Source organism: Photorhabdus khanii NC19 (assembly GCF_000517265.1).
GTDB classification, from domain to species: domain Bacteria; phylum Pseudomonadota; class Gammaproteobacteria; order Enterobacterales; family Enterobacteriaceae; genus Photorhabdus; species Photorhabdus khanii.
In genome coordinates this window covers 480411-711096 of record NZ_AYSJ01000014.1, presented here as the reverse complement: position 1 = coordinate 711096, position 230686 = coordinate 480411, and the positions used below count along the sequence as shown (strand labels likewise).

Below are 230686 nucleotides of genomic sequence, written 5' to 3'. Positions count from 1 at the left end.
GAGGCGGACTAACAGGAGGCTATATTGGAAGTAAAGGTGGAGAATTTTTTAGTGAATTCATTGTTGAACACTTAATAGAAGATTAATATGAATAGAATAATTTATACTATCATGCTTATCCTTTACATTTTATTTCTTACTTCACTTGCTGTATCTGTAATCATTTATAAAATAAACCAGAAAAAGATGGATAAAATTATTGAATCATATATTAACGAAGGACTTTATTTATCAACAAGTGTAAAATTGGGCCGGTTTTTGGGTATCCATGGTCAATTTTATGTCGCAGTGTTTTTTTACCAATTATTAATCGGCAAGAAAATGAGAATAAATGAAAAAGATAGTCAATATATGTATAAAGAGTCTTATGATTTTATTCAGAAATTACCGAAAAACATGACCAATTGGTTGAAAATCTATATCTTAACTATCTCTACCAGCCTGTTATCCTTTGCTATTGGAATGATATTTGTTTTATATTTCAAATACTTCTGAGAGACCACAAGTGAATAATATGAATATTCTAACTAACGCAATTAACTGTATCATGATTTCTTTATTTTCAATCAGCATATTTTTGCTATTATTTTTATTGATTTTTTATGGAATAAATAAGAAGGCTTTCACAGAAATCAGAGAAAAATATACACAGGAGGGCTTTTTTATACCACAAATTATATATGCAACATCTTTTTTTGGTTTTTTTGACAGTTATTATCTATCATGTTTCCTCTACCAGATAATAACTGGAAGAAAAACAATCATGTCTTATGTTTACATAGGTAATTCCATACCGCAAGAAGCATATGAGTTAGCAAAGAATATACCTAAAAAATTCGCTTCAATAATAATTATCTATTATTATTCATTTTCTATTTCTCTATTCTTATTCACATTAAGTAGTATACTTGTCTTGTTATACAAGTGGTTAACGAATACATAAAGCAAACCCTATTAATTTAATGACCGATAGGAAATTAACATGAACAGAATAATTCCTCTCATCATTGTTATCTCTTATATTTTCTTTATTGGATTTTTTATTATATCAGTAGCTATTTACAAGATAAATCAGAAGAAGATAGATAAAATTATTGAATCGTATGAGGATGAGAATAAATGAAAAAGATAGTAAATATATGTATAAGGAGTCCTATGATTTTATTGAAAAATTACCTAAAAATATGACAAATTGGTTGAAAATTTATATTTTAACTATCTCTATCAGCCTGTTATCCTTCGCCTTTGCAATATTATTTGCTTTATGTTTCAAATACACCTGAGAAACTATTAACCAAGAGTATTTTTATTTTAAAATAGAAAATTCACTGAGGATTATCAATGTATAAATCTATCATAATAACAGACACCTATATTACTCCCTCTTTATTATCTTTTTCCACACCAATAACTATGGAGTTATTTATGAAATACGTTTATTTCTAAAGTAAAAACTAAGAAAAATCAAATCTGTTAAATTCTCAATAGGATAATAATATGAATAGAACCACTTTTACCATCTTACTTATTTCTTATATTTCCGCCATTCTTTTTCTCGTTATATCTATAGCCATTTACAAAATAAATCAGAAAAAAATGGATGAAATTATTGAATTATATATAGGAAAAGGGCTTTGCTTGTCGACAGGCGTGAATATTGGCCGATTTCTAGGTGTTTATGGTCAGTTTCAGGTTGCTACATTTTTCTACATGTTATTAACTGGAAAAAGAATGAGAATAAATAAACCTGATAGCAAATACATGTACCAAGAATCTTACGACTTTATTCAAAGTTTACCTTCCCGTTTAACTCATTGGATAAAAATTTATTTCATTACCATTAATATAAGTTTTGTATTCTTCTTTATATCAATAGTCATTGGCTTATTCGAAAAGTATGCTTAACTACTAACTAAAATCTAAACGTATGAATTGTATTTTAGAGTTAGGATTATAATAACCACAATTTCTTTATATTAATATGTTTATTCAAAAAACACGCTTAATTATTAAATAAAAACTAAGCGTATAAATTATAGTTATCAATAAACCATCTCATCCCAGATGCAATATCCTGATGTTCCTGCCATATAATGCCGACAAGTAATATTAACATACTGAACTGAAACAACTTCCTCCGGTTGACCTTTATTATCATTAATAACATGCGGATAATTAACATTTAAACCGCAAATTTTTGCCCCAGTGAGCAAGATGGAATAGAAAAGTTCTTGTGAGCCTATTTGTGAGGTCCGATAAACATCAAATGTCAATTCCAGTTTTTCATGGTTAGCCGCCGCTATCATGAGTAATGGTGAAGATTTATCTAATGGTTTAATGAAGTTTACCGGCTGATAATTTACATTCTGCGCGACAGTCAGGCCATGATTAAATTGCAGTACCATAATTTGATTTTCATGTCCATTCTGATACCGGTTACCAATAGAATCCAGAGTTGAGCATCCTTGAGAAATAAGCCCTTGCGTTTCACCTTTTATCGTTACATAAATCATATTTGCCATACTATTTATCCTATATTTCTGCTTAATCTTTCATTCTGAACTGCTTTCTTTATATTTCAATGATAAAATTGTAAAAAACAGTTAGATATCTTATATAAATGTAAATATAGAATACCTATAGTCAATCAGAAGCCGTGTTCCTCTGCTTCTATAACAGAAAGAACTGTCAATTCATCAGTATTAACGGGTAAAAACGAGCGGAATCTGTCACAAACTCTTTTAAGGTGCCGGGTGATAAAAATGGTATACTCTCCCCCCTAAATTCCATTTAAACATTATTTACAGAGCGTCCGTGGTGGATCAGAAAGCACAATATAACCAGAACAAATTACAGAAACGTTTACGCCGTGATGTCGGTCAGGCCATCGCTGATTTCAATATGATTGAGGAAGGCGACCGTATTATGGTCTGCCTTTCCGGTGGTAAAGACAGCTATACCCTGTTGTCCATCCTGCAAAATCTGCAAAAAAGCGCTCCAATTAATTTCTCACTTGTTGCAGTTAATCTGGATCAGAAGCAACCAGGTTTTCCTGAGCATATTCTTCCCGCTTATCTGGACGAACTGGGTGTCGAATATAAAATTGTCGAAGAAAACACTTACGGCATTGTGAAAGAAAAAATACCCGAAGGTAAAACAACGTGTTCTCTTTGTTCCCGTCTGCGGCGGGGCATTTTATATCGCACAGCGACCGAGTTGGGCGCAACTAAGATTGCATTAGGCCATCACCGCGATGATATTTTGCAAACCCTGTTTCTCAATATGTTTTACGGCGGCAAACTAAAAGGGATGCCACCGAAGTTGATGAGTGATGATGGTAAGCATATTGTGATCCGTCCCCTCGCTTATTGCCGTGAGAAAGATATTGAGCGCTATGCAACCGCCAAAACGTTTCCTATCATTCCTTGTAATCTCTGTGGCTCGCAACCCAATTTGCAGCGCCAAGTTATCAAAGATATGTTACGGGAATGGGATAAACGCTATCCGGGAAGAATTGAAACGATGTTCCGTGCGGTTCAAAATGTCGTTCCATCCCATCTCAGTGATTTTAATCTGTTTGATTTTAAAAATATCACTCATGGAAGTGAAATTATTAATGGTGGTGATCTCGCTTTTGACCGCGAAGAATTACCGGTACAGCCCGCCAGTGATATAGAAGATCAACCCGATTATCAATCAGAACGGCTGGATATTGTCGAAGTAAAATAGTTATTCTTAGTAATACCGCTCCAGATATATTTCAGGGCGGTAATTTCTTTTTATTTTTCACTGCCATTTTTATTTGCTATTTCCCTATTCGGCTTATGACAACAATGAAAAAAAGCCGATATTAAAAAGTAATATCGGCACAAGAATGGGCAATTATTCTATATAAAGACTCATGTGAGAAAAACTACAATTATGGAGAACAACGTTCATCACTTAACGTTGTTTTCACCTGCGGGAGTCATAATGCCTGAATAATGCCAGGTGAGTATTGATATATCTCAAATTTAAGGACCAATTTTAGCAATATTTCCCGGTAGTTGTGTTTTATTTCTCTGAGCAATCGTTTAATTTTCATAACCATTTACTGCGTCTTAACCACCACGCAACAAATATAATCAACCCCAATAACAACAAGCAAAAAACGCTAAAACCCAAATAATATTCATTGCCAGGAATACCACCCAGGTTGACGCCAAATAATCCGGTCAGGAATGTTGTTGGCAAAAAAACCATCGCAAATAATGACATGACATAAGTACGACGATTCATCGCATCCGCCATCATTGATGTAATTTCATCTGAAATAATGGCGGTACGGGCAATGCAACCATCCAAATCATCCAATTCCCTTCCCAGACGCTCGGAAATCTCCTGCATCCGGCGACGATCTTCATCACTCATCCAAGGTAATTTTTCACTGGCAAGACGGGCAAATACATCTCTCTGAGGTGCCATATAACGGCGCAAAACAATCAATTGCTTACGCAGCAAGGCCAATCCACCCCGCCCCGGTATCCGCTGCTCCAGGATCATATTTTCAAGCTCAATAAGATTGTCATGAAGATCTTCAATAAAATTACCGACTTCATCAGTGATTGCATCAACCATGTCGACCAGCCAGTGCCCGGTAGTTTGCGCGCCAATGCCATTTTGCAAATCATTCAAAACCTGTTCAAGGGAATGAACTTTACGATGGCGGCTGGAAATAACCATTTTAGAATTAATATAAATGCGGAACACCACCAGCTGATCGGGGCGTTCACTTTCATTACTATTAATTGTTCGCAGCGTGATCATCGTACCATCGCCGGTACGGATTATTTTCGGCCTCAAGCTTTCCCCAGCCAGCCCCTCTTTAACCGATTCTGGTAATAAATCCGTCTCTATTATCCAGCGATAACTCTTGGGATTACGGTAATCCAGATGTTGCCAGAAAGGTTGAGCTGGTGTGGCTAATGCATTCATCTCTATCAGTGTCATTCCACCTTGACCATCAAACTGACAAGTATAGACTGCATCGGCATCTTTAAATGATGAACCATAAATTGTTTCCACATCCAGCTCCTTACTTTAGTGCTTGATAATGTACATAGTATGGCTATAGGCCACATCTTCAGGATTGGTGATCGGGTATCCTTTTAACCAGGGCTTTATCAACCTGCCGTTCGTATACTGATAAATCGGTGCAATGGGTGCCTGTTCAGCAATCATCTGTTCCGCTTTGTTATAGTCATCGTTTCTCCGGGCATCATCCGTTTGCAAACTGGCAGATTGCAACAACTTGTCATAATCAGCCTGATGGAATTTGGCAATATTGCCACTATGCGTTGAAGTCAACAGGCTCAGAAACGTGGATGGTTCGTTGTAATCCCCCACCCAAGATGCACGAATAACATCAAAATTGCCGGTGTTACGGTTATCAATATACGTTTTCCATTCCTGATTCACCAGATTCACCTGCACACCCAGTTTTTTCTTCCACATAGAGGCGACAGCAATAGCAATTTTCTGATGGTTTTCAGAACTATTATAGAGCAGAGAAAGTTTCAGTGGGTTGTTCAAACCATAACCTGCCGCCTGTAACAACGTCTTAGCCTGTTGATCCAGCTCTGCTTGTGTGTGTTGTTCCATATCACCGGTCACAGGATGGAAGCTGGCGGTCACATCCGGCGTGAAATGCCAGGCAGGTTTCTCTCCTGTCCCCAATACTCTTTCCGCAATAATCTTACGGTCAATCGCCATAGAAAGCGCTTTACGCACTCTGGCATCATTGGTTGGTGCACGTTGGGTGTTAAAAGCATAATAATAGGTGCCCAATTGATCCGGCGTATAAACCTGCCCAGGTAATTCATGGCGCAACTTTTTATACATATTTTTCGGGAAGGATTCGGTAATATCCAGATCACCAGCCAGATAGCGTTTAGTCGCGTGTGATTCCTGATTAATGGGTACGAATGTGACTTTGGTCAGAATGGTTTTTTTATGATCCCAGTAATAAGAATTTGGCGTCAGAACGATTTTCTCATTCACAACCCGATCATGTAATTTAAAAGCACCGTTCCCCACCAAATGACCCACCTTTATCCACTCTTTCCCATATTTTTCTACCGTTTTCTTATTGACCGGATAGAGACTGAAATTCGCGGTCAGATTGGGGAAGTAAGGCACAGGCCGGTTTAGCGTCACCTGTAATATGTGCTTATCAATGGCCTTAACACCCAGTTTTACAGCAGGCAATTTCCCGTCAATAATTTCCTGCGCATTCTCAATACCCGCCAGTGCGGCAAACCAGGCAAAAGGAGAGGTATTAACCGGGGTGACTAATCGCTGCCAACTATACACAAAATCCGTCGCAGTAACCGGTTCCCCATTTGACCAACGGGCATCAGAACGCAAGGTAAAAAGCCAGGTTTTGTTGTCCGCCGTTTTCCACGCTGTCGCGACGCCGGAAATTGCATTGCCATACGCATCCTGATTTACCAGCCCTTCAAACAGATCACGCTGAACCTGAGCTTCAGTCAAGCCCACCGCATTAATCGGGTCTAAGGATGCCGGTTCGTCTTTTAGATGACGCACCAGTTCTTGTTTGTCATTAAGATGAGTACCAGGAGGCACTTCCGCAGCGAAGGCAGAAGCCATGAGAAAGGAGCCACTGATAAGTAGTGCACATGAAGTCAAGCTGAAATAGCGCATTAAGGTAATCTGCTCTGTATGTAAAATAATTATTCCAGAACCGAATTATAAGCCATTGTCAAAGTGACACAATCAGACAATTTTACTTCACAGACGCTATTTTGATGGGCAAGAGCCGACTATTCTTCTACACTGGGAGGCTGTGGTTCATTTATCAGAGGAAGAAAACTATGACACAAACAGTAAAATTTCAAGGCAATGATATTTCCGTAAGCGGCCATTTCCCAAAATCAGGGGAAAAAGCGAAAGATTTTACTCTGACAGCCAAAGATCTCTCCGATGTCTCTCTCAGCCACTATGCCGGAAAACGTAAGGTGCTAAATATTTTCCCAAGCATTGATACCGGTGTTTGCGCAACATCAGTCCGTAAATTTAATCAGGTCGCGAATGACCTGGAAAACACCGTTGTACTGTGCATTTCCGCCGATCTGCCTTTTGCGCAGTCACGTTTCTGCGGCGCAGAAGGGTTATCTAATGTGGTCACTCTTTCTACTCTGCGTGGCGGTACTTTCACTGAAGATTATGGCATTGCTATCAGCAACAGTCCTTTGAGTGGTCTCACTGCCCGGGCAGTCGTTGTGCTTGATGAAAACGATAACGTGATCTACAGCCAATTAGTTGATGAAATCACTAATGAGCCAGATTATGACAGCGCACTGGCGGCACTGAAATAAATCCATTGATTTTATAATGCCCACTTAATGTGGGCATTATTTCACTCATCATTATCCAATTCATGCCCGGTAGAATGCTTCCTGCTACTCAGGCCATATTCTCTCAATTTATTGGCAATCGCAGTATGTGATACCCCAAGGCGTTTAGCCAGTTTACGAGTGCTTGGGTAGTGCCGGTAAAGACGCGTTAACACCGAGCGTTCAAAACGTTTACTGATTTCATCCAGGGAACCATTGAACACATCTTCACTAAAAGAGATCTCTGTTTCAAATTCCGGCAGTTGTATATCCCGCGGAGCCAGCTCCATATTTTCAAGCTGAGTCAATGCCCGATAGATGGCATTTTGTAACTGCCTTACGTTACCGGGCCAACTGTAACTAGCCAAAAAGTGAGAAAGTTCAGGAGACAATTTAGGTTTCGGTACCCCTTGTTCTTCAGCAAAGCGCTCAATAAAGTATTCCACCAGCGGCATAATATCCGCTTTACGATCACGCAGTGGCGGAAGCATAATCGTCAGTACATTAAGGCGATAATAGAGATCTTCGCGGAATTCCCCCCGCTGCACTAATTCAACCAAGTTTTTCTGTGTAGCACAGATGACTCTGACATTCACTTTAACTTCGTTTTCTTCCCCTACTCTGCGGAAAGTCCCATCATTAAGAAAACGCAGCAGCTTAATCTGCATCTGTGGCGACATTTCGCCAATTTCATCCAGCAAAACAGTGCCACCATTGGCCTGCTCGAAGAAACCTTTTTTCCCTTCAATGGCATTAGGATAAGCCCCGGCTGCATAACCAAACAGTTCGCTTTCTACGACATCATCCGGCATAGATGCACAGTTTAAACCCAGAAAGGGTTGTTTCCCGCGCAAACTGTGCAAATGACAAGCTTTCGCCAAAATATCTTTACCGGTTCCGGTTTCACCAATCAGAAGCAGTGGCGCATCCAACATCGCCATTTTGCGGGCCTGCTCAATAACATGAGCCATTTTTGGGCTAACAGAGATAATTTTCCTAAACTCGCCACCCTCATTGACAGTCAGTTTTTTCAGTTGATGACCTATCCGGGCAGCGGATTTGAGCATAATCACCGTGCCGACACACTGTATTTGCTGCTTTTCGTCAGTCAGTTGGATTGGCATAATATCCATCAGGTAGTCCAAACCTTTGAGCGTTATCCTTTCCGCACGATGCTGGCTATTTTTATTTTCAAACCAGCGCGTGAAGTTATAACCGCTAATAAACTGCCCGATAGGTTTTTGATAGATTTCTTCCTCACTAACGCCAAACAGCTTGAACACCGCAGAGTTAGCAAGCTCAATATTTCCTTTTAGATCAACTGAAAAAACAGGCTCAGGCAAAGATTCCAACAGTGCGCACATCGCTTTGTGTTCTCTTTCCGAAGGTAGAAAAGAGACCGTACGAACATCAATAACACCATTAATACGGCGAATTTCTGCCATTAATCTACGGAATATGTTGAAATCAACGGGTGAAAAATTAAGATAAATCCGGCCAGTTTGGGATATTTCCACCCCTTTCAAATCAATATTCTGTAATACCAGTAGATCAAGCAATTCCCGGGTCAACCCGATTCGATCATGGCAAATAACTTCTAAGCGCATCTGTTTTGACCTTATTTACACTAATGCATATAATTTTTCTAAATACTACTCTCTACGATTATTCATATGAAGCATTCTGTCAGTAAAAATTGACAAGAATCCAGTTTTTTAGTGGAGTAAATAACACAGCATTTGAAACTTTCACTAAAATAAACAGATTCTAAGATTAACTATAAAACGGTTTAATAAAATAACGTAAAATGCCGCCGTTATCTGGATATTTTGTGCGTTAGTATAGAATTAAAGTATATATCATTTAATCAACTATGTTCTTAGATTTATTTGGCAGGATATTCTTAAGTTGGGTGATTAACTGACGACGGAAATCTCCTAATTTAGGTTTATCACCTTCTATCCAAGGCAATGGCCTGCATAACTCCATGGCTTTAATGCCAAGCCGGGCTGTCAGTAACCCCACACCGATCCCTTGAGCAGCTCTGGCAGAAAGACGCGCCGCGATATCCTGAGATAGCCAATCCATCCCAACTTCCCGCACCACCTCGGAAACACCCGAAAAAACAATATTAAGCAGAACAAGACGGAAAAGCCGAATACGACTGAAATATCCCAGTTCAATGCCATACAGTGCCGCAATACGGTTAATCAGCCGGATATTGCGCCAGGCAATAAATGCCATATCGACAATTGCCAACGGGCTGACCGCTATCATTAATGCTGATTCCGCCGCATAGCGGCTGATCTCAGCTCTCGCCTGAGAATCCAAAACAGGCTGAACCAATTTACCGTACAACGCCACTACTTCACGATCGTTATGTGCATCATGTAAAGCAGCCTGCCAACGCTGTAACGCCGGATGATGCGGTTCAATACCTGCCTGACTTGCCAGCTTCTCGCAAAATACCCGGCCTTTACCCACACCATGATTTTGCAATAACTCTCTCGCTGTATCACGTTCTTCAGCACGCATTCTTAGCCGGTAAAGACGACGCCATTCACTGACCACAGAACCAATACCGGCAAAGACTATCATTCCCCCCGCCGCTGCCACACCTAACGCGATCCAATCCTGTTGCTGCCATGATCGATAAATCCACTGCACAGACTGAGCAACAACACTCATTCCCAGTAAAATCAGAGCGCCATAGACCATTTTACGCCAATAACTGCGCCTGGGTTTCAATGCCGCATTCACTATTCCTTCTACCTGGCCTTCGCACTCTTCAGCCTCAAGCTCTGGTGAAGCAGGACAGAAATTCGTCGTGTCTTTTCCATCAAAGATCTGAGCAGGTTTTAAAACCGGTTCTTGCGACTCCAATAAGGGGTCTTCAAAGTCAATTCTTGGCTTCAGGGAATCTGTCATTTCACTTTATCTCCCAGTAAAAACTCCAGCACGGTATCCAACCGGATATGCGGCAATGGTGCATCAATATTCACCTGCCGGGGGCTGAATTCTTCGAAACAGAAGCCCTGCTTTTGCCAGAAATCATCCCCCGGTAAACTCCGCGGCACTTCACCGGGGAAAAATGTCAGTAATTGACCATCTGTCAGGCGATGTCCTTTCAGCGCCGGCACGTTTTCGCCATGATGTTCAATCATTCCACTTTCTGTCGCCCGTACCGATGCCAAACCAACACAATCCATGCTGATACCTTCAAAAGCCGCATTTTGTCTGGCCTCCTGCACCAACTGTTGTAGTAAAGCAACCAGATTGGCATGCTGATCTGCGGTGACATGATCAGCCTTACTGGCAGCAAACATTAACTTATCAATGCATGGGGAAAACAGGCGGCGAAAGAGTGTTCGTTTACCATAATGAAAACTCTGCATTAATTGTGTCAGCGCCAGACGCATATCATTAAACACATGTGGCCCGCTGTTTAATGGCTGTAAACAATCTACCAACACAATTTGCCGATCAAAACGCAGAAAATGTTCTTTATAGAACCCTTTCACGACCGACTGACAGTAATATTCAAAACGCTTACGCAGCATACCGATATTAGTGTGTTGATCTGCCTGAGCAAACTGTGACTCAGTGATATGACCGATATCCGGCCACGGAAAAAATTGTAAAGCCGGAGCCCCCATCATTTCACCCGGCAGAACAAATCTCCCCGGCTGAATAAAATGTAATCCTTGTTCTTTGCATTTAATCAGGTATTCCGTATATGCCTGAGCAATAGCAGCCAATAGATTCTCATCCACCGGTGCCAGTGGATCGCACTGTTTACACAGTTCCAGCCAGGGTTTTGCCCATTCGGCTCTCTGTCCCTGCAATAAACCATTCATCTGGCGTGACCATACTAAATAATTTTGTGCCAACATCGGCAAATCCAATAGCCATTCGCCGGGATAATCGACAATTTCCAGATATAACGTGGCAGTCTCTTTAAAATGGCGCAGCAGGGAATCCTGAGAACGATAACGAAGCGCCAAACGGATCTCACTGACACCGCGAGTCGGTGTCGGCCAGGCGGGAGGTGTACCATAAAGCGCAGTCAATCCTTCATCATAAGCAAAACGAGGAACACCCAAATCCCGTTGAGGAACCCGTTTCACCCCCAGCAGGCGACCATCACGCACAGCGGAAAATAGCGGCAACCGGGCACCGCTATGGAGATGAAGTAACTGATTAACCAAAGATGTGATAAACGCTGTTTTACCACTACGGCTTAATCCTGTAACAGCTAACCGTAAATGACGATCCATCCCGCGGTTAACAAGCGCCGTTAATTCATGTTGTAGCCGTTTCATGTCTGTCCTATGGTAGGTCTTACGACAATTTTATTATATCAGCTAAGCAATATGCCATTCTTACTCTCAAAGTTGTCTGAAACGACTGCGAACACTGAATGTTTCTGAGGTGACATAACGTTCCATTTGACGCAGACGAAGCTCACCCGCTTTCAATTGATAATCTGCTTCATTCAGTAATTTCTGTACCGAAAAACTGGCTTCTTCGGTATAACTGGCCGGTGCCGGATCCAAGACGAAAACCAGTACAATATAAGCAATAACGACTAAACCAAACAGGCCAAAGAATAGTGACAATATAGTCATTGCACGAATTAAACCTACGGGTACATCAAAATAGTAAGCCAACCCAGCGCAAACACCTTTAATCTTGCCTTTTTCAGGTATTCGGTACAGTTTCCGGCGGTTATAATTCGACATTATGATTGCCTCCAGTCAGGATGCTCCGCATCCAGAATATCTTCCAACGTTTTGATTCGTGCCTGCATATGCTGTACACGCTCTGCCAGGCGTTGAACTTCATTCTGATCCAACTGACTTTGGCTTGAATTCCGGCTGTTATAATGCAACCACAGCCAGATGGGTAAAACAAAAAGTACAAAGATAATCAGTGGAATGCTAATAAATATAGAGCTCATCACTTTTCCTTAATGGTGAGTTGAGTACACCAGTATTTAATGTTGTTCTTTATTAGCATTTATTTTAGCTTTCATTGCTGCTAACTGCGCACTAATTTCATCGTCTGCTTTTAATTCAGCAAACTGTTGATCCAGGGATTTTTGTTTTCCCATGCCCACAGTTTCCACTTCAGCCTCCATATGATCAATACGGCGTTCAAATTGCTCGAAGCGAGCCATTGCCTCATCAATTTTACCGCTGTCTAACTGGCGACGAACCTGTCGCGAAGAAGCGGCAGCCTGATGACGCAAAGCCAATGCCTGCTGTCTTGCCCGAGTTTCACCGAGTTTGTTTTCAAGCTCAGTGACTTCCCCTTTCATGCGCTCAAGGGTTTCTTCCAGTATGGTTAATTCATGCTTCAATGTATCCACTAAAGCAGCAACTTTCTGTTTTTCAATCAGTGCTGACCGCGCCAAATCTTCTCTGTCTTTATTCAGCGCTAATTCAGCTTTTTCCTGCCAGTCATGTATTTGCTGTTCGCCTGACATAATGCGACGAGATAACTGTTTTTTCTCTGCCAGCGTGCGCGCAGAAGTTGAGCGGATTTCAACCAAAGTATCTTCCATTTCCTGAATCATCAGGCGAATCATTTTGTGCGGATCTTCCGCTTTATCCAGTAATGAAGAGATGTTGGCGTTCACGATATCGGCAAAACGAGAGAAAATACCCATAGTAAATTATCCTCTTTGATTAAGATTTTTAGATTTGTTGTACTGCTAATGACATACTATCAAGAGTCGTGCCAACTTTTTTATTCGTTTTATCCACATGAAATATAAATAAATTTTTTTATTTGATTTTTTATCATAACGAAATAGAGTGGTCATAATAACCAACTGTTAGCGAAAATAGTCATGAATGAAGTTACAGAAAACCTATTAGGTGAAGCAAACAGCTTTATTGAAATTCTGGAGCAGGTATCCGCGCTGGCAAAATTAAATAAACCAGCGCTGGTTATTGGTGAACGCGGAACAGGCAAGGAGCTGATTGCCCGCCGTTTGCATTATTTATCCCCCCGCTGGCAAGGACCATTTATCTCCCTAAACTGCGCTGCTTTGAATGAAAATTTATTGGATTCAGAGTTATTTGGTCATGAGGCTGGCGCATTTACTGGCGCACAAAAAAGACATCAAGGAAGATTTGAGCGTGCTGATGGCGGAACGTTATTTCTTGATGAGCTGGCAACCGCCCCCATGCAGGTTCAGGAAAAGTTGTTGCGCGTCATTGAATATGGGCATCTTGAACGGGTTGGCGGCAGCCAACCATTGCAGGTCGATGTTCGATTGATATGCGCGACCAATGATAATCTGCCCGCCATGGCAGCTAAGGGTAAATTCCGCGCTGATTTACTCGATAGATTAGCGTTTGATGTGGTTCAAATCCCACCATTGCGCCAAAGGCAGCAGGACATTATGTTACTGGCACAACATTTTGCTATTCAGATGTGCCGCGAGTTGGATTTGCCATTATTTCCCGGCTTCACTGAACAGGCAAAACAACGATTACAAAATTACAACTGGCCCGGTAATATCCGGGAGCTGAAAAATGTGGTGGAACGCTCTGTTTATCGTCACGGTGAAAATTTCGATCAACTTGATAATATCATTATTAATCCATTCGTTTCTGCGCCGCATTCTATCGTCAATGTTGATGACAATAACGATTCATCTTTACCGCCTCTGCCTTCCCTGCCGGTTAATCTGAAACAATGGCAACACGACAGCGAACGACAATTAATAGAATTATCATTAAAGGCAAATAGGTTTAATCAGAGAAAAGCGGCAGAAAAGCTAGGACTGACCTATCATCAATTGCGCGGCTTAATAAAGAAACATAATATCAGTACAGACGATAAGTGATCCGAATGACAGATAAAAAAAAGCCAGCACCCGAGCTGGCTAAAAAACACTGGAAGCAATGTGAGCAATGTCGTGCCTTTCCTAGGATAACAAAGACTGTTCCCCGGAAGTGCGATACAAATGATAATGTTTCTCAATACGATTTGTAAAGCACTTTATTGAGAATTTTTCTCATTATCGTCATCGCCCGGTTTTTTTGGGCTCAAGCGCTAATTGAGATACAATGTGTCAATTCTAATTAATAACAGATGCCTTATATGCGTAGTTTGATTTATTGGATCATATTATCCCTCTCAGCTCCGGCTATTGCAGAGACAATGGCTACGCCTGAAAAAAAGCCCCGGGTTCCAGCTGATATCCGGCAGCAAGGATTTGTTTATTGCGTTAGTGGCAACCTGAATACCTTTAACCCGCAACTGACCACCAGCGGTTTAACGGTCGATACTCTGGCAGCGCAACTCTATGAACGTCTATTGGATGTCGACCCTTATACTTACCGTCTGCTGCCTGAATTAGCCTCCCGCTGGGAAACGCTGGATGACGGCGCGACATACCGTTTTTATTTGCGCCATAATGTCTCATTTCAATCAACAGGCTGGTTTACTCCGACCCGTAAAATGAATGCCGATGACGTCATTTTTAGCTTTAAACGTTTGTTTGATAAGCAACACTATTATCATTACGTCAATGGCGGGCATTATCCCTATTTTGACAGTCTCCAACTGGCCGATTCTATTCAAAGTATCCGTAAAATTGATAAATATACGGTGGAATTTCGTCTGAACGAACCCGATGCTTCTTTTCTTTGGCATTTGGCAACCCATTATGCCCCGATACTTTCACAAGAATATGGGCAGCAATTGCATGAAATGAACCGCCACGAGCAAATTGACTGGAAACCTGTCGGCACAGGCCCATTTATGCTGGAAAATCATCGAACCAGGCAATTTATCCGTCTGGTTCGCCATGATAAATACTGGAAAGGCAAGCCGCAGATGCAACAAATCGTTATTGACGTCGGTGCCGGCGGCACCGGGAGAATGTCTAAACTTTTAACTGGCGAATGTGATGTATTAGCTTATCCTGCGGCCAGTCAGCTTAAAGTCCTGCGGGACGATCCCCGCCTGCGCCTCACTTTACGCCCAGGAATGAATATCGCTTATCTGGCTTTCAATACCAGCAAACCACCACTTGATAAATTACAGGTTCGACAAGCCATTGCCTACGCAATTAATAACCAGCGGTTAATGCAATCCATTTATTATGGAACGGCGGAAACCGCCGCATCAATTTTACCGCGGGCATCATGGGCTTATGATAATCAAGCTGAAATTACAGAATATAACCCGGAAAAATCCCGCAAAATGCTCAATGACCTTGGATTGAATGGGATGCAATTGAGCTTATGGGTCCCTTCCACTTCTCAGTCTTATAATCCAAGTCCACTTAAAATGGCAGAATTGATCCAGGCTGATTTAGCGCAGGTAGGTATTACCATGCATATCAAACCTGTTGAAGGCCGCTTTCAGGAAACCAAACTGATGGATAAATCCCATGATATGACGCTATCAGGCTGGTCTACTGACAGTAATGATCCAGACAGTTTTTTCCGACCATTGTTAAGTTGTGCTGCGATCGCTTCACAGACAAATTTCAGCCATTGGTGTCATCCAATATTTGATAAGATTTTGCAACAGGCTTTGATTAACCAACAATTATTATCCCGAATAAAGTATTATCATGCTGCTCAACAAATTCTTGAACAGCAATTACCGGTATTACCATTAGCCTACTCCTTGCGCTTGCAAGCTTACCGTTACGATATTAAAGGGCTGATACTCAGTCCATTTGGGAATACCTCTTTTGCCGGTGTTTACCGGGAAAAAGAGACTCACCCAACAACTCAGAAGGACGACAAATGATTATTTACATTCTCCGTCGTCTGCTATTACTGATTATCACGCTATTTTTCCTGTCGCTGATAAGTTTCAGCCTCAGTTACTTTACCCCCAATGCCCCTCTCGGCGGCGCATCGCTGTTTGACGCTTATACATTCTATTTCCACAGTTTATTGTTATGGGATTTTGGTGTATCCAGTATTAATGGTGAACTCATCAGTGAACAACTAAGGGAAGTGTTTCCTGCCACAATGGAGCTCTGTATTCTGGCTTTCTCTGCCGCCTTACTGGCCGGTATTCCACTGGGTATTATTGCGGGGGTGTGGCGTAACAAAACAGCGGATACTGTTATCACTTCCATCGCCTTAGTTGGGTTTTCTATTCCAATTTTTTGGCTGGCGTTATTACTGACCCTGTTTTTTTCCCTTTATCTTGGCTGGCTACCGGTTTCTGGCCGCTTTGATCTGCTATATCAGATTGAGACTGTGACAGGTTTCTCACTCATTGATGCCTGGTTATCAACATCACCCTATCGCAATGAGATGATTATCAGTACCATGCAACACTTGCTCTTACCCGTGATCACACTCGCGGTGGCACCAACAACCGAAGTTATCCGGCTGATGAGAAACAGCACAGAGGAAGTTTTTGGTGAAAACTACATTAAAGCCGCTTCAACCCGGGGTTTATCAAGGCTGACAATTATCCGTCGTCATGTCCTGCATAATGCGCTGCCTCCTATCATTCCGAAACTGGGATTACAATTTTCCACCATGCTGACACTGGCTATGATGACAGAACTGGTATTTAACTGGCCGGGGCTTGGTCACTGGTTAGTCAGTGCAATCCGCCAGCAAGATTACTCCACCATTTCTGCGGGTGTGATGGTTATTGGCACGCTGGTTATTTTAGTCAATGTTCTGTCTGATATCATTGGCGCGATGACTACCCCTCTGAAGCATAAGGAATGGTATGCCCTTAGATAATTTTTATCGTGAAAAGAAAATGCCGTCACCGATAAAGGTCATCTGGCATTTTTTCTCTTCCGATATACTGGCAATGACGGGATTCTATGGGGTACTTATTCTGGTTGCCCTCAGTCTGTTTGGGGGGTATCTGGCACCCTATCAGCTTGATCAACAATTTCTTGGGCATCAGTTGCTGCCACCTTCGTGGTCACATCACGGTAATATCGCCTTTTTTTTAGGTACCGATGATCTTGGGCGCGACATTCTCAGCCGATTATTGATAGGTACGGCATCCACGTTCGGTTCAGCACTACTGGTCACGTTGGCAGCGGCTTTATGCGGTCTGATCATCGGTTGTCTGGCAGGTATGACACGGGGACTGAAATCCGCCGTACTCAATCATATTCTTGATTCATTACTTTCTATCCCTTCATTATTGCTGGCAATTATTGTCGTCGCCTTTGTCGGCGCCAGTTTGTCCCATGCCATAATCGCTATTTGGCTGGCGCTATTACCACGTATCGTTCGCACAGTTTACAGTGCGGTTCATGATGAACTGGATAAAGAGTATGTCATTGCCGCGCGCTTGGATGGTGCCTCCAATTACCATATTCTATGGTATGCCGTATTACCAAACATTACCGCCGTATTGGTCAGCGAGCTGACCCGCGCCCTTTCGATTGCCATACTTGATATCGTTTCTCTTGGTTTTCTTGATCTTGGTGCCCAACTTCCCTCACCTGAATGGGGAGCTATGTTGGGCGATTCGCTGGAGCTAATCTATGTTGCGCCCTGGACCGTTATGTTGCCCGGCGCGGCGATAATGGTGAGTGTCTTGTTAATCAATTTGCTGGGTAATGGATTACACCGTGCAATTAATTCCGGGGTGGAATAATGCCATTACTTGATATTCGCAATCTCACTATTGAATTTATGACTGCCAAAGGGCCAGTTAAAGCCGTTGATCGCGTCAGTATCTCACTGACAGAAGGTGAAATACGCGGTCTGGTTGGTGAATCAGGCTCTGGCAAGAGCCTGATTGCCAAAGCGATAAGCGGGGTCACTAAAGATAATCTCAAAGTGACCGCTGACCGTTTTCGCTTCGATGATATTGATCTGCTGCGCCTGACTCCCCGACAGCGCCGAAAAGTGATCGGCCACAATATCTCAATGATTTTTCAGGAGCCACAATCTTGTCTTGATCCTTCTGAAAATATTGGTCAGCAACTTATTCAGGCAATTCCCGGCTGGACTTATAAAGGCCGTTGGTGGCAACGCTTCAAATGGCGAAAACGCCGGGTCATCGAGTTACTTCACCGTGTGGGAATTAAAGATCATAAAGATATTATGAGTAGCTTCCCTTACGAATTAACTGAAGGGGAATGCCAGAAAGTGATGATTGCTATCGCATTGGCTAACCAACCACGCTTGCTGATTGCAGATGAACCCACTAATGCGATGGAACCAACCACGCAAGCTCAGATTTTCCGTCTGTTAGCACGATTGAATCAGAACAATAACACCACAATTTTACTGATAAGCCATGACTTGCAAATCATGAGTAAACTGGTGGATCGCATTAATGTTCTGTATTGTGGTCAAACTGTCGAAAGCGCCGCGCCCAATGAATTGCTGGTAACACCACACCATCCCTATACACAAGCGTTAAGCCGTGCGATTCCTGATTTCGGCAGCTCGCTGCCCCATAAAAGCAGATTAAATACATTACCCGGTACCATTCCATCCCTTGAGCACCTGCCCATTGGCTGCCGTTTAGGTCCACGCTGCCCTTACGCACAAAAAACCTGTATTGAAACACCACGGTTGCGGGTAATTAAAAACCATGCTTTTGCCTGCCATTTTCCATTAAATCTGGAGGAGCAGTAATTGGTTAATACTCTGCTGGAAGTCAGGAATTTAGCTAAAACTTTCCGTTATCGTACCGGTTTTTTTCATCGTCAGCATCTTGACGCAGTAAAACCTGTCAGCTTTACCTTAAAGGCAAAACAGACCCTGGCGATTATTGGTGAAAACGGTTCTGGCAAATCAACCCTGGCAAAAATGCTTTCAGGTGTCATGGAACCCACTTCCGGCGAAATCATGATTGAAGGGCATAAACTCACTTATGGTGACTATAGTTATCGCAGTCAACGCATTCGCATGATATTTCAGGATCCAAGCACCTCACTGAATCCTCGCCAGCGGATTGGGCAAATTCTTGACGTTCCTCTTCTGCTCAATACAGAACTCAATACAACCGAGCGGGAAAAACGGATCAATCAAACATTGCGGCAAGTTGGCCTGCTGCCTGACCATGCCAATTATTATCCACATATGTTAGCCTCAGGCCAAAAACAGCGGGTAGCACTGGCGCGGGCATTAATATTACAGCCTCAGATTATTATTGCCGATGAAGCATTAGCATCACTTGATATGTCTATGCGCTCTCAAATAATTAATCTGATGTTGGAATTACAGGAAAAGCAGGGTATTTCTTACCTCTATGTTACCCAGCATCTTGGCATGATGAAACATATCAGCGATCAGGTCCTAGTCATGCATCAAGGCGAAGTTATCGAACGGGGAAATACAGCTGAAGTGTTGGCTTCTCCTCTGCATGATATAACCCGCCGCCTGATCGCCAGCCATTTCGGTGAGCCACTCACCTCTGATGCTTGGCGACAGGATATTCCTTGACGCATACAAAACGATAATCACTGCTCGGAGCAGAACGCAAAATACAGCACATTTCTCTCCAGCGTGATAGAATCACTGGGTTTATTAACAATAAAATGCCATATTGATATTATCTCTGTTAGCAATTCTAATCCATTAATATCATTACTGGCTTTATCACACAAGGATACTGTTATGGGCTTTATGACCGGCAAGCGCATTCTGATCACTGGCGTTGCCAGTAAACTCTCCATTGCTTATGGTGTTGCAAAAGCAATGCATGATCAGGGAGCCGAACTGGCTTTCACTTATCAGAATGACAAGTTGAAACCTCGTGTTGAAGAATTTGCGGCTTCCCTAGGCTCAACTATCGTTCTGCCTTGCGATGTTGCTGAAGATAAAAGTATTGAAACCCTGTTCACTGAATTGGGTAAAATCTGGCCAAAATTTGATGGTTTTGTTCACTCCATTGGTTTTGCACCTGCTGATCAGTTGGATGGTGACTATGTAAATGCCGTTACCCGCGAAGGCTTTAAAATCGCACACGACATCAGCTCTTATAGCTTTGTTGCTATGGCAAAAACTTGCCGTGAAATGCTGAACCCAAATTCTGCTTTACTGACCCTCACCTATTTAGGGGCAGAGCGTGCAATCCCTAACTATAACGTGATGGGCCTGGCAAAAGCATCTCTGGAAGCTAACGTTCGTTATATGGCTAACACCATGGGTGCGGAAGGTATTCGTGTTAACGGTATCTCTGCTGGCCCTATCCGTACTTTGGCCGCTTCCGGCATCAAAGATTTCCGTAAAATGCTGGCTCACTGTGAATCCATTAACCCAATTCGCCGTACGGTAACAACTGAAGATGTCGGTAACGCTGCGGCATTTTTATGCTCGGATCTGTCCGGCGGTATTACCGGTGAAATCCTGCATGTGGATGGCGGTTTTAGCATTGCAGCAATGAATGAGCTGGAATTAAGATAATCTGGTTAATAATCATTGATTATTAACTTAATAAGGCCCGAAAAGTGAATTTTTTGGGCTTTATATTATAGATAAAAACAATAGATTAATTACTTAATTAAATTATCACTAATAGATAAGAATCAGTTTTAAATTAAAATATAAAAAATATTTAAAAAATCGATTAAAGCTTTTGTAATTAAAGAGTTAAATGATATCACCTTATAATTATTTTAATGAAATAAAAAATATCATCTCATTTTCTTGCACTAATCAGTAATCTGTCCTTTAATATAATCAATAAGTTAACTTTTATAAAGTCGATTACCAGTACAATATTTTTTTATTATCATTTTAACCTTTTAGTTCAGATATTATATTTCATACTTTTATAGGGTTTAATAATGTTTATTATTTTAGCAAGGTGCATAAAATGAAAAATGACTTTTTAATTATATCCAATATGTTCAAATCAATTACGAATATAAAACTACCCGAATGTCTTAAAAATTATGACCCATCACAAGAAATTGATTCTTTTTGGCGTGAATTTAGTGGATCATTATATGGCTGGCCATCAGCACTGGAAAATTATGAATATGCATATAATTTCGATGAACAAGATATTGACACAATTATTAAGAATATAAAAAAAGTAACAACTTATTTAGGATCACTTAGCTGTGGATATTTAGGTCATGGCTATATTGCCATAGTCAGTCATGCATTGAAAGAAATTGAATCAGATTTTAGTAAAGTAAATAGTTTTATTTCAAAAATACCACAATCATTTGAAATATCTAAAATTAACTTTGAGCATAAGAAAAATTTCGCCAGAAAAACACATATAAAAATTCATAAATTATTAAAAAACATTCCCAACGGAGAAGATAAAAATCAAATATATAAAATTTCCCTATTGATGGAAGAAATCATTTTAAACATATCAGATGTTTCATTTAGCTTGGAAACTATAAACAATTCAGTTAATAGGCTTAATGGACAAATAAAAGCAATTAACGACATTTACAATGAGTTAATTGAATATTTTAACGAGGAAAATAAAAAAAATATTTTCACAAGAAACTATAGACAATGCATGGTTTACTTTAGTAACTTTACGGATAAATTCAATTTATTTTCTTATGATTATAAGTTATTTAATAAGAATAATGTATTAATTATCTTATAGCCAATATAAGATGAAATTATCAACAATCTCTATTATTTACTTTTTATAATATAATTAGTTGAAAATATGCTATATAACACAAAATACAAGTCAGTTCTGGATAAGTAACTGCATCCAGAACTAACACTAAACTTCTATATTAGCCACCAATCTATTCGGAAATATTATAAAAAAACAGAACACCAATGATATAAACAAAGAGATAAAAAAATCTCATCACAATACAATCACACACCTTATATTTATTTAATTATACCCTATAGATTTCAAGATGCATCGCGACGTCAAGGAAGCGAATCCCCGGGCGCATAGCGAACTATGTGACCGGGATGAGCGAGTGCAGCCAACAAAGAGGCAACTTGAAAGATAACGGGTATATCAATTTGACATAACATATTTCCATATATCGTGATAATATATATCAAGGCTATGACAAAAGCCTTGCTGAGTTCCTTTGTCCCAGAACCTGTAATTTAAATTGTATTTACTACCGGAAACTTTTAAGGAGCGATACATGAAACTTTATTACCAACCTGGAACGTGTTCCCTATCTCCTCACATCATACTCCGTGAAGCAGGGCTTGATTTCAGCGTTATTAAAGTTGATCTAAAAACGAAAAAAACAGAGAACGGCGACGATTTTCTCGCAGTTAACCCAAAAGGCCAGGTACCAACTCTTCTGTTAGATAACAATGAGATCCTTACCGAAGGATCTGTTATTGTTCAATATATTGCAGACCAGAAACCGGAGAAAAAATTAATTGCACCCGCCGGGACGATGGAGCGATATCACCAGCTTGAATGTCTTAGTTATATTTCCAGTGAGATTCATAAAGGGTATTCACCACTATTTTTACCAGGAACACCAGACAATTATCTTCCTGTTGCTATTAATTATCTACTTAAAAAATTCCATTATATAGATGAAGTATTGGCAAACCAGCCCTACATTGCCGGAGATAATTTTACTGTTGCTGACGCCTATTTATTTACGGTCAGCAACTGGGCACCTTTGGTTCAGTTAGATTTATCCGGCCTGATACATCTTAAAGCCTATCAGGAAAAAATTGCAGAACGTCCAAACGTTCGTGATGCATTGAAAGCTGAAGGATTAATTTGATCTACAGATAAACAAACCGTTCCACACAACATCAGTGGAACGGTTAAATACATTATTAATCTAATTACGTATTAATCTAATTGTGTCGCACGAAATTCATGGTCAGGCGTCACCATTCTGTCTTGAGCAGCTACAATCTGTAACTCATATTCATCCATATCTTTGGTTGTTATCATAACTTCATAAACCGCAGCAGCGACATGTTCAAGAGCCGTTTGTAAAGACTCTCCTTTTAATAGATTAACTAATAGCAAACCGCTGGTTAAATCACCAACACCAACCGGCTGACGTTCGCCAAAATCCACTAAAAGCCGACTAACATGCCAACTATGCTCTTGAGTCACTAATAGCATTTCAAAACGATCAGCCCGATAACCAGCACGACTAAGATGTTTAACCAGTACAACATCCGGACCTCTTTCGCACAGAGATCGGGCAGCCGTAACCGCCTGTTCTACATTGGTCACTTTCTGCATACTGAGCGTTTCAAGCTCCAGCAAATTTGGTGCAATGACATCACTCACAGGGAGCGCTTTTTCACACAAAAATTCAGCAACCCCGGGGGCAACAATACAACCTTTTTCTGGATGTCCCATAACAGGATCACAGAAATACCAAGCATCAGGATTCGCCGCCTTTACCCGTTTCACTATATCGATAATATGACTACCCTGCTCTGGTGAACCGATATATCCACTCAAAACTGCACTACAAGATTTGAGCTGTTCAATTTCTTCAATACCCTGAACGATTTCGGTGAGATGGTTAGCCGGCATAACACACCCTTTCCATTGAGCATATTGGGTGTGATTTGAAAACTGGACGGTGTTCAACGGCCAGACATTTACCCCCATCCGACGCATAGGGAATTCCGCAGCGCTGTTACCAGCGTGCCCAAAAACAACATGAGATTGAATCGAAAGGATATTTTTCACAATTGTGGCCTATATTTTTATTCTGGCTTCTGTTTGTAAGATAAAGTTAGGGTAAGAAAAAGGGCAACATTACCGTTGCCCATTTATACCCTTCATTTTTCAAGTTGCTGCTTTGTTGGCTGCTTTCATTTACCCCAGTCACAAAGTTATCTATGCTCCTGGGGATGCGTTCACTTGCCGCCGCGCTGCAACTTGAAATCTATTGGGTATATACGCAATATTGGTTATTTCCAGCAGATCAAGCAATCGTGTTTTTTGCCACGACGCAACAATGTGTAACGATCAAACAGACAATTACTGTTAGTAAACACATATTCAGGTTCAGACTGCTTTTCACCATTAACCGCAACAGCGTTGGAACTAATCATAGTCCGTGCTTGACCACGGGAAGGGACTAACCCGGCATTAACCAAAGCTTGTTGCAAATCTGCGCCTTTTTCCAACTCGATTACAGGCATACCATCCTGTGCCAGTTGAGCAAAATCCTCTTCGGTCAAATCAGCGACTGCACCGGAGAACAAACTTTCTGTAATACGTTTAGCGGCTGCCACCCCTTCTGCACCGTGCACCATGCCGGTGACCTGTTCTGCCAACTCGTACTGAGCACGAGGCGCTTTGCCGCTATTTCTGTCTTCTTCTTCCAAAGCATCAATATCTTCAAGACTCATAAAGGTAAAGAATTTCAGGAAGCGATAGACATCAGCATCCGCAGTGTTAATCCAGAATTGATAGAATTTGTATGGACTGGTTTTCTTCGGATCCAACCAAACAGCCCCACCTTCTGTCTTACCAAATTTAGTGCCATCAGATTTAGTAATCAGAGGAACAGTCATACCAAATACTTGTTTCTGGTTGATACGACGGGTTAAATCAATACCTGAAGTAATATTCCCCCACTGGTCAGAACCACCAATCTGCAACTCAACACCATGCACTTCATTCAGGCGGGCAAAGTCATACGATTGCAGCAAATTATAAGAAAACTCAGTAAAAGAAATACCCACATCATCACGGTTCAAACGCTGTTTAACCGCTTCTTTGTTAATCATCTGATTAACCGAGAAATGTTTGCCGATATCACGCAGGAAAGTCAAAACATCCATGTTGCCAAACCAATCATAATTATTGGCTGTTTTAGCGCTGTTCTCACCACAATCAAAATCCAGGAAAGGTGAAACCTGCCGGCGGATTTTTTCTACCCACTCTTTAACGGTATCTTCGGTATTCAATTTACGTTCAGTGGCTTTGAAGCTTGGATCGCCAATCAAACCCGTAGCCCCACCAACCAACGCCACAGGCTTATGCCCGGCCAGCTGGAATCGTTTTAAACACAGCAAAGGAACCAGATGCCCCAAATGCAAGCTGTCAGCGGTCGGATCGAAACCACAATAGAGGGAAACAGGGCCTTGCGCCAGTCTCTCTACTAACGCATTTTCATCCGTAACCTGGGCAATGAGGCCCCGCTCTTGCAGTTGTTTTATCAGGTTATTGCTAGACATTAATGGCTCCATCAGTTTATTTATTTTGTCTGTTGTATACCCGTTATCTTTCAAGTTGCCTCTTTGTTGGCTGCACTCGCTCACCCCGGTCACATAGTTCGCTATGCGCCCGGGGATTCGCTCCCTTGCCGTCTCGATGCATCTTGAAATCTATAGGGTATATAAATCGCGATTCAAAAAGAGTGCGGCATAGCATAAAGCGCCAATACTATAAGTGCCAGTACTAAAAATAGTAATCCACGATTTATGGTGCAAGCCTGTCAATATGCCAGCTATCGCCTTCCCGTTGATAAATAAACCGGTCATGGAGCCGATTTGCACCACCCTGCCAAAACTCAACAGAATCAAAGGTCACTTTAAATCCCCCCCAAAAGCTGGGTAAAGGAACCTCACCATTTAGGAATTTCTGTTTTAGTTCAAGGAATTTCCCTTCCAAAACACCACGTGTGGAAATACGGGAAGATTGTTGCGACACCCATGCAGCAATCTGGCTATCTTTGGGGCGACTATGGAAATATTTCACCACTTCAACAGGAGAAAGGCGTTCAGCTTTACCCAGAAAAGAAACCTGCCTTTCCAGTGGATGCCAAGGGAAATGAAGGCTGATTTTGTTATTCTGCGCCAAATGTTTTGCTTTTCGGCTGCCTAAATTTGTATAAAAAACCAAACTATTGGTATCAAAATGCTTCAATAGAACAATACGTTGATATGGTTGACCATTCTCATCGACCGTTGCGATACACATTGCCGTTGGATCATACAATTTGGCTTCACATGCCTGCTTTAGCCAACGTTCAAAAAGTTCGATGGGTTCTTTAGTCAAATCTTTACGTCTTAACCCGCCACGGACATATTCGCGGCGTAATTCTGCAACATCAAATTCATTACGTTCTGACATTATGTAGCTCTGCTTATGATTTATCAAATACCAGACAGCTTACCATTGTTATTCATTAGTAACAGGATAAATTGCACCTAAAATAGTTTTACTGCTGGCGCCGGTAACAGAAGGTAAATTCCCTGAAGCTCCTGACATCGTACGGAATGCTAACCAGGCAAATGCCAGTGCTTCCATATCATCACCACTAAGACCATATTTATCTGTCGGACACACTTCTGTCCCCGGCAATAATGCAGAAAGTCGACTCATTATTTGTGGATTACGCGCGCCACCACCACAAACCAGCAGACGTTCGCACCCACCACTCAACATGATTTGCTGTGACACAGATACCGCTGTCAGCTCGGCCAGTGTGGCCTGAACATCAACGGGTAATATATCAGGAAAGTTAACTAATTGTGCTTCCAACCAACTCATATTGAAATACTCCCGGCCGGTGCTTTTAGGGGCGGGCCGCGAAAAATAGTGATCAGAGAGCATTTGTCTGAGTAAGCTGTTATTGACGGCACCCTCTCGTGCCCATTGACCATCTTTATCATAAGGTTTTTTCTGATGGCACCATACCCAGCTATCCATCAGCATATTACCCGGACCGGTGTCATACCCTTTAACTAACGATCCAGGTAACAGCGTCGTTATGTTAGCAATACCACCGATATTGAGAATTATCCTGCGTTCTGTTGGATGACCTAACACAGCGAAATGAAAAGCCGGCACTAATGGCGCGCCCTGCCCACCATATGCCATATCCCGCCGGCGAAAATCACCAACAGTGGTCATCCCGGTTAAAGCCGCGATACGGTTATTATCGCCAAGCTGCATGGTGAAAGGCATGTGACTGTCCGGCTCATGCCAAACGGTCTGCCCATGACACCCCACAGCAATAATCTCATTTGAAGTTAACCCTGTTTTAACCAGTAAACCTTGTACGGCTTCAGCGAATAAAGAACCCAGTTCATAATCTAACCGGCCTATCGCAGATAATGTCGTTTGTTGCCCCTGACAAACTGCGAGAATTTTTTGCTTCAGTTCATATGGAAATGGATGTGAATAACTGGCTTGTTGAGCAACAACTTTATCGCTGATTGCTGCAAGCACCACATCAACCCCATCCAGACTTGTACCCGACATAACACCAATATAACGACCTGACTTCATAACCATTAATTTGCCTTCCTGCTTAGAATCTGTCTTGATAAAATCAGAAACCACGCCAATAACTATAAAGCGCAGTGGTTTTAGCTGTATATGGTTAATAGGAAAACAAAGGAATAAAACCTAAGTTTTGGAAACAACTTCACAAAAATGTGGAATTTTTCATTAATAGCTATTTCTTTTAAAAATCTCTATTGACGTTTAATATATGTTTAGCACTAGATTGCTAATGTACCGACTATTCTATCCGAATAAATTTTTTATTACTTGTTGCCAATGCCGGTTGTAGCTTGGTTGCCCATAAGCTATCAGATTTCCGCAGTCAGGCATTAAAATCAGGAGTTATTATGTTTAAGCATTTTTTAGTTAGCGCGGTTGCAGTCGCATCATTATCAGGCTGTGTCAACACCGATTCCCTTTCTGGTGATACCTATACTGCCGGACAAGCTAAACAAGTCCAGACAGTCTCTTACGGTACGATTGTTTCCGTTCGTCCTGTCAATATTCAAGCAGGCAGCAATGAGAATGTATTAGGTGCTATCGGTGGCGCAGTTCTGGGTGGCCTGGTTGGTAATACTATTGGTGGTGGCAGCGGCAACACATTGGCGACTGCTGCGGGTGCAGTTGCCGGTGGCGTTGCAGGCCAAAACATTCAGGGGGCACTCAACACAACTAAAGGTGTAGAATTGGAAATTCGTCGTGACAGTGGTGAAAGCATCATTGTTGTTCAAAAACAAGGCAAAACAGTCTTCAGTAAAGGCCAACGTGTCAGAATCGCAGGCCAGGGCAATAATCTGACGGTTTCACCTCGACAATAAAATATAGATAAGAAAACCGTGACTTCATCTTTGTAAGTCGCGGTCTTCTTTCATCCGGTTAGCATTTCATGGATATCGTAATTACTATCTACTCTGTAATTGGATAATATTTTGCTCTAGTTTCTGCACTAAAGTGGAAAGAAAAGCAAGTTCCTCGCGTGAAATACCATCCAGAATCTCATTTCTTGTCGATGCAATAACACCATCTAACTCCCTAATAACTGATGCAGAGTCTTCAGTCAGCTTGATTCTTTTTGCACGACGATCATTGGCACAAGTATGCCGAGTGATAAGTCTTTTTTCCTCAAGCTGATCTAATGTTCTGACTAAAGATGGTTGTTCAATACCGATAGCTTTCGCCAACTGTATCTGAGATTGCTCCTGGGGTAGCCGGCTAATATTGTATAGCGTTACCCAATGAGTCTGAGTTAATTCCAACGGCTTTAAACGATAATCAATTAAAGCACGCCAAATACGGACTAACCGTGCCAGATCTGATCCCAATGTAGATTCCAATTGTCCCTCCTTAAATAACTAGCCTACTAAACATAACAGCCAAATTTTTCTAAATCAGGCTAATTAGCCTTAAAAAAGTATATATAACTTCTGTGCAATCACAGTAAACTCTTAGTAACTAACTAATTCAGGTAACTATAACCAAGAACAACTAAACTTAAATTCAATTCAGAACAAAACAATTAACATACAATATTTTTAACACAAAAACTATCAGAACTATGAATACAAACAAATAGAAACCAATAAATATCATTCAATACTTTATTCCAAGTACTATAAGGATAGCTGTCATCTAAATGCTAAGCTATCTATTTTTACATTAATGTTGTTTTTATTTTACATTTGTCACACAATCAAACTAAAAATTCCATTTAAAACATAAAGTTATAAAAACACTCAAAATAAAAACCGTTAGCCTTCACGCTAAGCAATAAATAAAAAAATAACAAACAAAACACCGTAAATTATAGTAGAACATTTATAACTTCGCCAAAAATATAACCCTATATAAGTAAATCATTGAATTGTTAACTCTAATAACCTCAAAATTTTCTAATTAAAATAGTGATGGCTGCTCAGGGAGTTCTTCATCTGTCTGATTTTGTGCTCTCACTGTACGTAAATATCTTTGCCGGCACAATCTCAATACTTCACGCTTTTGCCCGTCTGACATTTTCATCCAATTAAACCTTTCTTCCCGGCTGCGATAACATCCCAAACAAAAACCCCGCTCATTAGCCTGACAGATTCCTCGACAAGGGCTGGGAATAGCAAAGAACTCCAGTTGCTCGACCATCACATCCCCTTTCCTATACAATTCATATACTATATTTAATTATAAACCCAGATGAGAATAAATTATAATTATGGATAAATTGAACTGTAACCGTAAGACACGTTATAGTTAGTGGTTTTTGTACGGCAGACCGCACAAAAATACTGGTAAAACCATTAAATGAGAGGTAATTATGCGCTTACTCCATACCATGATCCGCGTTGGTGATCTGCAACGCTCCATTGATTTTTATACTGAAGTATTCGGAATGCGCCTACTGCGCGTCAGTGAAAATACAGAATATAAGTACTCACTCGCCTTCGTTGGCTACACAGATGAAAGCGAAGGGGCGGTGATCGAGTTAACTTATAACTGGGGAGTTGACCATTATGCAATGGGAGATGCCTTTGGTCATATTGCATTGGGTGTCGATGATGTCGCAGCCACTTGCGAATCTATTCGCAAAGCAGGTGGTAACATTACCCGTGAAGTCGGCCCGGTAAAAGGTGGAACAACCATTATTGCTTTCGTTGAAGATCCGGATGGTTACAAAATTGAACTTATTGAAAACACAAATGCCAGCAACGCCCTGGGTAACTCAATCTGATGTCTGACAAAAAAGAGCTAAACGTCCTTAGTGGGCGTTTTCGAGGTTATTACCCTGTCGTTATTGATGTTGAAACTGGCGGCTTTAGTGCCAAAACAGACGCGTTACTTGAAATTGCCGCTATCACACTGGAGATGGATGATCAAGGTTGGCTGGCGCCCAGCGAATCACTTCATTTCCATATTGAGCCATTTGAGGGAGCAAATCTTGAACCAGCAGCCCTGGAGTTTACCGGCATCGATCCATCAAATCCGCTACGTGGAGCAGTGAGCGAGTATGAAGCTTTGCACGCTATTTTTAAAATGGTTCGTAAAGGAATAAAAAACAATCATTGCAGCCGGGCCATTATCGTTGCGCACAATGCTAACTTTGATCATAGCTTTGTTATGGCTGCCGCAGAACGCGCCAGACTGAAACGGAATCCATTTCATCCATTTGCGACTTTTGATACAGCTGCTTTAGGCGGTCTGGTATTAGGACAAACGATTTTAGCAAAAGCCTGCGCTACAGCCGGGATCCCATTCGACAATAATCAGGCTCACAGCGCCTTATATGATACTGAACGTACCGCTAAATTATTCTGTGAAATGGTTAATCGCTGGAAACAACTTGGTGGCTGGCCCTTAGCGACAACAGAAGAAAAAAAATCGGATAAACTTATAGCTAACTATAAGATTAATACAATCAAATTAAAATTTAAGCAATAACAAAACCCCCATATATCAGCATATGGGGAGATAGCATAATAGCCTGTCGCTAATTTAAAAATTATTCTGTCGCGTTTTCGTCCTGAACACGATATTTATCAGCGGTTTCTTTAATTAATGTTTGTAACTCACCACGCTGATACATCTCAATGATAATATCGCATCCACCGACCAACTCACCCTCGACCCAAAGCTGAGGAAAAGTCGGCCAGTTAGCATATTTTGGCAATTCTGCACGAATATCTGGATTTTGCAAAATATCTACATAAGCAAAACGTTCACCACATGCAGATAAAGCCTGAACAGCCTGTGCAGAAAATCCACAATTTGGTAATTTAGGAGAGCCTTTCATATACAGTAGAATCGGGTTCTCTTTAATTTGGCGCTCAATCTTATCAATAGTCGTCATTTTTATTTCCTTTAAACCAACAGTATGTTGATAACCAACATCGTCACAATATTGGCGGAGAATACCATTTTCTTTCACCAATATGCATCCTGATATTTTCTTATCCTTGAACAGATGGTCTCTTTTTGACTGTTATATTCAAAGGGCAGATAAGCCATTGAAGCTGCCTGCCCTCTTTCCTTTCAATATAAAAACCCAATTTTTACATCACCTAATCAATTCAAAACATCAGGCAAAGATCACGCAAACAGCGGCAAAAATGGCAATCATCACCAACGTGCTCACCGCAGTAAATAAGCCAAGCTTCAAATCGGTATTCATCGATCCCCCTCAGAATAGAAGTCTATAACCACAAATACCATTCAGTTAACATGGTTAATTATCCTTAACATTAAGGAAAAAACATAAAATAGCGATTACCCTGTATTTTATAACATTGATTATTGCTTTCACTTTTGAGCCAGATCAGACAAAATTCAGGATTTATCGCTAACTTATTGCCAGCAGACACCCTAATGTATAAGGATACTGGCAAACGATTAACAAAGTGCTTTAAATTTAGACCAAAAGGTCAGGAGTCTTTCATCTCATGGCAACGATCAAAGATGTGGCTAAACACGCTAGCGTTTCAACCACTACCGTATCCCATGTTATTAATAAAACCCGTTTCGTCGCCGAAGATACTAAGGCTGCCGTTTGGGCTGCTATCAAAGAACTGAATTATTCACCCAGTGCCGTTGCCCGCAGCCTGAAAGTTAACCATACAAAATCGATCGGATTACTGGCAACGTCCAGCGAAGCCCCCTATTTTGCTGAAGTTATTGAATCTGTTGAAAATAGTTGTTATAGCAAAGGCTATACGCTGATTTTGTGTAACTCACACAATAACATTGATAAACAGAAAGCCTATCTGTCCATGCTGGCACAAAAACGGGTGGATGGGTTGCTGGTGATGTGCTCAGAATACCCGGAACAGTTGTTGGGAATGTTAGAAGATTATCGCAATATTCCCATGGTCGTCATGGATTGGGGGCAAGCCAGAAGTGATTTCACTGATACCATTATTGATAACGCATTCCACGGTGGTTATCTGGCTGGTCGTTATCTTATTGAGCGTGGTCATCGTGATATTGGTGCAATCCCTGGTCCCCTGGCACGAAATACCGGTGGTGGCCGTCATCAGGGATTCTTGAAAGCATTAAAAGAAGCCAGCATTCCAATCAAAGAAGAGTGGATTGTTCAGGGGGATTTTGAACCAGAATCGGGCTACAAAGCTATGCATCAAATTCTGAATCAAAAACAGCGCCCGACTGCGGTTTTCTGTGGTGGCGATGTTATGGCAATGGGAGCTATTTGTGCTGCTGATGAATTAGGATTACGCGTCCCACAAGATATTTCTGTGATCGGTTACGATAATATACGCAACGCCCGTTATTTCTCTCCGGCATTGACAACGATTCATCAGCCAAAAGAACGCCTGGGGCAAATGGCATTTTCTATGTTACTGGACAGAATAGTCAGTAAACGTGAAGATGCACAAACTATCGAAGTACATCCACGTTTGGTTGAACGGCGTTCTGTCGCAGATGGCCCATTTATCGACTATCGCCGTTAATTTTCCCTATTCATCCTGAAGCCATTCAGCATTAAGTGTTTCACTATCGCCAAGATAGTCCAGAAGCCAACTTAATGCCGGAGAATGGCTATTTTGCACCCATGTCAAACAGCATGGGCTATCAGGCAAAGGCTGCTCTAATCCCAATGCTTCCAGTTTCTTCTGCCGGATCAGCGGCATTGCCCTGTGCTTAGGCACCATCCCCACACATAAGCCCTTGTTCAGACAAGCCAGACCAGATTCCCAATCAGGAACCACCAACCTGCGCTGATTATCCAGAGTCCAGGTATCACGCTTTGGTAAATTGCGGGATGTATCCTCAAGGCACAAGCTAGGATAAGGTCGCATTTGATCATCAGACAATGGACCGTTCAACTGAGTCAAAGCATGACCGATGCTGACGACACACAACCAGGGCATAAATCCCATATCCCGGAAACTGTACCTTTCCCCTACCGGCGCTACCCGGGTGGCACCAATTGCAACATCAACCCGACCATCCACCAGCGCGTCCCATACACCATTGAATACTTCCTGATGAATAAACAGCTCTATATCAGGAAAATGATGATAAAAATCAAGGATAAGCTGACGACTGCGTTCTGGTTTAACAACCCGGTCAATAGCAATACTGAATTGCCCTCTCCAGCCATTTGCAACCTGCTGGCACTGATGACGAGTGTCAATCATTTTTTTGATAACAGCGCGAGCCTCTTTGATAAAAATAGTGCCTGACTCAGTTAATTCCACATCCCGATGACGACGTTCAAACAACGGGACGGCAAGCCACTCTTCCAATTGTCTTACGGTATAACTGATTGCAGAAGGGACGCGGTGGAGTTCTGATGCAGCGGCACTAAAACTTCCCGTTCTGGCAACAGCATCCACAACTTCAAGTGAATATTCTGACCACATAATTTTACCTTTCAATTTTTTTCATAGCATTATCCAAATATTACCGTTTCACAAGTAAAAATCACGGCATATAGAATATGTATAAATATTCTTATCTACCTACACAGCAAATTATTTCAATCATGACATCCAAAGAGAATAATCAAATGAAAAACTCAAGTCAGTTCATGTTCTACCTTGCAGGCTTGAGTATGCTGGGTTACCTGGCTATTGATATGTATCTACCGGCATTCGGCCCTATGCAACAAGAATTGGGCACATCGGCGGGAGCAATCAGTGCTAGCCTGAGCATCTTTCTTGCAGGCTTTGCCTTTGCTCAGCTTTTATGGGGGCCTCTTTCAGATCGCTTTGGAAGAAAACCGATTATCATCACCGGGTTATTAATGTTTTCTGTTGGCTGTCTGGGTATGCTTTGGATAACAGACACCACGCAACTTTTAGTTTTGCGTTTTATCCAAGCCATAGGTGTTTGTTCAGCCGCTGTTTCATGGCAAGCATTAGTTATTGATCGTTATGACGCTAACCGTACCAAACGCGTTTTTGCCACGATCATGCCACTGGTCGCACTTTCCCCTGCTCTGGCACCTTTGATGGGAGCCTGGCTGTTACAACATGGCAGCTGGCGCATCATTTTCCTGGTATTACTGGCAATTACATTATTACTGCTGTTGCCTACGCTATTTCTGCAAGAAAACCGCAAAAAAAACAGTGAGACTGAAACGCAGAAAAACCATGTATCTTTTTTTACGTTACTAAAATCGCCGGTGTTCAGTGGCAACGTCCTGATATTTGCATCATGTAGCGCTGGTTTTTTCGCTTGGCTAACAGGTTCACCTTTTATTCTTGGCAAGATGGGATATGGCCCAAATGACATCGGCCTAAGTTACGTGCCACAAACATTAGCCTTTATGGCCGGTGGTTATGGATGCCGCAGTATCTTGAGCAAAATAAGAAGTGAAATTGTTTTCCCTTATTTGTTGGTTGGCTATGCTGTCAGCATGATTGTGCTGTATTTAATCGCAAAATTCAGCGAACCAACCATGTTGACGATTCTGATTCCTTTCTGTTTTATGGCCGCTATGAATGGAGCTTCATATCCCATTGCAGTCGCTAATGCTTTATCCGTTTACCCACAAGACAGTGGAAAAGCCGCCGCATTGCAAAACACCCTCCAATTAGGGCTCTGTTTTATTGCCAGCCTGGTTGTTTCAGCATTCGTCAACAATCCACTTATATCGACAACCACTGTCATGGCTTCTACCGTTATTCTGATGGCCCTAGGATATTTTATACAGTGGAAAAAAAAAGCTGATCGCTATATTCAAGCTGTTGAAAAACATTCCTGATATTAATCAAATCGTTACTTCAATAAAGACTGTTAATTATCAATTAATTACAGTCTTTATTTATTAATTGATGAAACAATTTTCCGCTTTTATACTCATACAAGTTCCTTATTCTAAATAACCTGAATTTGAGGTTTTCAGGAGCAATGATGACCCCCATTAAGCTTATGGATTAGTCATTTTTAGGGTTTCTCGCTTTAATTCTTTGCTATTTTTTGCATTTTGCTCCCTCGCATTCTGCTTTGTTAGCTAAAACGAGCCCCTCAATATTCCCCCCCTAACCTTGGAGAGTATATGAGTTCATCGCACATTGAAAACCAAAAAACCGTCACTAATTCCTGGCAGCGAATTGCTAATGAAATGCTACAAGAAGCAGGGATTCAGATTAATGGTCACAATCCCTATGATATCCAGGTAAAAAACTCTGATTTCTATAAAAGAGTTTTACAACAGGGCTCAATGGGATTAGGTGAAAGCTATATGGATGGCTGGTGGGATTGTGAGCGATTAGATATTTTCTTTTATCGCGTTTTACGTGCTGGATTAGAAAATAAAATGCCCAATAATTTCAAAGATACACTGAAAATCGCAGTAACCCGCTTACGTAATTTACAAACACCAAAACGGTCATGGATTGTCGGTCATAAACATTATAATTTAGGCAATGATCTTTTTACCCATATGCTTGACCCTTATATGCAATATTCCTGCGGCTATTGGAAACAAGCAGAAACATTGGAACAAGCTCAACTTGATAAATTGAAGCTCATCTGCGAGAAGTTAGAACTTTCTCCAGGTATGACCTTGCTGGATATTGGGTGTGGTTGGGGAGGGCTATCGCGTTATGCTACGAAAAACTATGGTGTTTCCGTAACCGGAGTAACCGTTTCAGCTGAACAACAGAAATATGCCCAGAAACAATGTGCAGATCTGGACGTAAACATTATTCTGAAAGACTATCGGGATTTACATAAGCAATTTGACAGAATTGTTTCTGTTGGTATGTTTGAACACGTTGGGCCTAAAAATTATTTGACCTACTTCGACGTTGTTCAAAGAAACCTAAAACCTGATGGTTTATTCCTGCTGCACACCATCGGCTCCAACAAAAGCAAAGTCAGCGCTGACCCATGGATCAGCAAATATATTTTTCCCAATGGCTGCGTACCTTCTATTGAGCAAATAGCACACACCAGCAAAAGCCGTTTTATTATGGAAGATTGGCATAATTTTGGTGCAGATTATGATCGCACACTGATGGCCTGGCATGAAAGATTTATTGCCCGTTGGCCGGAAATACAAGATAACTATAGCCCAACATTTAAACGCATGTTTAGCTATTACCTGAATGCCAGTGCAGGTGCATTTCGTGCGCGCGATATTCAATTATGGCAAATCATGTTCAGCCCAAAAGGTATCGAAGGCGGGTTACGAGTAGCCCGGTAATTAACCCAAAGCTACAGTGGGAACCCACTGTGGCTTATAGATGTATTTTTCACTAACGAAAATAACCAACATAGCCATTATCAAAAAAGGTCGTTTGATCAAATGCTATTTTTCCACCAGAAAATATCAAATCTAAATGATGGCTTCCCTTTACACCGCCCCCTAAGCCAAGATGTAAACCAGGATGGCGTTCTTCAAAACCTGCATTTCTGCCGTAAAGCGCTTTCACTCCCGTGTTGGTGCCAATACCAAATTCTTCAACAATACGATTTCCGTGATTATGGTTTAGATATAAATTAAAGTCTCTATTAAATTCTGCATTGTCACAATCAAACCCAATGATTTCACCCTCTTTTATATTGATCGTCATCATATCATTGACAACCCCATATTTTATGGCAAATGGCGCAGTACTCAAAAAGGTGCCACTAAAACTAACACTACCGTTAAGACTCTTTATATGGCTCGCAATTTCCCCAGGAATAACATCAAGATTTCCATTACCATCAATGGACGTCCACTTATGGTCTTTCTCCAAATAACCTATAATTGAGTTTCCTTGATTATCTGTATATTGAATCTTCTGTGATTGACTTGATAGTTCAATCAGCTTTTGGTTCCTTTCTGTTATTGATGTTTGTGGTTCACTGAATGCCTCAATAAAATGAGGACCATAATCTTTAAACAGTACTGATTTCTTCCACGATTCAGTAATAAATTTTCTTATTTTGATTAAATATTCTGGCCCTTGTGGAGATACATTCTTTAATGTTGATGATGCGTAAAGAAAGATAAATAAATCACAATCGGATATTTTTTGTTTTATATTGTCTACTGATGTTTCTTCTAAAGAAGCGAAATCAGATTTTACATTAAAATTCTTTTCATATCCATGCATCTTTTGTGCAATATCGCTATGCTCAGTATCAGATCCAATCAATATTTTTATACATTCACCCTTTTTTACCTTATCCAAAATTGCGGGGTGATATGATACACAGCGATACATATTTTCAAAACTTTTATCCATGAGGGCAATCCTATTTACTTTTAAGTAAGGGGAAGCCCCCTTACTTCAATTATAGAGAACCGCTAAGGGCTTTATTATAGAAATCATTAAGGCCAAAGTGCTGTACCAAAGGGTACAATAGCTTGTGCATTCATCATTTCAACAGCATCATCATGTGTAGGTTCTTCAAGCCATTCATCTAATTCAATCGCGTTTTCCATTAAAGTAGTCTCTAAGAATATAATTGTAAGGTTAACCTGCACTTTACGAAAAAGCGCATTAACACAATAATAACAATAGAAACTATATTAAGTAACATAATACCCAGAATACTGAGATGCAAATCACAAAATAATCACTAATAGGCTCAACGAGCCTTGTTGGAATACAGGCTAATTTTGTTCGGAAGCGACAAGCCAAGCCTTCCTGTCGCTTCTTAATTTATTGATTATTCGCCAATAACAGTGGCTGACTGCTGAGAGATAACGCGTTCCCGTTCTTTCTGAGCAAGAACGCGTTCCACTGTATCGACAAGCGCCTGAGTCTGTGAGTCAATCTCAATATTCACTTTATGGCCAAGACGTTTTTTACCTAATGTTGTACGCTCCAGTGTTTCAGGGATAAGGTGGACACAAAAACGATTATTCACAACATCACCAATCGTCAGGCTAATCCCATCAATGCCGATAAATCCTTTATGCAGGATATATTTCATCAATTGCTTATCGTGGATCCTGAACCATATTTGATGATTATTTTCTGAAGTGAAAATTTTAGCGATCTCAGCAACAGTGATGATATGACCGGACATCAAATGTCCACCAATTTCATCACCAAATTTAGCGGCCCGCTCCAGGTTCACATAATCCCCTACCTGTAAATCGCCAAGATTGGTCAATCGCAGCGTCTCTTTCATTAAATCGAAACTGACCTCATCGCCTTCTATTTTGGTTACCGTCAGACAACAACCGTTATTAGCAACCGATGCGCCTGCTTCAATACCTCGCAATAATTCAGCCGGAAATTTAACGATATGAGTCCGAAAATTATTTTTCTCATCAATAGCAACTAATGGTGCTTTTCCCTGAACGATACCCGTGAACATAGAAGAACCTCTTGATGACCATGTAAAATTATTAGTAAGTTTATATCAAGTTGTCACTGATAAATACCACCTGAGCATTTGAATATAAACTCAGCATTATTGTTGGCTAATATAGTATTAAACAGATACAATACCCCGGTTAGTAAACGGTTGCTTTTTCAAAAATCGTTTCTTATATGCAGGAGTTTTTCTTAATATTCTTTTACTTTTAAAAAAGGTGTAATACGTGCAGAAGTATTTAAAAGAAGCGCGTAGTCTGCTCGCTTTGGGGATCCCCGTCATTATTGCCCAATTCTCACAAACTGCAATGGGGGTTGTGGATACCGTTATGGCGGGTAGCGTTAGTGCAACAGAAATGTCCGCGGTTGCTGTTGGTACCTCTATCTGGCTGCCAGTGATTTTATTCGGTTACGGCTTACTATTAGCTTTGACACCCATTATTGCGCAAATGAACGGTTCTGGTCGCAGAAACCTGATTGCCAATCAAACTCAGCAAGGATTCTGGTTAGCGACTTTCCTCTCAATCATCATTATTGTTATTTTATACAACAGCAAATTTCTTATTGACAGGCAACACAATATAGACCCGCTTTTGGCAGAAAAAGCAGTTGGATTTATCCACGCAATAATGTGGGGTGCACCGGGCTATCTGTTTTATCAGGTACTCCGTAATCAATGTGAAGGTTTATCGAAAACCAAACCAGGAATGATCATTGGTTTTTTAGGGTTACTACTTAACATTCCGATTAACTACGTACTCATTTACGGTAAATTCGGTGCTCCCGCTCTGGGTGGTGTTGGCTGCGGTGTCGCTACTGCCAGTGTTTACTGGGCCATGTTCCTGTCAATGCGCTGGTATGTGAAACATTCATCATCACAAAAGGATATCCGCCCTAAACATCGTTTTGCGGCACCTGAATGGCATACCTTGAAACGCATTTCGGCCCTTGGTTTGCCTATTGCTATGGCCGTGTTTTTTGAAATTACGCTGTTTGCGATAGTGGCATTATTGGTCACCCCTTTAGGCATTACCGCGGTTGCCGGGCACCAGATTGCACTGAATTTCAGTTCATTGATGTTTATGTTCCCAATATCTTTAGCCGCGGCAACCACTATCCGCATTGGCTACAACCTGGGGAAAAAATCTACCGAAAATGCCCGGATATCAGCTTATGCCGGTCTTGCCGTCGGTTTGATGTTTGCCTGCTTAACCGCAGCCTTTACTGTCATTTTGCGAAAGCCAATTGCCTTGATGTATAACGACAACCCTGAAGTTATCATCATGGCGTCCAATCTGATGCTGTTTGCCGCTTTTTACCAACTCTCTGATGCCATACAGGTGGTGGGTTCCGGTGTTTTACGTGGCTATAAAGATACGCGTTCTATCTTCTATATCACTTTCATCGCCTACTGGATTCTGGGGCTGCCAAGTGGTTACATTCTGGGATTAACCGACTATGTTGTACCCGCTATGGGGCCACAAGGATTTTGGATTGGCTTTATTATTGGCCTGACCGCATCAGCAGTGATGATATCCTGCCGTATTTTGTGGGCACAAAAACAATCAGATGAGGTCATTCTGCGACGCTCAAGCCACTGATTTGCTTTCCCTAAAACCGGGGACAAATATTTAACTGGTGGAATAAACGACAAATTCGCTGTAGCAGATGCAAATACGAACAGTTGAACAACAATTTGTATTATTCCCCTTGCCAGAAGGCTCACTCGCCGCTAATATTCGTCCCCGTTGTCACCAATGCAATTTAGATTGCGTCCGTAGCTCAGTTGGTTAGAGCACCACCTTGACATGGTGGGGGTCGGTGGTTCGAGTCCACTCGGACGCACCAGATTGCTTGATTGATAGCGCTCTCTTTTTAGTGCGTCCGTAGCTCAGTTGGTTAGAGCACCACCTTGACATGGTGGGGGTCGGTGGTTCGAGTCCACTCGGACGCACCAAATCTCTAGAATTATTTTCTGTTCTGAAGTAGTCAGTTGACCGTTCACAAGAAAATTACGCAACAAATTACAACACCCTGCCGTTATTTGCGTTATTTCTTCGTCCTAACGTTATAATTAATTCATATAATCATTTTTTGATTCATTTCACAGAAATAAATCTCTATAATACGGCCCAATTTATAGTTGAATGGTTTCAGCAAATTAATTTGCTGAACGCTAAAAAATTACAGACTGATAGTCTGTATAAGCTCACATAATTACATATGACTGATTTCACACAAAAAATCCCCGTCGCTTGCCCTCAATGAAGTTGCGCAACATTCAGCACCCTATGGTATCTGCGCAAACCATAAAGTTAGCGGTTCACTATTTTATCCATTAAAACCTGTAGATAAGTTGCCATGAAAAAAACCAAAATTGTTTGTACTATCGGACCAAAAACAGAATCCGAAGAAAAACTGACCGAGCTGTTGGATGCAGGCATGAATGTTATGCGCCTCAACTTTTCGCACGGAGACTATGAAGAGCACGGCCAGCGTATTCAAAATATCCGTTCAGTTATAACTAAGACAGGTCAACAGGCAGCTATTCTGCTGGATACTAAAGGCCCTGAAATTCGTACCATGAAGCTGGAAAGCGGCAATGATGTCTCCCTGACTGCGGGTCAGACTTTCACTTTTACCACCGACACCACCGTTATCGGTAATAAAGACCGCGTTGCTGTCACTTACAGCGGTTTCCCTGCGGATCTGGCTCCAGGTAACACCGTTCTGGTTGATGATGGCCTGATCGGCATGAAAGTTAAAGAAGTCACTCACTCAGAAGTCATTTGTCAGGTTTTGAACAACGGTGATTTGGGTGAAAATAAAGGTGTTAACCTGCCAGGTATATCTATCAGCTTGCCTGCCTTGGCAGAAAAAGATAAACAAGATTTGGTCTTTGGCTGCCAGCAAGGTGTTGATTTCGTCGCCGCTTCTTTCATCCGTAAACGCTCTGACGTTCTGGAAATCCGCGAACATTTGAAAGCGCACGGTGGTGAAAATATTCAAATCATCTCTAAGATTGAAAATCAGGAAGGTCTGAACAACTTTGATGAGATCCTGGAAGCTTCTGATGGGATCATGGTTGCCCGCGGTGATCTCGGTGTTGAAATCCCGGTAGAAGAAGTTATCTTCGCTCAGAAGATGATGATTCAAAAATGTAACATGGCCCGCAAAGTTGTTATCACTGCAACTCAAATGCTCGATTCCATGATCAAAAACCCACGCCCTACCCGTGCTGAAGCCGGTGACGTAGCTAACGCCATTTTGGATGGTACTGACGCAGTTATGCTTTCCGGTGAAAGTGCAAAAGGCAAATATCCGGTAGAAGCGGTGACTATCATGGCAACGATTTGTAAGCGCACAGATCGTGTCATGCCAAGCCGCATTGAAGCTGTCAATTGCCGTAAATTACGCGTGACCGAAGCAGTATGCCGTGGTGCTGTTGAAACAGCTGAAAAACTGGAAGCCCCTCTGATTGTAGTCGCAACCTATGGCGGTAAGTCTGCCAAATCTATCCGTAAGTACTTCCCTGGTGCACCTATTCTGGCATTAACCACCAACGAAGTAACTGCACGCCAATTACTATTAGTTAAAGGTGTTTCTACTCAAATCGTTAAAGAAATCGCATCTACCGACGATTTCTATCGCATCGGTAAAGAAGCAGCACTGGTTAGTGGGCTGGCGAAGAAAGGCGAAATCGTGGTTATGGTATCTGGTGCTCTGGTGCCAAGTGGTACAACCAATACGTCGTCTGTCCACGTTCTTTGATTTGATATGTAACTTTATTTCTGAAACACCGCAAAAGCGACGGTGTTTCAGGACATTATTTAGGTGTATGACCTTTCGTATAAGACCTCAGTTTTGACCCCAGCTTAAGCTGGGATTTTTGCATTGGTAAATTTTTCTTCTGTCTTTATGTATAACAATGATTCATGAACGTTGTCTGGTTGTTGCCAATATTGAGCGCTATTATTGGGTTAGAGGGTATTTTTGAGAGACTTAATGCTTAAAGTTCAGTGTATGAAAACCGAATAAGAATTCAGGAGTCAGTCAGAATAAATCAGGAAAACAACAAATCAGATCAGGTATTTCCCGACCGGATGTTAACCGGGATATAAATAATTAATCGGGCTATTCCCGTTCCATCAATGAGTCGATTCATTAATAGGATGGACTGTTACTGAATAATCCGATTCTCCTAATAGGTGCATATAAAAATCAACTATTTTTATCAAATAGCACAATATGTTAAATACCAAATAAATATAAAATCTGATACAAAAAGATAAATTACATAATATTTAAATAAAATATAAAAAATGATATTTATTTACATAAAATGAAAAAGCTCGCTTATTCTTATATAATCAGGATAATAAATTCCCAATGAAAACGTTAAGTTTATGTTATTATTAAGTTAGTTGTATTATATTCATCACAGCTAAGGTTATTTTCAAGTTCGCAATCAAATACATAAAACAATAGTAAGAAAGAGTGATTCTCATTCATAATATGCGAATGAGAATATATTCAGTGTTCCTGGGGAATGCCACCGCTACAGAGATCTATGAACGAATAAATCCCGGCTATTTATTCTATGCTTAATAGTCAAGATAGTTCAATCGGTGAAAACTAAATAAGGAAAAACTTTATTAGTTGGTGTGGTTATTTATCTTTTAAAACAAAACTAATATGTGGTCATCAACCTTAGCGTCATTGTCTCCACCATATTTCTATCCATTCAGCCATACTGCCCTATTCATTCGAACCTGTGTAGTCATGACGCCATTTTCTATTTACTGATCAGAAAATGGCTTAACCCTCAACCACGATGATGTTTCCCGGCATTACGTCATTTGCGGAAAGCCCACTTTACATATTATCGGCATCTCTGTCTTAATCATCGCTCATCGAACGCTTTACCTACTTCGTTTAAGTTCTGGAACTCACTTGTTGCTCCAGCTGCTTTTGCTTGAATCGAGCATAAGATATCCTGCTGGCTAAAAATCGAAGCTTGCAACAATGCTGTTTGTTGCAATGATTCGTAAACACCATGATCACGACTGTAAAGCATGGCTCGTTTAATCCCGTTAATAGCAACCGGAGGCCGATCCGCTATACGTCGGGCAATCGCTAAAGCCCCCTCGATCAATGTCTCCGCAGAAGGGAAGAGCTTTACCACAAGTCCTAAATCATGAGCCTGAGCGGCATGTAACGTATCCCCTGTGAGTGCAAGATAGCGAGCCATACCACCAGGGATCAGATGTTGCAGACGCTGAAGGATACCTAAGTCAGCCATCATACCAATATTGGTTTCCTCTATACGAAATTTCGCATTTTCAGAAGCAAAACAAAAATCACATGCAGCAATTAAGTCAAATCCTGCACCGAGACAGGCTCCTTGTACTGCGGCAATGACCGGGAAGCGGGCACGTTCCAATACATTTATCGCCTCCTGCATTTGTAATAAGCTAAACTGCATAGCTTCCCGCTCATTAGGATTAGTCGTATGGGTTTCTTTGCTGGAGGCGAAAATTTGCAAGTCAAGCCCACCACAGAATGCGCTGCCTTGCGCAGAGATAACCATTGCCCGTACCTCTCCTGAGCGACTGAGTTGCTCTATTGCCTCAGGAAATAGTTTCCAGAACGCCAGTGCCAGGCTGTTTGCCTTTTCGGGACGACTGAGTTGTAAATGAGCGACCCCGTTGTCAACGGTGATATTAAAATACTCGTTGGATTGATCAATTAGCATAGAATACTCCTCTTACCAGTTTGAATCTGAGCCTAGAATTCAACCTGAGTATTGTCAAGATGCTTATCTACAATAAGATTCAGTTAACAAATTTGTTTTAAGCGAAACCCTAAATTTATGTATGCGGAATGTCTCCATGTAAGACACGTCCCTATGACTCAATAGACACAAGATGGCTTCGATGTGGTGTTTTTTATTTATAAGAATTTTTAACTAAAATTATTTCGGAGAATATCATCCCCTTATGGAATAGGATTTCTTTGATTAAAATGTTACTCAATCGTTTTGTTTCTTTACATTCAGATGAAAATTGCCCACCTACTAAAGAGAAAATTTGAAATAATTGGTTTTCATGACAAAAATTTATTCTCTTTCTAAAAAACTTTGTGTAATACTTATATGGCTACTTGGAGATTAACTTAAATCTAGAGGGTATTATAATGAATCGTACTAAAATTGTACTGGGTGCAGTAGTTCTGGCTTCTACTCTGTTGGCTGGTTGTTCAAGCACTGCTAAGGTTGACCAACTGTCTTCTGACGTTCAAACTCTGAATGCAAAAGTTGATCAACTGAGCAATGACGTGAATGCAGTGCGTACTGATATTCAAGCCGCTAAAGACGATGCAGCTCGTGCAAATCAGCGTCTGGATAACCAAGTTCGTTCCTACAAAAAATAATTTTTTGTAATAAAGTACAAAAATGGCGCACAGTCTATCTGTGCGCCGTTTTTTTACCATGAAATTCTGTTAAACAAATATTTGCTGACCTCCTTGTCCGCAATAAAATATTAATTTTCCCGATATATTGGCCCAGGCTGATATAATGGTGGTAATTTAAACGATTCAGACACAACCTCATTGACTTCTTGTTCTGCATCTTTAGCATCGTCTTCCATCGGTACTCTATTTTCTTCTGGCAGACCCTGTTGTATTTCAGGCTGTGTATTCTCACTTACCAGCACCGGTATACCAGAGCGGCGTACAATCGCTTGTTCAACAATATTTTTATCTGTCTTGTTATCATCAATGAACTTGTTCAAACCAGCTGATCGGATAATTTGTAATGTTTGTGGATCATCATCCTCTTTTTTAGACAACGGCTGATGGACTTCAATATAACGCTGACCATCTGGCTCAACAGAATACTTAACGGCTTCATTGATAATCTGTACTCTGGTTCCACGGGAAACCGTGTTAAACACAGCTTCAATATCATCAGGACGCAGACGGATACAACCCGAACTCACCCGCATACCGATGCCAAAATCAGCATTAGTACCATGAATCAAGTACTCCCCGCGTCCAGCGGCTAAACGCAAAGCAAATGCTCCCATTGGGTTTTCCGGGCCAGCAGGAACAACCGCAGGTAAGATAATCCCCCGTTCAGCATAATGCTTACGGATATTCTTAGTCGGCGTCCAGGTTGGATCTTTAATCAGCTGGCTTACCGATGTTGTCATCACCGGTGTATTACGACCAAGCTGTCCAATGCCAATGGGATAAACGATGACTTTGTTTTTTCCTTTCGGAAAATAGTAGAGTCTGAGCTCCGCAAGGTTAATCACAATCCCCTGCCTCGGTGTATCAGGCAACAACATTTGGGATGGAATAATCAGTTCAGAACCCGGAGCAGGCAAATAAGGATCGGTACCGGGGTTAGCTTCCAGCATTGCCAGTAATCCAATTTGATATTCGGCGGCAATGGCCTCCAGAGAACGTCCGTCATCTGGCACAACAAATGTCGTATTTTCGCCAATTAAACGACTATTGGCAGGGGGCAAGGTATATTCTGTAGCGCTGACGGTATTAGTCAGCGCACTTAACAACAACATGCCGATAAACGTTAAAACTCGTTTCATGCTTGCTTCCTGGAATGACTTCTGAATGTTATCGGATAAATTAAGCGCGAATGGTTGTAGCCTTATTCACCTGTCGCGGCCGTGTATATTATCAGCCGCGAAAGAAACGCGTAAGACTGCCACTTAAACCATTTTACTTGCCGTATTGCGGATGGCATATATCATCGCATGTAGCCCCTGTGTCCGTGATGGTGTTAAATGTTGCTCCAGAGAAAGTTTTGCAAAATATTCAGCTACATCCAAATCCAGAATCTCCTGAGGCGTCTTATCCTGAAAAAGAATAAAAACCATCGCAACCAGCCCTTTCACAATAGCGGCATCACTGTCTCCAACAAATTCCACTTTGCTTTGGTCATTCTTCCTCAGCAAAATCCACACCTGACTCTGACAACCGGCGATTAAATGCTCAGATTGACGTTGTTCGTCAGTCAATGGGGACAACCTCGCCCCCAGTTCAATCATATAGAGATATTTTTCTTCCCAATTTTGGCAGCGGGAAAAATTACGTAACAATCTATTTTGGTCGGGCAAACTTGCCATGACTTTTTCCTTTATCACCCTTTCGATCTGTAACCGTCTCAACCAAGCAGTTTTTCTATCCGCTGCAATGCAGCAACAAGAGCATCAATCTCTTCTTGCGTAGTATAAATCGCCAGTGACGCCCTGCACATACTGGGAACATGATAATGCTCCATCAGCGGAAGTGCGCAATGATGCCCGGTACGAATCGCGATGCCATATTGATCAAGGAAACTTCCCACATCATAAGCATGATGACGGCCAAGGTTGAACGCAATAACCCCCTGACGTTGCTCAGGACCATATAATTTCAGTGACCTAACCTCTTTCAGCCGAGTCATCGCATAATCCATCAGCGCCTGTTCATGTTGCTGAATTTCATCCAGCCCCAGTGAAGTGACATAATCAACCGCAGCGCCAAGGCCAATAATTCCCGCTATATTCGGCGTCCCCGCTTCAAACCGCCATGGTGATCCCGCATAGGTTATCCCTTTTTGCAGGCTGACGTGTTTGATCATTGCTCCGCCACCTTCCCAAGGTGGCATGGCTTCCAGAAGGGATTTACGCCCATAAAGCACGCCAATTCCTGTTGGTCCGTATAATTTATGGCTGGAAAAAACATAGAAATCGCACCCCAGATCCTGCACATCAACTTTCTTGTGCATAATGGCCTGAGCGCCATCAACCAGAATATGTAACTGACCACCCCACTCTTCAGCCACTCTTCTTGCCTGTTGTATAATTTCACGTACAGGGTTCACGGTGCCAAGCACATTAGACAGGTGAGTAAAAGAAAGTAATTTAGTACGTGAATCAATCAGGGATGTTAAAACCGATTGATCCAGCTCACCGGTTTCATTCAGTGACCATACTCTGATTTCACACCCAATTTGTTCCGCCAGCATATACCACGGAACAATATTGGCGTGATGTTCCATTTCAGTAATCACAATATTATCGCCACTATTGATAAATTTGCGGCCATAACTGTTAGCTACCAGATTAATCCCTTCCGTCGTACCTTTGACGAAAACAATCTCTTCATCACTTTGAGCATGGATGAATTGCGCCATCTGGTGGCGTACATTTTCAACCATACGAGTAGCCGCAGAACTGAGAGTATGAATTCCCCGGTGAACCGCCGCATACTGGTGTAAACAGAATTCACTTTCCCGTTCTATAACCGAAACCGGCTTCTGAGCACTGGCGGCACTATCAAGATAAACCAGTGGATACCCATTGACCTGCTGAGTGAGTACCGGGAAATCCTGTCGCACCCTTTTTACAGAGAAGGTCATTTTTCCACTCCCGCTAAACGCTGTTTAATGTGCTTCATGACAACAGTTTTCAGGGCTTCATCTTCAATAGATTCAGTAAGTTCGGCAGCAAAAGCAAATATAATCATATGTTGCGCATCACACCGGCTGATACCACGTGATTGCAGATAGAACAGTTGTTCTTCATCTATCCGGCCAACAGTCGCACCATGGCTGCATTTCACATCATCAGCGTAAATTTCCAGTTGAGGTTTGGTATCCACTTCTGCCTGTTTACCTAATAACAAGTTGTTATTGGTCATCTGCCCATCGGTTTTCAGTGCATGAGGCGCCACCTTGATCATGCCGTTAAATACCGCTTTACTCTGATCCATCACAATTGTTTTATGCAACTGGCGGCTTTCACAATGGCCTTTATTATGTTCCAGATAAGTACGGGTATCAGCGACCTCTTTTCCTTGCGGCAACAACAAGCTGTTCAACGACAGATTCGCCCCTTCGCCATTAAGTTGAACGCTGGTATTGTGTCGACCAAGCCCGGCACCTAACAGAAAACTGGTGCTCTTCACCCGGGCATCACGACCAACCACAATATCGTTATGTGCAAAGTGGTAGCTCTCACTATTCTCAACGCCCAGTTTTATATGGATTAAGCTGGCGTTATCCCCCACGTCTGCGGTCAATCGGCTTCCTGTCATATGGGGTTGCTGCTCATCAGTACTGACGAAATGTTCAATCACTCTGGCGCCTGCATTCGCTCCCACAGTAATGTGATAGCGGTAATGGCTGGTATTTAATGCTTCATTACAATAACCACTGGTTATATTCAGCAGATAAAGGGGTTTTTCCGCAACTTGCCCGGCTTTTAATGTCATGACCAAAGGCTGTTGAGCAAGGCTTTCTGTCAAATGCAGAAAAATCTCGCTCTGGATCGACGCCGGAAGCCCACTTTTGTTATCCAGTAAACTCAACTGATACGGCCCAAATTCACAGGAACTCAGTAAAGGAGAAAAACAACCATCCACCATAACGATACGCCAGCAATCCATCGGAATCGCCAGTTGTTCGCATTGTGCTACGGTCAATTCCCAGGTTTTGCCACTGTATTGCTGGCTTAACAGTTGTTCCAGCGGAGTATAGCGCCAATCTTCATGTCTGAATTGAGGAAACCGGGTTTTAGTCACTTGCTGCCAATGCAGACTGGCATGAGATGAATCATCACCATGGCGGCAATGATACAAATCAGCGAAACGCGCTAAGGCTTGCTGATTACGCTCTGCAACCTGACGCGTCTTTTCAGCTTTTTCACTGTTGGTCAATAAGCCAGCCATAGCCTTGCTCCTCCAATTTTTTCGCCAGATTGAAATCACCGGATTTAATGATCCGCCCCTGATACAGCACATGGACAAAATCAGGTTTCACGTAATCCAAAATACGTTGGTAGTGAGTCACAATAATGAATGAGCGGTTTGGATCACGCAGGGAATTCACACCATTAGCAACAATTTTCAGTGCATCAATATCCAGACCTGAATCTGTTTCATCTAAAATACAGAGTGTCGGCTCCAGCGCGGCCATTTGCAGAATATCGTTACGTTTTTTCTCACCACCGGAAAAACCGACATTGACTGAACGTGTCAGCAAGTCTTGCGGCATATTCAGCAGTTCTATTTTTTCTTCGATAAAATCGGCAAAATCAAAGCGATCCAGCGGCTCCTGATGACGATATTCACGGACAGCGTTCACTGCCGTTTGCAGGAAGAATTGATTACTGACACCCGGAATTTCCACCGGATATTGAAAAGCCAGGAAAATCCCCTCACCAGCCCGCTCTTCCGGTTCAAATTCCAGTAAATCTTTTCCTTTAAAGATGATTTCACCATCATCAATTTCATACTCTTCACGGCCAGCTAACGTTGCCGATAATGTACTTTTACCGGAGCCATTCGGTCCCATAATGGCATGAACTTCACCCGGTTTAACTTCAAGATTTAATCCTTTCAGGATTTCATTACCTTCCACACTGACTCGTAAATTTTTAACACTTAACATATTACATGCCTTCGAACGGCTTAACGTTCTGTCATAAAAAAGGGAAACAGGGAGAATTCACCCAACACTATGTTCAAGGCTAATTGCCAGTAATTTCTGCGCTTCAACGGCAAATTCAAGGGGAAGTTCAGAGAACACATCCTTACAGAAACCATTAACGATCATTGAAATCGCATCATCCTCACTAATGCCGCGTTGCAGACAATAGAACAATTGATCTTCACCAATGCGGGAAGTTGTCGCCTCATGCTCCAGTTGCGCAGTATTGTTCTGTACTTCTACATAGGGAAATGTATGCGCGCCACATTCAGTACCAATCAGCATGGAGTCACATTGAGTATAATTACGGGCATTTTCCGCTCCCGGCAATATTTTCACCAACCCACGATAACTGTTCTGGCTACGGCCAGCAGAAATACCCTTTGAAATAATGGTCGATTTGGTGTTACGCCCAATATGGATCATCTTGGTGCCGGTATCTGCCTGTTGAGTACCATTAGTAAGGGCGACAGAGAAAAATTCGCCAATCGAGTTATCCCCTTTCAGGATCACACTTGGATATTTCCAGGTAATTGCTGAACCCGTTTCTGATTGCGTCCAGGACATTTTGGCATTTTCACCTTCACACAATGCTCTTTTAGTCACAAAGTTAAGAATTCCCCCCTCACTGTCACCGCCTGAAAACCAGTTCTGTACAGTAGAGTATTTTACTTCGGCATCTTTATGGATAATCACTTCCACAACAGCAGCGTGCAGTTGATAGCTGTCACGTACAGGTGCAGAGCATCCCTCTATATAGCTGACATAACTGCCCTCATCAGCAACCAGAATGGTGCGCTCAAATTGACCGGTTTTCGCCGCGTTGATACGAAAATAGGTGGAGAGTTCCATCGGGCACCGAATCCCTTTTGGCACGTAAACAAAAGTACCATCAGAAGCAACCGCGGCATTCAACGCGGCAAAGAAATTGTCGTGACTTGCAACCACACTGCCGAGATATTGACGGACTAATTCAGGGTATTCCTGTATTGCCTCGCTGAATGAACAAAAAATAATGCCTTCTTTCGCTAATTTATCCCGATAGGTTGTTGAGACAGAAACTGAATCAAAAATAGCATCTACTGCGACAGCTTCACCTTCCCGCACAGGAACGCCCAACTTATCAAATGCCTCTTCAATCTCTACCGTCAAATAATTATTCGTTTGCTCTGCACCCGTTGCCTGCATAGCACCGGATTGCGAACTACAACTATCATCACAGGCACCGCATGAAGGTGCTGAATAATAGCTATAGTCCTGGTAATCGAGATTAGGGTAATTCGCCTTCAACCAGTGCGGCTCTTCCATTCCCAGCCAATGGCGATAAGCCTCCAGCCGAAACGCCAGCATCCATTCAGGCTCATTACGTTTTGCGGAAATTGCCCGCACAACGTCTTCACTCAACCCCTTAGCCAACTCATCAGTCGCGACCTGAGTGAAAAAACCCTCTTTATAACGATGATCGCTGAGCCAGGTCTGCACATCATCGCTGATTTCTACATTGCTCTGAGACATATATTGGTACACTTATATACCAAAGCTTTCACCACACCCACAGGCATGTTGAGCTTTTGGATTATTGAATTTAAATATCTGATTTAAACCTTCACGAACAAAATCAACTTCAGTTCCATCGATAAATGGCATAGCTTTCAGGGGAACATATAGACATGCCCCTTCATTTTCATACAGTAAATCATCAGGCGCAGGATCGTTAACCATCTCAAACACGTAGCCAAAGCCGGCACATCCTGACTGTTTAACCCCCAGATATAACCCTTTACTTTGTGGGTTCTGCTGCATCAATTTTAGGATCTGTGCTGCGGCTCTCTCTGTGATGGTGATTCCTTGCCATGCGGTTTCATTCAGAGAGAAGGTTTCAACACTATTTGTCATCGTTGACCTCATATTTTTCTTTAGCAATTTTTTGCCGCTGTTATCGGAGCATTCTCGTTACCACATAATGGTAATGATAACCCTTATCACTTCAACCATTTGTTTTAAGAGGATATACCTTAAATAGGTTAAATTTCACCCAAACACAACGAATTATGTTCATCGCATATGAAAATATATTTTTAATTCTTTGTTTTATATATATATTATTAGTTTGATTAATTGTGCTGATTTGTACTTTTTGATACAAAATAAAAGCACAAAAGGTTCATCATAAATACTATTTGATGTGAGCTTTCAGATATACCGGAGATGCAGCATAGGTGTTGCCATTATGATTACAATATATACAAATAGAGCTTCGATTTAATCAATGCAATTAATTAAACGCATTCATAAACAATTTTATCTATATATTCCACTCTCAACATTTTTTCTCTTTATTTATTAACAGTTTTATTATCCGATAATTTAATTTGAAGGTGTTACGTGACCGTAATAAATATTTTCGGAATCTTGCATCCCATGGGAATAAACGTATACTACCTCCGATTTTGCTGTTTCATGGTTAGCGTCTCCTTGCCTTTCGGCGTGTAAGAGGCTAATCTTATGTTGTCTAGCATAAGGATAGGCCTCGGGTTGATTGAAAGATCACTCGGGGCTTTCTTCTATCCGCTCCAGCGCGCCAGAGACAGATAGTCTCAAGCACCCGCCCAGAATAAATCCCAGCTGAAATGACGTAATTAAACCGCTGAATTTTAGTATTAATTGATATATACTCGCTTAACTTGAAGATGCAGGATTCAGAATCTGGAAGTTGTCATTAATACGGCGCGACAGCTTCCCGGCAAGTTCCGGTAATATTTCCGTAAAAAAGCGATGTATCGCCTGCCTGAACAAGGCCGCCGAGGCGAAGTAACGATTATTTCTGACTTGTTCATTCATCACTTTCCACAGCCTTTCTATCGGGTTCAGATTCGGGCTGTAGGGGGGTAAGTAATGAAGCTCGATATTCATCACATAAGCCCAGTCTTTCACCAACTCACTCCGGTGATAACCGGCTCCGTCAAGGATAATATGAACCTTCTGACTGACCGGATAGGTTTCACGCAGGGCAATGAAAAATTCTGCGATGTGATAACTGTCGATACGGTCATACTCGCGTACCACCGTTTTACCGATATCGGCCAGATTCAGGGCCCCCATCAGGTTCAGACGGGTACGGCTTCCTGTGGTTTTCACTACGGTTTTCTGGCCTTTACGCATCCCGCCATAAGCCAGTTTCGTCCCCTGCGTGGGATGGACGCCATCAATGAACAGGATGGGCTCATGGTCTCCGGCTTCCTGCTTGAGCTTCCCTTAGGTTTCTATAAAGGGCCGCTGCTGTTCCCCGTTGAACTTGTGTGGCACGCCGGTCGGTTAATGAGATGGTCACCCCCACCCTGTGAGAGGTACGCTAGACGGTATTTATGTGATGAATATCGAGCTTCATTACTTACCCCCCTACAGCCCGAATCTGAACCCGATAGAAAGGCTGTGGAAAGTTTTGTGTGATGGTGTCCCCCACCCTGTGAGAGGTACGCTAGCAGGGTATTTTATTTTAGAGGGAACCATCATGCAAAACATTACGCTTATTGGTATCGATCTCGGTAAACATTCCTTCCATGTCCACTGTCAGGACAGGCAGGGTAACGCCCTGCTGCGTAAGAAGTTTTCCCGCACTCAGCTTATTAATTTTCTCGGTTCCTGCAAGGCTGCAACCGTAGTGATGGAGTCCTGCGGTGGGGCGCACTTTATGGCTCGCCGGATCGCTGATTTAGGCCATGAGGCAAAGCTGATTTCTCCGCAGTTCGTCCGTCCTTTTGTTAAGAGTAACAAGAACGATTTTGTCGATGCTGAAGCTATCTGCGAGGCAGCTTCCCGGCCCTCCATGCGCTTTGTGCCCCCCCGCACAGAAGACCAACAGGCGATGGCCGCCCTCCATCGCGTCAGAGACTCACTGATACGGCAACGCGTTAAAACCACCCATCAGATGCACGCTTTTTTGCTGGAGTTCGGCGTCAGTCTGCCGCGCGGTATTGCCGTGATACGACGTCTGGCCACTGTGCTGGAAGAAAATGACTTTCCGCCTTATCTGGCAAGGGTTCTGAGCAGACTCCACAGTCATTATGTTTACCTCAGCGGAGAAATTGAGGAAGTCGATAAGGAACTGAAAACGCATCTGGCGGAAGATGAAACCGCGCAACGCCTGCTGACCATTCCTGGCGTTGGGCCGGTAACGGCGAGTCTGTTAGCCATGCGGCTGGGGGACGGTAAAAACTATGCCAGCAGCCGTGACTTTGCAGCTTCAACAGGGCTGGTTCCCCGCCAGTACAGCACGGGTGGAAAAACGACACTGATGGGCATCAGCAAGCGGGGTGATAAAAATCTGAGACGGCTGCTGGTGCAGTGTGCCAGGGTCTTTATGCAGCGGCTGGAGCATAATCCAGGGCGTCTGGCAGAGTGGGTGAACAGGCAGCTTGCCCGCCATCACTCGAACGTTGTGGCGTGCGCGCTGGCGAACAAACTGGCACGAATAGCCTGGGCCGTTACGGCACATCAGACGGTGTTCATTAAATAAAAGAGCCAACGAAAAACTGCGTTAGCTCAGTAAGTTAAGCAGTTACCATCTGGTTTTGCGACGACAGATAATTGATGACATGAACGGCATATCGGCCTGCTGATGAACCTGATATAAAAAATGGCTCTCTGAGCGACCGGTTTTTAGGTTCGGCAGGCACGGAACTCATCGTGGCGCGGGCATGACTGCTCACCAGACGCCGAATAGATTTACGCAAGCCCACCATACATCAAAATTTGTGTTGCAAAAACGGGGGTGACCATAGATTTTATAACTGAATCCCTTGTGGTGCAGCCATTTATTCATGCCGGGAACGGTGTAACTGATATCCCACGCTTCTTTAACAAGGCGGATAACCGCCTGTGTGGTGGGCAGAAGATTCGCGGTCAGATAAGCGATAAGTTCCTGCGTCTGTGTTTCGCTGAGGTGGCTCTGAGAGCCGCCATTGTCGGGCTTGAGTTTGCGGTGATTAAGGTAATCGCTGATATGACGATTAACGGTCGTTTCATGCAGGCGCAGGGCTTGAGCGATCATGACAGAACTCCAACCCTCAGAGGCCAGCAGGACCGCTTTGATGCGATCACACTCCCGCTTATCACGGCAGGTGTGATGGAGGTGTTCAAGTTCGGCTTTTTGTTCATCGGTAATGAATATTTTCATAACGGATACCATGAACCTCATTTGGGCGAAAATCAAGCAGTTTCAATGAGCACGGGTATATACCGGCGTTTATAGATTTAAATAAAAGGAAATATTTATCTATTTCGATATTAATCCCTTTAATATAATTCACCATGTCCATTCTATTCGACATTTAAATTCATCAGATATATAAACAGATCACATAAGCAATGATATTATCAAAATATGGATAAAATGACGGGATAGCAATTAATAGTTGGTGATCGGGCGCTTGAGAGCCATATTCAACAACATTAGAGATGGCGGGGATGACTCCCCGCCGTTGCTCTTACTTGGGTTCGTAATCCATGAAAACAGCAACTTCCGTTTGGCCGCTTCGGATGCGAACCTCACAGAGATCCTTCCTCGTGACCAGCACAGCCGCTAAAGCGGCAATACAGATAACGATAATAGCGATAAGTACCGCTTTTTGCTGTTTCATGGTTAGCGTCTCCTTGCCTCAACCGCCATCTATTAATTGCTATCCCGGGATTTTAACCGCCGGGGTGGAGGGCATAGCTTATGTGATCTGTTTATATATCTGATGAATTTAAATGTTTCGCTGAGGTGACATGGTGAATTATATTAAAGGGATTAATATCGAAATAGATAAATATTTCCTTTGATTAAATCTGTTTACGCCGTTTCGTGCTGGCGGGGATTGCTCCCCGCCGTTGCTCTTACTTGGGTTCGTAATCCATGAAAACAGCAACCTCCGTTTGGCCGCTTCGGATGCGAACCTCACAGAGATCCTTCCTCGTGACCAGCACAGCCGCTAAAGCGGCAATACAGATAACGATAATAGCGATAATAGCGATAAGTACCGCTTTTTGCTGTTTCATGGTTAGCGTCTCCTTGCCTTTCGGCGTGTAAGAGGCTAATCTTATGTTGTCTAGCATAAGGATAGGCCTCGGGTTGATTGAAAGATCACTCGGGGCTTTCTTCTATCCGCTCCAGCGCGCCAGAGACAGATAGTCTCAAGCGCCCGCACAGAATATATCAAAGCAGAATACAGATATCTATATATTACATTATGTTTCTGAGTTTATTTACAGTAAGCCATCCCTGACTTGTGATTTACGGCTGATATTCGGTATAAATCCCAGCGAAAATGACACAAATTAAAATCGCTGAAATTTTAGCATTAATTAATACATCCCGGCGTTTATAGATTTAAATAAAAGGAAGTTTTTATCTATTTCGATATTAAGCCCTTCAATATAATTCACTATCTATATTTTACTCGACATTTAAATTAGTTAGATATATAAGCAATGACATTATAAAAATAAATTTTTCACTTAATGAGTAGGTTATTAATCCATAGAAAAATAACCTACTATTATTTTATCCAGGCAACACCGAAGTAGTTAACCGGGAAGTGCAACACAAGTGTTGACGTTCATCAAAAATATCGATTCGCCATACCTGGTGATTTCGGCCAATATGCAGAGGCTTACACACCCCTTTAACTTCGCCACTGCGAACAGATCGGATATGGTTGGCATTGATTTCCAGCCCAACAACTTTTTTCTCACCTTCGGAACAGAGATACCCAGCCAAAGAACCAAGTGATTCTGCCAGTACAACAGATGCCCCGCCATGTAATAAACCAAACGGCTGACGGGTACGATAGTCAACCGGCATTGTACCTTCAATAAAATCATCACCGATATGCGTGATTTTTATGCCCAGATGGCCCATCATACATTGGCTATTTACTTGATTCAGGCTATCCAGTCCAATATCACGTTTCCAAATCATGGGATTATCTCCAATAAAGCTTGCAACGGATGCTTAAGTACTTGCCCTTCTACCCGCTTAACCTGACTGCGGCAGGAATAACCGGAACTCAGGCAACGCTCCAGAGGTAATTTCTGCAAGGCAGGTTGCCAGGATAATTTATAGATACCAATAGAGTGTTTTATGTTTTTGTTTTCATGACCATATGTTCCAGCCATTCCACAGCAGCCTACACTGATATTATCCAGCTTACTACCCAACCGCTGGAAAATTTTTTCCCACTGTTGACTACTGCCTGGTAGCATAGTCACTTCCGTACAATGTCCGAACAGATACCATTTATCACCGAACACGGCCTGATTGTCCTTTTCCTCCGGCAAAGTGTTGATCAGCCATTCGTGAACAAGCTGAACCTCAAACTTGCCGCGCTGCTCACCGAGAATTTCTTTGTATTCATCCCGATAGCACAGTACCAATGCAGGATCGACACCAACCATAGGAATTCCTAGTTCAAATACCCGACTGAGAAAATCTGACGTTTTTTGGGCAGTTTTAGCAAAGCGGGATAAAAATCCTTTGATATGCTGGGCCTTACCGTTAGGGGAAAATGGCAGCAATACCGGTTTATATCCTAATTTTTCCACCAAACAGGCAAAATCAGCCACCACTTTCGCATCGTAATAACTAGTGAACGGATCCTGAACAATCAGCACATGCCCGTTACGATGAGCCTGATCCATTTTTTCAAGCTGTTCCAGTGTGGTCGAAAGCGCGTAATGACCTGCAAGCTGTTGGTGTAGTGTCGGACTGGATAACAAGGGGAGATCCACCATCCCGATTGTCCGACGACTCAATTCCTGCACCCACGGCTGTTTCAGGAAGAAATTAAATGCCCGTGGTGCCTTAGCCATTAACGGCGTACTACTTTCCGCACCTGCCACAATATAATCACGCAAAGGACGAAGATAGCGGCCGTGATATAACTCAAGAAAACGTGCACGGAATGACGGCACATCAATTTTAATTGGGCACTGTGTTGAGCAGGCTTTGCATGCCAGACAACCAGACATCGCCTCTTTTACTTCATGGGAAAAGTCATACTCTCCACGCCATGCTTGCCAACTATTACGCGTTTTTTCAATCAGACCACGCAGGCTTGGCCGTTTTTGTTCCAATCCCTGCTTCAATAGTTGCGGATCCATACCTTGTTCGGTCAAAAGCCGAAGCCATTCACGCACTAATGTTGCCCGCCCTTTCGGTGAATGAATACGCTGCCGACTAATTTTCATTGACGGGCACATCGGGCTTTGCACATCGAAATTAAAACACAGCCCATTACCATTACATTCCATCGCACCACGGAATGTATTTCTTACATTGACTGGAATTGTCCGGTCATAAGTCCCCCGCTTGACAGCATCAACTTTCATCATTGGTGCATCAACACCCATCGGCGGACAAATTTTTCCCGGATTCAAGCGGTTATCCGGATCAAAAGCCGCTTTAATCCAGCGCAATTCCTCATACAAGACGCTACCGAAAAATTCCGGACTATATTCAGCACGAAAACCTTTACCATGTTCTCCCCACAACAAACCGCCATAACGGGCGGTGAGACTGACAATTTCATCAGAAATTTGTTTCATCAGTATCTCTTGCTGCGGATCGCACATATCCAGTGCTGGCCGAACGTGCAACACACCGGCATCTACATGACCAAACATACCATAATTCAACTGATGGCTATCCAGTAGCTGGCGGAATTCCGCAATATAATCAGCAAGATGCTGTGGAGGCACACACGTATCTTCCACAAATGGGATCGGTTTCGCCACACCTTTACTGTTACCGAGTAATCCAACCGATTTCTTGCGCATTGCATAAATACGCTCAATATCAGCCAGCTCCCGGCAAATCTGGTAGCCAATAACGCCCTGACGACCTTCGATTAGTTCATCAAGGCATTGACAAAGCATGTCCACCTGCTGGTCTATCAATTGTTGATCATCACCACTGAATTCAACAATATTCAATCCCTGCATATCCTTGCCGGGAATATCAGTAATCAATTCTTTCACTGAATGCCAGACAATATCCTCTCGCGCTAAATTCAGAACTTTTGAATCCACGGTTTCAACAGATAGAGCCTTTGCATTTACCATAAAAGGCGCATTACGCAGTGCTGAATCAAATGAATCATATTTTACGTTCACCAACCGCCTAACTTTCGGCAACGGTGTAATATCCAGAACCGCTTCGGTAATAAAAGCCAGCGTTCCTTCTGAACCGGTCAATATACGACCCAAGTCAAATTTCTGCATATCGTCACTGAAAACATGACGCAAATCATAACCTGTCAGAAAGCGATTGAGTTTGGGGAATTTTTCAACGATAAGTTCACGTCGCTCACGGCAGCGGTTAAGTACGGTGTTATAGATACGGCCTGTAACAGAATCTTCCTGAGCAATTGATTCCGCCAGTGCGATGTCCATTGAGCGGGTATCAAGTAATTCGCCACCTAATAAAACTGCCCGTAAGCCAAGAACATGATCGGATGTTTTACCATATACCAGTGAACCCTGACCGGAAGCGTCGGTATTGATCATCCCGCCCAATGTTGCACGGTTACTGGTTGAAAGCTCAGGTGAAAAGAAATAACCATATGGACGCAAATATTGGTTCAGTTGATCTTTAATGACGCCCGCTTCAACGCTGACCCATCCCTGCTCCGGGTTAATCTCAAGGATACGATTCATATAGCGGGACATATCCACCACGATACCCTCATTAAGGGCCTGGCCGTTTGTGCCTGTACCGCCTCCGCGCGGGGTGAATGTCAAATTCTGATATTTTTTTTCGCCTGCGACACAGGCCAGTAAAACCACATCTGCGCCGGATCGAGGGAAAACAACAGCCTGTGGTAAGAGTTGATAGATACTGTTATCTGTCGCCATCGTCAGGCGATCTGCATAGCTGCTTGCGGTATCTCCGGTAAATCCTTGTTCCTTGAGTGTATCCAAAAATGCCTGTGCCAACTCACTAACGTGAGGGGCTTGTGATATGCGTGGGATCATTATCTTTTTGACCCTTTTAAAATGAGTGTCCACATTGCTTTATTTATACTATCTTTGAATCAATGCTTTAGTCAGCCGTAACCATTAACCACCGTTAACTGACTTGTCTGAGAAGGCAAGCGGTTACCTTATCATAATATTCACCTATTTTGAGTAACCTGTAGATAACATCCTATTTATTTATTATCTTTAGCGCCACTCAACTCCTTAGAGAAATTAACTTATGGACAAATCTCAACCGTATTATGATCTACCAAAACTATTGTTTACTTTAATTTTTCTTTCACTCTTAATTGTGACCAGTTTCTGGGTGATGAAACCATTTATCCTTGGTTTTGTCTGGGCAGGAATGGTGGTTATCGCTACCTGGCCTTTACTGGAAAAAATACAAAACAGTTTATGGGGTAAACGTTGGATTGCGGTTTCCATCATGACGTTATTATTAATTCTGTTGTTTGTGATCCCCATCGCATTACTGGTCAGTAGCTTATTGGAAAACAGCGGGCCATTAATCGAGTGGGCTAAATCCCCGGCTAATTTTCAAATGCCGGCAATGACCTGGCTGGACAGCATTCCACTGGTTGGCGATAAACTTTACAGCGGCTGGAACTCACTGATTACTGATGGTGGAAATGTGCTGATTGCTAAAGTCCAGCCCTATGTCGGAGAGGCGGCAACCTGGTTCTTTACTCAGGCGGCCAATGCCGGACGCTTCGTTTTCCATCTTGGCTTGATGGTGCTATTCAGCGTGCTCCTATATCTGAAAGGCGAACAGGTGACGATGAGTATTCGCCATTTTGCCGTTCGCCTGGCAGATAAACGCGGAGATGCAGCCATCCTGCTGGCAGCACAATCCATCCGCGCTGTCGCGCTCGGCGTCGTCGTTACTGCGCTGGTTCAAGCCATTATCGGTGGGCTTGGCCTGGCTGTTTCAGGGATCCATTATGCTACGTTGCTGACAGTACTTATGTTTGTCTGTTGCGTTGCCCAGCTTGGTCCATTGTTGATTTTAGTGCCGGCTGTCGCCTGGCTTTACTGGACAGGTGATACAACCTGGGGCACCGTGCTATTGGTCTGGAGCTGCATAGTGACAACAATGGATGGCTTTCTTCGTCCATTTTTAATCCGTTTAGGCGCAGATTTACCGATGGCGCTGATATTAACCGGCGTTATTGGCGGAATACTCTCATTTGGCATGATTGGCTTATTTATCGGGCCGGTTGTATTAGCCGTTGCTTATCGTTTATTAATTGCCTGGATGAACGAAGTCCCAGAACCTGAAAATAATTTAGCAGAAACTGAAAAATATCTGGAAAAAAAATTTTCAGAATAATTTGTATGATCATTAATCCTGCCACACATAGCGAAAGAGGATTAACTCTTTCGCTAAAGCATAGCTTTAAAAACTAATCATTCATCTGAAATACTCATTTACTTTTATTTGCTAGATTTAATTATTGTGAAAATTATGTTAAAAATTAGTTAAATTTGGTTTTTTATAACCATAAATAATTCAGAAATTAGGACAATTCTTAATGAATAAACTATTTAACTAAATTAATATAAGCGGGCTGTAAACGAGACGTTTATTTCTCCTTTTGATAGTTCTATTTATTAGAAGTACGTATATTGCTGTGTGTAGTCCTTGCCTATCACGCCCATGGTAGGCTTTTTTTTTCACTATTTTTAGACTTTTCTATGACGCTGTAATCAGCCGCTTTATTCATTAGAAAAACCCGCCATTTATTCTGACGGGCGTTGAATTTCAATTGCGTATTATTCTCAATTAACTTTCTTTCGCTAATCCTAACCAAGTTTTTACCACGGTATCTGGGTTTAATGACAGACTATCAATTCCCTCCTCCATCAACCAATAAGCAAAATCCTGATGGTCTGAAGGCCCCTGCCCACAAATTCCCACATATTTGTTTTGACGCTTGGCCGCCTGAATAGCTAATGAAAGCATAGCTTTAACCGCATCATTGCGTTCATCAAATAACTCAGACACCACGCCGGAATCCCGGTCCAAACCAAGAGTAAGTTGAGTCATATCATTAGAACCAATAGAGAAGCCATCAAAGTGTTCAAGGAACTGTTCCGCCAGAATTGCGTTGGACGGAATCTCACACATCATAATGACTTTCAATCCGTTCTCACCACGCTTCAACCCTTGCGACGCCAGTTCAGCAATAACCGCTTCAGCCTGAGCGACAGTACGCACAAAGGGGATCATAATTTCGACGTTGGTCAGCCCCATATCATTACGTACACGCTTAACCGCTTCACACTCCAATGCAAAACAACCGCGGAAACTGTCAGAGACATAACGCCCCGCACCACGGAAACCCAACATCGGGTTCTCTTCATCAGGTTCGTAAATGTCACCACCCACCAGATTGGCATATTCGTTGGATTTAAAGTCAGACAGACGAACAATAACCCGCTTTGGCCAGAATGCAGCCGCCAGCGTTGCAATCCCTTCAGTCAAGCGTCCAACATAGAATTCAACCGGATTGTCATAACCCGCCATCAGAGATTTTATCTCTTGCTGCAATTCCGGCGTTTGTTGATCAAATTCCAGTAATGCGCGAGGATGTACACCAATCATTCGGTTAATAATAAATTCTAAACGGGCAAGACCAACACCTTCGTTTGGCAAACAGGCAAAATCAAATGCGCGGTCAGGATTACCCACATTGAGCATAATTTTTACATCAAGCTCGGGTAATTGATCGACCTGAGAACTTTGTACAACGAAATCCAGTTGATTTTGATAAACAAAACCCGTATCGCCTTCCGCACAAGAAACCGTCACTTGTTGATTTTCTTTCAGGCGTTCCGTTGCATCACCACATCCAACAACCGCAGGAATGCCCAATTCACGGGCAATAATCGCTGCATGACAAGTCCGGCCACCACGATTAGTCACGATCGCAGCCGCCTTTTTCATAATCGGCTCCCAATCAGGGTCGGTCATATCAGTGACCAGAACATCACCCGGCTGGATACGATCCATTTCATTTAAGTTATGAATAACTTTTACTGTACCCGCACCAATACGATGACCAATGGCGCGCCCTTCCACCAATACCTGACCTTGTTCATTCAGTTGGTAGCGTTCCATAACCTGTTGGTTTGAGCGGACAGTTTCAGGACGTGCCTGAACAATATATAACTTGCCATTATGACCATCTTTGGCCCACTCAATATCCATCGGCCGGCCATAATGTTTTTCAATCAACAACGCCTGACGAGCTAATGCTTCAACTTCTTCATCAACTAAAGAAAAACGATTGCGTTGTGCTTCCGGCACATCTTCGATACGTACCTGCTTATCATGCTCTTTATTATCAGCGTAGATCATATGCAGTTTTTTAGAACCCAGATTGCGGCGAACAATGGCGGGTTTACCCTTATTCAACGTTGGCTTATGAACATAGAATTCATCCGGGTTCACCGCCCCCTGAACAACCATCTCACCCAAGCCGTAAGCAGAAGTAATAAAGACAACCTGATCAAATCCTGATTCAGTATCAATAGTGAACATCACACCGGAAGAGGCGAGATCAGAACGCACCATACGCTGTACACCCGCTGACAGCGCAACCCCCCGATGGTCATATCCCTGATGGACACGATAAGAAATAGCCCGGTCATTAAACAGTGAAGCAAACACATGTTTAATGGCAATCATCACCGCATCAATGCCTTGTACGTTCAGAAAAGTTTCCTGCTGCCCGGCAAAAGAAGCATCCGGCATATCTTCAGCCGTTGCTGAAGAACGTACAGCAAAAGAGGCTTCCGGCTGCCCTTCAGATAACTGTTGATAAGCATCCTGAATATCTTTTTCCAATTGCGGCGTCAATGGCGTATCAATCACCCATTGACGAATTTGTGCGCCCGCTTTGGCCAGTTGATTCACATCATCAACATCAGTTTCATCCAGCAAACTATAAATCCGCTGATTGACACCACTTTGCTCCAGGAAATCATTAAATGCCTGTGCGGTGGTCGCAAAACCATTCGGGACAGAAACTCCCAATTCTGACAGGTTAGTGATCATTTCTCCCAGGGAGGCGTTTTTACCACCAACCCGGTCAACATCATGCATACCTAATTGGTTATACCAAAGCACATTACACGGGGGGAGGTTATTGTTGGGCATTAAAACAATCCTTTTAACATTCGTGAGGTACAAGTCGGAAAATTGGCACTGCATTTTTAGCAGTCATAAATAGACTAACACAATGTTTTGGCACACATAGAAAGGTGAATCGATCAACCCAACACATTATTTTTTTCTCAGGTATACTTTGCAGAAAATTGATGCCCGGTCGCATTTAACTAAACAACTGGAAAAATAGAAGGCTGCTATAAATATCATGACAAAATCCAAATTAGAAATATCAGCAGGAAGTAATAGTGTTGAGAATAGTGTTGAACGCACCGTTTTCTTTATTTCTGATGGAACAGCAATTACCGCAGAAGTATTAGGACATGCGGTATTATCACAATTTCCCATCAAAGTAACCTCATATACCCTCCCTTTTGTTGCCAATGAAACCCGTGCAAAAGAAATAAAGCAACAAATAAATCAAATATATCAAGATACGAGTATAAGACCTTTAGTTTTCTATTCCATTATCTCTTCTGGAGTGAAAAATATTATCACCAGCAGTGAAGGTTTCTGTCAGGACATTGTCCAAACACTAGTAGCCCCATTACAGAAAGAGACCGGACTGGAACCCAAACCTGAACTTAACCGTACTCACGGTCTGACTGCAAAGAACCTCAGTCAATATGATGCACGTATAGCAGCGATTGATTATGCCCTAGCGCACGATGATGGTATCTCTTTACGCAACCTTGACCAAGCGCAGGTTATTCTACTGGGCGTATCCCGCTGCGGAAAAACGCCTACCAGTCTCTATTTAGCCATGCAGTTTGGTATTCAGGCTGCAAATTATCCTTTCACCGCGGATGATATGGATAATTTACAATTACCTGCGACATTAAAACAATTTCAGCATAAGTTATTCGGTTTAACTATAAGCCCGGAACGGCTGGCCGCTATTAGAGAAGAACGCCGAGAAAATAGCCGTTATGCATCATTGAGGCAATGCAGAATAGAAATTTCCGAAGTTGAAGCTTTATTCCGTAAGAATAAGATTAATTATCTTAATACCACCAATTATTCTGTTGAAGAAATCTCGACCAAAATAATCGATACGATGAAGCTGAACCGCCGTATGTTTTAGAAATATATCAATATGAATAATTGAAAAAAATTTATGATGTAGCTAACTATATTGTTTGTTTAATTTAGTCATTTTCGTTTATTGTAATTTCAATTACCCACAGGTATACCCGCTAGTGCAAAACGAACTTTGAGAAAATATATGTATAAAACAGATGGTTTAAGGACTCACCGCGTCGATAGTTTGGTCACACCTCAGGCTCTTGCAATTCAATATCCTGTGTCTGAAAAAATCGCCAACAGTGTGACAACGTCACGAAAATGTATTGCAGATATTCTATCGGGGAATGACCCACGACTGATGGTTATCGTCGGTCCTTGTTCTATTCATGATATTGATGCTGCTTTAGATTATGCTCAGCGACTGAACACATTACGTGAAAAATACCAGCACAGACTGGAAATTGTTATGCGTACCTACTTTGAAAAACCGCGCACAGTCGTAGGCTGGAAAGGTTTAATTTCAGATCCGGATCTTGACGGCTCTTGCCAAGTTAATCGTGGTATTACTTTGGCGCGTAAATTACTGGTTGATGTCAATGAGCTGGGTTTACCCACAGCTACTGAGTTTCTGGATATGGTGACCGGCCAGTATATTGCTGATCTCATTAGCTGGGGGGCTATCGGAGCCAGAACAACAGAAAGCCAGATTCACCGGGAAATGGCATCAGCCCTCTCCTGCCCAATTGGCTTTAAAAACGGCACTGATGGCAATATCCGTATCGCTATAGACGCTATCCGCGCATCCAGTGTCTGTCACACATATCTATCACCGGATAAGCATGGTCAAATGACCATCTATCAAACCGAAGGCAACCCATACGGCCACATTATTATGCGTGGTGGTAAACAGCCTAATTACAGTGCCGGAGATATTGCCGCAGCTTGTGATCAGCTACGTGAATTTGATTTACCAGAGCACTTAGTTATCGATTTCAGTCACGCTAATTGTCAGAAAATACACAAACGCCAACTGGACATCGCGCAAGAGGTAGGCCAACAGATTAAGGAGGGTTCTGCGGCTATTGTCGGTGTGATGGCTGAAAGTTTTCTACTTGAAGGTGCCCAGACAATTATTCGGGGGCAACCACTGAATTACGGTCAATCTATTACAGATCCTTGTCTGAGCTGGCAAGATACAGAACGACTTCTTGAAATTCTTGCTGAAGCAGTCAATTACCGCTTCTGAACCCTTGTCTGAGTTAGCCTTTTATTCACGGAAGGCTAACTTATCGCAGATTAATAAACCTCGTTAATATGTTGTTCTGAGCATCAAAAATATTGCTTGAAGTCACCTCTCCATATAACGATAATGATTCTCACTATAATAATAGTTAGCATTTGCTAAGTGGATTTATGACTAAAGTATGTCACCAACATTCCTATACTGCACTTAAAGAATGGTGCAACACTCATCCTGCTGAAATCATGCAAATTAGTTACGTTGACAGTAAACAACTGTTAGGTGAGTCAGGAATTACCCGAATTCGCCACCAAGGGGAATTCTACCAATTGCGCCAAACTAAAGCCGGAAAGCTGATACTAACTAAATAAAAAAATAACTCAGCCAGCCACCCAGATCACGTATCGGGGCAGCCAGCTATATCCATAAATCATAAAATATTCTTATGGAGATTCGTCTGATGTCTCAATCTGCAAGATCAACACTCAAGCTATCAGTATTAAGCCTAGCGATTATCAGTAGCTTTTCAACCGCATATGCAGCAACAAAATCGTCCGATTCGGATAATGATAAATCATCCCGTGATGTGGTAACTGTTTATGCAACAGGTAATGCAAGGGATAATTTCGAAGCACCCATGATGGTGACAGTGATAAATAACAAATCACCACAAAGTCAAACAGCAAACAATGCCGGGGATCTCATCAGAAAAATACCCGGTATTAATATAGCTGGTACAAATCGTGCTAATGGGCAAGATATCAGTCTGCGGGGTTATGGGCCAAAAGGTGTTTTGACATTAATTGACGGTATTCGGCAGGGCACCGATACCGGTCATATTAATGGTACATTTCTGGATCCGGCATTAATTAAACAAGTCGAAGTTGTGCGTGGTCCCTCTGCCCTGCTCTACGGCAGTGGTGCTTTAGGTGGTGTTGTTGCTTATCAGACTGTTGATGCCACAGATCTGCTGCAAGCAGGTCAAAATCACGGATTTCGCGTTTTCGCCCGTGGTGCAACCGGTGACCATAGTATGGGGTTTGGTGGTGCAACTTTCGGGAAAACAGATTCTCTGGACGGTTTGTTTGCTTTCAGTACTCGTGATGCAGGTAATATCCGCCATGGTGGTGGTTTGACGGCTGATAATGATGAATTTATCAGTAACCTGATAGCAAAAGGCAGTTGGAAAGTGGATGAGAATCAATCTTTAAGCAGTCAGTTACGTTATTACCGTAATGAAGCTAATCAACCTAAGAATCCACAAACACTCATCGGGAAAAATGAAAAATCTAACTCGTGGACTGATCGGACGACAACTCAGCGTGATGCCCAACTCAGCTACCAGCTAAATCCGACAGAATATGATTGGTTAAATGCCAGGGCTGACCTTTATTATTCGGATGTGACTATCGATGCCCGCACTCAAGAAAAGGGGTTCGAAGGCCGCAAGCAGAAAACCTATGGTGTAAAACTGGAAAACCGCTCCCGCCTGTGGACAGACAGCCCATTGGCACACCAACTTACCTACGGTGGTGAAACCTACCAACAGAAACAAACCCCAGGCGGTAACACTGATAGCTTCCCCGATGCCGATATCCGCTTTTCTTCCGGTTGGGTGCAGGATGAAATAACCCTGCGCGATTTGCCAATATCTATTATCGCCGGTACTCGCTATAACAACTATAAAGGAACAAATTCTAAATATAAGGATGTCAGCGCTGATAAATGGTCTTCCAAAGGGGCTATCAGCATCACACCAACTGACTGGTCAATGCTGTTTACCTCTTATTCTCAGGCTTTCCGTGCACCGACGATGGGTGAAATGTATAACGATTCTATGCACTATCCTGGAAACTTCTGGATTTCTAATCCAAATCTCCGCCCAGAAAGCAACGAAACATGGGAATCTGGTTTTGGATTACGTTTCGATAACCTGCTGGCAGACAATGATGAACTAAAATTCAAAGCCAGCTATTTTGATACCAAAGCCAAAGACTATATTAAGTCAGATGTCATTAACCCTTATCAGAAATATGGTCGTACATTATACAAAAATACAACATCTGTTAATGTACCCAGAGCCAAGATCTGGGGTTGGGATGTTTCTATGAACTATGAATCCAATCTGTTTTCCTGGGAGTTGGCTTATAACCGTACTGAGGGCAAGGACGAAAAGAGCGGTGAATCTCTCAACAACCTCAGCCCAGATACTATCACCAGCACACTGGATATCCCTGTTGCACAAACCGGTTTTTCTGTTGGCTGGATAGGTCAATTTACCAAGCATACTGATTTTAAAGGGCAATATAAGCAACAAGCTGGCTATGGCATTAATGACTTCTACATTAGCTATCAGGGTGAAGGGATGTTAAAAGGTGTGACCACTACCGCAGTTTTGGGCAATGCCTTTGATAAAGAATACTACTCACCACAGGGAACACCGCAGGATGGCCGCAATGCCAAACTATTGGTGAGCTACCAGTGGTAATTAAATATAATGTATTTTCAAGGAGTTAAGTTGTGAATTCATCACTTTATGAACGTTACCTGCAAGCCAAAACTGATAATAAAGCCAAATATGCCCGCGATCTGGCTGCTTATCTGAATGTCAGTGAAGGTGAGTTACTGCACAGCCGCGTTGGGATAGATGCCAAACGCCTTGACATTGACGCACCAACTTTACTGGAAGAACTGGCTGTTGTGGGTGAAACTAAAGCGATTACCCGCAATGATTTTGCAGTCCATGAACAAATTGGCCGGTATGAAAATACACGTTTCAGCAGCCATGCAGGATTGATCCTGAATCCTCGTGAACTCGATTTGCGGATATTCTTTGATCACTGGAGTAGTGTGTTCTATCTGGTCGAGCCAGCCAAAAAGGGTATGCGCCACAGCATTCAATTTTTTGATCGACAGGGTGATGCATTGCATAAAATTTATGCAACAGATAATACCAATATGGTAGCCTGGGAAGCACTGATCGAAAAATATCAGACAGAAGAAAACCCAGCACTGGTTATCACTCCTGTAGAAAAAACCAATCACTCAACCATAACCCATGAACTGAAAGCACAGCTTGATAAAGAATGGCGGGCAATGACTGACGTTCATCAATTCTTTATTATGCTCAAACGTCATAACCTGAGCCGTCAGCAAATTTTCGACGCGGTACCGGATGATCTGGCTTACAGAGTGGAAAATTCTGCCCTGAATGAGCTTATTAATACCGCTTATAGCGATCAGAATGAAATCATGATTTTTGTCAGCAACCATGGTTGCGTACAAATTTTCACCGGCAAGCTGGAACGCCTGATGCCATATCAGGAAGAAAACTCAGATCAGAAATGGATTAATATCTTTAATCGTAATTTCACACTACATTTAATAGAGAGTGCTATCGCTGAAAGCTGGGTAACCCGTAAACCAACGGCTGATGGTTTCGTCACCAGTCTTGAGTTATTTGATGCTAATGGCAATCAGATCGCTCAACTGTTTGGTCAGCGTACAGAAGGCACTCCTGAACAAACTCAGTGGCGTGAGCAAGTAGCAGCGCTGCCAAAACTGCAACCAGCACAGGAAGAGCGTATAGCATGAAAAAATGGCTTCTGACATTCGCCCTTGCGGTATCGTTCAGTGCTTTTTCCACTGAACGGATCGTCACCATTGGTGGCGATGTATCTGAAATTGTTTTTGCACTTGGTGAAGGTAACAAAGTTGTTGCCAGAGACAGCACCAGTCAGAAACCAACAGAATTGCTTGCCTTACCCGACGTCGGTTATATGAGATTGCTCAATCCTGAGGGCATTCTCTCTATGCATCCGACACTGGTTCTGACCAGTGAGCTAGCAAAACCTTCACTGGCACTGAAGCAACTCCAGGATTCTGGTGTAAACGTTATTCAGATAACCGGAAAAGCATCGTTAGAAGCCGTTCCTGAGAAAATCAAGACCGTCGCCAAGGCGGTCAATCAAGCTGAACGCGGTGAACAGCTGATTAAGCAATATCAGAAAAAACTGGCAGGCATTCCAACAACCCCATTACCAACCCGTATTCTGTTTGTGATGAGCCACGGGGGTATCATGCCAATGGCTGCCGGGCAAAAAACCGCAGCCGACAAAATGATTCGTGCTATTGGCGCAACTAATGCAATGCAAGGTTTTAACAATTATCGTCCTCTTTCGCAGGAGGGCGTTATTGCCAGTGCACCAGATTTATTACTGGTGACTGAGGATGGCATTAAATCAATGGGCGGCTTGGATAAAATCTGGCAATTACCGGGCTTGAAACATACCCCGGCAGGTCAGAAACAACAGATTTTAATTGCCGACGATATGGGCCTGCTTGGTTTTGGCCTCGAAACCCCTACAGTGATGAAACAACTACGACAGGCGGCGGAGAAGGCCCAATGAGCCGTATGAAGTCTCCGGGATTGGGTTTAGCATTTCTTTGTCTACTACTGTCTGGGTTGGCTATTGGCTCCGCCAATCTGGGCGCATTAACATTATCTTTTAAGACATTGTGGGAATCTGCGATCAGTGATCCCCAATGGCAAATCTGGCTGAACATCAGATTACCAAGAGTATTATTGGCGATGCTGGTTGGCTGTGCCTTAGCCGCTTCCGGTGCGGTAATGCAAGGACTATTTCGTAACCCACTGGCAGATCCTGGCTTACTGGGTATGAGCAGTGGAGCAGCATTGATGGTTGCAATGGCGATTATTTTGCCCGTTAGCCTGCCACCTGCCATTGCCGTATATGGGCATATTATTGCCGCATTTATTGGCAGCCTGTTAATTTCACTACTGATTTTTTCACTGAATAAATATAGCCAAGGAAATTTGGCTCGTTTATTACTGGCCGGGATCGCCATCAATGCGCTCTGCGCATCTGCTATTGGAGTCCTAAGTTATATCAGTGATGATCAGCAACTACGCCAATTCTCTTTATGGATGATGGGTTCACTCAGCCAAATAGAGTGGCCGACACTGGCAATTGCCGCTTCCTTAATTATTCCGGCTGCCATCCTGACTTTCAGTCAGGCCCGTAAACTGAATCTGTTGCAATTAGGAGATGAAGAAGCCCACTATCTCGGCATTAACGTCCAGCGCACCAAATTCCAGTTATTACTTCTCAGCGCCCTGCTGATTGGTAGCGCCGTTGCATTAAGTGGTGTTATTGGATTTATCGGGTTGGTTATCCCCCATCTGATCAGGATGCAGTTTGGTGGCGATCATAGCTGGCTGCTTCCCGGTGCCGCATTAGGGGGTGCCTCTCTTCTACTTACCGCAGATACACTAGCAAGGACATTGGTTTCCCCGGCAGAAATGCCCGTTGGCTTAATCACGGGTTTAATCGGTGGGCCATACTTTCTATGGCTGATACTCAAACAGCCAGGGAGCCGAATATAATGGAAGCCATAAAAAATAATATTTTTCTGCAAGCTCAAAATCTGAGTTATTCAATTGGCAACCGGAAAATTATTGATAATGTCTCGCTCTCGGTCAATAAAGGTGAAGTTGTCGCCATCATCGGACCAAACGGCGCAGGAAAATCCACATTATTGCGACTGCTGACGGGATATATGAAACCTGAACAGGGGCAATGTTATTTACAGGGAACACCCATTGAGCAATGGCCGGCTCAGCAGTTGGCCCGAACCCGGGCAGTCATGCGTCAATACAGTTCACTCTCCTTCCCTTTCAGTGTGGAAGAGGTCATTGCTATGGGGCGCTCTCCTCATGGTATTCATCATCAACAAGCAGCCATTGATACCGTCATTGAACAAACGGATTGCCAGGAGTTACGCCACCGGGACTACCGGCAATTATCCGGTGGTGAACAACAAAGAGTACAATTAGCCCGTGTCCTTGCCCAGCTCTGGTCTCCAGCACCGACAGAGTGTTGTTTGTTTCTTGATGAACCGACATCAGCCTTAGATCTTTATCACCAACAACATACACTGCGTCTGCTTTACCGGCTGACGCGGGAACAACCGATGGCAATGTGCTGTGTTCTGCATGATCTCAATCTTGCCGCTCTCTACGCAGATAAAATCTTTCTGTTATATAAAGGGAAGCTGGTCGCAGCCGGGACACCAGAAGAGGTATTGAGTGATCAAATTCTAAAAAAATGGTATCAGGCCGATCTTGGTATTACCCGCCATCCTGAGACTCAACAACCTCAAATTTATTTAAGACAATAACAGCAAAAGCTGACAGGCAAATTATTTTCGCCATTTGCCTGTCTTACTTTTTACTTACGAAATTTTATTGCATCAGGCAGATACCAGAAAGCTGCAATCAGACACAAATAATAACCCAGAGCTTCGCATCCCTCTTCAACTACATTTTTTACAGTTCGATCAAAATCTTCCAACATTAAACCTTGCCATAACACGCCCATACCAAACAGACGGGAAAAAACCAACACGCACAAGATACCTGAAACCATCATGCCGTAACTTTGATGGCGGGCAAAATGAGTAAGACCAACCAATGTAACCCGACCTCGGTAAACTGCGTAAAAAATACAAATTAACGCCAACGGAACAGCAATCCACACCCAGGCACCATGAAATATTTGATCAAATATGGAGTCCAACTCTCTTATCAACAAACAAGCAAAAAAACCTGACACCAAAACTAATGCGGGACGTAATTGACTATTCTTCCTTGCTTCCAGAAGAAATACAGCAGAAATAACAAACAGTATACTCTCCTGAGCAATCTCAGTTAATGAGCTCTCCTTCACTGCATTCTGCAAATAGACAACATCGATAAAAAGTAAGCCGATAACTATGGACAAAATCAGAGCATAAAAAACAAAGAATGCCAGTTTTTTAGTTAAAAAAACCACGTCCGATTGCATTACAACCTCCATTAAATTAAATGACGAACGATGATACTGCTTTAAATAAATTGGTGAGGATCATTTGATGCTACTTGTTGTTAAAGCAAAGGAAATTTACATGAATAGTGGTAATTATCAATTGCAAGTAGCACTTTTCGCCTATAGATATCTCCAATTTATCTTAAAATACTAATGATAATAACCATCGTTATTATCATTACAAGAATAGCTAACTAATTCTAATATTTTAGCAACTGGCCCACCATTAGTGGGAGGTGAAAATGTCCGAAACTGTAGTAAACGATATTGTCCGATGGCTTGAAACCCAGCTTCAACGTAACGAAGGTATAAAAATAGATACCATTGCTAATAGGAGCGGTTATTCGAAGTGGCATCTGCAAAGGGTATTTAAAGAGGTGAAAGGTTGTACTCTGGGTGAATATGTTCGCAAACGGCGTTTGCATGAAGCAGCAAAATCTCTGCGGGAAGAAAATCTGCCGATTCTTGACATTGCTCTACAGTATGGTTTCAGTTCTCAAGCAACATTTACCCGGATCTTTAAAAAACACTTTAACACCACACCGGCCAGATTCAGGGAGAACGGTAATCTACCTGAATTAAAGTATTTCTTAAGTTGTGAGTAATAACCAATTTGCTAATTGTCTTATTGGTAGTATCTCCCTCAATGGCCAATAGTTTTATTGGCCATCTCTCTTTTATGCTATTTGAGTTCACTAACGCTGCCAATGGAACAAAAACCAGATAAGAATTTCCCAGATAGCTAACTGATTAATTTAACATTTATTTCCCTTACCTAAATAAGAGTACCTAATATCATTTCACTTTGACTAATCCCAGTTTATTTCTTCGAAATAGAGAACAGATTTCTATAAATCTTCTAGCTTTCCTTAACCGTTACCACATATATCAGCATACGTAATTTCAGATAACCACCTCATGAAATGACAATAAAATCTGCTCTATTTTATTGGTTCACGTTAATAAACAGGTTAATATAATTTTAAAATAAATAGAATAGGTAGATTCACATAATACTTAACAAAAAAACCAATAGAAATTATCCATAGGGATTCCCCCCCTAAAATTTAGTGCATATGTAACTGCGAATAAATATAAACCCTGAAGATTGAACATCAGGGTTTTATTTAAAATTAATTTCAACTTACTGCTTATCCAAACAGTCCTTATTCTTGCAAATAGTTTGAACACTGCCCAGGCTTAAAATGGTAAATAAAATAACCTAATGGGATGTGCTCTTAGTATTTTAATGCAAATAATAACGAATAATATTTTCCATAGGAATTCTCATTATATCATAGTCTTACTTATCATTCTTTTAAGTATTTGATTATGATTTTGGCTTTTCAGTCTTAAGTAATACGCCGTTGATGTATCCATAACCATTGTATACATATCCGGTAGTTCTAATATTAACTTTTTTCGCACCAAGGTGTGCTAAAATCAAAGTTATTAGACTACCATTTCCTTGATAACCACCAGCAGAGTTATCTAGAAGAAAATTTTGTGGAGTACCATCTTTGCCATCTTTGCTTTCAGTAATGACTACATGAACGTTGTTTCTGGCTATATCTGGGGCAATTTCAATGGAAGATACAGTGACATCAGAAATAGATACACCAGAAGAAACTATTTCAGAAACATTATTTTGATCGGTCATAATATATTAACCCTTATAATATTAGATTTAGCATCAAGTTATAAATATAGAAATTCATATTACACCAAAAAACTCAACTAATTTATTGACATCTATATTCAATCATCATAATCCATAAACTTATAAAAACACTTTACAACTTTAAAAATAGTGTAGAACTAATAGTCCGTCAATAAAATACCAAAGAGAATTAAACTAAATAAAAACAAACATTCAACATTAATTGACAATGACAAAACCAAATTACTGTATATTTTCCAATTATAACTTAGTATTAATGTATCTCACATATAATATCACTTATACTAACATTATAGTAAAGAGAAAATCCTGCCAATGATCTTTGATAATTATATAATCTACCGAAAACAAAAAAACAAGATGAGCCAGATATCTCTAATAGAATAATCTGACTCATTATTCACTACTTCATAGTAAATTCAACTGACCATGCGTAAGTCACAAAGTTAGTAAAGGTGATGGTTGCATTGCAAACAGCGCCACCGCTCGGTGTTGCTCCCTTATTCCACTTCGGAATTTTAACGCCATTGACGTATGTATTCACGAAAGTGGTCATAAATTCACAGCTCTTAAACCCTATTTTATATCGTACCATTGCGTAATTTGCATCAGGTGATAGCGGACTTTGAACCTGATAGCTATTGAACCCTCCTTGTCCTACACTTGAATCAGGTTTAGGTGTTGCATTTGCGTATGTTCCGGCTTCATTGTTAGTAATGATGGTATAAACAGCATCAGCGCTACCCGGCGCACCAAGATGCTTAAATGTAACTGTTACGGGCGGACCTGCATGAGCGACGCCTACAGCAGTTAAGGAAGCAGTTGCAAACAGGGCCAACAACGATTTACGTAGTAACATATTAGATATTCCTTATGTTGTTTAGAATGGCTGACTGCATTTTGATACAACTTTTTCTTCTATAAACTTATCTGACGCACGATATATACGCCAAATTCATAAAGCAAATTTCTGCTTTATATATTTATAATATAGACCATTGTCATCAGAATTTATTCAAATAGATAAAAGACTCTTAGTTATAAAATCCAAAAATATTTTAATCTTAGGGGAATAAGAGAATAAATATCGGTACAATTATATAGAAACAGTTTCATGGTAAAATTAAATCGTCCCAATGGAGATTAATATTAATTCGTCACAATACTCCGCAGAAATTTTAAATTCGATATCATCTTAACAAGAATTTAAGCAGTATAAATATATAACAGTAAATGAGTTGCAATAGATGATATTAAGAATGAATCTCAACATACAAATTGCCAATGCAAACAATTGTACCAAAGCCAAGTTATCCAATACACGTGGTCAAATCTCGGTCATTGCTGCCCAGAAATTTCAACATAGCCTGCATCTAACCCGACAACTTCTACCCCTTGAGGAACAGCATACCCTGGTGTTACCGTAATCTGCTGTGCAGGATCACGTAACTCACGTCTATAGGTAACAAAAATCTGCCCGTCAGGCCCCTGGCGTAATGCCCCGGCAGGCACCGCCAATCCATGTTCATTGCGATACGTGACAATAGCCAGTTTAGCACTCATATTCAGACGGATACGCTGCCGCTGCTCGGGTGTAAGAGGATCAATCGCTACCAACACATCATAATTTACACCAGCTCCCTGCGATTCGCTTGAACGACCCTGTACGCCAATCGTCTTAATCTGCCCCTGCAAGGATAACCCCGCAAAACCATCACCCGTGATCTGAACTGGCATTCCTTCATACAATTGGTGAAGATCTGCCTCTTCAATGCGTGCTACCGCCTGGATTTGTTCTAAATTAATTATCCCAAAAAGCGGTGCACCCTGAGTGACTCGTGTCCCTTTTTGAATAGATAACGCTTTGTCTGATCCCTGAACAAGAGGACGAACAACAATTCCGTCAAAAGGAGAAACCAGCTCGCGTTGAGCTTGCTGAACTTGGAGTGCCTGATAACGCGATTGAGCGTTGGCGAGTTCCATATCGGCGATTTGGCGATTCTCGCCTGTGCCTTTATCAAGCGTAGCGTTTAGCTCTTCCTTAGCGGCGGCAAGATCGAGCCGTTGGACTTTGGCCTGCTGCTCCAGTGTGTCAACTTCCATACGCGGAACAATGCCACGTTCGAACAAGGCTCGAGTATCAACCAGCTTACGTTCGGTATCACTCAGGCTTAACTGAGCATTAGTCAAGGTCCTGCGAACCCTGGCGACGTCCTGACTGTTCTCCCATTCCACCAAATCTTGTACGGTTCTCTGGGCTTTCAATAGTTCCGTAAGCGCCTGACGCAACTGGATATCCAATTGCGCAGTATCAAGGCTCAACAGGGGTTGCCCTCGCTTAACGCGCTGGCCTTCAGTCACCACGACGTCAGCGATAACACCCTCGAATGGTGCCGCAATCGTCAAACTGGTGGCAGCCTGAATGCGGCCAACTAACCCAAGACGGTTTTCCAGCAATTGAGGTTCAACACGCACCCACTGTTTCTGTGATGATGTATCAGTTGAAGACGGCAGATAGACATAAGCAATGGCAGCCCCGGCGACTAACGTAATAACAAGCGCTACCAGCCAACGAGTCTTACGCCTGAAATGGGCAAATGCCCTGAGCTTAGTCATTAAGTGCAATATCCCAACTCCCCAGAGTGGTGCCCAATGTTTCATCCAGCTCCGCTTGTGCATTCAGGTAGGCGATTAACGCATTGAGGCGAACATTCTCGGCATTACGCAGATCAGTTTCAAAACTCAATACCTGAAAGTTGCTGGAACGGCCGACTGTCAGTTTTTCACGTTCAATCTCCAGCTTACGTCGGGATAGATCTCTGGCACGTTGTGCGATCTCATATTGACGCCAGCGCGTACCAATATCACGCACCGCATTACCGACATCACGCTCCAGTAACTGTTTTGCCTCAGTAAGACGGATATCCTGATTCTGAACATCAACTCGCGCCCGTACTTCCGCCTGACGTTGACTCAAATCACCAATAGGTATCTCCACCTGAACACCCGCGTAATTTTCCCAACTTCGGGAACTGTTTGGACCTGTTCGATCACGTACCTGGCTGGCCCCACCGACCAAAGAGACATCCCATAAACGGTCATTACGGGCGACTGTCAGGTTAATGCCAGCCTGCTCTGCGGTAATCAATTGGGTGAGATAGGTTGGTTGCTGCTCTTGTGCCAAATGTTGCGCCTGAAGCAGATTAATATCTATGCGTTTGGCATCCAATTTGTCAGTCGCTTTTACCTGAGTTTGCAAGTCTAAGGCGAGCAAACGCAGCAATTCTAAACGACTGGTATCCAGTTGATTAGCGGCTTCCTCATTAGCCAGTTCCTGCATGGCAACATCGGCCTCAGTCTGAACAATCTCGAAAGCGGCCATTCTGCCTGCGGAGATCATGACTTTGTTAACTTCCAGCAGTTGACGTGAACGTTCAAGTGCATCACGCGCGATTTGTAATTGCTCTTGAGCGCGCAGCAATTCACGATAAGCCATAATAATCTGCTTGATAGTCTGGGATACCGTTGCTTTCAGATTCAGGCGATTTATTTGCTCCATCAGTTGAGCAAGGCGTACCGGTGCCGTCGCCACATCTTTGCCGGCACCGCGCAACAGCGGCTGGATCACTGAAAATGAAACGCCATCATTACGGCTACGGCCAGCATTCTCCGCCCATGTCGCCCGGCTCGTCCACGACAAGCTGAACCGGGTACCATATTCCCCAAGCATTGTAGACGTGGGCGTAATCTCGCTCTGACGGTAACGATCATCTTGATTACGGGCAGCAATATAACGGCTATTGAGCAGCAACTTCGGCGTAAAACGATCTTCCGCAACCCGCAAATCGAATTTCTGGGCAATCCGATCCAAATAAGCACTGCGAATCGAGCGATTGTTTCGTAATCCCAAATAGATCGCATCACTGAGTGTCAGATCGATAGTCTGCTGATTAAGAGAAATTGTGTTCGTTGTGAGCATAGTTGCCTGTGACGGCGTCAGCGGCTCCGCTAAAGCTTGTTCGCCAGGCACAGCTATCATCAGCGCAATGATGATGCCAATAACACGCTGAAAAGTTTGGCTAATCATCACGAAGTGCCTCTACAGGTTGTAACCTGGCAGCAGCTAATGCCGGGTTGATGCCGAAAAATAAGCCGATCACTAATGAACTGGCAACCCCCAGCGGCAAAGAGAATGGGGATAATGTGAATACCCAGCCGGAAAATTTTACAAACAGGTACCCAGCGGTCACCCCCAACAACGATCCCGCTACTGCGCCGACAATTGACAGAGTGGCAGCTTCCAGCATAAAAAGTACACCGATATCAATAGGCCTGGCTCCCAGAGCCATACGAACACCAATTTCACGCCTGCGCTCCGAAACATTCATCAGCATGACATTCATGACACCCACACCGCCCACCAGCAATGAAATGCCCCCCAATCCGGCAAGCAAATAGGAGAATGTCTTGGCTTGTCGCGTCAATCCATCAAGTAATTGCTGCGGAATTTGAACTTCGACATTACGACCGTTTGATAATGAGACAAGATAGTCACGCAATGATACCGCATCACTGTTTAACGTTGTTACGTCACGCGCTCTGGCAATGACACTGCCTATCTCTGGAGCAGGCCGCAACCGCCGCATGCCTTCAATGGGCAATATCACGGAACCATCAACAGAAACCGGGAGTAAAGGATTTATTCCCTGAGCAGCGAGAATGCCTATCACTTCAAACATATATCCCTCAATTTGCAGTTGACTACCTACCCGGATAGGTTGGTTTGGTACTTTTGACTGTTTTGCAATATCTGCCCCGATCACGGCATAAGTCGTCTGGCGATCATAGTCCGATAGAAAACGTCCCTGCTCGATCTGTAAATCAAGCACCGCAGCCAGATCAGAGGATGTTCCTGTAATATTCGTATCAATCCCTTGTCCCAGGAAACGTATTCGGGTTGAGTATAACGTGATGGGCGCAGCATGCATGATCGTGGGCAGTATTCGGGTAAGCATCTGCGTATCCAGTGTGGATGGGGCGGGTTTGACATCAGTGCCCGACATAAAATCAAAATGGGCGACCAGCATATTGCTCCCCATACTCTTGAAAGTGCTGATAGCTTCATTGGCAGCATTATAGCCAATGTTCAGAAGTGCAATGACTGAAGCACATCCGACGGCAATACCTAGCAACGCAAACAGGGAACGCCGCCCCAGTAAACGCAGGCTATCCAGCGATTCACGCAGAGCTTGCGAGAAGGAAAATCCGTGGCGACCAGAATTCACGTTAAGCATCGGATATATCCGGCCATAGATCGGTTTCGGAAAGCTGCCCATCATTGACATACAGACAGCGCTGCATATTTCTGGCGATTGCTTCATCGTGTGTCACCATGACGAGTGTCACGCCCTGCTCACGGTTCAGTGACAGAAGAAGCGCCATGATATCGCGTGCTGTAGTACTGTCGAGATTGCCTGTCGGTTCATCAGCCAGAATGAGAGAAGGCTTGCCGACCAAGGCTCTGGCGATGGCAACACGTTGGCGTTGTCCCCCGGAGAGATCTGCCGGACGATGGTGAATACGATCAGCCAGACCAACTAATTCAAGCTGGCATTTCGCCTCCTGCCGGGCCAGAGAACGTGAATATCCACGATATAACAATGGCAACGCCACATTATCCAATGCCTGCATTCTGGGAAGTAAGTTGAAACTCTGAAATACGAAACCCATTTCCTGATTTCTTATTCTCGCCCGCTCATCAGGAGTAACATTTGTTATATTAACGCCACTAAACTGAAAACAGCCAGAAGTCGGTTGATCCAATAAACCAAGAATATTAAGCAGTGTGCTTTTACCCGAACCGGAAGCGCCGACAATAGCACAACTTTGCCCACGCATTATGGTTAGTGATATTTGATCCAGCACTGGATGATACTTTTCCCCCATACGATAGGTTCGACAAATATTTTCCATGTAAATCAAAACTTCTCCACACTGGGAAGTTGTGATTGTCATGTCTGATTTATTCATCGTTTTTGACATCCATTAAATGTGTCACAGGCTCCATTCGATCGTTTATCAGGCTTTATATCATGGGAAGATTCTCTTGTAAAAGGCTGTAACTTAAGTGAGATGCAAAAACATCGATCAGCAAAAATAGATTAGATTTACTTAACATAAATTCAAGTTACCCATTGCATTTTGGGATTAATCCACCCAAATTAATCCTGCCTGCTTTGGCATTCGGATCTCCACCAGCTTCCGGCAGTATTAGCAATGTATCCTGGACTTGGAATGTTGTCGGATGGCCTCAAGGACTGTCGGTTTATCTTTGTCAGGGAGATACCAACCATTGCTTTGATATCTCTCGCACCCGGAGAATGTCGACAGCTGCATTCAATACTAGAAGCCCGGCACAGCAGTTCTTTTATGCTTTGAGAGTTGCAAATGGCGGAACAGTACCTGTGGCAGGACAAATGGGAGAAATTACGGTCACTTGGTAATAATTTCTCGATTATTCTCCAAAGATTGCCGTCAGCACCACAGGCGGCCAGCTGCTTTTTTTCGGTGATTAGCATCGACGATGTTATCCTCCGCTTATTTTACATTTAACTGTCCTGCATGACCATTTAAAAGCACAACAACAGAAATATTAAAGCTTTTATATAAAAGACGGAGGTGGATTCACATAATAAGTGCAACTTTTTAAAAGAACGTTAATTAAGTTTAATCGAAATCCATTAACCATTAACAGAGAGTTAAAAAATCAGCGAGAAAAAGCATATTATCCAAATAGACTGATATTAAAGGTACTTTTCTACCATTATTTTATGAAAAAACCATAAAATAGATGAAATGGTTAATTTGGCAGGGTTTAAGCTCTGAAAAAGGTATTGATTATTAGAAAAATATAAAGTGGCATCTTTATACCATCAAGCTATTTATTGGTTGATTTATGAAGATAAAAGAAATGAGGGTGACTTATAATAACTGTTCAAAATTACCAGTGAAACAGCATTAAAAAAGATAAAAAACGGGTATGATTAATGTTGATTAAATGTAAAACACAATATACCATGATGATTAAATCTAATAGAAATCAGGGGTAGATTCACATAATAAGTGCAACATCGTTAATCTGGAAGTAAACATGTTCGTATTCCCTTAAATAATTCATTCGGTGTTTTCCCACCCCGTGTTTTCCGGGGGCGATTATTTAATCGGTTTACCACAAAATTTATTTCCTGATCAGAGATTTCATTAAAATCGGTTCCCTTTGGAAAGTATTGTCTGATTAACCCATTGATATTCTCATTGATCCCTCTTTCCCAAGGCGAATAAGGGTGAGCAAAGTAAATTTGGGTTTCTAATTTTTCACTGATGATTTCATGATCTGCGAACTCCAGACCGTTATCGAACGTGATGGTCTTAACCTTTTGTTTTAACGGAAATAATACTTTCACTGCCGCTTTCGCGACTTCTGAAGCTCGCTTGCTATCAAGTTTAACGATAATTGTATACAGCGTCTTGCGGTCAACCAATGTTAATAAGACACTTTTTTTTCCTTTCCCTATTATCGTATCTCCTTCCCAGTCGCCAATACGTTCTTTTTTATCAACAATTTCCGGGCGTTCATCAATACTGACCCGATTTTTAATTTTGCCTCTTCTTTCATAGCTACCATAACGTTTACGATAGGGTTTTCGGGCAATTCGCAGATGTTGCCATAAATCACCCCCCTCTATTTTATCTTTATAAATCAGTCTATAAATTGTCTCATGATGCAAAGATATCCCTTTATGTTGCTTTAAATAATCAGCCACCTGTTCAGGACTTAAGTCTTTCCAAATTAACCGTTTTATCCATTTTTTTACTTCCGGCGTTATTTTCACGGCTTTCTTAGCAAAATGACGACGAGCCAATACCTTCAAATGAGCCTGTTCAGGGCAGTATGTCTGGACTTCTTGATTTCTCTTCAATTCTCTGCTGATGGTCGACGGGCTTCGCTTAAGTGACTCAGCAATGAAACGCTGTGAAAAACCCGCTTTTTTTAAACTGGAAATCTGATATCTTTCTGTCTCGGTCAGTTGTGTATAGGCCATAGTGCATTTTCCTGTGGCGGGAAAGGTGCCTACTATAGCAACTGACCGCCTTTCTGAAAAATTGCACTTATTAGTCGAATCGGTATTAAAAATAGTGAAAACAATGGTTAATCCTTTATTATACCGATTAGAACCAGATATTAAAAAATGGCTTTTACTAACCATTTAAAACCTGCCCATCATAAAATTATCAGTGAAAAACGAGAAAAATAATTGGTTTTATTCATGTATATAGCCGTAAAAAATGTTAAATAATCGTTTATAAAAAATCTGAATAACAAAATCCTCAAATAAATCATTTAATCGAATACTAACTGGATTACTTTTAGCATTATTATGTTGCATTTATTATGTAACACCGTGATACATTAAATACGCCCGTTTAAACATGTTTTACACTATCTTATCCCATCCAATAATATTGCTTTTCTACGGTTTGATTTAAGTCATGCCTATTTTTATACCTTTAATATAATTTAACGCTAAAATAAATTCATATCGTTATTTTTCAAGCTATTTTCGCGCTCTGTTAACGCTTAAATGCTCATTTAATCATTATAACCTGTCTGGCAGATTAATTTGCCAGACTTTTCACCATTATTGATGTAATAAGGCGTTATTAAATTAACTGACCAAGTTATTTAAACATGATTTAAATAGATATGGGTCAATGGGATTAAGTGAAAATCTAGAATCATATGACGAGCCTATTTTAATAAATAAATGATTTTATTTTTATTTTCCAAATGAAAGGTTAAAACCACCGTCTTTAGACGGTGACTTTGACTTTAATTTTTTGACATATGCGCGTTTACGAGGTGCGTGGTTCGACGACTTTCAGTCGTCGGCACCGAAGTGCGCTAACCCACCTACTTCAGTAGGTGGTAGTTAAGAATCCCAATCTTTTAAAAATAATTTTGACTAAATGCACATGCCATTTATTACGCTAAAATAACCATTTTAATGAAGACAAAACAAAAACCATTAAACCATTAAACCATTAAACCATTAAACCATTAAACCATTAAACCATTAAACCATTAAAAAAATATCAAATATAAAATAAATCTCTTTTTAAAAAAGTTAAAAACCTTTTTTTTAAAATTGTGCTTTGAAAAATCAAAACACACTTGAAAACTGATGTTGGCGAATCTGCTGGCGTAAATAACGATTAACCCCATTAAATGTTTTAACATAATCTCATATATTAATATAACATCGAATTTTTTACCCGCTTTAAAAAATCCTTAATCACTGTTTTACCTTTGCTGATTAAAGTTTTTACCTGTTTTTACGTTAAATCCTGCGGGCTTGCCAAAAAGCTTTTCTCCAGTAAACATTATTCATAGATGAGCGAATGACACCTTTATGGGTTGATGCATGAATAAATTCATTGTTGGCATCATAAATACCAACATGTAACCCATATTCACCACTGCCTGTTTTGAAAAAAACTAAATCACCCGGCATTAAATCACCTTTATCAATGCGGGTTCCTAACCCTATTTGCCCACGGGTAGTACGAGGTAATTGAATATCAAACCGGTCACTGAAAGTACGGTAAACAAAACCAGAGCAATCGACTCCCCTACGATCCATCCCACCATAATGATAGGGTGTGCCGTACCATTGATTAAGCTGCTCTTTAAGTTGAGCAATCACCATGATGGGATCAGAAAGCGCCGTTTTTAACGCAGGAGCCTGGGTTCTGGGGGTATGACTGGAACAACCAATAAGTAACAAGCTGAGTAGCAACAACAGCTCTTTTATTCTTATCGTCATCAATCTCACCTCACAGAACCCACAAAATACGCTAACTTTATCCAGCCTCCAACCAAAAAACAAGGCTGTCTTTCAAGCAAAAGAGCTAAATATTTATTTGGTTATTCGTTCTGGACGGCTAATCAACCAGACACCAAATAAAATGAAAATGACACCTACTGTTTTCAACAAGGTGACTGTTTCATTAAACCAGGGCAATAAGGCCGCCATTGAATAAACAAAGACATAACTCAGGCTTATTAACGGATAAGCTTTATTTAATGGTAAATATTTCAGTGCAAATAACCAACATAGCATAGATAACAGATACCCAGCCAGACCAGCCATTATCGTCACGAGAGAATTGCGATTATCCCATAGCCACTCAACATCAAACCAATGCAAGCCAAAGTTCAATGCCGGCAAATTTACAACGCCCCATTTCAGCAATAACTGTGCTACTGTCACCAATAATACGCTAGCTAATCCCCAAATATAACCTTTCATTCATTCAGGCTCATCAACAAAATTCCCAACATGATACAAGCAACCCCACTCCAATGCTTCCTGCCTACTTTTTCCTGATAGAGAAATTTCCCCGCTAAAGTAACCATAATAAAATTGATACTCAACATAGGATAAGCTATTCCCAACGGCAATATCTGTAACAAACGCAGCCAAAATAACATCCCAACAGCTAACAGAATCACTGCCCCTACCAACCATTTCAGCGCTAATGCTTTCTTATTCCAACATATCACAGCCTGTTTCTGACATAGCTGACCAGCACATGTCATCATGCTGACCAGCAACAACAAAGCAAAACTTATCATGGGCGTTTCTCATAGACCATAATAACGAAGCGGTAATTACGGCTGACTTGATCTGCTTTTGGTAAATCAGGTAATTCTTCATTTTTATACAAATGAAAGAGTACTGATACCCGGCCTTCTTTACGGGCTTTTTCCAGCCATTGCGGAAAATCTTTATCGCTAATATGTCGGTATCGGCTATCCGGATAATTCAAACCATATTCCAGCTCACCAAAACGCTCAAGCATATAAATATCACTGCGTTTCATCTCCCATGCAACACTGGTCGCAAGGCCAACACTTTCCGATACAATATACCGACTGTCCGCAAGTTCTTGATGATGCAGGTTAATAAAACTCTGAGGCAATTTGGAGTTAATGATATTTTCAGGCAAAGCATTACCAATCGTCAGGCTGACAACAATAGAGCAAAATGCCGCCCACAACCAGTATTTCCCATTCAGCATGAAACACAGATAGCCAATAATTGCCCAGATCCCAAAGGCAACAATAGCTAAAACCCATTTCGGCCATTCTGATGGCTGATATAACGCATGTTTTGTCACTACTTCCATAGCAAACAAAGCCATTACCGCCAGCAACCCAATGAATACGTTAACTATTCCATTGATCTTCAGTAATTTCATCTTGCCATTTTTTACACAATCTACACCAAATTTAGCCATCATCATTGCCAATGGTGCCATACAGGGCAAGATGTAAGTCGGCAATTTTCCTTTTGCAATACTGAAAAATAATAATGGCACCGCAAACCAGCAAAGCAGAAAAAACATTTCAGGATGGGATTTTCTCTCTTTCCAGCCTTTAATCACGGCCCCAGGCAATAATCCAAGCCACGGGATCACACCAAGGATCAGAATCGGTATGTAATACCAGAATGGTGCTATATGTTGAGCATCATCGGCTGAGAAACGCTTAATATGCTCAATCCAGAAGAAATAGTGCCAATAATCAGGCTCACGCAGGGCAACCGCAATAACCCACGGCAAACTGATTGCTATCGCGGAAATAATAGCAAGCGGACCAAAGTAGACTATTTGCCGGACCCGTTTCTGATAAATGACAACCGGCAACATAGCAATCACCGGAACGGCCAGTGCCAGAAACCCTTTCGTCATAAAACCCATACCACAACACAAACCAAGCACCAGATATGCTATAACCCGCTGCCGGGTACAATCCGCTTTTAATGCCCAGAAACTGCACACCATGGCCGCTGTCACCCACAACGAGAACATCGGATCAAGCACGCTATAAGTGCCAATCGCCAAAACCAGAAACGTTGAGATATAAATCAAACTGGCGGCAAAAGCAATATGCCGGTCCTGCCACATCATCATAGCAAGCCGATATAATAAAATTGCACTGATGAAAATACAGAAAACTGATCCAAAACGGACAGCAAAGTTATTCTCACCAAAAATCCATTGGCTGATATTATTAATCCAATAACCGGCTACCGGCTTTTCAAAATAACGAATATCTAGCAAATAAGGAACAATCCAATCTCCTCGTTGCAGCATTTCACGACTAATTTCTGCATAACGGGTTTCATCTGGCTGCCATAACAGACGGCCATTAAGGGGTAATAAATAGGTAAGGGCAAAAAAAAGAGCCATCAGAAAGGCCCCTATTTTACACGCCCGGTTATTTAACATAGATAAGTTAAACCTCTTGTTGGCATCCTAACCACCCTTCTCTGCCGGGAAATTCGGAACGAACGATTCTTCCTACTGGAATTCGCTGTGTATTTTCAGGCAGCAGATGACTCAATGCACAAAATTGTATGTTTTCCCGGTGAACCATTTCCAGCAGGGCTTCAAATTCTGTGGATTTGGACATCCCTTCCACTTCCGTATGGATGGTATACACCGGGACTCCCAGGTTGTTTTTTATTTCATCAAGGATAAACCGATTAAAATCTTCATCTTTAACCTGAATTCCTACCACTTCATCATACGTCGGCAACGTCACCGGAATTTGCACAGTGCCAATAGTACCGTCAGGTAAAATGGGCCTGAATGGATGGGTCCCCCGGCAATCACTGTTGTAATCAAAACTAAATCGCTGCTTTACTGCAAGTACGCGTTCATCCGCCCGCCAGCCAGCAGCAGCAGAACACGTTACCCGTTGGCCGGTTGCCTGTACCAAAGCCTCCACTCCCAGTTTAACCTGCTCGGTTAACTGAGCCTCAGACCAGCGGCCAACTTTCGCCTGCCAGCCCTGATGATCCCAGGCATGTAAGCCAACTTCATGGCCTGCAGCCAGCGTTTGCTTCATCAGATAGCCTAAATCCCTGGCTATCTTCTTACCCGGCCATGCCGTACCCGCCAGTAAGATATCAAGACCATACAAAGATGCCGCATTTGATCTCAACATTTTCCATAAGAATTTCGGCCGTAAAAGACGCCATAAATGGCGTCCCATATTATCCGGCCCGACACTAAAGAAAAAACTGGCTTGAATCTGATGCTTCGCCAAGATTTTAAGCAACTGCGGTACCCCTTCAACGGTTCCCCGATAGGTGTCCACATCAATTCTCAAGCCAACTTGTTTCATGCATTTTTCCCTAATTCTTCCACTTCACCACGCAGGAAGAAATCCAATGTTTCATTTATCGTCTGTTTCATCTCAATGGTTGGTTTCCAACCTAGCAGCCGCTCCGCATTTTTAATGCTGGGCTTACGGTGTTCAACATCCTGATAGCCTTTACCGTAGTAACTTCCACTTTCAATCTTTTTAAATCCAGCAAACGGAGGAAAATGACCTCTCAACTCATGATTCTCAAAGCTATCAAGTAACATTTCTGCTAACTGGCGAATACTGGCTTCGTTAGTTGGATTACCAATATTGACAATTTGACCGTTACACAACCCATCACGGTTTTCAATAATCCGGAATAGCGCTTCAATACCATCATTAATATCAGTAAAACAGCGTTTCTGTTCACCACCATCCACCAGTTTGATCGGTGAGCCTTCAACTAAGTTTAATATCAGTTGTGTGATCGCTCTGGAACTGCCAATACGCGCAGAGTTCAGGTTATCCAAACGTGGCCCCATCCAATTAAATGGACGAAACAGCGTGAATTTAAGCCCTTCTTTCTCACCATATGCCCAGATAACACGATCCAATAATTGTTTGGAGACAGAATAGATCCAGCGCTGTTTATTAATCGGGCCAACAATCAGACGAGAATCATCTTCGTCAAACTCTTTATCATCACACATTCCGTAAACTTCTGATGTGGACGGGAAAATAATCCGTTTATTGTATTTAACACAATAACGAACAATCTTTAGATTCTCTTCGAAATCCAGTTCAAATACGCGCAGTGGGTTACGGGTATATTCAATCGGGGTTGCAATAGCCACCAGCGGCAGAACCACATCACACTTCTTGATGTGATACTCAATCCACTCCGTATGGATGTTGACATCACCTTCAATGAAGTGAAAACGTGGATTACCGATGAAACGTTCAATAGCAGAAGAACCGATATCCATACCGTAGATATCATAGTTGCCATCACGCAACAGGCGTTCTGTCAGATGATTACCGATAAAACCATTCACACCCAGAATTAATACACGTTTACGGTGGCTAATTTGAGAGGTTGACTTTGGGCCGACACGGATATCAGTCACAATGCTCATATCTGCCGCCAAGCGAGTTCCCTGAACATACAGACCGGATTCATTCTGCCCACTCATAATTTCTAGCGCACCTTGACCACAAGCAATGATCAGCGGAGCGACAGACAATATCGTACCTGGCTGTTTATTATGCGCTTTATTCAGCACGGAAGCCCGCCAGATAGTCATCTTGCGCTCACCCAAGAAAGTAAATGCCCCAGGATAAGGTTCCGTCACAGCCCTTATCAAATTGTTGATTTCGGTGGCTGATTTGCCCCAATCAATTTCTCCATCAGCGGCAATACGGCGACCAAAGTAAGTTGCCTGCTTCTCATCCTGCGGTGTGGCAGTGTAAGTTCCTGCTTTGATCTGAGGTAATACTTGATCAAGCAATTTTTCCGCCGCTTCACGAATTTTACCGTGCAAAATCAGCGAAGTATCTGTTTCTGTAATAGTGACTTTATGTTGAGCGACAATATCCCCTGCATCAGGTTTCAATACCATTTTATGCAGGGTAACACCCGTTTCTGTTTCACCATGCAAAATCGCCCAGTTAATGGGGGCACGGCCACGGTATTTTGGCAACAGAGAGCCATGCAGATTAAATGCCCCGGCGCTCGCCAGTGATAAGATATCTTCGCTCAGCATGTCCCGGTAATAAAAAGAGAAAATCACATCAGGTTTCATTTCCCGGATACGCTCAATCCAAAGTGGATGGTTAACGTTCTCTGGTGCAAAAACCGGCAGCGCCAAATCTGCACTCAAACGGGCAACAGAAGAGAAAAAATGGGTTTCAGTAGGATCATCTGTATGGGTAAATACTGCCTGAATATCAAAGCCCGCTTTAGTTAAGGCATTGATCCCGACACAGCCGATATCATGATAGGCAAAGATAATTGCTTTCATTTAGTACTCTTCCTGGTTTTCTGGGTTGTCGTTGGTCTTTTTATTTCCGACCACTTTTTGAATAAAATAACGTGGGCGCGCACGGACATCGTTATAAATACGGCCTATGTATTCACCTAATAAGCCCATTGCAATGAACTGTGCGCCAATAAACATGAAAAGGATGGCAAACAGGGTAAACACCCCTTCCGCTGCCCAAATAGAACCGAAAATCAGACGTAAAGTCACCAGCAGCACCGCCAGTAAAAAACCTGAAACCGCAATGACACTCCCGACTACGCTCAACAGACGCAATGGGGCTGTTGTCAGGCAGGTAAGCAGGTCATACATCAGATTAATCAGCTTCATGAAGTTGTATTTGGAATCACCAAATTCACGCTCTGCATGGGCAACATCAATCTCTATCGTTTTACGGGCGAAGGTGTTTGCCAGAATAGGAATGAAGGTGCTGCGCTCATGGCACTGCAACATGGCTTCAATAATGTGACGGCGATAGGCACGAAGCATACAACCATAATCCCCCATAGAACGGCCTGTTGCCTTAGTAATCATAGCGTTGATGATTTTTGAAGCTGTTTTACGAAACAGGGAATCCTGCCGGTTAGCCCGGCGGGTACCCACAACGTCATAACCCTGTTCAGCCGTTTTAACCAGACGGGGGATCTCTTCTGGCGGATTCTGTAAATCTGCATCAAGCGTAATAACCAGATCGCCATTGACCTGATTAAAACCCGCCATGATTGCTGAATGCTGACCGTAATTACGATTAAGCAGAATTGCAATAATATGATTTTCAGGTTGTTCCGCTGCCTGAATCAGAATTTCCGCAGATTTATCACTACTGCCATCATCAATAAGAATAAGCTCGTATTCCTGAGTCAATTGCTTACAAGCCGCCAAAGTTCTTTCCAGTAAAAGAGGTAAACTTTCTTCTTCGTTATAAACTGGAATAACAACAGAAACTTTCTTAATTTGCTCAAATGACACTTATCTGCGCTCCGAAATAATTTCTTGTAAAGCATCAATGACACAATCCACATCGTTATCACTCATATCAGGGAAAAGTGGCAATGAACAAAGCGTTGCTGAATTCCATTCTGATTCAGGCAGCGACAACTGCGAGTAACGCGCCCGATAATATTTTTGCGTATGTGCAGCCCTGAAATGCAAACCTGTGCCAATATTTTTTTCTTTGAGACGCTCCATTAATGTATCGCGGTCAATACCACAGATATCTTTATTAACCCGCACCATAAACAGATGATGTGCATGTAAATGTTCATAATCGGGTACACTTAGCATCTGCAACGGCAAATTTTTTAATGCCGCTGAATAACGGGCTACAATTTGCCGACGGCGAGCATTCATTGATTCCAATTTGCTTAATTGCACAACTGCAATGGCAGCATGAATATCAGATAAATTATATTTGTAACCCGGTTCTACAACTTCCGCCTGTGGTCTCCTGCCCTGAATTTGACGATCAAAAGCATCAACACCTAATCCATGAAATTTTAGACACCGGATCCGTTCAGCAAGTTCATTATTATCAGTAACAATTAAACCCCCTTCCGCACAGGTGATATTTTTTATGGCATGAAAAGAGAAAATAGCCGTACCATGCTCACCAACCCACTCATTTTTATAACGAGCCCCTATTGCATGAGCCGCGTCTTCAATTAACGGAATACCGGCATCCTGAGCAATGACACGCAGTGCATCCAAATCACAGGGAGCCCCAGCATAATGAACAGGAATAATCGCTTTAGTTCTGGGGGTAATTGCTTTTTTTACGGTTTCTGCTTCGACCATTAAAGTATTACGATCGACATCAATCATGATCGGTTCAGCACCAAGCAGACAGATCATATTTATTGTGGAAACCCAAGTTAGAGATGGAGTAATGACTTCATCACCGGGGCCAATACCCAACGCCATTAATGTCAGATGCATACCTGCCGTTGCAGAAGCCAAGGCAACCGCATGTTTACAACCAAACATACGGCAGAAATCCTGTTCCAATTGATGATTTTGCGGGCCTGTTGTAATCCAGCCCGAACGAAGAACTTTCTCTACTGCCTGAATTTCTTCATCACCTATGGCAGGACGGGAAAATGGCAAAAAACGATCCATAAAACACAGTCCAATTCATTCATAATATGATGACATCTTAGATGACTATATTTTAACGAATCATCAACGCAGGTATGATTTAGCAAATTAAGTGAAAATTACAATAGGTTCACTGTGACTGAACTATGATCAAAGCAAAAAAACTCGCCAATATTTATGCCTTTTCTCTGACACACATTTGATATCAGCCGCAAAAACGCTGGAGAGCGTATTTTCTTTCATTACCTCATCCGGTTTTCCATCCGCAACCAATAGGCCATTGGCAAGCAACCAAATCCGATCAGCTTTATCATAACTGTGATTAAGATCGTGACCACTCATGATGACGGTTCCACCGAGTGCACAGAATTTCTTTACCAACAGATCAAGTGCTGCCACCTGAGTGATATCAAGGTTATTTGCCGGCTCATCCAGGAGTAATAATTTACCTTTTGAATTAATTGATGGCCAAACCTGTAAAAAAACCCCGGTTAACCGCACCCTTTGCCATTCACCACCCGATAAATTTCCTACCGGTGTCTCCAGCAGCATTCCCAACTTAAAATAAGAACAGAGTTCTGACAGCACATCGTCACAATTAACCCGGTGGTGCATCAAGTGCAGTTGCAGATATTGAAAAACCGGCATTATGGGTATAGAAGAAATTTGCTGACTGAGCCATGCTCTGTGCCGTGCTAATTCACCATGACTATATTGACTCAGGCATTTTTGTTGCAAAGCAATTTCACCACTACACGGCAAAATACCTGCCATACAGGCCAATAACGTACTTTTCCCTGAACCATTCGGCCCAATGAGATGAATTTGTTCACCTTGTTGTACCGAGGCGGTCAGCGGCATTAATCGGTTTTGTACTGAGACTTGCCGGAGAGTCATCAACTGGCTGGTGATTTTCGCATCATTCACTTGCTTAACTCCAGTCTCTGACTTTTAATAATAACCAGATGAATACCGGCGCTCCTAATGTTGCAGTCACAACACCAATCGGTACTTCTGCATTCGTCAGGCTAAGGCGAGAAAGTAAATCAGCCAACAATAATCCATAGCCGCCTGCCAGAACACATGCAGGCAGTAAAGTTTTATAATCTGTCAGGCCACATAAACGTAAAATATGCGGAATCACCAGACCAATAAAGCTGATGGTTCCGGCAAGTGCAACACTTAACCCCACCAGCAATCCAATCGCGCATACAAACAGATTACGCCAGCGATAAAGTGAAATACCTAACTGTTGAGACGTTGTTTCTCCCAATGAAAGAAAATTAAGTACTTTTCCTTGACTGCTCAACCAAATAATTAAAGGAAACAAAGCAACAACCAACCATTGCTGTCGCCAGTCTATCCCACTGAAACTGCCCATCATCCAATACATTAGCTGGCGCAAATCCAGACTGGTACTAAAATAAACCATCCATGTCATCAATGCACCGGAGACGACACCGAAAGCGACACCCACCAATAACAAACGGGCATTATTCAGATGACGCTTTCTTGAAAAGGTCAGTAATATCATGGTGACAGTGAGCGCGCCCAACACAGCGCCAATACTCAACAACCAGAATGGCGTAATACCGTGGAACATTAGCACCAAAAACACAACCACCACACTGGCGCCATTACTGATCCCCAATAATCCCGGTTCGGCCAGCGGATTTTCAAACAGTGCCTGCATCACCGCCCCCGCCACAGTCAGGCTTGCGCCTACCGCAACGACAGCCAGAACACGGGGAAAACGTAGTTGCCACACAAACAATTGACCCGTTTCAGAAAACCACTTATCAGGCCATATCCAATTTTCCCCAGCACAAAGTGAGAGAAAAAAAACAAATAGAAATAGGCACGCGAGAATTGCCAGAAAGCGGTAATCACGCCTTTTCTGACGAGTCACTAACTCAGCAATGGAATAGGTGGGTTGCATTGGAAATCAGCTCATGAGAGAGGATCTTTATAAGAAAAAGGCCGCTATTAATGCGGCCTTTTTGATTATTCCTTAGGTGTGGCTTTCTCAACCCTGCTTTTTAACTTCTGACCAGGACGGAATGTCACTACTCGGCGAGCTGTAATCGGAATATCTTCACCCGTCTTAGGATTACGTCCCGGACGTTGGTTTTTATCCCGTAAATCAAAGTTGCCAAATCCAGACAATTTTACCTGCTCACCATTCTCCAAAGAACGACGCACTTCTTCAAAGAACAATTCAACCAGATCTTTAGCATCACGCTTGCTAATTCCCAGTTTCTCAAACAGATTTTCTGACATTTCAGCTTTAGTAAGCGCCATAGGTTCAGTCCCTCAAGGATGCTTGGAATCGCTGTTTCAGTGCTGCAACACATCTATTGACAGTTGCAGCAATCTCTTCTTCTTCCAGTGTACATGCGGTATCCTGCAAGATAAAACTTATAGCAAGGCTCTTATGACCCTCAGCTATACCTTTACCACAATACACGTCAAACAAGTTTATGCCAACTATATGATTTACGCCAACTTTCTTGCATTCTGCCAAAACATCTTCTACAGCAACGTTTTCAGGCACCACAATTGCGATATCACGACGGTTTGACGGAAAGCGTGAAATCTCTTTCGCGTCAGGAACCACGCGGTCTGACAGCTTGTTCCAGAGTATTTCAAATACTACGGTACGACCATTTAAGTCAAGTTTACGCTCTAATTCTGGATGGATAACACCAATGTATCCGATGTATTCATTTTCCAGATAAATCCCGGCACTCTGACCTGGGTGCAACGCCGGATTGACATCTGCTCTAAAAGAAATCTTAGATAATTTTCCAGTTAATTCCAGAATAGCTTCCAAATCGCCTTTCATATCGAAAAAATCGATAGATTGTTTTTCCAGTGACCAATGCTCTTCAAAACGATTGCCGGCAATGACACCACCTAACATCAGCTCCTGGCGAATACCCTGCCCCGCATTTTCATCAGGAACAAAACGCAAGCCGGTTTCAAACAGACGTACACGGTTTTGCTGGCGATTCTGGTTATACACCACAGTTGTCAGCAAACCCGTCAGCAAAGATAAACGCATTGCAGACATGTCCGCTGAAATTGGGTTAGGCAGCATCAATGCTTGTTGCTGTGGATGCAACAATGCCTGAGTTTTGGGATCAACAAAGCTGTAGGTGATCGCTTCCTGATAACCCCTGTCAACCAGCATGGTTTTAACACGTTTCAGGGAAAGATCCGCTTCGCGGTGTTTTTTCATGAGGAGATCTGCGCGCATTGGTACATCTGGAATATTGTTGTAACCGTAAATACGGGCAACTTCTTCCACCAAATCTTCTTCAATCTCCATGTCAAAACGCCAGCTTGGTGCAATCGACTGCCAGCAGTTTTCCTGAACAGTGACTTTACAACCTAAACGGGTCAAGATATCACCAACTTGCTCATCAGGCACACAGTGACCAATCAAACGATCCAATTTTTCACGGCGCAGTGTGATTGTCGCAGGTTTTGGTAATTGAGATTCATCAGTAATATCAATGATCGGGCCTGCTTCACCACCACAAATATCTATCAGCAGTTGGGTCGCTCTCTCCATTGCCTGGTGCTGTAATTGAGGATCAACACCGCGCTCATAGCGATGAGATGCGTCAGTATGTAAACCATAACGACGAGCACGACCAGCAATCGCCAAAGGTGCAAAAAACGCGCATTCAAGTAAAATATTTTGAGTTTCTTCATTCACACCTGAATGTTCACCACCAAAAATACCCGCCATTGCAATGGCTTGTTTTTCATCAGAAATAACCAGAGTATCAGCAGAAAGCTTGGCTTCTGTGCCATCCAACAAAACGAGTTTTTCATCCGGTTTCGCCATACGCACAATGATTGAACCATTTAAGCGTTCTAAATCGAATGCATGCAATGGTTGACCTAATTCAAGCAACACATAGTTAGTCACATCGACAATCGGATCGATAGAGCGGATACCACCACGACGCAGTTTTTCACGCATCCACAATGGCGTTGTCGCTTTCACTTTGATTTTTTCGATTACCCGCCCCAAGTAACGAGGGCAAGCTTCTGTTGCTTCAACATGAATAGGAAAAACAGTATCTGTTGTTGGCTTTACTGCCTCAATTTGCGGTACAGATAATGGCATTTTATTAGCGACTGCCACATCACGTGCAACCCCCATAATACTCAGGCAATCAGCACGGTTAGGTGTAATACTGATCTCGATGACGCTATCATCCAGCTTCAGATATTCACGCAAATCAACACCTAAAGGCGCATCAATGGGTAATTCAATAATACCGTCGTGATCTTCAGAAATACTCAGTTCAGAGAAAGAACACAGCATTCCTTCAGAAGGCTCTCCACGCAGTTTAGCCGCTTTGATTTTGAAATCACCTGGCAGCACAGCACCCACTGTAGCTACTGCAACTTTCAACCCCAAACGGCAGTTCGGTGCGCCACAAACGATATCCAATAGGCGATCACCACCGACATTCACTTTTGTAACCCGTAATTTATCCGCATTTGGATGCTGGTCACATTCAACAACTTCGCCGACAACCACACCATGGAATTGACCAGCAACAGCTTCAGTGCCATCAACTTCCAAACCAACCATGGTGATTTGATCCGATAATTCTTCACTGTCAATGGCTGGGTTTACCCACTCGCGCAACCAGAGTTCACTGAATTTCATGAGATATTCCCGCCTTATTTAAACTGTTTGAGAAAACGCAAATCATTTTCGAAGAACGCACGCAAGTCAGTTACACCGTAACGCAACATTGTCAGGCGCTCCACCCCCATGCCAAAAGCAAAACCAGAATAAATTTCAGGATCAAGGCCAACATTATTCAGCACATTAGGATGAACCATACCGCAGCCCAACACTTCCAGCCATTTGCCGTTTTTACCCATTACGTCAACTTCCGCCGAAGGTTCTGTAAATGGAAAGTAAGAAGGACGGAAACGAACTTGCAAGTCTTCTTCAAAGAAGTTAGTCAGGAAATCGTGCAACGTCCCTTTCAGATTGGTAAAACTGATGTCACGATCAATAATCAAACCTTCCACCTGATGGAACATGGGCGTATGGGTCTGATCGTAGTCATTACGATATACACGGCCAGGTGCAATGACACGAATGGGCGGCTGTTGGTTATGCATAGTCCGGACCTGAACACCAGAAGTCTGAGTACGCAACAGACGTTTGGCATCAAACCAGAAAGTATCATGATCAGCGCGTGCAGGATGGTGGGCAGGAATATTCAATGCATCGAAATTGTGATAATCATCTTCAATTTCAGGGCCTGATTCTACAGAAAAACCTAATTCACCAAAGAAAGTTTCAATACGCTCTATTGTACGGTTAACCGGGTGTAATCCACCATTTTCCATACGGCGACCAGGCAGAGATACATCAATCTTCTCTGCGGCTAAACGGAAGTTCAGGAGGTCAGTCTCCAGTTTTTCTTTACAGGCATTCAAAACTTCCTGGACTTCCTGCTTCGCCTGATTAATAACCGCCCCTGCGGCTGGACGTTCTTCGGCCGGCAGATCACGCAGCGATGACATTTGGAGAGTTAAATGGCCTTTTTTGCCTAAATATTCAACACGCACCAAATCCAACGCAGCAACATCCTGGGCATCTTCTATGGCTGCTTTTGCATTTGCAACCAATTCAGCGAGATGTGGCATCGTTTTCCTCTTCCTTCGGCCTAACGGCCTGCTAATAATGATCGTTAATGACTCTATAAACCTGCTTCTATTTTTATGTGATAAAAACAAAAAAGCCTCCACAACGGAGGCTCAGGCGCTACTTTTCGTTTCTTTTCTTACGCGCAAAGCCCCCTGAATTCAGGCGCTAAAATAAAAAAAGAAGCGAAAAAAAGCTAAAGACATAATATTGGTTCTCTCAGGAAAAATATGTTTTCTGACAACGACGCTTTAGTAAGCCACATTTTCAAACAAGGTAAAAGAGGGAGCATGCTCCCCCTCTCACTACTCTAACTTATGCCAGAGCGCTTTTCGCTTTTTCAACTAAAGCAGCAAACGCCACTTTGTCAAACACAGCGATGTCAGCCAAGATCTTACGGTCGATTTCAACAGAAGCCTTTTTCAGGCCATCAATGAAACGGCTGTAGGACAGACCATTCTGACGTGCAGCAGCGTTGATACGTGCAATCCACAGTTGACGGAACTGACGTTTACGCTGACGACGGTCACGGTAAGCGTACTGCCCTGCTTTGATTACTGCCTGGAAGGCAACACGGTAAACGCGCGAACGGGCACCATAGTAACCTTTCGCTTGCTTTAAAATTTTCTTGTGACGTGCACGGGCGACAACACCACGTTTTACACGAGCCATATACTTCTCCTATCGTCTCTAAATTCTAATCTAAAAATTGCTTATGCGTACGGCAGACAAGCAACAACCAAGCCCAGATCACCTTTGGAGACCATGCCTTTTGGACGTAAATGACGTTTACGTTTGGTTGATTTCTTAGTCAGAATGTGACGAAGGTTAGCGCGTTTACGCTTAAAACCACCACTTGCAGTTTTTTTAAAGCGTTTAGCGGCGCCGCGTACTGTTTTAATCTTTGGCATTTTAATTTCCACTTCGCATTGTTAATTATAACGAATCAGTCAGGCGAATAAGCCCCAACCAGACGAACCGGCTGGAGCTTATTACTTGATTGCCCGACTATTTCTTCTTAGGAGCGAGCACCATTATCATCTGACGGCCTTCAATCTTCGATGGGAAGGATTCGACCACTGCCAGTTCATCCAGATCGGCGCGAATGCGGTTAAGCATTTCGACACCAATCTGTTGGTGCGCCATTTCACGCCCACGGAAACGCAGGGTGATTTTGGCTTTATCGCCATCTTCTAGAAAACGAATCAGGTTGCGTAGTTTGACCTGATAGTCGCCTTCATCAGTACCAGGACGGAATTTAATTTCCTTAACCTGAATAACCTTTTGTTTTTTCTTCTGTTCTTTGATTGACTTACTCTTCTCATAGAGGAACTTGCCGTAATCCATGATACGGCAAACCGGCGGCTCGGCATTCGGGCTGATTTCAACTAAATCAACACCCGCTTCCTCAGCTTTTTCAAGAGCTTCTCTCAGATTGACGATGCCAATCTGTTCGCCATCTAAACCTGTTAAACGAACTTCAGAAGCGCGAATTTCTCCATTAATGCGATTAGGACGCGCCGTTTGAATTCTTTTTCCGCCTTTAATACTTTATTCCTCCAATTGATGAAGATTGCGACTGCGTATTTCTATCAGCAGTTTTTCGATGAACTCGTTAACATCAATGCTACCTAAATCCTTACCGCGGCGGGTTCGAACAGAAATTTTTCCTGATTCGACCTCTTTTTCACCACAAACAAGCATATAAGGAACACGACGCAGAGTGTGTTCACGGATTTTAAAACCAATCTTCTCGTTTCTCAAGTCTGCTTTTGCACGGATGCCTGCATCTTGAAGTTTTTTTGCTAATTCCTGTACATAATCAGCCTGGCTATCTGTGATATTCATCACAACTACCTGCTGCGGAGCAATCCATGTCGGGAAGAAACCCGCATATTCCTCAGTCAGGATGCCGATAAACCGTTCCAGTGAACCCAGAACCGCACGGTGAATCATTACAGGAACCTTACGTTCGTTGTTTTCACCTACGTAGGACGCACTCAAACGGCCCGGTAGTGAAAAGTCAAGCTGCACAGTACCACATTGCCACGCACGATCCAAACAATCATGCAAAGTAAATTCAATTTTTGGTCCGTAAAAAGCGCCTTCACCTGGCTGATACTCAAACTGAACACCGTTTTCTTGCAGCGCTGCCGCCAAAGCTTCCTCGGCCTGGCTCCATTGTTCTTCAGTACCAATGCGTTTTTCCGGACGGGTCGATAGCTTAACAACGATTTTTTCAAAACCAAAAGTGCTGTAAACGTCGTACACCATCTTAATGCAGCTGCTCACTTCCCGATGAATTTGCTCTTCTGTACAGAAGATATGAGCATCATCCTGAGTAAAACCACGAACACGCATCAAACCATGTAATGCACCCGACGGTTCATTACGGTGACAGCTACCGAACTCAGCCATACGTAAAGGCAAGTCACGATAAGATTTTAAACCTTGGTTAAAAATCTGAATGTGCCCTGGACAATTCATGGGTTTAACGCAATATTCACGGTTCTCTGAAGAAGTGGTAAACATATGCTCACCATAGTTTTCCCAGTGACCCGTTTTTTCCCACATCACACGGTCCATCATAAATGGACCTTTAACTTCCTGATATTGATATTCTTTCAGTTTAGTGCGCACGAAAGTTTCAAGTTCACGGAAAATAGTCCAGCCATCATTATGCCAGAATACCATACCCGGCGCTTCTTCCTGCATGTGGTACAAATCTAGCTGTTTACCAATTTTACGATGGTCACGTTTAGCGGCTTCTTCCAAGCGTTGCAGATAAGTGTTGAGCTGTTTCTTATCAGCCCACGCAGTACCGTATATCCGTTGCAACATTTTATTGTTGCTGTCCCCACGCCAGTATGCCCCTGCCACTTTCTGCAATTTAAAATGATGACAAAAACGCATATTTGGCACATGTGGACCACGGCACATGTCAACATATTCTTCATGATTATACAGACCAGGGTGATCATCACGACCAATGTTGTCATCCAAAATCTGTACTTTGTAATCCTCACCACGGGCGACGAACGTATCACGAGCTTCTTGCCAACTCACTTTTTTCTTGATGACGTCATAGTCTTTTTTAGCAAGCTCCAACATGCGTTTTTCAAGCAGCTCAATATCTTCCTGCGTCAGGGCACGGCCAAGATCGACATCATAGTAAAAACCATTATCAATGACAGGTCCGATGGCCATTTTAGTATCTGGCCATAATTGCTTAATCGCATGGCCCAACAGATGTGCGCATGAATGGCGGATAATTTCCAGCCCTTCCTCATCTTTACTGGTAATAATAGCCAGTTTTGCATCAGAATCGATTAATTCACAGGCATCCACCAACTCACCATTTACGCGGCCAGCAATACATGCTTTCGCTAAACCTGGACCAATATCACAGGCAACATCCATTACAGAAACGGCACGATCAAACTGACGTTGGCTACCGTCAGGAAGAGTAATAACAGGCATTTAAAATCCTTATCTACAGTGGTGACCCGCACGAAAGGTCACTTGAAGGAGTTCGATATTCAACTAAAATAACGATTTAAATTATTATCTAGTCAATCCATTAAAGTTTGGTACTAAGATTGGTACACGATGTAAAAAGTGACTGCCTTTGATACCGAAACATCGCGAAAATATACCACCAACAAACATTCAGGTCACGACTATGTTTAATCACAAAATCAAAGGACATACAGCCTCAATAATCCACTGCATCAATAACACGATCATAGCAACAACGAAAAAACACGATTTCTGCTCTTATTACAGAGCGGAATAGATATCGCCAGCTGGATATTGAAATCAATGCAAGTCTTGAAAAAATCTTATAGGAAACATGAGTAAACAGTAATGGCGGTTCCCAGTTCTCACTGAATATAATCATAATCAAATATATATTTCAGAAAAACTCATTCGAAATGGAATAGCCATTATTGTCAGCTCTTTAATCTAATCTGCCATAGTCAATGAACGGTAAGCATTCTTCACTTTCCACAAATAGCGTGGAGCCTGAGGTGCCGGATGATTATCCTTGACATGCTGATAAAACTCATCCGGTGTCATCCGATTTATTTTATTAACGGCTAACTGACGGTCAGCACTAAAAGTGCGCAAGAGCGCACCTGCACCATTGACGTAAGCAACGATAGTGGCATAGTAGAGCGTCTCCGGATTATCAATACCCGCCAAATGCTGCTCTTTTAGAAGACTAATATAAGCAGTACCAAGATCAATATTGGTTTTAGGATCTTTCAACTCGCGGGTTGTCGGCTGACCAGAACGCCCCTTCTGTCGATACACATCCCGTCCTGCTGTTGATGCTTTAATTTGCATAAGGCCAATTGCATTCGATTTACTGACGGCATCGGGGCGGAAACCTGATTCAACTTGAATAATCGCCCTGATAAGCGTTTCATCAATACCGTACCGATTGGATGCCTGTTGAATAAATGTATCAAAAGGTGTCGGCGGGAAAGAAGAAAACCCAGCTACATTAGCAGAGCTACCACTGAGCATACGTTGCTGACCTGACTGTTTTCCGATATTGGTTTGCTGGGCATTCCTTCCAGCACAACCGACTAATAGCACAATCAGTGCCACAAAGCTGAGTCTTAATTTCACCCTTTAATCCTCTGGATCAAATCTACTACAGCGCAGCATATACAATTTCACTCACAACCCAAAAATATTTTACTTAACTTTTAACTCTATTCATGTTCATATCATATGAAGTGACTATTGTAATAATCTCTGTTTCTAAATTTTATAATCTTGACTTTACTTAAATGATATTGATAATCGTTATCATATACATATTTATAACAAGTAAAGGTTTGAATTCATGAAAAAGAAACTCTCTCTGCTTCCTTACCCTATATCAGGAATCGTATTGATTCTCTTATCCATAATCTTATTTAGCCAGCAGGTATCCGCCGCCAAAAAATTCAAAGTCGTCACCACTTTTACTATCATTCAGGATATAGCTCAAAATGTAGCAGGTGATGCTGCAATTGTTGAATCAATTACTAAACCGGGTGCTGAAATCCATGATTATCAGCCTACTCCCAAAGATATTATAAAATCTCAACATGCTGATTTGATCCTTTGGAATGGATTGAATCTGGAACGCTGGTTCGAACGTTTCTTTGAAAACCTCAAAGATGTGCCCGCCGTTGTCATCACTGAAGGCATTACACCATTACCTATTCGTGAAGGGCCTTACAACGGAAACCCTAACCCTCACGCCTGGATGTCACCCACCAATGCTTTGGTTTATATTGAAAATATCCGCAAAGCATTTGTGAAATATGATCCTGAAAATACAGAAAATTATAATAGGAATGCCAAAGCCTATGCTGAAAAAATCGCCCAACTGGATTCTCCACTGAGAGAGCGTCTTGCCCGTATTCCACAGGATCAACGTTGGTTAGTCACCAGTGAAGGGGCTTTTAGCTATCTGGCTAAAGATTATCAATTTAAGGAAGTTTATCTGTGGCCAATCAATGCGGAAGAACAAGGTTCACCACAACAAGTTCGTCATGTGATTGATACAGTAAGAGCAAATAAGATCCCGGTGGTGTTTAGCGAAAGTACCATTTCCGATAAACCAGCCAAACAAGTCAGCAAAGAAACCGATGCCCGTTATGGTGGCGTTCTTTATGTAGATTCACTCTCCGGCAGTGACGGGCCAGTACCCACTTATATTGATTTACTGAACAAAACTGTAGATACAATCGCAAAAGGATTTAATCAATGAATAGCAATATGCTGTTTGAGCGTCCTCATTTAGTGGTTGATGACGCCACTGTGACTTATAACAACGGCCACACTGCTATTTATGACGCCAGTTTTTCTATCACCGGCGGTACTATCTGTGCATTGGTTGGCATTAATGGCAGTGGTAAGTCCACACTGTTTAAGACCATTATGGGGCTGGTAAACCCATCTCAAGGGAAAGTTACCCTAAGCGATATGCCTGTCAAAAGTGCATTAAAGAAAAATATCATCGCGTATGTACCTCAAACAGAAGAAGTTGACTGGAACTTCCCGGTACTGGTTTCTGATGTCGTTATGATGGGCCGCTACGGCAAAATGGGATTTTTGAGAATCCCAGGCAAAAAGGATCACCAAGCTGTTGATGAAGCACTTGAACGTGTTGGCTTAACGGCTCTGCGCAACCGGCAGATTGGAGAGCTTTCAGGAGGGCAAAAAAAACGGGTTTTTCTTGCAAGAGCGCTGGCTCAGGAAGGAAAAGTTCTGTTACTGGATGAACCTTTTACCGGTGTTGATGTAAAAACAGAAAATGCCATCATTGACCTGCTGTGTGATTTACGTGATGAGGGTCATCTGGTTTTAGTCTCAACACACAACCTTGGCAGTGTTCCCGAATTCTGTGACCACGTTATCCTGATCAACCGAACTGTTCTGGCAAGTGGCCCGACAGAAACAACGTTCACCCAGAAGAATTTGGAGATGACTTTTGGTGGAGTACTTCGTCACATTAATCTATCCGGGCCGGAGTTGCATAATGATGATGATCCACGTTCCCTGACGGTTATTACTGATGATGAACGTGCAGCGGTGTTTTACGGTCAAGATCACCATGTTCCACCGAGGCAAACCCAGCAAAAGGAGAAACATAAACCATGATAGAACTTTTGCTGCAACCTTTTCACTATAACTACATGGTGAAAGCTATCTGGGTCAGTTCAATTGTCGGTGCCGTTTGTGCCTTTCTTTCTGCCTATCTGATGCTAAAAGGCTGGTCACTGATGGGAGACGCTCTCTCTCACTCGGTTGTGCCTGGTGTCGCCGGTGCGTACGCACTGGGTCTTCCTTATGCAGGTGGCGCTTTTTTTACCGGCATGCTGGCAGCGCTATCAATGACTCTCGTTCGCCATATCACTCGCTTACGTGAAGATGCGGTGATCGGGTTTATATTTTCTACTTTCTTTGCTGCCGGCTTATTAATCGTTTCTCTCAACCCCACATCCGTTAACGTGCAAACCATTATTCTCGGTAATATCCTCGGTATCGCTGATGAAGATGTTCTCCAGGTTGAAATTATCATTGCAGTTTCATTTATCGTGTTAATGCTTATTTGGAAAGATTTGCTAGTTGTGTTCTTCGACGAAACCCATGCACGTTCTATTGGCTTATCTCCCTTACGGATGAAAATCATTTTTTTTACTTTACTGAGTGCCTGTACCGTTGCTGCCTTACAAACTGTCGGCGCTATTCTGGTCATTGCAATGGTAGTAACTCCAGGAGCAACCGCCTATTTACTAACTGATCGTTTTAAACACTTATTGATAATTGCAGTAGCTATTGGTTCTCTGACCAGTGCGTTTGGTGCTTATTTAAGTTTCTTCCTTAATGGTGCCACCGGCGGTGTTATTGTCACGCTACAAACCGTTATTTTCCTATTGGCGTTCTTCTTTGCACCAAAACACGGATTAGTCGCATCCCGTATACGTGCCAGAAAAGAATCCGTGGCGTTGGCTAAGGAGACACCGCTATGAATCAGTTGATTCAATTGATCACTGAACCGTTTATGTTTCCATTTATGCAACGGGCAATGTTCGCAGCCATTGTGACAGGCGCAGTATGTGCGATGCTCTCTTGTTACCTGGTGCTTAAAGGGTGGTCGTTAATGGGAGATGCTATCTCTCATGCCGTATTACCGGGGATTGTACTGGCTTTCGCTGCCGGGATACCTCTGGCTATTGGCGCGTTTCTTTCTGGTATTTTTTGCGCTTTTGCAACAGGATATCTGAAAGAACACAGCCGGATAAAAGAAGATACTGTGATGGGAATCGTCTTTTCCGGCATGTTTGCTTTTGGTTTGGTTCTTTTTGCCCGAATAGATACCGACCAACATCTCACTCATATTCTGTTTGGTAATATGCTGGGGATCACTAAAGATGAATTGAATCAAACATTATGGATTACCTGTATTACCATGGCTGTGGTACTGCTAAAACGTAAAGATTTCATGCTCTATTGCTTTGATCCGAACCAAGCGCGCGTAGTAGGGTTACCTGTTAAGTTTTTGCATTACGGTTTACTTTGTTTGCTGGCAATGACTATTGTCGCTTCCCTGCAAGCCGTGGGAATGATTCTGGTTATCGCAATGTTAATATCGCCCGGGATTATCGCTTTTATGTTATGCCGTAGTTTTGACCGAATGTTAATTGTCGCTACTGTTGCGTCGGTCAGTTCCTGTGTTCTTGGTACATTGATTAGTTTCCATATTGATGGAGCAACAGGGCCATGCATTGTTCTTGTCCAGGCTATTTTCTTTACACTGGCACTGGGTTACAACCAGATAAAACAGGCAAGAATGAAACTCAAACATAAAACCCATCAAGCTACTCTCCAAGTCTCCGACGAACCTAATTAATAACAAAAAGGGTTATATCTGTTTTAAGATATAACCCCACTAATCATCTTTTTTACCGACTCATATATTTTCTCTGACTATAATTGTTCATTAAAGTGATTGACGATTTAGAGAGGTGAACCATGTGGCAGGCAGTAAATCGTTTACTAAATGAATATTTCGGTGCTGCCGAGATTCACGATAAAACTGCGTTAACTGGAGGCGATATTCATCAAGCCTGGCAAGTCATTCATGGCGAGCGGCAAGTTTTTGTCAAATCAAATCTGAAGGAAATGCTCCCTGTCTTCAAAGCAGAATCTGAACAACTTGAACTACTGGCACGCAGTCAAACTATTCGTGTCCCAGCTGTTTATGGTGTTGGCTGTGATCGAGACTACAGTTTTCTGTTACTTGAATTTCTGCCTTTAAAATCTTTTAACCCACATAATGCTTATTGTTTCGGTCAACAATTGGCAAAACTTCATCAGTGGAGTGAGCAACCCCAATTCGGCTTTGATTTTGACAATATGCTGGCAACAACACCACAACCAAATGGTTGGCAACGACGCTGGCATCAGTTTTATGCAGAGAAACGAATTGGTTGGCAATTACAGATTGCAGCAGAAAAAGGCATGATATTTGGTGATATTGATAATATTGTTCGGGTCATAAGTAACAAACTTCAACATCACCAACCACAGCCCTCTCTCTTACATGGCGATCTCTGGCCTGCTAATTGCGCTTCTCTGGATGATCACGCCGTTGCTTTCGATCCTGCTTGTTATTGGGGAGATCGTGAGTGTGATTTTGCTATGCTGCCGTTATACCCTGATTTACCAATGCAAATTTTTGATGGTTATCAGAGTGTGTGGCCACTGCCTGCCAATTTTATTGATCGACAACCTGTATATCAGCTCTATTATTTGCTTAACCGTTGTAATCTGTTTGGTGGTGATAATTTTATTACGGCTCAAGATATTATTGATGATATTATGCAATGAAGAAGCAACTGGCTGCGGAAACACTTCATTCCGCAGCCATCACAACCAGAAGATTTACCAGCCTAAAATTCCCAGTAGAAAATAAAAAATTGCACCGATAATTACCGGTGAAACATATAAAATATAAATCTGACTAAACAATGTATGGGGCGGAAGTTTGATTCTTGATTCAATCTGTTCTCTTGTCAGGCCACCATTATCTTTGACTTTTTCAATAATCAATTGATCTTCAATATTTTCGCGTACAAATTTCACTTGTCTATACATACGTTGACCTGATGCATTCATAGCAAGACCGACAAAAATAAGAAAATAAATAATCAGAAAACTCATATTTTCTCCAGTGAAACCAGACAAACGAACGGGAATTGGTGAATTTTTCCAAAAGAATTCCAAAAATGGCGTATTAAAGCGCACCATTTCGGCCATCATTTTCAGAAAATCATCTAAAACAGCATTAATGCCATCACCTTTAATACCCTGTAGCCAGGCAAGATTGATCACAGAAACGATGGTCGATAAGAGTGCCGGAATAAAAATCATCCAACCTAAAACTCGCTTAATAATAGCGATGTATCCGGCTTTTTGGTAAGTCATGATACCCCTCATAGCAGTAAATAGATTCTATTTTTGGCTAATCATAGCCCATCAACCATTAAATTTAACTTTATATTTAATTAACTAAGCATTTCTTACCCTGTTCCCCACAAGAAAAAGATTTCATCTGCCGAGATTGCGACAATCAGCTTTCGCTAACTGTCTGACCAGTGGGAGATACTCATGTCTTTTCATTTACCAATAAAAGCGGCCATTTTTGATATGGACGGTTTACTGATTGACTCTGAACCATATTGGATCCAAGGAGAAAAAGAAGTATTCAGTGAATTAGGTCTGGATTTATCTTTGGCAAAGAAACTACCAGACACTCTTGGGTTGCGTATTGACCATGTTGTGGAGCTATGGTACCAAACTTCTCCGTGGCAAGGTGCATCAAAATCAGAAGTGGAACAGCGGATTACAAATTATGTAATCAAACAGGTAAAAGAAAACCATCCCCTGCTCCCAGGTGCTGAATATTCTTTAAACCTTTGCCGTGAACAAGGATTGAAAATCGGTCTGGCCTCAGCTTCTCCACAATATATGCTGGAACAAGTACTTGAGATGTTCAACTTGAGTCATTATTTTAATACTGTCGTTTCTGCTGCCAAATTACCCCACAGTAAACCCCATCCCGAAGTTTATTTGCGCGCTGCTGAACAACTGAGTGTTTCCCCGATAAGTTGTGTGACTCTGGAAGATTCATTTAATGGAATGATAGCGACAAAAGCAGCAAGAATGTGTTCAATCGTTGTGCCAACAGCCCATTATTTCGATGATCTACGTTGGATATTAGCAGATATTAAACTACGCTCACTTGAACAATTAAGTGTAACAGATATCATCTGACCATAACTTTAGCTGCCATTATCTGTTTAAATGGCCGTTTCTAATTGCTCACATAGCCGCCGTAGCGTTTATTCCTTATTCTGTCAAATGAAAATCCAATTAAATATTAACGTTATATATTAATAAATAAGATATTTTTGCTTTTCACCCCCTATCTTACCCGCATAAAACCCACTATACTTCGCCAACTGTATGGATAGACAGTTATCAGTCAGAGGAATTTATGACCGCAGAAGGGCATCTTTTATTTTCAGTTGCCAGTATTATTATGGCGCACAAACTTGAAATAACACCAGAAATAGCCAATGGTGACTGGTTGCATATGCTACCAGGCGTGCTGCTTACTGCATTGTTACCAGATATAGATCACCCAAATTCAACCCTGGGGAGATTATTCAGATTTATCTCAATTCCAATTGCCAAACTATGTGGTCACAGAGGATTCACTCACAGTTTACTTGCTCTTGCATTAGGTATCGCTTTACTTTGGCTCAAAATACCAGAAGAGTGGCCTGTACCAACCGATTTTTTCCATGCCATGATTATTGGTTATCTAAGTCATCTGGTAGCGGATATGCTGACTCCCGCTGGTGTACCGTTATTATGGCCAATAAAGACACGTTTCCGCCTGTCTGTACTTGGCAAACAAGGAAATAAGAAAGCAGAAAGGTTTATTTCTGCCTTGCTGGTTGTCATTGCCGTTTTTCTGCCAGAACATATTGAATACTCTATACTTATTTTTATAGATTACATCAAAAAACTGTATTTTTAATAACCTTTGAAAATATTTTCAATGTTATAATCGCATAAAAATCACTCTTAATTGCCATGATGATTATATCAAATTCGATTTAATTATAAGAGCCGATAACCTTAGCTGGTACCATATTCTCAATTACTTGCTGTAGGGTATAAGTTTATAACTTAACTCGATTAATACAGCTTAACTCCCTCAATAATTAAAATCTGGAGTTTGTGGATGAACTTACCATTAATTCTAAATGTGCTCGTTTTCGCAGCACTGCTTTTGCTATTGTCAAAAGCCAGCTCACACCAATGGAGTCTGTCAAAAAAGGTTCTTTTTGGCCTCGCCATTGGCGTTATTTTTGGTCTGGCGCTACAACTGACTTATGGAGCTGATAATACCATACTGAAAGAATCAATCTCATGGTTCAATATTGTAGGTAACGGCTATGTACAACTTCTGCAAATGGTGATTATGCCGCTGGTATTTGCCTCTATTCTAAGCGCTGTTGCCAGATTGCATAAAGCATCTTCTCTGGGAAAAATCAGTTTTCTAACCATCGGCAGCCTGCTGTTCACTACGATGATCGCAGCGCTGATCGGTATCATTATTACTAACCTATTCGGCCTGACTGCTGAAGGTCTGGTGCAAGGAACTCAAGAAACAGCACGCCTGTCGGCTATCGAAAACAACTACATAGGCAAAATCTCTGATTTGTCTGTGCCGCAGTTAATTTTATCTTTTATTCCTAAAAACCCATTTGCTGATTTAGCCGGCGCCAATCCAACATCTGTTATCAGTGTTGTTATTTTTGCGACCTTCCTGGGGATTGCTGCACTACAAATGCTGAAAGATGACCGCGAACGTGGTGAACGTGTATTAGCCGCTATCGATATTATGCAAGCATGGGCAATGAAACTGGTTCGCCTGGTTATGCGCCTGACGCCATACGGTGTTATGGCTCTGATGACCAAAGTTGTCGCCAACTCTAATATCCACGAAATTGCGAAACTGGGCAGCTTTGTTATCGCATCCTACATTGCACTAGCGCTGGTGTTTGTTGCTCACGGGTTTCTGCTCTCTCTCACCGGTATCAATCCACTTAAATTTTTCAAAAAAATCTGGCCGGTATTGACCTTTGCATTCACTAGCCGTTCAAGTGCAGCCAGTATCCCACTGAATGTTGAAACCCAGACACGCCGTATCGGTGTACCGGAATCTATCGCCAGTTTCTCAGCATCTTTCGGCTCAACAATTGGTCAGAATGGTTGCGCCGGGATTTATCCTGCCATGCTGGCAGTCATGGTTGCGCCGACAGTAGGCATAAACCCATTTGATCCTGTATGGATTGCAACACTGGTTGGTATTGTGACTATCAGCTCCGCAGGCGTTGCTGGTGTGGGTGGCGGTGCTACATTTGCCGCACTGATTGTCTTACCTGCAATGGGATTACCTGTAACGCTAATTGCACTGTTGATTTCTGTTGAGCCTCTTATTGATATGGGCCGTACTGCGCTGAATGTGAGTGGTTCAATGACCGCCGGTACAATTACCAGCCAGTTAATGGGGCAAACTGATAAAACCACCTTCAATCAGGAAGATGAAGTTGAATTAAATCAGCTATGATTTGAATTTCAAAAATCATAAAAAAAGCCGAGGAATACATCATTCTTCGGCTTTTTTATCTTATTCACAATATTATTTATTCAGGTACTGCCCACTACGCAGAGCTTCAATACGTTTGTCTAATGGTGGGTGAGACAGAAACAGCTCACTGAACGTCTTGGATTTACCATTAATACAGAATGCCATCATACTGCCTTCTTCCTGCGGCTCATAACTGGTTTTCAGACGCTGTAAAGCAGCAATCATCTTCTCACGACCTACCAACTTAGCAGAACCTGCATCTGCATGGAATTCGCGGTAACGGGAGAACCACATCGTAATAATACTTGCCAGAATACCGAATACGATTTCCAGCACCATTGAAACAACCATGTAAACGATCGGGTTACCAGAAGAGTTACCCTCTTCTTCACTATTGTTGCCAGACAGAAAACCTGATACAACCTGAGCCAGCAAACGGGAGATAAAGATAACGAAGGTATTGACTATCCCTTGCAGCAAAGTCATCGTCACCATATCACCGTTAGCGATATGGCTAATCTCATGGGCAATAACGGCTTCCGCTTCTGCCCTGCTCATATTATCCAACAGACCAGTACTAACAGCGACCAGAGAAGCATTACGACGAGCTCCGGTAGCAAAGGCATTAATGTCAGGTGCAGCATAAATAGCAACCTGTGGCATCGTAATATTGACCTGCTCCGCCTGACGGCGAACAGTTTCAACTAACCAATGTTCAACTTCATTTGCTGGCTGCTCTATGACCTGACCACCAACAGAACGCAAAGCCATCCATTTGGACATCAGCAGGGAAATAAACGACCCACCGAAACCGAACAGACCAGCCATAATCATTAAACCTTGTACGCTACTTCCCTGAATTCCTGTCAGAGAAAGTATTATCCCGAACACCAACATAACAGCAAGGTTAGTGAGGAGGAACAAAGCAATTCGCATCATAAAAACCGGCTTCCTTTATTAATAATCAATGCACTTTCAGAGTTAATCTATAAATAAGGCTGTTCTTGCTATATTCAAGGCTTTGAACTCTTCAAGCGATAAAATCAACACAACTTTACAAAATTATAAAAAAACCGGTATCAGCCTAACACCAATTGGTTAAGCAAAATACTCTGATACCCGGTAACACAGAGAAAATGTGAAACAGTTCATCCTTCCTGAAAAAGGGAGAACAATTCAAAAAGCGCCGTTTATGCAGAGACTAAAAACCCAATACACCGTTCACTCAAAACATCTCAAGTGAACGGTATTAGACATCGTTAACGAGCTATTTAAAAATGACTCTACTTAGATTTAGCTAACACTTTCTCAGCAGGTTGATGGGATAAATCAAGTGCAATTTTCACTGATTCATCAAGATAAGGATCCGGCCCCTGATAATCTTTAGGTAAATCATCCAGTGAAGTTAACAATTTTTTACCCTCGCGTTTAAAGCGATCATTAATCCGGTTCAGTTTTAAAGCATCATCTTCTTTGTTCTCTTTCTCTCTTTGTGCATAGTTAAGAGAAACAATGTTCTTATGCTCTTTCATTGCCTTATAGTGCGCAATGTCCTCATTGATATATTTGAACTCTGGATCATCCGCGATGCGGGCACTATGAGCCACATTCAACGGCGGAACTAACCCTGCAATAACTTTAGACCCCGTATAACGGGCAGGAGGAACGCTATCCCAAGGCAAAGCATTATCTTCAAAACTTTCTCCTGTTTCCGCCGGATCAATCCCCGTTGGCATCACAATATCAGGTGTAACACCTTTACGCTGGGTACTACCACCATTCACACGATAGAATTTTTGAATCGTATACTGAACAGAACCCAGTGATGGCCAATCAGGACGCATCATTTGATCGTAAATACGACTCAAAGAACGATATTGCTGAACCGTACCTTTACCAAACGTTGGCTCACCAACAATCAGCGCCCGCCCATAATCCTGCATTGCTGCGGCAAAAATCTCAGAAGCAGAAGCACTAAACCGGTCTACCAGAACAACCAAAGGCCCTTTGTAGTACACCATCTCATCAGTATCGGAATCCTGGCGGATTTTCCCGTTATTATCCCTGACTTGCACAACCGGGCCACTTGGGAGAAACAGGCCAGACAAAGAAACCGCTTCTGTCAGCGCACCACCACCATTACTACGCAGGTCAATAACAACAGCACTGACATGCTGTTTAGTCAGTTTTTGCAATTGAGTTTTAACATTATCAGTCAAGCCAACGTAAAAACCTGGGATATCAAGAACGCCCACTTTTTCCTTACCAATTGTCTTGACTGACATCTTCACTGCCCGATCTTCCAGACGGATCTGTTCACGAGTCAAAGTGATAGTACGTGGTTTTGCCCCTTTGGTATCAGAAATAACCTCAAGCCGTACTTTACTGCCTTTAGGGCCTTTAATCAGTGCAACCACATCATCCAGACGCCAGCCAATAATATCCACCATGGATTTCCCTGACTGAGCGACACCGATAATCTTATCACCCACTTTTAACGCTTTGCTTTTGGCGGCAGGTCCACCGGCAACCATAGAATTTATGACGGTATAATCATCATCTATCTGTAAAACAGCACCAATTCCCTCCAGGGAAAGACTCATCTCTGAGTTAAACTGTTCAGTATTGCGTGGTGAAAGATAATTGGTATGAGGATCGATTTCACGGGCAAACGCCGTCATAATCAATTGGAAAACATCTTCACTCTGACTTTGTGTCAGGCGTTTTAACGCAGACTGATAGCGCTTGGTCAGCACTTGTTTAATTTCTTTATCGTCTTTACCGGTGAGTTTGAGATTGAGCCAATCATATTTAATTTTAGCATCCCAAAGTTTATTTAACTCTTCGATATTCTGCGGCCAAGGGGCTTTGGAACGATCAACATCAATTGTGTCATTACCACCAAAATTCATTGGCTGTTCAAGACGAGATAAAGCATACTGATATCGCTCAAAGCGGCGTTTTTGCAGCAAATTAAACAGGTCATACGGGATTTCCAGATTCCCGCTTTCCAATTCCTTGCCTAACAACTTTTTCCTATCAGCATACTGAGCTACATCTGACGCCAGTAATATGTTATGACTGTAGTCCAGTATATTAAGGTAGCGGTCAAATATTTTTGCTGAAAAATCACCATTTAAATCAAATTGACGATAATGAGAGCGAGTGAAGCGGGATGTTACCCGCTCGCTCACTGTTGAGTGCTGAGGCTCTTGCTTCAATACAGGCAGTTGCTCAATACGAACAGGAACAACCACTGGACTGTTTGTATTTGCATAACAAATACCAAAAATTGAAACGCCTAAGACAAAAGCCAGTCTGACGAATGTGTTCATGCCCAGGTTGGCCTCCGTATCAGAACTGTAAGTGTTCTGCGCGTACAATCATCGCTAAACCGGAAGGCAATTGTACCCGTACACCGTCTTTGGCGATTTCAAGCACAGAAGCATCCATCGAGCTTTTACCCACTCTTACTTTAATTTCCTGTCCAATTTTCAGCGATGAAACATCGGCGATCTGAGTCGGTGCAGGTTGAGCAGGTTTATCCGCCGGTTTACGTGCCTGCTGAGGACGATTTTGTTGGCGTGGCTGCCGTTTTTCCCCTTCAGTATTGTTGGCACGACGACGAGGAGCTGGCTTTTTGGCTACAGGCCGTTCATTTTTTTCACCGGCAGCCGCATTTTCAGCTTCACGTTTTTTAGCTCTTTGCTCCGCACGCTGTGCCTGAACCCGTGCTTTGGCTTCAGTCAGTTGCTGGAGAGCGTGTTCAATATGTTCCGCCTCCAGTTCACCGCATGAATTACCATCAAGGTCAACACGCTGCGCGCCCTCTTTAACACCATACAGATAACGCCAACTTGATGTATACAGACGCAAGGCAGAGCGCAATTGTGTTTTACTTAAACACTCTTCGTCCTGGATACGTTCAACGATATCCTGAAAAATACCGATCTTTAAAGGACGAGCTTCACCTTCGGCTACGAAACAGAGCGGGAAACGCTCAGCTAAAAAAACAATAATTTCTTTACTACTATTCAACTTAGGTTGATTTTCCATGAAATTTCCTGATTACAACGGTTTTGCCAACCAGCATAGGCATGAACTGGCGTCATTATAATAGCGTTGCTGATAAATGCCACGTTATCCATATGTTAAGTTACATTCAGTTCAACATATTTCGGCACAACGCACTGTTCTAAATGAGCACAAAGCCCATCAATAAGGGTTTGTAAGCCAAATTCGTCTTTTTCGTCGAATCTATTAAGAATCGTGCTATCAATATCCAATACACCAATGATTCTATCGTTTACGATTAATGGCAACACAATTTCAGCGTTACTGGCAGCATCACAAGCAATATGACCGGGGAATGCATGAACATCATCAACACGCTGAATACGCTTTTCTGATACAGCAGTTCCACATACCCCCTTGCCAACAGGTATTCTCACACAGGCAACTTTTCCCTGAAATGGTCCCAGAACCAACGTATCACCATCAATCAGGTAAAAACCGACCCAGTTAACGTCATGCAAGCGTTCATACAACAATGCGCTGGCATTAGCGAACGTCGCTATTAAGTCAAACTCACCAGACAACAGAGCTTTTAAGTCCGCTGCAAGCTCCCGATAGAACTCATTTTTATTCATATTGACCTATCCGATGAAATTTACAAAATGCATCTCTATTTTTTTGTATCAAAAAAATATCAAATGCCCATAACAATAAGGTTAACAGCCTGTCACACTGACGTAAATTTTTTACTGTCTTTAATAAGATATTCTTTATTATATTTATTGAGCATAGGTAAAGGCTAGTGAGATATCACACCTCTTACCAAAACATTATCAAAAGTGTAGCCAGTATGAATATGATTCACTGTAAGCACCTCAATGCCCTTACGCAATAAAAATCAGACTGAATTATTCCGCAATTATAAAGATCAATTATCTGATAACCGTACCAATCATTAGTTTCTTTCATTTTAGAGTTAACGCTTCATGAAGTAAAAAACAAAACATTCAAACAATTTATCCGTAGAATTATTGCACTACCACTTTATCGTTAACACTTTCAGCTCCTACGACCACACCAAATAAATATTTCCTACTAAATGTGGAAAAGGTCAAAGAATAGCGAAGATGAAAAAAGCAATATGACGAGACTAAGTTTTAGAACAGATAATTATAACAGCAATATCATCTACCGATAATACAGCACGGAAAATATTATTACTGGCAATTTCAGTCATTTGATCTATTCTCAAATGATGGCCTTACTGGTCGTACCTGTTAACTAAAAGCTAAGGAACCATCATGAATCAGACAAAGTTAAGAATTTCCAGCTACGAAATTGATGATGCAATTCTGTCTTCATCTACCGAAGAAGATGACACTACCATTAGCATTCCTTGTAATTCTGACCACGAGCTTTGTATGCAACTGGATGGGTGGGATGAACATACCAGTATTCCCGCCTTACTAGACGATAAGCACATTCTGCTATACAGAAAACATTACGATAGACAAAAACATGCATGGGTTATGAGGGTGGTCTGATGTCCAAAAAACTTTTGACAAAAAAAGGCCGAGTTGACTCCTCTACTCGGCCTAGGGAAAATGGCTCTTAAAGAGCCGTGCGCTAAAAGTGTCATTGAGACGTAAACAACTTACAGTTTAAAGCGTAGCTGACATATGGCATTTTACCAATTTTTTGGATAATAAATAGCCAGACATCATGCTACCGCTTAACTCAATGGCATTATTTTTTATCACACAATGCTAAAGCTGCTTGCTGGAATAGCTCTATACTCATTTTTTGAGTCGGATTTTTGCTATCATTCAATAGAATAATATCCAAAGACTTCGCATTCACCTTCCCTATTCTCATCATCTCTGTGGCTATATCATTCAATGGGTATTGCACTAACGTACTTGGATTAATCACAAACAGAGCCCGATTTGCTCTGCAATCCAACATCACTTCTTCCCGTGTAAATGCCCATTTATCACCAAACTGTAGCTTACTCACCGTTTCAATAGGCGCAGCAACACTTTGAAAAGAGAAAGAAAACAAGGGAAGCAATAAAAATAAACGTTTCATAATAGTTACCAATGTAGATATAAGAACGAAAAAAGCAGATTCATTCTCACGCACTACCTATACACTCCGATTCCTGCACGCAGTCCGTATTCTCGCTATATTCTATTGTCAGAAACAGACTGCACCAATAGCCCCCACCGAAACAGGGGGATGAATTAAGAAAATCAAACCGGCTGGTAAGTAGCAAAAACAGCAACACATAATAAAGCCAGTGCTCCAAGCATAATTTCAACCCAACTATTGATAACTAACAATTGATAGCGGCCGGGTTGCCTCAATTTAGGAACCAAAATATAGCGATTCATTAATGCAAGCACCACCATACCCGCCACCAGCGCTATCTTTAGCCATAGCATTGATTGATATTCACTGCCACTATATTCCGGCCAATCAGGGAGCAAAATCAAGCTACTTATGGTGCCTGTAACAATAATAAGAATTACTGCAATATGACCATATGTGGAAAAACGCATCATAGAAATCATAATCTGTTTATCCAGCCCTACAGCCAATTCATTTTTTATACGCAAAAGTTGCAGGCACAACAAAAACGGCCATAATCCACCAAACCAATATCCAACACTCAATAAGTGAATGACCTGATTAATCTGATGAAAAACACCTGTCATCCCATCATGTATTACTGAATGGCCGATAAGAGCATGACAAGACAGTAAAATGGCAGAGATAATTAACATCGTAACATTTCTGGTTTTTTGGTTATTGATAAACAATAACCCTATAGCAACTATTGAAACCAGTATTTGCCATTGCCAAACTCTGCCAAAAGTTGTTCCCAGTACTGCTAGCCAGATTTCCAGATTATAAGTATCTTGCCAACCATCCCCCATTATCCCCGCTTGCATCGCCAACCAGCCAATTGCCGTTATGAGTGCCCCAATCGTGCTGATAATTACCCCCAAACGGAGACGGGCATCAATCAGAACAGATAAACGATCGGGAACCAGCATGGCAGTAAATATGCTGAGACCAAACATCAACATGACTGCCACGAAATGAGTGAAGCGACAAAGGATATACAGCGCGGCCAGAGACATAATTACTTAACTGTAAAGCTATAAACGCCTTTAGTTTTATGCCCATCAACAGAGACTACTCTCCAGTCAACATCATATTTACCCGCCACTAGCTTATCTTCGACAGGAAGAATAAGTTTTGTATTGGTTGCCGGATCAAGCTTCAGTTTACCCGTTTTTATAAGTTTATTTTCCGGGCCAGTCACTTTTACTTTACTGAAATTCAGCTCAATACCTTCTGAAAAACTCAAAGTAATTACCTGTGGTGTATTTTCTACTGTCGTATCTTCTGCTGGAATTTGTTCTGTTAAATGCGCATGGGCCAAAGCTTGTTGGCAAGACATGCCGACAAAAAGGACAACTAAAGCAGATAACTTTCGGCAAAAAGAGTGAATTTTGCTGATAGCCATAAATGACCTCTTAATTTTCAGATGAATTTCTATAAATTGATATCATCTTATATCAAAAGGATTATTTTATCCGCGATAACTTACAATGAGAATTTCGTCTTGTGAACTATCGCGCAAAAATAAAGGAAAACCGCAGTATTAGCCTTAAATATCTAAAACTATTGTCGACTACTGCGGTTAATTCATCCCATTCAGTCAGACAGGATTTGCAGCAGCCAGAGCTTTCAGATCCTTATCCAGGAAGAAGAGCGCCTTACCATCCTCGCCAACCATATCCAGTTTATCAAGGATAGATTTGAACAATTTCTCTTCTTCGTGCTGTTCTGCTACATACCATTGCAGGAAGTTAAAAGTAGAATAATCCTGCGCCGTTATCGCCAAATGGGCGAGTTTATTAATTTCAGCAGTAATGAATTTCTCATGCTCATAAGTTCTCTTAAGTACATGGGATATGGATTCATAATCAGTCGAAGGCGCATCAATCTGCCCCAAACGTGGCATCGCACCAGTATCACTCAAATAATCAAACAAGCGATGCATATGCTGCATTTCTTCCTGAGAGTGTGATTTAAAAAACGCGGCGGCACCTGCTAACCCTTTATCACTGCACCATGCACTCATTTGCAGATATAAATTCGCAGAATAGAACTCCAGATTCATCTGCTCATTTAATTTATTAACCATTTCTTGATTTAACATAATAGGCACTCCAGTTATTAATTTACCTGTATTATGCCAATTATATTAAAATAATAAAACCCAATAAGCAAAAATAAATTAAATATGCGTATGGCATTGAAATAAAAATATATTTTCAAAAAACACAAACAGAAATGAATCTCATTTAATATATCTAAATGGAAATGAATTTTATTTACAAAATAACATTCACTAAGAAATTTTTATATTTAATGATAATGAATATTATTTATATTTATAAAATAATCAATTCAGCCCTTGCCAGAAAACCGAGTCTGGATTAACTTTATCTTTTTGTGAATTAGAGTTTCAATTCAGCGAGACACTTATGGGACATAATCTGGCCGGGCTTTCTACAGAGAGTATGGATAAAGTAAATGTTGATTTGGCGGCATCGGGGGTGGCTTTTAAAGAGCGTTACAATATGCCAATATTTCCTGACACAGTCGAACAGGAACAACCCACACACCTTAGGGAGTATTTTCAACAACGTTTGGTGCATTATCGCCAGTTATCCAAACAATTTTCCCGTTTACCTTATGAGCCGAAAGGCCGCTGACCATCTATTAAGAATTGACAACCACCGGATAACCGGTGGTTATACCAAATTATTGCTCTGCAAATTTATCCGTTGCACTAATCAGATGATGTAAAATACCCGGCTCATCAAATGAGTGTCCTGCACCTTCAATGATGTGTAACTCTGCTTCCGGCCATGCTTGTGCCAGATCCCAGGCATTCTGCACCCGGCAAGCCATATCATATCGACCATGAATGATGACTGCCGGAATATCCCTTATAACATCAATGTTATTCAACAGTTGCTGATCGTCATTCATAAAACCCTCATTGATAAAATAGTGGTTCTCAATTCGGGCAAACGCCAAGGCAAACTCATCTTCTGCGAAAGATTCTGCGCTATCTGAAGGAAGCAATGTTACCGTCTCTCCTTCCCATAAACTCCAGAGGCGAGCTGCTTCTAATTGAACCTGACGATCATCACTGGTCAGCCGTTTATTATATGCTCCGATAATATCCCTTCGCTCTTCCTCCGACAAAATAGATATCGTGCGTTGCCATTTGTCGGGGAAAAAATTAGAAGCGCCATCCTGATAATACCAGTGCAACTCCTGCGGCCTCAGCAAGAAAATTCCCCGAAGAATTAATTCAGAAACTCGCTGGGGGTGAGTCTGGGCGTAAACTAAAGATAAAGTAGAACCCCAGGAGCCCCCAAATACCAGCCATTTTTCCACCCCCATTAATTGACGCAAGCACTCAATGTCTTCAACTAAATGCCAGGTGGTATTATTTTCCAGACTGGCATGAGGTTTTGAGCGCCCACAGCCACGCTGATCAAATAACATGACATGATATTTCTTAAGGTCAAATAGCCGACGATGATAACAGGCAATACCACCGCCCGGTCCGCCATGAATAAATACCGCAGGCTTACCGTTAGGATTACCACATAATTCCCAATAGATTTGGTGACCATCACCTGTGTCCAAATAACCAGAACGGTAAGCTTCACAGGCCGGATATAATTTTTTCAATTCTGACATAACATTTCCTTTACTGGCTAACACCAAATCTGGTGTCCATCTAATGACGGGTTGGAAATAACTATCAGAAAATGTTATTTCAATTCACTATAGCTAATCGTATTTTGCTGACAATCAACAACAACACGGTAATCTTTGTCACGCTTAGAACCACGAACAGTAAGGGGAATTTTTAATATAGCTTTATCACCAGTGATATTTTCCTCATTTACCCACGCCACAGGTGTAGATGTCCCCAACTGCTTTTTATCTTCTGACCAACGGTTGATACGATTTTGCAGAAAATCACGTTTTACCTGAGCGGCAATTTGCGATTTTGTTAAATTATCGCAAGAGACAAATTTATCAACACGTTTGCTCTCTGACACAGCAGATGCTGCAAATGAGACAGCGAGCAAAAGTGCAGCGCCTGATAGGCCAACGCTATTCATGATATGACATGCTTTCATACTACCTCCTGTTAATATCTCAAAATAAGAGATTAAATATGGAGCTAACCTAACATGCCAGGTGAAATAAATGTGTGATTATTGTTAAATAAATAATTTAATTATGTTCATTTCTCATCATCAAACATCACATTAACCTGCCCTTTTGTGCGATGCTGTTCACGAAGCTCTTGAGCAACCAACCCAATGGCTTCTCCACTGCTCATTCCCTCAGCCATTAATTTCTGAATTTTCTCCACTGCCAATTGCTGTTCCTCATGAGATAAGGTTGGCATACTTGAAAACATGATAATAACCTCTAAATAAACTGATCGACGCCGAAGAGTATAGCGATTTTTATCTCAGGTAAGGAGTGGATTTCTATGTTAATCTCTGGGGATGAAAATCAATGCCAACTCTTGCATTACAACGGTTAAAACCAACACCATAATGAGTACTTCACTGCAAAAACGACAATTACCTTATCAATCAGACGCAGCCATCAACTATTTCGCGCCGATTTCAAACCAGCCTTGGGCAATGCTGCTCCATTCTGGTTCTGCAAACCATCCCCATAACCGGTTTGATATTCTGGTTGCAGAACCATTAATAACCCTGCTCAGTCATGAAAAATCAACCGTAATAAATGAACGTGGTGATACTTATATTACTGAGGAAGATCCCTTCTATCTGCTAAAAAAACAACTGGAAAAGTTAAATATTACAGCAAAGTTTGATCCTGATTTGCCATTTCAGGGTGGTGCACTGGGTCTCTGGGGATATGATCTTGGACGTTGTATCGAAAAATTACCGTCACAAGCCAAAAATGAGTTGTCATTTCCAGATATGGCAATAGGTATTTATGACTGGGCGCTGATTGTTGATCATCATAAAAAAGAGGTGACTCTATTTAGCTACAGTGATGCTGATACACGCCTGAACTGGCTTATATCCCACCAGGCTTCGCCAAAAACGGCTTTTACACTGACCAGCGAATGGCAGTCAAATATGAGTGCAGAGCAATATAATGAAAAGATTAGCTGTATTCATGACTATCTATTAGACGGCGATTGTTATCAAGTCAATCTGGCACAGCGATTTTGCGCTGATTACCGGGGAGATGAATGGCAAGCATTCATCAAACTGAATAAGAGCAATCGCGCACCTTTTTCTGCCTTTATTCGTTTACCAGAAAACAGTGTCATTAGTGTCTCTCCTGAACGCTTCCTACTCCTGGAAAATAAGCAAATTCAGACTCGGCCAATCAAAGGAACATTACCGCGCTTAAACGACACAGAAAAGGATACATTACAAGCTGAAAAACTGGCGGCATCAAAAAAAGACCGGGCCGAAAACCTGATGATTGTCGACTTATTACGTAATGATATTGGCCGGGTAGCCACACCGGGATCAGTTAAAGTTCCTGAATTATTTGTCGTTGAACCATTCCCTGCCGTTCACCATCTGGTCAGCACAATTACCGCAGTACTACCAAATGAACAACATGCCACGGACTTACTGCGCGCCTGTTTTCCAGGCGGTTCTATTACCGGTGCTCCTAAAATCAGAGCAATGGAAATAATAGAAGAGCTTGAGCCTCATCGCCGGCATGGATATTGTGGTTCAATTGGCTATATTAGCTTTTGTGGCACGATGGACAGTAATATTACTATTCGTACCCTCTTGACCGAGAAAGAAAAAATATATTGCTGGGCAGGTGGCGGAATTGTTGCCGACAGTATTGCTGAAAACGAGTATCAGGAAACATTTGATAAGTTGAATCATATTTTACCGCAACTGGGAAAAATAAAATCGATATGATGCCATTATCTGATTTCATTAACAGATTTCAGTTACAGATTCCATCACCCCCTAAACGGCTTGCAAATAACACCCGCCATGCTGCGGTGTTATTACCGATCATCTGCAAGCCGAAACCAACGCTATTACTGACCCAGCGCGCCACCACATTACGATCACACGCCGGTCAAGTAGCCTTTCCCGGTGGGGTTGCAGATCCCGAAGACAAATCAATCATTGCTACAGCACTGCGGGAAGCAGCAGAAGAAGTCAACATCCCCCATCAGAAAGTTAAAGTTTTGGGGCAACTCATGCCCTTAGACAGCATGAGCGGTTATCTGGTGACACCCATTGTTGGGTTATTAGCCCCAGAGTTGTCTTTCCACAGCAACCCGACAGAAGTTTCCAGTATATTCGAAATCCCTTTATCTGAAGCGCTTTCTCTTTCAAGTTATCATTATCTTGATGTTAACCGCCGTGGTCAGCAATATCGCATCTATTTTCACTGGTATCAGGGGCGACTTATCTGGGGCCTGACAGCGGCTATCATTTATCAATTAGCTCAACAGGTTCAGGTTTGATCCAAATCATGAGAAATAATCACCCTGTGTTTTTTTCATCCATTTTTGTCACAGTTGCTATCATAATTCAAAAAAAACTGTAAACTCACTTATCAACACTACTAAATCACAGTAAAGTAGCGTACCCCAATATATATAACTATATCTCTATCTTTTTTAAGGAGTCTGGCGTGATTAGCGTTTTCGACATGTTTAAGGTCGGTATTGGCCCATCTAGTTCTCATACAGTTGGCCCGATGAAAGCCGGCAAACAGTTTGTCGACGATCTGGTAAACCAGGGCTTAATGCCTTCTATCACGCGTGTAGCCGTTGATGTTTACGGCTCACTCTCATTAACCGGCAAAGGTCATCATACGGATATAGCCATTATCATGGGCCTGGCAGGTAATTTGCCAGCGACCGTTGATATTGATTCAATCCCCGGTTTTATTCGTGATGTAGAGCAAACTCAGCGTATTAAGCTGGCCAATGGCTTACATGAAGTCGATTTCCCACGTGACAGCGGCATGGTTTTCCGTAGTGATAACCTATCGTTACATGAAAACGGTATGCAAATTCATGCATTCGCGGGAGACAAAGAAGTTTATAGCAAAACCTACTACTCAATTGGTGGTGGTTTTATTGTTGATGAAGAGCATTTTGGTAAACCCTCTCAGGATATCAAACCTGTTTCATATCCATTCAATTCAGCAAAAGAACTGCTGATGAATTGTAATAAAACCGGGCTATCTATCTCCGGTTTGATGATGAAAAACGAACTGGATCTCCACAGTAAAGAAGAAATTAACGCTTATTTTGCTGATGTCTGGGATACCATGCAGGCTTGTATTGAGCGTGGTCTGAACACAGAAGGCGTTTTGCCTGGCCCATTGCGTGTACCACGCCGTGCAGCGGCATTACATCGTATGCTGACCTCATCAAACAACCTGTCTAATGATCCAATGAATGTCGTGGATCTGGTGAACATGTTCGCCTTGGCAGTCAATGAAGAAAATGCCGCGGGTGGGCGTGTTGTTACCGCACCAACCAATGGCGCTTGTGGCATTGTTCCTGCCGTACTCGCTTATTACAACCATTGCATTGAGCCTGTAACACCAGAGCTGTATATCCGCTATTTCCTGGCATCCGGCGCTATCGGCATTCTGTATAAAATGAACGCCTCTATATCTGGAGCTGAAGTGGGTTGCCAAGGGGAAGTGGGTGTTGCCTGTTCAATGGCAGCAGCTGGCCTTGCTGAACTGCTTGGTGGTAGTGCTGAACAGGTCTGTATTGCCGCTGAAATCGGCATGGAACATAATCTCGGCCTTACCTGTGACCCGGTTGCAGGCCAGGTACAGGTGCCTTGTATTGAACGAAATGCCATTGCTTCAGTAAAAGCAATCAACTCTTCCCGCATGGCTTTGCGTCGTACCAGTGAACCACGTGTTTCTCTCGATAAAGTCATTGAAACTATGTACGAAACAGGCAAAGACATGAACGCTAAATATCGTGAAACATCCCGTGGTGGTCTGGCGATTAAAGTTCAGTGTGATTAATCAAATAAATAACCTGTTTTTTGATCAGTAAATCCTTCTGCCATCAAAATATCCCTACCTTAGGGTAGGGATGATAGGCGGTATCCCAGGAATCGGCCTGATTGCGATATGAGGAGAAAGCATCGCAACAGGTACTAACCTGTCGGAACAATACTCAACGGCATTAATTTCCTCTTGGAGTGATGCAGCCGCAATTACGCGAACAATGTGACCACCCTGAAGCAGTTGGTGCCCAGCAGCTAGAAGTGGGCCGAGGACCCCCACGACACTAGCAGATAACTATAAGCCATAAAAAGTCCCTTATGTCCAAGAACCAAAAGTCAATTATCCGCCTGTTTAACCAATATGTTGTGGGGCGTCGCCAGGTATACACGCAGGTATGACTGCTGACGGACATACAGATGATGGCGTAGTCCAGTCGCCGATCTGTACTGCCGCTTTACTCTCGCTTACCGGCAACTTGATACTTTTAGTTGCCACGGCCGTATTACCATATTCGTCTTTAGAAATAACAACCACGAACAGTGCTTTTGCAGCTAATGCTTTGATGTTGTAGTATTTTTTGGTGTCAACTTTCGCCTGCCAGTTAACCAAATCGCCATCAAATGGTATCTTTATCCCATTAACATAAACACGCGTTGTCGCAATTTTACTTATGTCCTTCGCCGTACCAGAAATTGTAAGCGTAGTACCAGCAAGAGATGCATTCAATACTAACGCCGGGGGCAGCTTATCTGTACGTTGCACCGGTGGTACTGTTTTTCCGTCTGAGTAGTCCAGTATTTCGTCGGCCAATGGGGGAACCCGGGTTGCTATGGTTCTGTTATTGGTGGCGAATTCATAAGCGTATGCGTACCGAAGAAGATCGTTGTCGCTGTAAGCTGGTCCAATGAATGTTAAGTTAACAGGAATACCCGTGTCCTTCATGGTCCCCATGCTCACTGAAACACTTGGGATGCCCAAGTGACGGAGAACATAGTTGGTGTTCGAGTAAAAGTTACCATTCTGCAATGCTTCGTCGTACGAGACATCATTGACATCTGCGTTAGCTTTACCGATGTTGCCGTTTGCGGGAAAAACAATGAGATCAAGCTTCTCCGCCTTCATCCAGTTCTCAAGGTCTATCTTTCGCGTTTCTTCGAGGCCGCGGATCATAGTCGTAAAACCCGGTAGTTTCTCTATGGGCTGGACCCCAGCTTTGATTGTATCGATGAGCAATTTATAATCTGAATTTTGATTAAATCCGCGACACGCATCGACGGATCCTGGCGGGCTCGGAAATACTGTCGCCGGGTCGATATTAGTCCAAGAAGGGAAATTCGGGTCTCCTACACTCTTAAGGAACTCTTCCGCCACATAGGAATTTATGTAGTTAAACTCCAATTCCATCCAGTCGAGCGGAATAAGTCCGCGCTCTTCCATCGTTCTAGTACCTACACGGTCCCCCTCATAATTATTCTGGAGTGGGAAATCGATTTCAATCACGTCAGCACCAAGCGCACGAAGGTCTACAGCAGCCTTATCCCAAAGTTCAATGATAGACGGCCTGACGCGAACGGGATCACTTCCACCAAAATCTTTGCCAATGTACATCTTTGGAACGCCAACTCTTCGTCCCTTCAGCGAATTTGTGTCCCTGAGTTCAAGATAGGTTTTAGGGCGTGCTGAAGTCACAGCAGGTAGTTTGACAACCTTCTGATGACGCCAGAGGTCTCCCTCTGTGATCGGATCATCAACCACTACCACATCCAGGACTTGAAGCATATCCTCAACAGTACGTGTATGCGGGACAACCACATCACGTATAGGGTACAGAGGCCAATTGCCTCGGATTGAGATCAATCCACGTGAAGGAGTATAGGCCACCAGAGCATTATTAGACGCAGGTGAACGACCAGACGACACAGTTTCCTCCCCCATACCGAAGGCCGCAAAATTTGCAGCCGTTGCAGTCGCCGAACCGTTCGATGAACCGGAAGACCATGCGGCCGTAAGATAGTCGGCGTTGTAGGGACTTTCCGCACGACCATAAACACCTCGCTGCATGCCACCGGCTGCCATCGGAGGCATGTTTGTCTTTCCGATGAGTACTCCACCAGACTCCCGAATCTTTTTAACCATGAAAGCATCATCTTTTGCCATCAGCTTTTTGAAGGCGGGCGATCCCGCAGCTACGGTGAGACCAGCAACCATATAGCTATCCTTAACAGTGTAAGGGATCCCATGAAGAGGTCCGAGTATAATGCCCTCAGACCGCAGACGGTCTGCCTCCGCAGCCTCCTCAAGCACGCTTGGATTTAAGACAGGAATGGAGTTCAGTTTTATACCATTGAGATCATAGGCATATACTCGGTTCAGGTACATTGTCGTCAATTCGACACTTGACAACGCACCAGCCTCCATCGCTTGCTGCATCTGTTTGATGGTTGCTTCTTGCAACGAAAAAACCCGCGTGTTGGATGCATCAGCAGTTGGCATGAATACCACGCTCATGAATAATGAGCCCATCACTACTAGTACGCTGTTGGATATGCTCCCGGTGAACTTCCTTAACCAGAACAACCATGCATGACATGTAATAGGTCGACCTGATTGAACGGCAGTTATACTTTCTAACTCCATAATTAGCCTCCAATAATGGGTGAACGTAAGGATCCGTTAATTTTTTAATAGACAAATAAGTTATTTTTATTTTAATTTATATAACCATTAGTTAGCTTCTTTTGCTAAGGACACATACCTGAGAAAGCTCGGCTGGCACAATGTGCTGTATTTGCGTGCCAGATCCCAGTGTGAAAGGTAAAGCTTGTGATGTAACTGCATTTGAAATAACACATCACAGGCATTTTTAACCTGCGGTTACCCAGTCGGACCCCATTTACTGATGCCCATTTTTTCCATTTAGCCACGGTCTTGGGATTAATATGTTTAATGAAAGCAAAGTGCCGGGTAAAAAACCAGCACTTTGTCAATAATCTGATATCCCTACCTTGGGGTAGGGATATTTTTTAGCCAAAACCCACAATGATCACTTTTCGATCGAAAAAGATGAATATATTTTTAAATTTTAATTAATAAGATGTCACCGGAAACAGAATAAATAACCACAAATATGAGTATTTAAGATAATTATAAATTAATTTCACAATATTTAGCTTATTAAATTGTTTTGTGGTTAACATTTTCATCTATTTCATTTTTTCTGACTGACAGCAATTTTCCTCAGGTATTTCTGATGGTAATCTAGCAGCCTATTTTTTCAGTCAATAAGAGATAAAGTCTAAATCAAGTCAAATATTCAGGTATCACATTGATAAAAGGTTATTATTCGTACAAACATGCTTTTTATTGGAGGAATGATTCATCAAAATTATTGGAATAACTTTGTAATAATCCTACGTTTATATTGTTAACAGAGGGGAAAACAGGTGAGTATAGCCATTATGATTGGCACACATGGCGCTGCGGCAGAACAACTGCTTCGTACCGCAGAGATGTTAATTGGGGAACAGGAAAATGTTTCTTATATTGACTTCGTTCCTGGTGAAAATGCCGACACTTTATTTGAAAAATACAACAGTAAACTTGCAGCACTTAACACAGAACAAGGTGTGCTGTTCCTTGTTGATACATGGGGAGGAAGTCCATTCAATGCAGCTAACCGTATCGCTGTAGATAAAGAAAATTATGAGATCATCACCGGGGTTAACGTTCCGATGTTGGTTGAAACCTTTATGTGCCGGGATGACGGCCCATCTCTGACAGAACTGGTTTCTGTTGCTCTGGAAACAGGAAAAGAAGGTATTCGGGCCCTGAAAACGGAAGAGCCCCAAAAAGCCGAACCGGCTAAACCGGTAGCGCCTACTATACCTTCATCTACCCCCTCAGCGGGTGGTCATATGAAAATAGCCCTGGCCCGGATTGATGACCGTCTTATTCATGGTCAGGTTGCGACTCGTTGGACAAAAGAAACCAATGTCAAACGGATCATTGTCGTCAGTGATGAAGTTGCTGCCGATACTGTCCGCGCCACCCTGCTAAAACAGGTTGCTCCACCGGGACTCAGTGCTCACGTTGTTGACGTTGCCAAATGTGTTCGCGTTTATAACAACCCCAAATACGCTAACGAGCGTGTTATGTTGCTATTTACAAATCCAACAGATGTTTTACGTCTGGTCGAGGATGGTGTTGACATCACATCTATAAACATCGGTGGCATGGCATTCCGTCAGGGAAAAACTCAGATTAACAACGCGATATCCGTTGATGAAACCGATATTGCGGCCTTCAAAAAATTGGATGAACGTGGCATTGAGCTCGAAGCCCGTAAAGTTGCCAGTGACAGCCGTCTGCAAATGATGGATCTGCTCCAGAAGGTTAAAAACGAAAAACAAACCAGAGCAATTTAACTATTACTCAATGACAAAAATTTCTTACCAAATTTAATTTGGTTATAGGAGACAAACAATGGAAATTACCGTTGTTCAAATTGCATTGATATTCATCGTAGCTTGTATAGTCGGAATGGATTCCATTCTTGATGAATTTCAATTCCATCGCCCACTCGTGGCCTGTACCTTAGTTGGGATCATTCTTGGTGATATGACAACCGGTATCATTATCGGCGGCACACTAGAAATGATTGCGCTTGGCTGGATGAATATCGGTGCTGCAATTGCCCCGGATGCTGCCTTAGCATCAATCATCTCAACTATTCTGGTCATTGCTGGTGGCCGTGATATCGGTGAAGGTATCGCCCTGGCTATTCCTCTGGCAGCCGCAGGACAAGTGCTGACCATCATTGTACGTACTATCACTGTTGCCTTCCAACATGCCGCTGACAAAGCAGCAGAACGTGGTAACCTTCGTGCAATCAGCTTTATCCATTTATCCGCATTACTGCTCCAGGCTATGCGTATCGCCATCCCGGCCCTGATTGTCGCATTATCTGTTGGCACCAATGAAGTCCAGCAATTACTCGCATCTATCCCTAAAGTAGTCACAGATGGCCTGAACATCGCGGGGGGAATGATCGTGGTTGTTGGTTACGCAATGGTCATCAATATGATGCGTGCCGGCTACCTGATGCCATTCTTCTACCTGGGCTTCGTCACAGCGGCATTCACTAACTTCAACCTGGTTGCATTAGGTATTATTGGTATTGTTATGGCCGTACTGTACATCCAGTTAAGCCCCAAATATAACAAACCTCAGGTGGTAGCTGCCCCTGGACAAGCCAATAATCACCTTGATAACGAATTAGATTAAGAGGATGAGCAAACATGTTAGATACAACAAAAACGACGGCTCAGACAGCAGACCAGAAGAAACTGACACCAAGTGACATCCGCGGTGTATTTCTCCGTTCTAATGTATTTCAGGGTTCATGGAACTTTGAACGTATGCAGGCTCTGGGTTTCTGTTTCTCTATGGTTCCGGCTCTTCGTCGCCTGTATCCGGAAAATACCGATGAGCGTAAACAAGCAATTAAACGCCACCTGGAATTCTTTAACACTCACCCTTACGTCGTCGCGCCTGTACTGGGTGTCACGATGGCAATGGAGGAACAGCGCGCTAACGGTGCTCCGATTGATGATGGTGCCATCAACGGTATCAAAGTTGGTTTAATGGGGCCACTGGCTGGTGTGGGTGACCCGATTTTCTGGGGCACAGTCCGGCCGGTGTTTGCTGCTCTGGGTGCAGGTCTCGCCATGAGTGGCAGCTGGCTTGGGCCTGTGCTGTTCTTCTTCTTATTTAACCTGGTACGCCTGTTGGTTCTTTATTCAGGTATCTCTTATGGCTATAAGAAAGGGATTGATATCGTTCAGGATATGGGTGGTGGTTTCCTGCAAAAAATGACGGAAGGGGCGTCAATTCTTGGCCTGTTTGTCATGGGGGCATTAGTTAATAAATGGACAAAAGTCAATATCCCGCTGGTTGTATCAGAAATTCCTAACCAGCAAACAGGTGAAAATACAATAACCACAGTTCAGAATATCCTCGATCAGTTGATGCCGGGCCTGGTCCCACTTTTACTGACATTTGCCTGTATGTGGCTATTACGGAATAAAGTCAATGCCCTGTGGATTATTATTGGCTTCTTTATTCTGGGGATTATTGGTGCCAGATTTGGTTTCCTCGGTCTATAATTAATCATTCGGGGAGGGAGGAATTCCTCCCCGCATTTTCTTTTTTACAGCAATACAGGGATTAAAGAATGAGCCTTAATGATATGGTATTAGTTGGTTTAATCGTATTCATGCTGGCTTTCGCTGTCTATGATGAATTTGTGGTTAATCTGCTAAAAGGGAAAACTTACTTACAAATAAAGCTAAAAAGAAAGCACAAAATTGATGCTCTCATCTTTATTATCCTGATACTTATTGTTGTTTATAATAACATCACGGCTTATGGCAGCCGTTTAACCACATATTTATTGTTATTTACTATCCTGGTGACTATTTATATTGCCTATATACGCTCACCTAAATTGTTATTTAAAAATAACGGTTTCTTCTATGCAAACACATTTATTTCCTATGATCGGATAAAAACCATAAATTTATCTGAAGATGGCATCTTAGTTATTGGCTTAGAAAATAAGAAGTTATATCTCTCAGTAAGCCAACTTGATGATTTGGAAAAGATTTATAAATTTCTCATCGAAAACAGATAGATAAACATTAATAATATATAAAAAAATAATAAACAGTCAGCCTGATGCTGACTTTTATTTTTACCCTATCTTTACCACATCAATAGATAATGATAACTATTATCGACATCACACCTCAATCCTAAAAATAATATTATTTTCCCTTTTTGAGTTATTATGCTATCTTTTAAAGAGTCATGGGGAGTAGCCTGTTTCAGAGAATTAGCTTAGTCAATTTTTCTGAAAAGCTCGTATCAACACGCTCGTTTAAAAGTAAAACGTGGTGCGGGCAGCCTTATTTCGGTTGGCAAGACCATAGCATATAACACCATCATTGGTTGGGGGTGGATTATATGTATATGGAAACACCCAACCGAGGTTATTTTAATGAATATGTACGCAACCCTTATCTTAGCTTTAGCACTCTCAATGGATGCCTTTGCTGTTGCAGTTTGTAAAGGGGCCGCACTACATAAACCACATTTTCGTGAAGCAATCCGTACTGGTTTGATATTTGGCCTGGTAGAAGCCTGTACCCCACTGATTGGCTGGTATATCGGGCTTTATGCCAGCCAATATATTATGGCGTGGGATCACTGGGTTGCTTTCACTCTGTTATTTATTCTGGGCTGTAGAATGATTACAATGAGTTTTAAAGCGAATCAAGAACAAGAGTGCGAATCACCCTGTCGCCACAACTCAATCGTGCTGATAACAACAGCCATTGCTACCAGCCTGGATGCAATGGCAATCGGTATCGGGCTCGCTTTTCTCCAGGTCAATATTGTGCATACTGCTATGGCTATCGGTATGATGACAATGATTATGGCAACATTGGGGATGTTAATCGGTCGCTATATTGGCCCGCTGTTGGGCAAACGCGCTGAATTTATCGGTGGGTTTACTCTGATTGCGATTGGTTTCAATATCTTATTTGAGCATCTCGAATTGTTTATGTACGCGAAATAACATCTTCAGCCCAAAATATTAATCTCTCAAGAACTGTATTTTGGGCTGAAATTCTAATTACCTCAGGCGTTGATAAACCCGCAATATAAAATCAGTTTCGCATTCAAACAGCGCCTTATTTGCTAGTTCTTTTTTCATCGTTTCAGTTGCCCGCCAGGCAAATGGCGTCATCTGTAATAAATGACACGCTTGTATTCCATCTAATTTCATTGAATAAGATAATGACTCATCTATTATCAATTCAAATCCTGCCAATTGTTCTGTCTTCAATGGATGAAGATGAATATTTTGATAAATCAACTCCTTGAGCTGATAAAGATGTCGAGGACCAGGAGTCACTGTCAGAACAATTCCTTGTAACTTAATCACCCTTACCAACTCTTCTACTTTGCAAGGTGCATAAATTCGCAACACCCCAGCAAGAGACTTATCGGCAAATGGTAAACGATGACTTGACGCGACACAGAAACTGACTGAAGGATAGCGTTTAGCGCCATAACGCACAGCGATCTTAGCGACATCTAACCCATAGATGTTAAGATTACGCCCCTTACTTAACCGTTCTTCAACCGCGGCAGTGTAGTAACCTTCACCGCATCCTATATCCAGCAAACTATCTGCATTTTCTGGCAGATACTTTTCCAGCAGTTCTGAAACCCGTTGTTGTAATGGCTGATAATATCCTGAATCCAAAAATGCCCTTCTTGATTGCATCATCTCCGGGCTGTCTCCTGGCTCTTTGGATCTTTTATACTGAACGGGCATCAGATTGACATACCCTTCTTTAGCACAATCAAACTGATGATTATTTTCACAGTGCCATTGCTGCCGGGTTAGCAATAAAGGTTGATGACATAAGGGGCATTGATAAGACATATGATTCCCAAAAAATAAGTAAAAATCAGCGGATACTATAGCATATTCTGATACTTTTCATCGTAAATCATACTACTTAATAGTTCTATATAAGCGATTAATCATTATTTTAAATGAAATTACATTCCACTATTTTCAGCATTATCTTTGAGCCAGCTCGCAATATTTTTGTGGAATAAATATATTTATCAGGTATTATTTCCCAATCAAAAATCAAGAAAACACCCGTTATTAATAAGTGATTCAACTAACATAAACAGCTAATAATACAGGTAATAGAATGAACATTTTTATACAATATTTTAATAAATTAAGATCTATTTCACCAAGATTCGATATTATGCCGAATAAAAATTATTTTGATCTTATTCCATCAAAAAGTGATGTTGATACTTTATCTGATGATCTGGATAAAGTCCGCGCGGATTTTGCTGTTGTACTGAGGCAATTCAATGATGAAGTTATATTATCTACAGGGAAAGAGACGATATATGACCAAAAGAATAAACAAAAAACACCCGAAAATAGATAAACAAATCTATCCAAGTGATATCAACCCATTATATTACCAGCTTCCTGATTCGGAAATATTAACTATTTATGAACGATATACAAAGGGAGCCACTGATAGATTCTTAATCTTGATCGAGCAACAACAGAAGCATAGGCATGAAATGGAAAAAATTGCCTTAGAACAAACAATAAAACAAGGTATAAGAGGGCAAAATTGTGGACTGTTACTGACTTTCACCTCTCTATTTATTGCTTTAGTATTAGGATTAAATGGACATAATTGGTTAGCAAGCATTATCGGAAGCGGTACTGTAACAACGATTTTAATTATTTATGTTTTGAACAGAAATCCACAATCGTATAAATAAGATTTCAAAATGGTGCTACATCCTATGTCATTTATAATTCTATGTATAACAATGAGTTGAAGATGGTTATGTGTAGCAGAATTATGAAACGTTATTTATAAGATAAATCAATATAGGCCAGAGTAAAAAATAAATACTGCGGCACAATTTTCAGGGAAAAACATTAATCAGTGGATTAATGGAAATATAGGTCTGGATAATGTGGATGTTAGTATCTAGAAAGTACATTCGCATCTGATTGTTCAGCAGAAAAACTACAGCAGACAAAGGTAGTATCAGTCTTTGGAGTTTTCTTCGGAGGATATGAAAAAAATAAAGAAATTATTAGTTAATTATCTGAATCTGTAACTTTATATACGACGTTAACTTCAACACCCGTAAAAGAGTGAACCTTCTCTGTAGTCGGTATTAGTTCACTCTTTTCAATTTTATCCTCTCTCCACAACTAACTAACAGCTCAGCAAATAACACGTTATTTATCACTTTTCTGTGTCAATATTATGCCGCTGCCACATGGAGTTTCAAACCTAATGCTTTAACGACTTTCAGAATAGTACCAAACTCAGGGTTGCCATCATCAGATAACGCCCGGTATAAACTCTCACGAGACAGACCGGCATCTTTTGCCACCTGAGTCATACCACCACGCGCACGCGCAATAAAAGCAGGATCATCACCAGCTTCTGTGGGAGAGTAATAAAGTTTCATACTACTTCTACCTTTTTGATAGCTGATGATTCCGTTATTAATTACGATGACAAAATTTAACCGCCTATAATCTACCCAGCTAAGAGTCAAAGTATCTATTTAAGTCTGACTCAACAACTTTGATTATATCTAACTTGCTGATTTCACTCTTGTCTATATTTATCAACACGTCACAGATCACTGCGAAAAATCCACAGGCATCAGCACAAGTTTCTATTTTAGGCTTTGATAAAAACCTAGTTGATTGATGGGCTCCAACATGTGAGTTTTTTATAGCAACTTTGAAATCATTAATGCTCAATGAATTAGTGAATGTAGAAAAATTAATATCTAAAGCTTCTGATATTTTCGTTCTTAGCTCCGGGTTTTCCTTAACCAAAGCAAGCACGTGTACCACATCTCTCAACAGGCTATCTTTCACCTCTCTCTTAGTTGTCGCACTATATAGTTTTGTATTGAACTTCGTAAATAATTGATTATGAGTCCTCAATACTTTATCCGTAGAGATTTCAAAAATAGCTCTAATTGAGCACGCTATTAGTGATAGATACTCTTCTTTAGATCTTGTTGAATACACTTTATCTATAGCGTAAATAAGATCTGACACAGTTTCAATTCTAACTTTATAACCAGATCCAGACTGTATTGTAAATAAAGATTTATTCCGTACATCTCCTGAAATGTTGGAAATTTGTTTCTCAAAAGAAAGTGTAATCTCCGTAGAAACAAGGCCTGTAATTTCATCTCTATATCTATAACTAACCTTTATTTCACGCGGATGTTCAATCGATATCAACACTCTGTTAGTAAGAAGTTCCCCATCAACCTTGATCTCAACATCACTTTTATCTACCTCTTCACCCTTGCTATTTCTTACTTGAAAAATATATTCATCTAGATCAATTTGTTCCGAGGGAATATAAAAGTTGGCTGGTTTCTTTCTATCTATAAGTATCAACGCTGTCTTATTTTTGGGTTCTATAGTTGCCTTATCCGGGATAGCTTTTCCCGTTAATACTAATTTTTTGGTATTTTTTAGTCCTTTCTTTAACTCAGCACCGTTTGTTTGGATAGACTCATTCAGGCGTCTAAGATTCTTAACCAAACTTCTGGTTAAATTGTTATCAACAAAGTTAGTTCTATCTGAGTTAAACTCAATGTCTTCACTTTGACTTCGAATACATACTCTACCAATCATTTGAGCGAGCGTATCACCCGAACTTTTCTTCCTTAATACATCAGGATCAAATATGATTATATTATTGAAAAGGTTTCTGTTAATATATATAAGGGGGTGAAGAGCATTATCATGAACCCTTTTATAGAGTTCCGATACTACTTTTGAAGTTTTTCCTTTTTGAAAATGAAAAATAACCAACTCTAAACTAATTGAGTAATCAGCTCGTTCTATAGAAAAAGGCAAAGTTCTTAAAAGTTGTCCCTTATGGAAAAACTCCACTTTTTCCTTAAAAGAGTCATATTTCACATAGAATAGTTGACTGTCTTCACTTTCCAACGTAAACGACTTTAGCTTATTTGTAGAAACTATCTTTTGCTTGTTTTCTATTTCTATATTTATATTAAATGATTCATCTATTACTGATGCAGCTAGCTTTTCAGTCACTTTTTCATCAGACAAATCCAATAGCAGTTTATTTATTTCTTCTTTACTTGCATAAACTGTAATTTCAGTACCATTTCCTGTTCCGATATCTGTGACTATTGGTATTTCAACGCCAGAGACATCCTCCTTAGAGACAAGGTCTGATTTTCTTACAGAGAATATGCTACGCACCCCATTTTTACATGTATTCCACTCGACCTTATCTCCAAACTTAAATGCTGAAAGAAAGCCTAGTCCTTTGGAACCTTGAATAATTCTTGTTATACCATCTTGTTGTACCTCATGCCCGTAGCTTTTTGTACTTTTTGATATGTGAAATAGTGACTTAATTTCACTTTCCCCCATACCATTTCCTCTGTCAGAAATAATGATCGTCTGCTGTGATAGAGAAACTTTAATTGTGACATCAGGAGAAAATGCATCATATGCGTTTTTTATTAACTCATTTAAAGCAAATAACGACGAAGGAATTTTTTGAGAAAGTTCCTCAATTAACTTTCCACCAAACTTAAGTGATGCAAACGACATATAATAAACTTTCCTTTTTCAAAAACAATCGTTATAAATAAAATCAAGAAAGATCACATAGAAAATAATCCGAAAAGTCAAGCGCTACTTCCTCATCATAAGGATTAATTCTTTATCCATTGTACTTGCAATGTTATTTTTTATTGCCATTCTTTTAGATGGAATCTCTCTTTCTATCTGATGTATAAAACTACAACCTTTGTACTCCAAAAGCTCCTTCATGATACTATCTAATGGTATTTCTATATTAGATATTCTCCTGTTACCTAAGGTCCATATCATATATGCATTATCCCGGAGATTTAATAATGAGTTATCCAAAGCAAGATCTAAATCAAAAATAAAAGTAATTAATTTTTTAATATTATCAGGATTAACTTCTTGAATTTCATTTACAGCCCTAATTAATGATGGAGACTTACACCTTAGAGACTCTAGTTTTTCAGAAGCTTGCCTTAGAGAACCACCAAGACTGCTTGAATCAATTTTATTTTGGTTTTCCAACAAGCCTTTAATCTCTAAGTTATCTATATCCCTCTCATCAATCCACTTTAAGGATAAATATGAGAACTGCCCATACGTAACTGTAGTGTTGTTATCTCCGTAGGGAGGAGAGCTTACGAGCAAATCACACTGGAAGTTTTTCTTCATTGTTTTTGATGTATCCGCATGCATGATACTCACTTTACTCTTAGAAATTGCTCTCCTTAGATTTCCCATTTCTTCAAGTACTGCTTTTTGCTGTTTTAAAGCAACTATGCTTTTCTCAATGTTCTTTGCAAATACCTCTAGTGTATTTGGTGTACTCCCAATCTGCTCACTTGACTTAATATGTAGTTTAAAAGTTGATCCTCTTGAGTTACAAACCGTCCGAACAGTGTTACTCATACACAACCAAAAAATTTTCCTCGCCCATTTCGATTTTTCAGCTTGTATGGCTCTATATAACTTACTTAAGTCCTGTTGAACCTCTTTAGTAAACCACTTATCAATATTTTTTATCTGAACAGCTACATCTATGCTTTTATCATTCTGTACTTTTTTTGTTAGGACACTGTATTTTAAGTTAAATGCATCAATATATAATGGCCCGCTCTTAACTTCACAAGCCAAAATTGAAAGAGGATTAATATCTATTCCAACAAAGTCAAGACCTCTACACATAGCTTCGCCAAGTGTAGTTCCTGAACCCACAAACGGGTCGATTATGCTTTTTACATTTAAATCTGTTTCTAATACGGCGTCAATGAGCTCCCCCTGCATTGCTGGAACCATCATTGCTGGATACTGAATCAGAGCATGACAGTATTGCCTTTTTGCCCTACCTTTAAACGACCAATAAGCTTCATTACCCCTTGAATAAGAAGTAACTTTATTCAACAATGCACTATCTCTTTCTGTTAAGTTCATATGTTCATTTCTCGGTCTTCCATATATAAACTTTATCAAATAATAGAGCATCATACCAGGTCTTTTAGTAGCTAATGCTTACATCTATCATGCCTCCCTTTCAGCAACATTCTCGGCACTCAACCTTTCTTTTTGATGCGATACGCCATCATAGACTTCTTTGTCCAAGATAGCTGGTTGTTTAATAGCCTCCTTTCTATTTTGAGTATAAAGTTTATCAAGTGATCTTTTTGCGATATGACCTAGGGGCTGCTTATATACAGGATCTTAAGAATTAAGTCTTTCAAAACACGCATCCAATGTTTTGTTTTTACATGATTTTCCTTGTGGTGTTTTGAAAACATTCTGGCATAAATACGCTCGGGCCTTTTCCAGCCAAAAACAGGTTTCCGACCATACCTTTTGGAGACAGTTTTCGATTATCGGCCATAGACAGATCTCGGTATTTTGAGCGGCTTATAGGTTTTGTCCCTAGGTTTCAGAAGCTTGAGCTTAGTTTCCGTCAACATAGCATTTCCCTATAATTTTTTCTCATAACCAGTCACGGTAGAAATAGCTGTATGCAAGTGATTTTCGTTGGATTCTTTCAGACAGAGGAATGTGATCAATTTATTGTTTCAATTAAATTAAAAGGACGTCCTGAGACGTCCTTGGATGCTGTAGTACTATTCCCACTCAATCGTCGCAGGCGGTTTACCGCTGACATCATATACAACTCTTGAAATTCCATTGACTTCATTGATGATCCGGTTAGAAACCCGGCCAAGGAAATCATAAGGTAAATGCGCCCAATGTGCAGTCATGAAATCGACTGTTTCTACTGCACGTAAAGAGACAACCCAGTCATATTTACGGCCATCCCCCATAACACCCACAGAACGAACCGGCAGGAATACAGTAAATGCCTGGCTTACCTTATTGTATAAATCAGCTTTGTGCAGTTCTTCAATAAAGATAGCATCCGCACGACGCAGCAGATCACAGTACTCTTTCTTCACTTCACCCAAGACACGAACCCCCAGACCAGGACCTGGGAATGGATGGCGGTTCAGCATGTCATAAGGCAATCCCAGCTCCAGGCCAATCTTGCGAACTTCATCTTTGAACAACTCTTTCAGAGGTTCCACCAGACCCAGTTTCATCTCTTCCGGCAAACCACCTACGTTATGGTGAGATTTGATGACGTGTGCTTTACCTGTCGCAGAGGCCGCTGATTCAATCACATCCGGGTAAATAGTGCCCTGTGCCAACCATTTAACCTGAGTCTGTTTACTTGCCTCTTGATCAAACACTTCAATAAACACACGGCCAATGGTTTTGCGTTTTTCTTCCGGATCATTGATGCCAGCCAATGCAGTAAGGAAGCGATCTTCTGCAGGAACATGGACGATATTCAGCCCAAATTTACCGGCAAACATTTCCATCACTTGATCGGCTTCATTCAAACGCAGTAAACCGTTATCGACAAATACACAAGTCAAGCGTTTACCAATTGCACGATGCAGTAATAACGCGGTAACAGAGGAATCAACACCACCGGACAACCCCAAAATAACGTGATCATCACCAATCTGTTCACGCAGACGTATAACCGCATCTTCAATAATAGAAGCCGGAGTCCACAGAGCTTCACATTGGCAAATATCCAATACAAAACGTTCCAGTATGCGTTGCCCTTGATGGGTATGGGTGACTTCCGGATGGAACTGTACACCATAAAAACGTTTTTCTTCATTCGCGATAATGGCAAACGGGCAGGTATCAGTGCTGGCAATAGTGATAAAATCCGCCGGGATTGCAGTGACTTTATCACCATGACTCATCCATACATCCAGTAACGGTTTACCCTGCTCATTCAACGAATCCTGGATACCACGAAGCAATGCACTTTCCGCTTTAATTTCAACCTGAGCATAACCAAATTCACGTTCAGTAGAACTTTCTACCTGACCACCGCATTGCATCGACATAGTTTGCATGCCATAGCAGACACCCAGTACAGGAATATTGGCATCAAAAACATATTCAGGTGCACGCGGACTTCCCTGCTCTGTAGTACTTTCCGGGCCACCAGAAAGAATAATACCGCTTGGATTGAATTCGCGGATTTGTTCTTCCGTTACATCCCATGCCCAAAGTTCACAGTAAACTCCGATTTCACGGATCCGGCGAGCAATCAACTGAGTATATTGCGAACCAAAATCAAGGATAAGAATACGGTGCTGATGGATATTTGTTGTCATGTGCGGCGAATTCCAAAAAACAAGTGAATAAGAACAAAGAAGATAGGTGGCTCCTACAGGAGCCACAATAAATATGAATTACAGGCCTAACCGGTAGTTTGGCGACTCTTTGGTGATGGTTACATCGTGAACGTGGCTTTCCTGAATACCCGCACCACTAATGCGAACAAATTCGGCTTTGGTTCTCAATTCATCAATAGTTGCACAGCCAGTCAGCCCCATACAGGAACGCAGGCCTCCCATTTGCTGATGGATAATGTTTTTCAGCAACCCCTTATAGGCAACACGCCCTTCAATGCCTTCCGGTACCAGTTTGTCTGCGGCATTATCAGTTTGGAAATAGCGATCGGAAGAACCTTTAGACATCGCGCCCAGAGAACCCATTCCACGATAAGATTTAAATGAACGCCCCTGGAACAACTCGATTTCTCCTGGGGATTCTTCCGTTCCTGCCAACATGGAACCGACCATGACACAGGAGGCCCCTGCGGCAATCGCTTTTGCAATATCACCGGAGAAACGAATACCACCATCAGCAATAACCGGAATACCTGTGCCTTCCAGCGCTTCAACTGCATCAGAAATAGCGGTAATTTGCGGCACACCGACACCCGTCACAATACGGGTAGTACATATAGAACCAGGGCCAATTCCGACTTTAACCGCATTGACTCCAGCCGCTACCAACGCTTTTGCACCTTCTCCCGTCGCCACGTTACCGCCAATAATCTGTAGATTTGGGTATTTAGCGCGGGTTTCACGAATACGCAGCAATACACCTTCAGAATGACCGTGTGATGAATCAATCAGCAGAACATCAATACCCGCGGCAACCAACGCATCAACGCGCTCTTCATTACCGGCACCCGCACCAACTGCGGCCCCAACGCGTAAACGTCCATGCTTATCCTTACAGGCATTAGGTTTACGTTCCGCTTTCTGGAAATCCTTAACCGTGATCATGCCAAGCAGGTGAAAGTCTTCATCAACCACCAGCGCTTTCTCAACTCGTTTTTCGTGCATTTTCTGCAACACAACATCACGGGCTTCACCTTCTTTTACCGTTACCAGACGCTCTTTGGGTGTCATTACCGCAGTAACCGGCTGATCCAGATCGGTAACGAAACGTACGTCACGACCCGTAATAATACCAACCAACTCATTTCCTTCCGTTACAACAGGATAGCCAGCAAAACCATTACGCTCTGTCAGTGCCTGAACTTCACGCAGCGTTGTCTTAGGAGCCACCGTGACGGGATTTGTCACAACACCACTCTCATGTTTTTTCACCCGGCTAACTTCTTCTGCCTGGCGCTCAATAGACATATTTTTATGAATAAAACCAATTCCGCCTTCCTGAGCCAGCGCAATAGCCAAGCCGGATTCAGTCACGGTATCCATAGCCGCAGACAGCATAGGAACATTCAGACGAATAGTGGAAGTCAGTCGAGTAGATAGATCAGCAGTGTTAGGCAGAACAGAAGAGTGGGCAGGAATTAACAAAACATCGTCAAAGGTTAAAGCTTCTTTTTTAATTCGTAACATAAGCAATATCTCACCAGGCTGCGGACAATTTAAGGAATAAAATATTGCCGCGGCATTATACAGAACGTAATCGGTTGCCTCCAGCATTTTATTAAAAAATTTCTTGCTTACTTCATAACGAACGTTAGTATCGGTGAATTAAACCCTTGTTTTGGAATTTGATCTGGCTCACATGTCACTACCTTCTAACACTGGAATTTTTTCTGTCAGTCGCCTCAATCAGACTGTCCGTCAACTGCTCGAAATGGAAATGGGCAGAATTTGGTTGAGTGCTGAAATATCGAATTTTTCTCAACCCTCCTCCGGCCACTGGTATTTCACCCTGAAAGATGAACGTGCTCAGGTGCGGGCCGCCATGTTTCGCAGTAGTAATCAACGGGTGACATTCAAGCCACAAAATGGTCAGCAGGTTTTAGTTCGCGCGGCAATTACGCTTTATGAACCCAGGGGGGACTATCAGCTTATTGTTGAAAGTATGCAACCCGCCGGTGATGGCCTGTTACAGCAACAGTTTGAATTATTGAAACAGAAACTCAGTGACGAAGGATTATTTGCTCAGAGTCATAAGAAACCCCTTCCCTCTCCGGCTCAACAGCTTGGGGTGATTACATCCGCCAGTGGTGCCGCCCTGCATGATATTCTAAATATTTTGCAACGCCGTGATCCCTCATTGCCAATCGTCATTTATCCAACAGCCGTTCAAGGAACCGAAGCACCACTACAGATTATTCGGGCGATCGAATTAGCTAATGAAAGGCAGGAATGTGATGTATTGATCGTCGGGCGCGGTGGTGGTTCGTTGGAAGATTTATGGAGTTTCAATGATGAACGTGTCGCCAGAGCAATTTTTCACAGTGATATTCCGATAGTCAGTGCAGTAGGCCATGAAACGGATGTTACCATTGCTGATTTCGTGGCAGATTTGCGGGCCTCGACACCATCAGCAGCCGCTGAATTGGTCAGCCGTAATCAGCTCGAATTGTTACGTCAAATCCAGTCACAACAACAGCGATTGGAAATGGTAATGGATTACTTCTTTGCACAGAAACAGCAGGTTTTCAGCCTGTTATCTCACCGTTTACAGCAGCAGCACCCTCATTTACGGTTGGCGCGTCAGCAAAACTTACTGGTCAGTTTACGCCAACGGCTCACTGACAGCTTGCAACGACATTTGCGACAAAGCGATCTGGCTTATGAGAAATTGCAACAACGGCTCTGGTATTCAGAACCCAGTCAGCAGATCCGTCAGTATAGCCAACAGGTTCAGCAACAATATTTTCGGCTAAGACAAACAATCGAACGACAAATCAGCCGTTCCAGAGAAAAATTTGCTGTCTCCTGTTCACGAATGGAAGCCGTCAGCCCACTGGCAACACTGGCCCGTGGTTACAGCATCAGCGAAGCCCCTGATGGAAAATTACTGAAACAAACCAAACAAGTCCATGTTGGTGATACTTTGAGAACCCGGTTACAAGATGGATGGATTGAGAGTGAAGTGATTAAAATTAAGAAAGAACGTAAAAAACGATCAGCAAGTCAGAAATAGTGGCATTCCTTGCCACTTATTTTATATCAGAAACGGATTTCTGCTCCTGCAATATAAGTCCGGCCTCGGGCGGTTTGATCAACTAAAGTTAGCTCATCGATAACTGGAGCAGAACTTAAGCGATTAAGTGCTTCAGAATAGTTTCTGTTTGTCAAGTTTTGTACTGAGAATTTCAGCAACACATTTTTATTTATCCGATAATCACTATAAAGATCGAACACAGTTGGGATTTTTTGCTCTTTTTGCATCAATGTTCGCCCATCAGCATCCTGATTATATGGGTCTCTATCCATCTTATAGGAATCCCCCGTATATTTAACTATTGCCCCGATACTAAGTTTTTCGTCCAATAAGCGGATCCCTGTATCCAAGGTCATAAAATTTTTAGGTAATTCCGAAACAGGATCTGCACCAAAAATCGCGGTAGAAATAGACGTTGGTTGGTGTGTTTTTTGCTGGCTATAAGACAGCTTACTGTAAAATATACCGGCATCATAATCAGCAGAAACTTCATAGCCACGCATTATTACCGGGGTTATGCTATTGCTATAGATATACATATTAAAGTTAACATCAACATATTTCCAATCTTCTTTTGTCAATGTTGAATATTTGCATTTCCTACCGTTTTTGCACAAAGTATATGATTCATTATTGATGTAATTTTTAATTTTAGTGTGATACCAAACAGCTTTCAGACGGAAAATATCTCCTTTCACCAACAGATCAGGACGGAAACTGTTAAAACCGATTTGATAAGTGTCCGATTTTTCCCCTTTCAGGAATGGGTTAATGGATGCACCGCCTTCATTTCCATAGAAAACTTCTTGCACATTTGGCGCTCTCATTGAACGGGTATAACTGACAAAAGGCTCGAATTCAGGAATGATCTCCGCTGACAGCAAAATACCCGGATTAAACCCATTCTCTTTCAAATTCAATTCGGTTTCGCCTTGAGGAAAACAGTTAACTCGTAACTCACAAGCCGGTTTATGGCCTTTTACATTATAATCCATATAGTTAAGATTAATATTAGCTTGGTAAATACCCCGACTAATCTTCAACCCACTATAAATACTGGCAATATCCTGTTTACCTTTTGGTGCGAAAACATTATTCTCTTTTGCATCGTGATCTATTTTTTCATTTGCTTTAGCTTCTTCCTCATTATTACCTTTATTACCTGTGTATTTAGTATCAGTTGTCTTACTATATTCAGTTTTCATCAGTTTGCTACCGAATATCAATTCAAAATCTATATCTCCATAATTGAAACGACTGGTATTACTGATATTAACGGCATTTGATTTGTTTTTAGTTTTACTATTTGACAAGATAAGAAGTGCGTTACTTTCATAGTTCTGATTGCTTTCACTGGAACTAACCAATAATTTCATATCAACCCATTCACTGAATGGTTTATAATTATACTTAAAATAAATATCCTCATTATCAATATGGCGACGGGTAAATTTATTGTGATAAAAACGACTACTCAGTTCCATATCATGAAAATCATTTGGCTTAATATTTAACTTCATTAATTGCGAATTGGGTTTCTGTTTAAAAGATTCATCCGTAGCAAATTCATCACTTAATATTCCATCACCGTTTTTATAATTAGCATCAATAGAATGCCCACTGGCGGCCAACATAGCACCGATTGACCCTTCAGAACTAAAAGCCTGGGTTTTACCAGCAATGGCTATCATTCCGCTACGACCAATGCCATTATCTCCATAGGTCATTTTTGTACGAGTTCCCAGTGTATTGCCACTGAATATCACATCATCAATACCAATTGTACGGAAATTAGCACTGCCCGCTAATGCGTTGACACTATCAGAGCCATCAGATTGGCCTCGGCTAATATCCATCCCCACAATAAAGTTAGGATCAATTAATGTACCGAACTGGTTATTATTACTATTACCATGTATTACGCTGGTAGGCGCTGAACCATAAAAACTTTGGCTAACACCATCAACCATCATATTCACTCGCCCAAAGCCACTTAGTCCGCGAATATTCACACTCACCGTTCCCTGCCCCGGATCTATTTGAGTATAGGTTCCTGGCATACTGCGTAATAGACTATCTATTGACTGAAGTTTAGTATCTTCACCTTTAGAACTGTAAGAACCGGGTTTTTCCATTGCCCGCACTTCAGCATTATCCTGTGAACCTGAAACCTTAAGGCTACTGAATTTCAGCACCTTATCTGATTTCCCCTCTTGCTTTTCCTCACCATACGCAAGTCCTTGAAGCCCAATAAAAACAACGCTGGCCCCTGCTATTTTTGTCATTATTTTCATTTCAATCATCCCAATTGCATACAAATAAATATTTGCTTACATCCCGTTTTCAAAAAAACAATAGAAATATTTAGCACTGATAAATAATTATCAGTGCTTTTAATAGAAACTTATATTTATAATTTCTTTCAGTTATCTTTTAATTGTGGAAAATATTTCTTAGCATCATCCAGCATCAAAATAAAACTGTAATCCAGTGCGGTGTCTTTCAGTCGGTTAAAGCGGCCTGATTTACCGCCATGCCCGGCACTCATATTGGTTTCCAATAATAAAATAGAGTCACCTTTTTTCATATCCCGTAATTTTGCTACCCATTTAGTCGGTTCCCAATATTGAACCTGTGAATCATGAAATCCACTTGTGACTAATAAGTTTGGATAGCGCTGATGCTTTATATTGTCATACGGGCTATATGATTTAATCCGAAGATAATCTTCTTTATTTTCCGGGTTACCCCACTCTTCATATTCTCCTACTGTCAATGGAATAGAAGGATCAAGCATGGTGGTAACCGCATCAACAAATGGCACCTGAGCAACCACACCACGATATAATTCCGGAGCCTGATTAATCACCGTCCCCATCAGCAAACCACCGGCACTGCCTCCCATCGCATAAACCCGTTTGCTGTCACCATATTTCTGAGCAATCAGTGCTTTGGTCACATCAATAAAGTCAGTAAAACTATTCATTTTATTTTCGACTTTACCTTGCAAATACCATTTTTTACCCAATTCACCGCCACCACGCACATGTACCAGCGCGTAAACAAAACCCCGATCTAATAAACTCAATCGTGGTGAACTGAATGAAGGGTCCATACTGATACCATAAGCCCCATAACCATATATCAGGATCGGGTTCTGGCCTTTTTTGAACAGTGACTTACGATAAACTAAAGAAACAGGAACTTCCACGCCATCACGGGCTTTCACCCAAATACGCTGACTCTCATAATGATGTTTATCGAAGCCTTTAACTTCCTGCTGTTTAAGTAATTCCCGCTCACCGGTTTTCATATTCCACTGGAATGTTGAGCTTGGTGTTGTCATGGATGAATAACCATAACGCACAACATCGGTATCAGGTTCAGGGTTGTAATCAATCCATGCCATATAACTTGGATCATCAAACTTAATCTGTTTTTCCTGATCGGTTTCCCAATTAATCTGACGAATTGTCGGCAATCCTTTCGTTCGCTCCTGAACGACCAACCCGTTATTAAACAGTGCAAAATCTTCAAGATCCGTCTCCTGTTGCGGAGCAATCACTGTTTTCCACGGCGTATTTATGGCATCAGTTTGATAAAGCCCATAAGTTGCGCTTTCATGATTTGAGCGAATGTAAAAATGGCCACGGAAATGGTCAATATAATATTCCCGGCCTTCTTGACGGGGAGAAAACACCTGGAGTTCAGCTTGTGGTTTATTCGCGTCAATCAGCAAATATTCAGAAGTCGAATTACTGATTACCGACAACATAATATAATCACGGGAGGAGCTTTTCTCTATATCTAAATAAAAACGCTCATCTTCTTCCTGATATATTTTCTGGTCTTCGGTGGTATCTGTACCATATTGGTGACGAAATACCTGATATGGTAATAAAGTCTGTAAATGCCTGCGCACATAAAACAGTGTATTGCTGTCATTTGCCCAAACAATGTTGCCGGAAGTATTTTCTATTACACCATTATTCCACTGGTTATCAGCGATATTTTTAAAAGAGATCTGATAATTACGACGCCCTTGGGTATCCTCAGCAATTGCAATACGTTTATTATCCAGAGAGATAGCAAAATGACCCAGTTGATAATATTCGTGACCTTTAGCTCTTTCATTACCATCAACCAGAACCTGCCAGTCTGATAAGCCATCAACAGGTTTACGCTGATAAATCGGGAAATCTTTTCCCGCTTCATAGACGGTACGATAAATATACCCATTATAAGTATAAGGTACAGACTGATCATCCTGTTTCATCCTGCCGACCATTTCTTCATATAATGTATCCCGCAATGGCTCTCCGGGTTTCAGCATCTGTTCGGTGTATTTATTTTCGGCTGTCAGATAATCAATGATTTTTTGATCCTGACGATTATCATCCCGCATCCAGTAATAGTCATCTGTACGGGTATCACCGTGAATCGTCATCTGATGTGGTTGTTTCATGGCCTTTGGTGGCATAATTTCTCCTTCTGCGGCGGCAGAATTCAACCAGCCGCTCAATAAAAACGTTAATAACAGCCCTTTAGTTTTCAGGGCAAACCGCGCTTGCTGCCTTAACATACTGCTGTCCTTAAATCGCTAAAAGATTCGATTAGTTAAATTAAAATCAATCGGCAGTTCTATCGTAATTTCACTGCCTTTTAAAACGCTATCAGGAGGAATCGGTAATGGCTGCGCTCTCGCCAGAACTTGCTTCGCTTCCCTGTCCAGAGAATGGGTACCTGAACGACGGACTAAATCGCTGTTAGTGACATAACCTTGCTTATTAATGGTAAATCTGACGGTAGGCCGGCCAGTGCGGTTTCTTCTCTGTGCATCCTCAGGATAACGTTTATAACGGTTCAAATGCCCGATAACCTCAGCCCGCCATAAAGCATCCGCATCAACGACAACATTTGAATCACTGTCATAAGAGGCGGCAACCCGCGAAGTCAAATTAGCCGACGTGGCAGTACTGCTTACCCTGGCTGCACTACTCTGAGACTTTTCACTCTCTTCCTCTGCCTGCTGCCGCTTCACTGGCGGTGTTTTCTTAAACTCTTCCGGGTTCTTTTTCTGTTTTTTAGGCTTATGCACCAGTATTTGAGCCTGCTCATTTTTAATCAGCTCAGGTGTTTTCATCTCATTAACCGCACTTTCCTGTTGCCGGCTGGCAACAGAAATCTGCTGTTCAATACCAATAGGTTGTTTCTGTACTTGATGTGTCGCTTCTGTCAGTAATGAAAATTCCATCATCACGGCTGGAGGTGGCATCAGTTCATCAGGGATTTCTTCTGGCTGATAGATAACCCACACAATCCAAATGAGGTGAGCAGCAATAGCAAAAACAAGCCCTTTTTTGAAATGACTTGTTTGAAAGATGGGGTTTGTCAGCGTCAACATGGATTACAGCGCATAATTTTAATTATCATTTAGTAATGATAATTAATTTCATATGCTAATGAAAATTATTTTTATATATATCGTTAACTTGCGCACATCCATGTGCCAAGGCCCTTTAACTACCGGAAAGAAACCATCATTTACTTAAAATATCTATGGTTTTTTTGCTGGTGTATACCAGATATAGTCTGCATGTTGACTGTCCAATACATTGCCTTTTTCAGCCATAATCAGCACCACCAGATCCTCTTGTGGTGACAGATCCTTAACATGTAAAGGAACACCCATTATTTTCGTTGCATGGTATGCCCCCGCAATCAATGTGGCAGGCGTCGGGGCTTTAAGTAGCTGCTCTGCCATTCGGCGATCCCGCATTTGCTGAATAGTTGTCATAACAGATAATTGGCGTGCTGTTATTTCACCACCATGAGCCTCTTTAATCGTCGCTTCAATCCGCGATTTTACATTTTTGGCGACGGAAATTTCTCCCTGGAGAACCGGTGGGTTGCAGCAAGCAGCTTTAACTTCACTGCGATTCAAGTTTGCAAACAGTAACGGATAAGGCTGCTGCATAAGCTCCATGACCAACCCGCCATACAACTGCCACGGCCAGCCATCGTGCCATGCCAGCAACTCTTTTATGCGGCTTTCACGCACACTAGGTTTAGTTTGCAACCAACTTTTAACTTTATTCACTTTTTCCTGCTGATCAGGGTTAATCATTTCTAGCAAAACCGCACCATGTTCTCTTTTAAGACGAAGTTGCTGAACCAGCCAAAGCTCAATCTGATGATGGTGTAGGTTATCGTGTTTTTCACCCACAATGATCCGCTGATGTGATGCCAATTGGTTGATTAATTCATCAGGAGTAAGAGCGTTGCCTGTTTTAAGATCGACAACCATCCCTTGCTGAGTCAGTTCGGGTGAAAGCACTTGGGGAGTGGGCTTTTGTTGTACAGATGCACACCCGGATAAGATAAGTAAGCCACAGATAATCAGAAAAGATTTTACAAAGGTGAGAAATGTCATAATGTCCGTTATCCATATAATATTTTTCCGCATCATATAGATAATAAGAATTATTTACAATAACCGGGCCCGGCTCCTTCCAGAGAGCCGGGCCCGGTTTAACCCATTGGTATTACAACGGATGAGTCTGCGCTTCAACGGCGGCCAAAGCGACCATATTGACGATACGGCGTACAGAAGCAATTGGCGTCAGAATATGTACCGGTTTTGCAACGCCCATCAGTACCGGGCCAACGGTAACCCCTTCAGAACTGGTGACACGTAGCAGGTTATAACTGATCCGGGCGGATTCCATATTTGGCATAATCAACAGATTTGCCGCCCCCTTAAGTGGGCTATCCGGCATGATGTCACGGCGAATACTTTCAACCAACGCTGCATCACCATGCATTTCACCATCAATTTCAAGTGAAGGTGACATTTTGTTGACCAATTCCAGCGTCCGGCGCATTTTCTGGGCTGAGAGACAATCCGCAGAACCAAAACTTGAATGAGAAAGCAACGCAACTTTTGGTTCAATACCAAAACGGCGAACACTTTCTGCGGCCATGAGCGTAATCTCAGCCAATTGTTCAGGTGTTGGATCATTATTGACATAGGTATCAGCGATAAAAGTATTACCACTTGGCAAGAGTAATGCGTTCATTGCACCCGCAGTATGAACCCCATCACGGAAACCAAAGACATTTTTCACCACATCATAATGTTCACTGTAACTGCCCACAGTGCCACAAATCAGGCCATCAGCCTCCCCACGCAGCACCATAATTGCCCCAATCAAGGTTGGATTACCAATGACTGCACGGCGCGCCTGTTCCGTGGAAACGCCACGACGTTTCATAATCTGGTGATATTCTTGCCAGTATTTTTTGAAGCGTGGATCGTTCTCATTATTGACGACCTCAAAATCTTTACCTGCTTCAATATGCAGCCCCAGTTTCTGGATACGCTTTTCGATAACACTGGGGCGGCCAATCAGGATCGGATAAGCCAATCCAAGAGAGATCAGCTCTTGAGTCGCATGCAATACACGCACTTCTTCCCCTTCAGCCAAAACAATCCGTTTTTCCGCTTTTTTGGCCTGAGAAAAAATAGGTTTCATAAACAAGTTTGTTTTATAGACAAACTCATTCAGTTTCTCTATATACGCACTAAAGTCTTCAATCGGGCGGGTTGCCACGCCGGAATCCATTGCGGCTTTAGCCACTGCCGGGGCAATTTTAACAATCAGACGTGGATCAAATGGCTTGGGAATAATATATTCCGGGCCAAAAAACAGATCCTGATCATTATAAGCAGAAGCCACTTCTTCACTCTGTTCTGCCATCGCCAAATCAGCAATAGCGTGAACACAAGCCAGTTTCATCTCTTCATTGATGGTTGTCGCACCCACATCCAGTGCACCACGGAAAATAAATGGGAAACAGAGAACATTATTAACCTGATTCGGATAATCAGAGCGACCGGTACAAATGATCGCATCAGGGCGAACCTGTTTAGCCAATGGCGGCAGAATTTCTGGCTCAGGGTTTGCCAGCGCCATGATGAGGGGATCTTTCGCCATGGTTTTCACCATGTCCTGAGTCAATACGCCCGGCCCGGAACATCCGAGGAAAACATCCGCACCAGGGATAGCATCACCTAATGTACGGCAGCCATTGTCTTCAATCGCATAGGCTGCTTTAGTTTCTTCCATATTTTCATCGCGGCCACGATAAATAACCCCTTTAGAGTCACATACCACGATATTTTCACGTTTCAATCCAAGCGCAACCAACAAGTTCATACAGGCAATTGATGCAGCACCTGCACCAGAAACCACCAGACGAACGTCTGAAATCTCTTTTTTCATAATTCGCAAGCCATTCAGAACAGCCGCGGTACAAATAATCGCGGTGCCATGCTGGTCATCATGGAATACCGGAATATTCATTTTTTCCCGGAGTTTTTTTTCAATATAAAAACATTCCGGTGCTTTGATATCTTCGAGGTTAATTCCCCCAAAAGTCGGCTCCAGTGCCGCAATAATATCAATTAATTTATCAGGATCAGACTCATCAACTTCGATATCAAATACATCAATACCTGAGAATTTTTTAAACAGTACGCCTTTTCCTTCCATCACTGGCTTACCTGCCAGTGCACCAATATTCCCCAACCCTAAAACCGCAGTACCATTAGAAATCACAGCGACAAGATTGCCACGCGCAGTATATTTGTAAGCCGCTAATGGATCTTCTGCAATTTCCAGACAAGGCGCGGCAACACCTGGTGAATAAGCTAAGGCCAAATCCCGCTGAGTTGTCAGAGGCTTAGTTGGAGTAATCGTGATTTTCCCTGGTTGTGGAAACTGGTGAAAATCCAATGCACTCTGTTTTAATTTTTCATCCATCGTCGGATCCTTTATATACATTATCTGGAGTAAGAGCGGGACCAGTATAATGGGTACTGTGTGCTAAATCATAACATTGACAGCATTTTACCCATAAATTAGCACTTTTTTGCTCACAAAAAACACGACCAAATTTACCTATCAATACCACCGACTGAGTATGGGAACATCAATAAATAAACATTATAATTTATATAATATTATTTGAGTTATAATAACCATGATAATTATAACTAATAAAAACTCTCAATATAAATTCAATTAAAATAAATTTTATAAAAGAAAACAAATCTAATAATTATATTTATAACAAATTGATTTACAATATTATTTTTCACATCAATGTTATATGTTTTTGGTGAAAATTACTCATCTTCTTTTTTTACTTATCAAACTAATTTGCGCTATTTATATTTTTATATCAGGATGTGCTTTCTGGACTTACAGAGCTATCAATTCTGTAAATCAATCGGTTTTGAGTAAATTTTTTCATAGTAATTTAATTTAGGGCAGACCCATTCATTACTGCCTTTTAATCGTGCATTTCGTGGCTTTAATCTTTTAGGGAGAAGGAAAATGTATAACCATTCAGTGATGATAGTTGATGACCACCCTCTCATTCGCCATGGCTTGAAACAGATTGTAGAGCTCGATCGAGCGCTTACCGTAACAGCAGAGGCTGACAATGGTGAAGAAGCAATAAACATTGCATGCAAACTGAAACCTGATGTCATTATGATAGATCTCAATATGAATGGTCTTTCTGGCGTGGATACGATTAAATCTATTCGTAGAAAAGGGATCAACTCTTATGTCCTGGTATTATCTGTTTCAGATGACCGGAATGATGTTTACGCAGCCATTGACGCAGGAGCCAATGGCTATTTACTGAAAGACAGTGACTTAGATTCGCTATTAAGCAGTATTCGTCACGCAGCCCGAGGGCAAACTGTCTTTAGTGAAAAAATATATCAACATCTGGCTAACCGCCATAAACATGTTGATCCTTTATCTGAATTGACCAAGCGTGAATTAGATGTCTTAAAAGAAGTTTCCAGTGGCATGACCAATAAGGAAGTTGCTGATGTCCTCTTTATTTCCGAAGAAACGGTGAAAGTACACATCAGAAACTTGTTAAAAAAACTAAACGTACGTTCCCGCCTGGCTGCAACAATTATGTATCTGCAACACAGGAAAAATGGCGTAGCTTAATGTTTTTCCTGAGCCGCCCTCTTGGGTTTATTGCCGGAGGTCGGCTCTTATCGCTATGATGACAGGCCGATAAGAATTACGTTCCCCCCTTTTGATATCCCAGATAATAAAAATCAGGACATCATCTAGAAAAAACAGGTATTTTCCAGCATTATGTTAAGGTATTTAAATTCTTTTTTAAGGATCTCTTAGTTATGTCGGATAAATCTTCTCAGCCTGTTTTTACTCTCTATGGGATCAAGAATTGTGACACCATGAAGAAAGCCCGTCGTTGGCTGGAAGAGCAGGAAATCGCTTACCTGTTTCATGATTATCGTGTTGATGGATTAGATGCCGTGCTTTTGCAGTCATTTATTGACAAACTTGGCTGGGAACCATTAATTAACACCCGTGGTACAACCTGGCGTAAATTGAGTGATCAACAACGCGCGACAATCAATAATGCTGAAACAGCAAAAGCGTTGATGCTGGAACAACCGGCAATTATCAAACGTCCACTGTTAATTTCTGCAAAAGGTGACTGCCTGCTGGGTTATAAGGCAGATGAATATCAGCAATTTTTTGCTGAGGCACTCTGAAATGACTTGTCCTGTAATTGAACTTGCACAACAACTGATAAAACGCCCCTCTGTCAGCCCGGATGATAAAGGTTGCCAGGATATTATGATCGCCCGTCTGCAAGCCATTGGCTTCACCATTGAACGGATGCCTTTCGGCGACACAAACAATTTCTGGGCCTATCGCGGCACAGGCCCAACGTTAGCTTTTGCCGGACATACTGATGTTGTCCCTGCGGGCGACGAATCTCAATGGGAACAACCCCCTTTTGAGCCGACTATTCGTAATGGCATGTTATATGGCCGGGGCGCGGCAGATATGAAAGGCTCGCTGGCTGCCATGATTGTCGCGGCTGAACGATTTGTTGCCAATTACCCCAACCACAGTGGTCGCCTGGCCTTTCTTATTACCTCAGATGAGGAAGCAAAAGCCACCCATGGCACAGTTAAAGTGGTTGAAGCCTTGATATCCCGTCATGAACGGCTGGATTATTGTCTGATTGGTGAACCGTCCAGTCAGCATCACCTTGGCGATATGGTGAAAAATGGCCGGCGCGGTTCCCTGACGGCTAATCTGACTGTACAGGGTATTCAAGGCCACGTTGCCTATCCGCATTTGGCTGATAACCCAATCCACCGGGCCCTGCCGGCCTTACAAGAGCTGGTCAACACCCAGTGGGATAAAGGAAATGAATTTTTCCCGGCAACCAGTATGCAAATTGCCAATATTCATGCGGGAACCGGCAGTCATAACGTGATCCCAGGGAATTTGCAGGTTCAATTTAATTTCCGTTTCAGTACGGAACTGACCGATAACCAAATCCGTGAACAGGTTGAGACAATCCTGAAAAATCACGATCTGAATTTTACGATTGAGTGGATATTGTCAGGCCAGCCTTTTCTGACTGCCAAAGGCGAGTTAGTTAATGCCGTCGTACAGGCAATAGACCATTATTGCGGCTATAAGCCTGAATTATCTACCAGTGGTGGCACATCAGATGGGCGGTTTATTGCTCAGATGGGCGCTCAGATTATCGAGCTGGGGCCACTCAACGCAACAATTCATAAAGTTAATGAATCCGTCAGTGCCGCAGATCTGCAACAACTCAGCCGGATTTATCAGCGCGTTATGGAGCAACTTATCTAGTGATAACCGCAAATATGTTAACTGGCCTGGCTACCGGGCACTTGATTTCTCTCTCTGGCAATCACCGATTACAACCAGAAGCAGTAAAATCTTTTCTTTCCATGCAGCAAGCAGCAGCAAATGCGGGAATTAATCTGCAACCTGCCAGCACATTCCGTGATTTCCAGCGTCAACAGACTATTTGGAATGGCAAATTCCGTGGCGAACACCCGGTATTGGATGAAAACAGCCAACCAATGGATATCACCCAATTAACAGAAGGAGAACTTTGTCAGGCTATTCTCCGCTGGTCGGCCCTGCCCGGTGCCAGCCGCCATCATTGGGGAACTGACCTGGATATTTATGATCCAACGATGCTGCCGGAAAACCAGAAATTACAGCTGGAACCCTGGGAATATGAAAATGGTGGTTACTTTGAACCGCTAACACATTGGTTGACAGAGAATATGGCCCATTTCGGTTTTTATCGCCCTTTTGTCGGTAAGCGTGATGGTGTCGCTTATGAGCCGTGGCATATCAGTTACCGGCCACTATCCGGGCAATTAGAAAAATTGCTGACTAAACAGATATTACTGGATGCATGGCAACAGCATGATATCGCAGGTATTGACTGGTTATCGGCTAACTTGCCTTATCTATTTGAGAACTACCTCGGTACTGCGCAGGAGATAACCCAATGCAATGGTTAGCTGATTATTGGTGGATTATTTTAGTTTTATTAGTTGGCGTTCTTCTCAATGCCATTAAAGAATTACGCCGCCTGGACGTCAAAAAATTTCTGGATAATAAACCAGAGCTTCCTCCTCACCGGGATTTTAATGACAAGTGGGATGATAAGGACGACTGGCCGCAGAAAAAGCCGTAGTCCATTCTTGCCAATGCCTAGCCAGTTTCTTGTCGAGACTTGCCAACGCCTGTGCGGTTTCTTGCCGCCAGAATAATGTTAATGCCTTATATCCGCTTAACTTCAACGCGGTGACACACTGCTCAATACTCATCTCCTGCTGGAGATGATTTCTCAGTGCGGGCAACGGCGAATCACTGTTCAGTAACAATCGTTGCAAAGCCGGTAATGAAGCAGAAAATGGCCGGTGAGCAAATGCAAAACCGGCAAGCTCCTGCCAATCACTCTGATTCAGATGGAGGTCAATTTGGTCATCAACAGGCAAGCTGAACCCAATCTGTGACTCCAGCCAATATGCATCACGGGCAAATTGTTGTTGTGCCTGAATACAAAGTGCCATCCCCGGTTGACTCAGTGGAAAAATCGCCATTGCGGTATAACAACCGCTACTGGCTTCCAAATGGGTTCCCATACGTACCAGTTGGAAACCACATTTTTGCCATAATGCCCACAGTTCAGCGGTATAACCAAAGCTGACAGAAATAAAATCTATTCCCTGTCCTTCTGCCCTTGCCCGCTGAAACGCGATCATTCCCTGAGCAATACCCTGTCTGCGGTTGTTAGCCTGTACGGCAACCCGGCTAATCCGTTGAGATTTCAGGACTGCCGCCTGAGGTAAACCACTATGGGCCGCTAACGATTGAGCGACCAGATTTCCTCTGGGGCGACGCCTGCCTGCCCAGACTTCATGGGCCAGCTCAGGCGACAATCCACCTTCGTCAACCATCCACAAAGCCCCTGTCAAAGTCTTATCCCCAAGCGCTGCGATAAACTGCATTCCTTTGGCATCAAGTAAACGCCGTAAATCCAAAGGTGAAGTTTTATAATGAGCGCTGGTTAATATGCCATAAAACTGTTTCAGCAATTCAGGCTGTTTAATCCATTGCTGCTGATGATATATATGATAACGGATCGCCTTATCAGAATTGTTTGCCGGGATAGCATCCTCAAACAATAACGCGTTTTCCAGCCAGTTCTCCAGAGGATCATTCTCAGCCCAACGTACAGGTGCTGTCAGATTCAAAATATGACAATCAGGAATTTCAGCACAAAATTTAAGTAGAAATCCCCGCCCTGTACCTTCATATCCCTGCACAGTTGTCGTTAATAATACCCGGGGAAAATAGCTGATCAGCTCAAATAACTGAGGCGTTGGAATAGCTGCGGCTTCGTCGATAAGCAACCAATCAATATCCGACACACGGTTTTGTCTGCAATATTTCAGCAAATTATCTACTGCCCAGAATTGCCCTTTTTCACCCGCATAGCCTCTGATAATTTCAGTGGTTGCTTTTGCCGGTGCCGTCAGCCAGCAATTATTCCCTTGCCATTGTTGCATTAACATGCCTGCAAGCGTCGACTTACCGCGCCCCCTTGGTGCCGTAATGACCCATACCCCCTGATTTGCCCGCAAAAGTTGCGCTAAAATGGCATGCTGGCTAACGGTCGGATTGCCATCAGGCAGTTGCCACTCACTGTATTGCGGAAATTCAGGCAGGTGAAGAAAAGTATTTTGCCGCCATAGCAAAATTTGAGGATCGTTAATAAGTTGCCGCTGAATATGCTGAATAAAGTGCGGAGTTAGGATAGCGCCTGATTGTTCATTCCAACGCATGCTATCCTTATCTGGTTGATAACGCCATTGATCCCACGATGGAACCATCATTACCAACCAACTGCCGGCCTTCAATGTCCCCGCTAATATTGCCAGTGCTTCCGCATTAAAACCTTCGGTAGCATCAAATATTCCGTGCAGATATTCCTGACCTAATAAGCTGACCGCTTTTGCTGGTGGTACCGCTTTCTCTTTACGATAAGAAATCCATAACCAATCACCGGCAAATCTCTGCTGTAATTCATTAGCCTGTTGATAACACCAATCATGATTGCCACTCAACACCAATAAGCGACGCAATCCTTGCCGCTGCATTTCCGCCTGTATCGCACTCAGTTCCGGCAACATAGCGACTACGATTTACCAATCAGTAATGACAAAATCCCGGCAGCAATCAGCGGCCCCACCGGAACCCCTTTAAACAAGGCAACACCCAGTACGGTTCCCACCAGTAAACCCGCAACAGTGGACGGCTGGTTAGACATTAACGAAACTCCGCGGCTGCCCAGCCAAGAGACTAATACACCTATTACTATTGCCAGTAACGATTTCCAATTCAAAAATGAATGAAGAACCGCTTGTACCGTAATTTTCCCGCTGGCGATGGGAGCCATTACGCCCACGGTCAAAATAAGTATACCGATAGTCAACCCATATTTTTCCACCCAGGGGAAGAATTGATTTAGCGGTGTTATACGGATAACCAGCAAGAGCAACATTGCAAGAGTGACGGTCATGTTGTGGCTGATGATACCCAATGCCGCCAACACCAGCAGCACAAGTAAAGTCGGATCAAGATGGCTCATAGACTTCAATACCCTATAGCAGCCTATATCCCATCAGGCCAGGGCAATTTTTCCTTATATCACAGAAATAACCGATATTTTCCTACTAATTCAGACAATTAACAAGTTTATAATGGGAATATTTTTTCTTTATAAAATAAACACTCTCAATAAATGGATATTTTTAATTAATTTAGTGATTAAAGGACTATTATTGCCAAAAAATTGTAGAAATAGTCTTGCATGCCATCAATAAAATCACCTTGTGAGACTAAAATAACCAAAATGATTTTCTATAAGAAATTTCTCAGCTTAAATAGCATATAATACTTCAACGATAGTCACTCATTTTTACTTTACCTCCGTTAGAAACACCCCCCTATTTTGTGAGCAAGCTCTAAATAAATGTTTTTTAACAACTCATACTTAGTCCAAACACTCAAAAATACAAATTCAATTAACCAATTCATTGCAAAATAAATTAATACTGATAATAGTAAATATCATCTGACCTTTAATCCAACAGGGTGTAAATTATGTCATGCTTTCCTACCGGATATTGGGAACAATATCCGAATACTGCCACCGTGATCACAACATATACTTGCAATGCTGCCTGCAAAGAATGTTGTTTTGAATGTAATCCCTCGGTGAAAGCGCGTCTGAGCCTGGATGAAATTAAGCAATTTATTACACACTCAAAGGCCAATTTCCCGGGGCTAAAGTTAGTCGTCTTCAGTGGTGGAGAGTGTTTCCTGTTAGGTAAAGATCTGATTGAAGCCATTCGTTTCGCTTCAGATCACGGCTTATTCACTCGCTGTGTGACTAACGGCTACTGGGGAAAAAACAGAGAAAAGGCACAAAAAATCGCACAAGATTTAACCGATGCCGGTATCACTGAAATAAATATCAGCACAGGGAAAGATCACAGTGAATGGATACCTATCGACAGCGTAGTTGCAGCGGCAGAAGCATTAGCCAGGCAAAATATTACGACACTGATTACCGTGGAACAAGATACCGCTGATTCTGCCATTGCGACACAAATCACACAGAATCCGATCATCAAGCGCCTCAAAGAACAAAACAAAGTTAACTTACAACGCAACACATGGATGCCGTTCTATGACACCAGTGAAGAACGAAAAGACGTTCCAAACCGGGATGAGCAGCTGACAAAAGGGTGCGATCAGGTCTTTGAAAATATCGTACTGACACCACACGGTGAAATCTCCGCCTGCTGTGGGCTGACATTAGAGCATATCCCTGAGATGAAACTGGGCCGGTTGCAGGGAGGCGATTTATCCCAGCTTTTCAAAGGACAAGAAGAAGACTTTATGAAAGTATGGTTGCGAACAGAAGGGCCGTACAAAATTCTAAAAAAATATCGCCCACATGATAGCAACATTAATCTGGAAAAAATCGTTCATCCCTGCCAAGCCTGTGCCCATCTGCATAAAGACGAAGGAATACGCCAGAATTTGTTAGATAACTATCATAGGGAAATTATTCCGGTGATGAAGAAATTTAATGCCAAAGAAAGGCTGGATTTGATCTGCTATTCAGCAGAAAAAAACGCCATTAACTTAACTGAGGAGTAATAATGCAGCGACATACATTTATTAGCATAACGGTGGGAGCAGCCGTTAGCCGTATAATACGACAGAATTGAATCCAGGCCTGAACGTCATACTCATCAATATCACCATGATCAGTATTTACCGGCTATCAAATTTTTATTGAATAAGGTGGTAATCAAGGAAAAGAAATACTTTATTCTCCTTTAGGAATATTTTCACCTGCTGTTTTGTGAGCAGACTCTAAATAAGCAGATTTTGTAATAAGATATATTTAGTCTAAACACTCAAAATACAAATTTAATCAACTAACATATTGCAAAATTGAACCATCCAGCTAATAGTTAGTATCGTCCACCCTTTAATAGCGCCGAGGACAATTATTCTATGCTTCACCACTGAACATTACACTGAGCATTAGGAATAATATCAAAATATTGTTACAGCAATCACAATATACACTTACGATAAATATCGTTGGTAAGAAATATTAGTCAAATAATTATTATATGAAATTATTTCAGCAGAGAATAAATTTAATAAGAAAAGGTTAGACCTCATCTTATATAGCACCCAGTAGAAAAAGAATTCCGTCAACTTAGAAAGGAACGAATCATGAAAAGACGTACATTTATTGGCGTAGCAGCCGGAGCAGCTATTGGCAGTGTCATCCCAACCGTTAATGCCAGTGCTGATAGCAATCGCCTCTTTGGCGTACCTCGTTCATTGCTCTCTCCAGGAGAGGTTGAAGAAAATAAGTTAAGGCTGTCAATGTCAAACGCGAAACTCCCGGTTGAAGTTTGGGAAGAGATCATCACCTATAACCGATTTTGGGAAACCATAAAACAACAGCCCAACTTAGCATTAGAATACAGGGAATCACCGGAGAAAGTCCTGGCTGAATTTGGCATAGACAAAAATATCGTTAGCCCCGGTTCAGCAGAGGAATTACTGTTATTCATCACTTATGATAAGGATTTGATGAATGCAGTAAAAACCAATGACTATGAAGAATTATTTTCCCGACTAAAGGCCTATGGTTTAAACGAAAGAAGTTCAAGCCTGAGGAGCCGGATCAACCATCATCTCAATCAAGACGCCAGCCTTGTTGCACATTTTAAAGAACACATCGAATCCTACCAACTTCAAGATACAAACAGCCCTCCCCTTATCAGGTTGAAGGAAATTCTGGAACCTTTGAACAGTGAAGACGATACCAGTATCGAAATTGCCCGTCTTGTCGTAGGGGCAAACGTAGTTGCTGCGGTTAATGTGGCTGTCGGCACCAGAGTCGTCGCGGCAGTGAATGCAGCGGCAGCAGTAAATGTAGCAGCCTATTTGAGCCTGGCAGTGCAAGTCGCCGTCACTGTATGTATGGCAAATTATTTACCCAAAATCGATCACAGTGACCTTTCAACTGGCACGGCTTCGCTTCATCTTGCCAGGCTCTATAACAACCAAAAGATGGTGGACACCCTGGTCACAGAAGCTATCCGCAGGGAAATCACCGCTTGCCTGTTTGCCGCGCAAAAATGTGGTTATATCAATCTGCCGGCAACACGCGAAGAGCGTAAAGAAGTGATTCATCTTTTTACCGAATTATCTTTAGGAATGGCAGCCGCATGAGCAATATCGTGGGATTGAATCCAGACTTCAAAGTCATATTAATGAACGTCGCCATGTTCGTCCTAATCGCCCTGGTTTTTCTGCCTGTACCATACTGGCTTAATAGCAGTAACCCAAATAAACTGGCGGCAAGTATTACGACGACTCTCTTCGTGGTCATTGCCTTATTTATAGGCTATCAACTGTTGTCAAATAAAGCGGTGATCAAGGAAGGGAAATTATTGATGAAGTCTGGAGTATATTCACATGAATGGGCTATTTCCTCATTGCACCGGGAAGAAGGCGTTTCCCTGGAAGATTTTCATCGCAGTAATGGTATACATATCATCCATTATTCGTCGGGATATTACCAAAAGAAACGAAACAAATATTTCATTCTACGAGTAAGTAAACGCCCTTTAATATGCTTTAGTGCAGAAGGCAATATTGGATTATGCATAGATGAATCTGTTTTCGAAAAAATAAAGGGCGAATTACGAGATAAAATATAACGGGGAGCAGCAAAATAATGGAATATAGCGACAATTATTGGCCGTTGAACTATACACAGCTCCGGTTAGCCATTGCTAATACTGTTGCTGACGATAAGTCTGTCTTTAATGTCGGCGAATTCGTCAGCTTCAATGACAATATTTGCCTGGAAAGATTGGAACAGGCCATTATGACCATTCATCGCTTCAATGATGGTTTTTCCTTACGTTATCGTATTTCTGAGCAAAATATTTTTCAGGGGAAGTGTTCCACGCCGATCGAAGTTATATCAATAAAACTGTTAGATCCGGCAGTGGAACAAGCTACAAAAGCCGATTTCGACCAAAGAATAACTGAACCACTGGCTCCTGAAAATGGTGTGACGATCAGGCATTATCTTTATTTTAATGATGTTGGATGCTACTTTTGGGGAATTATCGCTCACCATGTCGCTACAGATTATTGGGGAATAGGTCAGTTAATTCACGATGTTTTGTCCTGCTATGAACAACAATTATTCCACCCAACATCAGAGCCTGTTTTTACCTACCAGTCTTATCTCAACGATATTAAATATAAAGCAAGCGCGCATTATGCCAACGACAAAAACTATTGGGCTAATTACCTCAACCAACTTCCCAAATTAGAGGATTATGCCGGTAAACGCCTGTTTCCCTCGAAAGCAATTAAAGTGAGCCGACCACTCATCGCAAACAACGAGGGTTTTACCTTTAATGATAAATTAATGATGATACTGGCCTTATGCCTGCAAATGACTAAACGAGGCCGTTTATCAACAAGTATCATTAATTTACCTTTCTCTAACCGACGTGACAAAGCAGAATACCGTTATTATCGCCCGGCGATGAACACCTTACCTCTGATGGTTTCTTTATCGCCAGAAACAACGATAAAACAGATCCTCACGGAAATACAGTCGCAAATGAGTCTACATAGCAGGCATAGCCGTATTGATATCAGTGATTTGAATGATGGCGCGATAAATCGGGCAGATCAATTAACCGCTATTCCTTATGTCAATTTACTGCATGAAATTGAACATGATCTTATGAAAAATAACCGTGCTATTCGCGGCTGTATGACTTCTGGCGCAGTAAATGATTATGGCGTTAATATCCGGTTTTCTTCTGACGGAAAATCAGCATTAGTTGAATTGGATGCAGGAAGCCGCTTGTACAATACCTTTACCGCCGATGCTTTGATTGATGATTATTTACGTATTTATAACGCCATTGCAGAAAATATCAATGAAACTGTCGAAACATATTGGGAAAAATATAAAATCATTGAACTAATGGACAATATGATATCTGGCGGAACTCCAGAGAATATTGTCGTTAATTACCCCATCAGAGAGAATATAATTACCCGAATCGCGCAAATCGCCACAGTATCGCCGGATAAAAAGGCAGTAATTTGCGGGAATCAAACCACAATAAACTCCGCATATTGCCTTAATTACCATGAACTCTACAGTAAATTATTAGCTTTCAGCCAACGGCTATTATCCTGCCCACTAAAAAACCGAAGGATAGCAGTGTTATTGCCCAGAGGAATGGAATCCTTATTGTCTATATTAGCAATCCATACGGCGGGATTATGCTTTATTCCAATCAACATGACATTCGGACGAGAAGAAATTAGCAATATATTGCGTGGGCTGGATATCTCTTTATTAATAACTTCTCGTCACCATCATAAGAAAGTGAATGATATTAATAATACGCATATTTTCTTTATTGAAGATATGAACACTTCCCCCTCCGGAATATCTCTGGAAAATGACATAAAATGCCCCGCGACCAAAGAGGACGAAGCCTATATCTTTTTTACATCAGGCACCACCGGAATACCGAAAGCGGTACCGATAACTTTCAAGGGGCTTTATGCTTATTTAGCCGCTATGACAGATCGATATGATATTCAACAAGATGACGTTATTCTTAATTTCAGTACCCCGGTTTTTGATGCCTATATTGAGGAGGTATTTGGCTGTTTTTATCGGGGAGCTACACTGGCAATTGCCAGTGATCAGATGATCGTTGAGCTTGATTCACTGTTTTCATTTTGCCATGCACAATCGGTAACCGTCGTTAACTTTCCTACGAATTATTGGCATCAAATTGTCTTTTTCCTGCACGCGGCCATTAAAGAATTGTCACCGACCATCAGAATAACAATTATCGGTGGCGATCTGGCAATGGATAAAGCCATCCACCATTGGTTGGAAAAAGTAGGATGCGGAATTTCTCTGATTAATTCTTATGGCCCAACAGAATGTTGTGTTGTGGCAAGCTGTCACAAAATAGATGATGAGTTTCAACCCGGTAATATTATTGGTAAAGCACTAGCAAATAGTTCTATCGTCATTCGGGAATATGGAACTGATAATATCATTATCGGCAGCAGTGGAGAAATATGTATTCGTGGGGATTCTATCTGTGCCGGATATATTAACGACAATCAGTCAACCTCGCGTAAATTCTTACCGTTGAACGATGGAAGAATCTATTATTTAACGGGAGACCGCGGGTTTTACGATGCCCAGGGAAATTTAAATTTCATTGGCCGACTGGACAAAAAGCACAAAATTGATGGAAAACGTGTCGATCTGGCCGAAATGCAAAAAATACTCACAGCGGCAATGGATATTGATGAAATTCATTTAACGATAAAAGAGAATGAAACCGGGTATCAGTATATCAATATATTTATCCCTAATAGCTCATATTCAATTGCACGTCACGAAATCGTCTCATTCCTGCGTGGATGTTATCCAAAATTACAGGTGCCTTTTATTGTCGAATCAGCATTATCCAATTATTCCGTCCCCGTAACAGAGTTGAATAAAGAAGATAATGTTTCGCGGCTTAAAGGAGAAAAACGCGAAATATTTTTTACATTGTGGCGCGAAGTCTTTGGCGATAGCGATAGAGTTATTGATGAAGATACGAATTTCTTTGACGCAGGCGGTACTTCGCTTAAAGCATTATTACTCATTAATAAGATCCAGCAATACTTTGATTGTTCTATCCGCCTGGAAGATTTCTACCAATCCCCCAGATTGGGTTATTTATTGCAATCTGTCATTCAACAGGGGCAAATGCCGGTTCTAACCCATAAAAATAGCACTTGCCTGACAGAACAACACGACCAGTATTATTGGATCATTGATACTATTTCTAATCGTTCAGGTGCCCATAATATCCCGCTATATTATCATCTGGCCGGTGATATCGATTTAAAGAAATTACGCTCTGCTTTACTGTATACCATGCAATATTTCCCTGCTCTCTGCCAAAGAGTCACCATGACGGATGGGCAACTCTCTGTAACCCTCTCACCGGCAACCGAAGAAAACCTACCCTTCGAATATATCGATCTGACTCATGCTACTGGCATCAATATTGAGATTTCATTGCGCAAGATCTTAAATGAGATGGCATTCAAACCGATGTCATTGCAGGACAATCCACCGGTATATTTTAAGTTGCTGAAAATAGCAGAGCATGAGCATTCCCTTTTGTTAAATTTCCATCATGCATTTTGTGATGGGATGTCGATTTCTCATGTATTGCAACAATTATCTTCAGCTTATACGGATAATGCAGTGAAAATTGCAGCAACGACGGAAACAAGCGTTACCGTAATTAATCAGCGCATGTCGGACGAAACATTAAATTTTTGGACAGAAAAATTGCTCAACGTACTTTCTGTTGCCGGACAGCAAGATATTACATCAGGGGCTAATCTTCGGGTTCGTGGCCGACGCTACTCGATGCCGTTGCCTCCTCAATTAATTGTCATACTGTCCTGCGTGCAAAAGAAACACATGGTGACTCTGGAACATATCGTGATTGGGGCATTTCTGATGACTATCAGATCATTACTCAATAATAAAGACGAGCTGATTCTGGGTATCCCTTGTGCCAACCGTGTTCCGCCTGTGCCATTCGAGGGTGTCGGCAGCTTTGCTACAACGTTACTACTGCCCTATGTTACTGCGGAAACCTCATTAATTAACGTATCCAAGTATGTCCGTGATTTCCTGATGGATGCAAATGCCCATTCAAATATCTCGCTGGCGTATCTGAAACAACACCTTCACCATCACCACGGTATGCAGTTGCCAGAAGTTACTTATTACTTCTCTTCTCAAATAGGATTCTCCACCGATTTGTATCTTGGTGAAACCCATTGCACAAAAGAGAAAATCAAGGGGCTCAAGCCTAAAGGGGATATTGCGCTCGAACTGGTCAATTCATCAACTGGGATAGGCCTGGAATGGCTCTACGACGATGATATTTTCTCTGAAAATATCATCAGCGACATGGGGCTGTTTTTGCTTGATTTATTGGATTGCATGGGCGTTGAGCATAACTTAACGCCTGACAATACGGAATTATAACAACGACTAAGATGGATGCTGACTGTGCTGGTTAAAAAAAAGAAATGGGTAGTTATCATTACTGTCATGATCGTTTTTCTTGCCGTGATTTATAACAAATTCAATCGGCAAGAAACGCCTGTGGTGATGACAGAACAAATCATCACCGGAACACTGGGTAATGTTATCACGATGGTAGGCGCTGCCGGTGTTATACAACCGACCAGCCAGGTTAATGTGGGTAGCCAAATCTCAGGCCAGTTAATCCAATTGCATGTTGAGGTCGGAGATGTAGTCGAAGCAGGTAAGCTGGTTGCCAGTATTGATGACACTTTTTATCGCACTAAAGTTGAAGCAAGCCGTGCACGGCTGGAAAAATTATGTGCCATGTTGAAGGAAGAACAATATACCTATGAACTTCTGTCCATCACAGAAAAACGCCAGAGACAACTTAACCTGCGCTCTGCAACCAGCCAGCAATTGCTGGATGAAGCCACTTTTGGCGTAAAGAAAAGTCAGGCAAGAATTGAAAGCCTCAAAGCGGATATCAGGCAAAATGAACATATTTTGCATAATGAAGAAGTCAGCCTCAGTTATGCCCAAATCTATTCACCTATTGCCGGCGTAGTGACCGCAATCCATGTTGATCCAGGGCAAACCCTGAATGTTAATCAACAAACACCGGTTCTCATGCAGATTGCCGATCTCAAGAATATGACTGTTTATGCAAAAGTTTCCGAGGCAGATATTAACCAAATCGCGCTGGGACAAAAGGCTTCCTTCAGGATCTATGGGGCAAATAAGCATATATGGCACGGTAATGTTAAGAAGATTATGTATAAGCCAGACTTAATGAATAATGCAGTTTATTATACCGTTCTGTTTGATGTGCCTAATGACAATTTCCTGCTAAAACCCAGCATGAGTGCTGATGTTACTATTGTGACGCACGAAAGCAGCGGAGTAGTGACCATCCCCAGTGACGTGCTGAATAATAAGCGACATCAACCTTTGGATGATAATCTAACCGCTTACTTTTTACGTGAGATGAAAGATGGAAATATCGTCGTAAGAAAATTACTTGTCGGGCATAACGACGGTGTACGCTCAGTCGTTACCAGCGGATTGCAGAACAACGAGCAAATCGTTGTACTTGCCAAGCAGGACAATGCCGGGGGTAAAAATGATAACGCTAAATAATATCTGCAAGACCTACGGTAATGAGAGTAAAAAACATCTTGTCCTGAAAAATATTTGTTTAACAATCGGCCAGAATGACTATGTTGCCATTCTTGGGCGCTCCGGCTCAGGGAAAAGTACCTTATTGAATCTCATAGGGCTTTTAGATATCGCCAGTGCAGGAGAATATCTTATTAACGACCTCAAGGTGACTCAGCAAAAGATTCACTCATTAGCACTTTTACGGCGGAAATATTTTGGTTTTATCTTTCAAAACTATAACCTGCTCGATAACTACCGCATTGATGAAAATATCCTGATGCCCATGTACTATTTAAAAAGAAACTTCGAATATGACAGAAAACGCTTCAATTACTTAATAGATCGCCTCCATCTTAATCCGTTATTAGCTAAATACCCGCGCCATCTCTCAGGGGGAGAACAGCAACGCGTTGCTGTGGCCCGCGCATTAATTAATAATCCGAAATTTATTATTGCCGATGAACCTACCGGTGCATTGGATACCACCAATGCAACCAATCTCATGCAGCTTTTTACTGAATTACATCATAGTGGATGTGGCATCATCCTGGTGACGCATGATCACGTTGTCGCCGGATATGCAAAACGCAGGCTATATCTGGATAATGGTTCTTTGGTGACTCAATCGGCATGAGTAAAATATCCTTAAAGTTTAACGTTTATTCTACTGTTATCCTGTTTAATCTCAAGATGGCAGCACGTTCCCTTGCCGCACATAAAACACGGGTCTTCCTGACGTTGTTATGTATTGCTGTCGGGGTAACCTCGATTGTGATCATGCAAGCAATCGGATCGGCAACTCAGGATCATGTTGTCAAAATGGTCTCCTCAATGGGGAGTAACATTATTTCCGTAAAATACAAAGGACAGGAAAACGGCGCTTTCGATTCCCATCACGATTATCTGACACAAGCAGATATAACGTCACTTTCAGGCAATCCACATATCAGCCACAGCACCCTTTTTTCCACTGCTACAGCAACGATAGTTTCTCTACAAGGCACTGCCGATGCTCAATTAATCGGTGCCAATGCGGATATCGCGGTTATCCGTAATTTGGTCATCGGACAGGGGCGTTTTTATACACCGCAAGAAGATGCTGCCCTGGCAAATGTGGTTGTTTTGGGTGCTTCCTTGGCCGAGCGACTATTTCTGCAAATTCCGCAAAAAGAATCGGCATCTGAGCAGAGTATCAAGATCAACGACATCTCTATGCGGGTTATTGGTATCTTGGCACAGAAAGGCGAAGGCATGGATGCCGGGGTCGATGATACTGCGTTTTTACCAAGAAATAGTTATCTGGTGCGGCTGTTCGGCAATACACCACCCAGTGGCATGGTGTTGAAAGCCAAAGATGCCACCCATGTGGAACCGGTTAAACACGCCGTTGAGGAACGGTTGTCACAATTTAAACGTCAACAAAGTTATGAAATACGTAGTACCACGGAGTTGTTAAAAACACTGAATGAAACGCAATCGCAAATTAATCTTTTCCTGTTAGCAATCTCATCAGTAACACTCTTTGTTGCCGGTGTCAGTGTCATGAATACCATTCTGATCAGTGTCAGAGAACGTAGACGGGAGATTGGCATACGGCTTGCCGTAGGCGCAAGTTATTCCGATATTTTTTATCAGTTTCTTACCGAAGCATTTTTGATTTCATTATTGGGTGCGTTATTGGGATTATTATTCTCATTTATCGGTTTCAGAATATTATCGTTATTTGATATTGCTGTTGGTTTCTCTTTTTATTCCTTTTTATTGGCTTCCCTCTCGACATGCTTCATCACGGTAGTGTTTGGTGTCTATCCATCACATCGCGCAGCCGCATCCGCACCGATCGAAGGGATCAGGGAATTGTAGCTTGTTTTGTTTAATGCAACTTTGGAGACACAATGAAAAATCAGCTTTTGTATGAAATTCTACACCAGGAAATCATGGATCTTCACCCAGAAGCGGAGGAAATACCAGCAGATGAAAATCTTTTTGATATCGGTTTCGACTCGATAAAAATGCTGATGCTGGTTGATCGGCTAAAGTATGCAGGGTATCCAGTCAAATTTGTGGATTTAGTCCGGTGGCCGACAATCAATGACTGGGTCAATCTGATGGCAAAAGATTAACGTCACAGTCTGTCGTTTAGTGATGAATGGTGGTTGATCCATGCAGCAAGATCTGCAATCACCTGCGCCGAGATCTGCCCTGGTTGCAGATAATCCTCGCCACCAGCACATCCTGTCGTGGGCAATAAAATATGATTTAATCCCGTATAGAGCTTGAACTCCACCTGTTTATTACCTTTCAATGCGGTTTTCCACATTGTGAAGTCAATATCATGCGGAACCTGAAAATCCTGATCGCCTTGAGCGAAGAATAGAGGCATTGCGGGCAAGCGGGTTAAGCAGGTAAATGCGTGGTAATCCTTAAGCTGCTTGAGATAGCGATCTGGCACTGCAAGGAAATCTGCGAGGGATGTGGTATTTTTCCCGCTGGTATCTGGGCTGATGGTACATTCCGGGGACAAATTGACATTTTGTAACTGGGATAAAATCACCTGAAGTAAACTACGAAAAGGCGTAGCCAGCATCGCAATGCCCATAATATTTCTGCCTGATCTTTGCCGCAAATTCTTTGCAATGAGCGGGCTGACATATCCGCCGAAACTATGCCCGACAAGGAATACGGGCACATGATAGAATTCAGCATGTTCTATCAGACCAGCTAAAATATTGCAGGCATCATCAATAACCTCTGTGTTGAGATCGATAGCCTCAGAGTCGGTATTCTCCTGACAGGCGCGATAGTAGCGTTTGTCAAAACGCACACTGGCGATACCATGTTGACTTAACTCATGTGCCAACATACGAAACAGTGGATTAGGCCCAACATCATAATCCATCGAATGCGGACCAGAACCCGCAACCAATAGTACAAGTGCTGTAGTATTTTGGGAGGATGGCAGGCACACCAGACCGTCTGGAACATCTTCAAGACCAAACGCCCTTAGCGTTTTTTCGGTGAAGATACCTGACTTTTCATACGCATCAGGTAGCGGGCACGGAGCCAGCATAAGCGAGCTAATTAGCTGATCTTTCAGCCCAATATAAAGGTTGAACTTTCCATTCAAGGTATTTAGTCGCAGATGACAAGCATCTTCCTGCCGGGAGATAATATCAATATCTGAGTGACACAAACTGTCTGCCAACGCAGTTAAGGTCAGGTCATCAGCCGTCATACGCAATGGCTCACTCATCAATTTCCTGGCCCTTTCCCACTGCTCGTCAAACAACGCAGTTATTAATACCTGTATTTCCCCATCCAATGTGGCAATTAAGTTCTTAACAAGCATGTCTTTTCTCAAATAACAGCGCAGTTTGCTTTTCTATACCAATTTTTACCTGACCATATTTACTTAGAATTCATTTAGCTCCGCTTCATATTAATGCTATCTTAGATTAATAATCGTGATAATAACTATCTAGCTCAGGAGGAACAAATTCCAACTTCAAGGTATTAACTATCTTCTCCTGATTTTCAGCAGAAATAACCAAATCCTTCATGCATTTATCAAAATAAGCTTGATTATTATTCAGCATGTGAATGGCAGAATCGTAAGCTTTATCCACTGTAATACCATATGCAGAGCGCGCTTTATTCCAAGCTTCAACGGGGATGCATCCCCATTCGGACTGCATCATGCTCAGATCGATGAGATCTTTACTCTGCGAAGCTTTATCAAGACCACGATCAGCGTTAGCCAAGAGTTTAGCTGCCAATAAGTCTACTTTACCCAGCGTTGGCACACCGAGAATACGGGTGCCAAACGAAAGATCCAGGCGGGATTCACTAACAAATTCAAGTCTAATAGGAACACCATCAACATTGATGCGTCCTCTAACACCATATTGATCTTTTTTAATCTCTCCAATGGTGGGCACAGGTGATGTAAAAAGTGGGGAAAAGTCTGTCCCATAAAGGGCTGAACGAAGCTTACTGTAACCTTCACGTGAAGAACACAAAAAATCAATATCGACCGATTCCCTATATTCAGAAAGCATCATAACTATTGCAGTACCGCCTGCAAAATAGCAATCTGCGTCATTAAGAAATCCATGTGATAAAGAACTTAATACTTTCGCAATACGGTTATGATGCTCAAGACGAAAATTAGACATTCAAAAAACCATGCCCCTGTTCATGGATGAGTCGTTCAATCAGCTGACGCTCTTGAGGTTCAAGCTTATCTTCTTCGACATATTTCCAATTGCGTTCGTAAAATGCAAGCGCATCACGATCAGTTAGCTCAGTATCCTCAGCCAGATACCAGGCACAATTTTTCATTTGTGGATAATCAGCGATTTTTACCATAACAACCTCTCTTTTCATATTTACAATATAGCAGAGTAAACTTCCAACTCAACCATATTGCAAATGCTCACATATTCACCGCAGTAGCCGCCACGAAGTGATCTCTCAGATCTGATTCAAGTTTTGTAGTAGAAATAGCTTACTTACTCATAATCCCCTCTCACCAGATATGGAAAAAATATATACCATTTCATTATTGACACCCACTCATCAACTTAAATAGGAGTGGATGTCAAGTGGATTATGCTAATTCCCTCTGCCGTTGAACAGTCACAATATGGTCAGCTTTAGCGAGGAGATCGGCATTATGTGAAACAACAATCCACAAACCGGGCCAGCGCTCAGGTAAGGTAGACCACAAACGACGGGCCGTATCTGCATCTAATGACGAATCACAGTTATCAACGATATAAACGTCAGCAGGACGGCATAGCATCCGGGCCAGTGCCAAACGCTGACGCTGACCACCAGACAATTGCCCGGCATTGCCAGAATTAATGACAGTATTAAGCCCTTCCGGCAATTCATATGATCCAGGAGTCAACCCTACCGCCTCCAAAGCCCGCACCATGACATCATCGTTAATATCCGTATCACCCAATACTAAGTTTTGTCTTACCGTTCCACCAAAAAAACCCGCTTTCTTTCTGGCATAGCCGATACGTGGATTCCGCCACCAGTTTTTATTCCCCAACACTTCTCTGTTATTCCACAGCACACTGCCGGAGCTGGATTTTTCCAGGCCAATCAAGTAGCGCACAAAGGTCGTTTTACCCGATCCAATATCACCAACAATGCCAATCATCTGATTAGCAGTTGCCTCAAACGAAACCGGGAGCTGAGTATTTGAACAGACAAGATGATTAACACTCAGCTTATGCAACGCCTCACCTTTTTCATCTTGCTCATCTTCTTTGGTCTCTTTTTTATCTAGCAAAAGCTGTTTGATTCGCCCATAACACACATCCGCATTTTTGTAATAGGCAACAGCCCGGCCGAAGAAAAATATCTGTTCACTTATCCAGCCTATGTAGGTCAAAAATAATGCCAGGTTACCTACGGTAAAACTGCCATCAACGATTCGTTTACTGACTATCAATAAAACAGCTGACGTTCCAAGTATCACAATATTTTTGAACAAGCCAGAAAGCAGGTCAGTAAATACCTGATGTCTGGCTTGAATAGCCCTGCGACTGATAAATTTCTGCGACAATCTCTCAATCTGCCCCTCAATTTTATTGCCAAGACGTAAATCGCGTATACCCGTTAAAACATCAGTAATCTTGCCGGCAATATCTCCCTGGGATTGACGTTTACTCGCTTGTAAATTACCTACTTTGCGTTTAAGTATCGCCCCAATCCAAAGGCCCGCAATCATCGGCATAAGAGCAAGCGTGGTTATTGTGTCGGTGTTGATAAGCACAACTAATGCGATAATTAAAAGTAAGGCACGGTAGAGAAAATCAGAGGTCCAGCTCAAAAATTCCGCAACTTCATCACTGTCATCACGAATGCGGTTCAAAAGATCACCCTGCGAAAAAGTGTGTCTCTGATTGTGGGAACAATGGCTCACGCCCCACAAAACGCGTTCTTTCAGGTAAGCACTGACTTTAAAGATCAGCGTAAAGTCCAGGCTTAATCCCAAAAAGAGGATCAATGATCGCAAGACCATGGTTGCAATCGCAGAGGCAAGCAACCACCAGACCACAGGGTTAGTCGGTTCATTCATCGCTCTATCCAGTAACTGGCTGATCAAGTAACCAACCAATAGCGGAAAACCGTGCATAAGTGTCCACACAACCATGGTGATGAAATAGAGAGGCGCAAACCTTTTCATGAGGTCAATCAAGGCCGGTAACATTTTGGGTTTAGTTGATACACTGGATATAGTCATACAATGAGTCCATGATTGCTCGTTAATGTTGCAATTTCAGCTTCTGGAATTCGCTGCTGAATCCGTCCATCATCAACAATGATGATTTCATCAACGGCGGAAAGCGTGTGAAGACGGTGTGCGACCATCACTACGGTGCGATTGCGGCTTAATTTTTCAAGTAATTTCAGCCAACTCTCTTCAGTCCGGGGATCAAGTTGAGATGTTCCCTCATCAATAATCACCAGAGAACAATGCTGCAACATCACTCTGGCACCCGCTATCATCTGAATTTCACCTTCCGACAACATCCGACCATTAGTGCCAACCTGCGTATCAAGGCCGTCAGGTAATGCTCTGGCCCATTCAAGCGCATCTAATTCCTGGAGAACCTCCCAAATTTGCTTATCAGATATTTCATCACTGAATAGCGTTAAATTTTCTCGCAGCGTTGCAGAAAACAGATGAGAACGCTGACTAAGCACGGAAACCTTTTTTGCAAACTCTTCCGGTTTAATTGTTGAGACATCAATATTTCCAATGGTCACTCTTCCTGAGTCGGGTCGCGCAAATCCACACATCAAATTAAGAATGGTACTTTTTCCCGCACCTGTTCTGCCGATAATGCCAATTTTGCTTCCCGGAGCAACGTAAAAATTAACACCGTGCAAAACCTGTGCTTCTTCCCCGTTATAACTAAAATCAACATGATCAAAATGGATAGAAAGAGGACCATCAGGCAATAAATTATCTGATGATTTACCTGACGTACCTTCATTTAATGTTTTTGTCGCCAACGATAAAGCAGCAAATAATTTCTGTATCAGCTCTATCTCTGACGACATATCCTCCACCGGCTCGCGAAGTTTATCAACGTAGAGATAAATCATGGTTAATGTACCAATGCTTAAACTGTTCTCACCAAGTAATTGAAGCCCAAAACCAAAACCTATACCGAAACAAAGAGCAAAGAAGAGCTGAGTAATGGGCCAGAACGCTCTGCCGCCAATATAAGCACTGCGTTCAAATTTGAGCAATACCGACAGCATCTTACGAAATGCAGTGGCAGGCCAATGTGCCTGTGACAATGGCTGTAAATCATCCATAGCATGTAATGAATCACCGATAAAACCAAATATTCGAGCTTTTTCATTGCGCGCAATTAGCCAGCGACGAACAGAAAGTCGAGTTAATTGAATTAATACATACGCCACCAGTACTACGACAATAGCCATAGCAATACCTGCCTGGGGCATGACGCTGAATATAATGATCAATGTACCCAGTGTCATCGCTAAATTAGCAATGGCTTTGAAACCCGCTTTAGAAATCGTTTTTCCGATAATGTCAGCATTACCTTCGATATTTTCCAGCAACTCTCCCTGCGATCTTCGTTCTATTTCCAATACAGGTAAAACTGTCATCACATGATGAAAGAGCTTGTATCTAATGGTATCGGCAATACCCCAACCTGCCTTGGTGCTCATGTAACTGGTCACCAAACTACCGATCACACCAATCGACGCGATAAAAATATAAATGATTGCCAGCATGATAAGTTGATCAACAGTCGTACCTGATGTCGCCTTATCAACGTAATTCCTGATAATATAAGGACCACTCAGATCACAGGATAATGTCACGGCTAAAGCCAGAAAAGCACATACAACCGTTCCCTTAAATGGTACGGCGCTATGTAGCAGTATCCGCCATACAGTTAACTTCTTTGACATGATTTTTTCCATCTTTTGGTTATGGCACCTCAGTAAAATTAGGGATGTTATTCACAACATCGGGATTATTAATAACAGATCGATTACAGCAGCAAGATCTTGTTCACAATTAGCAAAATGCAATTATCGCAAAATATCCGCATTTATCACTATCTGATTGAAGTCTTTATAAACACTATCACAAGAAAACAAAATTTATATCTTATTCTATAATGTCAATACCTTTGTGAGGTTATTTAATATCCTAATTGAAAGATATATCACCAATGTGAATAATAAATAACTGGCTCCAAGCCATGAATCATAAATAGAGGAAAAACTGATAATAATCCCAACGAATTATAATGATTTCCACAAATATATAGCGATTATATAAATGAATTCCTATTCAATATTAACGCACCTTGAATTGCCCATAATTTCAGCAAGTTATGACTAATAAAGCGGTAGCCTACTCTATATTGAATTATCCATATTCATTACTCATATAATCGGATAATATTTGGTCACAAAAAACAAATAAAAGAATTATAACCAAAATGAATTTATGCCAGTAAAAGGGCCTTTCGGCCCAGGTAATCGTTTGCGTAATTAATCCAAAATAACACCGATACGGTGCGCTACCTCTTCATACGCTTCAATCAGGCCACCAAGACTTTGGCGGAAACGATCTTTATCCATTTTGTCTAAAGTCTCTTTATCCCACAAACGGCTGCCATCAGGAGAGAACTCATCTCCCAGAACCACCTGCCCTTTAAACAAACCAAATTCCAGTTTGAAATCAACCAAAATCAAACCAGCATCATCAAATAATTTGCTCAATACTTCATTAGCCTTGTAGCTTAATCTTTCCATCTCAGCCAGATGTTCTTTGCTAACCCAGTCAAACGTTTCACAATAAGACTCATTCACCATTGGATCATGCATGGCATCATTTTTCAGAAATAGATCGAACAGAGGAGGGTTCAATACCACACCTTCCTCAACACCAAGGCGTCTGACCAATGAACCCGCAGCCCGATTGCGAATAACACATTCAACCGGCACCATATCCAGATTTTTAACCAATACTTCGGTGTCTGATAACAGACGTTCCATTTGTGTCGGGATACCCGCTTCTTCCAGTTTGCTCATGATGAAATGGTTAAATTTATTATTCACCATCCCCTTACGGTCAAACTGTTCAATGCGTTCGCCATCCAATGCAGATGTATCATTACGGAACTCCAACACCAGTAAATCAGGATCATCAGTGGTGTACACCGTTTTTGCCTTTCCACGATACAACTCAGCTTTTTTCTGCATCTTATATACTCCAAAATATCACTACTGAATAAACGTCAGAGATAAATAATAAAGCAGATTGCTAACAAAATCCTGTTCAAAAGGTCGATTTTTTCTATAGTTATCGGGTTAGTCTATAAAACGAACTGATTTTTAGGCTAAAAACCTCTTCCTCATCAATCTCAATCTGAGTTGATTACCTTCGAAGAGCCATTCCTTAAACCATTGGCGACGCTCCTCAAAAAAAGTAGTCCCCGTCGAAAATAAAGAACTCCCCATCATTTATTCAAATTAATAAATAGAGGTGAATTCTTCTATACCTAATATCATTTATCATCCAATTAAAATAACCAGAATTATTACCTACAAATAAAATTTTGCTTTTTGTGAATCCAAAAATTCTCTCATAACCATTACCTTGTGCATCAACCATTACAACAAATACTGTGTCTGAAAGATAAGTATTATCTATGGGCCTTGCAAACCCTAAATATGTTTAGACACCAGTTCTTCAAAGGACAGACTTGCAGGGAGAAATTATGGTGGAGGAAGTCTCTTAACATGGAAGTGAGTTCATTTTTTGAACTGATTTTGTTAGTTCAAAGTGCTGACTAAAAAGCCAGCACTTTAGCCTGCATTTTTAGTGGATGCCATGCAAAGCGTTTTCTGTAGTGACAGAAAGAGGAGTGAATTGACCCGCTCTTAATTCTGTCAGCGCATAGAGGAGGCGCCCCATCCGGCCATTGCCATCAGTGAAACCGTGAAAACCAACGACAGCCGCAAAGAGTTGTTTCCCAATCTGAGGATCTTCCTTATCCAAAGTTTCCAGATGACGTGCCAGCAACGCCGCACCACCTATACTGGAAGGAAGGCTCCCCCCGCTGATTGCTGGACCACGATAATCACGCTCTATGTTTGGAACCAACCTATGATGAAGCTCCTTAAGATTTTGGCTATCCGTTAAATCCTTTCCATTATGGGTGTATTCCTTCAGTAGCGCCGTGAAGTTACTCCATTCATTACCACCTGAAGTGGATGCCTTGAGAATCCAAGCGGCCGCCTTGTCAACATCATCAGTTAACTTGCCTGGGTTATAAAAATCTTCAGAAAGGGTTTCCGCGTAAATACCTTGGTTAAGATCTTGGCCTTTTATTGCCTCTTGATGCTGCTGAGCTGCCAGCAAATTCTTTTCTTCCATCATCAAAATTGGCTCCAGACTAGCGACAGCGCCAGAAGCCGAAGGTTGCTTACGTAATTGTTCAAAGCTGACAAAAGACTGCTCAGGGGCAACCAGTTTACTGGTCAGTTGAGCTGTTGCCTGGTGTCCCATTAGCTCCTGTAATTTTTTACCCGTTTCTGTATTCAGTAGTGACTCTGACATAGCACGCTGTAGCAAAAGAGAATGTTCAGCCAACATTGCTTCCGTCATTTTATGGGTATCTGCTGTTTTTAATCTCTCCAGCACTTGTTCCGATGTCTGTAAACTACCATCCTTAAACAACATACGGGCATGGCTGACCGAGTCTGTACTCTGGAGACGCTGTTGTTGCGCCCCCTCTGTAGAAAAGAGGGTTTTAGTCGCCTCTTTAGCTACGGAAGCACCACTGCCACTTAAGAAAAATTTACTTATTCCTTCCAAGAAACGGGCAAAGTGATCACTTTTTGGGTGCGTACGCAAAACCTGTTGCAGATCTGCATTAATATGATATTCACGGCCAGCAATTTGCAGTTTACCTTCATTACGAACCTGTTCTTGTATTTGCAATGGGGCATTCTGTAATACAGCAAGATTCTTAAACTCGACCATAAATCATTCTCCTGTCATAAGATGGTTGTAGGGTATTTTTCTGTGATAGTGATGTTGGAAATTCATTTATCCAGGTAATAAATTCAGACAATTTATCTTCCAACTTATTGGCCGTTAGGTGTTGTATGGTTAATATTCTATACGCAACAACCCCAAGTTCCTGATACCAGCCAATACCCGGCATCTGACTATTTAATGGATTAAGGGCTGTATTGAGTAAATAACGCAGAGTATCAACATCCGCTGAGTCTGGAAGTTCCATATTTATCTGACCAATAATAGCTAAATGTTCCTCCTGGCGACGCAAGATAATAGGTATAGCGTTATCGACCAATAAGAAACAATTCCCCTCTTTATCAAAGGAGAGTTTACTCATACCCAGCTTTGCTGCCAGCTCAGTCAGTAATATATCAGTTAGATGATCGTTCATAGTGGAGAAGGAAACCCAATTATTTTGATAACAGGATTTTAAGCTTTCAGAAATAGGATGACTGTCAGATCTAGTCTGTCTTTTGTATATAAACAACCCATATTGCTCGTCGAGTCAGTTTTACAGATCAGATGATGTTTAACTTCAAAGGACACCCTTCAGGGAGAATTGCGGTGGAAGAACGCTTCTTCGCATGAAAACAGGCTTATTTTTTGTGCAGACTTTTATGAGATCAAAGCACTGACTAAAAAATCAGCACCTTGTCAACAATCTCAGGGGCAATGCATTTTGCCCCTTTATTTACATCCTTTACATCTACGATCCTGTCGTCTGGCTGAAAGCGGCTTTCAATACTGCAACCAGTTCATCATTTTGTGACTGAGTCAACGGCTTACCTTTATCACTAATAAACTGCAAGCTACTGCGGTTATTCAAATCACCCACCTGTAATTTGTAATCACCTTCGCTGATAGAAGGTTCATTAACCCCCATTGATTTCCAGCCCGATGCACTAAGACCTTTATACGTTACAGCGATAGAACCCGTCGAACGGCTGCGGCTACCCACTTTCATACCCACTTTTTCCAGCGCTGCCGGTAACCTATCCCAGACGATATTATATGGCGCACGAACAATCATCTGAGGTAACCCAGAAGTATCACCACCACTCTGTACATCTAACGGCCCCAAATTGCGTGCTGCCGTATTATCACTAATCCGTTCACGCTGCTGGTTCACACCTTCGATCAATTCATTGAGCATCAGTGCGTTATAACGTTGGACTTCGATAGGATCAATTATGGGTTGATCGCCTTGTCTCAGACCTTCATTGGCAACGGATAATTCAATCTGATAACTCTGGCGTGCAACACTGATACGATAGCGAATCTGATACGGAACGTTTTCATCTGCACGCGGCCATTCAATCCAGTCGGTTGTCAATGTCTGACCAGCATCATCACGCTGGCTAACGTTGTAACCTTTTTTCAGCAGAACATGATTAATCTGCGACCACAAATTGCTATTTTCAGACGTGTTTTCAAGCAGCAATTTGCTGCTCTTCACACTATTTTCAGCACGGGAGCCACTCAACAGGGCCAATGCCTGCGATGGTGGCCGAATATCAAGCTCTTTCCCAACCAATCCTTTAGATGCTGTTGGTGGAATATCATATTCACCATTCTGTAATGGCAATATCATACCCGCAGGAACATTCAGCGCTTTCAGAGGAGGTGTTTCAAGATACGTGTCATCATCATTGACCTGGCGCTTATAACTTTGGTCGCCAGAACACGCTGCCAATAACACTACCAGTGACATACCAGCAGCCTTCATCACCTTTGATTTTTGCAACAATATTGCCATTAAAATTCCCTAAATTTTACAGTAATCCGGCCATTTTCAAGGCTTTTTCGACTGAGACTTTTCCTGCATCTGTCAATGGCGTCATCGGCAGACGCAACGTGTCATCAGCAATCAGCCCCAATTTGTAACATACCCATTTGACTGGAATGGGGTTGGGTTCAACAAATAGTTGATGGTGTAAATCCATCAGGCGGTTATTCAGTTTACGCGCTTCCGCAAACTGGCCACTCAGTGCCAACTTACAAAATTTAGCCACCTCAGCAGCCGCAATATTTGCAGTAACAGAAATTACCCCTTTACCACCAAGCTGAATAAAATCCAACCCACTTGCATCATCACCACTCAACAAGATAAAGCTATCATCATTAACTAACTCTTGGATTTGGCTGACACGACTTAAGTTCCCTGTCGCTTCTTTAATTGCGACAATATTTTTAATCTTCGCCAAACGAGCTACAGTTGGCGGCAGCAAATCACATCCTGTACGGGAGGGCACATTATACAGAATTTGTGGCAAATCAGTATTTTCAGCGATCGTTTTAAAATGCTGATATAAACCTTCCTGCGATGGCTTATTATAATAAGGCGTTACCGTCAGGCAACCAACAACACCACTGTTTTCAAAACGTTTCGTCAGAGATATTGCCTCAGCAGTCGCATTTGCACCTGTTCCGGCGATGACCGGAATACGTCCGTCAGCCAGTTCCACCGTGGTCAAAACAACATCACCGTGCTCATCGTGACTCAATGTGGCAGACTCTCCGGTTGTTCCTACCGAGACAATCGCTGATGTACCACTGGCAACATGGTAATCAATTAATTTTTTCAAACTAGTCTTATCAACGCGACCATTCGCGTCCATTGGTGTTACCAGCGCAACAATACTGCCTGTAAATTCAAAGCTCCCGCTAGACATTACATACCCCCCTATACAAACAAGAGTTCAATGGTACTTTCTAGTCATACAGAAGGAAACTATTTAAACAGGATTTCAATGAATTTTGTTAATACCGGATAACCTCTGTTAAAAAGAAGTAATAACCGGAGTAATTTATTGAAATTCAAAGGCAGGGAATGAGAACAATAGAGCAACTTTGATACGATTGACCTTGGCAGTATACCCTTTTTGTGTTTACCTTAAATAAACCACAGCAGAGAAGGAAAAGTGACTTTGCCACAATCAGAACAACATTTTCTCGTTATAACCGCTTTAGGCGCTGACCGTCCTGGTATCGTCAATACGATCACTCGTCTTGTGAGTGAATGTGGTTGTAACATTGAAGACAGCCGTTTAGCGATGTTTGGTGAGGAATTCACCTTCATTATGCTACTTTCCGGTAGCTGGAACGCTATCACCATGATTGAATCTTCACTGCCGCAGAAAGGAGCCGAACTGGATCTTCTTCTCGTCATGAAACGTACAAGATGTGATGATCATACAGCATTTCCTTCCACAGTTTCCGTCAAGGTTGATGTTGATGATTCACCGGGTATTGTTGAACAGTTTACCAATCTGTTTACCACGCAGTATTTTAATATTGCTGAACTGGTATCAAAAACACAGCCACCAGAAGATGGTATCCCTGCCCGGCTACAAATCCAGATCACCGCTCATAGTCTATTAGATGATGACGGCATAATTATTAAGCAGGCGTTTAATAAGCTATGTACAGATCTAAATGCACAAGGCAGTATTAGTATTCTTGAACCACTTTAGCAGAAAGATTAAACGGAGAATACGTGATGAGCCCATTGAAAGCCGGTGATAAGGCCCCTCAATTCAGCCTTCCTGACCAAGATGGAGAAACAATCAACTTGTCTGATTTCGAAGGTCAGCGTGTTTTAGTTTATTTTTACCCTAAAGCAATGACTCCTGGTTGTACTGTACAAGCCTGTGGTCTGCGCGATGAAATGGATACATTAAAGGGATCAGGTGTTGAGGTATTGGGTATCAGTACCGATAACCCAAGTAAACTGTCACGCTTTGTGGAGAAAGAAATGCTGAACTTCACATTGTTGTCCGATGAGGATCATCAAATTGCTGAGCAATTTGGTGTTTGGGGCGAGAAACAGTTTATGGGGAAAACCTATGATGGTATTCACCGTATCAGTTTCCTGATTGATACCAAAGGTAATATTGAGCACGTTTTTGATAAATTTAAGACCAGTGATCACCATCAGATAGTGGTGGATTATCTGAAGCAGCATCCTTAATAAAAAACCGCTAAAAAATTAATCGTATTTCATTCAGCAACTCAAGATACCTGGAGTAAGTACGGGAAAGAAATTCCTATCCTGTACTTACTCTAATAACAAGTAACCGGCATTAACCTAGAAATAAATACAAAGGCCATTTTCATATTAAAAACAGATTTATTCTTTTATTTCATCGTCTTCTGTTATAACTATCTCTTCCGGCCATGCATGAATAACGGCTTTAATCAGCGTCGCCAGCGGAATAGCAAAGAATACGCCCCAAAATCCCCATAAACCACCAAAAGTAATCACAGAAAGAATAATCACCAACGGATGCAAGTTTACTGCCTCAGAGAACAAAATCGGCACCAGTAAATTGCCATCCAGCCCCTGAATAACCAGATAAGCAATAATCAAGGTCCAGAAATCTGTCCCGACACCCCATTGAAATAAAGCAACCAGTACAACAGGAATAGTGACAATCACTGCCCCTACATAAGGAATTAATACTGACAGCCCAACCAGAACAGAAAGCAGTAATGAATAATCTAACCTAAGAAATACGAATACAGCGTAGGTACAGATACCAACAATCACCATCTCCGTAACTTTACCACGGATATAGTTAGTGATTTGCTGATTCATCTCGCGCCATACCTGCCCGGCCAAAATACGGTTACGTGGCAAAACCCGTTGTAACGCTTGCAGCATCTGGTTTTTATCTTTTAGCAGAAAAAAGGCCATTAATGGCACAAGAATCAGGTAGATAGCCAATGTCAGCAAACCAATCAATGAAGCTACCGAAAACTTCACCACGGATTCTCCGGCAGTTGAAATCTTACTGCGCAGATTTTCCGCCATCATATCAATGATACCGGCATCAACCAAAGCCGGATAACGAGTCGGTAATGTTTGGGCATATTCATTAAACCGGTTAAGCATATTAGGCATATCTGACAACAGATTAATTCCCTGCTGCCATGCCGTTGGTGCCACAATCAGAATAACCAGCAAGCTGATCCCGGAAAAAATAATCAGTACAATACAAACAGCCACTGTCCGCGAACATCCCAACTTCTCAAGTTGGGCCGTTGGCCATTCCAATAAATAAGCGAGAACAATCGCCACCAGTAATGGCGTTAAAATGCCATGTAAAAAATAAATAATGCAAAACCCTGCCAAGAGGATGACAAACAACGCAATCACTTGCGGATCAGTAAACCGACGGCGATACCACTGTATAATCATCTCCAGCATTGACCAGGCTCCTTGATAGCAATATTCATATTTCTATTTTTCTTAAAAATTGTACTAATTGGTTAATTTTAAGGTACCCTTGCTCATCATACACGCATTATCTAAAACGATGGCCAAATGAGATCATTTTTGTTTTATGAAAATAATGTCTAATCAATCCCTGGCAGCAATATTAATCAGTACATTATTGCTAGTAAGCCCCCCTGTTCTCAGCGCCTCTATTGAAGATTCATTGCCGGATATAGGTACCACGGCAGGTTCAACCCTAAGCATCAATCAGGAACTGGCAATGGGCGATTTTTACGTCCGCCAGATGCGTGACAACGTTCCACTGATTTATGACCCATTATTGACGCAATATATCAATACCCTTGGACAAAGGTTGGTGGCTAATGCAGATTCAGTTAAAACACCTTTTCATTTTTATCTGATCAATAACCCGAATATCAACGCTTACGCTTTCTTTGGCGGTAACGTCGTACTCCATGCCGCACTTTTTCGTTATAGCCGTAATGAAAGCGAGCTGGCATCCGTTATAGCCCACGAAATTTCCCACGTCACTCAGCGCCATCTGGCACGAATGATGGAAGATCAGCAGCGTACAGCACCACTGGCCTGGGCAAGTGCTCTGGGTTCTATCCTGTTGATAATGGCTAACCCACAAGCAGGAATGGCGGCACTCAGCGGAACGCTTGCCGGAATACAACAAGGTATGATCAGCTTTACTCAATCCAATGAGCAGGAAGCTGACCGCATTGGCATGCAGACGCTACGCAAAGCGGGTTTTGATCCTCAAGGCATGCCGGATTTTATGCAGATCCTGGCAGATCAGACCCGTTACAGTTCCAAACCACCAGAGATGTTGCTGACTCACCCATTACCCGACAGCCGCCTTGCTGATGCCCGTAACCGTGCTAACCAATATCCCGCCAAGCGTGTTCCACAATCTCAAGATTTTCTGTTTGCCAGAGTCCGTATTATGGGAATGTACACTACGGAGCAGCGCGGCTATCTGGAACAAATTTTAGAAAATTACCGTAAAGGCACAGCTAAAGAGCAACTCGCCGCCGCTTATGGACAAGCAATCTTATTTTCTCAGGATAAAAAATACGCTGAGGCACGGGCTATTCTGGAACCATTATTAGCAAAACAACCAGATAACCTCTGGTTTATTGACACGATGACCGATATTGATATTGAACAGAACCGAACGGCTCAGGCTATCACCCGATTACAAAACGCCTTACAGAAACAAAAAGACAATTTGGTCTTACAGATTAATCTGGCAAATGCGCTCATTCGCGCAAAGCAATACCCGCAGGCTGCAAAGCTGCTCTACCGTTATACGTTCAATAATCCTGATGATCCAAACGGTTGGCACCTGATGAGGGAAGCCGCCGCCCAACAAGGCAAACGCCATGAAGAATTATCAGCGTATGCTGAAGAAATGGCACTTCATGGTCAGTTTGACAATGCCATTAAATACCTCAGCAGTGCCAGCGCACTGGTAAAATTAGGCAGTTACGATCAAGAACGTTATGATGCCCGTATCGATCAGTTACGCCAGCTACAACAGCGTTACAATCAATACCAACGTTAAGGAACTTTCATGCAACAGGTGATCATTTATCATAACCCCCGCTGCTCCAAAAGCCGTGAAACTTTGGCTCTTATTGAAGAGCAAGGCATTAAGCCGCAGATTATTCTCTATCTGGAGGTCCCTCCCACGATAGAGCAATTATCTGTTCTGTTAAAACAGCTTGGTTTTCATGATGCGCGCCAGTTGATGCGAACTAAAGAAGATCTATACAAAGAGTTGAATCTGGCCGATGAAAAACTCACTCAACACGATCTACTGAAAGTGATGGTTGCCAATCCTAAACTGATTGAGCGCCCTATTGTCGTTTGTGGTGATAAAGCCAGGCTTGGGCGCCCACCAGAACAAGTAAAAGAAATTCTTGGCTAATCGGGTAGATATGATGATGGTGAAATCACCATCATCGTCAAAGATGCAGAATATCCTTCACAAATGGAATCGTCAGCTTGCGCTGGGCAACTATCGAAGCATGATCTAACTGATTCAAGGTCATAAACAGCGTCCGCATTTCTCTGTCTAATCTTTTCAGTAAGAAGCGCCCCACATCTTCCGGCAACTCAAACCCACGTAATTTTGCACGCAGTTGCAAAGCCTGTAATTTCTCATCATCGGAAAGTGGTTGTAATTTATAAATTTGCCCCCAGTCCAGACGGGAAGCCAAATCAGGTAACCTAAGATCAATCTGACGAGGTGGACGATCGCCACTGATAAGCAAACAAGTGCGACCGATTTCCAGAATGCGATTATAAAGATTAAACATCGCCATTTCCCACTCTTCATCACCAGCAATACATTCGATATTATCGATACAAACCAGTGATAAGTGTTCCATGCCATCAAGCACCTCAGGAATAAAATAGGCACGTTTATCCAGCGGAACATAGCCCACAGCTTCATCTTTCAGGGACAATTCAGCACATGCGGCATGCAACAAATGACTTCGCCCCCCACTATCACGGGACCAAAAATAAATATAGCTGCCATGCGGCTGATTAATGGCCAATTTAATTGCAGCTAACAGGGTAGCGTTTTCCCCCGGAAAGAAACTGGCAAAAGTTTCGTCATCGGGAAGATATAAAGGTAATGAAAGCTGCGATGGTGTGTTCAGAAGCACCTCAAACAGAGCAGGTAACAAGCGCAAACAAGTTTATCACAGAAAATAGTTGTAAATGAACTGCATAGATAAATAATAAAAAAACTATTTTTTGGATTCAATAAGTTAAACCCATTTCAGTCTTCCCTTAAATGCACAATATTTCTTCATAATACAGAACAACCGGCAAGCACCGGTGAAATATTCTAAATGCGAAAACAGGAAAGATCTAACTTTTTAATTTTATGCTATTTAAGAGAAAGTCGTCAGATGTTGAGATTTGTCAGTTTTAAGAAGGATCAATGTAATAGTTCTTTACTGATAACAAAAAGGCGATGATAGTGGTAATCCTTGTCATGGCCCCAACAATAATCAGCCCAAGTTATATAGAAATCATCCCATGATGTAAGCTTCGGCATTAACCATATCTGCTACGCAGTGTATTAGCAAAATGATAAATAATCAACGTTCGGTTGACGTAAAAACGAGCAACCCACTATTTTCATGAAATAAGAAATCCCTCTGCAACGCCCCGTACAACCTGACATTTTCACGCTATGTTCAATACAAACAAAGATCACATTCTATCGCTATTCCTCACACTATTCTGATTAACATGCCACAAAATCGCAACAAATTTAACATAAGTGCTAATCTTAATAAGAAGTGGGTGTGCTCTCATTTACCACCTACCCCATGATCAACTGACATAATAAACAGGAAGCTGAGTAATGAAAAAAATCCTATTGTGTTGCTCTGCCGGCATGTCCACCAGCATGCTGGTACAACGTATGCAGGCAGAAGTGACCAAACGAGCGTTAGACATTGAGATCAAGGCCGCCTCTACCATCGAATTAAAACATCTGATAACCGATGCCGACGTTGTTTTACTTGGCCCACAAGTAAGACATCAGCTGGCTCATTTTTCCGCTATCGCCAACCCACTCGGCAAGCCGATAGACATTATTGACATGATGGATTACGGCGCTCTTCGTGGTGACAAAGTTCTCGATAAGGCATTAAGCCTGTTGGAATAATCAACTTCATCATCATACGGAGTGCCCTATGAGCCTCTATACTACGTTCATACGCGTCGTAGAAAGCCATATTGTCCCGCTTGCAGGACGAATCGGTAACCAGCGACATATTAGTGCGATACGTGACGGCTTTATCTCAGCCATGCCATTTTTGCTCATCGGCAGTATCATGTTAATTGCGGCAAACCCACCATTTGATGCACAAACTTCATCCTCATTCGGTCAGGCTTGGTTGTCCTTTGCGAAAACTCACTGGGACACCATCACCATGCCTTACTTTATGACCATGGGATTAATGAGCATATTTGTTTCGGTCGGCACGGCCTACAGCCTGGCTAAATCCTACGGTCTGGATGGGTTAACTTCTGCTTTACTGTCACTAATGGCGTTTTTATTAGCGGCAGCACCACAAATCGAAAACAAAATAGCACTCGATTTTCTCGGAGGAGCAGGCGTATTCACCTCATTGATTTGCGCTATCTGGTCAGTTGAACTGACGCGTTTATTAAAAAAATATAACATCACCATCCGTATGCCGGCACAAGTACCACCGGCGATCGCCCGTTCTTTTGAACTTTTGTATCCGGTCACCGGTATCCTGTTGACGGTTTACCCGATCAGTTTGCTCTTACAGAGTGAATTCAATCTGCTCATCCCTGCCGCCGTCATGCAGATTTTTCAACCCCTCATTTCCGTCGGTGACACACTGCCAGCCATTATGTTGGCAGTGCTGATTGCCAATCTACTGTGGTTTGCCGGTATTCACGGTGCCAACATTATTACTGTCCTATTAAGCCCCATATTTATGGCAAATATTGCCACCAATGCGGCCTTAATAGCTCAAGGAGCTGCGGCAACCCAAATTCTCACTGATCCATACTGGTCATTTTATGCCTGTCTTGGCGGCTCCGGTTCCACCCTGGCTCTGGCTATTCTTTACCTACGCAGCCGCTCTATACACTTGCGTACTATCGGAAAACTAAGCGCAGTTCCGGCTATGTTCAACATTAACGAGCCTCTGTTATTTGGTTCACCGATTGTTATGAACCCAACCCTATTAATTCCACTATTGGTTGTGCCATTGGTCAATGTAGTCTTGTCTTACAGTACCCTGCATCTTGATCTGGTGCATAAAATGGTCGTTATCTCTCCCTGGACCACACCGGCCCCATTCGGTGCAATGCTTTCCGCCGCCTGGGATTACCGTGCGGCAGTGCTAGTTATCGTGCTGATGATAATCGATCTATTCATCTGGTATCCCTTCTTCAAAGTTTATGAAAAGCAATTAATCAATGAAGAAAATAAACAGCAAGAAGAGACGATATCCACCAGCGTAGAAACTCAATCTTAGCCATAATCTTCGGAGGATTTACACATGGATTTGGAACAAACTATTGTCGAACTGCTGGTTCATGCCGGGAGCGCACGCAGCCATGCGCTGATGGCATTACAACATGCCAGAAACGGTGACTTTCAAACTTCACACACACTGATGGCGGAATCCCAACAGGCAATCAAGGAGGCGCATGCCATTCAAACTACTCTAATCGGGTTGGATGAAGGCGGCGGTAAATTGCCTGTCAATCTGATCACTATACATGCACAGGATCATTTAATGAACGCGATGGTTATTCAGGATCTTGCCGGCGATATGATTGAACTCTACCGCCGGATGCCATCACAGGAGGAAAAAATATGAAACAGATAAAAATAGCCGTTATCGGCGGCGGTAGCAGCTACACACCTGAGTTAGTAGAAGGACTCATTCAGCGCAACAAAAGCATTCCACTCTCTGAATTGGCATTAGTTGACATTGATGGTGGAAAACAGAAAGTAGAAATTATCGCTGCACTTACCCGTCGTATGTTGGCCCGTCATGGCCTGGAACACGTTATCGTCAGCGTACATTTCACACCAGATAATGCAATCCGCGGCGCCAGTTTTATTTTGACTCAATTGCGTGTCGGCCAGCTTCCAGCGCGTGCTATGGATGAACGTCTGGGGCTGAAATACGGTTTAATCGGTCAGGAAACAACGGGCGTAGGAGGATTTGCCAAGGCGTTACGTACCATCCCCGTTTTGCTGGATATCGCCCGTAAAGTTGAACAACTTGCGCCAGATGCATGGATTGTTAACTTCACTAACCCGGCAGGGATCGTCACCGAAGCGGTTTCCCGTTACAGCAAGGCAAAAATAATCGGCCTGTGTAATGTCCCGGTCACCATGCACCATATGATTGCCAATATGCTGCAACATCCTCATCAAGATGTGCAATTACGTTTTGCAGGGCTTAATCATATGGTTTGGGTACACCAGGTACTGGTTTCAGGGCGGGATGAAACGCATCGGGTACTTGATATGTTATGCAACGGTGTAGCATTAACCATGAATAACATTAAAGAATCCCCCTGGCCCCCGCCATTACTCAGAGCATTAGGCGCAATCCCCTGCCCTTATCACCGTTACTTCTATCAGACCCGCAGCATGTTGCAGGAAGAGCGCGAAGCCGCTGCCAAACAAGGCACACGGGCAGAACAAGTCATGAAAGTAGAGCAGGAGCTGTTTGAACTGTATGCCGATCCAGACCTTGCTCACAAACCAGAACAGCTCAGTTTCCGCGGCGGTTCATTCTATTCTGAAGTTGCACTGGATCTGATGTGCGCTATTCACAACAATCTTGGCAGCCAGCTGGTGGTTAATACCCCTAACCACGGTGCTATTCGTGGCCTGCCGGACGATGCCGTCATTGAAACCAACTGTATCATTAATGCAGAAGGTGCCCACCCGCTGACATTTGGCCGCCTGCCTGACAGTATGTACTCTCTGACCCAACAGATAAAAACCTTCGAGCGTTTAACGATTGAAGCAGCGGTTCATGGCGATCGCAACGCTGCACTGCGGGCATTGATCACCAACCCACTGGTTGCCGATGTCGATATTGCTTCACCGCTTTTGGATGACGTATTGGCGATAAATCGTGATTACCTGCCGCAATTTTAATGAATAATCTGCACCTGGTTGAATAACCTGAAACCAGAACGAGCATAAAATTAAAGAGATATCAGTTATTAGTCACTCAAAGACTAATACTGATATCCTTTAATCGTAACTGACCCTGTGACCTCTTTTTTTGCGGCGTAACACGCATTTATTTCTCCTGCTAAGTTTGAACAGGAAAGTCTGCATTATAATACTGCTATGAAATCAATTGATTGAAGAATACTGAAAATATAAAGTTTCAACATGTTGAAACTTTGGGAAAACCTATGCCTTTTAAAATAGAAAACCTCGGATATGGCGAAGCACATATCTCAGACTTTGAGGTGTCTAGCGTGGAATACACCTTGATTATAATGGAAATTATCTCAAAGGGGGATTCTTCTGTCGTTCTGCCTGAAAATTACAGACTCGACCGGGGCAGTTGCTTTGAAGTTTCATTTGATGCAAAAAACAATTTAGATAATAACACGCTATTTGAGAGGTACCCTACAAATAACCATCATCAGATGATAGGAATTATGTCCGAAGTTGAAAGGTTGATTAATGAGCACTATAATGCGGTTAGTCCTAGTGGATACATTTTGCTAGCCGCAGATGAGCGACTGAACCGGGTCTATAAACGACATATTAATCGATTTGTGACACAAAACGGTTTTACCATGACAGATAAATTAGATCCAAGCGGGAGGGGTTATGTCATACATACATAACAAACAAGCTGAAGAAAAAGAAAAGCTTGAACTCGAAAAAGCGGTAGCTAAAAAGGCTGAACGTATGAGAGCTGCTTACAACGCCCTAAAGAAATCCGAACAAGAGGGTACTGTCCGGTATCTCAGTGAAAAGCAGAACTGGTACGTAGTCCGATAAACATTTGAAGGGAGCTTGTCGCTCCTTTTTTCTCCATAACAAATATGCCGCCAGTAAGTTTACGTCCAATTGGTGGTGAACATCTGCTTCCCTAATCTCCTCCACGGATAAAATAAATTATTCTACCCATCCCCGCCCTCCCTGATTAAAACCATTCAAAGCGGGGAAATAAATCGAACTTATTACTTCAATGACTTATCACGCTTAACAGATTCAATTGAAGACTCAATATATTGTTTTTCAGGACGAATAATACTCATCAAGCAGAAAATCAGACTCATACCAATACCCACAATCGTTGCCAGCGCCATACCTTTCAGTTCAGTAACGCCAATATTTATTTTCGCGCCACTGACACCAATAATAAGAATAACGGAGGTCAGAATTAGATTTTGTGCTTTATTGTAATCTACTTTGGAATCAATCAGCACCCGAATACCTGATGCTCCGATAACACCATAAAGCAACAGAGAAACACCGCCCATGACCGGAACAGGCACGGCCTGAATCGCTGCCGCCAGTTTACCGACACAAGAGAGCAGAATCGCCAATACCGCAGCGCCACCAATAACCCAAGTGCTGTATACTTTGGTAACTGCCATCACACCAATATTTTCGCCGTAAGTCGTGTTAGGGGTTGAACCAAAGAAACCGGAAATCACAGTTGAAAAACCATTCGCGAACATAGAACGATGCAAACCGGGTTCTTTCAACAAATCCCTCTTCACAATATTTGCCGTAACAACTAAATGCCCAACATGTTCCGCGATAACAACCAGTGCCGCAGGCAGGATCGTCATTATGGCGAACCATTCAAAACGGGGTGAGTAAAAAGTTGGCAATGCAAACCACGGTGCTTCACGCACAGGTGTCAAGTCAACCTCCCCCATCAGGAATGCCAGTGCGTAACCCACCAACACCCCAATCAAAATCGGAATGATAGCCAGAAATCCACGGAACATTACGGAACCAAGAACAGTAACCGCCAGTGTGACCAGCGAAATTGTCAGCGCCGTTGGATTAACATCAGCGCCTTCTGCCGGACGCAAACCGGCCATATCAGCCGCAACACCTGCAAGCTCCAGCCCGATAACCGCAACAATTGCCCCCATTGCCGCAGGTGGAAACAGCACATTAATCCAGCCTCGTCCCGCCACTTTGACAATCAATGAAACCAGACAGAACAGCACACCACACAGGATAAAACCGCCCAACGCTAATTCATACCCCAGCGGCAACAACAATAAAACCGGCGAAATAAATGCGAAACTCGATCCCAAATACGCCGGAATTTTTCCCTTACAGATAACCAGATATAACAATGTACCGATACCATTAAATAGCAGAATCGTCGCCGGGTTGACTTTAAACAAAATCGGCACCAATACCGTTGCACCAAACATAGCAAAAAGATGTTGGAAGCTCAGTGGAATGGTCTGTAAAAGTGGAGGCCGCTCATCTACCCCAATAGTGCGACGGGTCATTCGTTTATCCTCTTCATATTATCGCATCACGAACCAAAAAAAAGCCGACTCAAAAGTCGGCTAACTTATTATTTTGTACCAAATATTTTATCGCCCGCATCCCCCAGGCCAGGCACAATGTATCCCTGCTCATTGAGTCTCTCATCAATAGACGCGGTATACAGTTCTACATCGGGATGGGCTTTTTCCAGCGCAGCAATACCTTCAGGCGCCGCAACCAAAACCAGAACTTTAATCGACTGGCAACCTGCTTTTTTCAATAAATCAATAGTTGCAATCATGGAACCGCCGGTCGCCAGCATGGGATCAACCACCAGCGCCAGACGTTCATCAATATTGGAAGCAAGTTTCTGGAAATAAGGGACAGGTTCTAACGTTTCTTCATCACGATACACGCCTACGACACTGATCCGGGCACTTGGCACATTCTCCAATACGCCATCCATCATACCCAACCCTGCACGCAAAATAGGCACAACGGTTATTTTTTTACCTTTAATCTGCTCAACAGCTACCGGGCCACACCAGCCATCAATCGTGACCTTTTCGGTTTCTAAATCAGCGGTTGCTTCATAAGTCAGAAGACTTCCGACTTCTGCGGCCAGTTCACGAAAGCGTTTGGTGCTGATATCATTCGCTCGCATCAGGCCGAGTTTATGTTTAACAAGTGGGTGGTTCACCTCAACGATCTTCATGGACTTCTCCTACTGTATGTCAAGTCGCCGGCAGACAAAAAATCGCGAGATTATACCGCCTTTTAACCATAACACCACTACCAATCTGTTGATTTTAATCAAGCGCACGGCTTCTCTCCGATAACTGAGATCCTGAATAAGAGTCTCGCAAACGTTTGCTTAGGCTGCTAGAATTGTCAGCATTCTATCTTAATTTATCAAATGCAATCGCCTTGAGGGCCTCTCAGTGACCAACAAAACCTCTCTCAGCTATAAAGATGCCGGTGTAGATATCGATGCTGGTAATGCCTTGGTAGACCGTATCAAAGGTGTTGTAAAACAGACTCGTCGTCCAGAAGTCATGGGCGGTTTAGGTGGATTTGGCGCTTTATGTGCATTACCGCAAAAATACCGCGAACCTATTCTGGTTTCCGGTACCGACGGTGTGGGTACCAAATTGCGTCTGGCGATGGATCTCAAACGCCATGACACTATCGGCATTGATTTAGTTGCAATGTGTGTCAACGACTTGGTTGTCCAGGGCGCAGAACCCCTGTTCTTCCTTGATTATTATGCAACCGGAAAACTGGATGTTGATACCGCCGCCAGCGTTATCACCGGTATCGCGGAAGGTTGTAAATTATCCGGCTGTGCTCTGGTTGGCGGTGAAACTGCGGAAATGCCGGGGATGTATCACGGTGAAGATTATGATGTTGCCGGTTTCTGTGTTGGTGTCGTAGAGAAATCAGAAATCATTGATGGCAGTAAAGTTCAGGCGGGTGATGCCCTGATTGCTCTCGCCGCCAGTGGCCCTCATTCAAACGGCTATTCTCTGATACGCAAAATTCTGGCTGTCAGCAACACAGATCCAGAAACAACCAAGCTGGAAGGCAAATCACTGGCAGATCACCTGCTCGCCCCGACAAAAATTTATGTGAAATCCCTTTTATCCCTGATTGAACACCTTGATGTTCACGCGATTGCTCATCTGACCGGTGGCGGTTTCTGGGAAAATATTCCACGAGTCCTGCCTGAAAATACCCAGGCACAAATTAATGAATCCAGTTGGCAATGGCCGGCAATATTTAACTGGCTACAACAAACCGGCAATGTCAGCCGTCATGAAATGTACCGTACATTCAACTGTGGTGTCGGGATGGTCATTGCATTACCACAAACAGCCGTTGAACAAGCGCTTGAATTACTCAATACCGCCGGTGAAAAAGCCTGGCAAATCGGCGCCATTGCTACATTGAAAGAGAACGAACAACAGGTTGTTATTCAATGAAAAACATCGTTGTCTTGATCTCCGGTAACGGCAGCAATCTCCAGGCGGTGATTGACGCCTGCCAGCAGAACAAAATCAGTGGGCAAATTTGTGCGGTATTCAGTAATACCGCCGATGCTTACGGTCTGCTACGGGCTAAACAGGCGGAAATTCCCGCCCATGTTGTTAGCCCGAAAAACTATGCGGATCGTCAAACTTATGATCAAGCACTGAAACACGCCATCGATCAGTATCAACCCGATTTGGTCGTTCTCGCAGGTTACATGCGTATCCTGACGCCGGATTTTGTTCAGCACTATCTTGGTCGCCTGCTGAATATTCACCCTTCTCTATTGCCAAAATATCCCGGTCTGCATACTCACCGCAAAGCAATGGAAAATGGCGATACAGAACACGGCACTTCGGTTCATTTTGTGACAGAAGAGCTGGATGGCGGCCCGATTATCCTGCAAGCCAAAGTGCCTATTTTTGCAAATGATCAGGAAAATGAGGTTATTAAACGGGTTCAAACTCAGGAGCACGATATCTACCCATTAGTTATCAATTGGTTTGTCGAAGGACGCCTGAGCATGGTTAATGGCAAAGCACATCTGGATGGGAATATTCTTCCTCCACAAGGCTATGCCACAGAATAATCTATTTATTCACCCCTAATTACAGTGCTGTGGTAATATACCCAGCACTGCGAACTATTATTAATAATACTCTCTTACTTATTAAAAACACCGAGGTATCAAATGTCTGGTGGTTCTCATTCTCCACCTGTCAGGTTACGCCCCCTTGAGCGGGAAGATCTGCCTTTTATCCATCAATTAGATAACAACGCCAGCGTCATGCGTTACTGGTTCGAAGAGCCTTATGAAGCTTTCGTTGAACTGAGCGATCTCTACGACAAACATATTCACGATCAGAACGAGCGCCGGTTTATTATCGCCAGTTCTGACGCCAAAGTTGGGCTGGTTGAATTAGTCGAAATCGACTACATCCATCGCCGGGCAGAATTTCAGATCATTATTGATCCGGCATATCAGGGCCAGGGGCATGCAACCAAAGCGGCAAAACTGGCGATGGAATACGCATTTTCTGTGCTCAATCTGTATAAACTCTACCTGATTGTTGATAAGGAGAACATTAAAGCCATTCATATCTATAATAAGCTGGGTTTCTACACTGAGGGCGAATTAATAGATGAATTCTTTATTAATGGCTGTTACCGCACAGCAATTCGCATGTGTGTTTTCCAACATCAATATTTCGCGTCCAAGGCAGATAAAAAGGCCTGAACCCACCATGACAGACGAGGTTATAACAACAGTCCACGACTAATAATACTCAAAAATTCAACACATTCACCTCAACACCTGGAGTAACAATGTCCCAAGACAGGCTCTATACCGAGAAAGAACTTAGTTGGTTATCCTTCAACGAACGTGTGCTTCAGGAAGCGGCGGATAAGAGCAACCCATTGATAGAACGGATGCGGTTCCTAGGTATTTACTCCAATAATCTGGACGAATTCTACAAAGTTCGTTTTGCTGATGTGAAACGGCGGATACTGATTAATGAAGAGCGCGGATCCGCCACCAGCTCCCGGCATGTACTGAAAAAGATCCAATCCAAAGTCGCTAAAACCGATCATGAATTTGATGTGCTCTATAATGAATTACTGCTGGAAATGGCCCGCAATCAGATTTTCCTGATCAATGAACGGCAAATTTCACCGAATCAGCAAATCTGGTTACGCCAATATTTTCGTCAACATCTGCGACCCCATATCACACCAATCCTGATTAACCCGGAAACGAATCTGGTTGAATTTCTGAAAGATGACTACACTTATCTGGCAGTTGAAATTGTCCACGGCCAGAATATCCAATATGCATTACTGGAAATTCCGTCAGATAAGGTACCACGTTTTGTTAATTTGCCGCCTGAAATGCCACGCCGCCGCAAATCAATGATCCTGCTGGATAATATTCTGCGCTACTGTCTTGATGAAATTTTCAAAGGCTTCTTTGACTATGATTCACTCAATGCCTATTCAATGAAAATGACCCGTGATTCTGAATATGATTTAGCAACAGAGATGGAATCAAGCCTGCTCGAATTGATGTCATCCACCCTGAAACAACGGCTGACTGCGGAACCGGTAAGACTCGTTTATCAAAGAGAAATGCCGGATGAAATGGTAGAATTACTGCGTAGCAAGCTTGGCCTGTCAAATGACGACTCGGTGATCGCTGGCGGACGCTATCACAACTTTAAAGATTTCATTAAATTTCCCAATGAGGGAAAGAAAAACCTGCTAAACAGACCCTTACCGAGATTACGGCACACTTGGTTTGATAATTTTCGCAATGGTTTTGATGCTATTCGTGAACAGGATGTTCTGCTCTATTATCCCTATCACACCTTTGAACACGTGCTGGAATTACTGCGCCAGGCTTCTTTTGACCCAAGCGTGCTTTCCATCAAGATCAATATTTATCGGGTAGCAAAAGACTCCCGCATTATTGAATCAATGATTCACGCTGCCCATAACGGTAAAAAAATTACCGTGGTTGTTGAATTGCAGGCACGATTTGATGAAGAAGCCAATATTCATTGGGCCAAACGGCTGACCGAAGCAGGTGTACATGTTATTTTCTCGGCACCGGGGCTAAAGATCCACGCAAAACTGTTTTTTATTTCCCGTCTGGAAGGCGAAGAAATTGTTCGCTATGCCCATATTGGTACAGGTAACTTTAATGAAAAAACAGCGCGTCTCTATACCGACTATTCCCTGCTGACAGCCAATCCGAAAATTACCAACGAAGTCCGTCGGGTATTCAACTTTATTGAAAACCCCTATCGCCCGGTCAACTTTGAAAACCTGATGGTTTCGCCACAAAATTCCCGCGCGATGCTCAACCAGCTTATTTCTCAGGAAATAGCAAACGCCAAAGCAGATAAACCCGCAGGCATTACATTAAAAATCAATAACCTTGTTGATAAAGAGCTGGTGGACCGCCTGTACGACGCCTCAGAAGCGGGTGTAAAAGTACGCCTGCTAATACGTGGTATGTGTTCACTGGTGCCCAATCAGCCAGGATTCAGCGAAAATATTCAAATCACCAGTATCGTTGACCGTTACCTCGAACATGATCGGGTTTATGCCTTTACCAATAACGGCGATGAAAAAGTCTTTCTCTCCTCTGCCGACTGGATGACCCGTAATATCGACTACCGGATTGAAGTTGCTGTCTGCCTGCTTGATCCACAACTGAAACAACGTGTACTGGATATTCTCGAACTACAATTCAACGATACGGTAAAGGCCCGTTACGTCGATAAAGAACTGAGCAACAGTTATGTGCCACGGGGCAATAAACGGAAAATCCGTGCACAATTGGCGATTTATGACTATATAAAATCCCTCGAACAACCTGGACCAAGAGCCTAATCCATGCCGCTAACACACGATAAATCTACGCCCCGACCAATGGAAATTGCCGCTATCGATCTGGGTTCAAACAGTTTCCATATGATCATTGCACGAATCGTTAACGGCGCATTGCAGATCCTTGGCCGATTAAAACAACATGTCTACCTTGCTTACGGCCTGAATCAAAAAAACGAATTAAGCGAAGAAGCCATGGAGCGCGGCCTGGCTTGCCTTGCGCTGTTTGCTGAACGGCTACAAGGTTTTCCGGCAGATAACGTCTGTCTGGTCGGCACTCACAGCTTACGTGAAGCCAGCAATGCCAAAGAATTCATCAGGCGGGCACAAGAGGTCATCCCCTATCCGATTGAAATTATTTCCGGCCACGAAGAAGCCCGCCTGATCTACATGGGAGTCGAACACACTCAGCCAGAACAAGATCGTAAGCTGGTGATTGATATTGGCGGTGGCTCTACTGAACTGGTGATCGGCGAAAATTTTGAACCCTTATTAATAGAAAGCCGCCGGATGGGATGCATCAGTTTTTCTCACCAATTCTTTTCCGACGGTGAAATCAGTGCGGAGAAATTCCGCAGAGCACGGCTTGAAGCCGCTCAAAAACTAGAGAACCTCTCATGGCAATACCGCATAAAAGGCTGGAACTCCGCGCTCGGCGCATCCGGGACAATTAAAGCCGTTTATGAAGTACTGGTCGCAATGGGAGAAAAGGATGGATTAATCACACCTGAACGGCTGGAAATGTTGGTCAAAGAGGTGCTTAAATTCAAAAAATTTACAACCCTCGACTTACCTGCATTATCCGATGATCGTAAACACGTTTTTGTTCCCGGCCTGGCTATCTTATGCGGTGTATTCGATGCCCTGCATATAAAAGAGCTACAGCTATCAGATGGCGCTCTACGTGAAGGTGTTTTATATGAAATGGAAGGTCGCTTCCGCCACCAGGACATCCGCCGGAGAACGGCAAAAAGCCTGGCTGAACACTATAATATCGACAGAGAACAGGCAAAGCGTGTGCTCGATACCACTGAATTGCTTTACCAACAGTGGGCCATCCAGAACCCAAAGCTGGTGCAGCCCCAACTCGAAGCGATTTTACACTGGGCGGCAATGCTGCACGAAGTTGGGCTGAGTATTAACTTAAGCGGATTACAGCGACACTCTGCTTATATTCTGCAAAATACCAACTTGCCCGGCTTTAATCAGGAACAACAATTACTGCTGGCAACATTGGTTCGCTGTCACCGCAAAACAATAAAACTGGATGATTTGCCAAGATTCAATCTATTTAAGAAAAAACAATATCTGCCATTAATTCAAATCCTGCGGCTGGCGACTTTACTCAATAATCAACGTCAATCCACAACCACCCCTGAATCACTCAGACTGATTACTGATGATGGTCATTGGGCACTCTATCTGCCTTACAATTACTTATCAGCAAACACCCTGATGCAACTTGATCTGGAAAAAGAGCAGGAATACTGGCATAACGTTACAGGTTGGCAATTAGAAATAGCAGAGGAATCAACATAGCGATTTATTTATTCGTCCATAGCGGCATTAGATCATCATCAGCAAAATAATCAATCTGGCGCCACAACTCTCGTCAATCAGTCTAATTTTCTCACTGTTTCCCCGAATTTTTCGGGGAAACAATCCATTATAACGACTACAACTTCAACAAAATGACCCCTGCGATTATAATAATAATGCCCATCCACTGAATACGGCTCAATCGTTCTCCACGAATAAAAAAACCTAACAAAGCGGTGACTCCACTTGCTAATGAACTCAGAACAGTAACAATCGCAACTTGCCCAGTTGCAGAACCGTAAGCCAATGAGGAAAACCCTATCAGGCTAAAGAAACTAATTAAAAAAACCAACGCTATAATTGAAACTGGCGGTAAAGATAAATCCCCATTTTTCAGCAATGTGAGAAATAAAAGCACTACAGCGGTTAAATAGTAAACCCATAACGCATTGATAACACCAAGATCTCTCACAGCAAATTCCCCTTGCAACCAGAAACCTAAACCAAACATCAGCGAAGATAAAAATGCAAAGAGAATTGAACCCGACGATTCTCGCTGTCCATCTTTAGATTTCGGCACACTGGTTAAACATGCACCCACAACACACATAAATAGACTAAATAAAACCAAAGCGGTGATCGGTTTCCCACTTATCAGTGACAAAATAGTCGTCACTGCTCCATAAAGCGAAACAATCGGTGCAACAATAGAAGCTTTACCAATCGATAACGCTTTAAGTAGAAATACCATTGCCATTAAATTGCAAACAGAAGCAATAATACAAATGATCAATTGAAAAAAACTAGCATTGACAAACGACATCTTAAAATAAAAAAACAGCAATAAAGATAAAACAGAAAAACCAAATAACTGACTATAGAATAATGATTTAGCCACACCGATTTTTCTTGCCGCTTGCCCGGCTAAAAAATCAGTACTTCCCCAACACAATGCCGAAATCAATCCCATCAAAATAGCCATAATTATGATCTCTTATTAATTTGTTTTTAATTGCACACTATTAGCAATGCGCATTGCATTTTCCATAGCTTCTGTACAGCTATCACCATGAGCCAGGGCATAACCGACAATAGAACCAAAGTTTTTATTTTTCGACGAAATACTGAAAGGTGTCTTTTTAAACCCGGCGGAAATAAAATAAGGGGAATCAGAGTCTACGCTAATATCATTCACAATAGCTTCGCCACGATGGAAAATAAAGGCATCAGCGACGAATGGATAGGTCATTACTAATTCTGGTGATATAGTGCTTTCTATACCACAAACGAAATCAACCAAATATTTGACCATATTCACCCCGGTGGACATGAAAATCTGTTGAGCCGCTCTGGCACCCGCTATACGCAAGTTTATTTCAACTAATGCAGGCCCATGAGATGTATAAATAAATTCAACATTTATTGCACCACCCCGTAACCCCAGAGCGGTTACCCACCCTTTCACAAGCTCACAGGCAATAGCAAATTCAACTTCAGACAGATCATCAGCAGGATGAGATAAACCTATCATACACAAGCCATCATCAGGAGAAACAAAAATTCTATTGATGCCAATTAAATGCCATTTATCATGATTATAGATCAATTCAGCCCCATAAAAATTGCCTTGAAGGAACTCTTCTATCAAGAATTCCTCATTAACTTTACCGAGCATTGACATCGTGCCGCTAGACGAAATGTCTGAAATCACATTGCGATAATCATCTTTAGATTTGCAAAGTGAAACCCCATAAGCTCCCGCATCACGGAGTGGCTTAATAACAAATGGAAAAGGAACTTTAGGATTTTCTGGAATATTATTATAAGAAAAAACCTCGTAGGCAGGTTGATAATAACCATATTGTACAAGAATATCCCTGACATTTTTCTTACTGAATGCATTCCTCAAACCCTTTAGATCGGGATGAGGTAAACCGAATTCTAACGCCACTTCGGACGCCGGGATCATCATATCATCATAGCAGCCAAGGATCGTGGCAGCAGTATTTTTTTTGTCTTTAATTAAATTAATATTATCTGTGCTACTTCTGGTATTTTTATAGTAAATATTATCGAATAATTCCTTTTTTAAATCATCATATAATCCTTTATTCATTGATGCCATTGAAGTCAACAAAACCGGAGAAAATCCTAAATATCTAATATAATCAATTGCCAAGCATTCAGTCGGTCTTACTTCAAGAAAAATAAAAACGCCCATATCTACCCCACCATTAGTTGCTTTTTATTAATATATACTTATCTTTTTCACTCCGAAAACAACCTATATTTATTAATAATAAAATTTTATACTAGAATTAAAAAAACTAATTATCATGTATAGTCTCAACAAGGGTAACTTTCAAATATAAAAACCATCAACTTAAAGTCTTTAATACGTAACTAATTAAATTTCAATAAATTTTTTTTACAAAAAAATAACTTCACCGTCAGAAAAAACATTTATTACTTTTTTAAATAAAAAAATCAAAAACTATTCTATTTTAATGTTTAATTTACTTTGACATATCATCATTTATATACTTTTATTAATGCAACATCAATTTACGGATATTTTTTAGTTAATGGAATAAATTGTTTAAATTAATTTATTGTTCCCGGATATTTTTTATCTATAGGAGTATTTATGTCGTCTCATGAATTTAAAAAAACAGTATTCAGCCCATCTCCATGGGAAAACAAAATGGGATACTCAAGAGGGAAAAGGGTTGGTAATCAAATCTTTATTGCAGGATGTGTCGCCTCAGACGGCGATGGCAATGTTATAGGGGAAAATGCTTACGAACAAACGCTATTTATTATAGAAAAAATTGAAAAATATTTAAAAGAGCTTGGCACAGAACTAACCGATGTTGTCAGTACGGTAACGCATTTAACTGATTTCGAACATTTTGATGATTATTGCCGGGCATTTAACGAGAAATTTGGCGATATACGTCCTGTTAATACAACGATTGCGGTTAAATCGATGGTAAAGCCAGAACATTATGTTGAAATTACCACTATTGCTATCGACAGCAAATAGTTGAATAAAATAACAATATCAATGGAAATTGATCTACCTGGAGGCTTGGCATGAATAAAATTAACGTGCTCCCTGGTTCCACTCTTAATGGGGAAATAACCATACCCTCATCTAAGCCTCATATCCAAAGGGCTCTACTATTAGCACTGTTAAATGAAGAGAAAACAACAATAAATAATTTATCATGGTGTACCGAGACAGAAGATTTACTTACCGCGTTACAACAATTTGGTCTGCAAATTCTGGATAGAAGTCAAAATCACATCACATTGAAAGGGGCACATCCAATATATCATTGTCATGGAATTATTCATGCTAATGGTTCTGGCATGCTATTCAGAATAAGTGTCGCCTTAGCCTCACTAACAGAAAAAGAAGTTTATATAAAATGCAATGACTCCCTGTTTAACAGAGAAAGTCTGTATGACGAAGCATTTTTTTCATATCTGAATGTATTTGCAGAAAAGCAACAAGAGAATATCGTTGTTGTTTCCAGAAGGATATATCCCTCACAATCCCCATTGAACTTCAATAAAAGTACCCAGTTTCTCTCATTCTCTCTTCTTGTCTCGCCATTTATTAAAGGGAAAAGTATCATTATTAACAACGACAGTGAAACCAATAATGGATATATTGATATAACAATTAAAATGATGGCATTGCTGGGGAGTAAAATCACCCGCATAGGTAATGCATTTATTTCAACTGCATATCAAGCAAGGGATATTATCATTAACATTCCTACTGATTTCACATCACTAAGCTACATTACTTCGTCAATATTAAGTATTAATCGGCCAAGCAAAGTAACTATAAAACGTTACTCTCAGGGAAATACCATTAACGAAAGCGTATTATTTAACATATATAAAAGATTTGGTATAAATTTAGAATATAACTCAACGAAGAATGAACTCAATATTAATTTAGCAAGAGAGCGTAACGCGATTACAGGTGAAATTTACTTAAATGAACTTCCCTCTGTTGCCACTAATATTATCGCCGCAGCGATTAATGGCAAGGGAGATATCACATTTTCCGGGCTTAATGCGATAAATAACCATAAATGTCAACGAGCATTCATTATTAATGAAAATATACGAATGATGGGAGGAAAAAGTTATTTAATTTTTAATGACACTGGTGCTTTCAACAAAATAAGGATCCACAGCAACGGGCCACTCAATGGAGGCGTTGAGGTATTCAGCTATTATGATCATCGGATTTGCGCGTCCAATATTATTGCATCACTAGGGGCAAGAGAGCGAACAACGGTTAATAATATTAATAAATTAGATGATGGCTTTCCTGGATTTATCCAATCTTTAAGTTCTCTTGGTGCCAGAATAAGTTAGCTAACAATGTAAAAACGAGATAAAAATATGAAATACTATGGAAATAATCATCCGCCATTTATTGAAATAAATAACACCAAGTCATTAAACGGCTCAATAACTTTACCGGCATCCAAAAGTTCCTCAACCCGTGCCATCCTAATAGCATCATTGACGGAAGGAACAAGTAAAATAAATAACATGGCATCAGGGAACAACACAACAGCGATGAAATTAAATTGTTCCCGTTTAGGCGCATCATTTAATAATGAGATTTCAAGGACCATCGTAACAGGCATAAACGTTAAAAAAATTAATAAAAAAATCATATTCAATCCAGGTAATTCCGGCGTGGTATTACGGCTATTAATGGGAGTATCCGGTTATCTGCCTGATGTCGAATTTATTACAGATTACAGCTATTCTCTTGGCACCCGCTCACAATCAGAAATGGTTAATGCACTAAAATTACTCAACATTCAATGCACCGCCGTTGGACCCGATTCACATTTGCCGATAAGTATTAAATCAAACAGAAACATCGGTAGTTACACGGAAGTTTCATGCCGAAAAAGTTCTCAATTCCTGAGTGGATTACTTTATTTAGGTGCCATTAGTGAACAGGATCTCCATATAAAAGTGACCGATACAATAACTGCACCATCAATGGTGCATACTACAATTAATAACCTGCGTAAGGCCGGTATTAATATTGAATATGATGACGAATTCCGCCATTTCTTTACCACAGGAAATAGTCGATTTATCGCATCAGAATTTAATGTCGGTGCCGATCCAGCCAGTACTGCGGCAATCCTTGCACTTTGTGCCTCACTTAATTCTGACGTCACCCTGAACGGTTTCTTTGAGGAGGAATTAGGTAATGGGGCCGTTGTGAACTATTTAATTAACGGTGGAGCTAAAATCAACTTTATCCGGGAAGATTGTCTCAATATTCGCTCCGGAGGAGCAATAAAAGCGCAGGATTTCGATGGTTCACTGGCACCCGATGCCGTACCTGCCCTCGCCGCATTAGCGGCGTTTGCCGAGGGTAAGAGCGTTTTTTATAACATTGAACATATCCGTTATAAAGAATCAGACAGAATTTCTGATTTTCGACGGGAATTAGACAAAATAGGTGTCAGATCAGAAGAGAAACTGGATCAATTAATTATTTATGGCAATCCATATGGATATAAAGGCGGCGTTATCGTTGATGGTCATTACGATCATGGATTAATCATGGCTCTCACGACAGTAGGTTTGCATTGTGATGCACCGCTCATTATTCGTGAACCATATCATGTTGGTCAAACCTATCCTGAATATTTCTCCGAGATCTCCACATTAGGTGCCAATGTAAATGAACTAAAATATTCCAGCCCTATACCAGAAGACATTTAAATATCATTGATAACTCTTAACCAAAGGAATTCACTATGTGTGGAATTGGTGGTGTTTTTAATACAGAAAACAAGCTTATCGATGATATTGAGAATAAGCTACAGACTATAATGTCAAAAATATCTCATCGGGGTGATTTATCTCGTTTTAATGAGAAAATTGTCAGAAATAACTTTTCAATCGCCACAAACAGGCTTGCTATTGTCGAACGCGACTCAGCATATCAACCTATTTCAAATCAAGAACATGATCTTCATCTTGTTCTGAATGGTCAGATTTATAACTATAAGTCTCTTCGGAATGAATTAATTGAACAAGGTTATCAATTTAAAAATGGTGGAGATGCTGAAGTCGCCCTGATTGCTTATATTTGCTATGGAAAATCATTTATTAAAAAATTGGACGGAATGTTTAGTTTTATTCTATTTGACAATAAGAATAATAAATTCTTACTAGGCAGAGATCATGTTGGTATAAAGCCGCTATATTACACTCATAAAGAAGGTAATTGGTATGTGGCGTCAGAAATAAAATCATTGATCGGGTTTAGCTCAGAAATTAAACCCATTGAACCCGGTTCAATTTTCGATGGCTTTACCAGTGAGAAATATATTCACTATAACTCAACTATCTTAGCAAGCAGCGATAATTTCGAACAGGCAAAAGAAAAAATCTACTCACTTTTAGATAATGCTGTCAAAAAGAGAGTTGATACAGATCTGCCCGTATCAATTATGTTTAGCGGAGGTATAGACAGTACCATCGTGCTTTATCTCGCCAAAAAATATCACCACGATGTTACGGCAATCTCATTTGGTTTACCCGGCTCAAAGGACATTGAGATCGCCCAAAGATATTGTTCTGAAAATAATATAAAACATATTATATATACTTTTACCCAGGAAGAATTAATAAATAATATCCAAGATTCAGTTTATTACGGTGAATTCTTCGAACAAATTGATGCTATTGACTCGACTATTGCTCATTTTGGTTACTATATTGCTAATCGCCTTGGTTTTAAAATCGCTTTATGTGGAGAAGGTAGCGATGAAATTTTTGCCGGCTATGATTTATTTAAAACGCATACAGAACCCCATAATCTCTCTCTCTATCGATTAAATAATCTTCACAGGACTGATTTACAAAGAGTTGATCGGGCAAGCATGAGAAATACCGTTGAAGCAAGAGTGCCATTTATGGACTCAGCACTGGTTCCTTATGTTTTAAGCCTGGATTTTTCTTACAAACTGAGTAACGGAGTAGAAAAACATATTCTACGGGAAGCATTCAGAGGAAAAATACCTGAATATATTATTGACCGGCCAAAAATAAGAATGCCGGATGGTAGCGGTGTAAAAAATACTATCATTGATTATGTTAAAGATATTAAATGCGATCTGCCAAATAACATTGTTAAAAATCTTAATTCTATTGGATTAACCAATCAAAGCTCACTGTATTTTGCTGAAAAATATCTCTCTTTTGGTTATCCATTACCGAAGCAACGTTTCAAAGAATCCGGCAAAGATTTCTCAGAATCTGGTTACTTTAATTTCATATCGTAATATTATCACTTCATTTATAGCTGCATTGTTCATCCTGCTAACAATGCAGCTATTTTGAGATAGAATATATGGATTTTAATTTTCATTGTTTAAAATTCAATATTATTACCAAAAAGTCTACAATCAATAATTTTAACCTGTTTATTCTTTGACATAATTATCTCTTTCTCATTCAAGCTTTTAATAGCCCGATTTAATTGTCTAACTGAAACCCCGAGAATAGCAGCTAAATTCTCTCTTTTTTCTAATACAAATATCGAACCCTTTTTTTTCGCGTTATAATAAAGAAATCTCTTTAATTTATCTTCAACAGTCAAGAATGCGCCAGACTGCAATAAAGAAGATTCAAAAAGCTTATTACTGAGTTGCTTACAAACAAATTCAAGAAATCGAGGATCCGTTAAACCAAATATTTTTACCCTTTCTAAGGGCATTGATAGGAGTACTGACGGCTCCTGAGCAGAGATAGTATTCATTATGCTATCTCCCTGGGAATGAAAAAGCTCTAAATCGCCAATAAGAAAAAGTGGAGTGGCTAATGCAAAAACAAAGAATTTCCCATTAATATTATAATATTCAACTTTCAATTTACCCTCAACCAAAATATAGAGATGAGTAAATTTTGATAATTGATGTGTAAGATAAACATTTTTCTTCATTTCTACCACATCTGATTTCTCCATAAGCTCTGGTGAAATAATCTTATCAAGATGATATTTATCCACATAATACGTTAATTTTCTTTCTTTATCCCGGCACATATTGAACCTACCCTTTTCTTAAATCACGCCATGACCAAGTATATTATGACATTTAAGAAATTTCCATTGACTCTCTGCCAATTTTTTACCATTGCAATATCACTATTTCTTTTTCCAATTTATTCTTCAGTTCTTTACTACAAAATGAGGCGTGTAATGCATTCAAATTCGTTTCAATAAAATCACTATCCTGCCAATTAAAACATCTATTAATCTTTAAATATTCTTCACATAAAGTTATATTTGCCACTGTTCTGGTGTCTGTATTAATACCAATATTTACCCCCATCTGCTTTAAAATATTAACCGGGTGGTTTTCATAAGTATCATAAATATCGCAAACAATATTACATGTCGGACATATTTCTAAATGTATATTTCTTTCTATAAGAGAATCAATAACACCTTGATTTTCAATGCTTCTTACTCCATGACCTATACGAGAAATATTTAATTTATTCATAGTCTCACGCACACTTTCAGCTCCCTTTGCTTCTCCTGCGTGCGCAATAACATTTCCGCCATTTTCCAATACCAGTCTGAATGCTTTCAAATGAGCATTAAGCGGATATCTTGCCTCATCAGCAGCAAGATCAAGAGCAACGACACCATAATGAGAATATTTATTTACAAGATAAGCTGTTCTCAAACTTTGATCTTCTGAAAAATGCCGCAAGGTACATAATATTAAACCTGCCTCTATGCCATATTTAATCGACGAATTTTCCATTGCCACCAGAACAGTTTCAACAATATCGCAATCACTTAATCCCAGGCGAAGGTGAAGTAAAGGGGCGAATCTAATTTCAGCATAGACTATATTATCGTTTTTTAATTGTCTAAAAAGATCTTCTACAGCATCAGCTATCACATTCTTTTTTTGCAACAGATCTAATGAAGGGCCTATTCTACTTAAGAAATCGCCTAGATTATGACATTTATCAGTCGCGATATACTTTTCACGAAATAATTTTTGGGTAATATCCGGAACCTGTTTTTTGATGAAATGATAACTCAACCCCGCATCAAGGTGCGTATGTAATTCGACTTTCTTCAGTAAATCAAGATTAAAACTCATTTTTTATCCTCCTATAGCATTAGAATTCACGATAACAGTGTAAACAATTTATGCTTAAATACATTGCCTTTAATTTTCGTAATGACCGTCATATTATGAGGTTTATTGAGAAGATGAGTTGAATCAATCACTAAATGCCCATATGAACGTTCACTCTGATACTCAACATAGCCATACACCGCTAATTTATCGACTATCATTTCATTCGGATATAAAGCAACCGCCATTGTTATGGGGTCAGGCAAATCAAACCCTTTCTTATCACACCTTCCTGCATTGAATTCCATCAATGTCCTATTACATCTCACAGCAAATTGACCAAGATCACTTATAGAACTTAATTTATCCATATCGAATTCATTAATAAAAGCGTCTTCCATACCTAACTCCCATCCACAAAAAACAAGAGGTAATCCAGAGTTCAACACAATATGTGCTGCCTCAGCATCTGCATAAATATTGAATTCGGCTAATGGGGTAATATTACCTGGTTTCAATCCAGCACCACCCATGATATAAACGATTTTGACCAACTTATATAAATCAGGTTCTTTTAACACCGCCATCGCTAAATTTGTCAGTGGTCCCAAAGTAATTATCTCTATCTCACCAGGAAATTTTCTTACAATATCAATAATTGCATCTACTGCATGTTTATCCTCTGATACTAATGATGATTCCGGTAAATTCATATCACCCATGCCATCTTTTCCATGAATATGATGTGAAGTATAGCGTTCTCTAAATAACGGTTTACTCATTCCCTCATATACCGGAGGAATATATGTCCCCGATTTTTCGATACTAATTAATGCATTTTTTCTGCACTGATCAATAACACAATTACCTGCAACAATAGTGATAGCTTCAATAAAGACTGATGGCTCACGAAGCGCCATTAGCAATGCAACCACATCATCGGAAGCCGTATCTGTATCGATAATAAAGTGTCTCATCACATACCTCTCTTATATCATGCTCCTTACATTAGGTTATAAGTTCCCTGAAAAAAAAGTCATATGACCTTTTTCTAGTATTATTCCATTTTCCCTCTGTTTTATAATCATCATGAATTTTATGAAAAATTAAAATATGTCATCCAATAACTGCAAAAAAATGAAAGTAACAAGCTGCAGTCATTTACATAATTCTTGGAGCAGTCTCGAAGAAACTGACAAAAAAAACCTTAATTTGACTTAAAAAGCGCTTTCTTGACATATTTTCCACATTTCCTCCATTTTTTAGCCTATCCTCACTGGCTAAACTAATAGAATACGATTAAACCGCTATTACAGTCGGACATAATTAAGCAACATCTTGCATTTGAGAGCATGTCGAAGAGATGAATAAAAATAATAAACGCCGTATCCTCCTTTTCCGTGCAGTACTGGCCGCTGTTGCCATCGCTGCCGCTATATTTATCTGGCACCAATTTAAAACGCCTTCGGCCCTTCAACAATCAGGCGCATCGGATCAATCCTCTGGTTTAAGGCACCCTCCGTTGCCTCCTGTTCAAATTGCCACCGTAAAAGAGCAGACCGTACCCCGCTTTCTGACTGGACTCGGCACCATTCAGGCCGCCAATACCGCTATCGTGACCAGCCGGGTTGAAGGTCAGCTTATGGCTCTGCACTTTCAGGAAGGTCAACAGATTAAACAAGGTGATTTATTAGCAGAAATTGATCCTCGTCCTTTTCAGGTTCAGTTAGCACAAGCCAAAGGCCAACTTGCCAAAGACGAGGCAATACTGGCGAATGCCCGTCAGGATCTAAACCGCTACCAGAAACTGGCAAACACTAAACTGATTTCCCAACAAGAAATGGATAATCAGCGTGCACTTGTCCGCCAACATGAAGCCAATCTGAAAGTTGATCAAGCCGCAATTGACAGTGCAAAACTCCAACTCACTTACAGTCGTATTACTGCGCCCATCTCCGGTCGGGTGGGTCTGAAACAGATCGATGTAGGGAATTTTATCGCCAGTGGCAATAATTCGCCTATTGTTGTTATCACACAAACAGATCCGGCTGATGTGCTGTTTTCATTACCCGAAAACGATATCAATGCCGTTTTGCAAGCTCAGAAAGCGAATCATGATGTCATTGTCAGCGCATGGGATCGCAACAACCAGCAACAACTTGCCGAAGGAAAATTACTGAGTATTGATAATCAAATCGATGCGACTACCGGCACCATTAAGATGAAAGCCCGTTTTGCCAATCAAAGTGACATTCTGTTCCCGAATCAGTTCGTTAATATCCGTATTAAAGTTGATACGCTGGAAAACGCAGTGGTGATCCCAAATGCGGCTCTGCAAATGGGTAATGAAGGGAATTTTGTCTGGATATTGGGTAAAGATAATAAAGTCAGCAAACATCTGGTCTCAGTCAAATTGCAGGATACACAGCGGGTTGTTATCAATACCGGCCTGACGGCGGGTGATAAAGTGGTGACTGATGGTATCGATCGCCTGACAGATGGCGCTAAGGTGGATATTGTCACACCGATGGCAAATAAGATTCAGCCGCAAAAACACGGCAAAACGGAGAATTCCTGATGCAGGTAAACTCCCAAATTCCAGGCGGCGGGCCATCACGCTTGTTTATCCTGCGACCCGTTGCCACCACACTGTTCATGGTGGCAATCCTGCTGGCAGGAATTATCGGTTATCGCATGTTACCGGTGTCTGCACTGCCGGAAGTAGACTATCCCACAATTCAAGTTGTCACACTCTACCCCGGCGCAAGCCCTGATGTGATGACCTCCGCAGTCACCGCACCACTGGAACGCCAGCTTGGACAGATGTCCGGCCTTAAACAGATGGCATCCCAAAGTTCCGGCGGAGCTTCCGTTATCACATTACAATTTCAGCTGACTTTGCCATTAGATGTTGCCGAGCAGGAAGTACAAGCGGCCATTAACGCCGCCAGTAACTTATTGCCCAATGACCTGCCCTATCCTCCCATTTACAACAAGGTCAATCCCGCAGATCCCCCTATCCTAACGCTGGCCGTCACCTCTGAGGCGATGCCGATGACGCAAATTCAGGATATGGTCGAAACCCGTATCGCACAGAAAATTTCACAGGTAAATGGTGTTGGATTAGTGACACTAGCCGGCGGTCAGCGCCCGGCGGTCAGAGTGAAGTTGAATGCTCAGGCTGTCGCCGCACAGGGATTGGATAGCGAAACTATCCGTACCGCTATCAACAATGCCAACGTTAACTCCGCTAAAGGCAGTCTTGACGGCCCGACCCGTTCTGTCACGCTTTCGGCCAATGATCAAATGAAGTCAGTAAATGATTACCGCAAACTGATCGTTGCCTATAAAAAAGGTGCGCCGGTGCGGTTACAAGACATAGCAACCATTGAGCAAGAGGCCGAAAATACGAAACTGGGCGCATGGGCAAATAACAAACAGGCAATTGTGATTAATATCCAGCGCCAGCCGGGTGTTAATGTGATTAAAACCACGGATAATATTCGTCAGATGTTGCCGGAACTCAGCAGCAGTTTACCGAAATCTGTCGATATGAAAATTTTGACCGACCGCACCACAACGATTCGTGCCTCAGTGAAAGATGTTCAGTTTGAGCTATTACTGGCGATTGCACTGGTTGTTATGGTGATTTACCTGTTTTTACGCAACGGTATCGCCACACTTATCCCAAGTATTGCTGTTCCTCTTTCACTGATCGGTACGTTCGCAGTGATGTATTTCTGCGGTTTCTCCGTTAATAACCTGACACTAATGGCGCTCACTATTGCCACCGGTTTTGTGGTGGATGATGCCATTGTGGTCATCGAGAATATCTCCCGCTATATAGAACAAGGGGAGAAACCGATGGCAGCCGCATTGAAAGGCGCAGGTGAAATCGGTTTTACCATTATCTCCCTGACTTTCTCTTTAATCGCAGTGCTGATCCCGCTGCTTTTTATGGGCGATATCGTCGGCCGCCTTTTCCGTGAGTTTGCTATTACTCTGGCCGTGGCAATTCTGATTTCAGCTGTTGTCTCACTGACATTGACACCTATGATGTGCGCCAGAATGCTCAAACCAGAATCAAAGGTAAAACACAATCGTTTTGAGCAGGCCAGTGAACGCTTTTTTGAACGGACAATTGCCGGTTATGCCGTATGGCTGAAAAAAGCGCTGGACCATCCGTGGATCACACTTAGCGTCGCCTTGAGCACCCTTGCACTGACTACCCTGCTTTATCTCGTTATTCCAAAAGGATTTTTTCCATTGCAAGATAACGGGCTGATTCAGGGAACACTGGAAGCGCCGCAATCCATCTCCTTTGCGGCAATGGTGGATAAACAACAGCAGGTTTCATCTTTATTGTTGCAAGACCCAGCAGTGGAAAATATCACTACATTTGTCGGCATTGATGGTAGCAACCCAACACTGAATAATGGCCGGTTGCAAATCACACTAAAACCACTCAATCAGCGTGATGACAGAATCGCCGAAATTATTCCACGCTTGCAGGAAAAAATTGCGTCTATACCCGACGTAAAACTCTATCTGCAACCCATGCAGGATCTGACGATTGATACTCAGGTTACACGTACCCAATATCAATTTACATTACAGGCGACGTCCCTGAATGAACTGGGTATTTGGGTGCCCAAATTACTGGCTGGACTGAAACAGAGATCAGAATTGGTTGATGTCAGCAGTGACTGGCAAGACCAAGGGCTGATCGCCTATGTCAAAGTGGACAGAGACACCGCCAGCCGATTAGGCATCTCAATGGCAGCCGTAGATAACGCACTCTACAACGCGTTCGGCCAGCGGCTAATCTCAACAATTTATACTCAGGCTAATCAATACCGGGTTGTACTGGAACATGATGTGACATCAACTCCAGGTCTGGCAGCATTTGATAATATCCGTCTCAACGGAACTGACGGCAATACCGTCCCCCTCAGGGCTATCGCTACTGTTGAACAAAGATTTGGCCCATTGGCAATTAACCATCTGGCGCAATTCCCCGCAGCAACATTTTCTTTCAACGTTGCCGAAAACGCTTCTCTTGAACAGGCAGTCAATGCGGTTCGTGATGCCACGCAATTAATCAAAATGCCCAAAGACATGACCACCCAGTTCCAGGGAGCAACGTTGGCATTTGAAAGCGCGCTGGGTAATACCTTGTGGCTGATCGCAGCTGCCGTCATCGCCATGTATATCGTGTTGGGGATCCTGTACGAAAGCTTTATCCATCCGGTGACAATTCTCTCCACTTTGCCAACCGCAGGAGTGGGTGCACTGCTGGCACTGATCATGGCAGGTCACGAACTGGATGTTATTGCGATCATCGGCATTATCTTGCTGATAGGTATTGTGAAGAAAAATGCCATCATGATGATCGATTTTGCACTGGCGGCAGAGCGCGAACAAGGATTATCCCCTTACGAAGCAATTTATCAGGCATGTTTATTGCGTTTTCGTCCGATACTGATGACCACAATGGCAGCATTGCTTGGCGCGCTACCCTTGATGTTCAGCATCGGTGCAGGTGCCGAATTACGTCGTCCTCTGGGTGTCTGTATGGTGGGTGGACTGATTATGAGCCAGATCCTGACGCTGTTTACCACCCCGGTGATCTATTTACTGTTTGACCGGCTGGCGTACTATCGCCGCAACCGCACGTTCTCAGTACCGGATATTTCATCCATTGATCATCAGGAGCCGCGGTGAAATTCTTTGCTTTATTTATCCAGCGCCCGGTTGCCACCACGCTATTAAGTTTAGCCATAACCCTGTGCGGACTATTGGGGTTTACCCTGTTGCCGGTTTCCCCTTTACCGCAAGTAGATTTTCCGGTGATCTCCGTCTATGCCTCATTACCGGGCGCCTCACCGGAGACAATGGCCTCATCTGTTGCGACTCCGCTGGAGCGTGCCTTAGGCCGAATTGCCGGTGTCAATGAAATGACATCCAGTAGCTCCCTTGGCAATACCAATATCACACTTGAATTTGACCTGAGTCGTGATATTAACAGCGCGGCACGGGATGTACAGGCAGCTCTGAATGCTGCCCAAAGTATGTTGCCTTCTGGTATGCCCAGCAGACCGCGTTATTACAAAGCAAACCTGTCCGACGCACCGATTATGATCCTGACACTGACTTCTGATACCTATAATCAGGGGCAGCTTTATGATTTTGCGTCTACTCAACTGGCTCAGAAAATTGCACAAGTTGAAGGCGTCAGTGAAGTCTCTGTTGGCGGCAGTTCATTACCCGCAGTAAGAATTGAATTGGATCCCAGTGCTCTATTTCATCAGGGTGTTTCTCTGGATACGGTGCGCAAAGCGATCAGCAATGCCAATGTTCATCGTCCACAGGGCTATGTGGATTCCGAGCAACAACGCTGGCAAGTTCAAACCAATGATGAGTTAAAAACAGCCGAAAGCTATCGCCCGATAATCGTTCATTATAATAACGGCTCACCGGTGCGATTGCAGGATGTCGCGAATGTAAAAGATTCTGTTCAGAATGTCAGAGCAGCCGGCATGTCTGATGGTAAACCGGCTATTTTGCTGATCATTCGCCGTGAAGCCGGTGCAAATATTATCGCCACAGTAAACCGGATCCGTGAACAATTACCGGCATTGAGTGAATCCATTCCTGCCTCTATTCAGCTTAAAGTAGCTCAAGATCGCACACCGACGATTCGCGCTTCATTGGTTGAGGTAGAACGGGCGCTGGTGATTGCTATCGGGCTGGTGATTCTGGTGGTATTTCTGTTTTTACGTTCTGGCCGGGCAACGTTGATCCCGGCAATGGCGGTACCCGTTTCACTCATTGGAACATTTACCGCCATGTATCTGTGCGGTTTCAGTCTGAACAACCTTTCCCTGATGGCTCTGACGATTGCGACGGGATTTGTGGTGGATGATGCGATTGTGGTACTGGAAAATATTTCCCGCCACCTTGAAGCCGGTATCAAACCGATGCAAGCCGCACTGCGCGGTGTCCGGGAAGTGGGCTTTACTGTTATTGCTATGAGTATTTCGCTGGTCGCCGTTTTTATCCCACTTCTGCTAATGGATGGACTGGTCGGTCGGCTATTCCGTGAATTTGCCATCACCTTAACCACATCAATCGGCATCTCATTGCTGGTTTCTTTGACACTGACGCCGATGATGTGCGCCCATTTACTGAAATCCCAACCACCCAAAGCACAGAAAAGAATCCGTGGATTCGGTAAAGTTCTGTTGAAAATTCAACAAGGCTATGGGCGCTCTCTAATGTGGACTCTTAATCATAGCCGTTGGGTATTGTTAATCCTGTCTGGCATTATTGCCCTGAATATTTGGCTCTATATCAATATCCCAAAAACTTTCTTCCCAGAACAGGACACCGGCCGGTTGTTTGGGTTTGTCCGGGCAGATCAAAGTATCTCTTTCCAGTCTATGAGTGAAAAAATGAAAAATTTTATGCAGGCAATCGATGCCGACCCTGCGGTAGACAGCGTTACCGGTTTCACTGGTGGTGGACGGGTCAATAATGGCTTTATTTTTATCTCTCTGAAACCATTGAAAGAGCGCTCAGACAGTACCGAACAGGTTATTTCACACCTGAGAATTAAACTTGCCAATGAACCGGGGGCAAACCTGTTTCTGATTCCAGTACAAGATATCAGGGCTGGAGGTCGTCAGTCTAATGCCAGCTACCAATTTACCTTGCTGGCAGATGACCTCAATGATCTCCGCAAATGGGAACCCATTATTCGTAAAGCATTAGGGCAACTGCCCCAACTGACCGATGTTAATTCCGATAAAGAAGATAAAGGGGCTGAAATGGCAATAATCTATGATCGTGACACCATGTCACGACTGGGAATTAATGTCAGTGAAGCAAATAGCCTGCTGAATAACGCTTTTGGTCAACGACAAATATCCACTATTTATCAGCCACTAAATCAGTACAAAGTTGTGATGGAAGTTGCACCGGAATATACGCAGGATGTCAGCGCACTGGAAAAAATGTTTGTGATAAATAATCAAGGAAACGCGGTTCCACTCTCCTATTTCGCCCACTGGCAACCGGCTAACGCGCCGTTAAGTGTAAATCATCAGGGGCTTTCTGCTGCGTCTACTATTTCTTTCAATGTACCGACAGGTTATACCCTCTCCGACGCTATTAATGCGATTGAAAGAACCATGACCGAACTGAGTGTGCCCTCAACGGTTCGCGGCACTTTCGCCGGCACCGCCCAGATTTTTCAGGAAACCCTGAAATCACAATTATTCTTGATCCTGGCTGCCATTATGACTGTTTATCTGGTACTGGGGATATTATATGAAAGTTATATCCATCCACTGACCATTCTTTCTACTCTGCCTTCTGCCGGGATTGGTGCCCTGCTGGCGCTGGAACTGTTTGACACACCATTCAGCCTGATCGCTTTAATAGGCATCATGTTGTTGATTGGTATCGTGAAAAAAAATGCCATTATTATGGTGGATTTTGCCATTGAAACTCAGTGTAACGGTAATCTCTGCGCCCGTGACGCGATATTCCAGGCCAGCCTGTTACGTTTCCGCCCAATTCTGATGACTACACTGGCCGCCTTGTTTGGTGCCCTGCCACTGGTTTTGAGCAGTGGTGATGGAGCGGAATTGCGCCAACCATTGGGAATCACCATCGTTGGTGGCTTGGTCATGAGCCAGCTTTTGACGCTATATACCACACCGGTTGTCTATCTCTGTTTTGATCGGCTGAGGGAGAAATGGCAACAACGGCATGCCACCAAACAGATTGCGGGGCAACGATGAAACCAGGGATCAGCGGTAAGCTGTTTATGGCTATCTTCGCCACTTGCATGCTGGTACTTATCACCATGCACTGGGGCGTAAGAAGCAGTTTTCAACATGGTTTTATGGGTTACATAAAACAAAATATCCAGTTACGTACATCTATGCTGGCTGAAGCACTGGCTGAACAATATCAACAATATGGTAGCTGGAAATTCTTAAAGAAAAATGACCGGATCATTTTTCAAATCATTCGTTCCATTGAACAAACCAGTGAAAGCCGCCAAGGTCCACCGCCTCGTGGCTGGCGAACTCAATTCTGGGTCGTGGACAAGGATATGAAACTGCTGGCCGGTCATGAAGGTAAAATTCCGGAAGATACTTATCGCAAACCGATCACCTCTAATCATCAGGTCGTTGGCTGGGTCATTGTCAGCTTATCAGACAAAATTACCCGTCAAGCAGATATCAGTTTTGATCGCCAGCAACAACTGACAAGCTGGATAATTGCCAGTTTGTCTACTCTGCTGGCCAGCATCGCCACACTATTGTTATCCCGCGGCATGTTAAAACCCGTTAAGCGTCTGGTCGAAGGGACACATAAACTGGCGTCGGGCGATTTCAGTGTTCGGGTAACACCATCAAGTAAAGATGAAATCGGTCAGCTTGCCCACAATTTTAACCAGCTCGCCAGTACACTGGAAAAAAATGAGCAGATGCGCCGCGATTATATGGCAGATATTTCCCATGAATTGCGCACCCCCCTTTCCATATTGCGCGGTGAACTGGAAGCTTTGCAGGATGGCGTTCGCCAACCAACACCCGAAACACTGAATTCGTTACTGGCAGAGATCACCACATTGACCAAACTGGTTGATGATCTGCACCAGCTCTCGTTATCAGATCGCGGAGCGCTGGCATACCGGAAAGAATTTATCAATATCAGTGAGTTAATTCAGGCGGCTATCGCGTCTTATCGTGGACGCTTCCTTGATAAGCAAATTCAGATGGATGTTAAACTGCCTGAAACTATCATGATGTTTGCTGATCCAGGCAGATTGACCCAGCTTTTTCATAATTTGCTGGAAAACAGCCTTCGCTATACCACTGATAATGGAAAACTGACTATTGAGGGGTATTCTGCTAATAATCACTTTATATTGAACTGGCAGGATAGCGAGCCTGGCCTGTTACCCGAGCAATGCCAACGGGCTTTTGAACGATTCTACCGCAGCGAATCCTCACGAAACCGCGCCAGTGGTGGATCAGGGCTTGGGCTGGCTATTTGCTATAACATCGTTGAAGCACATAACGGTACGATCTGTGCTGAACCCTCACCTTTAGGTGGCTTAAGAATTATCGTAGAATTGCCGCTAACTGAATCCCCTGACAGTGAAACGATATGAGTACAGAATCTGACCATTATACTGTTCTGATTGTTGAAGATGAGCCAAAACTCGGCCAGTTGCTGGTTGATTACCTGCGCGCGGCTGATTACGAAACTCAATGGTTACTGCGTGGTGATCAAGTTGTTCCCCATGTACAGCAACATAATCCAGATATTATATTGCTGGATCTGATGCTGCCAGGTTGTGATGGCATATCTGTCTGCCGGGAAATCCGCCGCTTCTCTGACGTGCCGATTATTATGGTTACCGCCAAAACGGAAGAAATTGACCGTTTATTGGGGCTGGAAATCGGAGCGGATGATTACATTTGTAAACCTTACAGCCCGCGTGAAATTGTCGCGCGAGTTAAAACCATTCTTCGCCGCTGTTACCGGCCGCAGGATATTGTCAGACAAAGTGATCTACACATTGACGAAGCCTGCTTCCAGGCACGTTACTGCGATAAAATACTGGATTTGACACCGGTTGAATTCCGGTTATTAAAAACGATGGCCAGTCGTCCAGGGCAAGTGTTTTCCCGCGATCAATTATTGGATAATTTGTATGACGATCACCGGATCGTGACAGACCGTACTATTGATAGCCATATTAAAAATCTGCGTCGCAAATTGGACCAATTGGACAACAGTAAAACGTTCATTCGCTCTATTTATGGACTGGGTTACCGGTGGGAAGCGGATATATGCCGTTTGTTATAACTGTCACACTTTAACCGAATTAAATTTCTCTCAACCTTTCGCCGGTCAGAAATTCAGCTATATTAAAAATACTTACCTTTGATTGGAGGAATTTCTTATGGCTGTAGCTTATTATGATCTGAGAAGAACAAAAAACAAGCAGTATTACTTCAATTTAAAAGCATCGAACGGTGACGTTATCCTCACCAGTGAAATGTACACCACAAAGGCAGCGGCGAATAAAGGGATTCGTTCTGTCCAGGCAAACTCACCGGCAGAAAAAAACTTCGAAATCAGGGAACACAAATCTGGCAAGCATTATTTCGTGCTGAAAGCCAGAAACTACCAAGTCATCGGCATCAGCGAATCTTTCGATAATGAAACCATTGCTAAAAAGGGCATTCAGTCTGCCATTAAGAATGGTTCAAGCGAAAATGTCCGGGATCTGACAAAGTCAGAGTGATATTTTTTCATCATAAACTGCACCTTATCAGTTGAAATTAATATTCAACGGATAAGGTGCAACTTCATCGACCAACAGAACTGAGCACTTCAATCTAATAAATTTGTATCCTCAACAAATTAAGCGTTAGAATCCTCCGCCTTACCCTCACTTTTTGTAGTGAAAATTGCGCTGAACTCAGACCGAGAACTTTTTAACCATGTTTACTCCAGAATTACTTTCCCCTGCCGGTTCGCTGAAAAATATGCGTTATGCTTTTGCCTATGGCGCAGACGCAGTTTATGCCGGTCAACCACGTTACAGCCTGCGTGTTCGCAATAATGAATTCAATCACGAAAATCTGGCGCTAGGTATCAAAGAAGCGCATGAGCTTGGCAAACGTTTTTATGTTGTGGTGAATATTGCGCCGCACAATGCCAAACTGAAAACCTTTATCCGTGATCTGAAACCTGTCGTTGAAATGGGACCTGATGCGCTAATTATGTCCGATCCCGGACTGATTATGCTGGTTCGTGAAGCTTTTCCCGAAATGGAAATTCATCTTTCCGTTCAAGCTAACGCGGTTAACTGGGCGACAGTCAAATTCTGGCAACAAATGGGCCTGACCAGAGTCATTCTCTCCCGTGAACTTTCTCTGGATGAAATTAACGAGATTCGCCAGCATGTTCCCGATATGGAGCTGGAAATTTTCGTACATGGTGCACTGTGCATGGCCTATTCCGGTCGCTGCCTGTTATCCGGTTATATTAATAAACGTGATCCAAATCAAGGAACATGCACTAATGCCTGTCGCTGGGAATATCATGTTCAAGAAGGCAAAGAGGATGATATCGGTAACATTGTGCATATGCATGAACCTATACCGGCAAAAAATATCGAGCCGACATTGGGAGAAGGTGCACCAACAGATAAAGTATTTATGTTCGAAGAAGCGAAACGACCAGGCGAATATATGTCGGCTTTTGAAGATGAACATGGCACTTATATCATGAACTCCAAAGACTTACGCGCGATTGAGCATGTTGAGCGATTAACTAAAATGGGTGTTCATTCGTTGAAAATCGAAGGACGGACAAAATCTTTCTATTACTGTGCCCGCACAGCACAAGTTTATCGCAGAGCCATTGATGATGCTGTCGCAGGAAAACCTTTCGATCCAACCCTGCTGACAACGCTGGAAGGACTTGCTCACCGTGGATATACCGAAGGTTTTTTGCGCCGCCATACCCACGATGCCTATCAGAGTTATGAATACGGTCATTCAATATCCGACACCCAACAATTTGTCGGTGAGTTTACGGGGAAACGGGTCAACGGATTGGCTGAAGTTGCAGTTAAGAATAAATTCATGGTTGGAAACAGCCTCGAATTAATGACACCATCAGGCAATATCCAGTTTACACTGGAAGCAATGCAGGATAAAAAAGGCCAACCAATGGAAGTTGCTCCTGGAGATGGGTATATTGTCTATTTACCAATCCCTAAACAAATTGATATTAATTACGCCTTATTAATACGCAATCTAAATGGTATTAGTTCTCAATATGCTCAAACTAACCGAAACTCAGACAAATAATCACCAATATACCATCTTGGTGATGATATATTTCTTTTTTTAGAAACAGATCACATCAATACTATTTTATTTACCGTAGTATTGTTGGTGAAAAATAAAAAATTAAAAAAGTTCTACAGTAAGACTAGGAACCACCTCCTTGGCCGGCTCAATCTCCCTTGAGCTGGCCTTTTCTTTTTCTGTCCGATAAATAAAATCAACAAGTTACAGGATTTATTTACATGATTAATTAAATAGATAAACTTAACTATTAAATTAATAAACCTTTATATTAATATGTTTCTTGTACTCTATGCATTAATAAGAAAATATTTCTACTTATTGAAATATCACACTATCTAAAGAAATGTAATTAAAATTTTTCACTGTTCAATAATTCAAGAAATCCATCATGTTTAGACTAAATATTATACAATTCGATAGAATTAATCAGGTGAAAATTATGAAAATAGATAATTGCAATTTACTTATTGTTAAAACTATTAGTTCAACATTTACCTGACTATTCTGGTTATCAACACTGAGCAGCTTCTGTTTCATATAGCCATAATATTAACAAGGGTAAAATAACAATCATCGACCACAGGCCGGTGAACAACAATGCAGCACATCCCGTACCTTACAAGCATGAAATTGATATTCATCTTAACCTCACAACAAGTGCCGGCTAGCAAATCAAAGGACGATAGAAACACATTTCTGCACTGGATCCAGAGTGAAAATATCATCTGGCAATAACATTCAGGAAAAGACAGTCCAGTGGGGAACAACAATAATCATTCTGCCTTATCTACCAAACGCAACATCTTCCATCAACAATCTAACCATTTGATATAACACTATTTACCAAAAAAGAAACGTAACAGGAAAAATGTTTTTTATAAAGAGAAAAAAGTTAAGTATCACCATCTGAAATAAAAAACCATGAGGAATTTTCTATCTGTGAAAGAATTAAATTATATTTATATGTTTATCAATCAGTTAATTGATCGATAAATACAGGCTGAAACTAAAAATTTAACACAATAATTATTTTACATTATAATCATTTTTACGATAGGATAAATAACCACATTGATTATCGCTTACAGGATTATATATATTTTAGAACTGTGATGACCCAAAGCCTTATTTATTATATATGATTAGAACAAATAAACTGCCAAAATAAAAACTTAAAAATATTAATATATAACCCTATAAATCTCATTAAAATAACATCAGGATATATTGTGTTTTTGTACGCATTTCATGTAACCAATGAACTTATTTGTGCAAATGCACAATACAATAATATTAATCACATAGTTTAATATCTCTTACATAGACATTCGGAGGCATCCAGAATATTATTTAATATATCAAATAGTTACCACCTTTCAGTCTATAGTCCATATAACCTTCCCAAGAGGGATTGTATTTTTTGTGTATCATCGTGAAACCACCTTTAATGTTCTTAAAATCAAAAATCATCACATTAGTATTTAACGGATGGCATTTACAATTTAAGTGAAAGAATACGACCATCTGAAATCTTCATATCGTTCGCACAGCCCTATAATTCCCTCCACCTTAAAGGTGCGGGCTTTTATAATACTTAAAACTGAGGGACAGAAGATAAATCACCAACATCAAAAATCAAAATCCGATTTAACCTGACGAGATTAGAATAGATATTTAAGTATGAAAATCACATCAGTAGAGCAGAAATATTTTAAATTCCATTTTCCAAAACTTCTCCTATAAACAAAACCATTCCCTTGAATACGTAAATCACTTGAAAGCACGGTAATATAGCTTTTACGTTAAGGGTTCCTTTTCAGGCAATAAACTTCACTTTGAAAGCCTACCTGAAGCGATCCACTACCACTTCCCTCCTAATACAACTTGTTATTTCAAAACGGATAAATGACAATCAATAGTCTCTTTTGTGAACTGGAGTAAGACATGACTGATATTGCTAAGTTGTTAGGCAAAGATGCAGACAGTTTATTGCAGCATCGTTGTAGCACCATTCCGAGTGAAAATCTTTATCTGCCAGGCTCCGATTTCGTTGACCGCGTCATGATCGACAATAACCGGCCAAATATGGTTCTGCGCTCCATGCAAACATTGCTAAATCATGGTCGCCTTGCCGGTACTGGCTATTTGTCTATTTTGCCGGTGGATCAAGGTATAGAACATTCTGCTGCCGCTTCTTTTGCCGCGAACCCACTCTATTTTGATCCGAAGAATATCGTTGAACTGGCTATTGAAGCAGGCTGTAACTGTGTCGCCTCTACTTATGGCGTATTATCCTCGGTTTCCCGTCGCTATGCTCATAAGATCCCGTTTCTGGTTAAACTGAACCACAATGAAACATTGAGTTATCCTGCCCAATATGATCAAACTTTATATGCCAGCGTTGAACAGGCATTTGAAATGGGCGCGGTAGCCGTTGGTGCAACTATTTACTTTGGTGCTGCTGAATCACGTCGTCAAATCGAGGAAGTTTCAGCGGCTTTTGAACGAGCACATGCATTGGGCATGGTCACGGTATTATGGGCCTACCTGCGTAATTCCGCCTTCAAAAAAGAGGGAGTGGATTATCACGCCAGCGCTGATTTAACCGGTCAGGCTAACCATTTAGCCGCCACTATCGGTGCCGATATCGTTAAACAGAAAATGGCTGAAAATAATGGTGGCTATACTGCAATTGGTTTTGGTCATACAGATAAACGTGTTTACTCCAATTTGACCACTGATCACCCAATCGATCTGGTCCGTTATCAGATAGCTAATTGCTACATGGGTCGTGCCGGCTTGATTAACTCAGGCGGCGCATCCGGTGATAATGATTTGAGTGATTCAGTTCGTACCGCCGTCATTAATAAACGTGCAGGTGGTATGGGGTTGATCCTCGGTCGTAAGGCTTTCAAAAAATCCATGAAAGAAGGTGTTGAACTGATTAACGCGGTTCAAGATGTCTATCTGGATCAACAAGTGACTATCGCTTAACAAGGCTATCGGTGATGATGAATAAAATCGTGAAGACATGACACATTCTGAGCCATGTTGCCCTCATAGCACAGGCATCTTACCCTTCATGACTCATTATCACCGAATCACGCCCCTCACCACCACTGATGAAAATGATGTACAGGCCCAATTCCGGTTCCAACGTCCAGAGAATCCGCCTGTTCTAATGCCGCCTGGAGGTATGATTTGGCAACAGGAAGCGTTGCCTGCCAATCCAGATAACGTGGACGCAAAGCCGCTAATGCAGCGGAAAGCGTACACCCTGTACCATGAGTATGACGAGTCTTGATTCTGGGAGCAGTAAAACGCCATTCTCCATTCTCCGTAAATAACCAATCAGGGCTTTCACAGTCGGTAAGATGTCCGCCTTTAAGTAAAACCGCTTCGCATCCCAGTGATAATAATTCACGTCCTTGTTTTTGCATGTCTGCTTCGGTTTCTGCTACAGAGCATCTCAATATGGTCGCAGCTTCCGGCAAATTCGGCGTCATCAACGAAATCTTCGGTAATAGTCGTTCAACAACCGCAGAAACCGCTTCCGGCACCAGCAGCGGATCACCGCTTTTCGCAATCATCACCGTATCCAATACAACATAAGGTACTGAATAACGGCTTATTGCGTCTGCAACTACTGCAACATTGGCCGCATTAGATAACATACCTATCTTGGCGCTATCGATTCTGATATCTGACAGCACAGATTCCAGCTGTGCAGCAACGAAAGCGGGATCTATGTCATAAACAGATTGCACGCCATGCGTATTTTGTGCGACAAGAGCTGTCATTACTGTTGTGCCATAAGCACCAAGCGCAGAGAAAGTTTTTAGATCAGCTTGAATACCGGCACCACCGCTAGGATCAGTCCCGGCAATTGTCAGTGAATTGATTCTTACCATAGGTACTCCTTCCCACCAGCAAAAGAAAAGCAGGTATCAGGAAAAAGACACCTTGACTTCCCTACGCTGGCATTATCCAGATCAGGTATTACGGGTTCATCTCAGCTCAATGAAGAGCACCCCGAGTCAAAACAAAAACACCCTATTAGATAACCAACAGGGTGATATCGGTATGTCATTGTTGCCAATAAAAAACCAATTAAGACAACAAATTTACTTCGTCAATTCAAAATGATTGACAAAAAGAAGTTATGCTGCTGTGACGTTTGCCGCAGAAGGACCTTTCTGGCCGTCCTGAATTTCAAACTCAACTTTTTGACCTTCTGCCAAAGTTTTAAAACCTTCGCTCTGAATAGCACTAAAATGTACAAATACATCTTTGCTGCCATCAGCTGGAGTAATAAAACCAAAACCTTTAGATTCGTTGAACCACTTTACAGTACCAGTGATTTTTGCCATTTTAAGAATTTCCTTTGGATCACTTAATTCTAATTCGCCGTTCGGCGCAACATAAAAACCAGAGTGAGTTGCTGCTATTAACAGAACCGTACCTCGTTTACCCGAACGATTTATCACATATTCTTAATATGATGGCAAGCCATTTTTTATCAGCTATGGAGCTAACGCACATATTTAAAATTCTTAACAACAATTATTGTTTAACATAACCGCAAAAATTTGAAAATCCAAGGTTATCCTAATTAGCTTACAGTTTATCCACTCAACAAAACCTCAAACCACATAAATAATCTTAATTTATTTTGCCTGTCTTATTATTAGAGTCTTTATATCTAGGGTATGTCTACAGGCGCGAATCACCCCTCTTTGAGTGAAAGAAAGAGTCAACACATTTCCCAATATGCGTCAGTCCAAATAGCAGTATTAAATATACTCATTTAATACATGTAACATCTTAATATTAATTTCTCGTTTAAGTTTTATTGAAAATAGCAAGAGTAGAATTCCTGAATTTAGATGTTTGTCATATTTTGCGTGATGCAAAGGATCTTGCCAATTTATGTCGCCGGGGAATTGGAGCAATAAATAATGAAGTTTGATTTAACCGCAGCCTGTGCCCTATCAGTAACTTTTCTCGTCTCATCTGGGACAGTGTTTGCAACAACGGCAAATACCACCAATCAATCATTAACAACCACGCAATCCCATCCACAGACCAGTTATGGCAACAGTTCAGACAGTTTATGGGGAAAATTCAACAATAATGTCACTCTCACTTGGGATACCCCCAGCAATGAACTTTATCTGCCGGTAATTACCTGGCATAACAGACATACCTACGATGAAGAAAAAATTAACCAATATAATGAGCGTCCCTGGGGTTTCGGTTATGGTAAATACCGTTACGACGAAGACAATGACTGGCATTCTCTCTATGCCATGGCTTTTATGGATTCTCATAACCGTCTAGAACCCATCGTGGGTTATGGTTTTCAGAAAATGTGGATACCCGGCGATTTAGATGGCTTCCGAATAGGTATTGGCTTCACGTTAAGTGTCACAGCCCGTCATGAGTATTACTATGTCCCTATTCCACTCCCACTGCCACTATTCTCCATAGAATATAATCGGTTATCGTTCCAGGGGACATACATTCCCGGCACATATAATAACGGTAACGTACTCTTCGCCTGGTTACGCTGGCAGTGGTAGCCAGATAAAAAATACCAGGCTGTGGGTGACATCAGCCTGGTATCCTCATCGTGAAATCCATAGGGTATATGTGTTATCCCTGGTTTATGGTTTCCATTTTATTCTTGCGGGAATGGGATATGAGAAACCCGAGCCATAAAATACCAATCCAGAATGGCATCAAAATGACTGAAATACGGATACTGTCCATCATCAAAATAATGACCAGTATAAAGACCAGGAAAACCAGACACAGATAATTACTAAACGGGTACCAGAATGCTTTAAATGAAGGCTCTACCCCCTCTTTAACTTTCTTTGCCCGGAATTTTAAATGCGCCATACAGATCATGACCCAGTTAATAACCAGTGTTGTCACCACCAGCGCCATCAATAATTCAAATGCTTTGCCCGGCATGACATAGTTAATCAAAACACCAATTGACGTCGCCAATGCAGACATTACGATTGCTTTGGTAGGAACCCCACTCTCATTAACTTTTTTCAGCATTCTAGGTGCATTGCCTTGCTTTGCTAAACCGTACAGCATCCGGCTGTTACAATATACACCGCTGTTATAAACGGACAATGCGGCAGTCAGAACAACAACATTCAGAACATTAGCCACCCAGAAACTATCCAGGTTATGAAAAATCATGACAAATGGGCTTTCACCTTCAATAACATTGCCCCACGGATAAAGCGACAGCAACACAGTCAGAGAACCAATATAGAAAATCAATATCCGGTATACCACCTGATTAGTTGCCTTAGGAATACTGATACGGGGATTTTCCGCTTCCGCAGCAGTAATACCAACCAGCTCCAACCCACCAAAAGAGAACATAATCACAGCCATTGCCATAATAAGGCTGGAGATCCCATTCGGCATAAAACCGCCATACTGCCAAAGATTAGCAATACTGGCTTGCGGGCCGCCATTACCGCTGACTAACAGGTATGCGCCAAAAACAATCATGCAGATAATTGCTGTCACTTTAATGATAGCGAACCAGAATTCTGTCTCACCATATGACCGGACATTAATTAAATTTACCGTATTAATTAGGACAAAAAATACCGTAGCAGAAACCCAGGTAGGAATATCAGGCCACCAGTAATGAATATATATCCCTACAGCCGTCAACTCTGCCATTCCGACCAGAGTAAACATCATCCAGTAATTCCAGCCTGATAAAAAACCGGGAAACTCCCCCCAATATTTATAAGCAAAATGACTAAACGACCCCGCTACAGGCTCTTCAACCACCATCTCCCCTAACTGACGCATAATCAGAAATGCAATAAAGCCTGCGATAGCGTAGCCTAAAATTACGGAGGGACCTGCCATTTTTATGGTTTGCGCAATACCGAGAAATAACCCTGTCCCGACGGCCCCCCCCAAAGCAATAAGCTGAATATGTCGGTTTTTTAGACCGCGTTTAAGTGTTGATCCCTGCGATTGTTCTGCCATCTTTTCCTCTTGCTGCAACTTTTATTTTATTATTAGTGGGAAAACAACCGCTTCCCATTTATCTGCTTTATTTAAAGCAAACAAAACACTAGCTTTAAAGG

Annotated in this window: 202 protein-coding genes, 2 tRNA genes, 3 pseudogenes, 1 riboswitch and 1 other annotated feature; of the genes and pseudogenes, 99 read left to right on the top strand and 108 right to left on the bottom strand. The window is 42.1% G+C overall.

Going from position 1 to position 230686, the window contains the following annotated elements; all coding sequences use genetic code 11:
• Positions 1 to 87: 87 nt before the first annotated feature.
• Both PTE_RS18695 and PTE_RS18685 read left to right on the top strand, forming a co-directional pair.
• Positions 88 to 495 (top strand): hypothetical protein, encoded by a 408-nt coding sequence (locus PTE_RS18695; RefSeq protein ID WP_036849536.1) that lies wholly within the window; start codon positions 88 to 90, stop codon positions 493 to 495.
• A 1002-nt stretch (positions 496 to 1497) separates the two neighbouring features.
• Positions 1498 to 1905 (top strand): hypothetical protein, encoded by a 408-nt coding sequence (locus tag PTE_RS18685; protein ID WP_036849533.1) that lies wholly within the window; start codon positions 1498 to 1500, stop codon positions 1903 to 1905.
• A gap of 137 nt (positions 1906 to 2042) precedes the next feature.
• Here the strand turns inward: PTE_RS18685 and PTE_RS18680 are convergent, their stop codons facing one another.
• A complete protein-coding gene (locus PTE_RS18680; protein ID WP_036849532.1) occupies positions 2043 to 2522 on the bottom strand; it encodes an Hcp family type VI secretion system effector in 480 nt (159 codons plus the stop codon).
• Between the two features lie 277 nt (positions 2523 to 2799).
• Between PTE_RS18680 and ttcA the strand changes: the two genes are divergently transcribed.
• Positions 2800 to 3729 carry a tRNA 2-thiocytidine(32) synthetase TtcA gene (gene ttcA / locus PTE_RS18675; RefSeq protein ID WP_070974726.1) on the top strand — a complete coding sequence of 310 codons (930 nt, stop codon included), beginning with the start codon at positions 2800 to 2802 and terminating at the stop codon, positions 3727 to 3729.
• A 351-nt stretch (positions 3730 to 4080) separates the two neighbouring features.
• Here ttcA and zntB read toward each other — a convergent pair whose 3' ends face one another.
• Complete coding sequence (gene zntB / locus PTE_RS18670; RefSeq protein ID WP_036849530.1) at positions 4081 to 5064, bottom strand: zinc transporter ZntB; 984 nt, start codon at positions 5062 to 5064, stop codon at positions 4081 to 4083.
• Between the two features lie 15 nt (positions 5065 to 5079).
• Positions 5080 to 6702, bottom strand: coding sequence for a peptide ABC transporter substrate-binding protein (locus PTE_RS18665; RefSeq protein ID WP_036849529.1), 1623 nt, complete (start codon positions 6700 to 6702; stop codon positions 5080 to 5082).
• 170 nt (positions 6703 to 6872) lie between these two features.
• Between PTE_RS18665 and tpx the strand changes: the two genes are divergently transcribed.
• Complete coding sequence (gene tpx, locus PTE_RS18660; protein WP_036849528.1) at positions 6873 to 7376, top strand: thiol peroxidase; 504 nt, start codon at positions 6873 to 6875, stop codon at positions 7374 to 7376.
• A gap of 41 nt (positions 7377 to 7417) precedes the next feature.
• On the opposite strand, the gene tyrR is transcribed toward tpx, so the two are convergent.
• From tyrR to pspA, 6 genes are all read right to left on the bottom strand, one after another.
• Complete coding sequence (gene tyrR / locus PTE_RS18655; RefSeq protein ID WP_036849527.1) at positions 7418 to 9001, bottom strand: transcriptional regulator TyrR; 1584 nt, start codon at positions 8999 to 9001, stop codon at positions 7418 to 7420.
• Between the two features lie 256 nt (positions 9002 to 9257).
• On the bottom strand, positions 9258 to 10322 hold the full coding sequence (locus tag PTE_RS18650; protein ID WP_036849526.1) for a YcjF family protein: 1065 nt from the start codon (positions 10320 to 10322) through the stop codon (positions 9258 to 9260).
• A complete protein-coding gene (locus tag PTE_RS18645; RefSeq protein ID WP_036849525.1) occupies positions 10319 to 11716 on the bottom strand; it encodes a YcjX family GTP-binding protein in 1398 nt (465 codons plus the stop codon). The genes PTE_RS18650 and PTE_RS18645 overlap by 4 nt, the downstream gene beginning before the upstream one ends.
• Before the next feature lie 66 nt (positions 11717 to 11782).
• Complete coding sequence (gene pspC, locus PTE_RS18640) at positions 11783 to 12136, bottom strand: envelope stress response membrane protein PspC (RefSeq protein WP_036849523.1); 354 nt, start codon at positions 12134 to 12136, stop codon at positions 11783 to 11785.
• Positions 12136 to 12354, bottom strand: a complete 219-nt coding sequence (gene pspB / locus PTE_RS18635; protein WP_036849522.1) for an envelope stress response membrane protein PspB — start codon at positions 12352 to 12354, stop codon at positions 12136 to 12138. Before pspB ends, pspC begins: the two co-directional genes overlap by 1 nt.
• 36 nt (positions 12355 to 12390) lie before the next feature.
• On the bottom strand, positions 12391 to 13065 hold the full coding sequence (pspA, locus tag PTE_RS18630; RefSeq protein ID WP_036849521.1) for a phage shock protein PspA: 675 nt from the start codon (positions 13063 to 13065) through the stop codon (positions 12391 to 12393).
• 183 nt (positions 13066 to 13248) lie between these two features.
• On the opposite strand from pspA, the gene pspF reads away from it, so the two are divergent.
• The 9 genes from pspF to gstA all read left to right on the top strand — a co-directional run bounded on the left by pspF (position 13249) and on the right by gstA (position 23070).
• The gene (gene pspF, locus PTE_RS18625) at positions 13249 to 14253 is read left to right on the top strand and encodes a phage shock protein operon transcriptional activator (RefSeq protein WP_036849520.1); all 1005 of its coding nucleotides are present in this window, start codon (positions 13249 to 13251) and stop codon (positions 14251 to 14253) included.
• A gap of 257 nt (positions 14254 to 14510) precedes the next feature.
• The gene (gene sapA / locus PTE_RS18620; protein ID WP_036849519.1) at positions 14511 to 16175 is read left to right on the top strand and encodes an ABC transporter substrate-binding protein SapA; all 1665 of its coding nucleotides are present in this window, start codon (positions 14511 to 14513) and stop codon (positions 16173 to 16175) included.
• Positions 16172 to 17137 (top strand): putrescine export ABC transporter permease SapB, encoded by a 966-nt coding sequence (sapB, locus tag PTE_RS18615; RefSeq protein WP_036849518.1) that lies wholly within the window; start codon positions 16172 to 16174, stop codon positions 17135 to 17137. Before sapA ends, sapB begins: the two co-directional genes overlap by 4 nt.
• Entirely contained in the window at positions 17124 to 18014 is an 891-nt protein-coding gene (gene sapC, locus PTE_RS18610) for a putrescine export ABC transporter permease SapC (protein ID WP_036849517.1), read from the top strand. The genes sapB and sapC overlap by 14 nt, the downstream gene beginning before the upstream one ends.
• Positions 18014 to 19006: a putrescine export ABC transporter ATP-binding protein SapD gene (sapD, locus tag PTE_RS18605; RefSeq protein WP_036849516.1), complete on the top strand. Its 993-nt coding sequence runs from the start codon at positions 18014 to 18016 to the stop codon at positions 19004 to 19006. The genes sapC and sapD overlap by 1 nt, the downstream gene beginning before the upstream one ends.
• Positions 19007 to 19816 carry a putrescine export ABC transporter ATP-binding protein SapF gene (gene sapF, locus PTE_RS18600; protein WP_036849515.1) on the top strand — a complete coding sequence of 270 codons (810 nt, stop codon included), beginning with the start codon at positions 19007 to 19009 and terminating at the stop codon, positions 19814 to 19816.
• A 174-nt stretch (positions 19817 to 19990) separates the two neighbouring features.
• Positions 19991 to 20779 carry an enoyl-ACP reductase FabI gene (gene fabI, locus PTE_RS18595; RefSeq protein WP_036849514.1) on the top strand — a complete coding sequence of 263 codons (789 nt, stop codon included), beginning with the start codon at positions 19991 to 19993 and terminating at the stop codon, positions 20777 to 20779.
• Positions 20780 to 21191: 412 nt separating this feature from the next.
• Positions 21192 to 21950 (top strand): bifunctional chorismate mutase/prephenate dehydrogenase, encoded by a 759-nt coding sequence (locus PTE_RS18590; RefSeq protein ID WP_036849513.1) that lies wholly within the window; start codon positions 21192 to 21194, stop codon positions 21948 to 21950.
• Between the two features lie 514 nt (positions 21951 to 22464).
• Positions 22465 to 23070, top strand: a complete 606-nt coding sequence (gene gstA, locus PTE_RS18585) for a glutathione transferase GstA (protein ID WP_036849512.1) — start codon at positions 22465 to 22467, stop codon at positions 23068 to 23070.
• Positions 23071 to 23141: 71 nt separating this feature from the next.
• On the opposite strand, the gene pdxY is transcribed toward gstA, so the two are convergent.
• The 4 genes from pdxY to anmK all read right to left on the bottom strand — a co-directional run bounded on the left by pdxY (position 23142) and on the right by anmK (position 27563).
• Positions 23142 to 24005, bottom strand: coding sequence for a pyridoxal kinase PdxY (gene pdxY / locus PTE_RS18580; RefSeq protein ID WP_036849511.1), 864 nt, complete (start codon positions 24003 to 24005; stop codon positions 23142 to 23144).
• A gap of 224 nt (positions 24006 to 24229) precedes the next feature.
• Positions 24230 to 25504, bottom strand: a complete 1275-nt coding sequence (tyrS, locus tag PTE_RS18575; RefSeq protein WP_036849510.1) for a tyrosine--tRNA ligase — start codon at positions 25502 to 25504, stop codon at positions 24230 to 24232.
• 244 nt (positions 25505 to 25748) lie between these two features.
• Complete coding sequence (gene pdxH, locus PTE_RS18570; protein ID WP_036849509.1) at positions 25749 to 26402, bottom strand: pyridoxamine 5'-phosphate oxidase; 654 nt, start codon at positions 26400 to 26402, stop codon at positions 25749 to 25751.
• 48 nt (positions 26403 to 26450) lie between these two features.
• Positions 26451 to 27563: an anhydro-N-acetylmuramic acid kinase gene (gene anmK / locus PTE_RS18565; protein ID WP_036849620.1), complete on the bottom strand. Its 1113-nt coding sequence runs from the start codon at positions 27561 to 27563 to the stop codon at positions 26451 to 26453.
• Between the two features lie 344 nt (positions 27564 to 27907).
• On the opposite strand from anmK, the gene PTE_RS18560 reads away from it, so the two are divergent.
• The gene (locus tag PTE_RS18560) at positions 27908 to 28378 is read left to right on the top strand and encodes an outer membrane lipoprotein (RefSeq protein ID WP_023045584.1); all 471 of its coding nucleotides are present in this window, start codon (positions 27908 to 27910) and stop codon (positions 28376 to 28378) included.
• 84 nt (positions 28379 to 28462) lie between these two features.
• On the opposite strand, the gene slyA is transcribed toward PTE_RS18560, so the two are convergent.
• Positions 28463 to 28894: a transcriptional regulator SlyA gene (gene slyA, locus PTE_RS18555; protein WP_036849508.1), complete on the bottom strand. Its 432-nt coding sequence runs from the start codon at positions 28892 to 28894 to the stop codon at positions 28463 to 28465.
• A gap of 559 nt (positions 28895 to 29453) precedes the next feature.
• Positions 29454 to 29693 (bottom strand): DUF1289 domain-containing protein, encoded by a 240-nt coding sequence (locus tag PTE_RS18550; protein ID WP_036849507.1) that lies wholly within the window; start codon positions 29691 to 29693, stop codon positions 29454 to 29456.
• 172 nt (positions 29694 to 29865) lie between these two features.
• Here PTE_RS18550 and gloA point away from each other — a divergent pair, with 172 nt between their 5' ends.
• The gene (gene gloA / locus PTE_RS18545; RefSeq protein WP_036849506.1) at positions 29866 to 30279 is read left to right on the top strand and encodes a lactoylglutathione lyase; all 414 of its coding nucleotides are present in this window, start codon (positions 29866 to 29868) and stop codon (positions 30277 to 30279) included.
• Positions 30279 to 30986: a ribonuclease T gene (rnt, locus tag PTE_RS18540; RefSeq protein WP_051477452.1), complete on the top strand. Its 708-nt coding sequence runs from the start codon at positions 30279 to 30281 to the stop codon at positions 30984 to 30986. The genes gloA and rnt overlap by 1 nt, the downstream gene beginning before the upstream one ends.
• A gap of 61 nt (positions 30987 to 31047) precedes the next feature.
• On the opposite strand, the gene PTE_RS18535 is transcribed toward rnt, so the two are convergent.
• Complete coding sequence (locus tag PTE_RS18535) at positions 31048 to 31395, bottom strand: Grx4 family monothiol glutaredoxin (RefSeq protein WP_036849618.1); 348 nt, start codon at positions 31393 to 31395, stop codon at positions 31048 to 31050.
• 589 nt (positions 31396 to 31984) lie between these two features.
• Here PTE_RS18535 and purR point away from each other — a divergent pair.
• Positions 31985 to 33010: an HTH-type transcriptional repressor PurR gene (gene purR / locus PTE_RS18530; protein ID WP_036849505.1), complete on the top strand. Its 1026-nt coding sequence runs from the start codon at positions 31985 to 31987 to the stop codon at positions 33008 to 33010.
• A 6-nt stretch (positions 33011 to 33016) separates the two neighbouring features.
• Here purR and punR read toward each other — a convergent pair whose 3' ends face one another.
• Positions 33017 to 33925, bottom strand: coding sequence for a DNA-binding transcriptional activator PunR (gene punR, locus PTE_RS18525; protein ID WP_036849503.1), 909 nt, complete (start codon positions 33923 to 33925; stop codon positions 33017 to 33019).
• 146 nt (positions 33926 to 34071) lie between these two features.
• Between punR and punC the strand changes: the two genes are divergently transcribed.
• Positions 34072 to 35271 (top strand): purine nucleoside transporter PunC, encoded by a 1200-nt coding sequence (gene punC, locus PTE_RS18520; RefSeq protein ID WP_036849617.1) that lies wholly within the window; start codon positions 34072 to 34074, stop codon positions 35269 to 35271.
• Positions 35272 to 35565: 294 nt separating this feature from the next.
• A complete protein-coding gene (gene cfa / locus PTE_RS18515; RefSeq protein ID WP_036849502.1) occupies positions 35566 to 36717 on the top strand; it encodes a cyclopropane fatty acyl phospholipid synthase in 1152 nt (383 codons plus the stop codon).
• Between the two features lie 52 nt (positions 36718 to 36769).
• Here the strand turns inward: cfa and PTE_RS18510 are convergent, their stop codons facing one another.
• A complete protein-coding gene (locus PTE_RS18510; protein WP_036849501.1) occupies positions 36770 to 37747 on the bottom strand; it encodes a CgnE/CgnB domain-containing protein in 978 nt (325 codons plus the stop codon).
• 427 nt (positions 37748 to 38174) lie between these two features.
• Complete coding sequence (locus tag PTE_RS18500; RefSeq protein WP_036849499.1) at positions 38175 to 38831, bottom strand: riboflavin synthase; 657 nt, start codon at positions 38829 to 38831, stop codon at positions 38175 to 38177.
• A 226-nt stretch (positions 38832 to 39057) separates the two neighbouring features.
• Here PTE_RS18500 and PTE_RS18495 point away from each other — a divergent pair, with 226 nt between their 5' ends.
• The 4 genes from PTE_RS18495 (at position 39058) to pykF (ending at position 42601) form a co-directional block, all read left to right on the top strand.
• Entirely contained in the window at positions 39058 to 40431 is a 1374-nt protein-coding gene (locus PTE_RS18495) for an MATE family efflux transporter (RefSeq protein ID WP_036849498.1), read from the top strand.
• A 170-nt stretch (positions 40432 to 40601) separates the two neighbouring features.
• A tRNA-Val gene (locus PTE_RS18490) sits at positions 40602 to 40678 on the top strand.
• Positions 40679 to 40710: 32 nt separating this feature from the next.
• Positions 40711 to 40787: transfer RNA gene (locus PTE_RS18485), tRNA-Val, on the top strand.
• Positions 40788 to 41191: 404 nt separating this feature from the next.
• Complete coding sequence (gene pykF, locus PTE_RS18480; protein WP_036849497.1) at positions 41192 to 42601, top strand: pyruvate kinase PykF; 1410 nt, start codon at positions 41192 to 41194, stop codon at positions 42599 to 42601.
• A gap of 1132 nt (positions 42602 to 43733) precedes the next feature.
• Here pykF and PTE_RS18475 read toward each other — a convergent pair.
• Positions 43734 to 44585: an enoyl-CoA hydratase-related protein gene (locus PTE_RS18475; protein ID WP_036849496.1), complete on the bottom strand. Its 852-nt coding sequence runs from the start codon at positions 44583 to 44585 to the stop codon at positions 43734 to 43736.
• 440 nt (positions 44586 to 45025) lie between these two features.
• Between PTE_RS18475 and PTE_RS18470 the strand changes: the two genes are divergently transcribed.
• Complete coding sequence (locus PTE_RS18470; RefSeq protein ID WP_036849495.1) at positions 45026 to 45262, top strand: major outer membrane lipoprotein; 237 nt, start codon at positions 45026 to 45028, stop codon at positions 45260 to 45262.
• A 110-nt stretch (positions 45263 to 45372) separates the two neighbouring features.
• On the opposite strand, the gene PTE_RS18465 is transcribed toward PTE_RS18470, so the two are convergent.
• From PTE_RS18465 to PTE_RS18430, 8 genes and pseudogenes are all read right to left on the bottom strand, one after another.
• Positions 45373 to 46443, bottom strand: coding sequence for a L,D-transpeptidase family protein (locus PTE_RS18465; protein ID WP_036849494.1), 1071 nt, complete (start codon positions 46441 to 46443; stop codon positions 45373 to 45375).
• A 123-nt stretch (positions 46444 to 46566) separates the two neighbouring features.
• Entirely contained in the window at positions 46567 to 46983 is a 417-nt protein-coding gene (gene sufE / locus PTE_RS18460) for a cysteine desulfuration protein SufE (RefSeq protein ID WP_036849493.1), read from the bottom strand.
• A 38-nt stretch (positions 46984 to 47021) separates the two neighbouring features.
• Positions 47022 to 48260, bottom strand: a complete 1239-nt coding sequence (gene sufS / locus PTE_RS18455) for a cysteine desulfurase SufS (protein ID WP_036849492.1) — start codon at positions 48258 to 48260, stop codon at positions 47022 to 47024.
• Positions 48257 to 49570, bottom strand: coding sequence for a Fe-S cluster assembly protein SufD (gene sufD / locus PTE_RS18450; protein ID WP_036849491.1), 1314 nt, complete (start codon positions 49568 to 49570; stop codon positions 48257 to 48259). Before sufD ends, sufS begins: the two co-directional genes overlap by 4 nt.
• Positions 49545 to 50291, bottom strand: coding sequence for a Fe-S cluster assembly ATPase SufC (sufC, locus tag PTE_RS18445; protein ID WP_036849490.1), 747 nt, complete (start codon positions 50289 to 50291; stop codon positions 49545 to 49547). Before sufC ends, sufD begins: the two co-directional genes overlap by 26 nt.
• Before the next feature lie 57 nt (positions 50292 to 50348).
• Complete coding sequence (gene sufB, locus PTE_RS18440) at positions 50349 to 51845, bottom strand: Fe-S cluster assembly protein SufB (RefSeq protein ID WP_036849489.1); 1497 nt, start codon at positions 51843 to 51845, stop codon at positions 50349 to 50351.
• A gap of 12 nt (positions 51846 to 51857) precedes the next feature.
• Positions 51858 to 52226 carry a Fe-S cluster assembly scaffold SufA gene (sufA, locus tag PTE_RS18435; RefSeq protein ID WP_036849488.1) on the bottom strand — a complete coding sequence of 123 codons (369 nt, stop codon included), beginning with the start codon at positions 52224 to 52226 and terminating at the stop codon, positions 51858 to 51860.
• 783 nt (positions 52227 to 53009) lie between these two features.
• Positions 53010 to 53645: pseudogene (locus PTE_RS18430) on the bottom strand (IS630 family transposase); the annotation flags it as partial.
• A gap of 49 nt (positions 53646 to 53694) precedes the next feature.
• Here PTE_RS18430 and PTE_RS27355 point away from each other — a divergent pair.
• Both PTE_RS27355 and PTE_RS18425 read left to right on the top strand, forming a co-directional pair.
• Positions 53695 to 53787 (top strand): annotated as a pseudogene (locus PTE_RS27355) (transposase); the annotation flags it as partial.
• A gap of 54 nt (positions 53788 to 53841) precedes the next feature.
• A complete protein-coding gene (locus PTE_RS18425) occupies positions 53842 to 54846 on the top strand; it encodes an IS110 family RNA-guided transposase (RefSeq protein ID WP_036849487.1) in 1005 nt (334 codons plus the stop codon).
• 267 nt (positions 54847 to 55113) lie between these two features.
• On the opposite strand, the pseudogene PTE_RS18420 reads toward PTE_RS18425, so the two are convergent.
• From PTE_RS18420 to ydiJ, 5 genes and pseudogenes are all read right to left on the bottom strand, one after another.
• Positions 55114 to 55506 (bottom strand): annotated as a pseudogene (locus PTE_RS18420) (helix-turn-helix domain-containing protein); the annotation flags it as partial.
• A gap of 310 nt (positions 55507 to 55816) precedes the next feature.
• Positions 55817 to 55969 carry a Hok/Gef family protein gene (locus PTE_RS18415; protein ID WP_036849486.1) on the bottom strand — a complete coding sequence of 51 codons (153 nt, stop codon included), beginning with the start codon at positions 55967 to 55969 and terminating at the stop codon, positions 55817 to 55819.
• A 238-nt stretch (positions 55970 to 56207) separates the two neighbouring features.
• Positions 56208 to 56369, bottom strand: coding sequence for a Hok/Gef family protein (locus tag PTE_RS18410; RefSeq protein WP_036849485.1), 162 nt, complete (start codon positions 56367 to 56369; stop codon positions 56208 to 56210).
• A 505-nt stretch (positions 56370 to 56874) separates the two neighbouring features.
• Positions 56875 to 57291 (bottom strand): 1,4-dihydroxy-2-naphthoyl-CoA hydrolase, encoded by a 417-nt coding sequence (menI, locus tag PTE_RS18405; protein WP_021322972.1) that lies wholly within the window; start codon positions 57289 to 57291, stop codon positions 56875 to 56877.
• Positions 57288 to 60344 carry a D-2-hydroxyglutarate dehydrogenase YdiJ gene (gene ydiJ, locus PTE_RS18400; RefSeq protein ID WP_036849484.1) on the bottom strand — a complete coding sequence of 1019 codons (3057 nt, stop codon included), beginning with the start codon at positions 60342 to 60344 and terminating at the stop codon, positions 57288 to 57290. The genes menI and ydiJ overlap by 4 nt, the downstream gene beginning before the upstream one ends.
• Before the next feature lie 223 nt (positions 60345 to 60567).
• Between ydiJ and ydiK the strand changes: the two genes are divergently transcribed.
• Positions 60568 to 61677 carry an AI-2E family transporter YdiK gene (ydiK, locus tag PTE_RS18395; RefSeq protein ID WP_036849483.1) on the top strand — a complete coding sequence of 370 codons (1110 nt, stop codon included), beginning with the start codon at positions 60568 to 60570 and terminating at the stop codon, positions 61675 to 61677.
• 453 nt (positions 61678 to 62130) lie between these two features.
• On the opposite strand, the gene ppsA is transcribed toward ydiK, so the two are convergent.
• A complete protein-coding gene (ppsA, locus tag PTE_RS18390; protein WP_036849482.1) occupies positions 62131 to 64509 on the bottom strand; it encodes a phosphoenolpyruvate synthase in 2379 nt (792 codons plus the stop codon).
• Positions 64510 to 64726: 217 nt separating this feature from the next.
• Between ppsA and ppsR the strand changes: the two genes are divergently transcribed.
• The 8 genes from ppsR (at position 64727) to PTE_RS18355 (ending at position 72985) form a co-directional block, all read left to right on the top strand.
• Positions 64727 to 65602, top strand: a complete 876-nt coding sequence (ppsR, locus tag PTE_RS18385; RefSeq protein ID WP_036849481.1) for a posphoenolpyruvate synthetase regulatory kinase/phosphorylase PpsR — start codon at positions 64727 to 64729, stop codon at positions 65600 to 65602.
• A 141-nt stretch (positions 65603 to 65743) separates the two neighbouring features.
• Positions 65744 to 66790 (top strand): 3-deoxy-7-phosphoheptulonate synthase, encoded by a 1047-nt coding sequence (locus PTE_RS18380; protein ID WP_036849480.1) that lies wholly within the window; start codon positions 65744 to 65746, stop codon positions 66788 to 66790.
• A gap of 167 nt (positions 66791 to 66957) precedes the next feature.
• Positions 66958 to 67155 carry a hemin uptake protein HemP gene (gene hemP / locus PTE_RS24660; RefSeq protein ID WP_081738262.1) on the top strand — a complete coding sequence of 66 codons (198 nt, stop codon included), beginning with the start codon at positions 66958 to 66960 and terminating at the stop codon, positions 67153 to 67155.
• An 89-nt stretch (positions 67156 to 67244) separates the two neighbouring features.
• On the top strand, positions 67245 to 69272 hold the full coding sequence (locus PTE_RS18375) for a TonB-dependent hemoglobin/transferrin/lactoferrin family receptor (RefSeq protein ID WP_036849479.1): 2028 nt from the start codon (positions 67245 to 67247) through the stop codon (positions 69270 to 69272).
• 32 nt (positions 69273 to 69304) lie between these two features.
• Complete coding sequence (locus PTE_RS18370; protein WP_036849478.1) at positions 69305 to 70378, top strand: hemin-degrading factor; 1074 nt, start codon at positions 69305 to 69307, stop codon at positions 70376 to 70378.
• Entirely contained in the window at positions 70375 to 71193 is an 819-nt protein-coding gene (locus PTE_RS18365) for a heme/hemin ABC transporter substrate-binding protein (protein WP_036849477.1), read from the top strand. Before PTE_RS18370 ends, PTE_RS18365 begins: the two co-directional genes overlap by 4 nt.
• A complete protein-coding gene (locus PTE_RS18360; RefSeq protein ID WP_036849476.1) occupies positions 71190 to 72191 on the top strand; it encodes a FecCD family ABC transporter permease in 1002 nt (333 codons plus the stop codon). The genes PTE_RS18365 and PTE_RS18360 overlap by 4 nt, the downstream gene beginning before the upstream one ends.
• Complete coding sequence (locus tag PTE_RS18355; RefSeq protein WP_036849475.1) at positions 72191 to 72985, top strand: heme ABC transporter ATP-binding protein; 795 nt, start codon at positions 72191 to 72193, stop codon at positions 72983 to 72985. Before PTE_RS18360 ends, PTE_RS18355 begins: the two co-directional genes overlap by 1 nt.
• 50 nt (positions 72986 to 73035) lie before the next feature.
• Here PTE_RS18355 and PTE_RS18350 read toward each other — a convergent pair whose 3' ends face one another.
• Positions 73036 to 73650 carry a hypothetical protein gene (locus PTE_RS18350; RefSeq protein ID WP_036849474.1) on the bottom strand — a complete coding sequence of 205 codons (615 nt, stop codon included), beginning with the start codon at positions 73648 to 73650 and terminating at the stop codon, positions 73036 to 73038.
• 263 nt (positions 73651 to 73913) lie between these two features.
• Between PTE_RS18350 and PTE_RS18345 the strand changes: the two genes are divergently transcribed.
• On the top strand, positions 73914 to 74276 hold the full coding sequence (locus tag PTE_RS18345; protein WP_036849473.1) for a helix-turn-helix domain-containing protein: 363 nt from the start codon (positions 73914 to 73916) through the stop codon (positions 74274 to 74276).
• 725 nt (positions 74277 to 75001) lie between these two features.
• On the opposite strand, the gene PTE_RS18340 is transcribed toward PTE_RS18345, so the two are convergent.
• From PTE_RS18340 to PTE_RS18315, 6 genes are all read right to left on the bottom strand, one after another.
• A complete protein-coding gene (locus PTE_RS18340; protein ID WP_198539217.1) occupies positions 75002 to 75331 on the bottom strand; it encodes a hypothetical protein in 330 nt (109 codons plus the stop codon).
• Between the two features lie 424 nt (positions 75332 to 75755).
• Complete coding sequence (locus PTE_RS18335; protein WP_036849472.1) at positions 75756 to 76211, bottom strand: hypothetical protein; 456 nt, start codon at positions 76209 to 76211, stop codon at positions 75756 to 75758.
• Between the two features lie 479 nt (positions 76212 to 76690).
• The gene (locus PTE_RS18330) at positions 76691 to 77968 is read right to left on the bottom strand and encodes an HlyD family secretion protein (RefSeq protein WP_036849471.1); all 1278 of its coding nucleotides are present in this window, start codon (positions 77966 to 77968) and stop codon (positions 76691 to 76693) included.
• Positions 77961 to 79391, bottom strand: coding sequence for a TolC family protein (locus PTE_RS18325; RefSeq protein WP_422615338.1), 1431 nt, complete (start codon positions 79389 to 79391; stop codon positions 77961 to 77963). The genes PTE_RS18330 and PTE_RS18325 overlap by 8 nt, the downstream gene beginning before the upstream one ends.
• A 40-nt stretch (positions 79392 to 79431) precedes the next feature.
• A complete protein-coding gene (locus tag PTE_RS18320) occupies positions 79432 to 80646 on the bottom strand; it encodes an ABC transporter permease (RefSeq protein ID WP_036849469.1) in 1215 nt (404 codons plus the stop codon).
• Positions 80639 to 81382, bottom strand: a complete 744-nt coding sequence (locus PTE_RS18315) for an ABC transporter ATP-binding protein (protein WP_422615335.1) — start codon at positions 81380 to 81382, stop codon at positions 80639 to 80641. Before PTE_RS18315 ends, PTE_RS18320 begins: the two co-directional genes overlap by 8 nt.
• A gap of 164 nt (positions 81383 to 81546) precedes the next feature.
• On the opposite strand from PTE_RS18315, the gene PTE_RS24000 reads away from it, so the two are divergent.
• Positions 81547 to 81855, top strand: a complete 309-nt coding sequence (locus PTE_RS24000) for a flagellar protein FlhE (protein WP_339366727.1) — start codon at positions 81547 to 81549, stop codon at positions 81853 to 81855.
• Positions 81856 to 82485: 630 nt separating this feature from the next.
• Here the strand turns inward: PTE_RS24000 and PTE_RS18310 are convergent.
• The 19 genes from PTE_RS18310 to PTE_RS18220 form a co-directional block, all read right to left on the bottom strand.
• On the bottom strand, positions 82486 to 83454 hold the full coding sequence (locus PTE_RS18310; RefSeq protein ID WP_023842307.1) for an IS30 family transposase: 969 nt from the start codon (positions 83452 to 83454) through the stop codon (positions 82486 to 82488).
• A gap of 1296 nt (positions 83455 to 84750) precedes the next feature.
• The gene (locus PTE_RS18305) at positions 84751 to 85236 is read right to left on the bottom strand and encodes a C40 family peptidase (protein WP_036849466.1); all 486 of its coding nucleotides are present in this window, start codon (positions 85234 to 85236) and stop codon (positions 84751 to 84753) included.
• 93 nt (positions 85237 to 85329) lie between these two features.
• Positions 85330 to 85722, bottom strand: coding sequence for a 4-amino-4-deoxy-L-arabinose-phosphoundecaprenol flippase subunit ArnF (gene arnF / locus PTE_RS18300; RefSeq protein WP_036849465.1), 393 nt, complete (start codon positions 85720 to 85722; stop codon positions 85330 to 85332).
• Entirely contained in the window at positions 85719 to 86048 is a 330-nt protein-coding gene (gene arnE, locus PTE_RS18295) for a 4-amino-4-deoxy-L-arabinose-phosphoundecaprenol flippase subunit ArnE (RefSeq protein ID WP_036849464.1), read from the bottom strand. The genes arnF and arnE overlap by 4 nt, the downstream gene beginning before the upstream one ends.
• Positions 86045 to 87706 (bottom strand): lipid IV(A) 4-amino-4-deoxy-L-arabinosyltransferase, encoded by a 1662-nt coding sequence (gene arnT / locus PTE_RS18290; protein WP_036849463.1) that lies wholly within the window; start codon positions 87704 to 87706, stop codon positions 86045 to 86047. Before arnT ends, arnE begins: the two co-directional genes overlap by 4 nt.
• 7 nt (positions 87707 to 87713) lie before the next feature.
• Positions 87714 to 88607, bottom strand: a complete 894-nt coding sequence (arnD, locus tag PTE_RS18285) for a 4-deoxy-4-formamido-L-arabinose-phosphoundecaprenol deformylase (RefSeq protein ID WP_036849462.1) — start codon at positions 88605 to 88607, stop codon at positions 87714 to 87716.
• Complete coding sequence (gene arnA, locus PTE_RS18280) at positions 88604 to 90589, bottom strand: bifunctional UDP-4-amino-4-deoxy-L-arabinose formyltransferase/UDP-glucuronic acid oxidase ArnA (RefSeq protein ID WP_036849461.1); 1986 nt, start codon at positions 90587 to 90589, stop codon at positions 88604 to 88606. The genes arnD and arnA overlap by 4 nt, the downstream gene beginning before the upstream one ends.
• Positions 90590 to 91576 carry an undecaprenyl-phosphate 4-deoxy-4-formamido-L-arabinose transferase gene (gene arnC, locus PTE_RS18275; protein ID WP_036849460.1) on the bottom strand — a complete coding sequence of 329 codons (987 nt, stop codon included), beginning with the start codon at positions 91574 to 91576 and terminating at the stop codon, positions 90590 to 90592. It lies immediately after the preceding gene.
• A complete protein-coding gene (gene arnB / locus PTE_RS18270) occupies positions 91577 to 92722 on the bottom strand; it encodes a UDP-4-amino-4-deoxy-L-arabinose aminotransferase (protein WP_036849459.1) in 1146 nt (381 codons plus the stop codon).
• A gap of 129 nt (positions 92723 to 92851) precedes the next feature.
• The gene (btuD, locus tag PTE_RS18265) at positions 92852 to 93598 is read right to left on the bottom strand and encodes a vitamin B12 ABC transporter ATP-binding protein BtuD (protein WP_036849614.1); all 747 of its coding nucleotides are present in this window, start codon (positions 93596 to 93598) and stop codon (positions 92852 to 92854) included.
• Between the two features lie 34 nt (positions 93599 to 93632).
• Positions 93633 to 94640: a vitamin B12 ABC transporter permease BtuC gene (gene btuC / locus PTE_RS18260; RefSeq protein ID WP_036849457.1), complete on the bottom strand. Its 1008-nt coding sequence runs from the start codon at positions 94638 to 94640 to the stop codon at positions 93633 to 93635.
• Between the two features lie 65 nt (positions 94641 to 94705).
• A complete protein-coding gene (gene ihfA, locus PTE_RS18255; protein WP_011146885.1) occupies positions 94706 to 95002 on the bottom strand; it encodes an integration host factor subunit alpha in 297 nt (98 codons plus the stop codon).
• 4 nt (positions 95003 to 95006) lie between these two features.
• On the bottom strand, positions 95007 to 97394 hold the full coding sequence (pheT, locus tag PTE_RS18250; RefSeq protein WP_036849456.1) for a phenylalanine--tRNA ligase subunit beta: 2388 nt from the start codon (positions 97392 to 97394) through the stop codon (positions 95007 to 95009).
• Between the two features lie 14 nt (positions 97395 to 97408).
• Complete coding sequence (gene pheS, locus PTE_RS18245) at positions 97409 to 98392, bottom strand: phenylalanine--tRNA ligase subunit alpha (protein ID WP_036849454.1); 984 nt, start codon at positions 98390 to 98392, stop codon at positions 97409 to 97411.
• 85 nt (positions 98393 to 98477) lie between these two features.
• Positions 98478 to 98602, bottom strand: a sequence feature (Phe leader region).
• A gap of 103 nt (positions 98603 to 98705) precedes the next feature.
• Positions 98706 to 99062 carry a 50S ribosomal protein L20 gene (gene rplT, locus PTE_RS18240; protein ID WP_021323015.1) on the bottom strand — a complete coding sequence of 119 codons (357 nt, stop codon included), beginning with the start codon at positions 99060 to 99062 and terminating at the stop codon, positions 98706 to 98708.
• Between the two features lie 41 nt (positions 99063 to 99103).
• Positions 99104 to 99301: a 50S ribosomal protein L35 gene (gene rpmI / locus PTE_RS18235; RefSeq protein ID WP_011146889.1), complete on the bottom strand. Its 198-nt coding sequence runs from the start codon at positions 99299 to 99301 to the stop codon at positions 99104 to 99106.
• Positions 99302 to 99398: 97 nt separating this feature from the next.
• Entirely contained in the window at positions 99399 to 99938 is a 540-nt protein-coding gene (gene infC / locus PTE_RS23995; RefSeq protein WP_071993001.1) for a translation initiation factor IF-3, read from the bottom strand.
• A gap of 3 nt (positions 99939 to 99941) precedes the next feature.
• Positions 99942 to 101870, bottom strand: coding sequence for a threonine--tRNA ligase (gene thrS, locus PTE_RS18225; RefSeq protein ID WP_036849451.1), 1929 nt, complete (start codon positions 101868 to 101870; stop codon positions 99942 to 99944).
• A 486-nt stretch (positions 101871 to 102356) separates the two neighbouring features.
• Positions 102357 to 103028 carry a transglycosylase SLT domain-containing protein gene (locus PTE_RS18220; RefSeq protein ID WP_036849450.1) on the bottom strand — a complete coding sequence of 224 codons (672 nt, stop codon included), beginning with the start codon at positions 103026 to 103028 and terminating at the stop codon, positions 102357 to 102359.
• Between the two features lie 220 nt (positions 103029 to 103248).
• Between PTE_RS18220 and PTE_RS18215 the strand changes: the two genes are divergently transcribed.
• The 5 genes from PTE_RS18215 to PTE_RS18195 all read left to right on the top strand — a co-directional run bounded on the left by PTE_RS18215 (position 103249) and on the right by PTE_RS18195 (position 107789).
• Positions 103249 to 104163 (top strand): metal ABC transporter substrate-binding protein, encoded by a 915-nt coding sequence (locus tag PTE_RS18215; protein ID WP_036849449.1) that lies wholly within the window; start codon positions 103249 to 103251, stop codon positions 104161 to 104163.
• Positions 104160 to 105056 (top strand): manganese/iron ABC transporter ATP-binding protein, encoded by an 897-nt coding sequence (locus tag PTE_RS18210; RefSeq protein WP_036849447.1) that lies wholly within the window; start codon positions 104160 to 104162, stop codon positions 105054 to 105056. Before PTE_RS18215 ends, PTE_RS18210 begins: the two co-directional genes overlap by 4 nt.
• Positions 105053 to 105928: a metal ABC transporter permease gene (locus tag PTE_RS18205; protein WP_021324215.1), complete on the top strand. Its 876-nt coding sequence runs from the start codon at positions 105053 to 105055 to the stop codon at positions 105926 to 105928. The genes PTE_RS18210 and PTE_RS18205 overlap by 4 nt, the downstream gene beginning before the upstream one ends.
• Complete coding sequence (locus PTE_RS18200) at positions 105925 to 106809, top strand: metal ABC transporter permease (protein ID WP_036849445.1); 885 nt, start codon at positions 105925 to 105927, stop codon at positions 106807 to 106809. Before PTE_RS18205 ends, PTE_RS18200 begins: the two co-directional genes overlap by 4 nt.
• A 122-nt stretch (positions 106810 to 106931) precedes the next feature.
• Complete coding sequence (locus PTE_RS18195) at positions 106932 to 107789, top strand: fructosamine kinase family protein (protein WP_036849443.1); 858 nt, start codon at positions 106932 to 106934, stop codon at positions 107787 to 107789.
• A 54-nt stretch (positions 107790 to 107843) separates the two neighbouring features.
• Here PTE_RS18195 and PTE_RS18190 read toward each other — a convergent pair whose 3' ends face one another.
• Positions 107844 to 108386: a YniB family protein gene (locus PTE_RS18190; protein WP_036849441.1), complete on the bottom strand. Its 543-nt coding sequence runs from the start codon at positions 108384 to 108386 to the stop codon at positions 107844 to 107846.
• Positions 108387 to 108569: 183 nt separating this feature from the next.
• Here PTE_RS18190 and hxpB point away from each other — a divergent pair, with 183 nt between their 5' ends.
• The 3 genes from hxpB (at position 108570) to PTE_RS18175 (ending at position 111606) form a co-directional block, all read left to right on the top strand.
• On the top strand, positions 108570 to 109235 hold the full coding sequence (gene hxpB / locus PTE_RS18185; protein ID WP_036849440.1) for a hexitol phosphatase HxpB: 666 nt from the start codon (positions 108570 to 108572) through the stop codon (positions 109233 to 109235).
• A 223-nt stretch (positions 109236 to 109458) separates the two neighbouring features.
• Positions 109459 to 110007, top strand: coding sequence for a metal-dependent hydrolase (locus PTE_RS18180; RefSeq protein ID WP_036849438.1), 549 nt, complete (start codon positions 109459 to 109461; stop codon positions 110005 to 110007).
• 207 nt (positions 110008 to 110214) lie between these two features.
• Positions 110215 to 111606: an L-cystine transporter gene (locus PTE_RS18175; RefSeq protein ID WP_036849436.1), complete on the top strand. Its 1392-nt coding sequence runs from the start codon at positions 110215 to 110217 to the stop codon at positions 111604 to 111606.
• Between the two features lie 72 nt (positions 111607 to 111678).
• Here PTE_RS18175 and htpX read toward each other — a convergent pair whose 3' ends face one another.
• From htpX to PTE_RS18155, 4 genes are all read right to left on the bottom strand, one after another.
• Positions 111679 to 112566 (bottom strand): protease HtpX, encoded by an 888-nt coding sequence (gene htpX / locus PTE_RS18170; RefSeq protein WP_036849435.1) that lies wholly within the window; start codon positions 112564 to 112566, stop codon positions 111679 to 111681.
• A 344-nt stretch (positions 112567 to 112910) separates the two neighbouring features.
• Entirely contained in the window at positions 112911 to 114962 is a 2052-nt protein-coding gene (prc, locus tag PTE_RS18165) for a carboxy terminal-processing peptidase (RefSeq protein WP_036849434.1), read from the bottom strand.
• A gap of 19 nt (positions 114963 to 114981) precedes the next feature.
• Positions 114982 to 115683, bottom strand: a complete 702-nt coding sequence (gene proQ / locus PTE_RS18160; protein WP_036849431.1) for an RNA chaperone ProQ — start codon at positions 115681 to 115683, stop codon at positions 114982 to 114984.
• A 95-nt stretch (positions 115684 to 115778) separates the two neighbouring features.
• On the bottom strand, positions 115779 to 116276 hold the full coding sequence (locus PTE_RS18155; RefSeq protein WP_036849429.1) for a GAF domain-containing protein: 498 nt from the start codon (positions 116274 to 116276) through the stop codon (positions 115779 to 115781).
• 666 nt (positions 116277 to 116942) lie between these two features.
• Between PTE_RS18155 and PTE_RS18150 the strand changes: the two genes are divergently transcribed.
• Positions 116943 to 117185, top strand: coding sequence for a DUF1480 family protein (locus PTE_RS18150; RefSeq protein ID WP_036849427.1), 243 nt, complete (start codon positions 116943 to 116945; stop codon positions 117183 to 117185).
• 202 nt (positions 117186 to 117387) lie between these two features.
• Here PTE_RS18150 and PTE_RS18145 read toward each other — a convergent pair whose 3' ends face one another.
• From PTE_RS18145 to ftnA, 4 genes are all read right to left on the bottom strand, one after another.
• A complete protein-coding gene (locus PTE_RS18145) occupies positions 117388 to 117729 on the bottom strand; it encodes a YebY family protein (protein ID WP_036849613.1) in 342 nt (113 codons plus the stop codon).
• Between the two features lie 164 nt (positions 117730 to 117893).
• Complete coding sequence (gene copD / locus PTE_RS18140) at positions 117894 to 118787, bottom strand: copper homeostasis membrane protein CopD (protein ID WP_036849425.1); 894 nt, start codon at positions 118785 to 118787, stop codon at positions 117894 to 117896.
• Between the two features lie 2 nt (positions 118788 to 118789).
• The gene (yobA, locus tag PTE_RS18135) at positions 118790 to 119176 is read right to left on the bottom strand and encodes a CopC domain-containing protein YobA (RefSeq protein ID WP_036849423.1); all 387 of its coding nucleotides are present in this window, start codon (positions 119174 to 119176) and stop codon (positions 118790 to 118792) included.
• A 195-nt stretch (positions 119177 to 119371) separates the two neighbouring features.
• On the bottom strand, positions 119372 to 119875 hold the full coding sequence (gene ftnA / locus PTE_RS18130) for a non-heme ferritin (RefSeq protein ID WP_036849422.1): 504 nt from the start codon (positions 119873 to 119875) through the stop codon (positions 119372 to 119374).
• A 328-nt stretch (positions 119876 to 120203) separates the two neighbouring features.
• On the opposite strand from ftnA, the gene PTE_RS18125 reads away from it, so the two are divergent.
• The gene (locus PTE_RS18125) at positions 120204 to 120434 is read left to right on the top strand and encodes a DNA polymerase III subunit theta (protein ID WP_036849419.1); all 231 of its coding nucleotides are present in this window, start codon (positions 120204 to 120206) and stop codon (positions 120432 to 120434) included.
• A 49-nt stretch (positions 120435 to 120483) separates the two neighbouring features.
• On the opposite strand, the gene pip is transcribed toward PTE_RS18125, so the two are convergent.
• From pip to PTE_RS18110, 3 genes are all read right to left on the bottom strand, one after another.
• On the bottom strand, positions 120484 to 121437 hold the full coding sequence (gene pip / locus PTE_RS18120; protein WP_036849417.1) for a prolyl aminopeptidase: 954 nt from the start codon (positions 121435 to 121437) through the stop codon (positions 120484 to 120486).
• A 74-nt stretch (positions 121438 to 121511) separates the two neighbouring features.
• Positions 121512 to 121886: a protein YebF gene (gene yebF, locus PTE_RS18115; protein ID WP_036849414.1), complete on the bottom strand. Its 375-nt coding sequence runs from the start codon at positions 121884 to 121886 to the stop codon at positions 121512 to 121514.
• A 107-nt stretch (positions 121887 to 121993) separates the two neighbouring features.
• Positions 121994 to 122173: a YoaH family protein gene (locus PTE_RS18110; RefSeq protein ID WP_036849412.1), complete on the bottom strand. Its 180-nt coding sequence runs from the start codon at positions 122171 to 122173 to the stop codon at positions 121994 to 121996.
• Positions 122174 to 122315: 142 nt separating this feature from the next.
• Between PTE_RS18110 and pabB the strand changes: the two genes are divergently transcribed.
• The 3 genes from pabB (at position 122316) to PTE_RS18095 (ending at position 125781) form a co-directional block, all read left to right on the top strand.
• Positions 122316 to 123686, top strand: a complete 1371-nt coding sequence (gene pabB, locus PTE_RS18105; RefSeq protein ID WP_036849612.1) for an aminodeoxychorismate synthase component 1 — start codon at positions 122316 to 122318, stop codon at positions 123684 to 123686.
• On the top strand, positions 123683 to 124246 hold the full coding sequence (locus PTE_RS18100) for a CoA pyrophosphatase (protein ID WP_036849411.1): 564 nt from the start codon (positions 123683 to 123685) through the stop codon (positions 124244 to 124246). The genes pabB and PTE_RS18100 overlap by 4 nt, the downstream gene beginning before the upstream one ends.
• 170 nt (positions 124247 to 124416) lie before the next feature.
• Entirely contained in the window at positions 124417 to 125781 is a 1365-nt protein-coding gene (locus tag PTE_RS18095) for an L-serine ammonia-lyase (protein WP_036849409.1), read from the top strand.
• A gap of 336 nt (positions 125782 to 126117) precedes the next feature.
• Here the strand turns inward: PTE_RS18095 and PTE_RS18090 are convergent, their stop codons facing one another.
• Positions 126118 to 128403: an amidase gene (locus PTE_RS18090; protein WP_051477450.1), complete on the bottom strand. Its 2286-nt coding sequence runs from the start codon at positions 128401 to 128403 to the stop codon at positions 126118 to 126120.
• An 806-nt stretch (positions 128404 to 129209) separates the two neighbouring features.
• Between PTE_RS18090 and manX the strand changes: the two genes are divergently transcribed.
• The 5 genes from manX (at position 129210) to mntP (ending at position 133405) form a co-directional block, all read left to right on the top strand.
• Positions 129210 to 130190, top strand: coding sequence for a PTS mannose transporter subunit IIAB (manX, locus tag PTE_RS18085; RefSeq protein ID WP_036849407.1), 981 nt, complete (start codon positions 129210 to 129212; stop codon positions 130188 to 130190).
• Positions 130191 to 130248: 58 nt separating this feature from the next.
• Positions 130249 to 131049, top strand: coding sequence for a PTS mannose/fructose/sorbose transporter subunit IIC (locus tag PTE_RS18080; RefSeq protein WP_036849405.1), 801 nt, complete (start codon positions 130249 to 130251; stop codon positions 131047 to 131049).
• A 14-nt stretch (positions 131050 to 131063) separates the two neighbouring features.
• Positions 131064 to 131930: a PTS mannose transporter subunit IID gene (locus PTE_RS18075; RefSeq protein ID WP_036849404.1), complete on the top strand. Its 867-nt coding sequence runs from the start codon at positions 131064 to 131066 to the stop codon at positions 131928 to 131930.
• Positions 131931 to 131998: 68 nt separating this feature from the next.
• A complete protein-coding gene (locus tag PTE_RS18070; RefSeq protein ID WP_036849402.1) occupies positions 131999 to 132457 on the top strand; it encodes a DUF986 family protein in 459 nt (152 codons plus the stop codon).
• A 366-nt stretch (positions 132458 to 132823) separates the two neighbouring features.
• Positions 132824 to 133405, top strand: coding sequence for a manganese efflux pump MntP (mntP, locus tag PTE_RS18065; RefSeq protein WP_051477449.1), 582 nt, complete (start codon positions 132824 to 132826; stop codon positions 133403 to 133405).
• A gap of 57 nt (positions 133406 to 133462) precedes the next feature.
• Here the strand turns inward: mntP and rlmA are convergent, their stop codons facing one another.
• On the bottom strand, positions 133463 to 134281 hold the full coding sequence (rlmA, locus tag PTE_RS18060) for a 23S rRNA (guanine(745)-N(1))-methyltransferase (protein WP_036849398.1): 819 nt from the start codon (positions 134279 to 134281) through the stop codon (positions 133463 to 133465).
• A gap of 280 nt (positions 134282 to 134561) precedes the next feature.
• On the opposite strand from rlmA, the gene PTE_RS18055 reads away from it, so the two are divergent.
• Together PTE_RS18055 and PTE_RS18050 are read left to right on the top strand one after the other, a co-directional pair.
• Positions 134562 to 134813: a hypothetical protein gene (locus PTE_RS18055; RefSeq protein ID WP_241826044.1), complete on the top strand. Its 252-nt coding sequence runs from the start codon at positions 134562 to 134564 to the stop codon at positions 134811 to 134813.
• Positions 134773 to 135162, top strand: a complete 390-nt coding sequence (locus PTE_RS18050; RefSeq protein ID WP_051477448.1) for a DUF2335 domain-containing protein — start codon at positions 134773 to 134775, stop codon at positions 135160 to 135162. Before PTE_RS18055 ends, PTE_RS18050 begins: the two co-directional genes overlap by 41 nt.
• Before the next feature lie 498 nt (positions 135163 to 135660).
• Here the strand turns inward: PTE_RS18050 and PTE_RS18045 are convergent, their stop codons facing one another.
• The 5 genes from PTE_RS18045 to guaB form a co-directional block, all read right to left on the bottom strand.
• A complete protein-coding gene (locus tag PTE_RS18045) occupies positions 135661 to 135870 on the bottom strand; it encodes an addiction module antidote protein (protein WP_241826043.1) in 210 nt (69 codons plus the stop codon).
• Positions 135871 to 135949: 79 nt separating this feature from the next.
• Entirely contained in the window at positions 135950 to 138022 is a 2073-nt protein-coding gene (locus PTE_RS26645; RefSeq protein ID WP_071993000.1) for an ATP-binding protein, read from the bottom strand.
• 84 nt (positions 138023 to 138106) lie between these two features.
• Positions 138107 to 139432, bottom strand: a complete 1326-nt coding sequence (locus PTE_RS18030; RefSeq protein ID WP_036849397.1) for a TRM11 family methyltransferase — start codon at positions 139430 to 139432, stop codon at positions 138107 to 138109.
• A 665-nt stretch (positions 139433 to 140097) separates the two neighbouring features.
• Positions 140098 to 141675, bottom strand: a complete 1578-nt coding sequence (guaA, locus tag PTE_RS18025; RefSeq protein WP_036849395.1) for a glutamine-hydrolyzing GMP synthase — start codon at positions 141673 to 141675, stop codon at positions 140098 to 140100.
• Between the two features lie 78 nt (positions 141676 to 141753).
• A complete protein-coding gene (gene guaB / locus PTE_RS18020) occupies positions 141754 to 143220 on the bottom strand; it encodes an IMP dehydrogenase (RefSeq protein ID WP_036849605.1) in 1467 nt (488 codons plus the stop codon).
• A gap of 172 nt (positions 143221 to 143392) precedes the next feature.
• On the opposite strand from guaB, the gene xseA reads away from it, so the two are divergent.
• Entirely contained in the window at positions 143393 to 144766 is a 1374-nt protein-coding gene (gene xseA, locus PTE_RS18015) for an exodeoxyribonuclease VII large subunit (protein WP_036849393.1), read from the top strand.
• Positions 144767 to 144792: 26 nt separating this feature from the next.
• Here xseA and PTE_RS18010 read toward each other — a convergent pair whose 3' ends face one another.
• The 5 genes from PTE_RS18010 to maeB all read right to left on the bottom strand — a co-directional run bounded on the left by PTE_RS18010 (position 144793) and on the right by maeB (position 153612).
• Entirely contained in the window at positions 144793 to 147081 is a 2289-nt protein-coding gene (locus PTE_RS18010; RefSeq protein WP_036849604.1) for a TonB-dependent receptor domain-containing protein, read from the bottom strand.
• A gap of 128 nt (positions 147082 to 147209) precedes the next feature.
• Positions 147210 to 149267 (bottom strand): S9 family peptidase, encoded by a 2058-nt coding sequence (locus PTE_RS18005; RefSeq protein WP_036849603.1) that lies wholly within the window; start codon positions 149265 to 149267, stop codon positions 147210 to 147212.
• 120 nt (positions 149268 to 149387) lie between these two features.
• Entirely contained in the window at positions 149388 to 150191 is an 804-nt protein-coding gene (locus tag PTE_RS18000) for an energy transducer TonB (protein ID WP_036849391.1), read from the bottom strand.
• A 153-nt stretch (positions 150192 to 150344) separates the two neighbouring features.
• Positions 150345 to 151220, bottom strand: a complete 876-nt coding sequence (locus tag PTE_RS17995) for a ChaN family lipoprotein (protein WP_036849389.1) — start codon at positions 151218 to 151220, stop codon at positions 150345 to 150347.
• Positions 151221 to 151332: 112 nt separating this feature from the next.
• Positions 151333 to 153612, bottom strand: a complete 2280-nt coding sequence (maeB, locus tag PTE_RS17990; protein ID WP_036849387.1) for an NADP-dependent oxaloacetate-decarboxylating malate dehydrogenase — start codon at positions 153610 to 153612, stop codon at positions 151333 to 151335.
• Between the two features lie 576 nt (positions 153613 to 154188).
• Here maeB and PTE_RS17985 point away from each other — a divergent pair.
• The 5 genes from PTE_RS17985 to PTE_RS17965 all read left to right on the top strand — a co-directional run bounded on the left by PTE_RS17985 (position 154189) and on the right by PTE_RS17965 (position 157393).
• Positions 154189 to 154824 (top strand): response regulator, encoded by a 636-nt coding sequence (locus tag PTE_RS17985; RefSeq protein ID WP_011146941.1) that lies wholly within the window; start codon positions 154189 to 154191, stop codon positions 154822 to 154824.
• Positions 154825 to 155018: 194 nt separating this feature from the next.
• Positions 155019 to 155402 (top strand): ArsC family reductase, encoded by a 384-nt coding sequence (locus PTE_RS17980; protein ID WP_036849386.1) that lies wholly within the window; start codon positions 155019 to 155021, stop codon positions 155400 to 155402.
• 1 nt (position 155403) lies between these two features.
• The gene (dapE, locus tag PTE_RS17975) at positions 155404 to 156528 is read left to right on the top strand and encodes a succinyl-diaminopimelate desuccinylase (RefSeq protein ID WP_036849384.1); all 1125 of its coding nucleotides are present in this window, start codon (positions 155404 to 155406) and stop codon (positions 156526 to 156528) included.
• A complete protein-coding gene (locus PTE_RS17970; protein WP_036849381.1) occupies positions 156528 to 157217 on the top strand; it encodes a M15 family metallopeptidase in 690 nt (229 codons plus the stop codon). The genes dapE and PTE_RS17970 overlap by 1 nt, the downstream gene beginning before the upstream one ends.
• Positions 157205 to 157393 (top strand): YpfN family protein, encoded by a 189-nt coding sequence (locus PTE_RS17965; RefSeq protein WP_036849379.1) that lies wholly within the window; start codon positions 157205 to 157207, stop codon positions 157391 to 157393. The genes PTE_RS17970 and PTE_RS17965 overlap by 13 nt, the downstream gene beginning before the upstream one ends.
• On the opposite strand, the gene PTE_RS17960 is transcribed toward PTE_RS17965, so the two are convergent.
• Together PTE_RS17960 and PTE_RS17955 are read right to left on the bottom strand one after the other, a co-directional pair.
• The gene (locus tag PTE_RS17960; protein WP_036849378.1) at positions 157344 to 159395 is read right to left on the bottom strand and encodes a tRNA(Met) cytidine acetyltransferase TmcA; all 2052 of its coding nucleotides are present in this window, start codon (positions 159393 to 159395) and stop codon (positions 157344 to 157346) included. The two genes, PTE_RS17965 and PTE_RS17960, sit on opposite strands and share 50 nt — an antisense overlap.
• Before the next feature lie 5 nt (positions 159396 to 159400).
• Positions 159401 to 159853, bottom strand: coding sequence for a DUF441 domain-containing protein (locus tag PTE_RS17955; RefSeq protein WP_036849376.1), 453 nt, complete (start codon positions 159851 to 159853; stop codon positions 159401 to 159403).
• A gap of 515 nt (positions 159854 to 160368) precedes the next feature.
• Between PTE_RS17955 and PTE_RS17950 the strand changes: the two genes are divergently transcribed.
• The 8 genes from PTE_RS17950 (at position 160369) to PTE_RS17915 (ending at position 171258) form a co-directional block, all read left to right on the top strand.
• Positions 160369 to 161433 carry a radical SAM protein gene (locus PTE_RS17950; RefSeq protein ID WP_036849375.1) on the top strand — a complete coding sequence of 355 codons (1065 nt, stop codon included), beginning with the start codon at positions 160369 to 160371 and terminating at the stop codon, positions 161431 to 161433.
• Positions 161434 to 162024: 591 nt separating this feature from the next.
• Positions 162025 to 163035, top strand: coding sequence for a hypothetical protein (locus PTE_RS17945; protein WP_036849374.1), 1011 nt, complete (start codon positions 162025 to 162027; stop codon positions 163033 to 163035).
• Positions 163032 to 163526, top strand: coding sequence for a hypothetical protein (locus PTE_RS17940; RefSeq protein ID WP_036849372.1), 495 nt, complete (start codon positions 163032 to 163034; stop codon positions 163524 to 163526). Before PTE_RS17945 ends, PTE_RS17940 begins: the two co-directional genes overlap by 4 nt.
• 17 nt (positions 163527 to 163543) lie before the next feature.
• Positions 163544 to 167935, top strand: a complete 4392-nt coding sequence (locus PTE_RS17935; RefSeq protein WP_036849370.1) for a condensation domain-containing protein — start codon at positions 163544 to 163546, stop codon at positions 167933 to 167935.
• A 24-nt stretch (positions 167936 to 167959) separates the two neighbouring features.
• Positions 167960 to 169114, top strand: coding sequence for an efflux RND transporter periplasmic adaptor subunit (locus PTE_RS17930; protein WP_051477458.1), 1155 nt, complete (start codon positions 167960 to 167962; stop codon positions 169112 to 169114).
• On the top strand, positions 169098 to 169769 hold the full coding sequence (locus PTE_RS17925) for an ABC transporter ATP-binding protein (protein WP_036849368.1): 672 nt from the start codon (positions 169098 to 169100) through the stop codon (positions 169767 to 169769). Before PTE_RS17930 ends, PTE_RS17925 begins: the two co-directional genes overlap by 17 nt.
• Positions 169766 to 170998, top strand: a complete 1233-nt coding sequence (locus tag PTE_RS17920) for an ABC transporter permease (RefSeq protein WP_036849367.1) — start codon at positions 169766 to 169768, stop codon at positions 170996 to 170998. Before PTE_RS17925 ends, PTE_RS17920 begins: the two co-directional genes overlap by 4 nt.
• Before the next feature lie 32 nt (positions 170999 to 171030).
• Entirely contained in the window at positions 171031 to 171258 is a 228-nt protein-coding gene (locus tag PTE_RS17915; protein ID WP_036849366.1) for a phosphopantetheine-binding protein, read from the top strand.
• 2 nt (positions 171259 to 171260) lie between these two features.
• Here the strand turns inward: PTE_RS17915 and PTE_RS17910 are convergent, their stop codons facing one another.
• The 10 genes from PTE_RS17910 to dapA form a co-directional block, all read right to left on the bottom strand.
• A complete protein-coding gene (locus PTE_RS17910) occupies positions 171261 to 172484 on the bottom strand; it encodes an alpha/beta hydrolase (RefSeq protein WP_036849364.1) in 1224 nt (407 codons plus the stop codon).
• A gap of 106 nt (positions 172485 to 172590) precedes the next feature.
• Positions 172591 to 173310 (bottom strand): nucleotidyl transferase AbiEii/AbiGii toxin family protein, encoded by a 720-nt coding sequence (locus PTE_RS17905; RefSeq protein ID WP_051477447.1) that lies wholly within the window; start codon positions 173308 to 173310, stop codon positions 172591 to 172593.
• A complete protein-coding gene (locus tag PTE_RS17900; protein WP_036849600.1) occupies positions 173303 to 173503 on the bottom strand; it encodes a hypothetical protein in 201 nt (66 codons plus the stop codon). The genes PTE_RS17905 and PTE_RS17900 overlap by 8 nt, the downstream gene beginning before the upstream one ends.
• Before the next feature lie 241 nt (positions 173504 to 173744).
• A complete protein-coding gene (locus PTE_RS17895; protein ID WP_036849363.1) occupies positions 173745 to 175397 on the bottom strand; it encodes an ATP-binding cassette domain-containing protein in 1653 nt (550 codons plus the stop codon).
• Positions 175394 to 177109 (bottom strand): ABC transporter ATP-binding protein, encoded by a 1716-nt coding sequence (locus PTE_RS17890; protein WP_240042191.1) that lies wholly within the window; start codon positions 177107 to 177109, stop codon positions 175394 to 175396. The genes PTE_RS17895 and PTE_RS17890 overlap by 4 nt, the downstream gene beginning before the upstream one ends.
• Before the next feature lie 591 nt (positions 177110 to 177700).
• A complete protein-coding gene (gene purC / locus PTE_RS17885) occupies positions 177701 to 178414 on the bottom strand; it encodes a phosphoribosylaminoimidazolesuccinocarboxamide synthase (RefSeq protein ID WP_036849360.1) in 714 nt (237 codons plus the stop codon).
• 619 nt (positions 178415 to 179033) lie between these two features.
• Entirely contained in the window at positions 179034 to 180200 is a 1167-nt protein-coding gene (locus PTE_RS17880) for a VopS family T3SS effector adenosine monophosphate-protein transferase (RefSeq protein WP_036849358.1), read from the bottom strand.
• Positions 180187 to 180630, bottom strand: coding sequence for a type III secretion system chaperone (locus PTE_RS17875; protein ID WP_051477446.1), 444 nt, complete (start codon positions 180628 to 180630; stop codon positions 180187 to 180189). Before PTE_RS17875 ends, PTE_RS17880 begins: the two co-directional genes overlap by 14 nt.
• Positions 180631 to 180945: 315 nt before the next feature.
• On the bottom strand, positions 180946 to 181995 hold the full coding sequence (bamC, locus tag PTE_RS17870) for an outer membrane protein assembly factor BamC (RefSeq protein WP_036849356.1): 1050 nt from the start codon (positions 181993 to 181995) through the stop codon (positions 180946 to 180948).
• 16 nt (positions 181996 to 182011) lie between these two features.
• Positions 182012 to 182911, bottom strand: coding sequence for a 4-hydroxy-tetrahydrodipicolinate synthase (gene dapA, locus PTE_RS17865; RefSeq protein WP_036849354.1), 900 nt, complete (start codon positions 182909 to 182911; stop codon positions 182012 to 182014).
• A 255-nt stretch (positions 182912 to 183166) separates the two neighbouring features.
• On the opposite strand from dapA, the gene PTE_RS17860 reads away from it, so the two are divergent.
• Together PTE_RS17860 and bcp are read left to right on the top strand one after the other, a co-directional pair.
• Positions 183167 to 183712, top strand: coding sequence for a glycine cleavage system transcriptional repressor (locus PTE_RS17860; protein ID WP_036849352.1), 546 nt, complete (start codon positions 183167 to 183169; stop codon positions 183710 to 183712).
• A 26-nt stretch (positions 183713 to 183738) separates the two neighbouring features.
• Positions 183739 to 184209 carry a thioredoxin-dependent thiol peroxidase gene (gene bcp, locus PTE_RS17855; protein ID WP_036849350.1) on the top strand — a complete coding sequence of 157 codons (471 nt, stop codon included), beginning with the start codon at positions 183739 to 183741 and terminating at the stop codon, positions 184207 to 184209.
• A gap of 159 nt (positions 184210 to 184368) precedes the next feature.
• Here the strand turns inward: bcp and PTE_RS17850 are convergent, their stop codons facing one another.
• Positions 184369 to 185448, bottom strand: a complete 1080-nt coding sequence (locus PTE_RS17850) for an AI-2E family transporter (protein ID WP_036849348.1) — start codon at positions 185446 to 185448, stop codon at positions 184369 to 184371.
• A 136-nt stretch (positions 185449 to 185584) separates the two neighbouring features.
• Between PTE_RS17850 and bepA the strand changes: the two genes are divergently transcribed.
• Both bepA and arsC read left to right on the top strand, forming a co-directional pair.
• The gene (gene bepA / locus PTE_RS17845) at positions 185585 to 187048 is read left to right on the top strand and encodes a beta-barrel assembly-enhancing protease (RefSeq protein ID WP_036849346.1); all 1464 of its coding nucleotides are present in this window, start codon (positions 185585 to 185587) and stop codon (positions 187046 to 187048) included.
• A 9-nt stretch (positions 187049 to 187057) separates the two neighbouring features.
• Entirely contained in the window at positions 187058 to 187414 is a 357-nt protein-coding gene (gene arsC, locus PTE_RS17840; RefSeq protein WP_036849345.1) for an arsenate reductase (glutaredoxin), read from the top strand.
• 37 nt (positions 187415 to 187451) lie between these two features.
• Here the strand turns inward: arsC and hda are convergent, their stop codons facing one another.
• Positions 187452 to 188159 carry a DnaA inactivator Hda gene (gene hda, locus PTE_RS17835; protein ID WP_036849598.1) on the bottom strand — a complete coding sequence of 236 codons (708 nt, stop codon included), beginning with the start codon at positions 188157 to 188159 and terminating at the stop codon, positions 187452 to 187454.
• Between the two features lie 710 nt (positions 188160 to 188869).
• Between hda and PTE_RS17830 the strand changes: the two genes are divergently transcribed.
• From PTE_RS17830 to PTE_RS25840, 6 genes are all read left to right on the top strand, one after another.
• Positions 188870 to 189175 (top strand): PTS sugar transporter subunit IIB, encoded by a 306-nt coding sequence (locus PTE_RS17830; protein ID WP_036849343.1) that lies wholly within the window; start codon positions 188870 to 188872, stop codon positions 189173 to 189175.
• Between the two features lie 28 nt (positions 189176 to 189203).
• On the top strand, positions 189204 to 190526 hold the full coding sequence (locus PTE_RS17825) for a PTS sugar transporter subunit IIC (protein ID WP_036849342.1): 1323 nt from the start codon (positions 189204 to 189206) through the stop codon (positions 190524 to 190526).
• Positions 190527 to 190550: 24 nt separating this feature from the next.
• Entirely contained in the window at positions 190551 to 190874 is a 324-nt protein-coding gene (locus tag PTE_RS17820) for a PTS lactose/cellobiose transporter subunit IIA (RefSeq protein ID WP_036849340.1), read from the top strand.
• Positions 190871 to 192175, top strand: coding sequence for a 6-phospho-beta-glucosidase (locus PTE_RS17815; RefSeq protein ID WP_036849339.1), 1305 nt, complete (start codon positions 190871 to 190873; stop codon positions 192173 to 192175). Before PTE_RS17820 ends, PTE_RS17815 begins: the two co-directional genes overlap by 4 nt.
• Before the next feature lie 212 nt (positions 192176 to 192387).
• Complete coding sequence (locus tag PTE_RS17810; protein WP_131601541.1) at positions 192388 to 192885, top strand: hypothetical protein; 498 nt, start codon at positions 192388 to 192390, stop codon at positions 192883 to 192885.
• Positions 192869 to 193042: a hypothetical protein gene (locus PTE_RS25840; protein WP_152961785.1), complete on the top strand. Its 174-nt coding sequence runs from the start codon at positions 192869 to 192871 to the stop codon at positions 193040 to 193042. Before PTE_RS17810 ends, PTE_RS25840 begins: the two co-directional genes overlap by 17 nt.
• Before the next feature lie 182 nt (positions 193043 to 193224).
• Here the strand turns inward: PTE_RS25840 and uraA are convergent, their stop codons facing one another.
• Together uraA and upp are read right to left on the bottom strand one after the other, a co-directional pair.
• A complete protein-coding gene (gene uraA / locus PTE_RS17805; protein ID WP_036849337.1) occupies positions 193225 to 194526 on the bottom strand; it encodes a uracil permease in 1302 nt (433 codons plus the stop codon).
• Positions 194527 to 194594: 68 nt separating this feature from the next.
• Positions 194595 to 195221, bottom strand: coding sequence for a uracil phosphoribosyltransferase (gene upp, locus PTE_RS17800; protein WP_036849335.1), 627 nt, complete (start codon positions 195219 to 195221; stop codon positions 194595 to 194597).
• A 226-nt stretch (positions 195222 to 195447) separates the two neighbouring features.
• On the opposite strand from upp, the gene purM reads away from it, so the two are divergent.
• The 5 genes from purM to ppx all read left to right on the top strand — a co-directional run bounded on the left by purM (position 195448) and on the right by ppx (position 201466).
• Complete coding sequence (purM, locus tag PTE_RS17795; RefSeq protein ID WP_036849333.1) at positions 195448 to 196488, top strand: phosphoribosylformylglycinamidine cyclo-ligase; 1041 nt, start codon at positions 195448 to 195450, stop codon at positions 196486 to 196488.
• The gene (gene purN / locus PTE_RS17790) at positions 196485 to 197123 is read left to right on the top strand and encodes a phosphoribosylglycinamide formyltransferase (protein ID WP_036849332.1); all 639 of its coding nucleotides are present in this window, start codon (positions 196485 to 196487) and stop codon (positions 197121 to 197123) included. Before purM ends, purN begins: the two co-directional genes overlap by 4 nt.
• A 102-nt stretch (positions 197124 to 197225) precedes the next feature.
• On the top strand, positions 197226 to 197771 hold the full coding sequence (gene speG / locus PTE_RS17785; protein WP_036849330.1) for a spermidine N1-acetyltransferase: 546 nt from the start codon (positions 197226 to 197228) through the stop codon (positions 197769 to 197771).
• 89 nt (positions 197772 to 197860) lie between these two features.
• Complete coding sequence (gene ppk1 / locus PTE_RS17780) at positions 197861 to 199930, top strand: polyphosphate kinase 1 (protein ID WP_036849328.1); 2070 nt, start codon at positions 197861 to 197863, stop codon at positions 199928 to 199930.
• 3 nt (positions 199931 to 199933) lie between these two features.
• Positions 199934 to 201466, top strand: coding sequence for an exopolyphosphatase (ppx, locus tag PTE_RS17775; protein ID WP_036849325.1), 1533 nt, complete (start codon positions 199934 to 199936; stop codon positions 201464 to 201466).
• Between the two features lie 136 nt (positions 201467 to 201602).
• On the opposite strand, the gene PTE_RS17770 is transcribed toward ppx, so the two are convergent.
• Both PTE_RS17770 and PTE_RS17765 read right to left on the bottom strand, forming a co-directional pair.
• Complete coding sequence (locus PTE_RS17770) at positions 201603 to 202448, bottom strand: DMT family transporter (protein ID WP_036849323.1); 846 nt, start codon at positions 202446 to 202448, stop codon at positions 201603 to 201605.
• Positions 202449 to 202463: 15 nt separating this feature from the next.
• Positions 202464 to 203687 carry an ATP-grasp domain-containing protein gene (locus PTE_RS17765; protein WP_036849321.1) on the bottom strand — a complete coding sequence of 408 codons (1224 nt, stop codon included), beginning with the start codon at positions 203685 to 203687 and terminating at the stop codon, positions 202464 to 202466.
• 426 nt (positions 203688 to 204113) lie between these two features.
• Between PTE_RS17765 and PTE_RS17760 the strand changes: the two genes are divergently transcribed.
• From PTE_RS17760 to PTE_RS17745, 4 genes are read left to right on the top strand one after another with little or no spacing between them, the layout of a single operon-like run.
• Positions 204114 to 204512 (top strand): RidA family protein, encoded by a 399-nt coding sequence (locus PTE_RS17760; RefSeq protein ID WP_036849319.1) that lies wholly within the window; start codon positions 204114 to 204116, stop codon positions 204510 to 204512.
• A 50-nt stretch (positions 204513 to 204562) separates the two neighbouring features.
• On the top strand, positions 204563 to 205867 hold the full coding sequence (locus tag PTE_RS17755; protein WP_036849317.1) for a 3-phosphoshikimate 1-carboxyvinyltransferase: 1305 nt from the start codon (positions 204563 to 204565) through the stop codon (positions 205865 to 205867).
• 27 nt (positions 205868 to 205894) lie between these two features.
• The gene (gene aroA, locus PTE_RS17750; RefSeq protein ID WP_036849315.1) at positions 205895 to 207250 is read left to right on the top strand and encodes a 3-phosphoshikimate 1-carboxyvinyltransferase; all 1356 of its coding nucleotides are present in this window, start codon (positions 205895 to 205897) and stop codon (positions 207248 to 207250) included.
• Between the two features lie 35 nt (positions 207251 to 207285).
• Positions 207286 to 208818, top strand: a complete 1533-nt coding sequence (locus tag PTE_RS17745) for an asparagine synthetase B family protein (protein ID WP_036849313.1) — start codon at positions 207286 to 207288, stop codon at positions 208816 to 208818.
• 89 nt (positions 208819 to 208907) lie between these two features.
• Here the strand turns inward: PTE_RS17745 and PTE_RS17740 are convergent, their stop codons facing one another.
• The 3 genes from PTE_RS17740 to PTE_RS17730 form a co-directional block, all read right to left on the bottom strand.
• Complete coding sequence (locus tag PTE_RS17740; protein WP_036849311.1) at positions 208908 to 209579, bottom strand: Crp/Fnr family transcriptional regulator; 672 nt, start codon at positions 209577 to 209579, stop codon at positions 208908 to 208910.
• A gap of 85 nt (positions 209580 to 209664) precedes the next feature.
• Entirely contained in the window at positions 209665 to 210657 is a 993-nt protein-coding gene (gene add, locus PTE_RS17735; RefSeq protein WP_036849309.1) for an adenosine deaminase, read from the bottom strand.
• A gap of 26 nt (positions 210658 to 210683) precedes the next feature.
• The gene (locus PTE_RS17730; RefSeq protein WP_036849307.1) at positions 210684 to 211613 is read right to left on the bottom strand and encodes a nucleoside hydrolase; all 930 of its coding nucleotides are present in this window, start codon (positions 211611 to 211613) and stop codon (positions 210684 to 210686) included.
• Between the two features lie 386 nt (positions 211614 to 211999).
• Here PTE_RS17730 and PTE_RS17725 point away from each other — a divergent pair, with 386 nt between their 5' ends.
• The 8 genes from PTE_RS17725 (at position 212000) to fbaB (ending at position 226544) form a co-directional block, all read left to right on the top strand.
• Positions 212000 to 213214, top strand: coding sequence for an MdtA/MuxA family multidrug efflux RND transporter periplasmic adaptor subunit (locus PTE_RS17725; RefSeq protein WP_036849305.1), 1215 nt, complete (start codon positions 212000 to 212002; stop codon positions 213212 to 213214).
• The gene (locus PTE_RS17720) at positions 213214 to 216360 is read left to right on the top strand and encodes an MdtB/MuxB family multidrug efflux RND transporter permease subunit (RefSeq protein WP_036849303.1); all 3147 of its coding nucleotides are present in this window, start codon (positions 213214 to 213216) and stop codon (positions 216358 to 216360) included. The genes PTE_RS17725 and PTE_RS17720 overlap by 1 nt, the downstream gene beginning before the upstream one ends.
• Entirely contained in the window at positions 216357 to 219443 is a 3087-nt protein-coding gene (gene mdtC, locus PTE_RS17715) for a multidrug efflux RND transporter permease subunit MdtC (RefSeq protein ID WP_036849301.1), read from the top strand. Before PTE_RS17720 ends, mdtC begins: the two co-directional genes overlap by 4 nt.
• Positions 219440 to 220828: an envelope stress sensor histidine kinase BaeS gene (baeS, locus tag PTE_RS17710; protein ID WP_036849299.1), complete on the top strand. Its 1389-nt coding sequence runs from the start codon at positions 219440 to 219442 to the stop codon at positions 220826 to 220828. The genes mdtC and baeS overlap by 4 nt, the downstream gene beginning before the upstream one ends.
• On the top strand, positions 220825 to 221529 hold the full coding sequence (baeR, locus tag PTE_RS17705; protein WP_036849297.1) for an envelope stress response regulator BaeR: 705 nt from the start codon (positions 220825 to 220827) through the stop codon (positions 221527 to 221529). The genes baeS and baeR overlap by 4 nt, the downstream gene beginning before the upstream one ends.
• Before the next feature lie 97 nt (positions 221530 to 221626).
• Positions 221627 to 221971 carry a YegP family protein gene (locus tag PTE_RS17700; protein ID WP_036849295.1) on the top strand — a complete coding sequence of 115 codons (345 nt, stop codon included), beginning with the start codon at positions 221627 to 221629 and terminating at the stop codon, positions 221969 to 221971.
• Positions 221972 to 222170: 199 nt separating this feature from the next.
• On the top strand, positions 222171 to 223547 hold the full coding sequence (trhP, locus tag PTE_RS17695) for a prephenate-dependent tRNA uridine(34) hydroxylase TrhP (RefSeq protein WP_036849293.1): 1377 nt from the start codon (positions 222171 to 222173) through the stop codon (positions 223545 to 223547).
• Positions 223548 to 225494: 1947 nt separating this feature from the next.
• A complete protein-coding gene (gene fbaB, locus PTE_RS17690) occupies positions 225495 to 226544 on the top strand; it encodes a class I fructose-bisphosphate aldolase (protein ID WP_036849291.1) in 1050 nt (349 codons plus the stop codon).
• 116 nt (positions 226545 to 226660) lie between these two features.
• On the opposite strand, the gene thiD is transcribed toward fbaB, so the two are convergent.
• Both thiD and cspE read right to left on the bottom strand, forming a co-directional pair.
• The gene (gene thiD, locus PTE_RS17685) at positions 226661 to 227461 is read right to left on the bottom strand and encodes a bifunctional hydroxymethylpyrimidine kinase/phosphomethylpyrimidine kinase (protein ID WP_036849289.1); all 801 of its coding nucleotides are present in this window, start codon (positions 227459 to 227461) and stop codon (positions 226661 to 226663) included.
• 41 nt (positions 227462 to 227502) lie between these two features.
• A riboswitch (TPP riboswitch) is annotated at positions 227503 to 227595 on the bottom strand.
• A gap of 115 nt (positions 227596 to 227710) precedes the next feature.
• Positions 227711 to 227920: a transcription antiterminator/RNA stability regulator CspE gene (gene cspE, locus PTE_RS17680; protein WP_011147003.1), complete on the bottom strand. Its 210-nt coding sequence runs from the start codon at positions 227918 to 227920 to the stop codon at positions 227711 to 227713.
• Positions 227921 to 228508: 588 nt separating this feature from the next.
• Between cspE and pagP the strand changes: the two genes are divergently transcribed.
• Positions 228509 to 229132, top strand: a complete 624-nt coding sequence (gene pagP, locus PTE_RS17675) for a lipid IV(A) palmitoyltransferase PagP (RefSeq protein WP_036849288.1) — start codon at positions 228509 to 228511, stop codon at positions 229130 to 229132.
• A 73-nt stretch (positions 229133 to 229205) separates the two neighbouring features.
• Here the strand turns inward: pagP and PTE_RS17670 are convergent, their stop codons facing one another.
• Positions 229206 to 230585, bottom strand: a complete 1380-nt coding sequence (locus PTE_RS17670) for an amino acid permease (RefSeq protein ID WP_036849286.1) — start codon at positions 230583 to 230585, stop codon at positions 229206 to 229208.
• Positions 230586 to 230686: the final 101 nt, after the last annotated feature.

Excerpts from the sequence above, each read along its gene's own strand:
- maeB (WP_036849387.1), bottom strand. The coding sequence starts at position 153,612 with ATGGATGAAAAATTAAAACAGAGTGCATTGGATTTTCACCAGTTTCCA.
- ppsR (WP_036849481.1), top strand. The coding sequence starts at position 64,727 with ATGACAAAATCCAAATTAGAAATATCAGCAGGAAGTAATAGTGTTGAG.
- pheS (WP_036849454.1), bottom strand. The coding sequence starts at position 98,392 with ATGCCACATCTCGCTGAATTGGTTGCAAATGCAAAAGCAGCCATAGAA.
- PTE_RS18590 (WP_036849513.1), top strand. The coding sequence starts at position 21,192 with ATGAAAAATGACTTTTTAATTATATCCAATATGTTCAAATCAATTACG.
- PTE_RS18150 (WP_036849427.1), top strand. The coding sequence starts at position 116,943 with ATGAATCAGACAAAGTTAAGAATTTCCAGCTACGAAATTGATGATGCA.
- copD (WP_036849425.1), bottom strand. The coding sequence starts at position 118,787 with ATGTCTCTGGCCGCGCTGTATATCCTTTGTCGCTTCACTCATTTCGTG.
- menI (WP_021322972.1), bottom strand. The coding sequence starts at position 57,291 with ATGATTTGGAAACGTGATATTGGACTGGATAGCCTGAATCAAGTAAAT.
- tpx (WP_036849528.1), top strand. The coding sequence starts at position 6,873 with ATGACACAAACAGTAAAATTTCAAGGCAATGATATTTCCGTAAGCGGC.
- PTE_RS18155 (WP_036849429.1), bottom strand. The coding sequence starts at position 116,276 with ATGAATAAAAATGAGTTCTATCGGGAGCTTGCAGCGGACTTAAAAGCT.
- PTE_RS18090 (WP_051477450.1), bottom strand. The coding sequence starts at position 128,403 with ATGGAGTTAGAAAGTATAACTGCCGTTCAATCAGGTCGACCTATTACA.
- purN (WP_036849332.1), top strand. The coding sequence starts at position 196,485 with ATGAAAAACATCGTTGTCTTGATCTCCGGTAACGGCAGCAATCTCCAG.
- pheT (WP_036849456.1), bottom strand. The coding sequence starts at position 97,394 with ATGAAATTCAGTGAACTCTGGTTGCGCGAGTGGGTAAACCCAGCCATT.
- sapA (WP_036849519.1), top strand. The coding sequence starts at position 14,511 with ATGCGTAGTTTGATTTATTGGATCATATTATCCCTCTCAGCTCCGGCT.
- pip (WP_036849417.1), bottom strand. The coding sequence starts at position 121,437 with ATGTCAGAATTGAAAAAATTATATCCGGCCTGTGAAGCTTACCGTTCT.
- PTE_RS17950 (WP_036849375.1), top strand. The coding sequence starts at position 160,369 with ATGTCATGCTTTCCTACCGGATATTGGGAACAATATCCGAATACTGCC.
- PTE_RS18125 (WP_036849419.1), top strand. The coding sequence starts at position 120,204 with ATGGGACATAATCTGGCCGGGCTTTCTACAGAGAGTATGGATAAAGTA.
- PTE_RS18215 (WP_036849449.1), top strand. The coding sequence starts at position 103,249 with ATGAAAAAGAAACTCTCTCTGCTTCCTTACCCTATATCAGGAATCGTA.
- sufB (WP_036849489.1), bottom strand. The coding sequence starts at position 51,845 with ATGTCTCAGAGCAATGTAGAAATCAGCGATGATGTGCAGACCTGGCTC.
- PTE_RS18075 (WP_036849404.1), top strand. The coding sequence starts at position 131,064 with ATGTTAGATACAACAAAAACGACGGCTCAGACAGCAGACCAGAAGAAA.
- xseA (WP_036849393.1), top strand. The coding sequence starts at position 143,393 with ATGTCACTACCTTCTAACACTGGAATTTTTTCTGTCAGTCGCCTCAAT.
- PTE_RS17820 (WP_036849340.1), top strand. The coding sequence starts at position 190,551 with ATGGATTTGGAACAAACTATTGTCGAACTGCTGGTTCATGCCGGGAGC.
- PTE_RS18305 (WP_036849466.1), bottom strand. The coding sequence starts at position 85,236 with ATGACGATAAGAATAAAAGAGCTGTTGTTGCTACTCAGCTTGTTACTT.
- PTE_RS17760 (WP_036849319.1), top strand. The coding sequence starts at position 204,114 with ATGTCGTCTCATGAATTTAAAAAAACAGTATTCAGCCCATCTCCATGG.
- PTE_RS17940 (WP_036849372.1), top strand. The coding sequence starts at position 163,032 with ATGAGCAATATCGTGGGATTGAATCCAGACTTCAAAGTCATATTAATG.
- PTE_RS17740 (WP_036849311.1), bottom strand. The coding sequence starts at position 209,579 with ATGTGCCGGGATAAAGAAAGAAAATTAACGTATTATGTGGATAAATAT.
- PTE_RS17900 (WP_036849600.1), bottom strand. The coding sequence starts at position 173,503 with ATGGTAAAAATCGCTGATTATCCACAAATGAAAAATTGTGCCTGGTAT.
- PTE_RS18360 (WP_036849476.1), top strand. The coding sequence starts at position 71,190 with ATGAGCCGTATGAAGTCTCCGGGATTGGGTTTAGCATTTCTTTGTCTA.
- ihfA (WP_011146885.1), bottom strand. The coding sequence starts at position 95,002 with ATGGCGCTTACTAAAGCTGAAATGTCAGAAAATCTGTTTGAGAAACTG.
- cfa (WP_036849502.1), top strand. The coding sequence starts at position 35,566 with ATGAGTTCATCGCACATTGAAAACCAAAAAACCGTCACTAATTCCTGG.
- rpmI (WP_011146889.1), bottom strand. The coding sequence starts at position 99,301 with ATGCCAAAGATTAAAACAGTACGCGGCGCCGCTAAACGCTTTAAAAAA.
- gloA (WP_036849506.1), top strand. The coding sequence starts at position 29,866 with ATGCGCTTACTCCATACCATGATCCGCGTTGGTGATCTGCAACGCTCC.
- arnA (WP_036849461.1), bottom strand. The coding sequence starts at position 90,589 with ATGAAAGCAATTATCTTTGCCTATCATGATATCGGCTGTGTCGGGATC.
- PTE_RS17980 (WP_036849386.1), top strand. The coding sequence starts at position 155,019 with ATGTCGGATAAATCTTCTCAGCCTGTTTTTACTCTCTATGGGATCAAG.
- PTE_RS17920 (WP_036849367.1), top strand. The coding sequence starts at position 169,766 with ATGAGTAAAATATCCTTAAAGTTTAACGTTTATTCTACTGTTATCCTG.
- PTE_RS18070 (WP_036849402.1), top strand. The coding sequence starts at position 131,999 with ATGAGCCTTAATGATATGGTATTAGTTGGTTTAATCGTATTCATGCTG.
- sufE (WP_036849493.1), bottom strand. The coding sequence starts at position 46,983 with ATGGCAAGTTTGCCCGACCAAAATAGATTGTTACGTAATTTTTCCCGC.
- prc (WP_036849434.1), bottom strand. The coding sequence starts at position 114,962 with ATGAACACATTCGTCAGACTGGCTTTTGTCTTAGGCGTTTCAATTTTT.
- sufA (WP_036849488.1), bottom strand. The coding sequence starts at position 52,226 with ATGACAAATAGTGTTGAAACCTTCTCTCTGAATGAAACCGCATGGCAA.
- PTE_RS17825 (WP_036849342.1), top strand. The coding sequence starts at position 189,204 with ATGAGCCTCTATACTACGTTCATACGCGTCGTAGAAAGCCATATTGTC.
- PTE_RS18000 (WP_036849391.1), bottom strand. The coding sequence starts at position 150,191 with ATGTTGACGCTGACAAACCCCATCTTTCAAACAAGTCATTTCAAAAAA.
- PTE_RS18685 (WP_036849533.1), top strand. The coding sequence starts at position 1,498 with ATGAATAGAACCACTTTTACCATCTTACTTATTTCTTATATTTCCGCC.
- PTE_RS18330 (WP_036849471.1), bottom strand. The coding sequence starts at position 77,968 with ATGACTAAGCTCAGGGCATTTGCCCATTTCAGGCGTAAGACTCGTTGG.
- PTE_RS18080 (WP_036849405.1), top strand. The coding sequence starts at position 130,249 with ATGGAAATTACCGTTGTTCAAATTGCATTGATATTCATCGTAGCTTGT.
- PTE_RS17725 (WP_036849305.1), top strand. The coding sequence starts at position 212,000 with ATGAATAAAAATAATAAACGCCGTATCCTCCTTTTCCGTGCAGTACTG.
- PTE_RS18340 (WP_198539217.1), bottom strand. The coding sequence starts at position 75,331 with ATGACCGATCAAAATAATGTTTCTGAAATAGTTTCTTCTGGTGTATCT.
- ppx (WP_036849325.1), top strand. The coding sequence starts at position 199,934 with ATGCCGCTAACACACGATAAATCTACGCCCCGACCAATGGAAATTGCC.
- PTE_RS18645 (WP_036849525.1), bottom strand. The coding sequence starts at position 11,716 with ATGAAACGGCTACAACATGAATTAACGGCGCTTGTTAACCGCGGGATG.
- aroA (WP_036849315.1), top strand. The coding sequence starts at position 205,895 with ATGAAATACTATGGAAATAATCATCCGCCATTTATTGAAATAAATAAC.
- pdxH (WP_036849509.1), bottom strand. The coding sequence starts at position 26,402 with ATGTCAGAACGTAATGAATTTGATGTTGCAGAATTACGCCGCGAATAT.
- PTE_RS17965 (WP_036849379.1), top strand. The coding sequence starts at position 157,205 with ATGCAATGGTTAGCTGATTATTGGTGGATTATTTTAGTTTTATTAGTT.
- PTE_RS17700 (WP_036849295.1), top strand. The coding sequence starts at position 221,627 with ATGGCTGTAGCTTATTATGATCTGAGAAGAACAAAAAACAAGCAGTAT.
- baeR (WP_036849297.1), top strand. The coding sequence starts at position 220,825 with ATGAGTACAGAATCTGACCATTATACTGTTCTGATTGTTGAAGATGAG.
- PTE_RS17755 (WP_036849317.1), top strand. The coding sequence starts at position 204,563 with ATGAATAAAATTAACGTGCTCCCTGGTTCCACTCTTAATGGGGAAATA.
- rlmA (WP_036849398.1), bottom strand. The coding sequence starts at position 134,281 with ATGTCTTATCAATGCCCCTTATGTCATCAACCTTTATTGCTAACCCGG.
- arnT (WP_036849463.1), bottom strand. The coding sequence starts at position 87,706 with ATGTTAAATAACCGGGCGTGTAAAATAGGGGCCTTTCTGATGGCTCTT.
- PTE_RS18320 (WP_036849469.1), bottom strand. The coding sequence starts at position 80,646 with ATGCTTAACGTGAATTCTGGTCGCCACGGATTTTCCTTCTCGCAAGCT.
- PTE_RS17910 (WP_036849364.1), bottom strand. The coding sequence starts at position 172,484 with ATGCTTGTTAAGAACTTAATTGCCACATTGGATGGGGAAATACAGGTA.
- PTE_RS18695 (WP_036849536.1), top strand. The coding sequence starts at position 88 with ATGAATAGAATAATTTATACTATCATGCTTATCCTTTACATTTTATTT.
- PTE_RS18535 (WP_036849618.1), bottom strand. The coding sequence starts at position 31,395 with ATGACGACTATTGATAAGATTGAGCGCCAAATTAAAGAGAACCCGATT.
- PTE_RS18190 (WP_036849441.1), bottom strand. The coding sequence starts at position 108,386 with ATGACTTACCAAAAAGCCGGATACATCGCTATTATTAAGCGAGTTTTA.
- proQ (WP_036849431.1), bottom strand. The coding sequence starts at position 115,683 with ATGGAAAATCAACCTAAGTTGAATAGTAGTAAAGAAATTATTGTTTTT.
- hemP (WP_081738262.1), top strand. The coding sequence starts at position 66,958 with ATGACTAAAGTATGTCACCAACATTCCTATACTGCACTTAAAGAATGG.
- PTE_RS18145 (WP_036849613.1), bottom strand. The coding sequence starts at position 117,729 with ATGAAACGTTTATTTTTATTGCTTCCCTTGTTTTCTTTCTCTTTTCAA.
- PTE_RS18560 (WP_023045584.1), top strand. The coding sequence starts at position 27,908 with ATGTTTAAGCATTTTTTAGTTAGCGCGGTTGCAGTCGCATCATTATCA.
- PTE_RS18195 (WP_036849443.1), top strand. The coding sequence starts at position 106,932 with ATGTGGCAGGCAGTAAATCGTTTACTAAATGAATATTTCGGTGCTGCC.
- PTE_RS18175 (WP_036849436.1), top strand. The coding sequence starts at position 110,215 with ATGAACTTACCATTAATTCTAAATGTGCTCGTTTTCGCAGCACTGCTT.
- bepA (WP_036849346.1), top strand. The coding sequence starts at position 185,585 with ATGAAAATAATGTCTAATCAATCCCTGGCAGCAATATTAATCAGTACA.
- PTE_RS18465 (WP_036849494.1), bottom strand. The coding sequence starts at position 46,443 with ATGAAACGAGTTTTAACGTTTATCGGCATGTTGTTGTTAAGTGCGCTG.
- yebF (WP_036849414.1), bottom strand. The coding sequence starts at position 121,886 with ATGAAAGCATGTCATATCATGAATAGCGTTGGCCTATCAGGCGCTGCA.
- guaA (WP_036849395.1), bottom strand. The coding sequence starts at position 141,675 with ATGACAACAAATATCCATCAGCACCGTATTCTTATCCTTGATTTTGGT.
- PTE_RS17850 (WP_036849348.1), bottom strand. The coding sequence starts at position 185,448 with ATGCTGGAGATGATTATACAGTGGTATCGCCGTCGGTTTACTGATCCG.
- PTE_RS17905 (WP_051477447.1), bottom strand. The coding sequence starts at position 173,310 with ATGTCTAATTTTCGTCTTGAGCATCATAACCGTATTGCGAAAGTATTA.
- arnE (WP_036849464.1), bottom strand. The coding sequence starts at position 86,048 with ATGATAAGTTTTGCTTTGTTGTTGCTGGTCAGCATGATGACATGTGCT.
- PTE_RS18470 (WP_036849495.1), top strand. The coding sequence starts at position 45,026 with ATGAATCGTACTAAAATTGTACTGGGTGCAGTAGTTCTGGCTTCTACT.
- thiD (WP_036849289.1), bottom strand. The coding sequence starts at position 227,461 with ATGGTAAGAATCAATTCACTGACAATTGCCGGGACTGATCCTAGCGGT.
- PTE_RS18500 (WP_036849499.1), bottom strand. The coding sequence starts at position 38,831 with ATGTTCACGGGTATCGTTCAGGGAAAAGCACCATTAGTTGCTATTGAT.
- PTE_RS18010 (WP_036849604.1), bottom strand. The coding sequence starts at position 147,081 with ATGAAAATAATGACAAAAATAGCAGGGGCCAGCGTTGTTTTTATTGGG.
- bcp (WP_036849350.1), top strand. The coding sequence starts at position 183,739 with ATGAGCCCATTGAAAGCCGGTGATAAGGCCCCTCAATTCAGCCTTCCT.
- upp (WP_036849335.1), bottom strand. The coding sequence starts at position 195,221 with ATGAAGATCGTTGAGGTGAACCACCCACTTGTTAAACATAAACTCGGC.
- anmK (WP_036849620.1), bottom strand. The coding sequence starts at position 27,563 with ATGAAGTCAGGTCGTTATATTGGTGTTATGTCGGGTACAAGTCTGGAT.
- PTE_RS17880 (WP_036849358.1), bottom strand. The coding sequence starts at position 180,200 with ATGGTCGAGTTTAAGAATCTTGCTGTATTACAGAATGCCCCATTGCAA.
- PTE_RS18475 (WP_036849496.1), bottom strand. The coding sequence starts at position 44,585 with ATGCTAATTGATCAATCCAACGAGTATTTTAATATCACCGTTGACAAC.
- htpX (WP_036849435.1), bottom strand. The coding sequence starts at position 112,566 with ATGATGCGAATTGCTTTGTTCCTCCTCACTAACCTTGCTGTTATGTTG.
- PTE_RS18350 (WP_036849474.1), bottom strand. The coding sequence starts at position 73,650 with ATGCAATCGGACGTGGTTTTTTTAACTAAAAAACTGGCATTCTTTGTT.
- pspC (WP_036849523.1), bottom strand. The coding sequence starts at position 12,136 with ATGTCGAATTATAACCGCCGGAAACTGTACCGAATACCTGAAAAAGGC.
- PTE_RS17830 (WP_036849343.1), top strand. The coding sequence starts at position 188,870 with ATGAAAAAAATCCTATTGTGTTGCTCTGCCGGCATGTCCACCAGCATG.
- PTE_RS18665 (WP_036849529.1), bottom strand. The coding sequence starts at position 6,702 with ATGCGCTATTTCAGCTTGACTTCATGTGCACTACTTATCAGTGGCTCC.
- sufS (WP_036849492.1), bottom strand. The coding sequence starts at position 48,260 with ATGACCTTCTCTGTAAAAAGGGTGCGACAGGATTTCCCGGTACTCACT.
- PTE_RS17935 (WP_036849370.1), top strand. The coding sequence starts at position 163,544 with ATGGAATATAGCGACAATTATTGGCCGTTGAACTATACACAGCTCCGG.
- PTE_RS17985 (WP_011146941.1), top strand. The coding sequence starts at position 154,189 with ATGTATAACCATTCAGTGATGATAGTTGATGACCACCCTCTCATTCGC.
- PTE_RS25840 (WP_152961785.1), top strand. The coding sequence starts at position 192,869 with ATGTCATACATACATAACAAACAAGCTGAAGAAAAAGAAAAGCTTGAA.
- PTE_RS18345 (WP_036849473.1), top strand. The coding sequence starts at position 73,914 with ATGTCCGAAACTGTAGTAAACGATATTGTCCGATGGCTTGAAACCCAG.
- purC (WP_036849360.1), bottom strand. The coding sequence starts at position 178,414 with ATGCAGAAAAAAGCTGAGTTGTATCGTGGAAAGGCAAAAACGGTGTAC.
- dapE (WP_036849384.1), top strand. The coding sequence starts at position 155,404 with ATGACTTGTCCTGTAATTGAACTTGCACAACAACTGATAAAACGCCCC.
- speG (WP_036849330.1), top strand. The coding sequence starts at position 197,226 with ATGTCTGGTGGTTCTCATTCTCCACCTGTCAGGTTACGCCCCCTTGAG.
- rnt (WP_051477452.1), top strand. The coding sequence starts at position 30,279 with ATGTCTGACAAAAAAGAGCTAAACGTCCTTAGTGGGCGTTTTCGAGGT.
- pspB (WP_036849522.1), bottom strand. The coding sequence starts at position 12,354 with ATGAGCTCTATATTTATTAGCATTCCACTGATTATCTTTGTACTTTTT.
- PTE_RS18200 (WP_036849445.1), top strand. The coding sequence starts at position 105,925 with ATGAATCAGTTGATTCAATTGATCACTGAACCGTTTATGTTTCCATTT.
- PTE_RS18205 (WP_021324215.1), top strand. The coding sequence starts at position 105,053 with ATGATAGAACTTTTGCTGCAACCTTTTCACTATAACTACATGGTGAAA.
- arnF (WP_036849465.1), bottom strand. The coding sequence starts at position 85,722 with ATGAAAGGTTATATTTGGGGATTAGCTAGCGTATTATTGGTGACAGTA.
- cspE (WP_011147003.1), bottom strand. The coding sequence starts at position 227,920 with ATGGCAAAAATCACTGGTACTGTAAAGTGGTTCAACGAATCTAAAGGT.
- ydiJ (WP_036849484.1), bottom strand. The coding sequence starts at position 60,344 with ATGATCCCACGCATATCACAAGCCCCTCACGTTAGTGAGTTGGCACAG.
- PTE_RS18310 (WP_023842307.1), bottom strand. The coding sequence starts at position 83,454 with ATGGCCTATACACAACTGACCGAGACAGAAAGATATCAGATTTCCAGT.
- pspA (WP_036849521.1), bottom strand. The coding sequence starts at position 13,065 with ATGGGTATTTTCTCTCGTTTTGCCGATATCGTGAACGCCAACATCTCT.
- PTE_RS18005 (WP_036849603.1), bottom strand. The coding sequence starts at position 149,267 with ATGCCACCAAAGGCCATGAAACAACCACATCAGATGACGATTCACGGT.
- thrS (WP_036849451.1), bottom strand. The coding sequence starts at position 101,870 with ATGCCTGTTATTACTCTTCCTGACGGTAGCCAACGTCAGTTTGATCGT.
- pspF (WP_036849520.1), top strand. The coding sequence starts at position 13,249 with ATGAATGAAGTTACAGAAAACCTATTAGGTGAAGCAAACAGCTTTATT.
- punR (WP_036849503.1), bottom strand. The coding sequence starts at position 33,925 with ATGTGGTCAGAATATTCACTTGAAGTTGTGGATGCTGTTGCCAGAACG.
- bamC (WP_036849356.1), bottom strand. The coding sequence starts at position 181,995 with ATGGCAATATTGTTGCAAAAATCAAAGGTGATGAAGGCTGCTGGTATG.
- PTE_RS18380 (WP_036849480.1), top strand. The coding sequence starts at position 65,744 with ATGTATAAAACAGATGGTTTAAGGACTCACCGCGTCGATAGTTTGGTC.
- PTE_RS18055 (WP_241826044.1), top strand. The coding sequence starts at position 134,562 with ATGAACATTTTTATACAATATTTTAATAAATTAAGATCTATTTCACCA.
- arsC (WP_036849345.1), top strand. The coding sequence starts at position 187,058 with ATGCAACAGGTGATCATTTATCATAACCCCCGCTGCTCCAAAAGCCGT.
- PTE_RS18100 (WP_036849411.1), top strand. The coding sequence starts at position 123,683 with ATGATGCCATTATCTGATTTCATTAACAGATTTCAGTTACAGATTCCA.
- gstA (WP_036849512.1), top strand. The coding sequence starts at position 22,465 with ATGAAACTTTATTACCAACCTGGAACGTGTTCCCTATCTCCTCACATC.
- PTE_RS17720 (WP_036849303.1), top strand. The coding sequence starts at position 213,214 with ATGCAGGTAAACTCCCAAATTCCAGGCGGCGGGCCATCACGCTTGTTT.
- PTE_RS17875 (WP_051477446.1), bottom strand. The coding sequence starts at position 180,630 with ATGAACGATCATCTAACTGATATATTACTGACTGAGCTGGCAGCAAAG.
- rplT (WP_021323015.1), bottom strand. The coding sequence starts at position 99,062 with ATGGCTCGTGTAAAACGTGGTGTTGTCGCCCGTGCACGTCACAAGAAA.
- PTE_RS18335 (WP_036849472.1), bottom strand. The coding sequence starts at position 76,211 with ATGTTACTACGTAAATCGTTGTTGGCCCTGTTTGCAACTGCTTCCTTA.
- pykF (WP_036849497.1), top strand. The coding sequence starts at position 41,192 with ATGAAAAAAACCAAAATTGTTTGTACTATCGGACCAAAAACAGAATCC.
- PTE_RS18210 (WP_036849447.1), top strand. The coding sequence starts at position 104,160 with ATGAATAGCAATATGCTGTTTGAGCGTCCTCATTTAGTGGTTGATGAC.
- uraA (WP_036849337.1), bottom strand. The coding sequence starts at position 194,526 with ATGACCCGTCGCACTATTGGGGTAGATGAGCGGCCTCCACTTTTACAG.
- PTE_RS18355 (WP_036849475.1), top strand. The coding sequence starts at position 72,191 with ATGGAAGCCATAAAAAATAATATTTTTCTGCAAGCTCAAAATCTGAGT.
- PTE_RS18410 (WP_036849485.1), bottom strand. The coding sequence starts at position 56,369 with ATGAAACAGCAAAAAGCGGTACTTATCGCTATTATCGCTATTATCGTT.
- PTE_RS18680 (WP_036849532.1), bottom strand. The coding sequence starts at position 2,522 with ATGGCAAATATGATTTATGTAACGATAAAAGGTGAAACGCAAGGGCTT.
- mntP (WP_051477449.1), top strand. The coding sequence starts at position 132,824 with ATGAATATGTACGCAACCCTTATCTTAGCTTTAGCACTCTCAATGGAT.
- arnB (WP_036849459.1), bottom strand. The coding sequence starts at position 92,722 with ATGGATCGTTTTTTGCCATTTTCCCGTCCTGCCATAGGTGATGAAGAA.
- sufD (WP_036849491.1), bottom strand. The coding sequence starts at position 49,570 with ATGGCTGGCTTATTGACCAACAGTGAAAAAGCTGAAAAGACGCGTCAG.
- ydiK (WP_036849483.1), top strand. The coding sequence starts at position 60,568 with ATGGACAAATCTCAACCGTATTATGATCTACCAAAACTATTGTTTACT.
- purR (WP_036849505.1), top strand. The coding sequence starts at position 31,985 with ATGGCAACGATCAAAGATGTGGCTAAACACGCTAGCGTTTCAACCACT.
- PTE_RS17815 (WP_036849339.1), top strand. The coding sequence starts at position 190,871 with ATGAAACAGATAAAAATAGCCGTTATCGGCGGCGGTAGCAGCTACACA.
- baeS (WP_036849299.1), top strand. The coding sequence starts at position 219,440 with ATGAAACCAGGGATCAGCGGTAAGCTGTTTATGGCTATCTTCGCCACT.
- PTE_RS18550 (WP_036849507.1), bottom strand. The coding sequence starts at position 29,693 with ATGGTCGAGCAACTGGAGTTCTTTGCTATTCCCAGCCCTTGTCGAGGA.
- btuC (WP_036849457.1), bottom strand. The coding sequence starts at position 94,640 with ATGCAACCCACCTATTCCATTGCTGAGTTAGTGACTCGTCAGAAAAGG.
- tyrR (WP_036849527.1), bottom strand. The coding sequence starts at position 9,001 with ATGCGCTTAGAAGTTATTTGCCATGATCGAATCGGGTTGACCCGGGAA.
- sapD (WP_036849516.1), top strand. The coding sequence starts at position 18,014 with ATGCCATTACTTGATATTCGCAATCTCACTATTGAATTTATGACTGCC.
- PTE_RS18510 (WP_036849501.1), bottom strand. The coding sequence starts at position 37,747 with ATGGATAAAAGTTTTGAAAATATGTATCGCTGTGTATCATATCACCCC.
- arnD (WP_036849462.1), bottom strand. The coding sequence starts at position 88,607 with ATGAAACAAGTTGGCTTGAGAATTGATGTGGACACCTATCGGGGAACC.
- PTE_RS18425 (WP_036849487.1), top strand. The coding sequence starts at position 53,842 with ATGCAAAACATTACGCTTATTGGTATCGATCTCGGTAAACATTCCTTC.
- ftnA (WP_036849422.1), bottom strand. The coding sequence starts at position 119,875 with ATGTTAAATCAAGAAATGGTTAATAAATTAAATGAGCAGATGAATCTG.
- pagP (WP_036849288.1), top strand. The coding sequence starts at position 228,509 with ATGAAGTTTGATTTAACCGCAGCCTGTGCCCTATCAGTAACTTTTCTC.
- dapA (WP_036849354.1), bottom strand. The coding sequence starts at position 182,911 with ATGTCTAGCGGGAGCTTTGAATTTACAGGCAGTATTGTTGCGCTGGTA.
- add (WP_036849309.1), bottom strand. The coding sequence starts at position 210,657 with ATGAGTTTTAATCTTGATTTACTGAAGAAAGTCGAATTACATACGCAC.
- PTE_RS17890 (WP_240042191.1), bottom strand. The coding sequence starts at position 177,109 with ATGTCAAAGAAGTTAACTGTATGGCGGATACTGCTACATAGCGCCGTA.
- PTE_RS17895 (WP_036849363.1), bottom strand. The coding sequence starts at position 175,397 with ATGACTATATCCAGTGTATCAACTAAACCCAAAATGTTACCGGCCTTG.
- PTE_RS18050 (WP_051477448.1), top strand. The coding sequence starts at position 134,773 with ATGACCAAAAGAATAAACAAAAAACACCCGAAAATAGATAAACAAATC.
- trhP (WP_036849293.1), top strand. The coding sequence starts at position 222,171 with ATGTTTACTCCAGAATTACTTTCCCCTGCCGGTTCGCTGAAAAATATG.
- PTE_RS17765 (WP_036849321.1), bottom strand. The coding sequence starts at position 203,687 with ATGGGCGTTTTTATTTTTCTTGAAGTAAGACCGACTGAATGCTTGGCA.
- PTE_RS17960 (WP_036849378.1), bottom strand. The coding sequence starts at position 159,395 with ATGTTGCCGGAACTGAGTGCGATACAGGCGGAAATGCAGCGGCAAGGA.
- PTE_RS18180 (WP_036849438.1), top strand. The coding sequence starts at position 109,459 with ATGACCGCAGAAGGGCATCTTTTATTTTCAGTTGCCAGTATTATTATG.
- PTE_RS18415 (WP_036849486.1), bottom strand. The coding sequence starts at position 55,969 with ATGAAACAGCAAAAAGCGGTACTTATCGCTATTATCGTTATCTGTATT.
- ppk1 (WP_036849328.1), top strand. The coding sequence starts at position 197,861 with ATGTCCCAAGACAGGCTCTATACCGAGAAAGAACTTAGTTGGTTATCC.
- PTE_RS17925 (WP_036849368.1), top strand. The coding sequence starts at position 169,098 with ATGATAACGCTAAATAATATCTGCAAGACCTACGGTAATGAGAGTAAA.
- tyrS (WP_036849510.1), bottom strand. The coding sequence starts at position 25,504 with ATGTCTAGCAATAACCTGATAAAACAACTGCAAGAGCGGGGCCTCATT.
- PTE_RS18030 (WP_036849397.1), bottom strand. The coding sequence starts at position 139,432 with ATGAACTTAACAGAAAGAGATAGTGCATTGTTGAATAAAGTTACTTCT.
- btuD (WP_036849614.1), bottom strand. The coding sequence starts at position 93,598 with ATGACTCTCCGGCAAGTCTCAGTACAAAACCGATTAATGCCGCTGACC.
- PTE_RS18365 (WP_036849477.1), top strand. The coding sequence starts at position 70,375 with ATGAAAAAATGGCTTCTGACATTCGCCCTTGCGGTATCGTTCAGTGCT.
- PTE_RS18045 (WP_241826043.1), bottom strand. The coding sequence starts at position 135,870 with ATGAAACTTTATTACTCTCCCACAGAAGCTGGTGATGATCCTGCTTTT.
- PTE_RS18650 (WP_036849526.1), bottom strand. The coding sequence starts at position 10,322 with ATGACAGATTCCCTGAAGCCAAGAATTGACTTTGAAGACCCCTTATTG.
- PTE_RS17770 (WP_036849323.1), bottom strand. The coding sequence starts at position 202,448 with ATGGCTATTTTGATGGGATTGATTTCGGCATTGTGTTGGGGAAGTACT.
- PTE_RS26645 (WP_071993000.1), bottom strand. The coding sequence starts at position 138,022 with ATGTCGTTTGCATCACTTAAGTTTGGTGGAAAGTTAATTGAGGAACTT.
- hxpB (WP_036849440.1), top strand. The coding sequence starts at position 108,570 with ATGTCTTTTCATTTACCAATAAAAGCGGCCATTTTTGATATGGACGGT.
- PTE_RS17915 (WP_036849366.1), top strand. The coding sequence starts at position 171,031 with ATGAAAAATCAGCTTTTGTATGAAATTCTACACCAGGAAATCATGGAT.
- fbaB (WP_036849291.1), top strand. The coding sequence starts at position 225,495 with ATGACTGATATTGCTAAGTTGTTAGGCAAAGATGCAGACAGTTTATTG.
- sapC (WP_036849517.1), top strand. The coding sequence starts at position 17,124 with ATGCCCTTAGATAATTTTTATCGTGAAAAGAAAATGCCGTCACCGATA.
- fabI (WP_036849514.1), top strand. The coding sequence starts at position 19,991 with ATGGGCTTTATGACCGGCAAGCGCATTCTGATCACTGGCGTTGCCAGT.
- guaB (WP_036849605.1), bottom strand. The coding sequence starts at position 143,220 with ATGTTACGAATTAAAAAAGAAGCTTTAACCTTTGACGATGTTTTGTTA.
- PTE_RS17670 (WP_036849286.1), bottom strand. The coding sequence starts at position 230,585 with ATGGCAGAACAATCGCAGGGATCAACACTTAAACGCGGTCTAAAAAAC.
- PTE_RS18110 (WP_036849412.1), bottom strand. The coding sequence starts at position 122,173 with ATGTTTTCAAGTATGCCAACCTTATCTCATGAGGAACAGCAATTGGCA.
- ppsA (WP_036849482.1), bottom strand. The coding sequence starts at position 64,509 with ATGCCCAACAATAACCTCCCCCCGTGTAATGTGCTTTGGTATAACCAA.
- pabB (WP_036849612.1), top strand. The coding sequence starts at position 122,316 with ATGAGTACTTCACTGCAAAAACGACAATTACCTTATCAATCAGACGCA.
- PTE_RS18315 (WP_422615335.1), bottom strand. The coding sequence starts at position 81,382 with ATGAATAAATCAGACATGACAATCACAACTTCCCAGTGTGGAGAAGTT.
- PTE_RS17955 (WP_036849376.1), bottom strand. The coding sequence starts at position 159,853 with ATGAGCCATCTTGATCCGACTTTACTTGTGCTGCTGGTGTTGGCGGCA.
- PTE_RS17730 (WP_036849307.1), bottom strand. The coding sequence starts at position 211,613 with ATGAGACACTTTATTATCGATACAGATACGGCTTCCGATGATGTGGTT.
- sapB (WP_036849518.1), top strand. The coding sequence starts at position 16,172 with ATGATTATTTACATTCTCCGTCGTCTGCTATTACTGATTATCACGCTA.
- sufC (WP_036849490.1), bottom strand. The coding sequence starts at position 50,291 with ATGTTAAGTGTTAAAAATTTACGAGTCAGTGTGGAAGGTAATGAAATC.
- PTE_RS17945 (WP_036849374.1), top strand. The coding sequence starts at position 162,025 with ATGAAAAGACGTACATTTATTGGCGTAGCAGCCGGAGCAGCTATTGGC.
- PTE_RS18375 (WP_036849479.1), top strand. The coding sequence starts at position 67,245 with ATGTCTCAATCTGCAAGATCAACACTCAAGCTATCAGTATTAAGCCTA.
- punC (WP_036849617.1), top strand. The coding sequence starts at position 34,072 with ATGAAAAACTCAAGTCAGTTCATGTTCTACCTTGCAGGCTTGAGTATG.
- PTE_RS17995 (WP_036849389.1), bottom strand. The coding sequence starts at position 151,220 with ATGACATTTCTCACCTTTGTAAAATCTTTTCTGATTATCTGTGGCTTA.
- PTE_RS18325 (WP_422615338.1), bottom strand. The coding sequence starts at position 79,391 with ATGATAGCTGTGCCTGGCGAACAAGCTTTAGCGGAGCCGCTGACGCCG.
- yobA (WP_036849423.1), bottom strand. The coding sequence starts at position 119,176 with ATGGCTATCAGCAAAATTCACTCTTTTTGCCGAAAGTTATCTGCTTTA.
- PTE_RS17745 (WP_036849313.1), top strand. The coding sequence starts at position 207,286 with ATGTGTGGAATTGGTGGTGTTTTTAATACAGAAAACAAGCTTATCGAT.